General features: G+C 69.7%; 185 protein-coding genes and 6 pseudogenes. 110 read left to right on the top strand and 81 right to left on the bottom strand.

What is annotated here, in order from left to right:
- Positions 1 to 37: 37 nt before the first annotated feature.
- Genes AB0N66_RS27350 through AB0N66_RS27370 form a run of 5 tightly spaced genes read right to left on the bottom strand, consistent with a single transcriptional unit; the run spans position 38 to position 5,453 of the window.
- Complete coding sequence (locus AB0N66_RS27350) at positions 38 to 781, bottom strand: response regulator transcription factor (protein WP_365439850.1); 744 nt, start codon at positions 779 to 781, stop codon at positions 38 to 40.
- A gap of 29 nt (positions 782 to 810) precedes the next feature.
- Positions 811 to 3,462 (bottom strand): FtsX-like permease family protein, encoded by a 2,652-nt coding sequence (locus AB0N66_RS27355; RefSeq protein WP_365439852.1) that lies wholly within the window; start codon positions 3,460 to 3,462, stop codon positions 811 to 813.
- Positions 3,459 to 4,154 carry an ATP-binding cassette domain-containing protein gene (locus AB0N66_RS27360; protein ID WP_365439854.1) on the bottom strand — a complete coding sequence of 232 codons (696 nt, stop codon included), beginning with the start codon at positions 4,152 to 4,154 and terminating at the stop codon, positions 3,459 to 3,461. Before AB0N66_RS27360 ends, AB0N66_RS27355 begins: the two co-directional genes overlap by 4 nt.
- Positions 4,141 to 4,845, bottom strand: a complete 705-nt coding sequence (locus AB0N66_RS27365) for an ABC transporter ATP-binding protein (protein WP_365439856.1) — start codon at positions 4,843 to 4,845, stop codon at positions 4,141 to 4,143. The genes AB0N66_RS27360 and AB0N66_RS27365 overlap by 14 nt, the downstream gene beginning before the upstream one ends.
- Before the next feature lie 11 nt (positions 4,846 to 4,856).
- Positions 4,857 to 5,453, bottom strand: a complete 597-nt coding sequence (locus AB0N66_RS27370) for a hypothetical protein (protein ID WP_365439858.1) — start codon at positions 5,451 to 5,453, stop codon at positions 4,857 to 4,859.
- Between the two features lie 162 nt (positions 5,454 to 5,615).
- Here AB0N66_RS27370 and AB0N66_RS27375 point away from each other — a divergent pair, with 162 nt between their 5' ends.
- Entirely contained in the window at positions 5,616 to 6,941 is a 1,326-nt protein-coding gene (locus AB0N66_RS27375; RefSeq protein WP_365439860.1) for a HAMP domain-containing sensor histidine kinase, read from the top strand.
- 40 nt (positions 6,942 to 6,981) lie between these two features.
- On the top strand, positions 6,982 to 7,851 hold the full coding sequence (locus tag AB0N66_RS27380) for a hypothetical protein (protein WP_365439862.1): 870 nt from the start codon (positions 6,982 to 6,984) through the stop codon (positions 7,849 to 7,851).
- Here AB0N66_RS27380 and AB0N66_RS27385 read toward each other — a convergent pair.
- The 4 genes from AB0N66_RS27385 to AB0N66_RS27400 are packed head-to-tail and all read right to left on the bottom strand — an operon-like array spanning position 7,832 to position 11,300.
- Positions 7,832 to 9,295, bottom strand: coding sequence for a HAMP domain-containing sensor histidine kinase (locus tag AB0N66_RS27385; protein WP_365439864.1), 1,464 nt, complete (start codon positions 9,293 to 9,295; stop codon positions 7,832 to 7,834). The two genes, AB0N66_RS27380 and AB0N66_RS27385, sit on opposite strands and share 20 nt — an antisense overlap.
- On the bottom strand, positions 9,292 to 9,954 hold the full coding sequence (locus tag AB0N66_RS27390; RefSeq protein ID WP_365439866.1) for a response regulator transcription factor: 663 nt from the start codon (positions 9,952 to 9,954) through the stop codon (positions 9,292 to 9,294). The genes AB0N66_RS27385 and AB0N66_RS27390 overlap by 4 nt, the downstream gene beginning before the upstream one ends.
- A gap of 9 nt (positions 9,955 to 9,963) precedes the next feature.
- On the bottom strand, positions 9,964 to 10,602 hold the full coding sequence (locus AB0N66_RS27395) for a phosphatase PAP2 family protein (RefSeq protein WP_365439868.1): 639 nt from the start codon (positions 10,600 to 10,602) through the stop codon (positions 9,964 to 9,966).
- Positions 10,599 to 11,300, bottom strand: a complete 702-nt coding sequence (locus AB0N66_RS27400; RefSeq protein WP_365439870.1) for a DedA family protein — start codon at positions 11,298 to 11,300, stop codon at positions 10,599 to 10,601. Before AB0N66_RS27400 ends, AB0N66_RS27395 begins: the two co-directional genes overlap by 4 nt.
- A gap of 114 nt (positions 11,301 to 11,414) precedes the next feature.
- Here AB0N66_RS27400 and AB0N66_RS27405 point away from each other — a divergent pair.
- Both AB0N66_RS27405 and AB0N66_RS27410 read left to right on the top strand, forming a co-directional pair.
- Positions 11,415 to 11,771, top strand: a pseudogene (locus AB0N66_RS27405) (BlaI/MecI/CopY family transcriptional regulator); the annotation flags it as partial.
- Between the two features lie 146 nt (positions 11,772 to 11,917).
- Positions 11,918 to 12,853, top strand: a complete 936-nt coding sequence (locus AB0N66_RS27410) for a M48 family metalloprotease (protein ID WP_365439872.1) — start codon at positions 11,918 to 11,920, stop codon at positions 12,851 to 12,853.
- A 151-nt stretch (positions 12,854 to 13,004) separates the two neighbouring features.
- On the opposite strand, the gene AB0N66_RS27415 is transcribed toward AB0N66_RS27410, so the two are convergent.
- Both AB0N66_RS27415 and AB0N66_RS27420 read right to left on the bottom strand, forming a co-directional pair.
- Positions 13,005 to 14,159 (bottom strand): MFS transporter, encoded by a 1,155-nt coding sequence (locus AB0N66_RS27415; RefSeq protein WP_365439873.1) that lies wholly within the window; start codon positions 14,157 to 14,159, stop codon positions 13,005 to 13,007.
- A gap of 25 nt (positions 14,160 to 14,184) precedes the next feature.
- Positions 14,185 to 14,547 (bottom strand): metalloregulator ArsR/SmtB family transcription factor, encoded by a 363-nt coding sequence (locus tag AB0N66_RS27420; RefSeq protein WP_365439875.1) that lies wholly within the window; start codon positions 14,545 to 14,547, stop codon positions 14,185 to 14,187.
- Positions 14,548 to 14,582: 35 nt separating this feature from the next.
- Here AB0N66_RS27420 and AB0N66_RS27425 point away from each other — a divergent pair, with 35 nt between their 5' ends.
- The 3 genes from AB0N66_RS27425 (at position 14,583) to AB0N66_RS27435 (ending at position 18,714) form a co-directional block, all read left to right on the top strand.
- Positions 14,583 to 16,535, top strand: a complete 1,953-nt coding sequence (locus AB0N66_RS27425) for a heavy metal translocating P-type ATPase (protein ID WP_365439877.1) — start codon at positions 14,583 to 14,585, stop codon at positions 16,533 to 16,535.
- 99 nt (positions 16,536 to 16,634) lie between these two features.
- Positions 16,635 to 18,119 (top strand): AlkA N-terminal domain-containing protein, encoded by a 1,485-nt coding sequence (locus tag AB0N66_RS27430; RefSeq protein WP_365439879.1) that lies wholly within the window; start codon positions 16,635 to 16,637, stop codon positions 18,117 to 18,119.
- 109 nt (positions 18,120 to 18,228) lie between these two features.
- On the top strand, positions 18,229 to 18,714 hold the full coding sequence (locus AB0N66_RS27435) for a methylated-DNA--[protein]-cysteine S-methyltransferase (RefSeq protein ID WP_365439881.1): 486 nt from the start codon (positions 18,229 to 18,231) through the stop codon (positions 18,712 to 18,714).
- 373 nt (positions 18,715 to 19,087) lie between these two features.
- Here AB0N66_RS27435 and AB0N66_RS27440 read toward each other — a convergent pair whose 3' ends face one another.
- Positions 19,088 to 20,083 carry an AraC family transcriptional regulator gene (locus tag AB0N66_RS27440; protein ID WP_365439883.1) on the bottom strand — a complete coding sequence of 332 codons (996 nt, stop codon included), beginning with the start codon at positions 20,081 to 20,083 and terminating at the stop codon, positions 19,088 to 19,090.
- A gap of 271 nt (positions 20,084 to 20,354) precedes the next feature.
- Here AB0N66_RS27440 and AB0N66_RS27445 point away from each other — a divergent pair, with 271 nt between their 5' ends.
- A complete protein-coding gene (locus AB0N66_RS27445; protein WP_365439885.1) occupies positions 20,355 to 21,095 on the top strand; it encodes a hypothetical protein in 741 nt (246 codons plus the stop codon).
- Positions 21,096 to 21,208: 113 nt separating this feature from the next.
- Here the strand turns inward: AB0N66_RS27445 and AB0N66_RS27450 are convergent, their stop codons facing one another.
- From AB0N66_RS27450 to AB0N66_RS27460, 3 genes are all read right to left on the bottom strand, one after another.
- Positions 21,209 to 21,946 (bottom strand): Sir2 family NAD-dependent protein deacetylase, encoded by a 738-nt coding sequence (locus AB0N66_RS27450; RefSeq protein WP_365439887.1) that lies wholly within the window; start codon positions 21,944 to 21,946, stop codon positions 21,209 to 21,211.
- Positions 21,947 to 22,065: 119 nt separating this feature from the next.
- Entirely contained in the window at positions 22,066 to 22,557 is a 492-nt protein-coding gene (locus AB0N66_RS27455; RefSeq protein ID WP_365439889.1) for an NUDIX hydrolase, read from the bottom strand.
- Between the two features lie 92 nt (positions 22,558 to 22,649).
- Positions 22,650 to 23,720, bottom strand: a complete 1,071-nt coding sequence (locus tag AB0N66_RS27460) for an ADP-ribosylglycohydrolase family protein (RefSeq protein ID WP_365439891.1) — start codon at positions 23,718 to 23,720, stop codon at positions 22,650 to 22,652.
- A gap of 185 nt (positions 23,721 to 23,905) precedes the next feature.
- Between AB0N66_RS27460 and AB0N66_RS27465 the strand changes: the two genes are divergently transcribed.
- Positions 23,906 to 25,024, top strand: coding sequence for a glycerate kinase (locus AB0N66_RS27465; protein WP_365440181.1), 1,119 nt, complete (start codon positions 23,906 to 23,908; stop codon positions 25,022 to 25,024).
- A 140-nt stretch (positions 25,025 to 25,164) separates the two neighbouring features.
- On the opposite strand, the gene AB0N66_RS27470 is transcribed toward AB0N66_RS27465, so the two are convergent.
- Entirely contained in the window at positions 25,165 to 26,361 is a 1,197-nt protein-coding gene (locus AB0N66_RS27470) for a helix-turn-helix domain-containing protein (RefSeq protein ID WP_365439893.1), read from the bottom strand.
- Between the two features lie 187 nt (positions 26,362 to 26,548).
- Here AB0N66_RS27470 and AB0N66_RS27475 point away from each other — a divergent pair, with 187 nt between their 5' ends.
- From AB0N66_RS27475 to AB0N66_RS27495, 5 genes are read left to right on the top strand one after another with little or no spacing between them, the layout of a single operon-like run.
- Positions 26,549 to 27,355 (top strand): ABC transporter ATP-binding protein, encoded by an 807-nt coding sequence (locus AB0N66_RS27475; protein ID WP_365439895.1) that lies wholly within the window; start codon positions 26,549 to 26,551, stop codon positions 27,353 to 27,355.
- Between the two features lie 8 nt (positions 27,356 to 27,363).
- Entirely contained in the window at positions 27,364 to 28,311 is a 948-nt protein-coding gene (locus tag AB0N66_RS27480; RefSeq protein WP_365439897.1) for an ABC transporter ATP-binding protein, read from the top strand.
- Complete coding sequence (locus AB0N66_RS27485; RefSeq protein WP_365439899.1) at positions 28,308 to 29,198, top strand: branched-chain amino acid ABC transporter permease; 891 nt, start codon at positions 28,308 to 28,310, stop codon at positions 29,196 to 29,198. Before AB0N66_RS27480 ends, AB0N66_RS27485 begins: the two co-directional genes overlap by 4 nt.
- Before the next feature lie 25 nt (positions 29,199 to 29,223).
- Positions 29,224 to 30,357: a branched-chain amino acid ABC transporter permease gene (locus tag AB0N66_RS27490; RefSeq protein WP_365440183.1), complete on the top strand. Its 1,134-nt coding sequence runs from the start codon at positions 29,224 to 29,226 to the stop codon at positions 30,355 to 30,357.
- The gene (locus AB0N66_RS27495; RefSeq protein ID WP_365439901.1) at positions 30,354 to 31,619 is read left to right on the top strand and encodes an ABC transporter substrate-binding protein; all 1,266 of its coding nucleotides are present in this window, start codon (positions 30,354 to 30,356) and stop codon (positions 31,617 to 31,619) included. Before AB0N66_RS27490 ends, AB0N66_RS27495 begins: the two co-directional genes overlap by 4 nt.
- A gap of 91 nt (positions 31,620 to 31,710) precedes the next feature.
- Here AB0N66_RS27495 and pssA read toward each other — a convergent pair whose 3' ends face one another.
- The 9 genes from pssA to AB0N66_RS27540 all read right to left on the bottom strand — a co-directional run bounded on the left by pssA (position 31,711) and on the right by AB0N66_RS27540 (position 42,593).
- Positions 31,711 to 32,529 (bottom strand): CDP-diacylglycerol--serine O-phosphatidyltransferase, encoded by an 819-nt coding sequence (gene pssA, locus AB0N66_RS27500; protein ID WP_365440185.1) that lies wholly within the window; start codon positions 32,527 to 32,529, stop codon positions 31,711 to 31,713.
- Positions 32,530 to 32,557: 28 nt separating this feature from the next.
- Positions 32,558 to 33,214: a phosphatidylserine decarboxylase gene (locus tag AB0N66_RS27505; RefSeq protein ID WP_365439903.1), complete on the bottom strand. Its 657-nt coding sequence runs from the start codon at positions 33,212 to 33,214 to the stop codon at positions 32,558 to 32,560.
- 173 nt (positions 33,215 to 33,387) lie between these two features.
- The gene (locus AB0N66_RS27510; protein WP_365439905.1) at positions 33,388 to 34,593 is read right to left on the bottom strand and encodes an acyl-CoA dehydrogenase family protein; all 1,206 of its coding nucleotides are present in this window, start codon (positions 34,591 to 34,593) and stop codon (positions 33,388 to 33,390) included.
- A 2-nt stretch (positions 34,594 to 34,595) separates the two neighbouring features.
- Positions 34,596 to 35,108: a MaoC family dehydratase gene (locus AB0N66_RS27515; protein WP_365439907.1), complete on the bottom strand. Its 513-nt coding sequence runs from the start codon at positions 35,106 to 35,108 to the stop codon at positions 34,596 to 34,598.
- 5 nt (positions 35,109 to 35,113) lie between these two features.
- Entirely contained in the window at positions 35,114 to 36,073 is a 960-nt protein-coding gene (locus AB0N66_RS27520; RefSeq protein WP_365439909.1) for a CoA ester lyase, read from the bottom strand.
- Positions 36,070 to 38,097 carry a protein meaA gene (locus AB0N66_RS27525; RefSeq protein ID WP_365439911.1) on the bottom strand — a complete coding sequence of 676 codons (2,028 nt, stop codon included), beginning with the start codon at positions 38,095 to 38,097 and terminating at the stop codon, positions 36,070 to 36,072. The genes AB0N66_RS27520 and AB0N66_RS27525 overlap by 4 nt, the downstream gene beginning before the upstream one ends.
- A 10-nt stretch (positions 38,098 to 38,107) precedes the next feature.
- Positions 38,108 to 39,445 (bottom strand): crotonyl-CoA carboxylase/reductase, encoded by a 1,338-nt coding sequence (gene ccrA / locus AB0N66_RS27530; RefSeq protein ID WP_365439913.1) that lies wholly within the window; start codon positions 39,443 to 39,445, stop codon positions 38,108 to 38,110.
- A 390-nt stretch (positions 39,446 to 39,835) separates the two neighbouring features.
- On the bottom strand, positions 39,836 to 40,651 hold the full coding sequence (locus AB0N66_RS27535; protein WP_365439915.1) for a TetR family transcriptional regulator: 816 nt from the start codon (positions 40,649 to 40,651) through the stop codon (positions 39,836 to 39,838).
- A 136-nt stretch (positions 40,652 to 40,787) separates the two neighbouring features.
- Complete coding sequence (locus AB0N66_RS27540; RefSeq protein WP_365439917.1) at positions 40,788 to 42,593, bottom strand: 3-hydroxybutyryl-CoA dehydrogenase; 1,806 nt, start codon at positions 42,591 to 42,593, stop codon at positions 40,788 to 40,790.
- 403 nt (positions 42,594 to 42,996) lie between these two features.
- Here AB0N66_RS27540 and AB0N66_RS27545 point away from each other — a divergent pair, with 403 nt between their 5' ends.
- Positions 42,997 to 43,569: an adenylosuccinate lyase gene (locus tag AB0N66_RS27545; protein WP_365439919.1), complete on the top strand. Its 573-nt coding sequence runs from the start codon at positions 42,997 to 42,999 to the stop codon at positions 43,567 to 43,569.
- Between the two features lie 16 nt (positions 43,570 to 43,585).
- On the opposite strand, the pseudogene AB0N66_RS27550 reads toward AB0N66_RS27545, so the two are convergent.
- The 4 genes and pseudogenes from AB0N66_RS27550 to AB0N66_RS27565 form a co-directional block, all read right to left on the bottom strand.
- Positions 43,586 to 44,110, bottom strand: a pseudogene (locus AB0N66_RS27550) (N-acetyltransferase); the annotation flags it as partial.
- Between the two features lie 41 nt (positions 44,111 to 44,151).
- Entirely contained in the window at positions 44,152 to 44,550 is a 399-nt protein-coding gene (locus tag AB0N66_RS27555) for a RidA family protein (RefSeq protein ID WP_365439921.1), read from the bottom strand.
- Between the two features lie 62 nt (positions 44,551 to 44,612).
- Positions 44,613 to 46,196: an alpha/beta hydrolase gene (locus AB0N66_RS27560; RefSeq protein WP_365439923.1), complete on the bottom strand. Its 1,584-nt coding sequence runs from the start codon at positions 46,194 to 46,196 to the stop codon at positions 44,613 to 44,615.
- A gap of 148 nt (positions 46,197 to 46,344) precedes the next feature.
- A pseudogene (locus AB0N66_RS27565) lies at positions 46,345 to 47,153 on the bottom strand (radical SAM protein); the annotation flags it as partial.
- Between AB0N66_RS27565 and AB0N66_RS27570 the strand changes: the two are divergent.
- Positions 47,126 to 47,638: a hypothetical protein gene (locus AB0N66_RS27570; RefSeq protein ID WP_365439925.1), complete on the top strand. Its 513-nt coding sequence runs from the start codon at positions 47,126 to 47,128 to the stop codon at positions 47,636 to 47,638. The pseudogene AB0N66_RS27565 and the gene AB0N66_RS27570 overlap by 28 nt on opposite strands.
- Before the next feature lie 765 nt (positions 47,639 to 48,403).
- On the opposite strand, the gene AB0N66_RS27575 is transcribed toward AB0N66_RS27570, so the two are convergent.
- The gene (locus AB0N66_RS27575) at positions 48,404 to 49,366 is read right to left on the bottom strand and encodes an amidohydrolase family protein (protein ID WP_365439927.1); all 963 of its coding nucleotides are present in this window, start codon (positions 49,364 to 49,366) and stop codon (positions 48,404 to 48,406) included.
- A 157-nt stretch (positions 49,367 to 49,523) separates the two neighbouring features.
- Between AB0N66_RS27575 and AB0N66_RS27580 the strand changes: the two genes are divergently transcribed.
- The 8 genes from AB0N66_RS27580 (at position 49,524) to AB0N66_RS27615 (ending at position 57,099) form a co-directional block, all read left to right on the top strand.
- On the top strand, positions 49,524 to 50,303 hold the full coding sequence (locus AB0N66_RS27580) for an MBL fold metallo-hydrolase (protein ID WP_365439929.1): 780 nt from the start codon (positions 49,524 to 49,526) through the stop codon (positions 50,301 to 50,303).
- A gap of 28 nt (positions 50,304 to 50,331) precedes the next feature.
- Positions 50,332 to 51,438 carry an NAD(P)-dependent alcohol dehydrogenase gene (locus AB0N66_RS27585; protein WP_365439931.1) on the top strand — a complete coding sequence of 369 codons (1,107 nt, stop codon included), beginning with the start codon at positions 50,332 to 50,334 and terminating at the stop codon, positions 51,436 to 51,438.
- An 82-nt stretch (positions 51,439 to 51,520) separates the two neighbouring features.
- Positions 51,521 to 52,072, top strand: a complete 552-nt coding sequence (locus AB0N66_RS27590) for a VOC family protein (protein WP_365439933.1) — start codon at positions 51,521 to 51,523, stop codon at positions 52,070 to 52,072.
- Positions 52,069 to 53,748, top strand: a complete 1,680-nt coding sequence (locus AB0N66_RS27595; protein WP_365439935.1) for an FAD-dependent monooxygenase — start codon at positions 52,069 to 52,071, stop codon at positions 53,746 to 53,748. Before AB0N66_RS27590 ends, AB0N66_RS27595 begins: the two co-directional genes overlap by 4 nt.
- 15 nt (positions 53,749 to 53,763) lie before the next feature.
- On the top strand, positions 53,764 to 54,624 hold the full coding sequence (locus AB0N66_RS27600) for a fumarylacetoacetate hydrolase family protein (RefSeq protein ID WP_365439937.1): 861 nt from the start codon (positions 53,764 to 53,766) through the stop codon (positions 54,622 to 54,624).
- Complete coding sequence (locus tag AB0N66_RS27605; protein WP_365439939.1) at positions 54,621 to 55,070, top strand: hypothetical protein; 450 nt, start codon at positions 54,621 to 54,623, stop codon at positions 55,068 to 55,070. The genes AB0N66_RS27600 and AB0N66_RS27605 overlap by 4 nt, the downstream gene beginning before the upstream one ends.
- Before the next feature lie 14 nt (positions 55,071 to 55,084).
- Entirely contained in the window at positions 55,085 to 56,335 is a 1,251-nt protein-coding gene (locus AB0N66_RS27610; RefSeq protein ID WP_365439941.1) for an oxygenase MpaB family protein, read from the top strand.
- A gap of 104 nt (positions 56,336 to 56,439) precedes the next feature.
- Complete coding sequence (locus AB0N66_RS27615; RefSeq protein ID WP_365439943.1) at positions 56,440 to 57,099, top strand: TetR/AcrR family transcriptional regulator; 660 nt, start codon at positions 56,440 to 56,442, stop codon at positions 57,097 to 57,099.
- Positions 57,100 to 57,113: 14 nt separating this feature from the next.
- On the opposite strand, the pseudogene AB0N66_RS27620 reads toward AB0N66_RS27615, so the two are convergent.
- A pseudogene (locus tag AB0N66_RS27620) lies at positions 57,114 to 57,266 on the bottom strand (IS5/IS1182 family transposase); the annotation flags it as partial.
- Between the two features lie 40 nt (positions 57,267 to 57,306).
- Positions 57,307 to 57,957: a TetR family transcriptional regulator gene (locus AB0N66_RS27625; protein ID WP_365439945.1), complete on the bottom strand. Its 651-nt coding sequence runs from the start codon at positions 57,955 to 57,957 to the stop codon at positions 57,307 to 57,309.
- 171 nt (positions 57,958 to 58,128) lie between these two features.
- Between AB0N66_RS27625 and AB0N66_RS27630 the strand changes: the two genes are divergently transcribed.
- Positions 58,129 to 59,184, top strand: a complete 1,056-nt coding sequence (locus tag AB0N66_RS27630) for a lipocalin-like domain-containing protein (RefSeq protein ID WP_365439947.1) — start codon at positions 58,129 to 58,131, stop codon at positions 59,182 to 59,184.
- A 7-nt stretch (positions 59,185 to 59,191) separates the two neighbouring features.
- On the opposite strand, the gene AB0N66_RS27635 is transcribed toward AB0N66_RS27630, so the two are convergent.
- From AB0N66_RS27635 to AB0N66_RS27645, 3 genes are read right to left on the bottom strand one after another with little or no spacing between them, the layout of a single operon-like run.
- Positions 59,192 to 59,626 (bottom strand): nuclear transport factor 2 family protein, encoded by a 435-nt coding sequence (locus tag AB0N66_RS27635; protein WP_365439949.1) that lies wholly within the window; start codon positions 59,624 to 59,626, stop codon positions 59,192 to 59,194.
- Positions 59,623 to 59,961, bottom strand: a complete 339-nt coding sequence (locus AB0N66_RS27640; protein WP_365439951.1) for a nuclear transport factor 2 family protein — start codon at positions 59,959 to 59,961, stop codon at positions 59,623 to 59,625. Before AB0N66_RS27640 ends, AB0N66_RS27635 begins: the two co-directional genes overlap by 4 nt.
- The gene (locus AB0N66_RS27645) at positions 59,903 to 60,358 is read right to left on the bottom strand and encodes a dienelactone hydrolase family protein (protein ID WP_365440187.1); all 456 of its coding nucleotides are present in this window, start codon (positions 60,356 to 60,358) and stop codon (positions 59,903 to 59,905) included. The genes AB0N66_RS27640 and AB0N66_RS27645 overlap by 59 nt, the downstream gene beginning before the upstream one ends.
- A gap of 385 nt (positions 60,359 to 60,743) precedes the next feature.
- On the opposite strand from AB0N66_RS27645, the gene AB0N66_RS27650 reads away from it, so the two are divergent.
- Positions 60,744 to 62,858, top strand: coding sequence for a SpoIIE family protein phosphatase (locus tag AB0N66_RS27650; RefSeq protein WP_365439953.1), 2,115 nt, complete (start codon positions 60,744 to 60,746; stop codon positions 62,856 to 62,858).
- Between the two features lie 72 nt (positions 62,859 to 62,930).
- Here the strand turns inward: AB0N66_RS27650 and AB0N66_RS27655 are convergent, their stop codons facing one another.
- From AB0N66_RS27655 to AB0N66_RS27675, 5 genes are all read right to left on the bottom strand, one after another.
- A complete protein-coding gene (locus AB0N66_RS27655; protein ID WP_365439955.1) occupies positions 62,931 to 64,199 on the bottom strand; it encodes a DUF3500 domain-containing protein in 1,269 nt (422 codons plus the stop codon).
- A 16-nt stretch (positions 64,200 to 64,215) separates the two neighbouring features.
- A complete protein-coding gene (locus AB0N66_RS27660) occupies positions 64,216 to 65,001 on the bottom strand; it encodes an aldolase/citrate lyase family protein (protein WP_365439957.1) in 786 nt (261 codons plus the stop codon).
- A 9-nt stretch (positions 65,002 to 65,010) separates the two neighbouring features.
- Positions 65,011 to 65,832, bottom strand: coding sequence for a cupin domain-containing protein (locus tag AB0N66_RS27665; protein ID WP_365439959.1), 822 nt, complete (start codon positions 65,830 to 65,832; stop codon positions 65,011 to 65,013).
- A 30-nt stretch (positions 65,833 to 65,862) separates the two neighbouring features.
- Positions 65,863 to 66,825, bottom strand: a complete 963-nt coding sequence (locus AB0N66_RS27670; RefSeq protein WP_365439961.1) for an amidohydrolase family protein — start codon at positions 66,823 to 66,825, stop codon at positions 65,863 to 65,865.
- A gap of 478 nt (positions 66,826 to 67,303) precedes the next feature.
- Positions 67,304 to 67,906 carry a TetR family transcriptional regulator gene (locus AB0N66_RS27675; protein WP_365439963.1) on the bottom strand — a complete coding sequence of 201 codons (603 nt, stop codon included), beginning with the start codon at positions 67,904 to 67,906 and terminating at the stop codon, positions 67,304 to 67,306.
- Between the two features lie 115 nt (positions 67,907 to 68,021).
- Between AB0N66_RS27675 and AB0N66_RS27680 the strand changes: the two genes are divergently transcribed.
- The 5 genes from AB0N66_RS27680 to AB0N66_RS27700 are packed head-to-tail and all read left to right on the top strand — an operon-like array spanning position 68,022 to position 73,249.
- The gene (locus AB0N66_RS27680) at positions 68,022 to 68,948 is read left to right on the top strand and encodes an SDR family NAD(P)-dependent oxidoreductase (protein WP_365439965.1); all 927 of its coding nucleotides are present in this window, start codon (positions 68,022 to 68,024) and stop codon (positions 68,946 to 68,948) included.
- A complete protein-coding gene (locus AB0N66_RS27685; RefSeq protein ID WP_365439967.1) occupies positions 68,948 to 69,454 on the top strand; it encodes a 2Fe-2S iron-sulfur cluster-binding protein in 507 nt (168 codons plus the stop codon). The genes AB0N66_RS27680 and AB0N66_RS27685 overlap by 1 nt, the downstream gene beginning before the upstream one ends.
- The gene (locus AB0N66_RS27690; protein ID WP_365439969.1) at positions 69,451 to 70,479 is read left to right on the top strand and encodes an FAD binding domain-containing protein; all 1,029 of its coding nucleotides are present in this window, start codon (positions 69,451 to 69,453) and stop codon (positions 70,477 to 70,479) included. Before AB0N66_RS27685 ends, AB0N66_RS27690 begins: the two co-directional genes overlap by 4 nt.
- Positions 70,476 to 72,614 carry a xanthine dehydrogenase family protein molybdopterin-binding subunit gene (locus AB0N66_RS27695; RefSeq protein WP_365439971.1) on the top strand — a complete coding sequence of 713 codons (2,139 nt, stop codon included), beginning with the start codon at positions 70,476 to 70,478 and terminating at the stop codon, positions 72,612 to 72,614. Before AB0N66_RS27690 ends, AB0N66_RS27695 begins: the two co-directional genes overlap by 4 nt.
- Positions 72,611 to 73,249 (top strand): SDR family oxidoreductase, encoded by a 639-nt coding sequence (locus tag AB0N66_RS27700; RefSeq protein ID WP_365439973.1) that lies wholly within the window; start codon positions 72,611 to 72,613, stop codon positions 73,247 to 73,249. The genes AB0N66_RS27695 and AB0N66_RS27700 overlap by 4 nt, the downstream gene beginning before the upstream one ends.
- Positions 73,250 to 73,259: 10 nt before the next feature.
- Here the strand turns inward: AB0N66_RS27700 and AB0N66_RS27705 are convergent, their stop codons facing one another.
- On the bottom strand, positions 73,260 to 73,712 hold the full coding sequence (locus AB0N66_RS27705) for a DUF6069 family protein (RefSeq protein ID WP_365439975.1): 453 nt from the start codon (positions 73,710 to 73,712) through the stop codon (positions 73,260 to 73,262).
- A gap of 125 nt (positions 73,713 to 73,837) precedes the next feature.
- Between AB0N66_RS27705 and AB0N66_RS27710 the strand changes: the two genes are divergently transcribed.
- A complete protein-coding gene (locus tag AB0N66_RS27710) occupies positions 73,838 to 74,791 on the top strand; it encodes an AraC family transcriptional regulator (protein WP_365439977.1) in 954 nt (317 codons plus the stop codon).
- Between the two features lie 244 nt (positions 74,792 to 75,035).
- Positions 75,036 to 75,230: a hypothetical protein gene (locus AB0N66_RS27715; protein WP_365439979.1), complete on the top strand. Its 195-nt coding sequence runs from the start codon at positions 75,036 to 75,038 to the stop codon at positions 75,228 to 75,230.
- A gap of 678 nt (positions 75,231 to 75,908) precedes the next feature.
- On the opposite strand, the gene AB0N66_RS27720 is transcribed toward AB0N66_RS27715, so the two are convergent.
- The gene (locus AB0N66_RS27720) at positions 75,909 to 77,336 is read right to left on the bottom strand and encodes an aldehyde dehydrogenase (RefSeq protein ID WP_365439981.1); all 1,428 of its coding nucleotides are present in this window, start codon (positions 77,334 to 77,336) and stop codon (positions 75,909 to 75,911) included.
- Positions 77,337 to 77,396: 60 nt separating this feature from the next.
- A complete protein-coding gene (locus AB0N66_RS27725) occupies positions 77,397 to 78,605 on the bottom strand; it encodes an oxygenase MpaB family protein (protein WP_365439983.1) in 1,209 nt (402 codons plus the stop codon).
- Between the two features lie 195 nt (positions 78,606 to 78,800).
- Between AB0N66_RS27725 and AB0N66_RS27730 the strand changes: the two genes are divergently transcribed.
- The gene (locus AB0N66_RS27730; RefSeq protein ID WP_365439985.1) at positions 78,801 to 79,391 is read left to right on the top strand and encodes a helix-turn-helix domain-containing protein; all 591 of its coding nucleotides are present in this window, start codon (positions 78,801 to 78,803) and stop codon (positions 79,389 to 79,391) included.
- 88 nt (positions 79,392 to 79,479) lie between these two features.
- Here the strand turns inward: AB0N66_RS27730 and AB0N66_RS27735 are convergent, their stop codons facing one another.
- The 3 genes from AB0N66_RS27735 to AB0N66_RS27745 all read right to left on the bottom strand — a co-directional run bounded on the left by AB0N66_RS27735 (position 79,480) and on the right by AB0N66_RS27745 (position 82,318).
- Positions 79,480 to 80,241, bottom strand: a complete 762-nt coding sequence (locus tag AB0N66_RS27735) for a 3-hydroxyacyl-CoA dehydrogenase (protein ID WP_365439987.1) — start codon at positions 80,239 to 80,241, stop codon at positions 79,480 to 79,482.
- Positions 80,242 to 80,295: 54 nt separating this feature from the next.
- Complete coding sequence (locus AB0N66_RS27740; RefSeq protein ID WP_365440189.1) at positions 80,296 to 81,462, bottom strand: acetyl-CoA C-acyltransferase; 1,167 nt, start codon at positions 81,460 to 81,462, stop codon at positions 80,296 to 80,298.
- A 64-nt stretch (positions 81,463 to 81,526) separates the two neighbouring features.
- The gene (locus AB0N66_RS27745) at positions 81,527 to 82,318 is read right to left on the bottom strand and encodes a crotonase/enoyl-CoA hydratase family protein (protein WP_365439989.1); all 792 of its coding nucleotides are present in this window, start codon (positions 82,316 to 82,318) and stop codon (positions 81,527 to 81,529) included.
- A gap of 310 nt (positions 82,319 to 82,628) precedes the next feature.
- Here AB0N66_RS27745 and AB0N66_RS27750 point away from each other — a divergent pair, with 310 nt between their 5' ends.
- The 6 genes from AB0N66_RS27750 to AB0N66_RS27775 all read left to right on the top strand — a co-directional run bounded on the left by AB0N66_RS27750 (position 82,629) and on the right by AB0N66_RS27775 (position 90,073).
- Positions 82,629 to 83,309 carry a TetR/AcrR family transcriptional regulator gene (locus tag AB0N66_RS27750; RefSeq protein ID WP_365439990.1) on the top strand — a complete coding sequence of 227 codons (681 nt, stop codon included), beginning with the start codon at positions 82,629 to 82,631 and terminating at the stop codon, positions 83,307 to 83,309.
- 477 nt (positions 83,310 to 83,786) lie between these two features.
- Positions 83,787 to 84,977, top strand: a complete 1,191-nt coding sequence (locus tag AB0N66_RS27755) for an acyl-CoA dehydrogenase family protein (protein ID WP_365439992.1) — start codon at positions 83,787 to 83,789, stop codon at positions 84,975 to 84,977.
- Positions 84,974 to 86,608 (top strand): long-chain fatty acid--CoA ligase, encoded by a 1,635-nt coding sequence (locus tag AB0N66_RS27760; RefSeq protein ID WP_365439994.1) that lies wholly within the window; start codon positions 84,974 to 84,976, stop codon positions 86,606 to 86,608. The genes AB0N66_RS27755 and AB0N66_RS27760 overlap by 4 nt, the downstream gene beginning before the upstream one ends.
- Positions 86,605 to 87,822, top strand: a complete 1,218-nt coding sequence (locus tag AB0N66_RS27765; protein ID WP_365439996.1) for a CaiB/BaiF CoA-transferase family protein — start codon at positions 86,605 to 86,607, stop codon at positions 87,820 to 87,822. The genes AB0N66_RS27760 and AB0N66_RS27765 overlap by 4 nt, the downstream gene beginning before the upstream one ends.
- Complete coding sequence (locus AB0N66_RS27770) at positions 87,819 to 88,871, top strand: LLM class F420-dependent oxidoreductase (RefSeq protein ID WP_365439998.1); 1,053 nt, start codon at positions 87,819 to 87,821, stop codon at positions 88,869 to 88,871. The genes AB0N66_RS27765 and AB0N66_RS27770 overlap by 4 nt, the downstream gene beginning before the upstream one ends.
- A gap of 29 nt (positions 88,872 to 88,900) precedes the next feature.
- Positions 88,901 to 90,073 carry an acyl-CoA dehydrogenase family protein gene (locus AB0N66_RS27775; protein WP_365440000.1) on the top strand — a complete coding sequence of 391 codons (1,173 nt, stop codon included), beginning with the start codon at positions 88,901 to 88,903 and terminating at the stop codon, positions 90,071 to 90,073.
- Positions 90,074 to 90,322: 249 nt separating this feature from the next.
- Here the strand turns inward: AB0N66_RS27775 and AB0N66_RS27780 are convergent, their stop codons facing one another.
- Together AB0N66_RS27780 and AB0N66_RS27785 are read right to left on the bottom strand one after the other, a co-directional pair.
- Complete coding sequence (locus AB0N66_RS27780; RefSeq protein WP_365440001.1) at positions 90,323 to 91,063, bottom strand: tyrosine-type recombinase/integrase; 741 nt, start codon at positions 91,061 to 91,063, stop codon at positions 90,323 to 90,325.
- A 327-nt stretch (positions 91,064 to 91,390) separates the two neighbouring features.
- Positions 91,391 to 91,534 (bottom strand): annotated as a pseudogene (locus tag AB0N66_RS27785) (radical SAM protein); the annotation flags it as partial.
- Between the two features lie 172 nt (positions 91,535 to 91,706).
- On the opposite strand from AB0N66_RS27785, the gene AB0N66_RS27790 reads away from it, so the two are divergent.
- From AB0N66_RS27790 to AB0N66_RS27900, 23 genes are all read left to right on the top strand, one after another.
- On the top strand, positions 91,707 to 92,150 hold the full coding sequence (locus AB0N66_RS27790; protein WP_365440003.1) for an SRPBCC family protein: 444 nt from the start codon (positions 91,707 to 91,709) through the stop codon (positions 92,148 to 92,150).
- A gap of 181 nt (positions 92,151 to 92,331) precedes the next feature.
- The gene (locus AB0N66_RS27795; RefSeq protein WP_365440005.1) at positions 92,332 to 94,719 is read left to right on the top strand and encodes an MFS transporter; all 2,388 of its coding nucleotides are present in this window, start codon (positions 92,332 to 92,334) and stop codon (positions 94,717 to 94,719) included.
- Between the two features lie 169 nt (positions 94,720 to 94,888).
- Positions 94,889 to 97,354: a SpoIIE family protein phosphatase gene (locus AB0N66_RS27800; RefSeq protein ID WP_365440007.1), complete on the top strand. Its 2,466-nt coding sequence runs from the start codon at positions 94,889 to 94,891 to the stop codon at positions 97,352 to 97,354.
- Positions 97,355 to 97,525: 171 nt separating this feature from the next.
- Positions 97,526 to 98,251 carry a class I SAM-dependent methyltransferase gene (locus tag AB0N66_RS27805; protein ID WP_365440009.1) on the top strand — a complete coding sequence of 242 codons (726 nt, stop codon included), beginning with the start codon at positions 97,526 to 97,528 and terminating at the stop codon, positions 98,249 to 98,251.
- Positions 98,252 to 98,550: 299 nt separating this feature from the next.
- Positions 98,551 to 99,315 (top strand): helix-turn-helix domain-containing protein, encoded by a 765-nt coding sequence (locus AB0N66_RS27810; protein ID WP_365440011.1) that lies wholly within the window; start codon positions 98,551 to 98,553, stop codon positions 99,313 to 99,315.
- Between the two features lie 222 nt (positions 99,316 to 99,537).
- Positions 99,538 to 99,963 (top strand): hypothetical protein, encoded by a 426-nt coding sequence (locus tag AB0N66_RS27815; protein ID WP_365440013.1) that lies wholly within the window; start codon positions 99,538 to 99,540, stop codon positions 99,961 to 99,963.
- 161 nt (positions 99,964 to 100,124) lie between these two features.
- Positions 100,125 to 100,955 carry an ABC transporter ATP-binding protein gene (locus AB0N66_RS27820; RefSeq protein WP_365440015.1) on the top strand — a complete coding sequence of 277 codons (831 nt, stop codon included), beginning with the start codon at positions 100,125 to 100,127 and terminating at the stop codon, positions 100,953 to 100,955.
- A gap of 15 nt (positions 100,956 to 100,970) precedes the next feature.
- Positions 100,971 to 101,825, top strand: coding sequence for an ABC transporter permease (locus tag AB0N66_RS27825; protein WP_365440017.1), 855 nt, complete (start codon positions 100,971 to 100,973; stop codon positions 101,823 to 101,825).
- A 116-nt stretch (positions 101,826 to 101,941) separates the two neighbouring features.
- Positions 101,942 to 103,057 (top strand): ABC transporter substrate-binding protein, encoded by a 1,116-nt coding sequence (locus AB0N66_RS27830; protein ID WP_365440019.1) that lies wholly within the window; start codon positions 101,942 to 101,944, stop codon positions 103,055 to 103,057.
- Positions 103,058 to 103,148: 91 nt separating this feature from the next.
- Positions 103,149 to 104,210, top strand: a complete 1,062-nt coding sequence (locus tag AB0N66_RS27835; protein ID WP_365440020.1) for an LLM class flavin-dependent oxidoreductase — start codon at positions 103,149 to 103,151, stop codon at positions 104,208 to 104,210.
- On the top strand, positions 104,210 to 104,869 hold the full coding sequence (locus tag AB0N66_RS27840) for an isochorismatase family cysteine hydrolase (RefSeq protein ID WP_365440022.1): 660 nt from the start codon (positions 104,210 to 104,212) through the stop codon (positions 104,867 to 104,869). Before AB0N66_RS27835 ends, AB0N66_RS27840 begins: the two co-directional genes overlap by 1 nt.
- On the top strand, positions 104,866 to 106,203 hold the full coding sequence (locus tag AB0N66_RS27845; RefSeq protein WP_365440024.1) for an NtaA/DmoA family FMN-dependent monooxygenase: 1,338 nt from the start codon (positions 104,866 to 104,868) through the stop codon (positions 106,201 to 106,203). Before AB0N66_RS27840 ends, AB0N66_RS27845 begins: the two co-directional genes overlap by 4 nt.
- Before the next feature lies 1 nt (position 106,204).
- Positions 106,205 to 107,602, top strand: coding sequence for an MFS transporter (locus tag AB0N66_RS27850; RefSeq protein WP_365440025.1), 1,398 nt, complete (start codon positions 106,205 to 106,207; stop codon positions 107,600 to 107,602).
- Positions 107,599 to 107,721 carry a hypothetical protein gene (locus AB0N66_RS27855; protein WP_365440027.1) on the top strand — a complete coding sequence of 41 codons (123 nt, stop codon included), beginning with the start codon at positions 107,599 to 107,601 and terminating at the stop codon, positions 107,719 to 107,721. The genes AB0N66_RS27850 and AB0N66_RS27855 overlap by 4 nt, the downstream gene beginning before the upstream one ends.
- Positions 107,718 to 108,218 carry a flavin reductase family protein gene (locus tag AB0N66_RS27860; RefSeq protein WP_365440029.1) on the top strand — a complete coding sequence of 167 codons (501 nt, stop codon included), beginning with the start codon at positions 107,718 to 107,720 and terminating at the stop codon, positions 108,216 to 108,218. Before AB0N66_RS27855 ends, AB0N66_RS27860 begins: the two co-directional genes overlap by 4 nt.
- Positions 108,219 to 108,393: 175 nt before the next feature.
- The gene (locus AB0N66_RS27865) at positions 108,394 to 109,962 is read left to right on the top strand and encodes an oleate hydratase (RefSeq protein ID WP_365440031.1); all 1,569 of its coding nucleotides are present in this window, start codon (positions 108,394 to 108,396) and stop codon (positions 109,960 to 109,962) included.
- A gap of 49 nt (positions 109,963 to 110,011) precedes the next feature.
- The gene (locus AB0N66_RS27870) at positions 110,012 to 110,845 is read left to right on the top strand and encodes a M55 family metallopeptidase (RefSeq protein ID WP_365440033.1); all 834 of its coding nucleotides are present in this window, start codon (positions 110,012 to 110,014) and stop codon (positions 110,843 to 110,845) included.
- Complete coding sequence (locus tag AB0N66_RS27875; RefSeq protein ID WP_365440035.1) at positions 110,838 to 112,142, top strand: M20/M25/M40 family metallo-hydrolase; 1,305 nt, start codon at positions 110,838 to 110,840, stop codon at positions 112,140 to 112,142. Before AB0N66_RS27870 ends, AB0N66_RS27875 begins: the two co-directional genes overlap by 8 nt.
- A 29-nt stretch (positions 112,143 to 112,171) precedes the next feature.
- Positions 112,172 to 114,133, top strand: coding sequence for a prolyl oligopeptidase family serine peptidase (locus AB0N66_RS27880; protein ID WP_365440037.1), 1,962 nt, complete (start codon positions 112,172 to 112,174; stop codon positions 114,131 to 114,133).
- A gap of 130 nt (positions 114,134 to 114,263) precedes the next feature.
- Positions 114,264 to 115,190 (top strand): LD-carboxypeptidase, encoded by a 927-nt coding sequence (locus AB0N66_RS27885; protein ID WP_365440038.1) that lies wholly within the window; start codon positions 114,264 to 114,266, stop codon positions 115,188 to 115,190.
- 267 nt (positions 115,191 to 115,457) lie between these two features.
- The gene (locus AB0N66_RS27890; RefSeq protein WP_365440039.1) at positions 115,458 to 117,251 is read left to right on the top strand and encodes a CocE/NonD family hydrolase; all 1,794 of its coding nucleotides are present in this window, start codon (positions 115,458 to 115,460) and stop codon (positions 117,249 to 117,251) included.
- An 87-nt stretch (positions 117,252 to 117,338) separates the two neighbouring features.
- Complete coding sequence (locus AB0N66_RS27895; RefSeq protein WP_365440041.1) at positions 117,339 to 117,587, top strand: LapA family protein; 249 nt, start codon at positions 117,339 to 117,341, stop codon at positions 117,585 to 117,587.
- 32 nt (positions 117,588 to 117,619) lie between these two features.
- Positions 117,620 to 118,204: a GNAT family protein gene (locus AB0N66_RS27900; RefSeq protein ID WP_365440042.1), complete on the top strand. Its 585-nt coding sequence runs from the start codon at positions 117,620 to 117,622 to the stop codon at positions 118,202 to 118,204.
- Between the two features lie 314 nt (positions 118,205 to 118,518).
- Here the strand turns inward: AB0N66_RS27900 and AB0N66_RS27905 are convergent, their stop codons facing one another.
- Positions 118,519 to 118,872, bottom strand: coding sequence for a VOC family protein (locus AB0N66_RS27905; RefSeq protein ID WP_365440044.1), 354 nt, complete (start codon positions 118,870 to 118,872; stop codon positions 118,519 to 118,521).
- A gap of 170 nt (positions 118,873 to 119,042) precedes the next feature.
- Between AB0N66_RS27905 and AB0N66_RS27910 the strand changes: the two genes are divergently transcribed.
- On the top strand, positions 119,043 to 120,890 hold the full coding sequence (locus tag AB0N66_RS27910) for a transketolase (RefSeq protein ID WP_365440046.1): 1,848 nt from the start codon (positions 119,043 to 119,045) through the stop codon (positions 120,888 to 120,890).
- A gap of 166 nt (positions 120,891 to 121,056) precedes the next feature.
- Here the strand turns inward: AB0N66_RS27910 and AB0N66_RS27915 are convergent, their stop codons facing one another.
- The 3 genes from AB0N66_RS27915 to AB0N66_RS27925 all read right to left on the bottom strand — a co-directional run bounded on the left by AB0N66_RS27915 (position 121,057) and on the right by AB0N66_RS27925 (position 123,683).
- Entirely contained in the window at positions 121,057 to 121,227 is a 171-nt protein-coding gene (locus tag AB0N66_RS27915; RefSeq protein ID WP_365440048.1) for a hydrophobic protein, read from the bottom strand.
- Between the two features lie 44 nt (positions 121,228 to 121,271).
- A complete protein-coding gene (locus tag AB0N66_RS27920) occupies positions 121,272 to 122,093 on the bottom strand; it encodes a class I SAM-dependent methyltransferase (RefSeq protein ID WP_365440050.1) in 822 nt (273 codons plus the stop codon).
- A 96-nt stretch (positions 122,094 to 122,189) separates the two neighbouring features.
- The gene (locus tag AB0N66_RS27925; protein ID WP_365440051.1) at positions 122,190 to 123,683 is read right to left on the bottom strand and encodes a phosphatase PAP2 family protein; all 1,494 of its coding nucleotides are present in this window, start codon (positions 123,681 to 123,683) and stop codon (positions 122,190 to 122,192) included.
- Between the two features lie 205 nt (positions 123,684 to 123,888).
- Here AB0N66_RS27925 and AB0N66_RS27930 point away from each other — a divergent pair, with 205 nt between their 5' ends.
- Both AB0N66_RS27930 and AB0N66_RS27935 read left to right on the top strand, forming a co-directional pair.
- Positions 123,889 to 125,508: an ATP-binding cassette domain-containing protein gene (locus AB0N66_RS27930; RefSeq protein ID WP_365440053.1), complete on the top strand. Its 1,620-nt coding sequence runs from the start codon at positions 123,889 to 123,891 to the stop codon at positions 125,506 to 125,508.
- Positions 125,509 to 125,671: 163 nt separating this feature from the next.
- A complete protein-coding gene (locus AB0N66_RS27935) occupies positions 125,672 to 125,905 on the top strand; it encodes a DUF6158 family protein (protein WP_365440055.1) in 234 nt (77 codons plus the stop codon).
- 130 nt (positions 125,906 to 126,035) lie between these two features.
- Here AB0N66_RS27935 and AB0N66_RS27940 read toward each other — a convergent pair whose 3' ends face one another.
- A complete protein-coding gene (locus tag AB0N66_RS27940) occupies positions 126,036 to 126,428 on the bottom strand; it encodes a CBS domain-containing protein (protein ID WP_365440057.1) in 393 nt (130 codons plus the stop codon).
- Positions 126,429 to 126,710: 282 nt separating this feature from the next.
- Between AB0N66_RS27940 and AB0N66_RS27945 the strand changes: the two genes are divergently transcribed.
- Entirely contained in the window at positions 126,711 to 127,505 is a 795-nt protein-coding gene (locus AB0N66_RS27945; protein ID WP_365440059.1) for an RNA polymerase sigma factor SigF, read from the top strand.
- A gap of 727 nt (positions 127,506 to 128,232) precedes the next feature.
- Here the strand turns inward: AB0N66_RS27945 and AB0N66_RS27950 are convergent.
- The 7 genes from AB0N66_RS27950 to AB0N66_RS27980 all read right to left on the bottom strand — a co-directional run bounded on the left by AB0N66_RS27950 (position 128,233) and on the right by AB0N66_RS27980 (position 134,965).
- Positions 128,233 to 129,303 (bottom strand): alcohol dehydrogenase catalytic domain-containing protein, encoded by a 1,071-nt coding sequence (locus AB0N66_RS27950; RefSeq protein WP_365440061.1) that lies wholly within the window; start codon positions 129,301 to 129,303, stop codon positions 128,233 to 128,235.
- Between the two features lies 1 nt (position 129,304).
- On the bottom strand, positions 129,305 to 130,126 hold the full coding sequence (locus AB0N66_RS27955; RefSeq protein WP_365440062.1) for a TIM barrel protein: 822 nt from the start codon (positions 130,124 to 130,126) through the stop codon (positions 129,305 to 129,307).
- A complete protein-coding gene (locus AB0N66_RS27960) occupies positions 130,123 to 130,911 on the bottom strand; it encodes an SDR family NAD(P)-dependent oxidoreductase (RefSeq protein ID WP_365440064.1) in 789 nt (262 codons plus the stop codon). Before AB0N66_RS27960 ends, AB0N66_RS27955 begins: the two co-directional genes overlap by 4 nt.
- Complete coding sequence (locus tag AB0N66_RS27965) at positions 130,908 to 132,053, bottom strand: alcohol dehydrogenase catalytic domain-containing protein (RefSeq protein WP_365440066.1); 1,146 nt, start codon at positions 132,051 to 132,053, stop codon at positions 130,908 to 130,910. Before AB0N66_RS27965 ends, AB0N66_RS27960 begins: the two co-directional genes overlap by 4 nt.
- Entirely contained in the window at positions 132,050 to 133,081 is a 1,032-nt protein-coding gene (locus tag AB0N66_RS27970) for an ROK family protein (RefSeq protein WP_365440068.1), read from the bottom strand. The genes AB0N66_RS27965 and AB0N66_RS27970 overlap by 4 nt, the downstream gene beginning before the upstream one ends.
- Complete coding sequence (locus tag AB0N66_RS27975) at positions 133,078 to 134,301, bottom strand: sedoheptulose 7-phosphate cyclase (protein ID WP_365440070.1); 1,224 nt, start codon at positions 134,299 to 134,301, stop codon at positions 133,078 to 133,080. Before AB0N66_RS27975 ends, AB0N66_RS27970 begins: the two co-directional genes overlap by 4 nt.
- A gap of 328 nt (positions 134,302 to 134,629) precedes the next feature.
- Positions 134,630 to 134,965, bottom strand: a complete 336-nt coding sequence (locus AB0N66_RS27980; RefSeq protein WP_365440072.1) for a MarR family transcriptional regulator — start codon at positions 134,963 to 134,965, stop codon at positions 134,630 to 134,632.
- Positions 134,966 to 135,257: 292 nt separating this feature from the next.
- Here AB0N66_RS27980 and AB0N66_RS27985 point away from each other — a divergent pair, with 292 nt between their 5' ends.
- The 6 genes from AB0N66_RS27985 (at position 135,258) to AB0N66_RS28010 (ending at position 143,531) form a co-directional block, all read left to right on the top strand.
- Positions 135,258 to 136,484 carry an MFS transporter gene (locus AB0N66_RS27985; RefSeq protein WP_365440073.1) on the top strand — a complete coding sequence of 409 codons (1,227 nt, stop codon included), beginning with the start codon at positions 135,258 to 135,260 and terminating at the stop codon, positions 136,482 to 136,484.
- A gap of 771 nt (positions 136,485 to 137,255) precedes the next feature.
- Positions 137,256 to 138,377, top strand: a complete 1,122-nt coding sequence (locus AB0N66_RS27990) for a transposase (RefSeq protein WP_365440075.1) — start codon at positions 137,256 to 137,258, stop codon at positions 138,375 to 138,377.
- Between the two features lie 97 nt (positions 138,378 to 138,474).
- On the top strand, positions 138,475 to 139,560 hold the full coding sequence (locus AB0N66_RS27995; protein WP_365440076.1) for an FAD-dependent monooxygenase: 1,086 nt from the start codon (positions 138,475 to 138,477) through the stop codon (positions 139,558 to 139,560).
- Between the two features lie 795 nt (positions 139,561 to 140,355).
- Positions 140,356 to 141,051, top strand: a complete 696-nt coding sequence (locus AB0N66_RS28000; RefSeq protein ID WP_365440078.1) for a hypothetical protein — start codon at positions 140,356 to 140,358, stop codon at positions 141,049 to 141,051.
- A 105-nt stretch (positions 141,052 to 141,156) separates the two neighbouring features.
- Entirely contained in the window at positions 141,157 to 142,404 is a 1,248-nt protein-coding gene (locus AB0N66_RS28005) for an aminotransferase class I/II-fold pyridoxal phosphate-dependent enzyme (protein ID WP_365440080.1), read from the top strand.
- Positions 142,401 to 143,531, top strand: coding sequence for an MBL fold metallo-hydrolase (locus AB0N66_RS28010; protein WP_365440082.1), 1,131 nt, complete (start codon positions 142,401 to 142,403; stop codon positions 143,529 to 143,531). The genes AB0N66_RS28005 and AB0N66_RS28010 overlap by 4 nt, the downstream gene beginning before the upstream one ends.
- 143 nt (positions 143,532 to 143,674) lie before the next feature.
- Here the strand turns inward: AB0N66_RS28010 and AB0N66_RS28015 are convergent, their stop codons facing one another.
- On the bottom strand, positions 143,675 to 144,298 hold the full coding sequence (locus AB0N66_RS28015; protein WP_365440084.1) for a VTT domain-containing protein: 624 nt from the start codon (positions 144,296 to 144,298) through the stop codon (positions 143,675 to 143,677).
- A gap of 100 nt (positions 144,299 to 144,398) precedes the next feature.
- The gene (locus tag AB0N66_RS28020; RefSeq protein WP_365440086.1) at positions 144,399 to 145,172 is read right to left on the bottom strand and encodes an MBL fold metallo-hydrolase; all 774 of its coding nucleotides are present in this window, start codon (positions 145,170 to 145,172) and stop codon (positions 144,399 to 144,401) included.
- Positions 145,173 to 145,257: 85 nt separating this feature from the next.
- Here AB0N66_RS28020 and AB0N66_RS28025 point away from each other — a divergent pair, with 85 nt between their 5' ends.
- The 7 genes from AB0N66_RS28025 to AB0N66_RS28055 all read left to right on the top strand — a co-directional run bounded on the left by AB0N66_RS28025 (position 145,258) and on the right by AB0N66_RS28055 (position 155,106).
- On the top strand, positions 145,258 to 145,725 hold the full coding sequence (locus AB0N66_RS28025; protein ID WP_365440088.1) for a hypothetical protein: 468 nt from the start codon (positions 145,258 to 145,260) through the stop codon (positions 145,723 to 145,725).
- Positions 145,726 to 145,894: 169 nt separating this feature from the next.
- Positions 145,895 to 147,979, top strand: coding sequence for a phage holin family protein (locus AB0N66_RS28030; RefSeq protein ID WP_365440090.1), 2,085 nt, complete (start codon positions 145,895 to 145,897; stop codon positions 147,977 to 147,979).
- 120 nt (positions 147,980 to 148,099) lie between these two features.
- Entirely contained in the window at positions 148,100 to 149,161 is a 1,062-nt protein-coding gene (locus AB0N66_RS28035; protein WP_365440092.1) for a MoxR family ATPase, read from the top strand.
- On the top strand, positions 149,158 to 150,963 hold the full coding sequence (locus tag AB0N66_RS28040) for a hypothetical protein (RefSeq protein ID WP_365440094.1): 1,806 nt from the start codon (positions 149,158 to 149,160) through the stop codon (positions 150,961 to 150,963). The genes AB0N66_RS28035 and AB0N66_RS28040 overlap by 4 nt, the downstream gene beginning before the upstream one ends.
- Positions 150,964 to 151,062: 99 nt before the next feature.
- Positions 151,063 to 151,491, top strand: coding sequence for an OsmC family protein (locus tag AB0N66_RS28045; RefSeq protein ID WP_365440096.1), 429 nt, complete (start codon positions 151,063 to 151,065; stop codon positions 151,489 to 151,491).
- A gap of 181 nt (positions 151,492 to 151,672) precedes the next feature.
- Positions 151,673 to 153,580 (top strand): molecular chaperone DnaK, encoded by a 1,908-nt coding sequence (dnaK, locus tag AB0N66_RS28050; protein ID WP_365440098.1) that lies wholly within the window; start codon positions 151,673 to 151,675, stop codon positions 153,578 to 153,580.
- 242 nt (positions 153,581 to 153,822) lie between these two features.
- Complete coding sequence (locus AB0N66_RS28055) at positions 153,823 to 155,106, top strand: esterase-like activity of phytase family protein (RefSeq protein WP_365440100.1); 1,284 nt, start codon at positions 153,823 to 153,825, stop codon at positions 155,104 to 155,106.
- Between the two features lie 25 nt (positions 155,107 to 155,131).
- Here the strand turns inward: AB0N66_RS28055 and AB0N66_RS28060 are convergent, their stop codons facing one another.
- The 4 genes from AB0N66_RS28060 to AB0N66_RS28075 form a co-directional block, all read right to left on the bottom strand.
- A complete protein-coding gene (locus AB0N66_RS28060; protein WP_365440191.1) occupies positions 155,132 to 156,616 on the bottom strand; it encodes an MFS transporter in 1,485 nt (494 codons plus the stop codon).
- A 160-nt stretch (positions 156,617 to 156,776) separates the two neighbouring features.
- Positions 156,777 to 157,592 (bottom strand): SAM-dependent methyltransferase, encoded by an 816-nt coding sequence (locus tag AB0N66_RS28065; RefSeq protein WP_365440102.1) that lies wholly within the window; start codon positions 157,590 to 157,592, stop codon positions 156,777 to 156,779.
- Between the two features lie 58 nt (positions 157,593 to 157,650).
- Complete coding sequence (locus tag AB0N66_RS28070; protein WP_365440103.1) at positions 157,651 to 158,514, bottom strand: helix-turn-helix transcriptional regulator; 864 nt, start codon at positions 158,512 to 158,514, stop codon at positions 157,651 to 157,653.
- Positions 158,515 to 158,605: 91 nt separating this feature from the next.
- Positions 158,606 to 159,436, bottom strand: a complete 831-nt coding sequence (locus tag AB0N66_RS28075) for a helix-turn-helix transcriptional regulator (RefSeq protein WP_365440105.1) — start codon at positions 159,434 to 159,436, stop codon at positions 158,606 to 158,608.
- Between the two features lie 36 nt (positions 159,437 to 159,472).
- On the opposite strand from AB0N66_RS28075, the gene AB0N66_RS28080 reads away from it, so the two are divergent.
- The 3 genes from AB0N66_RS28080 (at position 159,473) to AB0N66_RS28090 (ending at position 161,702) form a co-directional block, all read left to right on the top strand.
- Positions 159,473 to 160,540 carry an ADP-ribosylglycohydrolase family protein gene (locus tag AB0N66_RS28080; RefSeq protein ID WP_365440193.1) on the top strand — a complete coding sequence of 356 codons (1,068 nt, stop codon included), beginning with the start codon at positions 159,473 to 159,475 and terminating at the stop codon, positions 160,538 to 160,540.
- 98 nt (positions 160,541 to 160,638) lie between these two features.
- Positions 160,639 to 160,944, top strand: coding sequence for a 4a-hydroxytetrahydrobiopterin dehydratase (locus AB0N66_RS28085; protein WP_365440107.1), 306 nt, complete (start codon positions 160,639 to 160,641; stop codon positions 160,942 to 160,944).
- Positions 160,945 to 160,949: 5 nt separating this feature from the next.
- The gene (locus AB0N66_RS28090) at positions 160,950 to 161,702 is read left to right on the top strand and encodes a class I SAM-dependent methyltransferase (RefSeq protein WP_365440109.1); all 753 of its coding nucleotides are present in this window, start codon (positions 160,950 to 160,952) and stop codon (positions 161,700 to 161,702) included.
- Here the strand turns inward: AB0N66_RS28090 and AB0N66_RS28095 are convergent.
- Both AB0N66_RS28095 and AB0N66_RS28100 read right to left on the bottom strand, forming a co-directional pair.
- Entirely contained in the window at positions 161,677 to 162,150 is a 474-nt protein-coding gene (locus AB0N66_RS28095; protein WP_365440111.1) for a hypothetical protein, read from the bottom strand. The two genes, AB0N66_RS28090 and AB0N66_RS28095, sit on opposite strands and share 26 nt — an antisense overlap.
- Positions 162,147 to 162,626: a hypothetical protein gene (locus AB0N66_RS28100; protein ID WP_365440113.1), complete on the bottom strand. Its 480-nt coding sequence runs from the start codon at positions 162,624 to 162,626 to the stop codon at positions 162,147 to 162,149. The genes AB0N66_RS28095 and AB0N66_RS28100 overlap by 4 nt, the downstream gene beginning before the upstream one ends.
- Before the next feature lie 62 nt (positions 162,627 to 162,688).
- Between AB0N66_RS28100 and AB0N66_RS28105 the strand changes: the two genes are divergently transcribed.
- The 3 genes from AB0N66_RS28105 (at position 162,689) to AB0N66_RS28115 (ending at position 165,459) form a co-directional block, all read left to right on the top strand.
- Complete coding sequence (locus AB0N66_RS28105) at positions 162,689 to 163,657, top strand: YafY family protein (RefSeq protein WP_365440114.1); 969 nt, start codon at positions 162,689 to 162,691, stop codon at positions 163,655 to 163,657.
- A 149-nt stretch (positions 163,658 to 163,806) separates the two neighbouring features.
- Positions 163,807 to 164,697: a class I SAM-dependent methyltransferase gene (locus tag AB0N66_RS28110; protein ID WP_365440115.1), complete on the top strand. Its 891-nt coding sequence runs from the start codon at positions 163,807 to 163,809 to the stop codon at positions 164,695 to 164,697.
- Between the two features lie 60 nt (positions 164,698 to 164,757).
- Entirely contained in the window at positions 164,758 to 165,459 is a 702-nt protein-coding gene (locus AB0N66_RS28115; RefSeq protein ID WP_365440117.1) for an SDR family oxidoreductase, read from the top strand.
- Positions 165,460 to 165,537: 78 nt separating this feature from the next.
- Here AB0N66_RS28115 and AB0N66_RS28120 read toward each other — a convergent pair whose 3' ends face one another.
- The 3 genes from AB0N66_RS28120 to AB0N66_RS28130 all read right to left on the bottom strand — a co-directional run bounded on the left by AB0N66_RS28120 (position 165,538) and on the right by AB0N66_RS28130 (position 170,101).
- On the bottom strand, positions 165,538 to 166,323 hold the full coding sequence (locus AB0N66_RS28120; protein ID WP_365440195.1) for an aldo/keto reductase: 786 nt from the start codon (positions 166,321 to 166,323) through the stop codon (positions 165,538 to 165,540).
- A gap of 154 nt (positions 166,324 to 166,477) precedes the next feature.
- Complete coding sequence (locus AB0N66_RS28125; protein ID WP_365440119.1) at positions 166,478 to 168,304, bottom strand: AMP-binding protein; 1,827 nt, start codon at positions 168,302 to 168,304, stop codon at positions 166,478 to 166,480.
- A 306-nt stretch (positions 168,305 to 168,610) separates the two neighbouring features.
- Positions 168,611 to 170,101, bottom strand: coding sequence for an MFS transporter (locus AB0N66_RS28130; protein WP_365440121.1), 1,491 nt, complete (start codon positions 170,099 to 170,101; stop codon positions 168,611 to 168,613).
- A 113-nt stretch (positions 170,102 to 170,214) separates the two neighbouring features.
- On the opposite strand from AB0N66_RS28130, the gene AB0N66_RS28135 reads away from it, so the two are divergent.
- Positions 170,215 to 171,195 (top strand): AsnC family transcriptional regulator, encoded by a 981-nt coding sequence (locus AB0N66_RS28135; protein WP_365440122.1) that lies wholly within the window; start codon positions 170,215 to 170,217, stop codon positions 171,193 to 171,195.
- Positions 171,196 to 171,216: 21 nt separating this feature from the next.
- Here the strand turns inward: AB0N66_RS28135 and AB0N66_RS28140 are convergent, their stop codons facing one another.
- Complete coding sequence (locus AB0N66_RS28140) at positions 171,217 to 172,080, bottom strand: LysR substrate-binding domain-containing protein (protein ID WP_365440124.1); 864 nt, start codon at positions 172,078 to 172,080, stop codon at positions 171,217 to 171,219.
- Between the two features lie 147 nt (positions 172,081 to 172,227).
- Here AB0N66_RS28140 and AB0N66_RS28145 point away from each other — a divergent pair, with 147 nt between their 5' ends.
- Positions 172,228 to 173,262 (top strand): bile acid:sodium symporter family protein, encoded by a 1,035-nt coding sequence (locus AB0N66_RS28145; RefSeq protein WP_365440126.1) that lies wholly within the window; start codon positions 172,228 to 172,230, stop codon positions 173,260 to 173,262.
- Here the strand turns inward: AB0N66_RS28145 and AB0N66_RS28150 are convergent.
- The gene (locus tag AB0N66_RS28150) at positions 173,198 to 174,433 is read right to left on the bottom strand and encodes a DUF4185 domain-containing protein (protein WP_365440128.1); all 1,236 of its coding nucleotides are present in this window, start codon (positions 174,431 to 174,433) and stop codon (positions 173,198 to 173,200) included. The two genes, AB0N66_RS28145 and AB0N66_RS28150, sit on opposite strands and share 65 nt — an antisense overlap.
- Positions 174,434 to 174,443: 10 nt before the next feature.
- Entirely contained in the window at positions 174,444 to 176,324 is a 1,881-nt protein-coding gene (locus tag AB0N66_RS28155) for a sialidase family protein (RefSeq protein ID WP_365440130.1), read from the bottom strand.
- Positions 176,325 to 176,511: 187 nt separating this feature from the next.
- On the opposite strand from AB0N66_RS28155, the gene AB0N66_RS28160 reads away from it, so the two are divergent.
- Together AB0N66_RS28160 and AB0N66_RS28165 are read left to right on the top strand one after the other, a co-directional pair.
- Entirely contained in the window at positions 176,512 to 176,946 is a 435-nt protein-coding gene (locus AB0N66_RS28160) for a MarR family transcriptional regulator (protein ID WP_365440132.1), read from the top strand.
- Between the two features lie 19 nt (positions 176,947 to 176,965).
- Positions 176,966 to 177,508 carry an isochorismatase family protein gene (locus tag AB0N66_RS28165; RefSeq protein WP_365440134.1) on the top strand — a complete coding sequence of 181 codons (543 nt, stop codon included), beginning with the start codon at positions 176,966 to 176,968 and terminating at the stop codon, positions 177,506 to 177,508.
- Between the two features lie 91 nt (positions 177,509 to 177,599).
- Here AB0N66_RS28165 and fdhD read toward each other — a convergent pair whose 3' ends face one another.
- The 3 genes and pseudogenes from fdhD to AB0N66_RS28180 form a co-directional block, all read right to left on the bottom strand.
- Positions 177,600 to 178,448 carry a formate dehydrogenase accessory sulfurtransferase FdhD gene (gene fdhD / locus AB0N66_RS28170; protein ID WP_365440136.1) on the bottom strand — a complete coding sequence of 283 codons (849 nt, stop codon included), beginning with the start codon at positions 178,446 to 178,448 and terminating at the stop codon, positions 177,600 to 177,602.
- 133 nt (positions 178,449 to 178,581) lie between these two features.
- Positions 178,582 to 179,352, bottom strand: a pseudogene (locus tag AB0N66_RS28175) (molybdopterin dinucleotide binding domain-containing protein); the annotation flags it as partial.
- A gap of 47 nt (positions 179,353 to 179,399) precedes the next feature.
- Positions 179,400 to 180,371, bottom strand: a complete 972-nt coding sequence (locus AB0N66_RS28180) for a 2-dehydropantoate 2-reductase (protein ID WP_365440138.1) — start codon at positions 180,369 to 180,371, stop codon at positions 179,400 to 179,402.
- Between the two features lie 333 nt (positions 180,372 to 180,704).
- Here AB0N66_RS28180 and AB0N66_RS28185 point away from each other — a divergent pair, with 333 nt between their 5' ends.
- The 20 genes from AB0N66_RS28185 (at position 180,705) to AB0N66_RS28280 (ending at position 205,265) form a co-directional block, all read left to right on the top strand.
- On the top strand, positions 180,705 to 182,027 hold the full coding sequence (locus AB0N66_RS28185; RefSeq protein WP_365440140.1) for an OFA family MFS transporter: 1,323 nt from the start codon (positions 180,705 to 180,707) through the stop codon (positions 182,025 to 182,027).
- Positions 182,005 to 182,154 carry a hypothetical protein gene (locus AB0N66_RS28190; RefSeq protein WP_365440142.1) on the top strand — a complete coding sequence of 50 codons (150 nt, stop codon included), beginning with the start codon at positions 182,005 to 182,007 and terminating at the stop codon, positions 182,152 to 182,154. Before AB0N66_RS28185 ends, AB0N66_RS28190 begins: the two co-directional genes overlap by 23 nt.
- 138 nt (positions 182,155 to 182,292) lie before the next feature.
- Positions 182,293 to 183,231 (top strand): beta-ketoacyl-ACP synthase III, encoded by a 939-nt coding sequence (locus AB0N66_RS28195; RefSeq protein ID WP_365440144.1) that lies wholly within the window; start codon positions 182,293 to 182,295, stop codon positions 183,229 to 183,231.
- A gap of 135 nt (positions 183,232 to 183,366) precedes the next feature.
- Positions 183,367 to 184,041, top strand: a complete 675-nt coding sequence (locus AB0N66_RS28200; protein ID WP_365440197.1) for a GntR family transcriptional regulator — start codon at positions 183,367 to 183,369, stop codon at positions 184,039 to 184,041.
- A 244-nt stretch (positions 184,042 to 184,285) separates the two neighbouring features.
- Positions 184,286 to 185,467: an ROK family transcriptional regulator gene (locus tag AB0N66_RS28205; protein ID WP_365440199.1), complete on the top strand. Its 1,182-nt coding sequence runs from the start codon at positions 184,286 to 184,288 to the stop codon at positions 185,465 to 185,467.
- Between the two features lie 140 nt (positions 185,468 to 185,607).
- The gene (locus tag AB0N66_RS28210) at positions 185,608 to 187,125 is read left to right on the top strand and encodes a sugar ABC transporter ATP-binding protein (RefSeq protein WP_365440146.1); all 1,518 of its coding nucleotides are present in this window, start codon (positions 185,608 to 185,610) and stop codon (positions 187,123 to 187,125) included.
- The gene (locus AB0N66_RS28215; protein ID WP_365440148.1) at positions 187,122 to 188,144 is read left to right on the top strand and encodes an ABC transporter permease; all 1,023 of its coding nucleotides are present in this window, start codon (positions 187,122 to 187,124) and stop codon (positions 188,142 to 188,144) included. Before AB0N66_RS28210 ends, AB0N66_RS28215 begins: the two co-directional genes overlap by 4 nt.
- A 17-nt stretch (positions 188,145 to 188,161) precedes the next feature.
- Positions 188,162 to 189,199 carry a substrate-binding domain-containing protein gene (locus AB0N66_RS28220; RefSeq protein WP_365440149.1) on the top strand — a complete coding sequence of 346 codons (1,038 nt, stop codon included), beginning with the start codon at positions 188,162 to 188,164 and terminating at the stop codon, positions 189,197 to 189,199.
- A 187-nt stretch (positions 189,200 to 189,386) separates the two neighbouring features.
- Positions 189,387 to 190,679: a Gfo/Idh/MocA family oxidoreductase gene (locus AB0N66_RS28225; RefSeq protein ID WP_365440151.1), complete on the top strand. Its 1,293-nt coding sequence runs from the start codon at positions 189,387 to 189,389 to the stop codon at positions 190,677 to 190,679.
- Positions 190,680 to 190,681: 2 nt separating this feature from the next.
- Complete coding sequence (locus tag AB0N66_RS28230; RefSeq protein ID WP_365440153.1) at positions 190,682 to 191,686, top strand: sugar phosphate isomerase/epimerase family protein; 1,005 nt, start codon at positions 190,682 to 190,684, stop codon at positions 191,684 to 191,686.
- A gap of 179 nt (positions 191,687 to 191,865) precedes the next feature.
- Positions 191,866 to 194,376: a PQQ-dependent sugar dehydrogenase gene (locus AB0N66_RS28235; protein ID WP_365440155.1), complete on the top strand. Its 2,511-nt coding sequence runs from the start codon at positions 191,866 to 191,868 to the stop codon at positions 194,374 to 194,376.
- A 15-nt stretch (positions 194,377 to 194,391) separates the two neighbouring features.
- Positions 194,392 to 195,855, top strand: a complete 1,464-nt coding sequence (locus AB0N66_RS28240; protein ID WP_365440157.1) for a ThuA domain-containing protein — start codon at positions 194,392 to 194,394, stop codon at positions 195,853 to 195,855.
- A 142-nt stretch (positions 195,856 to 195,997) separates the two neighbouring features.
- On the top strand, positions 195,998 to 197,149 hold the full coding sequence (locus AB0N66_RS28245) for an inositol-3-phosphate synthase (protein ID WP_365440159.1): 1,152 nt from the start codon (positions 195,998 to 196,000) through the stop codon (positions 197,147 to 197,149).
- 524 nt (positions 197,150 to 197,673) lie between these two features.
- A complete protein-coding gene (locus tag AB0N66_RS28250; RefSeq protein ID WP_365440201.1) occupies positions 197,674 to 198,840 on the top strand; it encodes an SCO3242 family prenyltransferase in 1,167 nt (388 codons plus the stop codon).
- Positions 198,837 to 199,823: a sugar phosphate isomerase/epimerase family protein gene (locus AB0N66_RS28255; RefSeq protein ID WP_365440161.1), complete on the top strand. Its 987-nt coding sequence runs from the start codon at positions 198,837 to 198,839 to the stop codon at positions 199,821 to 199,823. Before AB0N66_RS28250 ends, AB0N66_RS28255 begins: the two co-directional genes overlap by 4 nt.
- Positions 199,820 to 200,539, top strand: coding sequence for an EboA domain-containing protein (locus AB0N66_RS28260; protein WP_365440163.1), 720 nt, complete (start codon positions 199,820 to 199,822; stop codon positions 200,537 to 200,539). Before AB0N66_RS28255 ends, AB0N66_RS28260 begins: the two co-directional genes overlap by 4 nt.
- On the top strand, positions 200,539 to 201,387 hold the full coding sequence (locus AB0N66_RS28265) for a TatD family hydrolase (protein WP_365440165.1): 849 nt from the start codon (positions 200,539 to 200,541) through the stop codon (positions 201,385 to 201,387). The genes AB0N66_RS28260 and AB0N66_RS28265 overlap by 1 nt, the downstream gene beginning before the upstream one ends.
- A 3-nt stretch (positions 201,388 to 201,390) precedes the next feature.
- Entirely contained in the window at positions 201,391 to 202,560 is a 1,170-nt protein-coding gene (gene eboE, locus AB0N66_RS28270) for a metabolite traffic protein EboE (protein WP_365440167.1), read from the top strand.
- On the top strand, positions 202,557 to 203,972 hold the full coding sequence (locus AB0N66_RS28275; RefSeq protein ID WP_365440169.1) for a nucleotide pyrophosphatase/phosphodiesterase family protein: 1,416 nt from the start codon (positions 202,557 to 202,559) through the stop codon (positions 203,970 to 203,972). Before eboE ends, AB0N66_RS28275 begins: the two co-directional genes overlap by 4 nt.
- 117 nt (positions 203,973 to 204,089) lie before the next feature.
- Positions 204,090 to 205,265: a sugar phosphate isomerase/epimerase family protein gene (locus AB0N66_RS28280; protein WP_365440171.1), complete on the top strand. Its 1,176-nt coding sequence runs from the start codon at positions 204,090 to 204,092 to the stop codon at positions 205,263 to 205,265.
- A 218-nt stretch (positions 205,266 to 205,483) separates the two neighbouring features.
- Here AB0N66_RS28280 and AB0N66_RS28285 read toward each other — a convergent pair whose 3' ends face one another.
- The 4 genes from AB0N66_RS28285 to AB0N66_RS28300 all read right to left on the bottom strand — a co-directional run.
- Positions 205,484 to 206,893, bottom strand: coding sequence for an OFA family MFS transporter (locus AB0N66_RS28285; protein ID WP_365440173.1), 1,410 nt, complete (start codon positions 206,891 to 206,893; stop codon positions 205,484 to 205,486).
- Positions 206,893 to 208,290 carry an OFA family MFS transporter gene (locus AB0N66_RS28290; protein ID WP_365440175.1) on the bottom strand — a complete coding sequence of 466 codons (1,398 nt, stop codon included), beginning with the start codon at positions 208,288 to 208,290 and terminating at the stop codon, positions 206,893 to 206,895. The genes AB0N66_RS28285 and AB0N66_RS28290 overlap by 1 nt, the downstream gene beginning before the upstream one ends.
- 116 nt (positions 208,291 to 208,406) lie before the next feature.
- Positions 208,407 to 208,574 carry a hypothetical protein gene (locus AB0N66_RS28295; RefSeq protein WP_365440177.1) on the bottom strand — a complete coding sequence of 56 codons (168 nt, stop codon included), beginning with the start codon at positions 208,572 to 208,574 and terminating at the stop codon, positions 208,407 to 208,409.
- Position 208,575: 1 nt separating this feature from the next.
- The coding region (locus tag AB0N66_RS28300) for a formyl-CoA transferase (RefSeq protein ID WP_365440179.1) at positions 208,576 to 209,487 on the bottom strand (912 nt) is incomplete at its 5' end.

Below are 209,487 nucleotides of genomic sequence, written 5' to 3' on the forward strand. Positions count from 1 at the left end.
AGCGAACCCACGCCCCTGGGCACGGACGCCGAGCAGGTCACGGACGGGGTGGCCGCGTCGATCCGGACCCTGACCGATGGGTCAGGGGTCGACACAGTGGAACGCGGTACGGCCCCGACACAGCGTCCGTGAGGCGGCGGCGCAGCCCCGCCATGGTGACATCGAGCGTCTTCGTCGAACCGAACCAGTTCTCGTCCCAGACCTCGGCCATCAGCGTCTCGCGGGACACCGCCGCGCCCGCGTGCCGGGCGAGCACGGCGAGCAGCTCGAACTCCTTGGGCCGCAGGTCGACTTCATGGCCGTCGAGCGTGCAGCGGCGTGCTGTGATGTCGACGACGAGATCGCCCAGCCGGATCGGCGCCTGGGGCGGCGAGGCGATGGCCCGCCTCCGCAGATGGGCCCGCAGTCGGGCGAGCAGCACGGTCAGGCTGAACGGTTTGACCAGGTAGTCGTCGGCCCCCGCGTCGAGCCCCGCGATGACGTCGATGTCGTCAGTGCGGGCGGTGAGGATGAGGATCAGCAGGTCCGGGAAGCGGGCGCGCAGCGTCCGGGCCACGTCGAGTCCGTCCATGTCGGGCAGACCGAGGTCGAGCAGCAGGACGTCGTACGAGGACCGAGCGGCCTCCGCGAGGGCGCCCGCGCCGGTCCGGCTCCACGTTGGCCCGTAGCCGTTGCCGCGCAGTCCGATTTCGAGATGGCGGCCGATGGTGTCGTCGTCCTCCACGACGAGAACGTGGGCGCGACTGTGTCGGCTACGGTCCGGTGCGGCGGGCGTGCTCATGGTGCGCAGCGTAGAGCCGGACGGGGTGTTCACAGATCGCGGAGTTCCTCTACGGCGGGTCGGGCTGCTCGGCGCACCCCGTTCAGGGCCGCCGCCAGTACGGCCGCCACGGCGGCGCAGCCGGTGAGGACCAGATATGTGCCGGGGACGGACAGCGAGGCGGGCGGTGGGTCGAACACGCCCGTCAGCACCTTGACCAGCATCTCCGACAGGCCCCAGCCGATCAGCGCGCCACCGGCCAGACCTCCGCCTGCCAGCAGGAGCGCCTCGGTGAGGACCATGCCGCGCAGTTGGCCGGCCCGGGCGCCCAGCACGGTGGCGATGGCGAAGGTCCGCCGCCTTTCCGCGAGGCCGAGCGCGAGGACCAGTCCGCCGGCCCCGGCCGCGAGCAGCACCGCGAAGGCCAGCTCGATCCGGGTGAGCCCGGCCAGGTCCACGGAGGTCAGGCTGGTGCCGACCGTGCCGCGGGTCTGGGTGAGGTCGGTGACGGTCGCACTGGTGCCGAGCTGCTTGCTGAGCTGCGCCGCGACCTGCTTCTGGTGGGTGCCGCCGGTGTCCACGAGGAACGCGCCGACCGCGTCGCTGCCGGTGGCGTTGGCCACGTACGAGGCGTTGGCGACGAAGAAGCTGTCCTTCGGCGCGGTCGGGAACTCCTTGGCGACCCCGGCGTAGTGGAACGTCACCGTGCGCAGCGCCTTGGTGTGAGCGTCCTGGATGCGCAGCCTGACGGTGTCACCGGGCGAGAGCTGGAAGTCGGTGACGGTCTCCGCGCTGACCAGCAGCGCGTCGGGCTGCTTCGCGAGCTTGTCCATGAGCGAGGCGGCGGTTCCGCCGGAGAAGTACGCGTCCTGGAGCGAGGTGGCCGAGGCGATGGTGCTCGGGTTCACGCCGTACAGGTCCTGGAGGTCGGAGCCGACGTATGCGAACCGGTGCTGAAGCGGCTCGACATGGCGTACGCCGGAAACCTTGAGGGAGGCGGCGGCGCTGGGCGGCGTCTGCGCCCCGGGGGGCTCGGTCACCGTGACGTCCGCGCCGTTGGTGAGGCGCGCGTCGACCTCGGCCTGCTGCTGGTACGTCGCGTTGAAGGTCGCCGTCGACACCGCGAACGACACCGCGAGCGCCAGGAGGACCACGGAACGGGCCAGTGGACGCCGGCGCCGGGAGAGCACCGCGGCCGTCGTTCCCGCCAGATTCGACGTCAGCGGACGCGACAGCCTTGCCAGCACCCGGCGGCCGTGTGTGAGCGCGAGGAGTGTGAGCCGCCACAGCAGCAGGGCGGAGCCGACCCACAGCAGCGCGGGGCCGAGGAACGCCCAGTACGACACGGAGATGCTCGGCACCCCTTCGGGGGCGAGGACGAGGGCGTACTGGTTGCCGGACGAGGCCCGGAACACCAGCCAGGAGGCGATCAACAGGGCGAAGTCGAGTCCGTACCGCGTCCACCAGACCGAGCCGGTACGCCGCCCTGACCTGCGGGTGTCGGCGACCGTCACCCCGCGCAGGTCGCGCAGCGCGGGGACCAGGACGGCACCCGCGGCCACGGCGGCGCCGAGCAGGAAGGCAAGGGTGTACCAGAAGGTCCACGCGCCGGCGCTCGTCCCGAACGACGCCGATCCGAAGGCGGTACGACCTGTCAGCGAGGCGATGCCGAGTCCGGTGAGACCGCCGACGACCCCCACCAGCCCTGCTTCCAGGCCCGACAGCGAGGCGATCCGCCTCGGCCGCAGCCCGCGCAGCCGCAGCAAGGACTGCTCCTGGCGGCGCCGTTCACCACCGGCGGCGGCGACCGCGGCGGTCAGCGCGGCGGCGAGGATCGCGCCCGGGACGCCGAGGAAGAGGAAGAGGATCTGTGCGTAGGCGGCGTCCTGGCGGGCGGAGTCGAGGGCGGCTCCGAGGTTGTTCCCGACGACTGCGCCGCCCGAGGAGCGGGCCTCCAGGTTGTGGGCGGCGCGCGTGACGGTGTTGAAGGCGGAGGCGGGGTCGGCGGGCAGCTTGGCGTCGCTGGTGGCGTGGATCTGGGTGGTGACCGGGGTGTTGGCCGTCAGGGAGGTGAAGTCGGCGGACGGGAGGAGGACCACGTTGTCGGGCGGTGCGGCGGGCTGGGACTGGGTGGGCGCGCCGACCTTCTGGAACAGTGAGTCGGCCTGCGGGAGGTCGACGACCCCGGCCACCCGGACCTGGCGCACCCCGGAGCCGGGGACCTGGATGCCGATGGTGTCGCCGGGGGCGGCGTGCAGGTTGGAGGCGGTCTGCTGGGCGAGCAGTACGCCGCTGGAGGAGCCGGTCAGCGGACGGATCTCGCCCGGGAAGAGCTTCTGGTAGTCGGCCGGGAGACCGAGAACCACGCCGGGCCCGGTTGTCTGCGTCGTGCCTTGCGCCTTCGCTGTGAACGCGCTGCTGTGGGCGAAGCCGACCGGGACGGCGGCCCGTACGCCGGGCGTCTGCTGAACCAGGGACAGGGTTCCCCCCGCGTTGGTGCCCGGCTGCACCTCGACCTGCCAGTCGACGGCGACCGAGCGGACGGCGCGCTGTGTCATGGTCGCCTTCGACGCGGTGAGGAACGAACCGAGCGAGGCGATGAGGGCGACGGACAGGGCGATCCCGGCCAGGGCGGCCAGCAGCCGTCCGGTGCGGTGGCGGGCGAGGCCGCCGGCCCACACGGTGTTCATGGCGCCTTTCATGACACTTCCTCGGCTTCCTGGCGGGTGATCAACCGGCCGTCGCGCATGGTCAGTCGACTGGTGAGACGGGCGGCGACGGCCGGGTCGTGCGTCGTGACGACGAGGGCCGCGCCCATCCGTCCGGCCGCCGTCAGCAGTGCGTCCAGGACGTGCCCTCCGGTGGTGTGGTCGAGCCGGCCGGTGGGTTCGTCGGCCAGGATCAGCCGGGGGGCCTGGGCCAGCACGCGGGCGGTGGCGACGCGTTGCGCCTGGCCTCCGGAGATCTCCTCGGGCAGCCGCTCGGCCAGCTCGGAGGCGTTCACCAGGGCGAGGGCCGCGACGGCCTCCTGGCGGGCGCGGTCGTCCGGCATGCCGGCGAGCACCAGCGGCAGCGCGGTGTTCTCGACGACGTCCAGGGCGGGGATCAGGCTGTCGCCCTGGAAGACGAGCCCGATGCCGCCGGGGCGGGCGCCCAGGGCGGGCCAGGTGACGGTGCCGCTGGTGGGGCGTTCCAGGCCGGCCAGCAGATGCAGCAGCGAGGACTTGCCCGAACCCGAGGGGCCGACGACGGCGAGCCGGTCACCGGCGCGCACCCGCAGGGTCGCGCCGTGCACGGCGACCACGGCGTTCGCGCCGCGGCCGAAGGTCAGGGCGACGTCGTCGCAGGCGACGAGTACGTCATCGGCAGCGAGCGCGGTCTCATGCGGAGACATCGTGTGCCTTCCCGTCGTCCAGGGCGATCACTCGGTCGGCGATCCGTACGGCCTCCGCGCTGTGTGTCACGATCAGCACCGCGCAGCCCAGGGCGGCACGGTCGCGCAGCATCCGGAGGATCAGGCGCTCGGTGTCGCCGTCGAGTTCGCCCGTGGGTTCGTCCGCGAGCAGGACCTCGGGTGAGTTGGCGAGGGCGACGGCCAGGCCCGCCCGAGCCAGCTCCCCGCCGGACAGCCGACGGGGCAGCGCGTGCGCCCGCCCGGCGAGCCCCACTTGCTCCAGCAGATCCCCCGCCGATACAGCGGGTCGGCCCTGTACGGCACTGTGCGCGAGCCGCACGTTGTCGCGCACGTTGAGATGCGTGACGAGATTGCGGGTCTGGAGGAGTACACCGATGTGGTGGGCCCGCAGCCGGGCGCGCTCGCTTTCGGGCCGGTGGCTGACGCGTACGTCCCCGACGCGCACCTCGCCGCCCGAGGGCTCGTCGAGGCCGGCGAGGCACGACAGGAGTGTGGACTTGCCCGCCCCCGACGGCCCCACCACGGCGACCGTCTCACCGGGCCGCACCCGCAGGGACACCCCGCGCAGGGCGAGCGTCTCCTCCTCGCCGGCCCGGAAGAAGCGATACAACTCCCGCGCGCTCAGCCCCTCTTCGGACTTCAGGGCGGTTTCCCGCACGACGTCCGACATGGCGCTCACCCTCACTTCCATGTGAAGGAGTCGCTGACGATGCGCCAGGGGTCCACGTTGTCGGCGTTCACCGGCCCGGACAGGGTCACGTCCACCTCGTGCCCCTGCCGGTAGAACGCGAAGCGCTCGAACGCGTCGCGCACGACCTTGCCGGTGACCGGGTCCGGAGCCGAGTCGCCCTGGTACTTCAGCAGGACGGCACTCCCGCCGTTCCGGGTCACCTGCGACACCTTGGCTCCGCTGAAATTCGGTACCTGGCCGGCGAGTTGAGGAACGACCGTGCCGGTGACGGACGCGGTGGTGGGCGCCGAGGACGCGGACACGGCGGAGACCCCGACGCGGTTCAGTTTGTCGGTGAAGACCGCGGTGCCGCTCTGGGTACTACGGGCCCAGCCCTCCGGCACCTTGACCGTGAACCCGCCGCCGGACGGCTGGTAGGCGACGTACGCCTGGTTGTCGGGGATGTCACCGGGTGGATTGGACTCGGTGGGTGCTGCGGCGGCGCTACTGGATCCGCTCGTGGACGCGGCGCCAGATGTGGAACACCCGGCGGTCACCGCCGCCGCGAGTACGAGTCCGACGACACCGATGGTTCGTACGCGTGCCATAGCCACTGACCTCCTGAGAAACCCTGCCGACCGACCGGACGCGGTCATGGCACCGACGCTAGGAAGCGACGGGTTAACGCCTCGCTCGGCGAGGGTTAGACGACGGCAAAAGCGCGTGGCGGGCTTCGCCCGACCGGGTGGGCGGCCCGCATGATGAGGGGCATGAGACAGCGTGTCGTGCGGGTTGCGGTCACCGCGGTGCTGGTCGCGCTGGTCCTCCTCGCGATCCCCCTGGCCCTCGCCATCAGGTCCACCCTGTACGCCGACCAGCGGGACACCCTCGAACGAGCGGCGCTCGCCGGTGCCGTACGCGTGAATCCGGACTACGCGACCGGCGACCCGGTGGAACTGCCGTCGCCGGGGGCGGGCGAACGCCTCGGCCTGTACGACCCGAAGCTGAGCCTGCGCGCGGGCACCGGCCCCCGTACCGGCGACGCGGCGGTCAGTGAGGCGCTCGGCGCTGTCATCGCCCGTGACCAGACGGCCGGCGACCTCGTCGTCGCCGTACCCGTCTCGCACAACGAGCAGGTCATCGGCGTCGTAAGGGCCTCGTCGGCCGTCTCGGTGGTCCGTGACCGTGTCCTTCTCGGCTGGGGCGCCCTGCTCGGTGCGGCCGTACTCGCCCTCACGGTCGCCGTGCTCGTCGCCCGGCGGCAGGCACGTGCGCTCACGGCCCCGCTGGAGGAGCTCTCCCGGCACTCCCGGGCCGTCACAGACGGAGACCTGACCGCCAGAGCCGAGCCGAGCACCATCGCCGAGATCGACCAGGTCGCCCGCACGCACAACGACATGCTGCACAGCCTCTCCGAACTCCTGAGGCACGAAAGGGACTTCACCGCCAACGCTTCCCACCAGCTGCGCACCCCGCTGACCGGCCTCCAGCTCACCCTGGAGGCGGGGCTCGCACAGGACGACGCCCGGCTGCGTCCCGTTCTGGAGGAGGCCCTTGCCGCCACCCGTCGGCTGCACCACACCGTGGAGGAGGTGCTGCGTCTGGCCGGCTCACCCGGCCTGCCACACCGGGCCGTACCGGACCTGCTGGTGGCGCAGCTCCTGGACGAGACCGACGGACGGTGGCACGGCCTCTTCGCCCAGGACGGCCGACGCCTGGACTGCGGCTCACAGGACGCCCCGGCCGACGTACGCGTCCCGGGCGGACCCGTCGCCGAGATCCTCGGCGTCCTGCTCGACAACGCCCGTACGCACGGACACGGCGGCGTCCGCGTCACCGTCCGGGACCTCGACGACGCCCTCGCCTTCGACGTCACCGACGAGGGCGGCCTCCGTACCGAACCCGCCCGCCTCTTCGCCCGCGGGCACACGGGTGGCGGCACCAGCGGCACGGGCATCGGCCTCGCTCTCGCCCGTGACCTGGCCGTTTCCCTGGGCGGCAGGCTGTTCCTGGCGAGCGGCGACCCTACGACCTTCACGCTGCTCGTCCCGGTCCGCCAGGACGAGGGGCCTGTTTCGGGCGAGACCACCCGGTAGTCAGGATGCGTTCAGGCTTCGGCTGGCACGGTCGGGCCTTATGACATCCGAGACCTCCGAGACATCGGCTTCCGGGACACCGGCCTCTGACACGTCCGCGGCGTACGGCGGCCCTGCCGACGCCGTCGCCCCCGGACACCGCCTCCGCTGGAACAAGGTTCCCGAAGTCACCGCGTACTTCTGGGTCATCAAGGTGCTGTGCACCACGGTCGGTGAGACCGCGGCGGACCTCCTGAACGAGAAGCTGGGCCTGGGTCTGACCGGCGTATCGCTGCTGATGAGCGCGCTGCTCGCGGTGCTCCTCGTCGTCCAGTTCCGCACCAGCGCCTACCGGCCCGGCGTCTACTGGTCGGCCGTGGCCCTGATCAGCGTCGTAGGCACGCTGATCAGCGACAACCTCACCGACAACCTGGGCGTGCCGCTGACGACCAGTACCAGCGTCTTCGCCGTGGCCCTCGCCGTCGTCTTCATCGCCTGGTACCGCAGCGAGCGGACCCTGTCGATCCACAGCATCGACACCCCGCGCCGCGAATCGTTCTACTGGCTGGCGGTGCTGTTCACCTTCGCGCTGGGCACCGCCGCCGGTGACCTGGTAGCCGAGCGCATGGCCCTCGGCTACTGGGTGTCCGCGGTCCTGTTCGGCCTCGCGATCGCCGCGGTCGCGCTCGTCCACTTCGCGTTCGGCCTGAACGCGGTGTGGAGCTTCTGGATCGCCTACGTCCTCACCCGGCCGCTCGGCGCCTCGATGGGCGATTACCTCTCGCAGCCGACCGCGGACGGCGGCCTGGGGCTCGGCACCGTGATCACGAGCGTGCTCTTCCTGGCGGTCATCCTCGGCCTGGTGGTGTTCCTGTCGGTGACGCGGAAGGACGTCGCCGGGCCCGACCGGCTCACCCCGCAGGGAGGCTGACCACGAACTTCGCGCCAGGGGTGTGCCGTTCGTCGTGGTGCACCTCGCCGCCGGCGGAGCGGGCCAGGCGTCGCGCGAGCGGCAGCCCGAGGCCCGCTCCGCCGTGTCCGTCGCCGGGATCGGCTCGGCGGCCGGGCTGGAAGAGCCGCGCCGCGAACGACGGCGGTACGCCGGGGCCGTCGTCGGTGACCTCGACGCGTATGCCGTGGGTGTGCGCGGCGGCCCGGATCTCGACCCGGGTATGCGCGTACCGCAGGGCGTTGTCGAGCAGGGGGCTGACGATCCGCTCCAGGAGGGCGTCCGGTACCCCGGCGGACAGCCCGGTGTCCGGGACGGTGACGATGACGTCTTTTGTGGGATCGAGGCGGTCCGCGAGACGGCGCAGTACCGGCAGGACGTCCGCCGTGCCGGGTGCGGTGACCGCGTTGTCGCGGGCTTCGTCGAGGAGTGTGTCGCAGATCGTCCGCATGGACCGGGCGGCGTCCGCGATGGCCGCGTGGGTGGCCGTGGTGTCGGCGGCGGAGCGGGGGCGGGCCTGCCACCAGTCCAGCTCGGCGATGATCCGGGCGAGCGGGTTGCGCAGCTCGTGCGACAACTCCCGGGTGAGCTGCCGCTCATGCCGCAACAGCGCGCGGATACGGTCCAGCAGGGCGTCCAACGACCCGCCCAGCCGGGCGAGTTCGGCGGGGCGGGCCACGCTCCCGAGGCGTTCCTCGGAGGCGATGGCGCTCCACCGGGTGGCGTCGTCGGTCATGGTGCGCACGGGGCGCAGCGCGCGCCCCACAGCCAGCCACGTCAGCGCGTAGGTGCACGCCAGCATGGCGGCGTCGAGTGCGAGCGACGCGAGGAGCAGCGTGTCGGCCGAACTGCGGTAGGGGGAGAGGTCCAGCGCCGTGACGACCGTCGCGGCGCCCTTGTCGCCGGGTACCGCCCGCGAGCACATCCGGACCGTGCCCTGGCTGCCGGCGGTGACGCACTGCGGTCCTCCGGGCGCGGCGAGCCGCGTGGCGGCCCGTGTCAAAGCGCTGGTGGCGGTGGCGGACGGAGGCTTTTCCAGCAGCTGGGCGCCCGCGTAGATCCATACGTTCGTGTCGAGGAGTTCCTCGCCGGGCGTCTCCAGGACGCGCACCTGGGAGCCGCTGGCGTCGACCGTCGCGGCGACGGCGGCGGCCCGCGTGTGCAGTACGTCGTCCGCCTGGTGCTGGAGGTGCTGCCGTACGACCGTGTTGAACGCGACGGTGAGAATCACCATCAGCAGCGTGGCGGTGGTGAGCGCGACCAGGGAGAGCCGGCTGCGCAGGGTGCGCGGCCACCAGCGGTAGGCGAACGCCGTGACGGCAGATGGTGGCCGGCGGGAGGCGATCGTCTTCCCGAGAGGCGGTGGCCGACGCGAGGCGGCCCTCTTCCCGAGAAGCGGTGGCGGGCGGGAGGCGAATGTCTTCATGACAGGCGATGACCGATGCCGCGCGCCGTGGTGACGGTCAGCTCGCTGCCGCCGCCACGGAGCTTGCGCCGCAGCCGGGTCAGATACTGGTCGAGCGTGTTCTCACTGACCTGGGCGCCCTCGGGCCAGCCCGCCCTGAGCAGCTCGCGCCTGCGCACAATGCCCCCCGACGCCGCCATGAGTGCTGCCAACAGCCTGAACTCCGTGGGTGTCAGGGCGACTTGGGATCCCCGGACGGTGAGGCTGTGCCCGACGGGGTCCAGGACCAGGTCTCCATCCGATGCCGCCGGAAGGGGACCTGCGCGCTTGAGTGCCGCCCGCAGCCGGGCGGCCAGCTCCGTCAGATGGAAGGGCTTGGGCAGATAGTCGTCGCCCCCGGCCGAGAAGCCTGCCAACCGGTCCGTGAGGTGGTGATGGGCCGTCAGGAAGATGACGGGGGACAGGAAGCCATTGGCCCTGATCGCCTGGCACACGTCCCGCCCGTCCGCGTCCGGCAGGCCGACGTCGAGCACGGCAGCGGCGACGTCGTCCCCGGCCAGCCGCAGCGCGGTCGCGCCGTCCGGCGCGGGCACGGTGTCGAAGCCCTCGTCGCGCAGCCCGCGCCGCAGGACGTCACGCAGGGCGTGATCGTCCTCGACGACCAGAATCCGGTGCCGCATGGTCCACCCTCACCCGCTCTCGTACGACGTGGCCTCTGCGAGCTCCGGCGCGACCAGCAGCGGCCTGAGCGGCGTGGCCGTCAGCCGCTCCGCGAGCGAATCCGGGATCCTCCGCAGCGCCGTCGTCAGCAGCATCGCGACCAGCGTGCCGACCAGGACACCGGCGACGACGTCGTGCGGATAGTGCAGGCCGACCCAGACGCGGGAGGCGGCCATCGCGCAGGCGGCCAGTACCGCGACGGCGCCGAGGCGACGGGACACCTGGAGCAGGGCGACGGCGGCCGCGGCGGCGATGACCGCGTGATTGCTGGGGAACGACCAGTCACCCGGTGCCGGACACGCCTCCAGCGTCGACACACGCAGGCTCTGACAGGGCCGGTCCTCGCGAACGGCCATCTTGAACAGGGAGTTCACCCCGTACGCGACGACGACGATCAGCGGCACGGCGAACGCGATCAGCGAGGCCCGCGCACTCACCCGCCGCGCCCGCCACCAGCCCAGCACCATGAAGACCGCGAACAGCCCGAGCCCGTACGTCGACCACGCGGACACCAGGCTGTCCAGCCATCCGGGGGAGTCCTGGGCGAGGTCCACCACGTATCTGTAGGCGGAGCCGTCGATCGAGGAGCCGTCGAACGCGAGGATCATCCCTGGGATCCCTTCTCCGTGGTGGCGGCCCGGCGGGAGCGGTACAGCTCGGCGGCGAGCGGGAGGAGGGACACGACGATGATCACCGCGATGATCGGGAGCAGATAGCGGTCGACGTTCGGGATCGACCAGCCCAGCGCGTACCCGCCGAGGGTGAGGCCGAGTGTCCAGAGCAGGCCGCCGACGACCTGCCACAGGGTGAACGTCCGCGCCGGCACGTTCAGCGCGCCCGCCACCGGGTTCAGCACCGTGCGCACCACCGGCACGAAACGGGCCAGCACGATCGCCTTCGCGAAGCCGTAGCGCTCAAGGAGCTCCTCGGCGCGCTGTGCCCCCGCGTGCAGTCGTGGTGAGCGGCTGCGGGCGAGCAGTGCGCCGCCCGCCTTGCGCCCGAGCAGGAAGCCGGTCTGCGAACCGGCCAGCGCACCGACCGCGGCGGCGGCCAGCAATGGCGCCAGCGAGAGCTTCAGGCCGCCCTGCCCCGAACCGGTGCACAGCAGGCCCGCCGTGAACAGCAGGGAGTCACCGGGCAGGAAGAAGCCGATCAGCAGGCCCGTCTCGGCGAACATCACCACGCCGACGCCCAGCACACCGAAGGTGGCGAGCAGGGACTGCGCGCTGAGAACGTTCACCGCGAGCTGTGAGTCTGCGAGCTGTGACCCCGCCAGCTGTGAAGCTGCGGACAAAATTGCCGCCATCGTCGCGTGCCCTCTCATACTGGACGAGCGGGTACGGTCGAGACGCACCCGAATGACTACAATGCTGTAGACGGTCTACTGAACTGTAGACGATAGCGGGGTGAGGATCGTTCCATGACAAGCGACAAGGACGAACGCCGTCCGGCGGGCGAGCTGGAGGCCACTGTCATGGCCGCTCTCTGGGCCACCGACGTGCCCCTCACACCGGGCCGCGTACAACTGGAGCTGGCCTCCGGCCTCGCCCGTACGACGGTGACGACGATCCTGTCCCGGCTGCACGAGAAGGGCGTCGTCGGCCGCGAGCGCCAGGGCCGTGGTTACGCGTACTTCCCCGTCCAGGACCCGCACGGGCTCACCGCCCGGCGTATGCACACCGAACTCGACCGGGACGAGGACCGGGAGACTGCGCTGGCCCGCTTCGTGGCCCAGCTCAGCCCCGACGACGAACGCCTGTTGCGCGACCTGCTGGAAACGGGTGAGGGACTGCTGGAGCCAGGTGCCGGCCTGGGGCAGGGTGGGGGACTGCCGGAGCCGGGGTCCGGCCATGGGCTAGGTGAGGGACTGCCGGAGCCAACTGCCGGCCCCGGGCAGGGTGAGCGCCCGGAATCGGGTGACCGGTGAGCGCTCTGCTGCTGCTCGTCCCGCTGCTGGTGCCCTTCGTGGTACCGCCGCTGGCCCGCCGCTGTCTCGACCGGCTCGCACCCTCCGCCGCGCTGTGGGCGCTGACCCTCGCGGTCCTCGTGCTCGCCGGTGCCTCCGTGGCGGCGCTCGGCGCACTGGTCCTGACCGGCCTGCTCAAGCTGCCGCTCTTCGCGGGCTTCGGCGAGCTGATTCACCCGCTGCGCACCGCGTCGGACCTCTTCGTCCTGCCCGCCGCCGCTGCCGCCACCGGCGTTCTCACGGTCGGCGCCTGGACCCTCGTACGCTCGGCACTGCACCAGCTGCGTGCCTTCCGAACTGCCCGTACCCAGGCCGGCCGCCGCCCCACCGCGGGCGACCTGTGCGTCATCGACTCCCCGCACCCGGACGCGTACGCGCTGCCGGGCCGCCCGAACCGGATCGTCGTCACCACCGCGATGCTCCGCAGCCTCGGCGCCGACGAACGCGAGGCGCTCTTCGCCCACGAACGGGCTCACAACGCGGGCGGTCACCACCGCTTCCTCCTCGCCGCCGAACTCGCCGCCCACTGCCACCCGGGACTGCGCCCGGTCCGTGCGACCGTCGCGCTCGCCGCGGAACGCGTCGCCGACGAGGCCGCGGCCGCCGCGGTCGGGGACCGCAGACTGACCGCGCGCGCCATCGCCCGCGCCGCACTCGCCACCACACGCGCCGCCGAGTCCCCCCGCCCCGGCTTCGCCCCCGCGGCGACCACGGGTCCCGTCCCTCAGCGAGTCGCCGCCCTCCTGGTGTCCCCCGCACGCAGCCCGCGTGCCGCCACCTGGATCGCCTTGCTCCTGGCCGTGTGCGCCGCCGTCTCGGCCGGAGCCTCGGTCGGGGGTGTGCTCGCCTTCCACCACGAGGTTGAGGTCGCACAGGGCGAAGAGCCTCGCTGACCTGGCCGGCAACATCCAGCCCGTCCGGCGTTTGAGGACGAGGCCGTTCAGGCCGACAGCGGGGGTCTGGGGCGGCAGCCCCCAGTACGGGTCGGGTAGGGGCGGAGGGGGCGAAAACCACACCGCCCGAGCAGCGCCGCAGCCCGTCACCCTAGACGCGGCTCCGACGGGCGTCACCCGAGCGACTCCGCAACAGCACCCCCACCACCGGCCCGAGCGCCAGCAGCACGGCGAGCACCCCGTACCCGTACGTCAATGTCGCCACCGTCGCGACCCCCGCGACCAGCAACGGCCCGCCCGCATCGCCCAGTTCACGCCCGAGCTCAGCCGCCCCCATGGTCTGGCCAAGCCGTTCCTGAGAAGTACTGGAAGCCAGCGCGGCGAAGCCCAGCGGGGTGATCAACCCCGTGCCGACGCCGATCAGCGCCGCGGCGAGAAGAACGCCCGTCAGGCCGGGGAGCATCGCGCAGGCCAGCCCCGCGGCAGTGAGGGCCAGCCCCGCGCCGATGCCCGCCCGCGCGGTCAGCCGGCCCGCGTCCAAGGCTCGCCCGGCACGGGGCTGAACGACCGCCGCGCAGGCCGCGAGTACAGAGACGGCCGCACCGGTCGCCACGGTGCCGAGCCCCGCGACCGCACCGGAGACGGGCAGGAACCCCACACCGACGGAGAGCGCGGCGGTCGCCCCCGCGAGCGCCGCCGTCGGGGTGAGGAAGACCGGGTCGGCCAGGCGGCGCGCCAGATCGAGCACGGTCTGCCGGGCGCGCGGCAGCGGCGGCGCGTGCGGAACGGTCATCAGAGCCCATACGGCGACAGCGGCGCCCAGGGCCGCGAGCACGGTGAACAGCAGCCGCAGCCCGCCCGCCCACACAAGGACGCCGCCGAGCAGCGGACCCATGGTGTAGCCGAGAGATTTGTAGAAGCCGTAACTCCCGTACACCCGACCGTGTTTGGCGGCCGGATTGAGCCGGGCCACCAGTGCGGAGGCCGCGGGCGAGAACGCGGAGGCCGCCGCGCCCTGACCGAGGCGGGCGGCCCACAGCCACCCGGGGCTGTCGACGACGACGTACAGAGCGGACGCGGCGGAGAAGGCGACGAGGCCGCCGAGCAGGACGGGCCGGGCGCCGATCCGGTCGGCGATCGTGCCGAACACCGGCTTGAGCAGCACCTCGGCGCCGTCGTACAGGGCGAGCAGGCCGCCCAGGACGAGGAGCGAGGTGACGCCGTCCTGGGAGCGGCCGCCAAGGTTCGCGGCGATGCCGTGCGCTCCGAAGGCGGTCGTGAACCCGGCGGCGTACAGCGGCCACATCTGCGGCGAGGTAGCCCCCGCCACCTCACTCGGGCGCGTCACTGAGACCGAGGCGGAGGTGTTCCACGTGGTAGACCGCCTGGTCGAGGAGCTCGGCGACGTGGTGGTCGTGCAGCGCGTACACCACCGAACGTCCGCTCCGCTCGCCGACGACCAGGCCCAGGTTGCGCAGCAGCCGCAGCTGGTGCGAGCACGCGGACTGCTCCATGCCCACCTCGGCGGCCAACTCGGTGGCCGGCAGTGGTCCTTCCCGCAGCCGCGCGAGGATCAGCAGCCGCGAGGGAGTGGACAGTGCCTGGAGCGTGGTGGCCACCTTCGCGACGTTGGCCGCGTCCAGACTTACGCGCGGGGTGGCGTCCTGCGCGGTGGTGACGGCTCCATGACCCATGGGCGGCATCCTACTCGGCACACATGAAGATATGAATGAGTCTTCATGTGTTCCTGTATGGTGGCCGCGTGTCATCCACTCTCGCCCCGCCTCCCGCCGCAGCCCCCTCCGCCCCGGCGCTCCCTCGCCGCCGTACGCGCGTCCTCGCGCTGCCGGAGGCCCGCTGGGCGCTCGTGGCCACAGTCGCTTTCCTGCTCGCGCTCCCTCCCCACCTCGGCGGCGCGCCCGGGTGGACGTACGCACCGCTCTACCTGATCGCGTACGCCGCCGGAGGATGGGAGCCCGCCCTCGAAGGGCTGCGGGCGCTGCGCGAGAAGACCCTGGACGTCGACCTGTTGATGATCGTCGCGGCGCTCGGCGCGGCCGCGATCGGACAGGTCCTGGACGGTGCCCTGCTGGTCGTCATCTTCGCCACCTCCGGCGCCCTGGAGGCACTGGCCACCGCCCGTACCGCCGACTCCGTGCGCGGCCTGCTCGACCTGGCGCCCGCCACGGCGACGAGAATCGCCGCCGACGGCGAGGAGCAGGTGCCTGCCGCCCAACTCGCTCTCGGTGACGTGCTGTTGATCCGCCCCGGCGAGCGAATCGGCGCCGACGGGCGGGTGGTCGACGGCATCAGCGAGGCCGACCAGGCGACGATCACCGGCGAACCGCTGCCGGTGGTGAAGACGCCCGGCGACGAGGTCTTCGCGGGCACCCTGAACGGCACCGGCGTACTGCGCGTCCGCGTGGAACGCGACCCCGCCGACTCCGTCATCGCCCGGATCGTCACCCTGGTCGAGGAGGCATCGCGCACCAAGGCGCCGACGCAGCTGTTCATCGAGAAGGTCGAACAGCGGTACGCGGTGGGCGTCGTGGCCGCCACGCTCGCTGTCTTCGCGGTGCCGCTCGCCTTCGGTGAGGACCTCACCGGCGCGCTGCTGCGGGCGATGACCTTCATGATCGTCGCTTCGCCGTGCGCGGTCGTCCTGGCCACCATGCCGCCGCTGCTGTCCGCCATCGCCACCGCCGGGCGGCACGGCGTCCTGGTCAAGTCCGCGGTCGCCATGGAACGCCTCGGTGAGATCGACACGGCAGCCCTCGACAAGACCGGCACCCTGACCGAGGGCACGCCCGAGGTGACGGCAGTCCGTCCCGCGCCGGGGTCGGGCCTCGACGAGGACGCCCTGCTGGCCCTGACGGCCGCCGCCGAGCACCCCAGCGAACATCCGCTCGCCCGCGCGATCGTCGCCGCGGCCCGCTCCCGCGGCCTGCGCCTCGCGCCCGCCGACGACTTCACCGCGAAGCCCGGGCACGGCGTCACCGCCACCGTCGACGGCCACATCATCACCGTCGGCCGCCCGGACGCGCATCTGGACGACGACACCCACCACACGGTCGTCCTCGTGGAACGCGGCGGCGTCCCCGTCGGCACCCTCTCCCTCGCCGACCGCCTCCGCCCGGACGCCGCCGAGACCGTCGCCGCGCTCACTGCCCTGACAGGCACCTCACCCGTGCTGCTCACCGGCGACAACCCACGCGCCGCCGCCCAGGTGGCCGCCGACACCGGCATCACCGACGTACGTGCGCGTCTGCTGCCCGAGGACAAGGTCGCGGCTGTACTCCAACTGGCCGACCGCAAGGTGCTGTTCGTCGGCGACGGCGTCAACGACGCCCCTGCCCTGGCCGCCGCCCACTCCGGGATCGCCATGGGCCGCGCCGGATCCGACCTCGCGCTGGAGACCGCGGACGCTGTCGTCGTCCGCGACGAGCTCGCGGCCATCCCCGCGGTCGTACGGCTGTCCCGTACCGCCCGCCGCATGGTCACCCAGAACCTCGTCATCGCGGGTACGTTCATCATCGCCCTCGTCCTGTGGGACCTCGTCGGTCACCTTCCGCTCCCGCTCGGCGTCGCGGGGCACGAGGGTTCGACGGTCCTGGTCGGCATCAACGGGCTGCGGCTGCTGCGGGACTCCGCATGGAGGTCCGGCGGGTCCCGGGGCGCGTGAGGTTGATGTCGGAATGGAGGTCCGGCGGGTCTCAGGGCATGTGAGGTTGATGTCGGATTCTCGCCAGCTCCGGCCTCGCGCGTGCCCGATGCTTGAGGCATGCAGAACGGGATGCACACCGACACGGAGAGCTGCGTGCGCGCCGTCCAGTCGAAGGACGCGCGCTTCGACGGCTGGTTCTTCACGGCGGTCCTGACCACCCGGATCTACTGCCGGCCCAGCTGCCCGGTGGTGCCGCCGAAGCCGGAGAACATGACGTTCTACCCCAGCGCGGCGGCCTGTCAGCAGGCCGGATTCCGGGCCTGCAAGCGGTGCCGTCCCGACACCAGCCCCGGCTCGCCCCAGTGGAACCAGCGCGCCGACCTCGTCGCCCGCGCCATGCGCCTGATCGGCGACGGAATCGTGGACCGCGAGGGCGTACCGGGCCTCGCCACCCGGCTCGGCTACAGCACCCGCCAGATCGAGCGGCAGCTCCTGGCCGAGCTGGGCGCGGGACCGCTCGCGCTCGCCCGGGCCCAGCGCGCCCAGACCGCACGGCTGCTCATCGAGACCACCCTGCTTCCGATGGCCGAGATCGCCTTCGCGGCCGGGTTCTCCTCGATCCGTACCTTCAACGACACGGTCCGCGAGGTCTTCGCGCTGTCACCGAGCGAGCTGCGCGCGCGGCTGCCCAAGAAGAAGGCGGGGGCCGCCACACCAGGGGTGCTGAGCCTCCGGCTCCCCTTCCGCGCCCCGCTCAACCCCGACAACCTCTTCGGCCACCTCGCGGCGACGGCCGTACCCGGCGTCGAGGAGTGGCGCGACGGGGCCTACCGGCGCACCCTGCGCCTGCCCTACGGCCACGGGATCGTCGGACTCACCCCGAACGCCGACCACATCGCCTGCCGCCTCACCCTCAGCGACCTCCGCGACCTGCCCGTCGCCATCAGCCGCTGCCGCCGCATGCTCGACCTGGACGCCGACCCGGTCGCGGTCGACGACCAGTTGCGCACCGATCCGTTGCTCGCGCCGCTCGTCGACAAGGCGCCGGGCCGCCGGGTGCCCCGCACGGTCGACGAGGCCGAGTTCGCCGTACGAGCCGTGCTGGGCCAGCAGGTCTCCACGGCCGCCGCCCGCACCCACGCGGCCCGCCTGGTCACCGCGCACGGCGAACCCGTCGACGATCCCGAGGGCGGCCTCACCCACCTCTTCCCGTCCCCCGAGTCGCTGGCCGAGCTGGACCCCGAGTCCCTCGCGATGCCGCGCACCCGCCGCGCCACCTTCACCACCCTCGTACGTCAACTCGCCGACGGAACCCTCCACTTGGGCGTCGAGAGCGACTGGGCCGAGGCCCGCGCCCGACTGCTCTCCCTGCCGGGCTTCGGTCCCTGGACGGTCGACGTCATCGCCATGCGCGCCCTCGGCGACCCCGACGCCTTCCTCCCCACCGACCTCGGAATCCGGCGCGCCGCTCAGGAGTTGGGCCTTCCGTCCACCCCGGCCGCGCTCACGGCACGCGCGGCGGCCTGGCGTCCTTGGCGGGCGTACGCGGTCCAGTACCTGTGGGCGACGGACAGCCACCCGATCAACTTCCTTCCCGCGTAAGACCGTACGAGATCATCCGTACGAGATCCCCTGTACGAGATCGCCCGTATTGGGTCACCCGTACGACATAGTCCAGACGAGGATGTATGAGCCCGCGCAAGGATGTTCAATGAAGCACCACACCGTGACCGACAGCCCGTACGGGCCTCTGACCCTCGTCGCCGCCGAAGACGCCCTCTGCGGGCTCTACATGGTCGGCCAGCGCCACCGTCCTCCGGAGGAGACCTTCGGCCCACGCGACGACGACACCCTCTTCGACGAGGCGACGCGCCAGCTCGCGGCCTACTTCGCGGGCGAGTTGAAGGAGTTCGACCTGCCGCTGCGCCTCGACGGCACGCCCTTCCAGCGCGGAGTCTGGGAGCAGCTGCGCCGGATTCCCTACGGTCAGACCCGCTCGTACGGCGAACTGGCCGAAGCACTCGGCAACTTGGGCGCCTCACGCGCGGTGGGCCTCGCCAACGGCAAGAACCCGCTCGGCATCATCGTGCCCTGCCACCGCGTCGTCGGCGCGAACGGCAGCCTCACGGGATACGGCGGCGGTCTGGACCGCAAGAAGCGGCTGCTGGACTTCGAGGGCGGCGCCGCCCTCTTCTAGGGCTGCCGTCCCTGGCCGGTCCGGTTGGCCTGTCAGCCCGGGTCCGGCCCACCTGACGAGGGGGGAGTGACCGGACCCGGGGGACATGGGCTCCCGCACCCATGTCCTTGCCCGTCGCCGAAGGGTGGTTGCGGGAACGGGCGGCGCCGACCCCGTCCGTCCTGTCTGCGTCCGCGCCCTTCGGGAGGCGGTATTGAGACCGTATGGCGGCACGGCGGCCGGCGTCGCTCCGCATTGCGCGGCACTGTCCGGATTACGCAGGAGGGTTTTCGTTCCGCGCGTTCCGTTCCAGCGGATCCATGGTTTCCATGGATCCACCGGCTTCTGTGGATCCATCGGCTTCTACGGTTCGACCGGTTTCCATGGTTCCTGCTCAGACGCATATGCACCGCAGCGTTTCGGACGGCGTCTCCCCGAACCGGGCCCGGTAGCGGTGCGCGAACCGGCCCAGATGTGCGAACCCCCAGCGGTAGGCGATGTCCGTGACGCTGACCGTCCCCGGAATTGAGACTTTCAGCTGCTCCCGCACTCGTTGCAGCCGTACCTCGCTGACGTACGTCAGCGGGGACATGCCCAGGTTCTTGCGGAACGCCTCCTGTAGCGTGCGCACACTGACCTGGGCGATGGCCGCGAGCTGGGCGGCGTCGTACGGCTCGGCCGGCCGCTCGCGTACCGCGTCCATCACCCGCTTGACCGCGGCGGGCCGCATGGACGGCGGCGGCGCGTCCAACGCCGCCCGGTACTGGTGCTCACTCGCCAGCAACAGGCCCTCCAGCAGGGCCTGTTCGATCCGGCCGGCGAACATCGGCTGCCGCAGCAGGCCGTCGGGCACGTCCCCGTCGAGCAGACTCCACGTCACCAGCTTCAGCCAACTGAGCCCCGGACCGCTGCTGGTGTCGAAGTTCGGCGCGATGAACGGGCGCCGCTGTACCGGCCGGCCCAGGAGCGTCTCCAACTGCCCTACCAGGGCAGCCTTGTCAATCTTCACGTTGATGACGGCGCAGTCGGGCGAGTAGTTGTCGATGAGGTTGTTGTCGCTTGCGGGATCGACGACGATCGCGCGGCCGGTATCGGCGTACGAGACCGGCCCCCCGCCCTGCCGCACGCTGTGGGAGCCGGCGACGGGCGCCGACACGTGGTAGTAACCCAGTTCGCCTGTCCGCGCCCGGACCTCTGTTCCGTAGCTGACCTTGCCGACCGTCAGGGCGCCCAGGTTGACGACCGAAAAGTCCGCGACGAGGTCGCCGACGTCTCCCACCACGTCGAAACGAGCCTCGCTGAAAATCGTGTTCACCGTCGCGCGGACCTCGTCCACTTCACGCATGACGAAGCTGGCGAACTCGACGGTATGTGCCTTTTCCACCTCCATGGTTGTCCCCTCGTCAACACCAGGATGGCTCAAAGTGGCCCGGCCGTCAGCAAAGCGGTCAGAGTCGGCTGAGTGATTCGGGCGGGGTGGTATGTGCGGATGGGTTCCCGCAAATACTTCCGGATGGTCACAGGGGGACGGCGCCTCGTAACAGACAGCGGCGGTTCATCCTGGCTGTGCAACAGCGGGGAGGTCCGATGAACCGGCTTGCTGTGTACGTCGTTTGACGGGTTGAGATCAACAAGGAACGACGCCGAAAGGGCACCCCGATATGTCGCTCAGCCACTCCCGCTCCCGTACGCTCGCCGCCGTCGGTTTCCTGGCCGCTACCGGCCTGTTCCTCACCGCGTGCGGCCCCGACGGTTCCAGCGCCGACTCCGGTGTGAGCGCCCCCTCCGGCGCCGCCAGTGCCACGGACGCCAGTGCCAAGAACCGCGAGGACGGTACGGTCACCGGCACCCTGACCTATCTGGCAGCGGGCAAGCTGGAGGTCGGAGGCCGTCCCTTCTTTGTCGCGGACGACACGGAGATCGTGGGTGGGGAGATCTGTGGTGATCCCGAGACCCAGGCGGCGGAGACCTGCACCGCCGATGAGTTGGACGAAGCTGCCAAGACCGGGAATGTCACTGCCCAGGTATCGATCAAGGAGGGCATAGCGACCAAGGTCGTCGGGACGGGCGGGGATGACGGCGCGACGGACGGGGGTGCCGGTGCCACGGAGGAGCCGGCCGGGCAGGACGACACCGAGGAAGCCGGCACCGACAACCGTGTGGACGGCACGGTCACCGGCACGCTGACTTACCTGGCGCCGGGCAAGCTGGAGGTCGGAGGCCGTCCCTTCTTTGTCGCGGACGACACGGAGATCGTGGGCGGTGACATCTGCGGTGATCCTGAGACCCAGGCGGCGGAGGTCTGCACGCCCGACGATCTGGACGGGGCCGCGCAGGGTGGCAACTTGACCGTCGAGGTGACGATCAAGGAGGGCGTCGCCGAGCAGGTCACCCAGGTCTAGACGTTGCGGCGAGCGGCCTCCGGCTTCCTCCCGGTCCGCCAGGCCAGGAGGGCTCCTTGAGGGTTCCTTGAAGGCTCCTTTCAGGGCCCCGCGCTCAGCACTGGGCGGGGCTACTAGGAGTCGCTCTCGGTGCGCAGCCGACGGAGCAGCTCGGGCAGGGCGGTGCCGATGGGCTGCCGAATGACTTCGTCGGCGCGGTCGTCGTACGGCGTCGGTTCGGCGTTGACGATGATGAGCTGCGCCCCGTGGTCCGCGGCCACCCCGGCGAGGCCGGCGGCGGGCTGGACCTGGAGGCTGGTCCCGACGGCGATGAAGACCTGGCAACCCTTGGTGATCGCGAGGGCGTCGCCGAGTACGACGGGGTCGAGCCGCTCGCCGAACATCACCGTCGCCGACTTGAGAATGCCGCCGCACTTCAGGCACCGGGGGTCGTCCTCACCGGCCTCCACTCGCGCGAGTGCGTCCTCCATCGGTGCCTTGGCGTGGCACTGGGTGCACACCACGGTCCGCGCCGTGCCGTGGAGTTCGAGCACCTTGCGGGCGGGCATGCCGGCGATCTGGTGCAGCCCGTCCACGTTCTGCGTGATCACCCGCACCGGCACCCCGGACCGCTCCAGCTCCGCCACCGCCCGGTGCGCCGCATTGGGCTCGGCCTGTAGCGTCCGGTTCTTCCGGCGCATCTGCCAGGACCGGCGCCGGATCTCCGGATCGCCCATGTAGTACTCGTAGGTCACGAGCTTCTCGGCCTCCGGATCCCGCCGCCACAGCCCGTTGGGTCCCCGGTAGTCGGGGATTCCGGAATCGGTGGAGATACCTGCGCCACTGAGGATGGCGACGAGAGGCTTGGTCATGGGCCGAGGGTAGGACGCCTGTCCGCGCGAGGCGAACGGATATGGATAGCGCCGGGCCAGGGCCGCCGGCGAACGCCCGCGGCCACCGCATCGAGGTATCCGGAGAGCGGCTGACGGAGTCAGCCGACCCGGTGTCCGTTCTCCAGCTCCGCCGTCCCCGTGCCCTCTGCCAGTACGTCGAGCGCGGTCATGACGCGACGGCCCAGCGCGCCCGGGAGGTGCTCGGCCAGCTCGTCCCGCGGGACGAGGCGCCATGACAGGAGCTCCTCCTCCTGTAGCCGGATCGCTTTGAGATCCCCCTCGGCGAGGACTCCGCCGTCGTACAGATAGGCCACCAGCGGGGGCCGTGCCGTGCCGTGCACCCAGTCCACCGCGAGCAGCCGTCCGAGTTCGATGTCGAGGCCGATCTCCTCGGCGGTCTCCCGGCGGGCGCCCTGACGCGGAGTCTCCCCTTCGTCCGATTCGACGGTGCCGCCCGGAAGAGCCCAGCCGTCACGGTAGTTCGGCTCGACGAGCAGGACGCGCCCGTCGACGTCACGGAAGAGGGCGGCCGCACCGGCGAGGACGCGGGGGAGGCCCGCGATGTATGTGGCGAAGTCTTGAGTGGTCACTCACGAAGGGTAACGAGCTTGTGGCGGAACTCGATGACGTCCTGGTTCTCCCCGACCTCGGTGAAGCATGCGATGCCCCCGGCTCCAGTGCACTAGGCCTCCACCAACTGGACCGTCCGCGTCGCCAGTTCGCTGATCCGCACCCCGTCGAACCCGAACACCGCACTGCGTACGGTGTCCTCCAGCGGGTCCCGCCACTGTGAGGGAATCGCCGCCGCCCCGCACAGGACACCCGCCACGGAGCCCGCGGTCGCGCCGTTGGAGTCGGTGTCCAGGCCGCCGCGGACGGTCAGGGTGATGGTGCGGGTGAAGTCGCCGTCGCCGTACAGCAGCCCGGCGGTGAGGACCGCGGCGTTCGGGATCGTGTGGATCCAGCCGAGCCCGGCGGTCTCCTCGGAGACTGTGCTGAGCGTGTCCTCCCAGGTCATCCGGGTCTCGTGGAGCGCGAGCACCCGGCGCACGGTGCGCGCGAGGCGGCAGCTCGGAGGGATCACCGTGAGCGCCGTGTCCAGCGCGTGCCGCACGGTCGGCGCCGTGAAGGCCGCCGAGACCAGTGCCCCGGCCCACATCGCTCCGTAGACACCGTTGCCGGTGTGCGAGAGGACGGCGTCGCGGCGGGCGAGCGAGGCCGCGCGGCGCGGCGCGCCGGGGCAGGTCCAGCCGTAGACGTCGGCGCGGATGAGGGCCCCGATCCACTCCTGGTAGGGATTGTCGTACGTCGCTGTCAGCGGCGGTTTGATGCCGTTGGCGAGGTTGCGGTACGTGGCCCGCTCCGCCGTGAACGTCTGTAGATACGGCAGCCGCAGCAGCCACAGATCACCGACCTGCTCGGTGCTGAAATCGAAGCCGTGCGTCTCCAGGACGTCGAGCCCGAGGATCGCGTAGTCCACGTCGTCGTCGCGGCAGCTGCCGTGGATACGGCCTCGTACGCAACTCCGCCACTCGGGCCGCAGCTCGAACTCGTCGCTTCCGCCCCCGTCGGTGGCGGGAGCGGGCAGGTAGTCGGTGAGGGGCAGGGCCGCGGCCTGCCGCAGATAGCGGTCGATCCGGTCCCGCGTCCAGTGGTCGCCCTGCTCGACCGGTTTGCCGAGCATGTTGCCCGCGATCCGGCCCAGCCAGCCCCCATGGATGCGGTCGGCGAGCTCAGTGCCCACAGAGGTCATAGCTCCGGTCTACCCAATTCCGGGCAGCTGTGCGCGGTGTTCCGGGGGACGGGCCGGGCATGACGGCGGGGGCTTCCTCCGGTTAAGGTCACAGCGGCGCGACTGCCTTGACGTGAGCAAGGCCTGAAGCAAGGGGATGCAAGGTGGCGGACGCTGCTGTGAACCGGACTCGACAGACGGCTCGTGTGCTGATCGCCGCGGACAAGTTCAAGGGAACGCTGACGGCCGTGCAGGTCGCCGAGCGCGTGACGGCCGGGCTGCGCCGTGTCGCGCCGCAGGTCGAGGTCGAGGCGCTACCGGTGGCCGACGGCGGTGACGGGACCGTCGACGCGGCCGTCGCGGCCGGTTTCGAACGGCGCGAGGTGCGGGTCGCAGGGCCGCTCGGTGACGAGATCGCGGCGGCGTTCGCGCTGCGCGGCGACACGGCGGTCGTCGAGATGGCGGAGGCGAGCGGGCTGCAGCGGCTGCCCGCCGGGGTCTTCGCGCCGCTCACGTCCTCGACGTACGGATCAGGGGAACTGCTGCGGGCCGCGCTGGACGCCGGGGCGCGGTCCATCGTGTTCGGAGTGGGTGGCAGCGCCACGACCGACGGGGGTGCGGGCATGCTGTCCGCGCTCGGTGCGCGGTTCCTGGACGCGGAGGGTGAGCACGTCGCTCCCGGCGGCGGCGCGCTGAGCGATGTCGTGACCGCGGACCTGTCCGGCCTCGACGCCCGGCTCTCCTCGGTGGACTTCGTCCTCGCCTCCGACGTGGACAATCCGCTCACGGGCCCCAAGGGGGCGCCCGCCGTGTACGGCCCGCAGAAGGGCGCGAACCCCGACGACGTGGCCGCCCTGGACGCGGCCCTCGCTCACTTCGCCGCGGTCCTGGAGAAGTCCATCGGCTCCAAGGCCGCCGAGTACGCGGCGGCGCCCGGTGCCGGTGCGGCGGGCGGTATCGGGTACGGCGCTCTCGTGCTCGGCGCCCGCTTCCGTCCCGGTATCGAGGTCATGCTTGATGTCCTCGGCTTCGCGGCGGCGCTGGAGCGGGCCACGCTGGTGATCACCGGTGAGGGGTCCCTCGATGAGCAGACCCTGCACGGCAAGGCTCCCGCCGGGGTTGCCGCCGCCGCGCGGGCCGCGGGCAAGGAGGTCGTCGCGGTCTGCGGTCGCCTGGCCCTGCGCCCGGAAGCCCTCGGCAAGGCCGGCATCCGCCGTGCGTACCCCCTCACCGAGGTGGAGCCCGACATCGCGAAGTGCATCGTAGATGCGGGTCCGATCCTGGAGAAGGTGGCGGAGAACATTGGGCGGGACTTCTTGAACTGAGGGGGTGGGGGTGGGTGGGGCTGAGGTCTGGGGTTTTCGCCCCCTCCGCCCCTACCCGTCCTGTACCTGGGGGCTCCGCCCCCAGACCCCCGTATCGCGCTGAACGCGCTCGTCCTCAAACGCCGGACGGGCTGAGAATCTCACCCCGACAACCGATACGCGTCCAACGCCAACGTCATCTCGATCAGGTCCCGAGGCCGGGCCAGGGACCGTGATGTCAGTTGTTCCAGTCGCCTCAGGCGGTTGAACACCGTGTTGCGGTGGCAGTACAGCCGGCCCGCGGCCCGCCCGGCGGAGCCCTCGCAGGCCAGCCACACGTCGAGCGTTTCGAGCAGCACAGCCCGGTCACCGGGCTCCAGCTCCAGCAGCGCCCCGAACACATCCGCCACCAGGCGCCCCGCCAGCTCCGGCTGGCTCACGACGAGCGCGGTCGGCATCCGCTGGTCGAGGCGTACGACATCCATGGCGTCCGGCGGACAGGTACGCAGCGCCAGCTCGGCCAGCCGCCGGGCCCGGCCCAGCTCGGCGAGCCCGGCCACCACGGGACTGATACCGCCCGGCCCCTGACATCGTCCGTCGAGAAACCGGGCCACCCCGTCGAGCCCTTGCCCGGTCCCCAACGCCACCACGCCCACCTCGCAGTCCGCCCGCATCCGCCAGATGAAACGCAGCCCCGCGCCCAGCATGGGCCGGGAGCACACGTCCCGGCCGTCGTGGCGCTCGGCCCGCAGCACCACCACGGCGTACGGCCCGTGCTCCGGCAGATCGAGCCCGGCGGCGGCCCGCGCCGCCAGCCCGGGTGTTTCCTGCCCTTCGAGCAGGGCGTCAAGGAGCGCCTGCAACTGCTCGTCCGTCCGCCGCCGCAGCTCCGTCTCGGTGGCCCGGTACGCGTCCGTGGCGGTCGTGGCCTGCGCGTCCACGGCGGACCACACCATGGTCGCCGAGCGCATGAGCATCGCGATCCGCTCGGGTTCGCGCCCCACCGCGCCTTCCATCAGCGCGTCCCACACGAGGTAGCCCGCGGCGCGGTAGGCGTGTACGAGCAGTTCCAGCGGAAGCCCCTGCTGGGCCCGGCGGCGGCCCGCGTCCTCGGCATACTCAAGATCGCGGCGTGGTGAGTCCCGCGGCGCGGAGATCGTCTGGATGCCGACGCGCATCGCGGCCTCCGCCTCCCGCCACTGCTGGTCGTACGGCAGCACCTGTCCGTAGACGGGGGAGTACTCGGTGAGCTGCCGCAGGTGCTCGTCGACGAGCTCGGGCAGCCGTTCCAGCAGAGCCGTGCAGGACTCCGCGAGCAGCTTCCAGTCTTGACCGGTCCGCGGTCGGCGCCCTCCCATGGCCGGAGGATGCCACCAGGACGGCGCCTCGCACAGGCCCCTGACACGCGGTCTTGTGCCCGTGCACAACGGCCGGCCACCACCTCTGGGCACCCGCCGCGTTTCGCCCGCATCCCGTGGACGGGCGCCTGGACCGGTGCTGAGGTGAGCGCCACACCGAGCGAGGACACGGAGAGGTGGCAGCGCCATGGGCGGTTCCGCTCTGCTCGTACGGGACCTGTCGGTCGGCTACGGCCCCGTACGCGCACTGCGCCAGGTGACTCTGGAAGTACCCGAAGGAGCCGTGGTCACCGTCCTCGGCAGCAACGGTGCGGGCAAGTCGACGCTGCTGCGGGCCATCTGCCGGACGCTCTCCTTCCACGGGGGAGCGGTGACCGGCGGCACGATCGGTCTCGGCGGACGCCCGCTCGACCGGCTCTCCCCGGACCGGGTGGTGGCCGCCGGGGTGTCCCAAGTGCCGGAAGGGCGACGGGTGTTCGCCAGGATGACGGTCGCGGACAATCTGCGGGCCGGAGCACTCGGTGCCGTGGGCGGCCGGGCGCAGCGGGCGCGTGCCCTGCGCCGCGTGCACGACCTGTTCCCCGTCCTCGCCGAACGCGCCCAGCAGCGCGCGGGACTCCTGTCCGGCGGCGAACAGCAGATGCTGGCGGTCGCGCGGGCTCTGATGGCGACTCCCAGACTGCTCCTGCTCGACGAACCCTCCCTCGGCCTGGCCCCGTTGATGGCCCAGCGAATCGCCGACACCGTACGGGAGATCAACGCCCAGGGCACCTCGGTCCTGCTCGTCGAGCAGAACGCGGCGCTCGCCCTGCGGCTCGCCTCTCGTGCGTACGTCCTCGAAGTCGGCGAGGTGACCCTCTCGGGTCCGGCCGACGAACTCGCCGCCTCCGACGAGGTCCGCCGCCGCTATCTGGGCGTGGTCGACGAGGACGCGGCGGCCGACGCCGCACCGGCGCGCGGGACCCTGCCGACACTGTCCCGGTGGGAGGGGTGAGGCCCGTGATGCCGGACGTACCCCCGCTCCACGTAAGGGAGTTGACAGTCCGCTTCGCCGGCCTGACCGCCCTCGACAGCGTGAGCTTCACCGTCCTCCCCGGTACCGTGCACGCCCTCATCGGCCCCAACGGGGCGGGAAAGTCCACCTGTTTCAACGTCCTGTCCGGCGTCTGCCGGCCCGTCTCCGGCAGCGTCCGCTTCGGTGACCACGAGTTGACCGGCCTGCCTCCGCACCGCATCGCGGGCCTGGGCGTCGCCCGGATCTTCCAGAACCTCGCCCTGCCGCCGCACGCCACGGTCGAGGACAGCCTGCTGCTCGGCCGCCACCGGCTGACCCGCACCGGCTTCGTCGCCGCCGGACTGCGGCTCCCGACGGCGGCCCGCGAGGAGCGTCGGCATCGCGAACGCGTGCGTGAGATCGCCGAGTTCGTGGGTCTGGAGCACCAGCTCGGCCGTCCGGCGGGCTCGCTCCCGTACGGGCAGCAGAAGCTCGCCGAACTCGCCCGCGCCCTGTGCATGGAGCCCCGGCTCCTGCTCCTCGACGAACCGGTCGCGGGCATGACCGCCGACGAACGGCGCCGCACCGCCGCGGTCGTCGCGGGCGTCCGCGACAGCCTCGGCATCTCGATCGTGCTGGTGGAACACGACATGGGGGTGGTGATGCGGCTCGCGGACGCGGTGACCGTACTGGACTTCGGCCGCCTGATCGCGGACGGCGCCCCCGTCGACGTACAGAACGATCCGGCGGTCGTACGGGCTTACCTGGGCGAGCGCACGGACGACGAGCGCACGAACAGGCAGCCCACCGACAGCGACCGGGCCGAGCGCGCAGACGGTGAACCCGCGGACGAGCAGCCCACCGACGGCGACCGCGCCGACAGCGGCCGCACCGACCGCCCCGACGGCGACCCAGGCGACGGCTGCCGCCCCGACGGCGAGGAGACCGACTCATGAGCACCTTCGCCGAACTCCTCCTCAACGGCGTCTCGTTGGGATCCGTCTACGCCCTCATCGCCCTCGGCTTCGTCGTCATCTTCCGTGCCACCGAGGTCGTCAACTTCGCGCACGCCTCGCTGCTGCTCGCCGGCGGGTACGTCACCGCGTCACTCCACGACGACATCGGCTTCTGGCCCGCGCTGGGCGCCGGAATCGCGGGCGCCGCGCTGGTGGGGGCGGCGGTGGAGTTCCTGGTGATGCGCCGCTACCGGGGGTCCGACCACAGTGTCCTCGCCATCGTCACCATCGGTGTGGACATCCTGCTCACCACCGAACTGACCCGCAGGATCGGCACGGACGTGCTGCCGCTCGGCGACCCGTGGGGTGACGCCGTGCTCACCGTCGGGCCGGTCTCCCTCGCGCACACGCGGATCGCCGCGTTCGTCGCCGCGGCCCTGCTCATCACGGCCTTCCTGCTGGCGTTCCGGTACACCTCCTGGGGCGTGGCGATGCGCGCCGCCGCGGAGAGCCCGGAGACCGCCGCCCTCATGGGCGTTCGGCTCGGGCGGGTGTCGCTCGGTGCCTGGGCGGTGGCCGGCGGTCTCGCCGCGGTCGCCGCCCTGTTCCTCACCGTCTTCCCGACCCCGGGCCTGGAGCGGGCCACCTCGCTCGCCGCGCTGAAGGCGTTCCCGGCGGCGATCCTCGGGGGCCTCGACTCCACGACGGGCGCGCTGGTCGGCGGTCTTCTCGTCGGGATCACGGAGTCTCTCGCCACCGGCTACCAGAGTGATCTGACCTTCCTGGGAAGGGGACTTGGCGATCTCGCCCCGTACCTCGTGATGGTCGTGATCCTCCTCATCCGGCCCGCCGGGCTCTTCGGCACCAAGGAGCTTGCCCGTGTCTGACGTCCTGACGAGCGGCACCCGACCGCTGTGGCGACTCACCCGTACCCGGACGTACGTCTGGTGCGCCGGCGGCGTCCTCCTGCTCGCCCTGCCCTTCTACCTGGACCGCTTCTGGCTCCAGGCAGGCCTGTTCGCGATGGCAGCCGGGATCGGCGCGATCGGCATCAACCTCCTCACCGGCGCGACCGGACAACTCTCCATGGGGCACGCCTTCTTCCTCGCGGTCGGCGCGTACGGCTATTGCGTGTTCGCCGGTGACGGAGGCGACGGGCTGACCGGGCTCGGGCTCCCGACCTGGCTCGCCACCGTCCTGGCCGTGCTGGCCGCGGGTGTCGCGGGCGGGCTTTTCAGCCCCATCGCCGGGCGGCTGCGCGGCGCGTATCTGGGCATCGCCACCCTCGCCCTGATCTTCATCGGCCAGCATGTGCTGTTCAACGCGCGTGAGCTGACCGGCGGGTTCAACGGCCGCGACGTACCGCCCCTCAGTCTCTTCGGCCTCACCTTCGACGACCGTGAACTCGTCGTGGCCGCCGTGCCGTTCGGCTCCGCCGAGAAGCTCTGGTACGCGGGACTCGTGATGCTCCTCGGCGGCGCGCTGTTCGCCCGCGGGGTACTGCGGGGCCGGCCGGGCCGGGCCATGAACGCGATCCGCGACCACCGGATCGCGGCCGGAGTGATCGGCGTGCCGGTCGCCCGCTACCGCGCCGCGGTCTTCGTGCTGTCCTCGATGTACGCGGGGCTGGCCGGTGTCCTGCTCGCGCTGATCTTCCAGCGGACGGTGCCGGACTACTTCGGCATGATCCTCTCGCTGGAGTACCTCGCCATGATCGTGATCGGCGGGCTCGGCTCGGTCGCCGGGGCGGTGATCGGGGCCGCGTTCGTCTCCCTGCTGCCCCAGCTGCTGACCCGCTACAGCGATGCGCTGCCGCTGGTCTCCGACCCCGGCGCCGGCGGGATCACACCGGGCGAGGCATCCCGGTACCTCTACGGCGCCGCCGTCGTGGCGGTGGTGCTCTTCCTGCCGGGCGGCCTGGTCAGGGTGGCCGCCTGGCGACGCGCCAAGCCGAACGGAAAGCCCAACCCAAGGCCCAACCGAAGGCGCAACTCAAGGCTCAGCCCAAGGTCCGTCGAAGGGGCCACTCCAGGGGAGGAACGATGAGGACGACATACGTGGCAAGGGCGGCCGCCGGGACGCTGGCCGCCCTGCTCGTGCTGGCCGGGTGCAGCTCCAAGGCCAAGGACGGGGACGACGACAAGGAGACGGCCGTCGGCGGAGTGAAGACCGGCGAGGGGATCTCCGGCAAGACCATCACCCTCGGCGCGCTCACCGACATGACCGGGGTCTACGCCACCCTCGGCAAGAGCGTCACCCAGGCCCAGCAGCTCTACGTGAAGCAGCTCAACGCCGCCGGCGGTGTGTGCGGCTACCAGCTGGCGCTCACCGTGCGGGACCACGGCTACGACCCGCAGAAGGCGGTCTCCGGATACACGGAGCTGGCACCGAAGGTGCTGGGCTTCACGCAGTTCATCGGCTCGCCGTTCGTCGCCGCCGTGAAGCAGCGGGTGGACGGCCAGGACAAGGGGCTCGTGCTGCCGCAGGCCTGGTCGGCCACCCTGCTGGGCAGCCCGTACATCCGCGTCATCGGATCCACGTACGACATCGAGACGATCAACGCCGTCGACTTCCTGATCAAGGAGAAGGGCATCAAGAAGGGCGACAAGATCGGTCATGTGTACTTCGAGGGCGACTACGGCGAGAACGCCCTGGTCGGTTCCAAGTACATGGCGAAGGAGTCAGGGCTCACCGTCGTCGAGCAGAAGATCAAGCCCACCGACAACGACATGACCGCCCAGGTCGCCGCCCTCAAGCAGGCCGGTGTCAAGGCGATCGTGATCAGCGCGGGCCCGCGCCAGGCGGCCTCGCTGGTCGGTGTCGCGGCGGCGGGGAAGTTCGACGTGCCGATCATCGGCAACAACTCGGCCTTCGCCCCGCAGCTGCTCGCCACCCAGGCAGGCCCGGCCCTGATGGCGAACTACTACGTGGCCTCGCCCTCGCTCCCCATCGGAGGCGACACCCCGGAGGCCAGGAAGCTCGTCGAGGACTACAAGGTCGCGTACCCGAAGGACTCCCTCGACAACGGCGTGGTGGCCGGCTGGACCGCGGCCGCCGCCTTCGGCGAGGCCCTGCAGAAGGCCTGCGACAGCAAGGACCTCACCCGCGAGGGCGTCGACAAGGCCCTGCTGACCATCGATGCCTTCGACCCGGGCTTCGGCGTCACCCAGGACTTCAGCGACCCGAAGTCGCCGTCCTCGAAGCAGAGCATCATCCTGCGGCCGGACAAGAACGCGGTGGGTGGGATGGCGGTCGTACGGGAGGCCGCGGCCTCGTCCGTCGCGGAGGGCTACACGCCAGGCGCGTGACACCAAAGCTGACGGGCCCAGGGCTGACGGGCCCCACGCCGAAGGGCCCCGAACCGTGTGGTTCGGGGCCCTTCAGTCACGTACAGGCGAGTTACGGCAGCTGAGCCGCGCGCGCCTCACGCCGGTTGTCCCGGAAGTTGTTCACCCGGCGAGCGGTGGCGAAGAGCGGGATCACCGCGCCCGTCACCAGCTGCAGCGCACAGCCGGTCTGGAGCAGCAGCTGACCACCCGGGGCGTCGAAGGCCCAGGCGGCGAGCAGGCCCATGGAGACCACGATCCAGGAGAGCATCGCCACCGCGAGGGGTCCGCGCGGCTTCGGATACTCGACCCGGCTCACCATCAGCCAGGCGGTGCCGAGGATCGCCATGAGCGTGGCGACGAACGGCAGCTCCAGCAGGACGATGGAGACCACGGTGAGCGCCCCGAAGGGCGACGGCATGCCCTGGAACGTGCCGTCCTTGACCGTGACGCAGGAGAAGCGCGCGAGTCTCAGTACGACCGCGAGGAGGACCACGATGGCCCCCACCGCCGCCACTCGCTGGTGCGCGTCGTCCGCGACCATGCCGTAGACCAGCACGAAGTACGCCGGAGCGAGTCCGAAGCTGATCAGGTCGGACAGGTTGTCCAGCTCGGCGCCCATGGGGGAGGAACGCAGCTTGCGGGCCACCAGGCCGTCGAAGAGGTCGAAGACCGCAGCGCACAGCATGAGGATGACGGCTGTGGCGGCACTGTGCCGCCCCATGCCGGTCTCCTGGCTGCCCGTGAGGTGCGGGATCAGGATGCCGGTGGTGGTGAAGTACACCGCCATGAAGCCACAGGTCGCGTTGCCCAGGGTGAGGGTGTCCGCTATTGAGAGGCGGAGGGAGAGGGGCATCTCCTCTTCGTCGTCCGCCTCGTCGGCCTCCGGCACCCAGCCGGTGCGCGCCTGCGTCTCGGGATCAATCACGGTCAATTCGAGTCACCCCAGCCACGGTCTTCTGACCGACCTCCACGTCCACCTCGACACCCTCGGGGAGGTAGATGTCGACGCGCGACCCGAAACGGATCAGACCGATCCGCTCGCCCTGCTCGACCTTCGTACCCTGAGGGATGTAAGGAACGATACGGCGGGCGACCGCGCCGGCGATCTGGATCATCTCGATATCACCGAGCTCGGTGTCGAAGTGCCAGACGACGCGCTCGTTGTTCTCGCTCTCCTTGTTGAACGCCGGAACGAACCCACCGGGGATGTGCTCGACCGAAGTCACCGTGCCGGAGAGGGGCGCGCGGTTGACGTGGACGTTCAGCGGGCTCATGAAGATCGCGACGCGGGTGCGTCCGTCCTTCCAGGGCATGATGCTCTGCACCACACCGTCGGCCGGCGAGATGACCCGGCCCTGGGTGATCTCGCGCTCGGGGTCCCGGAAGAACCACAGCATGCCCGCCGCGAGCGCGGTGGCGGGCACGGCCACGGCCTTGGCGGCGCCGGAGTGGCGCGCGCGTACCAGGCTGAGTGCTGCGGTGGCGACGGTCGGGAGAAGCCACGGCGATGCTCCGCGCGCGAGGCGTACGCCTGCCAGGCTGTCGCGAGGTGCAGAGGTTTGGCTGTGGGGCATGGATGACCTTCGTAGCGGATGATGCCGCGCACTGAAAACGGGGGACGGCGGCTTTCCCGGGATCGTACCGGTCGCGGGCCACAACTGGGTAAGCCAGGAAGCCGAGTCGGCGGCTGAAGAGTGCTGACGGGGTGTGATGTTCTTCTCGAAGGAAACACCCCTAACCGGGACATCTATCCCTGCAGTCGGTACTCTTCGAGCAGCCTGCGCCCGATGATCATTTTCTGGATCTCGGCGGTACCTTCGCCGATCAGCAGCATCGGTGCCTCGCGGTAGAGGCGCTCGATCTCGTACTCCTTGGAGAAGCCGTAACCGCCGTGGATCCGGAAGGCGTCCTCGACTACTTCCTTGCAGTATTCGGAGGCGAGGTACTTCGCCATCCCTGCTTCGAGGTCGTTTCGTTCACCCGAGTCCTTTTTGCGTGCCGCGTTGACCATCATCGCATGGGCGGCCTCGACCTTGGTAGCCATCTCGGCCAGCTTGAACTGGATGGCCTGGTGCTGGGCGATCGGCTTGCCGAAAGTGTGACGCTGCTGCGCATAGGAGACGCCCAGCTCGAACGCACGTTGTGCGACGCCACAGCCACGCGCCGCCACATTCACACGCCCCACCTCGACACCGTCCATCATTTGGTAAAACCCTCGGCCGGTGGTCCCGCCGAGCACACGATTGGCCGGAATGCGCAGTCCGTCCATGATGAGCTCGGTGGTGTCGACGCCCTTGTAACCCATCTTGTCGATCTTCCCCGGGATGGTGAGGCCGGGGCGGACCTCTCCGAAGCCGGGTTCCTTCTCGACCAGGAACGTCGTCATCGACTTGTGGGCGGGGGTGCCCTCTGGGTGTCCTTCGTCACTCTTCACGAGGACGGCCACCAGGTTCGACGTGCCGCCGTTCGTCAGCCACATCTTCTGACCGTTCAGGATGTATTCGTCGCCGTCCTTGACCGCTTTCGACGTGATCGCCGATACATCCGAGCCAAGCGCCGGCTCCGACATGGAGAACGCGCCGCGCACCTCGCCGAGCGCCATGCGAGGCAGGAAGTGGTCCTTCTGCTCCTGCGTGCCGTGCTGCTTGAGCATGTACGCCACGATGAAATGGGTGTTGATGATGCCGGACACCGACATCCAGCCGCGGGCGATCTCCTCGACGCACAGTGCGTATGTCAGGAGGGACTCGCCCAGACCGCCGTACTCCTCGGGGATCATCAGCCCGAAGAGGCCCAACTCCTTGAGGCCGTCGACGATCTGCTGCGGGTACTCGTCGCGGTGCTCCAGCTCGGTCGCGACCGGGATGATCTCCTTGTCCACGAAGTCCCGGACGGTGGCGAGGATCTCCTGCTGGATGTCGGTGAGACCGGCGGTCTGGGCGAGTCGCGCCATGGCTACTTCTCCTGCTCCTTGAGCTGGGGGCGGCCGGGCTGCTCGCCGCCGCGCTCCTTGATGTACGTCTCGGTGGGGACCATCACCTTGCGGCGGAACACGCAGACCAGCGTGCCGTCCTGCTTGTAGCCCTTGGTCTCGACATGGACGATCCCGCGGTCCGACTTGGATCTGGACGGCGTCTTGCCGAGGACCGTGGTCTCGCCGTAGATCGTGTCGCCGTGGAAGGTCGGCGCCACGTGCTTCAGCGACTCGACCTCCAGGTTGGCGATCGCCTTGCCGGACACGTCCGGCACCGACATGCCCAGCAGGAGGGAATAGATGTAGTTCCCGACCACCACGTTCTTGCCGAAGTCCGTTGTGTTCTCCGCATAGTTGGCGTCCATGTGGAGCGGGTGGTGGTTCATGGTCAGCAGACAGAAGAGGTGGTCGTCGTACTCCGTGACCGTCTTTCCGGGCCAGTGCTTGTAGACCGCGCCGACCTCGAACTCCTCGTAGGTGCGTCCGAACTGCATGGCGTTCAGGCCTCCGGGGCTTCGAACTTGGACGTGCGCCGCATACCGGCCGCCCGGCCCTTGCCCGAGATGACGAGCGCCATCTTGCGGCTGGCCTCGTCGATCATCTCGTCGCCGAGCATCGCGGAACCCTTCTTGCCGCCCGCCTCGGACGTGTAGTACTCGTACGCGTCCAGGATCAGTTCGGCGTGGTCGAAGTCCTCCTGGGAGGGCGAGAAGATCTCGTTCGACGCCTCGACCTGGCCCGGGTGCAGCACCCACTTGCCGTCGAAGCCGAGGGCGGCGGCGCGCTGCGCGACCTCGCGGTAGCCGTCCACGTTGCGGATCTGCAGGTAGGGGCCGTCGATCGCCTGGAGGTCGTACGTACGGGCCGCCATCAGGATCTTCATCAGGATGTAGTGATAGGCGTCCGCGCCGTAGCCGGGCGGCTGTTCGCCCACGACCAGGGTCTTCATGTTGATCGACGCCATGAAGTCGGCCGGGCCGAAGATGATGGTCTCGGTGCGCGGCGAGGCGGCCGCGATCTCGTTGACGTTGACCAGGCCCTTGGCGTTCTCGATCTGCGCCTCGATACCGATCCTGCCGACCTCGAAGCCCATCGTCTTCTCGATCTGCGTCAGCAGCAGGTCGAGCGCGACGACCTGCTGGGCGTCCTGCACCTTCGGCAGCATGATGCAGTCGAGGTTCGGGCCCGCGCCCTCGACGACCGTGACGACATCGCGGTACGTCCACTCCGTCGTCCAGTCGTTGACCCGCACGACCCTCGTCTTGCCGGTCCAGTCGCCCTCGTTGAGGAACTTGACGATGGTGTGCCGCGCCTCGGGCTTGGCGAGCGGCGCGCACGCGTCCTCAAGGTCCAGGAAGACCTGGTCCGCGGGGAGGCCCTGGGCCTTCTCCAGGAAGCGGGGGTTGCTTCCCGGCACCGCCAGGCAGGAACGGCGGGGGCGCAGACGGTTGACGGTCATGCGGGGACCTCCAGGGGGTCGAGCTTGTTCGCTTTGCGGATCTCGTCGACGATACGGCCGATGATTCCGGTGATGTCGAAGTCCTTCGGGGTGAATACCGCGGCCACTCCCGCGGCCCGCAGCAGTTCGGCGTCGGCGTTCGGGATGATCCCGCCGGCGATCACCGGGATGTCGCCCGCACCGGCCTCGCGCAGCCTCTCCAGCACGTCCGGCACCAGCTGGGCGTGCGAGCCGGAGAGGATCGAAAGACCGACGCCGTGCACGTCCTCGGCGACGGCCGCGGCCACGATCTCCTCGGGCGTGAGCCGGATGCCCTGGTAGACCACCTCGAACCCGGCGTCGCGGGCCCGCACGGCGATCTGCTCGGCGCCGTTGGAGTGCCCGTCCAGGCCAGGCTTGCCCACCAGGAAGCGGAGCTTGCCGACCCCGAGGTCGCCGGCGGTCACCGCGACCTTGCGGCGCACCAGCGCCATCGCGGTGCCCTCCTCGGCGGTGACCGCGACGGGCGCGGACGAGACACCGGTGGGGGCACGGAACTCGCCGAACACCTCGCGCAGGGCCCCGGACCACTCACCGGTCGTGACGCCGGCGCGGGCGCACTCCAGGGTGGCTTCCATGAGGTTGTCGGTGCCCTTGGCGGCCGCCTTCAGCCGCTCCAGCGCCTTGCACGGGCGCGGGTGGTTGAACGGGGGCTGGTAGCGGGTGTCACGCCAGTTCTGGAGCGCGGCGACCACCTGGGCCTCGACCGCCGGATCGACCGTCTGGATCGCCGCGTCCAGGTCGGCCGTGAGCGGGTTGGGCTCGGTCGTCTCGAAGATGTTGACGCCGACGATCTTGTCGGTGCCGCCCTCGATTCGTGCCCGGCGCTCGGCGTGCGAGGAGACGAGCTGTGACTTCAGATAGCCCGACTCGACGGCGGCCATCGCGCCGCCCATCTTCTCGATGCGGTCCATCTCGGCGAGTGAATCCTCCACCAGGGAAGCCACCTTGGCCTCGATGACGTGCGAGCCCTCGAAGATGTCCGCGTACTCCAGCAGGTCGCTCTCGTAGGCGAGTACCTGCTGCATGCGCAGCGACCACTGCTGGTCCCAGGGTCGGGGCAGGCCCAACGCCTCGTTCCAGGCGGGTAGTTGGACGGCACGCGCGCGTGCGTCCTTCGATAGCGTCACGGCCAGCATTTCGAGCACGATCCGCTGGATGTTGTTCTCCGGCTGAGCCTCGGTCAGGCCGAGGGAGTTGACCTGGACGCCGTACCGGAAGCGCCGCTGCTTGGCGTCCTCGATGCCGTACCGCTCGCGCGTGATCTGGTCCCAGATTCGTCCGAACGCCCGCATCTTGCACATCTCCTCGATGAAGCGGACACCCGCGTTCACGAAGAAGGAGATACGCGCGACGACATCACCCTTGCGGTCCTCGGCGATCTGCCCCGAGGCGAACACCGCGTCCAGTACGGCGATCGCGGTGGACATCGCGTACGCGATCTCCTGGACCGGGGTGGCTCCCGCCTCCTGGAGGTGGTAGCTGCAGATGTTGATCGGATTCCACTTGGGGATGTGGTTCACCGTGTAGGTGATCATGTCCGTCGTCAGCCGCAGCGAGGGCACCGGCGGGAAGACGTGCGTCCCTCGCGACAGGTACTCCTTCACGATGTCGTTCTGCGTCGTCCCCTGGAGCTGGGTGATGTCCGCGCCCTGCTCTTCGGCGACGACCTGGTAGAGCGCCAGCAGCCACATGGCGGTGGCGTTGATGGTCATCGAGGTGTTCATCTGCTCCAGCGGGATGTCCTGGAACAGCCGGCGCATGTCACCGAGGTGCGAGACCGGCACGCCGACCCGGCCGACCTCACCGCGGGCGAGGATGTGGTCGGGGTCGTAGCCGGTCTGCGTCGGCAGGTCGAAGGCCACGGAGAGACCCGTCTGTCCCTTGGCGAGGTTGCGCCGGTACAACTCGTTGGACGCCTCGGCGGTGGAGTGCCCGGCGTACGTCCGCATCAGCCACGGCCGGTCCTTCTGGCGCTCAGTCATCTACGGGACCTCAGATGTTCCGGAAGCGGTTGATGGCGTCGATGTGCTGGGCGCGCTTCTCCTCGTCGCGGACGCCCAGGCCCTCGCGGGGTGCGAGCGCCAGGACTCCGACCTTGCCCTGATGGAGGTTGCGGTGCACGTCGTAGGCGGCCTGCCCGGTCTCCTCCAGGGAGTACACCCGGGAGAGCGTCGGGTGGATCTTGCCCTTGGCGACCAGCCGGTTGGCCTCCCAGGCCTCGCGGTAGTTGGCGAAGTGCGAGCCCACGATCTTCTTCAGGGACATCCACAGGTAGCGGTTGTCGTACTCGTGGGTGTACCCGGAGGTCGAGGCGCAGGTGACGATGGTGCCGCCCTTGCGGGTGACGTAGACGCTCGCGCCGAAGGTCTCGCGGCCCGGGTGCTCGAATACGATGTCCACGTCCTCGCCGCCGGTCAGCTCGCGGATCCGCTTCCCGAAGCGCTTCCACTCCTTCGGGTCCTGGTGGTGCTCGTCCTTCCAGAACCGGTAGTCCTCGGCGTTGCGGTCGATGATCGCCTCGGCGCCCATCGCCCGGCAGATGTCCGCCTTCTGGGGGCTGCTCACCACACAGATGGGGTTGGCGCCGCCGGCGAGCGCGAACTGTGTGGCGTACGAACCGAGTCCGCCGCTCGCGCCCCAGATGAGGACGTTGTCGCCCTGCTTCATGCCGGCGCCGTTGCGGGAGACCAGCTGGCGGTACGCGGTGGAGTTCACCAGGCCCGGGGCGGCGGCCTCCTCCCAGCTCAGGTGGTCCGGCTTCGGCATCAGCTGGTTCGACTTGACGAGCGCGACCTCGGCGAGTCCGCCGAAGTTGGTCTCGAAGCCCCAGATGCGCTGCTCGGGGTCGAGCATCGTGTCGTTGTGGCCATCTGACGATTCCAGCTCGACGGACAGACAGTGCGCGACGACCTCGTCACCGGGCTTCCAGGCGTTCACGCCGGGGCCGGTGCGCAGGACGACGCCCGCGAGGTCGGAGCCGATGATGTGGTACGGCAGGTCATGCCGCTTGGTGAGCTCGCTGAGCCTGCCGTAGCGCTCCAGGAACCCGAAGGTCGCCATCGGCTCGAAGATCGAGGTCCACACCGAGTTGTAGTTGACCGAGGAGGCCATCACGGCCACCAGGGCTTCGCCCGGGCCGAGTTCGGGCACCGGAACGTCGTCCAGGTGGATCGACTTTCGCGGGTCCTTGTCGCGGGTTTCGAGCCCGGCGAACATCTCCGTCTCGTCCTTGTGCACGGTGATCGCGCGGTACGACTCGGGGAGTGGCAGAGCGGCGAAGTCGGCGGACGTGGCCGTCTGCGACTGGATCGCGTCCAGGATTTCCTTCACGTGGTGCCTCCGGCGACTGGCGTCTTGAGGGAAGACGCTGAGGGTTACGTCGGTGCTGCTGCTGGGGTTGAGGGGTGTGCCGTCGGTTCGGCGGAGGTGGTGCGGTGGCAGCGCTTTGTGGCGCGGAGGTTTGCCTGTGACGCAGGCGTCCGGGCGCGCTCGCCATCGGCTTGCGGGGACAGCCGACGTACGAAGGGTCTCTGCACGCCGGCCGCCCGGACTCCTTCAACGTATGGCACGCCGTGTCACCTGACAAGGCACGGAGTGCCAGAAGTTGCGCTCAGGTGAAATCTTTACGTAACACTTGAGCGATGATCGATCAGGCGGGGCCATTTCGGGGCGCAAAAAAGCCGGACGCGCCCAAATCGGGCACGTCCGGCGATCAGTGAACTACTGCGAGCGTTCCCGAAGAGCCTGCTCGATGGTCCGCATGACCTGGTCCAACGGGGCGTCGACGCGGGCCACCGTCACCAGGACGTCCCCCTCCGTGAAGGAGGAAGCCGGTGCTGCCTGGGGCGCGACGTCGCGCCCGGCGCCGATCCCCGTCCCGAACGTCTTGCGGACGATGGAGAAGGCGTGGTCCAGCTGGGCCTCGACGTCCCCTTGGGCCCCGGCCCGCAGCCAGCGCCGAAGGACGTGATTGTGTGCTGTCACCACGGCGGACGCGGCGACCTCCGCGAGCAGCGGGTCGTCGTTGGCGTCGTCGTCGTGCGCGTGTTCGTCGAAGTGGCCCAGCAGATAGCGGGTGAACAGTCGTTCGTAGCGCGCCACAGAGGCGATCTCGGCCTCGCGCAGCGTCGGCACCTCGCGTGTGAGCTTGTAGCGCGAGACGGAGATCTCGGGCTGGGCCGCGTACATCTTCATGACCTCTTTGATGCCACGGCACACCGTGTCCAGCGGGTGCTCGTGCGCGGGAGCCGCCTTCAGTACGGCCTCGGCCCGGATCAGGGTGTCGTCGTGGTCGGGAAAGATCGCCTCTTCCTTGGAACGGAAGTGGCGGAAGAACGTGCGACGCGCGACCCCGGCCTGGGCCGCGATCTCGTCGACGGTGGTCGCCTCGTATCCCTTGGTCGCGAACAGCTCCATCGCCGCGGCCGCCAGCTCGCGACGCATCTTGAGCCGCTGGGCCGCCGCGCGACCGCCCGCGGCGCTCTCCGGCGCGTCGGACGTGGCTGGTGTACGTGAGGACTTGGCGGGCTGGGACATGCCCCGAACGTACTGCATATGTGCAGGAGAGTGCGCATGTCCGGGGATCCCCCCGCCCTCCGTGGGCGGGGGGTTTCCGGGCGGGCCGAGCAGGCCGCCCCAGTCGGCGCTGTCGCCGGACCAGTCGCCCTCTCGCTCAGCGCCGGGCATATTCGCGGAAGCCGCGGCCCGTCTTGCGGCCGAGGCAGCCCGCGGCCACCAGATGCTCAAGGAGCGGCGCCGGAGCGAGCCCCGGGTCGCGGAACTCGCGGTGCAGGACCTTCTCGATGGCCAGCGAGACATCGAGCCCGACCACGTCCAGGAGCTCGAAGGGGCCCATGGGGTATCCGCCGCCGAGCTTCATCGCGGCGTCGATGTCGTCCAGCGTCGCGTAGTGCTCCTGGACCATCTTGATCGCGTTGTTCAGGTACGGGAACAGCAGCGCGTTTACGATGAAACCGGCCCGGTCCCCGCAGTCCACCGGGTGCTTGCGGATCTTCGCGCAGAGCTCGCGCACGGTGGCGTGCACGTCGTCAGCGGTCAGGACCGTGCGCACGACCTCGACGAGCTTCATCGCCGGGGCCGGGTTGAAGAAGTGCATGCCGATGACGTCCGCCGGGCGCGAGGTGGCGCGGGCGCAGGCGACGACGGGCAGCGAGGACGTGGTGGTGGCGAGGATCGCGCCGGGCTTGCAGACCTTGTCGAACGTCGCGAACAACTCTTGCTTGATCTCCAGGTCCTCGGCGACCGCCTCCAGGGCGAGATCGACGTCCTCGAAGGCGTCGTAGGAGCCCGCCGGGGTGATCCGGTCCAGCGTCTGAACCGCCGCCTCGGCCGTCAGCCGCCCCTTGTCGACGGAGCGCGAGAGCGACTTGCCGATACGGGCCTTGGCGGTCTGCGCCTTCTCCTCGCTGCGGGCGGCGAGGACGACCTCGTACCCGGCTTTCGCGAAGACCTCGGCGATGCCGGACGCCATGGTGCCGGAGCCCGCGACACCGACGGAGCGGATCGTGCGGCCGGGTGTCGTGGCGAGGCCTTCGAGGGGGGTCAGGGCGTCCCGCACGACGACCGCGCTGCCGGACGCCTCGTACGAGTAGAAGCCGCGCCCCGACTTCCGGCCGGTCAGGCCCGCCTCGCTGAGCTGCTTGAGGAGGGGTGCGGGCGCGTGCAGCCGGTCGTGCGACTCGGCGTACATGGCCTCCAGGACCGTCCGCGCGGTGTCGACGCCGATCAGGTCGAGCAGCGCGAGGGGGCCCATCGGCAGCCCGCAGCCGAGCTTCATCGCGGCGTCGATGTCCTCGCGGGAGGCGTACTTGGCCTCGTACATCGCGGCGGCCTGGTTGAGGTAGCCGAACAGCAGCCCGTCGGCGACGAAACCGGGGCGGTCGCCGACCGCGACGGGCTCCTTGCCGAGCTCGATGGCCAGGTCGGTGACCGCGGCGACGGCCGCCGGCGCGGTCAGCACCGAGGAGACGACCTCGACGAGCTTCATCGCGGGCGCCGGGTTGAAGAAGTGCAGGCCAAGGACGCGCTCGGGGTGGGCCGAGTCGGCGGCGAGGCGGGTCACGGACAGCGCGTTCGTGCCAGTGGCCAGGATCGTCCCCGGACGCACGATGCCGTCCAGCGCGCGGAACACCTGCTGCTTGATGTCGTACGACTCCGGAGTCACCTCGATGACCAGGTCGGCGTCGGCCGCGGCTGCCAGGTCGCTGAATGTGCGGAAGTGCGACAGGACGTCGTCGCGCTCCTGCTCGGTGAGCCGCTCGCGGCGCACGGCGCGGGCGGTCGAGGCTTCGAGCGCCGTGACCGCCTGGGCGGCGGCGGCCTCGCTGATGTCGATGCCGATGACTTCGCGGCCGGCGCGGGCAAGGACCTCGGCTATGCCGATGCCCATCGTGCCGAGGCCGATGACGGCGACGGTCTTCAGTGGGGACGGAGAGGTGTCGGAAAGGGGAGTGGCCATCGCGGGACTCCAGGGAGAGGGTGACGACTGAGGAGCGCACGCGGGTACGCCGACAGGCGCACACGGTGCGGAAGTTGTTGCGGGTGATGCCGGGCTGACGAGCGCACACGCCCGGTGCCGTCCCTGGGCGAAGCACATGAGCCCAGCGAGCGGTGAAGCCGACCGGCTCTGTCCCGGAGCCATGTCGTACTGAGGTACCTGAAGTACCGAACCGACTTTCCCCACTGCCTTGGAGGCGTGGGAGGTGCTACCACTCACGGCGGCTGCGTCACCAGGCCACCGTGAGCAAAACGCGAGTGGGTAACTCGCTCGTCTGAGCTTAACCCGCCAGTAACGAGCGCGCCAGTCCCCGAGTTTGTGATGTACGTCCCCGCACCTCACCGGTTTGCCTAGGCTCCTCGTCATGGACGAAGAGTTGCGATCACTCACGGAGCGTTTACGGACCGAGGCCAGGGCTTCGGAGACCTACGACCGTCTCGTGGCGACCGCGGACGCGGACGAGCTGGCAGCCGCGCTCACCGAGCCCGGACAGCCGTTGTGGGCCCGGGAGTTGGTCGCCTTCCGGCTCGGGGTGGCCGGGGACCGGCGGGCCTTCGAGGCGCTCGTCCTGCTGCTCAACCACCGCGACCCCCAGCGCTGCGTGTCCGCCGCGTACGCCCTGTCCCGGCTCGGCGACCCCCGCACCGCCCGAGCGGCGGCCGCACTCGCCACCAACGAACTGCGCGTCGCCTACGCCCTGCATCCCGTACGCCTGCTCGCCGAGCTGCGCGCCCCCGAGGCCGCGCCCGCCCTGATCACCACGCTGGAACGCCGACTGCGCCCGCACGACCCCTACCGCAGGGTCGCCCTGGCCTGCGTGGAGGGACTGGGCGCACTCGGCGACGTACGCGCGAGACCGGTCCTCAACGAGGCCCTGGCGCACCCGGCCCTCGCGGAGGCGGCGGTACGGGCGCTGGCGCGGTTGCCGAAGGCTTAGGCCAGTCGCTCTGGGCGCCGCTGAGTGCGCGTATATAGCGGACCTCGGGAACCGCCACACCATCGGCTTCGAAGGGTTCCTCGGCTCCGTCGGGCGTGAACCCGGCCCCTTCGTAGAAGCGGCGGGCCGGGATGTTCTCCTTCAGCACCCACAGCAGCATCCGCTCGTACCCGCCGGCGGCACACCGTCCGGTCGACTCCCTCAGCAGCGCGCTTCCCACGCCGTCGCCGACCCGGTCGGGATGGACGTAGATCGCGTACAACTCGGCGTCCTCGGTGCGGACTTCACCGTCCCGGTAGGGCCCGTGGCAGGCCCAGCCGACCACCTCACCGCCCCGCTCGGCGACCAGGTTCACGACCTCGCCGCCGCCCCGCCCGAAGCGCTCGCGCCGCCGTGCCGCATCCTCCGCCACGCTGAGGGCGTCGAGGTACGGCTGCGGTACCAGCCCCTTGTACGCCCTCTGCCAGCCGCGGATGCGGATCTCGGAGACGCGGGGGCAGTCCGCGAGGGTCATCTCGCGAATGGTGGTGGGGTCGCTCATGGCGGAACCCTAGGCGTCGGGTGGTCGCGGGGCCTTCTCGATTACTCGGGCAGGACCGCGTACGCCTCGATCTCCATCAGGAACTCCGGCCGGACCAGCGCGGCGACCTGGACTGCCGACGCGGCCGGGAGGCGGTCCGCGGATATGTGCGCGTCGCGGGCGGCGCGGATCGCGGGCATGTGGGCCATGTCCGTGACGAAGAAGGTGAGTTTGACGACGTCGTCGAAGCCGGCACCGGCGGCGGCGAGGCAGCGGCGCAGGTTCTCGAAGACCTGGCGGGCCTGCGCGTCCGGGTCGCCCTCGCCGACGAGCTTGCCGTCCTCGTCCAGAGAGAGCTGGCCCGAGACCGCCACGAAGCGGCCGGTCCCCGTCACGACGTGGGTGTAGGCGCTGGCGGGGGCGACCCCGTCGGGGGCGGGAATCCGCGTCAGTTCGCTCATGTGTCCAGAGTGGACCATGGGTCTGACAACGCCCCCGACGGGTCTCTGTTCAGGCGGAGTTCTCAGCCTCGGAAGCCGAGGAGGCCGTGCAGGGTCGAGCCGCGTGAGGTGGTGGATGCCGCCTTGGTGCTCAGTGGCTCCGGGTCGGGCAGTTTCTGGCACACCGCGTCGACCTCACCGCCGCTGCGCGGCACCCTGCCGTCGGTCAGATAGGCCGCCAGGTACTTGTCCAGGCAGGCGTTGCCGCTCAGCGAGATGCCGTGGTTCCCGCCGCCCTGCTCGACCACCAGGCTGGAGCCGCGCAGGAGATTGTGGACGGTGACGCCGCCCTCGTACGGGGTCGCCGCGTCGTTCGTGGCCTGGAAGAGCAGTGCCGGCGGGATGGCGTCGTTGGAGACGTCGACCGGCCGGAGCGAGTGCGTCGGCCAGAAGGCGCACGGCGCGTTGTACCAGGCGTTGCTCCAGGCCATGAACGGCGCCTTCTTGTACACCGCCCAGTTGTCCTCGCGCCACTGGTTCCAGTCGCGCGGCCAGGACGCGTCACGGCACTGCACCGAGGCGTAGACGCTGTAGCCGTTGTCACCGGCGGCGTCGATGGCGGCGAAGTTGTCGTACGCCTCGACCAGCGGGTCCGCGTTCTTGTCGTTCACATAGGCGGCGAACGCCTCGGCGAGGTAGGGCCAGTAGCCGTTGTAGTAGCCGCCGGGGATGAAGGTGTCCTCCAGCTCGGAGGCGCCCACCTTCTTGTCCGCGGGTTTCTTGGCGAGCGCCGCGCGCATCGCGTACCACTTGGCCTCGATCCTGGCGGGATCGGTGCCGAGCTTGTAGGTGCTGTTGTGCTTGGCGACCCAGGACATGAAGGCCAGGTGGCGGTCGTTGAAGGCGTAGTCCTGGGTGAGGTTGTCGCCGTACCAGACGCCGGTGGGGTCGACGATGGAGTCGAGGACCAGACGCCGTACGCGGTCCGGGTAGAGCTTGGCGTAGACGGCGCCCAGGTAGGTGCCGTACGAGTACCCGAAGTAGTTGATCTGCTTGGCGCCGAGCGCGTGCCGGATCGCGTCCATGTCCTGGACCGCGCTCACCGTGTCGATGTAGGGAAGAAGCTTCGCGTACTTGGTGGCGCACGCGTTCGCGAAGGACGAGGCACGCGCGAGGTTGGCCCTCTCGAGCGCCGGGGTGCTGGGCACCGAGTCCGGGCGCACCGGGTCGAAGTACCCCGGCTTGCAGTCCAGGGCGGGCTTGCTGGCGCCGACGCCACGCGGGTCGAAGCCGATGACGTCGTACTGCGCCGCCACCGCCTTGGGCAGCGCGGACGCGACGTATCCGGCGAGGGTGAGCCCGCTGCCGCCGGGGCCGCCGGGGTTGACCAGCAGCGGTCCCTGGTACTTCTTCGCGGTGTGCGGGACGCGTGAGAGCGCCAGTGTGATCCGCTCGCTGTACGGGTTGGAGTGGTCCAGCGGCACCTTCAGGGACGCGCACTGGAGCGTCGGATAGGCGGTCGTGCCGCACTTCTTCCAGCTGAGCTTCGCGGTCTCGGTGGTGCGCGGTGCGGTCGCGGAGCCGGAGCTCGCGTCGGCGGGGACCGACGTGATCATCCCTGCCACGACGGCGGCAGCACCGCACAGAGCGGCTGCGCGTTTCTTCATGGGGCCTCCCGGGACGGAGGATTCTGAGCCGTGCACGCCACGGCCTTCGCCGCATCGTCCCGGAAAGGGGGTCCGGAAGAACCCGTTCTGGCAAGACTTGACCCGATCGGGCCGCGGGATGCGCTCGGATGCCGTCAGGTGATCGCGTTCACAGGAGCGTGAGCTGCGTCGGCTCCGGTGCCGTCGGCTCGGGCGCGGTGATCCTTCGCGGCATCCCCGCGCGCGAGGGACCGATGCCGTACTCCTGGGCCAGCTCGTGGACCTGACGGGTGATCCGGCGCTGGTACCACTTCGGGGCGTAGGAGCCCTCCGCGTACAGCCGCTCGTAACGGCGTACGAGATGCGGGGGTGGTGCTCCAGCCAGGCCATGAACCACTCGCGCGCCCCGGGCCGCAGATGCAGCACGAGCGGGGTCACGGACGTGGCGCCGGACGCGGCGATCGCTCGTACGGTGGCGCGCAGCTGGGCCGGGTCGTCGCCCAGGAAGGGGATCACCGGGGCCATCAGGACCCCGCAGCCGATGCCGTGGTCCGTCAGGGTGCGTACGACGTCCAGGCGGCGCTCCGGCGCGGGCGTGCCCGGCTCGACGGTGCGCCACAGCTCGGGGTCGGTGAAGCCCACGGAGACGGAGATTCCGACGTCGGTGACCTCGGAGGCCTGCTTCAGGAGGTCTAGGTCGCGCAGGATCAGCGTGCCCTTGGTGAGGATCGAGAAGGGGTTCGCGTGGTCGCGCAGGGCGGCGATGATGCCGGGCATCAGCCGGTAGCGGCCCTCCGCACGCTGATAGCAGTCGACGTTGGTGCCCATCGCGATGTGCTCGCCGTGCCAGCGGCGTGAGCCGAGCCGGCGGCGCAGCAGGTCGGGCGCGTTGACCTTCACCACGATCTGGGAGTCGAAGTCGAGCCCTGAGTCGAGGTCCAGGTAGCTGTGTGTCTTGCGGGCGAAGCAGTACACACAGCGATGCTGCTTCCTCGCAGAGCCCCAGCAGCAGCCAGGCCTCCAGCTTCGACGGTGCCTACATCTCCATCACCGACGGGGCGCGCGGCGGCATCGCCGTCATCGACGGCCACAAGATCACGTACATCAACGTCACCGCTGGCGACCAGCAGTGCCAGCTGACCACGAAGGCCCTCGACGACATCAAGCACGGCTCGATCGTCAAGCGCGGCTCGATCGTCAAGGACGGCAAGACCGACAAGGATCAGTACCAGGTTCTCTCGACCGGCACGATCAACGACAGCCGGACCAGTGTGCTCTGGGACGACGTCAACGGCTCCGACCAGACAGGCACTGACCCGGGATCCGGCTCGATCTCGATGTCGAACAGCATGATCACGCTCGGGTGCACCTTCGCCTACTCGATCGACCAGGTCCAGCTCATCCCCGCCGGCAGCGACCAGGCGAAGGCCTTGATGGCCAAGGACGGCAACCAGCACAGCTGATTGCCGCACCACCCAGGCAGCACAGAACCCGGCGTACAGCCCGACTCGTCTGCCGCTCTAAGTTATGCAGGTCAGGGCCAGTTGTTTGCGAATCCTTGACCTGTTGGGGTCGATATTGTCCGGCGCGTCTCCCAGTCAATTGGCAGCGGCTTCGCCTGGGGGTGTGCCGTCCGCCTCTGCCAGCACCGCCACGGCCCGCTTGTACCGCCCCCATGGCGCGTCACGCGGGGTCCTCGACGGCCGCGTCCAGCGCTCGCGTTTCCAGTTGCAGCGCACGCTCCCACATCCCGCCGGAGCAGCACCTGCTCCGGCGGGGAGTCCTCGTCCAGATTCTGCTGGTAGAGCTCGGCCAGACCGGCCGCCTCCTCATACCAGCGAGCCCCGTCGGTGCTGGCGCGCAGCCAGACGAAACCGCTGGCGGGCCGGCGCAGTGATCCGGACTGGAATCCGTGGGAGAGCCGGCTCTTCAGCCGCGCGGCAGAGGAGAAACGGTGTGGCTGCGCGGGAGCACGGCGAAGATCTGCCGGAGGTGCGGCCGCTGTCGCCGTAGGGTAGCCGTCCGGTTCAAGCTGGCACAGCGCCGACGCCGACCCGGTACCGGCCTCAGCGTTCCCGCCCCGATGAAGTAGAGGCCCGCCGACTGTGGCTGCCGACAACTCCGGATGAACCAGATGCTGGGGGGTAGGTAGTGAGCCAGAGATCGAAGTCAGCTTGGCTCAGCAGTTCGTCCGGGCGGCGGGCCAATCTTCGGCGTCGCGCCCGGTGTCAGGCGAACCTGGGGAACAGCCTCAGCGCGTTGTCCCGTTCCACACCTCGGAGCTCGTCCTCGGTGAAGCCGTCGAAGCCGGTGAGGTTGTCGATGTTGCGGACGACCGTGGGCTCCGGGGCTGCGGGCCAGTCGGTGCCGAACAGGATGTGGTCGGCGGAGGTCACTTCGAGCGTCGGCAGGAGGGAGTTGCGGCTCCCGGCCAGCGCGGTGTCGTAGTAGAGCCCGCGCAGTACCTCCGCCACATGGTCCGGATCGATGTCCGCGTCGTCAGGCCCCCGGCCCATGACGGTGTGCTCACCGATCCGCCAGCCGAGCGTGGGCAGCGCCCCTCCGCAGTGCGCCAGGATCAGCCGCAGCCCGGGATACCGCAGGAAGACGCCGGTGTAGAGCGCGTTGGTGATGGTGCGCGCGGTGTCGAAGGGGAACTCGACGATCGAGCTCGGCCGGCCGAAGCCGAGGACGTCGATATACGGGCAGTCCTCCGGGTGGACGAAGACGGGTACTTCGCGCCGCGCCAGCTCCGCCAGTACGGGTTCGAGTGACGGGTCGCCGAAGTAGCGCCCCAGCACGTTCGAGGTCAGCACGACTCCGTCGAGCCTCAACTCGTCCAGCGCGTAAGCGACTTCGGCCAGCGCCTCGTCGGGGCCGTCCGCCGGAAGTGTCGCGAAGGCTCCGAAGCGGCCGGGGTGCTTCGCGATCAGCTCGGCGTGCCCTTCGTTGATCAGCCGGGCCAGGCGGGTCCCGAAGTCCGGGTCGTCGTCCGCCCCCGCGAACGAGATCGGCATGGACATGAGCTGGGCGGCGATCTCCTGCCGGTCCATGTAGGCGAGCGCCTCCTCCGGCGTCCAGCGCACCGAGATGCGGTATCCGCCGGTCGGCCGGAAGCCCCGGCCCGCGATCGCCATCATCGCTTCGTCCGACACGCCGTGAGTGTGGACATCGATCCGTTGACCAGGCATGACACGGCTCCTCTGCTCCGGGGTGTGTATCCGAGCCTAGATAGCAAACTGTTGTTCGTCAATTTAACTGCCACCATCTCAAGCATCTGGCGTCGCATACTTGAAAACACGACGTTAATAAATTGACGCTCGACACTTTAATGGCTACGGTCGAGGCATGCAGATAGGTGATGTGACAGTCGAACCCCTCACCGACGGCGTCATACCGATGCCGCCGAACCTGCTCTATCCGGACGTGCCGTTGTCCGTGTGGCAGGCGCTGCCCGGCGTCCTCGACCGGCACGGGATGCTTCAGATCCCGTTCGGCGGATTCCTGGCCACTGACCGGCACGGACATCGCGTCATCTTCGATCTGGGTGGCGGGCTCGCCCCGCAGCTGCTGCCCGACGGCGAGCTGCCCCCGGTCTGCGAACTCCTGCCGGAGCAGCTGGACAAACTGGACTGCCCGCTCGGCTCCGTGACCGACGTGGTCCTCAGTCATCTCCACATCGACCACGTGGGCTGGGCCTCCACTGCGGGAATCACCACGTTTCCCCAGGCCAGGCACCACATCCACGCCGCCGACTGGAAGCACTTCGTGGACGGGGACGCCGACGACGCCGTACGCGACAAGGTCGCTCCGCTGCACGACATCGCCGTGCTGTGGGACGGCGACACCGTCTCGCCGTACGACTGGCTGCGTCTCGTACACGCACCGGGCCACACACCGGGCGCCTCGGTCGCGCTGATCGAGTCGCGGGGTCAGAGCCTCGCCCTCGTCGGTGACCTGTTCCACCACCCGGCAGCACTGGACCACCCGCACTGGCGCTGCGGTTTCGACTGGGACGCACCGGCCGCCGCGGCCACCCGCGCGGCCTGGCTGGAGACGCTGCGCGCCGCGGGAACGCCGCTGGTCGGGCCGCATTTCCCCGAACTCCGGCCGGTCACGCTCCGATGAACCGGCCACATTCTCCGAAAGGCTTGCCATGGGCAGCGTGAAAGCGGCGGTCTGCCGGCCGGACAGCGCCGATCCCTTCGAGCTGGAAGAGCTGAGCATCGGCGATCCCCGCCCGGACGAGGTGTTGGTGCGCTTCGCCGCGGCAGGGCTGTGCCATACGGATCTGGAGGTGGCGGCCGGACGTATGCCCACGCCCCTTCCGGTCGTCGCCGGGCACGAGGGGGCGGGGGTGGTGGAGGTGGTCGGCGCGGCCGTCACCGGGTTCGGGCCGGGCGACCGTGTGGTGGCCAGCTTCAGCTTCTGTGGCAGCTGCCGGAACTGTCTGAGCGGACGACCCGCGTACTGTCCCCTCCACTTCGCGCTGAATTTCGGTGCCCGGCGGGCCGACGGCAGCGTCGGGCTGTACGACGCCGCGGGCGAGCCCGTGCACGATCACTTCTTCGGGCAGTCGTCCTTCGCCGGGTACGGGCTGTGCCGCCCCAGCAGCCTGATCAAGGTCGGCGAGACTGATGTACCCGATCATGTGCTCGCTCCCCTCGGTTGCGGCATCATCACCGGCGCCGGGGCGGTCTGGAACCAGTTGAAGGTCTCGCCGGGCAGCACGGTGGCCGTCTTCGGGGCTGGAGCCGTGGGGCTGAGCGCGGTCATGGCGGCCGCGGCGGCCGGCGCCGCGCGGATCATCGTGACCGACCCGCACTCCGCGCGGCTCGACCTCGCCGCCCACCTCGGCGCGACCGACGTCATCGACGCCACGGACGGCCTTACGGTCGAACGGGTACGGGAGCTCACCGGCGGAACAGGCGTCGACTTCAGCGTGGAGTCCACCGGCGTACCCGAAGTGATGTCGCAGGCCGTGGCAGCCCTCGCCCCGCTGGGGAGCGCCGCGATCCTCGGAGTCGCCCCGGACGCGGACCTGCGGACCAGCGCGTTCGCACTCCTCGAAGGACGGACCGTGAGCGGTTCGATCGTCGGCCACCAGGCCCCGGCGGTACTCGTACCCCGCATCCTCGACCTCCACGGCAAGGGCCGCTTCCCACTGGAGGCCATGATCCGCACCTACGCGCTGGACGACATCAACAAGGCCGTGGACGAGGTGCGTTCCGGGACTGCCGTCAAGGCCGTCCTCATCCACTGACTCAGCTGTCCTCAATCCACTGACTCAACTGAACCATCTGTCTCAACTGAGCCGCTCTCACCCTCAAGCAAGGACGAAAGACATGTCAGGGATTCGTCTGTCCGAGGTCGTTCTGCGGACGACCGAATATGACCGCCTCTGTGATTTCTACTCGCTACTCCTCAATCAGCCGCGCACCGTGGAGATGACGCCGCCTCCCTCGGACGATCCGGACGAGCCGTCCCGTATCTGCTTCCTCGACTTCTACTTCGATCCGCCCTACACCCAGCGCATCGCCGTCTTCGAGTGCGCGGACGTCGGCTCCGGCCCGTCCTCCCGTGGTCTGCACCACTTTCAGCTGCGTACGCCGTCCGTAGAGGCGCTGGTGGACCTGTACCGCACGCTCAAGGACGGCGGCCAACTCCCCGTAGAGGCGTCCAACCACGGGCCCGGCACGAGCTTCTACTACCGGGACCCGGACGGGAACAAGGTCGAACTGTCCGCGCTGAACTTCTCCTCCCGGGACGAGATGCGGGCGTTCATGGCGACGGACGCGTTCAAGTCCAACCCCAATGGCTTCCCGCTCGACCCGGAACAGCTGGCCAAGGGTGCGGGGGCCGGCCGGAACCTGAGCGAATTGATCTGGGAACGATGAGACTCACCTCCGCGCCGGGCACCACCGGCGACCTCGCGAACGACACGACGTATGACGTGGTGATCGTGGGCGGCGGTCCCGTGGGGCTCGCGACCGCCATCGAACTGGGCTCCCGCCGGCTGTCCGTGCTCCTCGTCGAGCGCGAGGACGGCGTGGTCCGCTACCCGACGGCGGAGTCCGTCGACACCGCCTCCATGGAGCTGTTGCGCCGGTGGGGCATCTCCGACGAGGTGCTGCGCAGCGGATTCCCCGCCGACGAACGGCGTGACATCTCCTTCGTCTCCCGCATGACGACGTACGAACTGGCGCGCTTCCCGCGTCCCTGCAACGCGGACCGGCGCGCTACCACGCACGGACTGAGCCCCGAAGGGGGCGTGTGGTGGCCGAAGTTCTGGTTCGACCTCGCCCTGCGGGAACGCGCCGCCGCCGAACCCACGGTGGACCTGCGCTACCGGTGGACCTGCGACGCGTTCGACGACGGAACGCACGGCGTGACCGTGCGGCTCTCCTCGCAGGCATACGGCCGCAGGACCGTGCGGGCCCGCTACCTGGTGGCGTGCGACGGTGCGGCCTCTCCTGTCCGCAAGGCCCTGGGCATCGAATCGCTGCGGGACTCGGCCGACGTCCGGGCCCGCTGGCAGGGTGCCTTCGTCAGCCTTCCCGGGCTGCGTGAACGCGTACCGCACGCCCCGGCCGTGCAGTACTACCTGGTCAACCCCCGTCGCATGATTCTCGGTTCGCTCGACGGCGGTGATCTGTGGCGCGTCACCTATCCGCTGGCGGAAGGGGAGTCGCCCGCTGCCACCGAGGTGCGGGCCACCGTCGCCGACGCGCTCGACTGCACGGCTCGGGACGTCGAGGTGCTAGACGCCCGGGAGTGGAGCGGCGACGCGGTGGTGGCCGAGTCCTTCCGGTCCGGTCATGTACTGCTGGCGGGCGATTCCGCGCACCGTATGTGGCCCTCGGGCGGGCATGGCATGAACACCGGTCTCGGCGATGTGGCCAACCTCGGCTGGAAGCTGGAAGGCGTGCTGCGGGGCTGGGCTCCGGACGCCCTGCTCGACACGTACACCGCCGAACGCCGGCCACACGCCGAGCGCATGGTCCGCCGCGCCTGGCACAACTACCGCGCGGACAACGCGATCCTGCCCGACCCGGCACTGGACGATCCGGCGGAGAAGGAGGCGCGGGACCGGGCCGGTGAGCGCATCGTGGCCACCCGGCACACCGAGTGGCGTTCCCTCGGCGTCCAACTCGGCCTGTGCTACACGAAGTCGCCGCTCATTGTCCCGGACGGGACCCCGGAGCCCCCCGCCGACCCGGAGAAGTACGTGCCCACCGCACGCCCCGGGCATCGCGCCCCGCACGTCGCGCTGGCCGACGGGAGCTCCGTACTCGACCTGTTCCGCGGGCGCTTCACCCTGCTGAACATCGCCCCCGCCGTGGACTGCGGAGCTCTGGCCCAGACGTTCCGGACCCGGGGAATCCCCCTCGACGAGGAGTGGGTCGGCGCCGACGGCGCGCGCGAGGTGTACGGGTGCGCCATCGCACTAGTACGCCCCGACGGCATCGTCGCCTGGCGCGGTGACGCCTGCCCGGCGGACCCCGACGCCCTGGTGGACCAGGTCATCGGTCGGTCGGCCAACGACCGAGGAACTCGGGAACTCACGAGCTGAGGAACGGAGAACATCATGCTGCTCGCACAGACCGGCGACGGCATCGCGCGGGTCGGTCCCGAGGGACTGCAACTCCTCGACGCCCCCGGCCGATCGCTGGAGGACTTCATCGTTGAAGGCCGGCTGGCCGAGGTGGCGGGCCTGCGGGTCCGCAAGGAGATCAGTCGGCGGCAAGCCACGTTCGCACCCCCCGTGCGGCGGCCCGGCAAGATCGTCGTCATCGGCCTCAACTACCGTGACCACGCGGCCGAGACGGGCAGCCCACTGCCCGCCCTCCCCCGCTTCCACCTGATCCCCGGCTCCGCCGTCACCTCCCCGGACACCAACGTCCACCTGCCGGAATCCGCGCCGGAACGAGTCGACTACGAGGGCGAACTGGCCGTCGTGATCGGGCGGGACGGCCGCGACATTCCGGAGAGGGACGCCTGGGACTTCGTCGCGGGCGGGACGGTCGCCAACGACCTCTCGGCGCGCGACGTCCAGGCGGGTGACAATCCGGCCCTGGCGATGGCCAGCCCGGCCCTCGCCAAGGGGTTCGACGGCTTCAAGCCGCTCGGGCCCGCCCTGCTCACGGCCGACGAACTGCGCCTGCACGACGCGCTGGACATCACCACCGAGGTCAACGGGGTCGTGCGGCAGCGTTCCTCGACGGCCGAGCTGATCTTCCCGGTCCCCCAACTCCTCGCCTACGTCAGCTCGTTCCTGACCCTGGAAGCCGGTGACGTGATCCTCACCGGGACCCCGGGAGGCACCGGCATCGCGGACGGACGGTTCCTGGCGGCGGGCGACGTCGTGTCGGTCACCCTCGACAGGATCGGCACGCTGACCAGCACGATCGCTCCTCCGAATGCCGGACTGCGGCAGGAGGAGTCATGACGAGCGACGGATGCGTTCTCTGCGAACGGGCCGCGGAGCTCGGTGCCGCGGATCCCGGCTGGCTGCTGCGGACCGGGCACTGGGGAGTGTCCATGCACCCGGCCATGCCGGCGCCCGGCTGGGTCGCGGTCCAAACGCTGCGGCACACCGAAGGACTCGCCGCTCTGGACGGTACCGAGAGCGCCGAACTCGGCCCGCTCCTGGCCCGGTTGAGTGCGGCGGTGACCCGGGTGACCGGCTCGCAACGGGTCTACACCTACTCCCTCGGCGAGAACAGTCCCCATACCCACATGCTGCTGGGCCCGCCCCGACCGGACCTGCGTGGCGCGGCGTTCATCACCGGGCTTTTGCGTCGCGAGGCATCCCTGGCCGACGACACGGCCACCCTCCGCGTCGCCCGCGAACTGGCGGGCGAACTGGCCGCCGGAAACACCAACACCATCTGAAAGCGGTGAGATCAATGACGCAGTCGACCGAAGTGGCGATCCCCAAGATCTTCACGTACTTCGAGGCGGCCGAGAGCCCGAAGGGCCGCGCATTCAAGGTAAAACTCGAGCGCTTCGCCAAGGTCCCGCTCGACGTCCCCGAGGAGCTGGCGACAGCCTTCGGACGGGCCATGAACACAGGGGACAGGCTCGGCGACGCCTACATCGACGCCAGCTTCGCCTCGCCCAAGGGCAAGTCCCGCGCCCGGAAGGATGTCGAGCAGGCCCTGCGCGGCGGTATCAAGAGCGTCAACGACCCGTCTCCGGAACTGGTGGCGCTGTTCGACTCGATCAACACCGACCCCGAGTGGGTGGACTGGGACAAGGTCGAGCACGGTGCTGAGGTCTTCCGGCGGTACAAGGAGCTGTACCCGTTCTTCGGAATGTCCACGTTCAACGCGTACGGTCTGGAGACCGTCGCCAAGCCGCTCGCGCTGACCGGCGCCTACACCGGCGGGTCGGCGTTCGGCCGGTTTGTGGAGACCTCCCGGCTCTGGACGGACACCACCGAGCCCGGGGCCATGCGACCTGGTGCCGTGGGACGCCGCTCCGCGGTGTTCGTGCGCACCCTGCACTCGATGATCCGGCACACCCTGCTGCCGCACCCCGAGTGGGACCGGGACCGGCTGGGCATGCCTATCAGCCAGTTCGCGCAGACCGGGACCCTGCTACTCAGCTCGTTCGCCCCCGGGATGCAGCTGAAGCTGCTCGGCTACCGGCCCACGGACGCCGACATCGAGGCCATGATGCATCACTGGCGCTACGTCGGATACCTCATGGGTGTCGAGGCGCCGTGGTACCCGGAGACGGTCGCCGATGGCTTCCTGGCGAACCTGTTGCTCGGACTCTCGGAGGAGCCGAAGATCGACGACGACTCCCGGGAACTGTGCCGGTCGTTCATGGACACCTACCTGCCCCCGGAGGACGCGAAGGGACTGCGCCAGGTCTACGGCAAGCTGCGCTACAAGGCGCAGCTCGGTCACGCGCGCTTCTATCTGGGCGAGGAGAGCTACGGGTCGACGGGTCTGCCCGACCCCGGCCTGTGGCGCTTCGCTCCGCTTGCCCGGGTGCCCGGGAACCTGACGCGCGAGACCCTGCGGCGGAACGTCACCGGCGTGGCCGGGTGGATCGACCAGGTCAACCGGCGCGACCGGCACGCATTCCTCAATACGAACCTCGAAGGCGGCGAAGCGAAGTTCAAGCCCGTGGACAAGCTCTCGCGGTAGTCCACCGGCGCACGCGCTAAAGGAATATCCGCCCCGCCCCACCCGGTTCCCGCCTCCTCTCGTCCGTTCCCACGGGGGAGAGGAGGCGCCGCTAAGCTGGTGCCATGCCTGAGAATCCGCCACGCGTCAGCCGCCCACGAGGACGTCCGCCCAAAGACGCGCAATTCGCCCCGACCGACCAGGTTATGGCCGCCGCGATCGAGGCTTTCTCGGTGTACGGATACAACGGTGTGTCACTGCGGACCGTAAATGACGAACTGGGCGTGAGCCGCAACCTTCTCTATCAGCGCTTCGGTTCGAAGGCGAATCTGTGGCAGGCCGCCGTCGACTGGGCCTTTCGCCCCCTCGTGGACCATCTGGTGGCCGCGGACGACGAATCGGCCGACCCAATGGTTCGGTTGCGGATGCTGATCCGAAATTTCATCGAGTACTCGGCAACGCGCCCTTATCTTGCCCGCCTTGTCACTGTGGAAGGCGCGGCGGACACGGATCGGCTGAAGTATCTCTACGACAACTATATCGAGCCGATAAGGTCACGCTACATCCACGTCTTTGAACTGCTGCACGAGCAGGGAAGAATCAAGAAAATCCCCTACGAGACATTCTATTTCCTGCTCACTTCGGGCGGATCCGCGCTCTACGGCCAGATCGCGCTCGTCTCGATGATGAACCCGGAGATGACATCGACGGAGGAGACCCGCGTCCGTCTCTACGCCGAGAACGTGGCCGAAGTCCTCCTCAACGGCCTGTCGCTGTCCAGCTGAACGGGCAGCGCCACCACCAACAGCACCCGTTCGGCCAGCGGAAGCCGCCAGGGCTGACGGTCACCGGGACCGTTCCCGCCCCGCTCGCCAAGCCGCTCGAACTGCCCCATCCGCAACCCAGTGAACGTCTCGACGCACACGGGCTCAGCCCTCAACACCCCACGCATACAAGGGAAATGCTCTGATCGCGACCTTCTGCGACACGCTTTAGCCGGGCCGCACGGCTTCCGCCGCGTCTCCGGCCGCCGTGGCGGCGAGCCCGAATGCCTTCTTCAGAATCGGTTCCAGCGGCTCGTCCAGGCCTTCGGTCGCCCACTGCTGGACGGCGGCCCATGCGGTGTTCAGGCAGACGGTCGCGGTGACGCGGGCCCGAAGGTCCCGGTCGTCACTCTCGGGCAGCTGCGCGCGCAGGAGTTCGGCGAGGCGGTCGCTCCAGCGCCCCGTCCACAGCGCCCTGGGGTCGTCGAAGTTGGGCGACCGGAACGAGCGCACCACGCGTGCCTTGTTGTCCTCGTCGGCGATGAACCGGTTGAGGATCTCGACCGAGCTCTCAGCCACGGCTGCGGCCGGGTCATGTCCTTGGGTAAGTCGTCGGGCCACAGCGGCCAGGTGTTCGTCGATGGCGTTGTGAAGATCGAGATAGATGACGTCGGCCTTGGTCCTGAAGTACCGGAAGAAGGTGCTGACCGAGATGTCGGAGCGCTCCGCGATGGCCTCGGCGGTGGTCTTCTCGAAGCCGCCGCCCTCCTCGCCGCCGTTCTCCTCGAACAGTTGCGCCGCCTCGCGGATGATCAGCCGGCGCTGACGGTCCTTGCGCCGCTGCGCGGGCGTCGGGACCGCTGCTTGCTCCAGGGCCATGAGGTGCCTCCCATACGGCCGGACGAGACATGTCGCGATCATCCTAGCGCCACATCCCATTCTGCGATACATGGAGAATTGACAGTGCTCTCATTTTGAGAGGAGACTCATCGTGGGAACATCGCCCAGCGGCCACACCTGTGAACGGGTGTGCCAGGAAAGAGGCCCGAGATGACGCTTCTCAGCTACGACATCGAACACCCCACGCTGCGACCGCCCGTCGAGGAGTGGCAGCCGCACGCCACGCAGACCGCCAAGTCGACGGAGTGGTGGTACCTGACGTCGCTCGCGTTCGACACGGCGGGTAACCCGTACTTCCTCGTCTGGTGCCTGTTCCACTTCGGCGGCGAGGACACGCACAACGCTTCGATCCAGGTCCCCGAGGGCCACCGCCTCAACCTCGGCATGCTCGGCGTCACCGACTACAACGCTGACCATCACTTCGACGGCGTCTCGTTCGCCGTCATGAAGGACGGGGACACCTGGAACACCGACTCCAACGCGGTGCACTACGCCCTCAGCGACTACAGCGGCGCATGGTCGTTCACGGACGACGGGATGAACGTCACGGTGGATTCCCCGAAGGTGATGTTCGACCTGCGGCTCACGGGTACGGACCAGGTGATGTATGCCAAGGACAAGCTGGGTGTCGAGGGCTTCATCCAGGAAGGAGCCCCGGAAGACCGCAGTTACTACTACTCCCTTCCGCGCCTGAACCTCGCAGGGCGCATCGCCTTCCCCGACAAGAACGGTGTCCGGCGTGAGGTAGAGCTCCAGGGCACGGCGTGGGTCGACCGCCAGTGGGGCGACTTCCTCACCAAGTCCTGGGAATGGTCGTCCTTCCGGTTCAACAACGGCGCCCGGGTCAACCTGTACAACTTCGCCAACGGCTATCAGATCGGCACCTACCAGCGAGCCGACGGCTCCACCGAATGGTTCGACTCGTTCGTGGTCCGGCAGGACGGCTATATGAAGGTGCCGAGCAACGGCGTCTGGATGTCGTGGGGCTGGAGTTACGAGTTCCCGATCGACATCGAGGGCAGCCGCACGTACACGCTCAAGCCGTTCAGCCAGAAGGACGTCTACGTCACGCCGGACAACACTCTCTTCGAGGGCCCGTCCCACCTGGTCGACAGCACCACCGGTGAGGTCGTCGGCATCGCGGTCACCGAGTCGATGGACGTCCGCATCATGAACAACGCGCCCGGCGGGCCCAATCAGCGCTGAGCCCGCCTCAGAACATCGAGTTGCCGTTCACCGAGGTGGCCGGGACGCTCTGGGTGACCGACCAGTGTTCGACGATCTTCCCGTGGCGCGCCCGGAAGATCTCGTACAGGGAAGTGCCAAGGTCGCCCGGGGCGTTCTGGATGTGGGTGTGGACCGCGACCAGGTCGCCCTCGGCCTTGGCCACGGTCGCGGCGTAGTCCGAGCGCGCCGCGAACAGTTCGGCGTACGCCTTCGTTGTCGCCGCGGCGCCGTTCGCGAGGGTGGGGTCGTGCTGGTGGAGCGACGGAGAAACATAGCGCTTCACGGCGGACAGGTCGTGCTTGTCGGTCAGGTACCGCAGGTAGCGGAGTACGAGTGACTTGTTCCCGGCGGTGTCGGCCTTCGGATCGGGTGTGGCCGTGGCCGGACGGCTGAGGGTGGAGAACATGTCGTGACCGCTCACCGTGGTGTCTGGTCTCCTTGAATGGTGTCCCAGCGCTCGGCGATCTTGCCGTCCTGGACCCTGAAGACGTCGACGATGGCCGCGCCCTTGGACGTCGCGGACACCCCGGCGTTGCTCTCCAGCAGCACCAGATCGCCTAGGGCCGCCACGTGCTCGATCACGTTCCGGCCGTCCGGGTTGCTCGCCCGCGGCGACTCGACCAACTGCCTTAGCGCGTCGGGGCCGTTGGCGACGGTGGGTTGTGCTGGATGTAGTCGGCGCGTATGTACTTGTCGATCACCGACGTGTTGCCGTGGTGAGGCCACCGCGATCCTGGTCGTGAGTTTCGCGTTCATGACTCTCCTTTGAGATTCGTGTAGAAGAAGGTCTCGATACGGCGCCAGGCGTCATCCGCGGCGACGGGGTCGGCCCGGTGCCCGCCACCCTGAGCAGCGGCCGAAGAACGCGTGGCCCATTGGGCGCGGAGTTGGCGAAGCTGTGCCCGGCGCCCGGGTACTCCTTCACGTCGTGCACGACCCCAGCACCGGTCAGGGCGGTGTCCAGAGTCGCGGCGGCGCCACGCAGGGGCCGGTCCCGGCCGCCGTAGCTGGCGACCACGGGGCATGCGCCGTCGATGCGGGCGTCCAAGTCCTTGGGCGGGAACCCGTAGTTGACCGATGCGGCGTCGAAGCCGTGCCCCGTGGCGGTCAGGAGGGCGAAGCCGCCGCCGAGGCAGAACCCGATGACCGGTATCGGGTTCTCCTCGGTGTCTCCGTGCACGGCGAGCAGCTCAAGCAGCAGCTTGTAGCCGGCAGCATCGTTGGCGATATGCCGCTTGGCCAGTAACGCCGGGCGCCGTCGGGCGGCAGGCTCATCCTTGCGGCCTTCGTACCGGAGGTGTGTGTTCCTTGGTCGGAGTGCATGCTCAGACGAAGGCCCCTTCCGCGTACCCGGTTGCCGAACTGAGTGATCAAGTTCGACGCGCCATTCGACGCCGGACGTCAGAGATCAAGGTAGGGCCTCTTTCGACGAACTCGTGGGTGCCGACGCTGGGGGTATTCCCGGGCGAAGCGGGGGAGAGGGCCGGTACGGATCAGAGTGCGCCAGGAAGGCTCATAATGTAGGGAGGGGTGATTTCATGAATGAAGAAGCTGCTCCCCGTATTCTGTCGACTGGCGAAGCGACCCTTCTCATCGACAGTAGTGGAACGATCATCGCCTGGAGCGATGGTGCTCACGCCCTGCTGGGTTACCGCGCTTCCGAAATGGTGGGTCGGCCGATTGGCGACCTCCTCGCCTCACAGCCGCCCGAGATCGCACGACACGGCTGGGCACTGCGTGCGGCGTTCAAGGCCACGGTGCTAAGTAAGCACCGTGGCGGGTATCGGATGGACCTCGTCGTGCATGGTCAGCCTTTGTCCAGCGCAAGTGGCGACGTCCTGTGGTTGTTTACGGCCAACAGTCTTGATTCCAGGAGCCCGGAACCCGTCCTTGGGCAGAAAGGCGGCACCGGTGAGCAGCACTGGGCCCGCCGACGACTGCATATCCTGAACCAAGCTGGCGTCCGCATAGGCACAACGTTGGGTCTGTCAAGGACCGCTGAGGAATTGGCGGAGGTCGCTACGGATTGCTTCGCGGATTTCGCTACGGTCGATCTGTTGGACGCCGTCAGGCATGGTGACGATATCGATGCATTTCATACCGCTGGATCTGACGGACTGGTGACGTTCCGTCGGACAGCTCAGCGGTCTGTTCTGCCTGGTTGCCCTGAAGCAGTCATTTCGGTCGGAGGCGAGGACACCTATCCCGTAGGGTCCCCGCCGGGCCTTGCCTTGGCCACCGGCCGGGGCTCTCGGCATCTCGTCGATGACGCCTGTCTGCGGTGGTGGGCGGCGGGCGTGCCCTCCCGCGTCCGCAGTGTCCGGACGTACGGCATGCACTCGATGATGATGGTCCCCCTTCGAGCCCGCGGTGTCCCCCTGGGGCTGGCCATGTTCTTCCGTCACCAGACGCTGGAGCCCTTCGGCGAGGACGACCTGCTGATGGCCGAGGAACTCGGGGCGAGGGCCGCGGTGTGCATCGACAACGCACGCCGCTACGCGCGTGAACGAACGACGGCGCTTACCCTGCAACGCAGCCTGCTCCCGCAGCGTGCGCCGGAACAGACCGCCGTGGATGTAGCCACCCGCTACCTTCCCGCCGGTTCCCGCGCGGGCGTGGGCGGCGACTGGTATGACGTCATCCCGCTGTCTGGCGCTCGCGTAGCGCTTGTCGCAGGCGATGTCGTTGGCCACGGCTTGCAGGCATCGGCAACCATGGGCCGTCTGCGCACAGCTGTACGCACCCTGGCTGACGTCGATCTCGCCCCCGACGAGCTGCTGACCCAGCTCGACGACGTCGTTCTTCGTCTGGAGAGCGACGAAGCACGCCTCGACTCGGACCAGGAGTCGTCGGCCACCGGAGAAACCATCGCCACGTGCGTGTACGTGGTCTACGACCCCGTCTCGCGTCGGTGCGCGATGGCCAGCGCAGGGCACCTGCCGCCCGCCATCGTCAGTCCCGACGGCAGCGTCCGGTTCTGCGACCTGCCCGCTGGACCGCCTCTGGGCCTCGGCGGGCTTCCCTTCGAAGCCGTCGAGTTCGACGTACCCGAGGGCAGTCTGCTCGTGCTGTACACCGATGGCCTTGTCGAGCGCCCGGACCACGACCTCGACACCGGCTTGTCCGTCATGTGCCAGATCCTCGGTGTCCCCCTCCAGTCGCTCGAGGAGACCTGCGATCTGCTGTTGGAAGGTCTCCTGCCAGAACGGCCCTTTGACGATGTGGCCTTGCTACTTGCTCGCACCCGTGGCCTGGGATCCGGACAAGTCGCTTCCTGGGACCTGAGTGCCGACCCTTCGATCGTCTCCGAAGCTCGCAGGAATGCCTGTGACCAGCTCGTCGGGTGGGGACTCGACGATGCCGTCTTCACGACCGAACTCATAGTCAGTGAATTGGTTACCAACGCCATCCGCTACGGAGGCTCGCGCATCCAGTTGCGCTTGATCCGCGACACGACTTTGATCTGCGAGGTCAGCGATACCAGCAGCACCGCACCGCACATGCGGCGCGCGCGCACTTACGACGAGGGCGGACGCGGTCTGTTGCTGGTCGCCCAGCTCACCGACCGCTGGGGAAGCCGCCAGACTCCGGATGGAAAGGTCATCTGGGCCGAACAAGTGCTGCACGCTCCAACCCCGGAACCGGCGCACTAGCTGTTCCGTGTCCGTGCCCACTACCCGGAGCTGGGCTCTCACGGTCGCACAACCTCCCGAACTGGGCCTCACTCAACCACCGGAGTACCGCGAGGGACTGATGGGTTGACGATGGTGACGTGCGAGATGGCGGCCCAGCAGATCGCGCCCGTAGTCACCTCCGTTGGGTGTCCGCACGATCGTGTGCACATGGAACGGCTCGGGCTGCGTGTTGTTGAGGAAGACACCTTGATGGCAGTCGTACTCGATCAGGAGGACGGGATTGTGGACCCTGTAGTAGAAGGCGTCCTCTTCGCCGGCCGCGCCGATCCAGGCGATGTGGGTGTCGTCGAGGTGGCGTTGGACATCCTTGAGCAGCGCGGCACTTGGCCCCGTCGGCATTCGGTGCGCGTAGGTGCCCACCAGGTGGAGCAGCAGTTCCTGCTGCCCTGATGTGAGCCTGTCGGCAGACAGCCCTTCATACGGGATGACGCGGTTGTCCCGGCCGGCACCGGCCCTGTGCCGACCGTCGACCGGGTCGGCGAGATCCTCCGGGAGGTCCTGCGAACGCATCGACCCGTACAGCACTGCCAGACGGGCTTGTTCGGGGCGCAGGCTTCGCCGCAACTCCAGCCCGGCCTGCCGCTGCGCGTCGAAGAGCCTCGTTCCCTCATATGTGCCCCGATCAGCCGCAACAGGCTCAGCGCCCATGAAGGTCGGCGTGAGCACCATCTGGCGGCCGAGAATGAAGCAGCTCACGTCCAGATGGTGCCCCCAAAGCTGCCATCCCCAGGGCTCGGTTGCGGAGGGAGTGCCGAACAAAGCGAAGAAATAGCAGAACTCCGTCAGGGTGTCGCGGTACTGGTCGATCAGCTCACCCAGTGCAGCGTTGAGTTTCATCGCTGCTCGGGTGTCGGCGAACCCGCTGGCTGACAGACAGGCCTCAATGATCGTCAACGCACGATCTCGTTGTCCGGGCTCGAAATCTTCCAGGCGAAGACCGTGGGGGTCCCACGTGGGGAACGCGTTGACCCACATGCGCCACTGGTTCGCGTCGATCTCGAACAGAACAGCATTGCGCTGCACGGGAGTGAGGCTGTCCAGGAACGACAACGCGGCTTTCGCCGCGGGTTCCGGACTCCAGCCGGTGTCCCGGAGGGCGAAGAGGTCGGGTACGACGTTCCCATCTGCGGTGATTCCGACAAACGCTTCCTCAGCCGCGCGCGGCACCGGCGGCAAAAGCGCCTGATGGCGTGAGGACAGGGCCGCCGCATCCAGCAGCCCGCGGCTGAGGGGCAGCAATCCTGCGGGACGTGCCCCAAAGCCCCGGTAACTTCCCTGCCCGGATTCTTTTTCCGGCATCAGATCTGCCGTCCTTTCAGGAATTCGACACCGTGGTTGAACGAACTCCCGCTGCTGCGATTCCCTTGTTGACTTCGTCGAAACGGCTCGTCGCTGCGGTGGCGAGCAGTTGTGTATCGGTCGAGATGGTGATCATCTGGAATCCCATCTCGGCGCACTCGATCGCTTGCCTCGTGGTACCGCAGTGGATTCCGGTAGCCACTCCATGCTGCGAACAAGCGGCGATAATTTTGGCAATCGCCTCGGCGTGCACACCGGGTACGACGCCGAGCGACGGCGCGCCCCCAAGGCTGGCTGCGAGATCGGCCGGACCTATGTAAACGCCATCGACGCCTGGTACGGAGCAGATTTCGTCGATGTTTTTCACGGCAGCTGCGCTTTCGGCCATGACTATGCACGCGGCTCGGCTATTTTCCCGCCCCCTACCGCTACCAGCTGAGCGAATAGGACCGACGCTCCTTTCGCCGTTCGGCGGATACCTGCAGGATTGCACGGCTCGCTCGGCGTCGCGCCGATCGTTGACCAACGGAATGATCACCCCTTCGGCGCCGCAGTCAAGGGCCTTACCGATCATGCTCGGCTCGTTCGCGGCGATGCGAACGAGAGGTGCCGCACCACCGGCGGCAACAGCGATAAGACTCGAAACCAGGCTGCCGTCGTCCGCGATCCCGTGCTGTTGGTCGAGACATACGTAGTCGTGTCCGACAAGGGCCAGGCGCTCGGCGACCACTGGGGTGTTCAGCGTTGTCCATGCGCCAAGCGTTGTGACGCCCTCGGACCAGGCTCGCACAAGGGTGTTCATGACGTTCTCCTAGCGGTCGGTTCGCTGGGCGGTAGGCACCGTCGAAAGGCCCGTAGTATGGGCGGCTGCACGCAGCTCGACGGAAATGTCCCACGGTGCGTCATCGGAGTTTGGCCGCTCTGGCGGAGGTGTGAGTATCGCGAGATGCCGCTCGACTTTTTCACCCGCGTTCCATTGCCTGTGCGGAACTCCGGCCGGAAGAATGACAATGTGATTCGGGCTCACAGTGAATTCCTCCAGTCCAATCTGCACTCCCAGTAGTCCGTCGAGGACCAGATAGAACTGGTCGAAGTCGTGCGTATGCAGACTTGGACCGGCTGCCGCCACGGGTAGACCTGCGAGATAGATAAGCGCGTGTTTGGAGTCTCGGTCGGGCCCGATCAGCCGCGTGATCGTCATTCCACCCTCAAGCTCTCGCGTGCGTACTGCGTCAGGTGAGACCACGGCATAGGGTAGGCCGCGTGAGTCCACGGACTCGGTGAATTCGGCCAGCCGTTGGAGTCCGACACTGCCGGGTGCGAGGATTTCCAGGTGTACTTCGGGATCGCTCCCGGCGTTCCAACTGTGGTGTGGGACACCGGCAGGTATGAATACCGCGGAGTCGGCGGAAGCCGTCTGTACGTCGCTTCCCAGTTGGATGGTGACCTCTCCGTCGATGATGTAGTACAGCTGATCCGACGGGTGAACGTGGTTCTCGGGCCCGCGTGCGCCGGCCGGTACCCTTGTGGCGATCAAGACGCAGCTCTCGCCGCTGTACAAGATCTTGCCTTTGTATCCCTTGTCTCCTTTGATTTCGGCCGAATGGAAATCGATCGCCCTTACGTACTGCATTTCGCCCTCCAAATTGTTGAGTTGCGCGGTTCAGGATTGAGTCCTGGCCAGCCTGGGAAACAGGCTCAGGGCGTTATCGGTGAATATCTGTCGGCGCTGCGGACCGGTCAGGACCGCAGTGGTCTCCAACTGGGTGGCCAGCGCGCCGCAGGCCGAAGCCCGGGTGAAGGGGTAGTCGCTTCCGTAGTGCACATGGCGCGGATCTGCGACCGCCAGCAACGCCTGCAGTTGCTCCTCCACCGGTGCGCCGGCCAGGTCGAAGTGCAACCGCCGCATCGCACGGCGCACGCTGGGCACAGGTCTTTCGTCGCCGCCGACGAGGACCGGGGCCAGCAGGTCGAGGCGATTCACCAGTACCGGCAGCGCTGCGCCCGCGTGGGGCACGATGACCGTGAGGCCTGGATGGTTGGTCAGGACGCCGGACAGTACGAGATCGGCGATCGAGCGGGTCGTGTCCAACATGAACTCCAACAGCGGCGCCGGGTAGCCCAGAGCGAGCTCGTCGAAGCACAGCGGCGCGGTCGGGTGGATGAACAGGGCCGAGGACCGGGCGGCGATCTCGGCGTAGATCGGTTCGAGACGACGATTACCGAGATACACGCCGTGCTGATGGGTCGCCAGCACGATGCCGTCTGCGCCGAGCACATCCAGCGCGTACCTCAATTCGGTGACGGCCTCAGCGATATCGGGGACTGGGAGGCTGGCGAAGAACCCGAACCTGCCGGGGTGCGCTGCCACCAGCCGGGCGGCTTCCTCGTTCACCTGCCGGGCCAGTTCAACAGCCTTGCCGGTCTCCCCGAAATGCACGCCTGGGGAGGAGATCGAGAGCATTGCGGTGCGAATGCCCAACTGGTCCATGGTGTTGAGCGCGGTGACTTCGTCCCATGCGGGCAAGGCCCGAATCCCGTCGGGCCGGTCCTGTCCGGCTGCCAGCAGCGCTTCCCGATAGAAGCCGGGAAGGAAGTGCGCGTGCATGTCGATTCTGTCGAGCATCGTCGTCCTTATGGAGCGCAGCGGAGCTGATCCGTACCGATGGGCAAGGGGGCCGCTCGGATGGCCGACGAGGAGGGGGCGCTCGCTTGTCCGGAAGACAGCGATGGTCCCGTTGAGCACGTCGACCCGGATGTGGGACTCGGTACCTTTAGGTACTGAGTCTATATCACAGGTGACAGTGCTGCGGTGATGTTGGTGCTGCCGGGAACCGTCCACCTGGTGCCCGTGAGTCACGGCTTGCGGGATGTGAACCGAGGCGTGGGCGCGGCGACCGCCGGTGGCCTGGCGGGGGACTGATGGGGGATTGCTCGTACGTTCTGAGCGGGAACGTCACCATGACCCGGTCTCCGGCGGTCGCCGCGCCCCGAAAGTTCTGGCGGTGGTGTGGGGGTCGAGTTCGGTGGCGAGGTGGGAGAGGGGCTCGGGGCCGCGCAAGTTGCCGCGGCCCCTCTTTCGCAGGGCGGCGGTGCGCGCCCGCCTACTGTGTACGGAGCTGTTCCAGTTCCGCGAAAGCGGCCTCGATGTTCTCGACCAGCGCGGTGGGATCGGCTCCGGCGCGCTGCTTTCCGGTCTGGTAGCAGGCCAGCCCGAGGTGCGCGGCGAGCACCGCGGTCGGCTCGGGCGTACCCGATTCCTGCAGGGCCTGCGCCAGTGCGCGTACCCCGCGCAGCAGCTTGCGCTCCATGCGGTCCTGGAGTTCGGGGTTCTCCGCGAGCAGCCGCTCGGTCAGCCGGTAGCGCTCAGTGTCGGCCGACCACTTGACCCCCATTGCGCGTACGGTCACCCGGATCCGCGCCAGCGCGTCCGCCAGCGTCAGCGGCCCCTCGAGTGGCTCGGCGCCGGCCATGGTCGTCCCCTGGACCAGCGAGTCGATCATGTCCTGCTCGCCCGCGAAGACGACTTCCTGCTTGTCGCCGAAGTAGCGGAAGTACGTCATGCGCCCGACCTCGGCGTGCTCGGCGATCTGGGTCACGCTGACGTCCGCGAATCCGCGGTCGGCGAAGAGCTCGAACGCTGCCTTGATGATCGAGTCCCGCACTCGTTGCTGCGTGCGCTGGCGGGGCGGGAGCCGCTGAGTCATGGTCGCCATCCTATGATATAGACTCAGTATCTAAAGATACTGAGTCCCACTCGATATCAGGTCTTCGCCGCCGAGAGAGGTTCCCGCCATGGAGGTCCCAGCCCGCACATTCGTCATGACCGGAGCGAGCCGCGGTCTCGGCCGGGCCGCGGCCGAGCAACTGCTGCGCGGCCATCCGGAGTTGCACCTGCTGATCCCGGTGCGGGGAGCCGCCGCCGGCAGGCTCGACAAGGAGCTCGCCTCGGCGACCGGCAACCCCAATGTGTCCACCCTGCGCTGCGACCTGGCCTCGCTCGATGACATCCGCGCTACGGCAGCCGAGATCGGCCGGCTCCTGGACCAGGGAGCGATTCCGCCGCTGGGCGGCTTCATCGGAAACGCCGGCACGCAGTGGGCCGCGCGTACGCACAGCACCGTCGATGGCTATGAGACGACGTTCGCGGTCAACGTGCTGGCCAACTACCTCTTCCTGCGCCTGCTGCACGACCGGTTCGGCGCGCCGGCGCGGCTCCTCGTAGTGGGAAGTGACACGCACTTCGGGGACTTCCGGCACAACATGGGGATCATGCCCGCGCCCCGCTGGGAAGAGCTGAACCGGCTTGCCGCACCGGGCGCCGGCCTGCGGGACGATTCGATCGCCGAGGGGCGCACGGCATACACCACCAGCAAGTTGGCGGTCGTGTACCTCGTCCACGCCTTCGCACGCCGACTGCCGGACGGCGTCGACATCTACACCTACGATCCCGGTTACGTCCACGGCACCGATCTGTTCCGTGACGCGCCCCGGCGGATACGGGCGGTCTCGCGCACGGTCGGCTACCTGCTGCGCGCCACTCCGGTCGCCACCGGCACCGGCACCGCCGGACGCCTGCTGGCGCAGGCAGCCGTGGGGCCGCGGCCAGGTGACAGCGGCGCCTACCTCGATCGCGGCAAGGCGGCGCCCTCGTCGGGCGCGTCGTACGACCGCGACCGCGAAGAGCAACTCTGGGCAGGCGCCGCCGCTTTCTGCGCGCTGAACACCGAGGATTCGGCGCTGAGCTGATGGACACTCCCCTCACCTTGCATGTGGACGGCCGCGCACACGCGCTGACCGTCGACACCCGCACCACGCTCCTGGACGCCTTGCGCGACCGGCTCGGCGTCACGGCGCCGAAAAAGGGGTGCGATCACGGGCAGTGCGGAGCATGCACCGTCCTCTGTGACGGGCGGCGGATCCTCACCTGCCTTCCGTTGGCAGTCGCTCATGACGGAGCACGGATCACCACGGCGGCGGGTCTGGCGGCAGACGGCGAACTGCATCCGATGCAGCAGGCGTTCCTCGACCACGACGGCTTTCAGTGCGGCTTCTGCACCCCCGGGCAGATCTGCTCGGCCATCGGCATGATCGAGGAGTTCAAGGCCGGTGACCCGAGTTCTGTGACGCCCGGTCTCCGCGCTCCCGCCGAACTCACCGACGCGGAGATCAGTGAACGCATGAGCGGCAACCTGTGCCGGTGCGGCGCCTATCAGAACATTCGCGCCGCCGTGAAGCAGGTGACGGCGCAGTGAACCCCTTCACGTATCGAACCGCCACGGATGCCAGTACGGCGGTGGCGACGGTGGCTCATCGGCCCGGGGCCATGTTCCTGGGCGGCGGCACCAACCTCGTCGACCACCTCAAACTCGGGCTGGCCACCCCGGAGTTGCTGGTGGACGTCTCCAAGCTGCCCTTCGACAGCATCACCCCGACGGCCGACGGGGGAGTATCCGTCGGCGCGGAGGTGCGCAACAGCGACCTTGCCTCGCATCCGCTGATCCGGGAGCGGTATCCGATGCTGTCCTTGGCGCTGCTTTCGGGAGCGTCCGCCCAGTTGCGAAACCTGGCGACCACCGCGGGCAATATTCTCCAGCGCACCCGGTGCGTGTACTTCCAGGACCTGGACACCCCGTGCAACAAGCGCCGGCCCGGCTCGGGTTGTGCCGCGGCCCAGGGTTCGAGCCGCTATCACGCGATTCTCGGCGCGTCCCCCCGCTGCATCGCCACCCACCCGTCCGACATGGCCGTCGCACTCGCCGCCCTGGACGCGGTGGTGGTGATCAGCGGCACGGATGGCGAACGCCGGATCGGCATCGGTGACATATACGGCGACCCGGCACAGGATCCGGCCCGCGACACCGTGCTGAACCACGGTGACCTCATCACCGGGGTGGAACTTCCCGCTGCCGAAGTGGCCGGGAACTCCACCTACCACAAGGTACGGGACAGGGCCTCCTACGCCTTCGCGCTCGTCTCGGTGGCAGCGGCGCTCGCCGTCGAGGACGGCACCATCACGGACGTCCGAGTGGCCCTGGGGGGCGTCGCGCACAAACCGTGGCGAGCACACCGGGCCGAACACGTCCTGCGCGGCAGCGCCGCAACAGACGATGTCTTCCGTCGCGCGGCGGAAGCCGAACTGGCCGCGGCTGCTCCGTACCGCGGCAACGCGTACAAGATCCCGCTGGTGACCGGCGCACTGACATTGGTACTGCGTCGACTCGCGCGGACGGCGCCGACCCACGGCGAGGAAACCCGGACTAAGGGCGGGGCATCATGACGGCCCCGGTGCGCACACGGTCGGTCGGCCGCCCCATCGAGCGCCTCGACGGCCGGGGCAAGGTCACGGGAACCGCTCCGTACGCCTATGACCAGCCGGTCGCCGAACCCATGTACCTGTATCCCCTCCGCGCGAGCCACCCGCGGGCAACGCTGCTGTCCATGGACGGGTCGGCCGCACTCGCCGTGCACGACAGCGTCAGGCTGCTGACCGCCGACAACGCGCCCCGCCTGCCGGCCGGTGCTCCGGCCGCACTGCGTGTCCTGCAGGACGCCGACATCGCCTACTACGGGCAGTTCATCGGAGCCGTCCTGGCGGACACCCCGGAGATCGCCAGGCACGCGGCAGCCCTCGTCACCGTCGCCTACGACATCCTCGGCCACGACACGGAGGTCCGGGCGGATCACCCGGACCGCTACGCCCCCGACATGCTGCACAACGGGCACTCGCCGCCCGATGCCGACCGTGGCGACTGGGATGCCGCGGTACAGGCCGCGGACGCGTACGTGGACCGGATCTACCGCACACCCGGCCACCATCACGTTCCGCTGGAGCCGCACACCACCGTCGCGATCTGGACCGTCGAGGACGGGACCGAGCAGGTGACGCTGTACGAGTCGACGCAGGGCGCGGCCGTCCTGCAACTACGGCTCGCGCCCGCCCTGGGGCTGCGCCCCGACCAACTGAAGGTGATCGCGCCTTTCGTCGGCGGCGGATTCGGCGCCAAGGTCACGCCCCAGGCACACCACATCCTGACGGTCATGGCGGCGCGTGCCGTCCCTGGCCGAGCCGTCAAGTTCGCGATGCCGCGGCGGCACACCTTCGTCGGCACGTCCTACCGCACGCCCACCATCCAGCGGGTGCGGCTCGGTGCCCGGAGCGACGGAAGCCTGACGGCGATCGGACACGACTCGGTGCAGCAGACCGCTCGCCACGGGGAGTTCACCGAACCCGCCGCCCTCGGCAGCCGCAGCCTCTACGGGTCGTACGCGCACTCCTCATCCCATCGGCTGGTGCCGCTCGACGTCTCGGTCCCGGGTTTCATGCGCGCGCCGGGCGAGGGCCCCGGGTCGTTCGCCCTGGAGTCGGCCATGGACGAGCTGGCGGTCGAGCTGGGGATCGACCCCGTCGAGCTGCGGATCCGCAACGAACCGGCCACGGACCCCGACTCCGGGCGGCCCTTCTCCTCCCGCGACCTGATCTGGTGCCTGCGGGTGGGAGCGCGCCGCTTCGGCTGGGGGGACCGTGACGCGGCGCCGCGCAGGCGGCAGGAGGGCGAGTGGTGGCTGGGCACCGGTGTGGCCGCGGCCAGTTACCCCTTCCAGGCGTTCCCTCCGTCGAGCGCGGCCGTGCACGCCCTGCCGGGTGGGCGCTACCGCGTCGAGCTCGCCGCCGCGGACATCGGCACCGGGGCGTGGACCATCCTCAGCCAGATCGCCGCCGACGCCCTGGACGTCGCCGTACCGGACGTGGACGTGGTGATCGGCTCCTCCTCGCTGCCCTTCGCCCTGGCCGCCGTCGGCTCGGCCGGCACCACGGCCTGGAGCGAAGCCGTCCTCGCCGCCGTGGCAGCCTTCCGTTCCCGCCACGGCGCCGCACCGCCCGTCGGGGCGCAGGCCGAGGGGAGAGCCGCCCCGGACACCGAGGGTGCGAAGTTCGCCCGCTTCTCCTTCGGCGCCCAGTTCGCCGAAGTCGCGGTGCACGCGGACACCGGTGAGCTCAGGGTGCGCCGGATGCTCGGGGCGTTCGACGTCGGCCGGGTGATCAATCCCCGTACCGCCCGGTCGCAGTTGATCGGGGGCATGGTGATGGGGCTGTCCATGGCCCTGCACGAGGAAAGCGTCATGGACCACCGGTACGGCCATGTCGTCAACCACGACCTGGCTTCGTACCACGTGGCGGCCCACGCGGATGTGCCGGACATGCAGGCTTTGTGGCTGGGGGTGCCCGATCCCCGCCACAACACCCTTGGCGCCAAGGGCCTCGGCGAGATCGGGGTGGTGGGAGTCGCCGCCGCCATCGCCAATGCCGCCTGGCACGCCACGGGACGACGGGTGCGCGAACTCCCGCTCACCGTCGACGATTTCACCGACCTCCACTCTTCCGCACCGTCTGAGATCAAGGAGACATCATGAACATCATCGTTTTCGGCGCCACCGGCGCCACCGGCAAACAGGTCGTCGAGCAGGCACTCGCCGCAGGGCACCACGTGACGGCATTCGTACGGGACCCGTCGAAGGTGCAACTCGACCACCCGGACCTCCGAGTGGAGGCAGGGCAGGTGACGGCGGACCAGAAGGCCGTCAACGCGGCGGTCGCCGGACATGACGCGGTCATCAGCGCGCTGGGAAACGCCCACACCTACAAGGGCATGCGCGCCCCCACTGTGATCACCGACGCGACTCCGGCCATCCTCAGTGCGATGCGGGAGTCGGGCGTCGACCGTCTTGTCTTCCTGTCCGCCCTCGGCGTGGGAGACAGCTTCAAGGAGGCGCCGTTGCCGCTCAAGGTGGGGTACCGGATGGTCCTGGGGCCGATCTACGCCGACAAACTCCGTGCCGAGCGGATCCTGGAGGCCAGCGAAGTGAACTGGACGCTGGTCTACCCCGTCCTGCTCACCAACGGGCCCCGCACCGGTACGTACCGGGCAGGTGAACGCCTCCCGCTGAAGGGCCTGGCGAAAATCTCCCGGGCCGACGTCGCCGACTTCATGCTGCGGCAAATCGACGACAACACGTTCACCCGGCGTAGGGCGGTCATCGCCGACTAGCGACTAGCGACTAGCGATTCGCCGGTCGGCGGCGAGTCGGGACTCCCGAGCGGACGGGGCGACGCAGCAGCAGCGGCACAAGAACCACGGCCACGGTCAGATGCAGCGCGGTGAGCACGGCTCTGACGTCCGCGTCGGCATCCAGGGAGAGCACCGGCACCAGGGACAGCAGCGTCACGGCGATGGCTCCCGATGTCCAGATCACCCTGGCCCGGCGCGGAACCCAGCGCTCCAGGGCGGCGAGCACCACCCAGCCGATCAGTGAGACAGGCAGCACGGCACGCACCACGTGCCACAGCGCGATTGTCTCCGTCCCGTCGCCTTCCGGGACCACCATGTCGATTCCCACCCAGCGGGCGATCGACCACACCGCGGAAGCCGCGATGACCGCGGCCGCCACAGCGAGCGACCTGCTCGCATAAGGGGCCTGAAAACGCGCGGAACGAACTGTTTCAGTGCTCAACGGGATCTCCTGGAGAAGAGTTCTTATGTCATCGACCGTAGGAGCCGATGGCCATATCCCCAATGCGTAATGAGCTCGATTTCCGCTGCGATCGTCTCGCCCGAGGGTGAAGAAAGGCTGCCTTCATGGACGTCCTCAGTGATGTGCTCGCGACGCTACGCACGGGCGAACCCCAATCCGCCCGCTTCGCGTATTCCGCGCCATGGGAGATGCGCTGTTCCGGAGGGTTCGGAGCCGCCTTCCAGGTCGTACTCCAGGGGTCGTTCTGGGTGATCCCGCCGGACCGCCAGCCGTTTCCGGTCGCCGCGGGTGACGTCCTTTTCCTCCCCCGGGGCACCAGGCACCGACAAGCGGATCACCCGCTGACCCCCCTCGCCGACCGGGCCTGTCCGCCACTGCCCGGCCGGCCGGTGGTGAGACCTACCCGGATCCCGGCATCGGCCGGCGGTCGGCAGTCGCCCGACACGGTGCTCATCGGCGGCGGCTACCGGCTGGGCCCCGAGCGCACGCATCCCTTCCTGAGCGACCTGCCCGACTTCGTCCACCTACCCGCCGGGCTCGGCGGACGGCCCGCGATCCGGGCGGCGGTCGACCTGCTGGCCGCCGAACTGGACCGCCCGTCCGGGCAAGGAGCGAACGCGGCGGTGACCCCACTGCTCGACGTCCTGCTGCTCTACATCCTGCGCGCCTGCTGCGAAGAACAGCCGGCTCCGGTCGCTTCGGCGGCGACGAGCGGATGGGCGGCGGCACTGCGGGACCCGGCGGTGAGTGCAGCCCTCCACGCGATCCACCGCGACCCGTCAGCGCCCTGGACCGTGGCCGCGCTCGGCGCCGAGGCGGGCACCTCCCGTGCGGTCTTCGCCCGCCGCTTCACCGCCCTGGTGGGCCGCTCGCCGCTGGCCTACCTGACCTGGTGGCGGATGACTACCGCCGCACGCCTCCTGCGCAGCGCGGACACCCCCCTCGGCACGGTGGCTCGCCAGGTCGGATACGCCTCCGAGTACGGCTTCGCGACCGCCTTCAAGCGGCTGTACGGGTCCTCGCCCGGTCGATACCGCCGCCAGAGCGGTGTTGCCTAGCGCGCCGTTACGGCTGCGGCGAGGGGGTCGCCCACACGGCCTGAGGGAGGGTCGTACAGGTAGTCCGAGGATAGAGACGGCCTGGATCCGGGATCCGCTGCGGGTGACGCCGGCGGCGTCGGACGCAGCGCCTTGACACCCACGGTGGACCTGCTGGCTTCTCATTCGGACGAGTTTCGTCTGAAATCAAAACTCCGTGATCAAGAAGCCTTTCCTTCCAGCGTTGATAAAGGGCCGGGCATCGATGAGCACTTCAGCGACTGATGCCGAGGCCCGGTTCGACGCCGAGGCGACGCTACGCGCTATCCAGCACCACGTCGTGACCAGCACCCGCATGGTGCCCACGCACTTCTACCATTTGGCCCTGGTGGCTTCCGACCGGCCGGCGGTGCGGCAGAAGTCGCGGAGTTCTTCGGCGAGTTCCCGCGGCGGACCGTAGGAATGGCTGGAAAAGCCCGCACGGTGGGGCGCCCAATTCCCGGGATGACCGTCGCCATCCTCGACGACGAGGGACAGTAGTTGCCGCCCGGGCGGGCCGGAACCATCTTCGGGGCAGTTCGACGAACTCCGGTCCGTTGTGCAGTACGACGGCCACATCGCCGACCGAGACCCGGGTGACCCCCGGCCCGACGGGCTGACGCCGGCCGCGATCGCGTACATCCTCAAGGACAGCGGTCCGGACAGCTGAGGATGTACCTGGTGCCGGTCAACGGGCGGCGGCGACGGCATCGAATGCGTTGAGTACTGCCAGGCCGCGGCCGGCCCCGGATGGTCGTCGTCGGTGCCGGATTCCTCCCTCCCGGCGGTTGACCGGGGGCCACCCCGGCGGCCGCAACGGCGGACGAATCGACGGTTCGGAGACGGTCGCCGTTGGCACGTACGTGGTAAGTGCCGTCTTCCCGCGTCGCTGCTCAGCTGGGTGGCCCGCGAGCGCTGGGCTCCGGGCCGGACCTGGCCATCTGGACCTGGGGGCCCGTCGCCGTGACGCTGCTGTCCCTGGTGCCGGTGTTATCCCTGGACGCTGACGGAGACGTCAGGGGTGTGAACAAGGCAGGCGGTCGACGGGGCATTGCTTCCGTCGACCGCCGCGTTCTTCCCTGTAGCCGCCGTTGCCGCGTCAAGCCGGCAGGTAGACGGATTTCATCTGTACGTAGGCATCCAGCCCTTCGGGTCCCAGTTCGCGGCCGAGGCCGCTTGCCTTGTTACCGCCGTAGGGGGAAGTGATGTCCATGCGGTAGCCGTTGACTCCGATGGTGCCGGTGTCGATTCTGTTCGCGACGGCGGCACCGCGCTGAGGATCTGAGGTCCAGACCGTACCGGCGAGTCCGTAACTGGAGTCGTTCGCCAGGGCGACCGCGTGTTCCTCGTTTTCGTAGGGGATGACGCAGACCACCGGGCCGAAGATCTCTTCCTGAGCGATGGTCATTCCGTTGTCGACATCGCCGAACACGGTCGGCTGGAGGTACCAGCCCCGGTCCAGGTGCGCCGGACGGTCACCGCCGACGGTGAGCCGAGCACCCTCTTCGCGGCCGAGGGAGATGTAGCGCTCCACGCGCTCGCGATGACGTGCCGAAACCAGAGGGCCGATATCGGTGGCCGGGTCGAGTGGGTCGCCCACGCGCAGGGACGAGGCCATCTCCGTGATGGCGTCCAGTGTCTCGGCGTATCGGTGTGCCGGGGCCAGTACGCGTGTGCAGGAGAAGCAGGTCATGCCGTTGTTGGGGAAGGAGACGTCGGCCAGCGCGGCGGCGGTGGCCGCGATGTCGGCGTCGTCGAGGATGATCGCGGCCGATTTGCCGCCGAGTTCGAGGGTGACGGGGCGGAGCCGCTCGCCGCACGAGGCGGCGATCGCCCGGCCTGCGGTGGTGGAACCGGTGAAGGCGATCTTGTCCACGCCCTGATGGGCGACGAGGGCCTGACCGGCCTCCATGCCACCGGGAACGATGTTGAGAACACCGGCGGGCAGACCGGCTTCGATCGCGGCCTCGGCAAGGATGTTGGCGTCCAGGGCCGTCTCAAGGGCAGGTTTCAGCACGAGCGTGCAGCCTGCGGCCAGAGCCGGCGCGATCTTCATCATGGCCAGGATCTGCGGGTAGTTCCACGGCACGATGGCGCCGACCACACCCACCGGTTCCCGAAGTACGCGTGTCACGCCCCCGGGACCGAACCGGTCTTCTTCCCATGGCGTCTGCGGTGCAAGGGCCGCGTAGTAGCGGAGAACCGCGGTAGGGAAGAGCACGTTGGCGGGCATGGAGGTCTTGATCGGCATGCCGTTCTCCGCCGATACCAGGCGCGCCAGTTCGTCGGTACGCGCCTCGATCGCCTTGGCGAACGCCTCCATGATGTCAGCCCGTTCCCCGGCCGGGACCTGCGACCAGGTGGTGCTGCGGGCCGCGTGGACGGCACGGTCGATGTCCTCGGCACCGCCCAACGGGGTTGTGCCGAGGGGCTCTTCGGTGGCGGCGCGGATGACGGTGTTGACCTCCCCGCTGCTGGGCGCCACCCACCGGCCGCCGATGAACAGAGAGGTGGACTCGTGGGTCATGAATGCCTCCTATGTACGGGACTCGCCTCGACTCCGTCAGGGGCGAGGCTTCCGGACGGCTCAAGCCGCCGAATCGTCAGCGTCGTTGTGCAGAAGCTGGTGATAGGCGGGCCCGCCGGGGATCAGAGCGGCCACCTCGTCCATCGACGGGCCCGCGGTGTTCTCCCGCCGGGCCTGCTCAGCGGATTCGGCCGTCAGGGTCTGCCACCGCCGGGCCTGGCTGTTGACCAGCGCTATCAGGGGAAGGAAGGCGGACGCGTTCGACGGGGGAATGCCCAGCCCGTCGGCCAGTTCGTCACCGAAGGACCGGCGGAGCAGACCGTGGATCAGGTCTTCCAGCGCCGGCTTGGACATCAGGGGCCTGGGACCGGCGGACAGGGCTTCGACCTGGGCGCCGACCATCGCGGCTGTCAGAGCGCGGGAATCGTCGTCCGGCGGTGCGGTGGTGGAGTCGAGCAGGTCTTGCAGCTCCTGGGCGCTCTTCTCGTCGACCACATCGCGGGAGAAACCCTCGTCCAGTCCGAGCAGGTAGGCAATGTAGGACCAGTACGCGTACAGATCCCGGTCCTCGGCCTCGGTCAGACCGATCCCGGCGACTGCCAATGCGTGGAACGGGGTCAGCGTGAAATCGAGCCAGGTACGGGCCACGTCCACCTGACTGATCGGTGTGCCCCACTCACTGCTGTCCCAGCCGTGCTTGAGCGCCGCCGACCGCATCCGAGCGTGCAGCAGCCGAACCTGGATGGTGGCGACATACCCGGGTGCCCCCCGCAGCAGGCCCCCGGGCGCGGTGGCCTGGAACACCCACATACCCGTCTCCACCAGGCGCCGCGGCGCCATGGCGGTCAACTTGCCCGTCTGGACCAGCAGTCGGGCAATGGCCGGCGAGGTGTACGTGTGCACCAGCGCGCTGCTGATCCCGGACAGCTCGAACCACACCCGGGGAACGGAGTGAGCCGCGGTTTCCCCGCGGGCAAGCATCGCGGGGTCCACCCATGAGGGGAGCTCCTCCGCCTGCCGCAGCAGCGCGGCCATGGCAGCGGGAGGGCGCGGACCCAGACTGTCCAGACCGTCGGCGAGGCCGGCGTTGAGCAGCCGACGCCCCTCCTTGCCGAGCTGGTCCAGCTCGGCGATGACCGCGTCCGCCAGAGGGTCACCCACCATGAGCATCCCCACCAGATGATCGATCCGGTCGCCGTGCTTGGCACGCGCCTGTTCCAGATTGACCACCCGGCCAGGGACGACGGGGCTTGATGATGTGCTCGTCATGAGGTTCTCGCTTCCGCTTCACAAGCCGCTCGGCAACAGCCGAGTGAAAGCACGGGCAGGGAATGTCATGGTACTCGGTATCTTTAGGTACTGGGTATGCATCCTTGGGTTGATTTTCATGACTCAGAAACTTCCGCCGCGCCAGCGCACCCGGCAGAAGGTGCGGGACTGATCATCAGGGCAGCCTTCGAGCTCATGGCCCAGCACGGTTTCGCCGACGTAGGCGTCACGCAGATCGCGGAGCGGGCGGAGGTCGTACGTATGACGTACTTCCGCTATTTCGGCGACAAGCAAGAAGTCTTCGCGGGCGAGCAAGGCATGAGCGACTCGCTCATCCTGCTGATGGAGGAGGCAGGTCCGGGGGAGTTCGCGCGACTCGTGCCGCTCGCGGACGCCGTGTCACGGATTCGATTTGCGGTTCGCAGCCTGTGTCAGCGGCTGACGGCCGAGCCCGTCGGCGTTGTAGGACTGGGAATCCGCACGCAGCCTCCAGATGTCGGTGCAGGCGGCCTCCCAGGCAGCGGACAGAGGTTCGCCGACAAACCGGCGGCGGAGCGGTCGGCCGAGCCCGAGAGTGAGACGCGCCCTTACTGTCCTGGCCCTATCGAGTCGAGGAATCGGGCGGTGGTGCCGTCGGCCCAGCCGGCCGCGCGGTGGGTGGCTACCAGATCTTCGCCAACCCCGACCGTCGAACCGATCCGTCTTTCACACAGCGAGGGTCCTCCTCGCCAGGGCGGACACCCGCCAGCGCTGCTTCGATCTTGCCGCCACGGACGGGCGGGTTGAAAGTACTCCCTTACCTCCACCAGACCTTCCGGAAGTCAGCCCCCGCAGGCGCCCATCTCCGGTCGACCCGACACCGAGGGGCTGCGTGTCAGCGAGGGGCCATGCGAATCGCGCCGTCGAGCCGGATGACCTCGCCATTGAGCATCGGGTTCTCGGCGATGTGCTGGACCAGGGCGGCGTATTCGGCGGGTCGGCCCAGACGGCTGGGGTGAGGGACCTGGGCGCCTAGTGATGCCTTTGCCTCCTCGGGCAGCGAGGCGAGCATCGGAGTCTCGAACAGGCCGGGCGCGATGGTCATAACCCGGATCCGGAATGCGGCCAGTTCGCGGGCGACGGGGAGGGTGAGGCCGACCACGCCGCCTTTGGAGGCGGAGTACGCGGCCTGCCCGATCTGCCCGTCGTACGCGGCAACTGAGGCGGTGTTGACGATGACGCCCCGCTCTTCGCCGACGGGATCGTGGGCGACCATGCGCTCGGCGGCCAGCCGGATCACATTGAACGTGCCGACGAGGTTGACCTGGACGGTGCGGCCGAAGTCGGCCAGCGGGAAGGGGCCCTTCTTGCCCAGCACCCGTGCGGCCGTGCCGATGCCCGCGCAGTTGACGGCGATCCGCAGTGTGCCGAGTCCGGCGGCCGCGTCCAGGGCGGCGGTGACGTCCGCCTCGCTGGTGACGTCGGTGGGCGCGAAGACGGCGCGGTCGCCGAGTCCGTCGGCGATGGCCTTGCCGTCGGACGACGGCAGGTCAGCCAGGACCACCGACGCGCCGGCGTCCAGCAACTGCCGGGCGGTGGCGAGGCCCAGCCCCGAGGCCCCGCCGGTGATGAGCGCGGTGGTGCCCGCGATGTCCATGGTGCGCTCCTGAGCTCCGTGTGCCGAACATTGGACAGCTGTTATGACGTGCCGTCAGATACGTTCGATGATCGTGGCGTTGGCCATGCCGCCGCCCTCGCACATCGTCTGCAGGCCGTAGCGACCGCCGGTCGCCTCCAGATGGTTCACCAGGGTGGCGAGCAGCCGGGTGCCGGAGGCGCCGAGCGGATGGCCCAGCGCGATGGCGCCGCCGCGCGGGTTGAGGCGGCCGGGGTCGGCACCGAGCGCACGCTGCCACAGCAGCGGTACGGGCGCGAACGCCTCGTTGACCTCGTACGCCTCGATCGCGTCGATCGAAAGCCCGGCGCGGTCGAGAACCTTCCGGGTGGCCGGGACGACCCCGTCGAGCATCAGCAGCGGATCGGAACCGGTGACCGCAAAGGAACGGAAACGGGCGCGCGGGCGCAGGCCGAGCCGTTCGGCGGTTGCGGCGCTCGCGATGAGGGCGGCGGAAGCGCCGTCGGTGTACGGCGAGGAACTGCCGGCCGTGATGCGCCAGTCGATCTCCGGGTACCGCTCGGCGTCGGACAGTCCGGTGAACGCGGGCTTGAGTCCGGCCAGTTGCTCCACGGTGGTCGCCGCGCGGATGGTCTCGTCCGCCGCGTGCCCGCCGACCGGGACGATCTCCCGGTCGAAACCGCCCGACGCGGCAGTCGCAGCAGCCCGCCGGTGGGACCGGGCGGCGAACTCGTCCAGTTCCGCGCGCTCCAACTTCCAGCGCACAGCGAGCAGTTCGGCCGATATGCCCTGCTGCACGAGACCCTCCGGGTAGCGGCGGCGCAGCAGCTCGCCCGAGGTGTCGGCGCCGCCCACGCTGGAGAACATCGGCACCCGGCTCATCGACTCCACACCACAGGCGATCGCGATGTCGTACGCACCCGCCAGCACGCCCTGCGCCGCGAAGTGCGCGGCCTGCTGACTGGAGCCGCACTGCCGGTCGACGGTGGTGGCGGGCACCGACTCGGGGAAACCCGCGGCCAGCAGTGCGGTACGGGTGACGTTCAGCGCCTGCTCGCCGCTCTGGGTGACGCAGCCGCCGATCACGTCGTCGACCAGGGTGGGGTCCAGGTCGTTGCGCTCGACGAGCGCGGCGAGCACGGTGGCGAGCAGATCCGCGGGGTGGTGTCCTGACAGGGCGCCGCCGGGCTTGCCCTTGCCGGACGCTGTACGCACCACGTCGACAATGACGGCGTCATTCACGTTGGGCATCTTGCTTCCTTTACGTGGGTCCGTGCGGGTACGGGTCGTCTCCTCGGCGGGGTGATCAGCGGCCCGTCCAGCGCGGCACACGTTGCTCAGCGAACGCGCGCGGGCCTTCCTTGGCATCGTCACTCGCGTTGACCTCCTGCCAGACGCGCTCGTTCTGCTCCCATGCCCCCGCCTCGGCCTCCCGGGAGGCCATGAAGCGCTTCACGGCGCGTACGGAGAGGGGGGCGCCTGCCGCTACCTCCCCGGCCAGCGCGAGCGCGGTCTCGACCGACTTGCCGGCTGGGGCGACCCGGTTGACCAGGCCCCATCCGGCAGCTGCGATCGCGTCCACGGGGGTACCGGTGAGTGCCAGCTCCAGGGCGATGTTGCGCGGGACGCGCTGCTGGAGCCGCAGCACCCCGCCCGCTGCCGGGAACAGGCCGTGATGGACCTCTGGCATGCCGAACGTGGCGTTCTCGTCGGCGACGACGAGGTCACAGGCGAGGACGATCTCCGCGCCTCCTCCGAGCGCTAGGCCGTTGACAGCCGCGATCAGGGGCTTGTCGACCCAGTGCCGGACGAGACCGGCGAAACCCCACTCGGGGTGCCGCGGATCCATCACATCGCGGCCGGCAGCCGCCTCCTTGAGGTCCATGCCTGCGCAGAAGGCGCGCCCGGCGCCAGTCACCACCGCGACCCGCAGGCCGGAGTCGGCGGCGAACTCCTCCAGCGCGGCGCCGACGGCAGCGGAGAGTTCCGCGTTCACCGCGTTCAGGGCTCGCGGCCGGTTCAGGGTGATCAGAGCGATGCTGCCGCGCCGCTCCAGTGTGGCCGCCGACGCGGACCTGGCCGGCTCTACGTCCGCCATGCTGCTTGCCTCCTCGACTCACTGGCCATGGCATTATCTAACGTTCGTTAATGACGCTAGGTCGAGGATCGTGAATACGTCAAGCAGCTGACCGGAGCCGACGGCAGGCAGCCCCGGAGCACGGGGCTTCGGAAAAAGACGGGATAGGGCTATCCTCGGCGGGATCACGACCAGGCCGCCGCCGGCTCCTACGTCCCATGGAGGCGGGGGAGTCGGCAGACCCCTTCAGGTCAGCTCCGCCCGGCATCTATTTATCGTTCGCTAGACTTCCGTCACCGGCCGTGTCGGCCTGGCGGTGAGGAGTGGGTGAATGGCAGCGAAAGCGCCCGGCGAGCAGGTGGAGAACGCGACACCGGACCCGACTGGGCAGATCGACGACTGGCGCGGATTCGCACCGCTCGACCTTCCGCCCATCCTGTCGGCCGCCCTGGAGGAGTTCCGTGAGCACGGCTACCACGGGACATCGGTGCGCGACGTCGCGCGCCGCGCCGGGGTCAGCGTGCCGATGATCTACTACCGCTTCGAAAACAAGCAGGGACTGCTCGTCGCGCTGCTGGAAGGCGCGATGGACGAGGTACTGCGGCGGGCACGGCTGGCCGACGCAGAGGCCGAGGACCGGATTCTGGACCGGTTCGCCCACGTCATCGAGTGCGTGGTGCTGCACATGACGTACCGAGCGGCGACGGCCGGACTCGACTCCGAGCTGCGCTGCCTGGAACCCGTCAACCGTAAGGAATACGCGGCTCGGCGCAAGGCCCTGGAGGAGCTGCTCCTGGGGATCATCGAAGAGGGTTTGGGGCAGGGGCTGTTCGAGGTGGAACACGCGCCGGACACCACGCGGGCCCTGCTCGGCATGTGCCAGGCTGTGACCGGTTGGTACCACGACGGGGGCCCGCTGTCGCCGGAGGAGGTCGCCGACCGGTATGTGGCAATCTCCCTGCGCACCGTGGGGGCGCGAGTGCGGCCCGCGCCTCGCGGCCGGAGAAACTGATGACGGAGCCTCATCCGACGGGCGGGTATCCACCTGCCGGTCGTGCGGCGCGGGCGATGCTGCCGGGACTCAAGTCCCTCTCGACTCCCTGACCTTGACGACCGGTTCATGTCCGCCGGACCGGTGTCCACCGGCTCGTCGAGGTAGGCGTCGGCTTGGGCGCGGGCCTTCTCGCGCATCGAGACCGGCGTGACCGGGACGGCGCTCCGGCCCGCTCTCATCGCCGTGGTGATCAGTCGCGCCGCCGTCCAGTGGCTGCTACGCGAGCTCTCTACTTAACGATCGATAGAGAAGTTGGCAGGGATACAGAGGCGCGTTGGACAGCCCGATGTGACCTTCGCAAACAGTGGCTAATGGGACGTTGGGCCGCCGGACTCGACGAAGAATCCCACGGTGAGGTATTGACTTGCCGAGAAGTCGGCTCCTACGTTTCTAGCGAACGTTAAGTAGTCGCCCCTCCAGAGCCGTGAGGATCGTATGGCGATCGATTTCACCCTTGAGCCCGAACTCGCCGAGCTCCGCGACCGCACCGCCGAATTCGTCCGGGCGACCGTGCTCCCCGCCGAGGCAGATCTGCTCCAGGGACCAGGGACACCCGACGACGCCCTGCGTCGCACTCTTCAGCAGGCAGCCCGCGACGCCGGGGTCTTCGCGCCGACCGTGCCGAAGGACCTGGGCGGTCTCGGTCTCGACCTGCGCGGGCAGTCCGTGGTCCTGGAGAAAGCCGGATACAGCCTGCTCGGCCCGCTCGCCCTGCACTGCGCGGCGCCCGACGAGGGCAACATGCTGCTACTGGAGAAGGTCGCCGGCACCGCTCAGCGCGACCATTTCCTGGAGCCGCTCGCAGCCGGAGACGTACGCTCCTGCTTCGCCATGACTGAGCCCTCTCCCGGCGCCGGCTCCGACCCGTCCCAGCTCGCGACCGTCGCCCGCCGGGTGGACGGTGGATGGGTGCTGGACGGCCGCAAGTGGTTCATCACCGGAGCCGACGGAGCCGCTTTCGCCATCGTGATGGCCCGCACCAGCACCGGCACCGGGCTGGAGGCGACCATGTTCCTGGTGCCGGCAGACATCCCGGGCTTCAGGATCGTCCGGCACGTACCCAGCCTGGACCAGGGCTTCACCGGAGGGCACGCCGAGGTGGAGCTGGACGGCTGCGAGGTCGGCGACGAGGCCGTGCTCGGCGAGGTCGGCAAGGGCTTCGCCTACGCGCAGGTGCGGCTCGCCCCGGCCCGGCTCACGCATTGCATGCGCTGGCTGGGCCTTGCCCGCCGCGCCCACGATCTTGCCCTCGGGTACGCCGCCGAGCGCACCGCCTTCGGTAGCCGCCTCGGCGAACTCGGCATGGTGCAACAGCAGTTGGCGGACAACGAGATCGACCTCGCCGCCTCCCGCGCGCTGATACGCGAGGCGGCCTGGACCCTCGATCAGGGGCGCTCCGGCAAGCACGAGTCATCGGTGACCAAGACCTTCACCTCCGAGGCCGTCGGCCGGATCGTCGACCGCGCGATCCAGGTGTGCGGCGCGCTCGGGATCTCCGGGGACCTGCCGCTGTCCGCGTATCTGCGCGAGGTGCGGCCCTTCCGTATTTACGACGGCCCCTCCGAGACCCACCGCTGGTCGATCGCCCGCCGGGCACTGCGCACCATCCAGGGAGCCGGCCGATGAAAAGCACGATGATGGACCAGGAACTCCAGGTCAGCGACCTGCTCCGGCACGGACAACAGATGCACGCGAACAGCAGGGTGGTGCGCTGCTCCCAGGACGGCGGCGGCCACTGGACCTTCGCCGAGACCGGAGAGCGGGCCGAGAAGCTGGCCGCGGCCCTGGCCCGGCTCGGCGTCGGGCGCGGCGACCGCGTGGCCACGTTGATGTGGAACACCGCCGAACACCTGGCCGCCTATCTCGCCGTGCCGTCGATGGGCGCCGTACTGCACACCCTGAACCTGCGCCTGCACCCGGATCAGCTCGGCTACATCATCGAGCACGCCGAGGACCGAGTGCTTCTGGTGGACGGCACTCTGCTGGGCCTGCTCGGTGAGGTGCGCGAGCGACTGGCGACCGTCCGCCACGTCGTGATCATCGGCGACGGCGAGGCGCCCGAGCTGCCTGCCCACATCACCGTGCACCGCTGGGACGGCCTGCTCGCCGCCGAGGAGGCCGGTTTCGTCTGGCCGACGCTCGACGAACGCTCCGCTGCCGCCCTCTGTTACACCACGGGCACCACCGGCGACCCCAAGGGTGTCGCCTACAGCCACCGCTCGATCGTGCTCCACACCCTGGGCATCTCCAGTGGCAGCGGTTTCGCGATGAGCGATCGCGACAGGGCCTTGCCGATCGTGCCGATGTTCCACGCCAACGCATGGGGCTGGCCCTACGCCGCCTGGCTCGCCGGAGCCGATCTGATCATGAACGGCCGCCATCTCTCTGTTCCCGACCTTGCCCGGATCATCAACGAGGAACAGCCCACCGCCGTCGCCGCGGTGCCCGCCCTCTGGAATGGGCTGCTGCACCACGGCGAGGACCACCCACTCGATCTCTCCAGCGTCCGACTGGCCGGCTGCGGCGGCTCCAGCCCCTCGCGCGCCCTGGTCGCCGCGTTCAAAGACAGGTACGGGGTGGGGCTGACACAGGGCTGGGGCATGACCGAGACCAGCCCGCTCGCCAGCTGGTCGGCGCCGCCGCGCGACACCGCCCCGGACGAGGAAGTCGACTGGCTGGTCAAGAGCGGCCGCCTGATGCCCCTCGTGCGGGTACGGCTCGTGGGCATGGACGGAACCGAGCAGCCCTGGGACGGCCGGTCCCTCGGCGAACTCCAGCTGCGCGGCCCCTGGGTGACCGGCTCCTACCTGCACAGCGAGAACACAGCCGACAAGTTCGACGACGGCTGGCTGCGTACCGGGGACCTCGGCACCATCGAGCCCGGCGGCTGGATCGTCGTACGCGACCGGCTCAAGGACGGCATCAAGAGCGGCGGCGAGTGGATCTCCACCGTCGAACTGGAGAACGCCATCGCCGCTCACCCGGCCGTCATCGAGGCCACCGTCGTCGGCGTCCCCGACCCCAAGTGGGACGAACGCCCGCTGGCCTGCGTCGCCCTCGCCGAAGGCACCGCCGTCACCCCGACCGAGCTGCGGGAGTTCCTGGAGGGGCGGGTCGCCCACTGGTGGATCCCGGAACGATGGACGTTCGTGGATGCCGTCCCCAAGACCAGCGTCGGCAAGTACGACAAGCGGGCCGTACGGCGGATGTACCACGACGGCGAGATGCGGATCGAGAACGGCGGAGCGAACACATGAGCCGCGGCAGTGACCTCAGCCGAGCCCCGGACACGACCCGGAGCGCGACCGGACCGCTCGTGGGCCTGCGCGTCCTGGAGATCGCCAGCATGGCTCCGGCTCCCTTCGCGTGCACTCTGCTGGCCGACCTGGGGGCGGAGGTGCTGCGCGTCGACCGTGCCTCGGACGTCGACCCGGAGACGTACCGCTCCACCGACCCGCTGGCCCGGGGACGGCGTTCCCTTGCCGTCGACCTGAAGCATCCGGAGGGCATCGCTCTGGTCAAACGCCTCGCGGCTCGCGCCGACGTACTGGTCGAGGGTTTCCGCCCTGGGGTCGCCGAGCGCCTCGGCATCGGCCCGGACGACTGTCGGGCCGTCAACTCCCGCCTGATCTATGCCCGGATGACCGGATGGGGGCAGACCGGACCACTCGCTCCCCGCGCCGGGCACGACATCAACTACATCGCGGTCGCCGGTGCGTTGGGCCTCATGGGTCCGGCCGACCGACCCCCCGTGCCGCCGGTGAACCTCGTCGGGGACTTCGGCGGCGGCGGCATGCTGCTGGCGGTCGGCGTCCTCGCCGCGCTGTACGAGCGGGAGCGCTCGGGCCGGGGCCAGGTCGTCGACGCGGCCATGGTGGACGGAGCCGCTCTGCTCACCACAGCGCTGCACGGACTCCGCGCGGCAGGCGCGTGGCCGGGCGAGCGGGGCGAGAACCTCCTCGACGGCGGGGCGCCCTTCTACACGACGTACGAGACCGCCGACGGCGGGTACGTGGCGGTCGGCCCGCTGGAAGAGAGGTTCTACGCCCAACTCCTCACCGGACTCGGGCTGGACCAGGACTCCGACCTGCCCGGGCAGTACGAGCGTGAACGCTGGCCCGAACTGCGGCAGCGGCTGGCCGCCGCCTTCAAGGAACGCACCCGCGACGAATGGGCCGACCACTTCGTGCACACCGACGCCTGTGTGACCCCGGTACTCACCCCATGGGAGGCCCACAACCACCCGCACAACGCGGCACGTTCGGTCTTCGTGGAGTCGGGTGGCGTACGCCAGCCCGGACCGGCGCCGCGCTTCGACCGGACTCCGGGCGCCGTGCAGGGGCCGCCGCCCGTGCCGGGGCGCGACACCCGTACTGCCCTCGCCGACTGGGGCGTCGACACACCGGAGGCCGACCGCCTGCTCGCGTCGGCGGCGGTTGTCCAGCACCCGCGCACCGGAGAGAGCCGATGAGGCTCGGTCTGAGCATGGGTCACTGGGGCCGCGACGGCGGCACCGACATGCTGCGGCTGGCCGTGGAGGCGGAGCGCCTGGGCTACTCGGTGGTGTGGGCCTCGGAGGCCTACGGCTCGGACGCGGTCACCGTGCTCTCCTGGCTCGCAGGCCGCACCACCCGTATCGGCCTCGGCTCGGCGGTGATGCAGATCCCGGCCCGCACCCCGGCGATGACCGGTATGACGGCCGCGACGCTGGACACTCTGTCCGAGGGCCGGCTCCACCTGGGGCTCGGTGTGTCAGGGCCGCAGGTGTCCGCCGGCTGGCACGGCGTCGAGTTCAGCCGGCCGCTGGCCCGCACCCGCGAGTACATCGACGTCGTACGCTCCGTCCTCCGCCGCGAACGGGTCCGCCACGACGGCGACCACTACCCGCTGCCACTGCCCGGACCGGACGGCCGCCCCGGCAAACCGCTCCAGCTGATCATCCACCCGGTGCGGGACGAGATCCCCGTCTATCTCGCGGCCGTCGGCCCGCGCAACATCCGCCTCGCCGGAGAGATCGCGGACGGCTGGCTCGCCCTGTTCCACGCCCCGTCCCATGCGGACGAGAACCTCGCGCAGCTCAGGGAAGGACGCGGGGAACGCGGCCTCGACGACTTCGACATCGTCGCCAGTGTGCCGGTGTCGGTCGGCCACGACCTGGACGCCTGCGCCGACCGCGTACGGGACAACGCGGCGCTCTACGTCGGCGGGATGGGCAGCCGGGAGAAGAACTTCTACAACGCCCAGGCGCGCAACATGGGTTACGAGAAGGAGGCGCAGGCCGTCCAGGACCTGTATCTGTCCGGCGACGCCATGGGCGCCGCCGCCGCGGTGCCGTTCGGGCTCCTCGACGAGACCAGCCTGCTCGGCCCCGTCGACCGGATCGCCGACCGCCTCGCCGCCTTCGCCGCCGGCGGTGTGACCACGCTGTCCGTCATTCCCTACGGCGACACGTACACAGAGCGCGCCGCCACGCTGGCCACCGTCACCGAGGCGCTGGATCGCTCCGGTCTCGCCACATAACCAGGCCGCACCACCACAAGGAGCACCACGTGCAGCGCACGCTCTACGACCAGGACCACGAGGACTTCCGGGACGTAGTACGGGAGTTCGTCGTCCGCGAGGTCGTCCCGCACCAGCAACGCTGGGAAGCGGAGCGCCTCATCGACCGGGGGGTGTGGCGCGCCGCCGCGAAGCAGGGGCTGTTGGGCCTCGCCGCGCCCGAGGAGTACGGCGGTGGCGGACAGGCCGACTTCCGCTACCGCACCGTGGTGATGGAGGAGTTCGCCAAGGCCGGCGCCGCGTCGCTGGAGTCCGGGTTCAGTGTCCAGGACGACATCGTGCTGCCGTACTTCCTTGACCTCGGCACCGAGGAGCAGAAGCGGCGCTGGGTGCCCGGGATGTGCGCGGGAGAGACGATCACGGCCATCGCGATGACCGAGCCGGGCGCCGGCAGCGATCTACAGGGCATTCGCACCACGGCCATCCGGGACGGCAACGTATGGGTACTCGACGGTGCCAAGACCTTCATCAGCAACGGCATCCAGGCCGACCTCGTCATCGTTCTGGCCCGGACCGACCCGACAGCCGGTGCCCGCGGCATGAGCCTGTTCGTCGTCGAGCGCGACATGCCCGGCTTCACCCGCGGCCGCAAGCTCGACAAGATCGGACTGCACGCGCAGGACACCGCCGAGCTGTTCTTTGACTCCGTACGCGTCCCGGCCGCCAACCTCCTCGGCAGCGAGGGACGCGGTTTCATGCACCTTATGGAGCGGCTGCCGCGCGAGCGGATGTCGATCGCGGTGTGGGCGCAATGCGTCACCGAGACGGCACTTGAGCAGACGCTCGACTACTGCACCGGGCGAACCGCCTTCGGCAAGCCGGTCGCCGACTTCCAGCACAGCCGCTTCCTGCTGGCCGAACTGTCCACCGAGTCCGACATCACCCGCGTCTACCTGGACCGCGCCATCGAGGCTCTCAACGACGGCACACTGACCGCCGTGGACGCGGCGAAGGCCAAGTGGTGGGCCACCGAACTCCAGACGAAGACCGTCGACCGCTGCCTCCAGCTCCACGGGGGCTACGGCTACACCGCGGAGTACGCCATCGGGCGGGCCTATCTCGACGCCCGGATCCAGACCATCTACGGCGGGACCACCGAGATCATGAAGGAGATCATCGGCCGCGACCTCGCTGCCACGGCGACCCCGAAGGCAGAGCTTTGATGCGGCTCAGGCGCAACCACCGGCCCCGCGCACGCCGAACAGCTCGACCCCGGGCGGGACTACGAGGAGATCCCCCCATCTCCACGGCCTACGAGTTCCCCTGGGACACGGTCCAGGTCCCAGCTTCGCCCTCGACCGCGCCTTCGCCGCCCCCAGCATCGGCCAACTCCTGCGACAGTGGCCAGCAGCGTCAGGATTGTCGGCACCGTGGTCTCGAAGTCCTTCGCGCGTACATGGGTGACGGTGATATCAGAGGGGCAACGGCGGCGATGTGCGGAATGCATCGCCGAACACCGTGACTACCAAACCCTCTGCAGCCAGTGGTGGAAGGGCGTAGGTGTCCAACGTTTCGGAAAACCTGGCGTGCCGTGAGAGGACTTGCACGGTCTTGGGATCATGCTTACCCGAAGTGCCGAGCGTGGAGGTGTAGAAGCGCTTGCGGTGGTGGAAATGGGTGCCTTCAGGGAGACCTGCCAGGACGATGACCTTCCCCCATTTCCGATTGAAGTCGCTGCGCTGAACGGGCCGTCCGTAACGGTTCGGCACGATGAGATTCTCGTCTGCTGGTTCCACATGGCCGCGAGACCGACGTTTGCGCGCGGTGTCCCGGGAGAGCGGCTCTGGCCCGGCGAAGCAGGTCACGTGCGCCGTCAGCCGCTCGATCAGGAAATGATCCACGGGCAACGTCGCGTAACTGGACTTTGTTTTGAGTGGCGCGGCTTTACCCTGCTGCCGCTGCTCCTGGACGTAGAGGCGATTCTCCCGCCAGCCGACACGTGCTCGTGTCAGTCCCAGAGCTTCGCCGGTGCGCAGCCCTGCGCACGCGCCAAGCCACACCAGGACTTCAAAGCGCGGCTCGATCTTCCGCATGGCAGCGGCGGCCAAGGCCACCTGCTCGGGAGTCAGGGCGACTTCATGGCCGTCTTCGATCTCGGGAAGCTCGACGCGGGCCACGATGTTTGCGGGCAGCGGAACGTCTTCATCCAGCATGTAGTGCATGAGAATGCGCCAGGTTTTGAAAATCGCGACGACTGTACGCGGGGGCTCGCTGACTTCGCTGCTGAGTCTTCGCCCCGTGGCTGACCCGAGGCGGGTTGTGCGGACGGTGCCCTTGCCGAGAGCTCCGTCCGTGCAGTTCAGGCCGTATGTCGGTACTCGTGGAGGGTGCTGCCGAGGTGGTCACGTCGGCGTATGTCGAGGTGGGTGAGCTGCTCCGAATCGGTGATCGGTGGGGGCAAGGCGTGCAGTGGTCGGGCGCGCCGCCTGAGCGCGCGGCCGGTCCGTGCAGCAGCACGGCGTAGGCCGTCCTCTCCGCCTCGACTTGGCCCGGATCTCATGGAAGGTGATGCCCCGGAACTCCGGGGTGTCGAAGGTACGGGTGATCACCGCGTCCGCGCCGAACAGCGCGGCGTCCCTGGCGGGATTCCCTGTGGGGTCCCCTGTGAGGTTCTCCCAGCGCATGAGGCCTCCTCGGTAGCACTGACCACAGAATAGAACACATGTTCCCTTGATCGTGCGACCTGGTATTCGGCGACCCTGGCGGCGCCCTACGGGGACCCCGATTTGGGTGGCCCGGCCGGGGGGTGGTTGGCTGGCCGCACACCCCGAGAAACCAAGTGCTGGAGGAAGTGCAATGGCGCAGGTCGAGGCCACGACTGAACGGGTCATCGCGGCGGACGCGGAGGCGGTGTTCGACGCTCTGGCCGACTACACCGGCACGCGCGCGAAGCTGCTGCCCGAGCACTTCAGCGAGTACGAGGTGCGCGAGGGCGGCGACGGCGAGGGCACCCTCGTCCACTGGAAGCTCCAGGCCACCAGCAAGCGCGTCCGTGACTGCCTGCTCGAGGTGAGCGAGCCCACCGACGGCGAGCTCGTCGAGAAGGACCGCAACTCCTCGATGGTCACCACCTGGCGCGTCACCCCCGCCGGCGAGGGCAAGTCGCGCGTCGTCGTCACCACCGTCTGGAACGGCGCGGGCGGAATCGGCGGTTTCTTCGAGAAGACCTTCGCGCCCAAGGGCCTCGGTCGGATCTACGAACTGGTGCTCGCCAAGCTCGCCGCCGAGGTGGAGAAGTAGCCCTCAAAGGCGACTTCACGGGGTGCGCGGCCCAAGAGGCAGATCTCCAGGGCGCGTTGTAGTCCTCACCGGTTCGAGTGGATCTCTTCGTCGCGGGGCGTTACGCCGTAACTCGTCGCGCTTGCCAGCAGTTGTCGCGTAAGCGGGAATTGTGCGGGTAGGCGCGACGAGGGAGCGGTACGTGGGCGGGATCACTCTGGTGAAGGACGAACCGGCTGCCGCACCCCCGCAGGACCGCACGCCACCGGCCGTCGAGCCCGCCCAACTGGGGCCGCGCCAGATCCGGTTGGTCTTCGTCGGGCTCATGCTCGCGCTGCTGCTCGCGGCGCTGGAGCAGATGATCGTGGCCACCGCGCTCCCGAAGATCGTCGGTGAGCTGCACGGCCTGGACAAGATGTCCTGGGCGATCACCGCCTATCTGCTCACCTCCACCGTCGGACTCCCCGTCTACGGCAAGCTCGGCGACCTCTTCGGCCGCAAGGGCGTCTTCCAGTTCGCGATCGTCGTCTTCGTGATCGGCTCCGCGCTCGCCGGCTGGTCACGCACCATGGACCAGTTGATCGCCTTCCGCGCGCTCCAGGGCGTCGGCGCGGGCGGCCTCATGATCGGCGTGCAGGCGATCATCGCGGACATCGTGCCGCCGCGTGAACGCGGCCGCTTCATGGGCCTGATCGGCGCCGCCTTCGGCCTCGCCTCCGTCGCAGGCCCGCTCCTCGGCGGCTATTTCACGGACCACCTCACCTGGAGGTGGTGCTTCTACATCAACGTGCCCTTCGGCCTGCTCACCCTGGCCGTGGTCACCGTCGTACTGAAACTGCCCAAGCCCCGCACCAGAGCGCGCCTCGACGTGCTGGGCGCGCTGCTGCTCGCCGCCGCGTCGACCTGCCTGGTCCTGCTGACCAGTTGGGGCGGCACCGAGTACGCGTGGGGCTCGCGGGTCATCCTGGGGCTCGGCGCGGGCGCGCTCGCAGCGACGGTCCTCTTCCTCGTCGCCGAGCACTTCGCGGCCGAACCCATCATCCCCTTGCGGCTGTTCAGGGACAGCGTCTTCAACATCACCGCGCTGGTCGGCCTGGTGGTCGGCGTCGCGCTGTTCGGCGCGGCCAGCTATCTGCCGACGTTCCTGCAGATGGTGGACGGGGCCTCGGCGACCGAGTCCGGGCTCCTGATGCTCCCCATGATGGGCGGCATCGTCGGCGCGTCGGTCATCTCCGGGCAGCTCATCAGCAAGACCGGGCGCTACAAGGTCTATCCGATCCTCGGCGGTGCCCTGTCGGTCGTCGGCATGTGGCTGCTGTCCCGGCTCGAAGTCGACACACCGAGGCTGCACTACAGCATCTGGATGGCGGTGCTGGGCGCGGGAATCGGCATGGTGATGCCGGTGCTCGTCCTCGCCGTACAGAACTCCGCGCGCCCGGCCGACCTCGGCACCGCGACCAGCGCCAACAACTACTTCCGGCAGATCGGCGGCAGCGTCGGAGCCGCCATCTTCGGCACACTCTTCGCCAACAGGCTCGCCGACGAACTCGCCGACCGCCTCCCCGCGCGCGGGGGCACCGGAGCCCCGGACTCCGAGTCACTCACCCCGCAGCTCGTGCACGCGATGCCGGCCGCCCTGCGCGACACCTACGTCGGGGCGTACGCGGAAGCCATGCCGCGGATCTTCCTCTACCTCGTGCCGGTGCTCGTCCTCGGCCTGCTCATCGCCTTCTTCCTCAAGGAGAAACCGCTGGTGTCCTACAACGCCCCCACCACCGACGCCGAGTCCGCACCGCTCACCCAGATCCCGCAGGCCCGCACCTCGTACGCCGCCGGGATCCCCGTCTGCGGCACGGTCCAGCACCCCGACGGCACCGTCGTGCCGCGCGCCGCCCTCACCCTCATCGACATCGCGGGACAGCAGATCGGACGGGGCGCCAGCGGCGAGGACGGGCGGTACGCGCTGTCCACGCCGGGATCGGGGTCGTACGTCCTGATCGCCGCGGCGGGAGGCCACCAGCCGCAGGCCGTCTCGGTGACCGTCGGCGAACGCCCCGTGGAGCTCGACGTCGTGCTCGGCGGAGCGGGACGCCTCGCCGGAAGCGTGCTGACCGCGGACGGCACCCCGGTGCGCGAGGCCATCGTCACGCTCACCAACGTCCACGGTGAGGTGGTCTCCACCACCCGCAGCGGACGCGAAGGGGGCTATGTCATCACGGAGTTGGTGGCAGGCGAGTACACCCTCGCCGCCAGCGCGCCCGCCTTCCGCCCGGCCGCGCTCCCCGTCAGCGTGCAGGCCGCCCGCGAGACCCGCCAGGACGTCGAGCTCGCGGGCGGCGCCGTGCTGCGCGGCACCGTGCGGGCCGGCGGCGGACGCCCCGTCGAGGACGCGCGCGTGACGCTCCTGGACGCCGCCGGCAATGTGGTGGACACGCTCACCACCGGCGCTGACGGAACGTTCCGGTTCGTCGACCTGTCCTCCGGCGAGTACACCGTCATCGCGGCGGGCTATCCGCCGGTGGCCACCGTGCTCCAGGTCGCGGGAGGTGGCAGGACGGAACGCGACCTGCAACTGGGGCACGAGGACTAGTCATTGCGGAGGGCTGAGGAGTACTGCGGAGTGCCGCGGAGTCCTTGAGGCGCCGGGCCTTACTCGCGAGTTCAATTCCGGTGTTGCCACACATCGCAACGGGTCGCCGCCGTACGGTAGTGATGGCGGCACAGATCTTGCGGAACCGTGGGGAGAGAGGGCCTGGGCCATGGACCGTGGCACCGAAACGGGCGCAGCTCCCAGTCGCGGAGCTGGGGACGGCGCAGTGGAGCACGCCGCCGTCGGCCGCATCCCGCTGGCCGTGGTGGTCGTGGACCGTGACGGCCTGGTCTCGCACTGGAGCACCGGCGCCAGGCGCCTGTTCGGCGCCTCCAAGGAAGACGCGGTGGGCCGCCCCGCGGTCGATCTGCTCCCGGTCTCCGGCGCACTGCCCGACGATGAGGAAACGGCGCCCTACGGGGCGTACGCGGCGTACGACGGACTCGGTCCCGACCTGGAGTCCTCACTCGACGGGCGGCTCTCCTACCCGGCCGCCGGGCGCGCCCGGCTCACGGTGAGCGGACCCGACCGGGTGGACGTGCTGTGGTGGGCGTACCCGCTGGTGGGCCCCGGTCCGGAGCGGCTGCTGGTGCTGGCCGCCGACGCGGGCGCGATGCGCCACGAGGGCCACGATGACGTCGAGGCGGCCGTCGAGCGCATCGCGCCCGGCTTCGCCCTGCACACCGACTTCCCCGGTGCCGGGGAGCTGGCCCGCGGACTGCCCGAGATCCTGCCCAGCATGAGTGTGGGCGAGGGCGCCCGGATCGTCGCGCAGGTCCTCGAACTGGGCTATCCCGTCCTGGAGTTCAGCCAGAACGACCGGGTGCCCGTCACCCCGGACTGGGGCGTGCCCCGGCGCGCCGAGCGCAAGGCGCGCCGCGAGCGGGCGGCCAGGGCGGTGGCCACGGGCGAACCCCTGCCGATCGACGTCCAGGACGAGCGCGAGGACCTCGAATACGTCGCCGTACGCGAGCGCCTGGAGTTCCTCAACGAGGTCAGCGGACGCATCGGCACCTCGCTCGACCTGGCGCAGACCATCCTTGAGGTCAGCCGTGCCGTGGTGCCGCGCTTCACCGATGTGGCGGGCACCTACCTGCGCGAACAGGTCGTCGCCGGCGAGGGGTTCAATGAAGGTGTGCCCGACACGACCACCATGTGGCACCGCGTCGCGCTGGAGCACACGGACGAGCCGGGGCGCTGGGACGACGTCGTGCCGGTCGGCGAGGCCATGCCCTTCCCGGCGCACACACCGTTCTTCCAGTGCATGACCACCGGCGAGCCCGTCCTCGTGCCGCGCATCAGCGAGCAGATGGGACACATGATCGCCGCGCAGTTCGAGAAGCGCGACATCAGGCCGCTCATCACCCACCGCTCCATGCTGGTCGTCCCCCTGAAGGCCCGCAATGTGGTGCTCGGCTTCATGATCCTGCTGCGCCACCCCGAGCGGGTCGAGTTCAACGACATGGACCGCGTGACCGGCGCCGAACTGGCCGCCCGCGCAGGGCTCGTACTCGACAACGCGCGCATGTACACGTACCAGGAGAGTGTCGCGGAGACCCTCCAGGACAGCATGCTGCCGCACATCGCGCCCCGCATGGCCGGCTGCGACATCGCCACCCGCTATCTGCCCGGCACCCTGCTCGGCCGGGTCGGCGGCGACTGGTTCGACTCCGTGAAACTGCCCGGCTCGCGGACCGCCCTGGTCGTCGGCGACGTGATGGGGCACGGCCTCAACTCCGCCGCGATGATGGGCCAGTTGCGCACCGCCGTCCAGACCATGGCCGCGCTCGATCTGCCGCCCGCCCAGCTCCTGCGCAACCTCGACGACCTCGCCCAGCGGCTCGGCGACAACTACCTCGCGACCTGCCTGTACGCCGTGTACGACCCCATCGCCGGCGAACTGCACATGGGCAACGCCGGCCACATCCCACCCGTCATCGTGCGCGCCGCGGACGGCCGCAGCGACCTGCTCGACCTGCCGACGGGCGCGCCCATCGGAGTCGGCGGGGTGCCCTTCGAGGCGGTACGCGTGCGCGTGGAGCCCGGCGACCGACTCGTGATGTGCACCGACGGACTGGTCGAGGTACGCGGCGAGGACATCGGTGTCGGCCTCGCCACGCTCTGCGAGTCCGCCGCCCACCCGGCCGCGTCCATGGACGACGCCTGCGACACCATCATCCGCGCGCTCAACACCCGCGGCGGCCGCAAGGACGACGTGGCGCTGCTGATGGCCCGCCTCAACGGCATCGAACCCGAGGACGTCGCCGAATGGCGGCTCGCGCTCGACCCGATCGAGGCGGGACGGGCACGCGCCGTGGTCCGCGAGCAGCTCCACGTGTGGGGGCTGGCCGCGCTCGCCGACCCGGCCGAGCTGATGGCCGGCGAGCTGGTCACCAATGCCGTACGGCACGCCCACAGCCGCCACATCCAGCTGCGCCTGGTGCGCGGCGAGACACTGCTGTGCGAGGTGGACGACGACGACCACACGCTGCCGACCCTGCTCAGCGCCGGTCCCGACGACGAGTTCGGGCGTGGCCTGCGTGTCGTCAGTACGCTGGCCCGCGAGTGGGGGACGAGCCGTACGAGCGCCGGCAAGACCGTGTGGTTCGAACTGACGCTGCCGCGAGGTCGTTAGCCGCCCGATAAGTTCGGGGCGTGCGGGGCGGTCCGCGGGGCGCCCACCGGCGTGCGCATGTCGAGTGAGCGTGAAGGAATGCGCTATGCGCTTGTGGCTGTAACCAGGGCGCGATAGACCGATCTGGCTCCGTCTTCTTGACGGTCGGCGTCGTAACCTGGGGAGTTGGGCATGAGCGTGACGAGTCGGTACAGAGAGGCCTGGGAGGGCTTCTGGCGCGAGGCCCCCGACGAACAGGGGGCGGTCTTCTGGGACGCGGAGCCCGTACTGACCGCCGGTATGCATCTCGCCCGCTTCGAACCGCGCATGGTGGACTTCGAGTTGCCCCTGGTGGACCTGGGCTGCGGCAACGGCACACAGACACGGTTCTTCGCCGAACGTTTCACCCGGGTCGTCGGCGCCGACATCTCGTCCGCCGCGCTCGACCACGCACGCATCGCCGATCCGGCGGGCACAGCCGAGTACCGGCTGCTCGACTCCGCCGAGAAGAGCGAGGTCGAGGCGCTGCACGCGGAACTCGGCGACGCCAACGTCTACATGCGGGGTGTACTCCACCAGTGCGAGGCCGATGACCGGCAGGACCTCGTCGATGGCATCGCGACACTCATCGGGGAGCACGGCCGGGCCTTCCTGGTCGAGCTGTCGGAGAACGCGCGCCCCGTCCTGATGGGCCTCGCCCAGAGCCCCGAGGGACCACCGCCCAAGCTGCGGCCGGTCCTCGCGCACGGGATCGTCCCCGGCGAGGTGGCGGACGCGGCAGTGCCGGTCTACCTGGGCGCCGCCGGTCTGACGGTGCTCGGGAGCGGTGAACTCCCGCTCATCACCACGGAGTACACGCCCGACGGAACACGGATCGAACTGCCGTCGACGTGGCATTTGGTGGGACGTACGGGCTGAAAGGCCCACCTTCGCGAAGTCGGCGCGTGCGGATCCTGCGAGCTCCGCGCGCGCCGACGTGCTCGGGCCCACAGGACGAGAGACCCTTTGCTGTCGCCTTGCCCTTGCGCCGGTATCCGTCCGGTTGGCTTGGAGGCGACGTCTGGCCCTGATTCGGGTGGGGTAGGAACCACCCGAAAACACCAGACTCTACGACGCGTATTGGTACTTGGTCTCGTGGTGTGACCGCCCGGACCAGGACGGGGGTCCAACCGGTGACGAATACCGGGCGAGGAGTGCTTGAAGGCGCGTTCGCTCTGTTGAGCGCGCTCGAAGATGCGGGCGAGGCGAGGCTGACCGCGCTCGCTTCAGTCAGCGGGTTGCCGAAGAGCAGTGCCCACCGGCTACTTGACCAACTGGTCGCACTGGGGGCGGTTGAGCGTTCATGGGGCGTGTACCGGATGGGCCCGCGGATCTTCCGGCTGGGCCGCGCCTGGCAGCCGTATCCAGGTCTGCGGGCCGCATCGAACGGGACCGTACGGTGGCTGGCGGAGACCACCGGCGCGACCGTGGCGATCTGTGTGCTGCACGAGGGCCGCACGATGGCGGCGGCCGGACTGCCGGGAGAGGTCGCCGAGCTGGCGCCCATGCGGCCGGGCGAGACCTGGCCGGCGATGACCGCCGCGGGCAAGGTGCTGCTGGCGGGCGCGCCGGCGGGGCTGCCGCTCGACCCGTTGCCGGGGCCCTGGCGGCGGACCGCACAGGAGATCCGGGAGCGCGGCGCGGCCTTCGACCGCGAGGAGCTGGTCCCAGGGGTGGCCTGCGTGGCCGTTCCGTTGCACGGGCCGCGCGGCGAGCTGATCGCGTCACTGGTCGCGATGGTGCCGGCCGGCCGCAAGCTGGAGACGATGGCGGAGACTCTGACCCTGTCGACCCGCGTGATCGAAGAGGGCCTGCGCCGTGTTCCGCGTCAGGCCACACGACCGGTCCCGCGCAGGGTCCCTCTCCCTCCGGAGCAGCGAGGGGCCTCGGCGGCACCGCGACCAGGCCTGGGGTCAAGGCAACCCGATGTCAAGCCGTGTTGACGTCAAGCCGGTCCTACGCCAGGCCAGTCCGATGTCAGGAAAAAGCCACCACGTTAACCCCAATGGTGTACTCCCGTCCCGCTGAGCGGAATGCTGCTCGACACTCCCAACGTGTTCTCCAGTCGCCGGTCCGGCTTTGAGATCCGGACGTACCGGTTGTGACGCGCCCGGCTCCCGCCACGTGAAACATGAGGGAAACGGGTGCTTCCTACACTCCGGCACATGCATCTGACAGTCCTTGACGCCCCCACCGAGTGGAGCCGGTTCACCGAGGGTTCCATCGAACGCAGGATGCTGCTCGCCCTCGGCGAACGGCTCGGTACGCCGATCCGTCCGAAGCCGCTCATGCTGCCCGACGGCAACCGCGTCGAGGTCGAGGGGATCGACACCGCGGGCCGCGTGCTCGTCCAACTCGTCTGCAATCAGGGCGCCTACAAACCCGCTTACCGCAACAAGGTCATGGCGGACATGTTCAAGCTGCTCTGGCTGCGTGACTCCGTGCCGACGGCCGAGCGCGCGGTGCTCCTGGTCACCGAGCTGATCGTGCAGGCGCTCGGCGGCTGGGTGGCACTCGCGGCGGCGGACCTCGGGATCGAGATCTACGTCTTCGACGGCAGCAAGGTCGCCGCTCTGCGACGTCGAACGTAAAGTCCGCGAAACACACAGCGGCAGTGAGCCGAAACAGAAGGCTCCTACGGTCGAAGGCACCAAAGCGGATTTCCGCGTGACAGTCCCCCGCACTCGCCACGCACGCTCTCCGACTTCCAGGATCGGGCCCACGTGCTCGCGACATGGATGGGAGCGTGAAGGTGTCTGGTACGCCAGCGCTTGAACTGCGGTCGGTGCACCGGGTCTACGGATTCGGGTCGTCCGCGACCAATGCCCTCGACGACGTCCAACTGACTGTGCAGCCAGGCCGTTTCGTCAGCCTCATCGGCCCCAGCGGCTGCGGCAAGTCGACACTGCTGCGCCTCGTCGCCGGTCTTGAGCAGCCCGACCGAGGAGAGGTCCGGGTGCACGGCGTCCCACCGGCGAAGGCGTGCGCCGCCAAGATGATCGGTCTGGTGCCGCAGAGCCCGGCGTTGCTGCCCTGGCTGTCCGTGCTCCGGAACGTCACGCTGCCGCAGAAGATCAACAAAGGTGCCGCCAGGCGCCGCGAGCACATCGCCGACCTTGTCGAGCGGAGGGCCGCGCCGTCCGCCCCCGACATGCGGGAACTCCTGGTCAAAGCGGGTCTCGGCGAGGCCATGCACAAGCTCCCGGCACAGTTGTCCGGCGGTATGCGGCAGCGGGCCGCGATCGTACGTGCCTTCGGCCTGCGGCCCGACGTACTCGTCATGGACGAGCCCTTCTCGGCGCTCGACGAATTCACTCGCGAGAGCCTGCAGGACCAACTCCTCGACCTCTGGGACGAGTTGAAGACGACGGTCCTGTTCGTCACGCACTCCGTCTCCGAGGCTGTCCGGCTCTCCGACACCGTGATCGTCATGGCCCCGAGCCCCGGCCGCATCGTGGAGAGCATCGACATCGACCTGCCCCGGCCACGCCGCGAACGCCTCTTCGGGGAACGCCGCTTCCACGAGTACGAGGACCTGGTCAGAGACCGGCTGCGCCATGCCTGGCACGCCGAAGCCGCGTGAGCGGAGGGCGAGGAGATGACCGTAGCTGAGGAACGCACCACCCCGGCCAGGGTGATGGAGCCGCGCGTCGAACCGTCGCGCTTCAGCCTCAGCCACCCGAAGTCCCGGATCGCGTGGATCCGCCCGTCCGTCTGGCTGCCGCTGCTGGTGATGCTGGCGGTCCTCGCCGCTCTCTGGCAGTGGGGAGCCGAGGAACTGCCCTACCTGCTGCCGCCGTTGTCGGACGTCGGCAGTTCGCTCGCCTCGGAGTTCGGCTATTACGTCGACAACGCCATGGTCACTCTGGGCGAGGCGGTGTCCGGCCTCGCGATGGGGTTCGTCGCCGCGTTCGTCCTCGCGGTGCTGACCAGCGAACTCCCTCTGGTACGCCGGGCGGTCATGCCGATCGCGGTCGTCCTCAACGTCACCCCGCTCGTGGCGATCGCTCCGGCGCTGGTCGTGGCCTTCGGCTTCGGTCCGCTGCCCAAGCTCATCATCGCCGGGCTTATCTGCTTCTTCCCGATCCTCATCAACACCGCTGCCGGTCTACGGTCCGTGCCGCTGCAGGTGCTGCAGGTGTACCAGACGATGCGCGCCGGCCGCATCGAGCTGCTGTGGCACGTGCGCATCCCCCACGCCCTGCCGTTCCTGTTCGCGGCGCTGCGCATCGTCTTCCCGCTGTCGATCGTCGGCGCCGTGGTGGCCGAGATGTCGGCGGCAGGGGCGACCGGCGGCCTCGGCACCGCGATCAGCGTGGCCTCGTCGATGAACCAGCTGCCGGTCGTATACGCCTCGATCCTCGTCCTCGCGGTCATGGGCGTGCTGCTGCTGCTCGTCGTGACGCTGGTCGAACGCCGTGTGCTCCATTGGCACGACAGCGCACACAACTGACTCCCCCCTCACATCGCTTGGCCCCGTGACCCGCGAAGGCCGGGCGCTCGGCGACCCATGCCCTATGCCCTCACCACCACCAATCCCCGGCGGCCATCGCCAGTTTGGAGTCACCCATGCGGCAGCGCCTCATCAGATCCGGGCTCGCTTCCCTCGCCGCCGTCGCGCTGACGGCCGGTGTCGCGGGATGCGGCGCGGACTCCGGCGACAGCACCTCTACGGGCTCGGAGGGCTCCGCCATCTCCGCCGAGCGCTGCGCCGAGAACAAGTCCGCCGGCAAGATCACTTACCTGTCGGGCTACCAGTACCAGTCGTCCGCGTCGATCCTCGAGTACATCGCCGCGAGCAAGCTGGGCTACTTCAAGGACCTCTGCCTCGATGTCGCCCTGCAGCCCGGCTCCGGCGACACGGCACAGAACACCAAGCTGCTCGCCAGTGGAAAGGCGACCGTGAGCCCGGTCTCCGAGCAGGACGTCATCCAGGCCCGGGCCAACGGGATCGACATCACGGGTATCTCCTCGTACTCGGACGCGGGCCTCGATGTCCTGATGACGAACAAGGACATCACCGACCTGACCCAGCTCGACGGCAAGGTTGTCGGCCACAAGGGCTACGTTCCCGCCGCCGTCGAGGCGATGATGGTCAAGGCCGGGGTCAAGTGGGACTCGCTCAAGCTGGTCAAGCAGGGTTACGACCCTTCCGTACTGCCGCGCAAGCAGGGTGGCCTCGAAGCGCTCACGGGATTCATCTCGAACGAGCCCAACCAGCTCAAGGCGGCCGGTGACGACGTCACCGTGTGGAAGCCGATCGACTACGGCGTCCCGAGCTCGCTCGGCGCGATGGCGGTGAACCCGGCGTTCGCCAAGGCGCACCCGAACACCGTCGAGGACATCCTGCGCGCCGCGCTGCACGCGTACGACTACTGCTCCGCCAGCGAGGCGCACATCAGTCAATGCGTCGGCTACGCGGCCCAGTTGTCCGGCCCGACGTACGACAAGAAACTGAACTCGACCATCTGGAAGACCGAGACACAGGTCGTCAAGGACAACCCGACCGCGGGGCAGCCGCTGGGTGGCGTCGACCCCGACAACGTCGCCGAACTCGTCGACATGCTGCACCAGTTCGAGATCGTGCCGAGCAGCGTGACCGCCGCCAAGGCCAAGGGGTGGTTCGACCCCTCCTTCGTCAGCGCCATCTACACCGGCGACAAGCTCGTCTGGCCCGCGCCGTAGAGCCGTGGAAAGGCCCGCGCCGTAGAGCCGTGAAAAGCCGGTGAAAGAGCCGTGGAAAAGCCCCTGAAAGAGCCGTAGAAAGGCCCGCAACGTGCCCGCGAAAGAGTACGGAATCTTCCTCCCCATCGGGAACGGCGGATGGATGCTGTCCACGACCGCACCGCATCCCGAGGCGACCTACGCCTTCAACAGGCGTGCCGCCCTGCACGCGGAGACCATCGGCCTCGACTTCATCATGTCGATGGCGAAGTGGCGCGGCTTCGGCGGCAGCACCGACCACTGGGGCCGCTCACTGGAGTCGATGACGATGATGTCGGCGCTCGCCGAGGCGACCAGCCGCGTCAAGATCTGGGCGACCCTGCACGCGAACATCCACAACCCCGCCCTCGCGGCGAAGATGTTCACCACCCTCCAGGACATCTCCGGCGGCCGCGCCGGCCTGAACATAGTCAACGGCTCCTACGCCGGGGAGTTCGAGCAATTCGGCGACTGGGACCCGGAGTTGACCCACGAGGACCGCTACCGGATGACGGAGCTGTGGACGGAGGCGGTGACCCGGCTGTGGACCGAGCACTCGGTCACCATGCGCACCCCGTACTTCGACCTCGTCGACTGTGAGTCCCGCCCGCATCCGGCCACCCGGCCGACCATCATCAGCGCGGGGCGGTCCGAGGACGCACGCCGCTTCCAGGCCAGATTCGCCGACGGCGCCTTCCTCGCCGCCGACAGCCTCGACGACATGCGGACGCTCTCGGCCGACGTGCACGCGCGGGCGAAGGCCAACGGGCGTGTTTGCAGGACGTATTCGATGCTCACCGTCGTGCAGGACGACACCGATGAACTGGCCGTCAAGAAGGTGAAGGAGTGGGGCGCGGGAGTCGACCGCGAGGCGCTCGCCCATATGCGGCACACCTGGGGCGTGCCCGAGGACCAGGCCCGTGCGTGGGCCGCCGGCGCCGACGGGGAGGCGGCCTTCCAGACCCCGTACGTCGCGGGTTCGGCCCGTACGGTCACCGAGCACATTGAGTACATCGTGCGGGAGGCCGACCTGGACGGACTCATGCTGATCTTCCCGGAGTACGACGAGGACATGCTGCTGTTCGGTGAGACCGTGCTGCCCGCGCTGCGCGCCCGCGACGAGGTGGCGGTCTGATGTCCGACCTGCGGGACAGACAACTCGCCCACCTCACCCGGCCCGAGAGCAGGCCCGCGCTCGTCGTGGTCGACGTGCAGCGGGACTTCGCCGATCCGGAGCGCCTGGCGGGATACGGCCTGACGGATGCCGCGCTGGCGACACTCGACAGGGTGGTCACCCGAATCGGCGACCTGGTCGACGCCGCGCGCGGTGCCGAAGTGCCCGTCATCTGGGTCGAGTTGGGCAGCGATCCGGCGCGGCCCTGGCGGTCGAGCAACTGGCTGCGCGGGGGCGACTACGACGCGCCCACCAGCCCGGACGAGCCGTGCCTCATCGGAACGCCCGGCGCCGAGTGGTACCAAATGCAGCCCGCGGAGGGCGAGTTGCGCGTGGTCAAACGCGGCTACAGCGGCTTCCTCGGCACCGATCTCGACGCGCGGCTGCGCGCGGCGGGCTGCGACTGGCTCACCGTCGTGGGCCTGACGAGCGAGTGCTGTGTGTACGCGACCGCGCAGGACGCCGCCCAACTGGACTGGCCCGTCGTCGTACCGCAGGACACGACGGCCGCCTACGACCACCACGTCAACGCCGCCGCCCTGTTCCAGCTGGGACTCAACGTGGCCCTGCTCAGCGAAGCCGACGAGGTAGTCGAGCTCTGGAAGAAGGCCGCACGGTGACCGGCATCCACATCGGCTACGACCTCTCCTTCACCCACACCGAGGGCGCTTGGGCACGCCAGGGCTCATGGGTCGGGCGGGACTTCCCGGACGTACGCATGTACATGGAACTGGCGCAGACCGCGGAACGGGCGGGCGTCGGCATGCTGTTCTTCGGCGACGGCAGCGGCGTACCCAGCACCTGGCGGGGGAGTATCGCGCCGGCCGTGGAGTGGGGCATCCAGTGGCCGCGCCACGACATGTCGCCGGTGATCGCGGCGATGTCCACGGTGACGGAGCGGATCGGCTTCGGACTGACGTACTCCTCGACGTTCATGCATCCCTTCTACGTCGCCCGGCTGCTGAACTCGCTCGACCATGTGACCGGCGGTCGTATCGCGTTCAACGTGGTCGCCTCGACGCGTGGCGCGGACGCGGCGAACTACGGGTTCGCCGAGCTGATGGACCACGATCTGCGCTACGAGCGGATGGAGGAGTTCATCGCGGTCTGCCGGGCGTTGTGGGACTCCGTGGCGCCGGACGCCATCGTCCGCGACCGGAGCACGGGCAGGTTCGCCGACCCGGCGAAGGTCCACCCCATCGATCACCGCGGGCGCTTCTTCACCGTCAAGGGCCCGCTCGCGTCCGTACCCGGGCCGCAGTACCACCCGCTCATCGTCCAGGCGGGCAACTCGGCCCGGGGCATCGCCGCTTCGGCCAAGTTCGCCGATCTCGTCTTCGGGTTCGGCGGCAACCTCGCCGGCCAGCAGCGCCACCGCAAGCTGCTCGACGAGGCACTCCTCGCCGAGGAGCGGGACCCGGCGCACGTGGGCATCCTCTGGGCGACCCAGGTGATCGTCGGCCGGACGAAGGCCGAGGCGCTGGCGCACCGCGACTCGGTGCTCGACTTCTGGAACGAGGAAACCGTCGCCACCTACCTTTCGCACAACGCCGGTTACGACCTCTCGACGCTTCCGGAATCCTTCCGGCTGGCCGAGCTGCACGACGAGATCGCGGCGGCCAACGCGAGTCCCGCGGGGCTCGTCGGATCACTCATCGCGGAGTTCGGCGAGGAACACACCATGAGCCGCGGGGAGTTCTTCGCGCACGGCCGCAGGAGGGCGACGGGCCTGGACCACAGCATCGTCGGCGACCCCGGCAGCGTCGCCGACGCGCTGGAGGAGAACTTCGCCGAGACCGGATCACGCGGCGGCTTCATGTTCTCCAGCCCGCTGGCGATGCCCTCCGGCTTCGCCGGGATCAGCGAACTGCTGCTGCCCGAACTGCGTCGCCGCGGTGCGCTCGCGCCGACGTACTCCGGTGCCACCACACTGCGCGAGAACCTGGCGGTGTGAGATGACCGGAGCCGCCGAGCGACGCGAGTGGCTCGCTCTCGGCAGCCTGTGCGCGGGGTTCTTCATGCTGCTCCTCGACAGCACCGTCACCTCGGTCGCGCTGCCCGCGCTGATCACCGGGCTGCACACCAGCGAGACCCTCGCGATCTGGGTCAACAGCAGCTACCTCATCGCCTACGCCGTGCCCCTGATCATCGCGGGACGGCTGGGTGACCGCTACGGCCATCGGCGCGTCCACCTGCTCGGACTCGGAGTCTTCACGCTCGGGTCGCTGCTGTGCGCGCTGGCCCCCACCGTCGAGGCGCTCATCGGATGGCGGGTGGCCCAGGGCATCGGTGCCGCGCTGATGACACCGCAGTGCCTCACCATCATCAAGGCGCTGTTCCAGCCGCCGCGGCTCGCCGTCGCGCTCGGCACCTGGGGCGCGGTCGGCGGAGCCGCGGTGGCCGTCGGGCCACTGCTCGGCGGCCTGCTCGTCGCCGTCGGCGGTTGGCCCGCGGTTTTCTGGGTCAACGTCCCGGTCGGCGTCGCCGCGATGTTCGCCGTGTCCGCGTTCGTGCCGGCCCTTCCCCGGCAAGAGGCCGGCATTGCGGTGTGGGCGATCTGCGCGAACGCGACCGGCGTCGGCGCACTCATACTCGGTATCCAGGGCACGGATGCCGCGAGCGCCAACGCGTTGGGCGTACCGCGCCCGCTGCTCGTCGTTGCCGGCGTGCTGATCGTCGCGGCCGTCGTCCGGCTGCAGCGTCGTGACGGACAGCGCGCGCTGGTACCGGTCGCGTTGCTGCACAGCCGCGGGTTCGTCACCGCGGCCTGGGGTGCCGCCGCCGCGGCCTTCTGCTCCGGCTCGGCCATGATCCCCCTGATGCTCTACCTCCAGCAGGAGCGCGGGCTCGCTCCGGGCGCGGCGGCACTCACCCTCGTACCGATGGGTGTGGTGTGCCTGCTCGGTGCGCCGGTCTCGGCCCGCCTCAACAACGGAATCGGGCTCCGTGCGGTCGCCGCCATCGGCTCTCTCGCGCTCGTCGTCTCCGTCGGAGCGTCGGCGGCGCTCGTCGCGACGGACGGGCCGGTCGCCGCGCTGACCGCCGTCTTCGGGCTGTACGGGGTGGCCAATTCGTTCGTCTGGTCACCGCTGTCGATCGCGGCGGTGACCGCGGTCCCTGCGGACGCTGTCGGTGCGGCGTCCGGAACCTTCAACGCCATGAAGCAACTCGGCGCCGTGCTCGGCAGCGCGGTCTGTGCCGTTCTGCTGGCCGGATTCGGCTACGCGGCCACCCTCGGCGGTCTCGCCGCGGTCGGGCTGGTCAGCGTTCTTGCGGCCGTGCTCCTCCGCGTCGACCAGCAAGGCGCCGGAACTCCCGCCGCGTCCAAGGCACTTACAGGAGTCGCACCATGAAGGCTGTCACCGTCGTCGACACCCACACCTGCCTGCTCAAGGTCCTCCTCGACCAGTTCCCCGCGCGGGGTCTCCACCAGCTCATACTCGGCACCGCGAAGACGAGGTCCGCACGATGACGGCAAGCGAAGGCTTCACCTCGGATCCCGGCGAGATGCAGAGGGCGTTCTCCGGGTTCCCGTCAGGGGTCGCGGCCCTCTCGGCGCGCGTCAACGGCGACCCGACCGTCATGATCGTTTCATCGTTCGCCGTCGGGGTCTCCCACAACCCGCCCATGGTCTCCTTCGCCGCACAGCACGGCTCGACGACCTGGCCGGCGCTGTCGCGCGCGGGGGTGATCGGGGTCTCCGTCCTGGGTGAGGGGCACTCCGACAAGGCCCGGCAGCTCGCGTCCCGGAGCAAGGAGGGCCGGTTCGTCGGGATAGGAACGCTGGAGGCGGCGTCCGGCGCGATCTTCCTCGAGGGCGCGCCGGTCTGGCTGGAGTGCGCCGTCGAGCACAGCTACCCGGCCGGCGATCACGACATCATCGTGCTGCGCGTGCTCGCCATGATGGCCGACGACGATCGCAATCCGCTCGTCTGGCACCGTCAGACGCTCAAGATGCTGACCGGCTGAGGTGACGCCGGGGTGGCCACAATGGTCGGGGCCGGCCGCTCACTCGTTCGGGCCTGTCCTGCTGCGGGGGGAGGGCGCCTGGGCCGAGGCTGGGGAGGCCGACCGTCCGATGGCGGACAACCCGCGCGCTCGCCCGGGCAGCCTGCGGTCGTGGCCTGGAGGAGGTACGGGGTTCATGGCGAAGGCATACCTGGTCGGAAGCGGTGTCGCGGCCCTCTCGGCGGCGGCGTTCCTGATCCGTGAAGGCGGGTTCGCGGGGTCGGACATCGTGCTGCTCGAGGAGCAGGACCGCAAGGGCGGCAGCCTGGACGCGGCCGGTTCGCCCGAGAGCGGCTACACGATGCGCGGCGGCCGGATGTTCGAGATCCACTTCGACTGCACATATGACCTGCTGGGCTCGATCCCGTCCTTGGACGACCCGTCCAAGTCGGTGACCGAGGACACCTTCGCCTTCCACGAGGACTTCGCCTGGGACGACCACGCCCGGCTGGTGGACGCGGCGGGCAAGGTGGTCGACACGCACTCGATGGGCTTCTCCGAGCGCGACCGGCTGGAGCTGGTGAAGTGCGTGAGCACCCCGGAGCGACTGCTGGACGGCAAACGCATCACCGACTGCTTCAGCGAGGGCTTCTTCCGTACGAACTTCTGGTGGATGTGGTGCACCACGTTCGCCTTCGAGCCGTGGCACAGTGCGATCGAGTTCCGCCGCTACCTCAACCGTTTCGTGCACCTCTTCAAGACCTTCGACTCCATGTCGGGGATCTACCGGACCCGCTTCAACCAGTACGACTCCATCGTGCGACCGCTGCTGAAGTGGCTGACCGATCAGGGTGTGACCGTCCAACTGGGCACCAGGGTCACCGACTTGCGCCTCGCCGAGGGCGACGCGCTCACCGTCGAAGCGCTCACCTGGACGCGGGAGGGTCGCAGCGAGGAGACGGTGCTCGGCCCCGGTGACCTGGTACTGGTCACCAACGGCTCGATGACGGCCGACTCCACGCTCGGCACCACCGACACCGCGCCCGTGCTGGACACCTCGGGCGCCGCGGGCTCCTGGCGGCTGTGGGAGACGCTCGCGGCGAAGCGACCGGGCGCTCTGGGCGACCCGTCGGTCTTCAACTCCTCCATCGCCGAATCCACTTGGGCGTCCTTCACGGTGACGACGAAGGATCCGACCTTTTTCGAGCTGATGGAGAAGTTCAGCGGCAGCGAGGCCGGCAAGGGCGGCCTGATCACCTTCAAGGACTCCAACTGGCTGCTGACCATCGTCCTCAACCATCAGCCGCACTTCCGCGAGCAGCCGGAGGACACCTTCGTCTGGTGGGGCTACGGGCTCTTCCCGGACAAGGAAGGGGACTTCGTCCGCAAGCCGATGCGCCAGTGCACCGGCCGGGAGATCCTCGACGAGGTGCTGCACCACCTGCGCTTCGAGGAAAGCCCCCAGATCCTCGACCGGTCGATCGTGATCCCGGCCCTGATGCCGTACATCACCAGCCAGTTCCTGGTCCGCAGCGCCGGAGACCGGCCGCAGGTCGTCCCCGAGGGCTCCACCAACCTCGCCTTCATCGGCCAGTACGCCGAGGTCCCCGACGACGTCGTCTTCACCGTCGAGTACTCCGTACGCACCGCCTGGAGCGCCGTGTCTCAGCTCCTCGGCCTGGACCGGCAGCCGCCGCCCGTGTACAAGGGCGGCCACGATCCGAAGGTGCTCGTCGAGGCCCTGCAGACGATGCACCGCCGCTGACCGACCTGCTGCCGACAAGTTCCCCCGTCGACGCGTAACGTGTGGCGGCATGAAGATCCTCATCAGCGCCGACATGGAAGGCGCCACCGGGGTGACCTGGCCAGCCGACGTGCTGCCCGGGACGCCGCAGTGGGAGCGCTGCCGTTCGATGTTCACCTCGGACGTGAACGCGGCCGTGCTCGGCTTCTTCGACGGCGGCGCCGACGAGGTACTGATCAACGAGGCCCACTGGACCATGCGCAATCTGCTGCTTGAGCAGCTGGACGAGCGGGCGGAGATGCTCACCGGGCGGCACAAGTCGCTGTCCATGGTGGAGGGCGTGCAGCACGGTGACGTGGACGGGATCGCCTTCGTCGGCTATCACGCGGGCGCCGGCATGGAGGGCGTCCTCGCGCACACCTACCTGGCGAACTCCATCACCGGGGTGTGGGTGAACGACGTACGGGCCAGCGAGGGGCTGCTCAACTCCCATGTGGTCGCCGAGTACGGGGTGCCCGTCGTGCTCGTCACCGGGGACGACCTGGCCTGCGAGGACGCGCTCGGTTACGCGCCCGAGGCGCTGAAGGTCGCCGTCAAGGACCATGTGTCGCGGTACGCGGCGGTGTGCCGTACGCCGTCCAGGACCGCCGCCGACATCCGCGCGGCGGCGAAGGAGGCGGCGTCCCTGGCGGTCCGTCAGGAACCGCTGGCGGGCGGCCCGTTCACCGTTGCGCTGGAGTTCGACGCCGAGCATCTGTCGATGGCGGCGACCGTGGTGCCGGGTGTCGAGCGTGTCGGGGAGCGGAAGGTGGCGTACACCAGCCACACCATGTACGAGGGAATTCGCACGTTCAAGGCGGTCACGACGATCGTGTCGGCCGCGGTGGAGGAGCAGTATGGCTGACGGGCAGGCGCTGGACGAGGTCGTACGGTTCACCTCCGACCTCATCCGTATCGACACCACCAACCGGGGCGGCGGCGACTGCCAGGAGCGCCCGGCCGCCGAGTACGCCGCCGCGCTACTGGCCGAGGCGGGCCTGGAGCCCACGCTCCTTGAGCGCACCAAGGGACGTACGAACGTCGTCGCCCGCCTCGAAGGCACCGACCCCTCGGCCGACGCGCTGCTCGTGCACGGTCACCTGGACGTCGTGCCCGCGCAGGCCGAGGACTGGAGCGTGCACCCGTTCTCTGGGGAGGTCCGCGACGGGGTCGTCTGGGGACGCGGCGCGGTCGACATGAAGAACATGGACGCGATGATCCTCGCGGTCGTACGGGACTGGGCGCGGACCGGCGTACGGCCCCGGCGCGACCTCGTGATCGCGTTCACCGCCGACGAGGAGGCGAGTGCCGAGGACGGCTCGGGCTTTCTCGCCGACCAGCACCCGGGCCTCTTCGAGGGGTGCACCGAAGGCGTCAGCGAGTCCGGGGCGTTCACCTTCCACGACGGAAGCGGGCGCGAGCTCTACCCGATCGCGGCGGGTGAGCGCGGCACCGGCTGGCTCAAGCTGACCGCGCGCGGCCGGGCGGGACACGGCTCCAAGGTGAACCGGAACAACGCGGTGACGCGCCTGGCGGAGGCGGTCGCGCGGATCGGGGCGCACGAGTGGCCGCTGCTGCTCACTCCGACCGTGCGCGCGGCTCTCACCGAGATGGCCGCCGTGTACGGCATCGAGGCCGACCTTGAGGATGTCGACGGGCTCCTGGCCAAGCTGGGCCCCGCCGCCACGCTCGTCGAGTCGACCGTGCGCAACAGCGCCAACCCGACGATGCTGAGCGCCGGTTACAAGATCAACGTGATTCCGGGGGAAGCCGTCGCGTACGTCGACGGCAGATATCTGTACGGCCACGAGGACGAGTTCCGCACGACCCTCGACCGGCTCACCGGACCGGACGTGGAGTGGGAGTTCCAGCATCGAGAGGTGGCGCTCCAGGCGCCGCTGGAGTCGTCGACGTACGCGAAGATGCGTGCCGCCGTCGAGGAGTTCGCCCCCGAGGGGCAAGTCGTGCCGTACTGCATGTCCGGTGGCACCGACGCCAAGCAGTTCTCGCGCCTCGGCATCACCGGATACGGATTCACGCCGCTGAAGCTCCCGGAGGGGTTCGACTACCAGGCACTCTTCCACGGCGTCGACGAGCGCGTTCCCGTCGAGGCGCTCCACTTCGGCGTCCACGTCCTCGACCGCTTTCTGCGCACGGCCTAGAACACAGGGATGTGGGGATAGTGGGGGACATGGTGCAGACCCTGGCGTACGGATCGTGGCCCTCGCCCATCGACGCGGCGCTCGCCGCCGCGCACGACGGACACCCCGAGTCGGTCGGCTTCGTCGGCGACGAGACGTGGTGGACCGAACCCCGGCCCACCGAGGGCGGGCGGCGCACGCTCGTGCGGCGGAAGGCCGACGGCACGGAGGAGTCGGTGCTGCCAGCCCCGTGGAACGTGCGCAGCCGCGTCATCGAGTACGGCGGGCAGGCGTGGGCAGGGGAGACGCGCCCCCAAGGACCGTTGGTGGTGTTCGTCAACTTCGCCGACCAGCGGCTGTACCGGTACGAAGTCGGCGGTGAACCAAGCCCGTTGACTCCCGTCTCGCAGGTCGGCGGCGGACTGCGCTGGGTGGACCCGCAGTTGCGTGTCGAGCGGGATGAAGTGTGGTGCGTACTGGAGGAGTTCACCGGGGAGGGGCCGACCGATCTGCGACGAGTCGTCGTCGCGGTGCCGCTGGACGGTTCGGCGGCGCAGGACCGGGGCGCCGTACGCGAACTCACCGACGGGCGCCACCGGTTCGTCACTGGGCCCCGGCTCTCGCCCGACGGCGGGCGCGCGGCCTACCTCGCCTGGGACCATCCGCGGATGCCCTGGGACGGGACGGAACTGATCGTCGCCGAGGTGGCCGACGACGGGACGCTCCGGGAGGCCCGCACGGTCGCCGGCGGGCCCGACGAGTCGATCGCCCAGGCCGACTGGGCCTTCGACGGCTCCCTGCTGTACGCCGGTGACCGCACCGGCTGGTGGAATCTGTACCGGGACGGTGTGCCCGTCTGCCCCCGCGAGGAGGAGTTCGGCGGGCCGCTGTGGAAGATCGGCCAACGCTGGTTCGCACCGCTGGAGGACGGGCTGATCGCCGTCGTCCATGGCCGGGGTGCCACTGCGCTCGGGATCCTGGACCCGGAGACCGGCGAGGTCGTCGACGCGGCGGGCCCCTGGACCGAGTTCGCCCCGACGCTCGCCGCGCACGGCAGCCGCGTCCTGGGCATCGGGGCCAGCCCCCGCAGCGCGTACGAGGTCGTCGAACTGGACGCCCGCACCGGGCGTGCCCGGGTGACCGGCGCCGCGCACGTCGACCCGGTGGATCCCGCGTACTACCCGGAACCCCGGATCCGCACCTTCACCGGCCCCGCCGGACGCGAGATCCACGCGCACATCTACCCACCGCACCACCCCGGCCATGCCGCACCCGACGACGAACTGCCGCCGTACGTCGTCCACGCGCACGGCGGTCCCACCAGCCGGGCCCCTCTCGTGCTCGACCTGGAGATCGCCTACTTCACCTCACGCGGGATCGGCGTCGCCGAGGTCAACTACGGCGGATCGACCGGGCACGGACGGGAGTACCGCAACCGGCTGCGCGAACAGTGGGGCGTCGTCGACGTCGAGGACTGCGCGGCCGTCGCGCTCGCCCTCGCGGACGAGGGCACCGCCGACCGACGGCGGCTCGCCATTCGCGGGGGCAGCGCGGGCGGCTGGACGAGCGCCGCGTCCCTGACGAGCACCGACGTGTACGCCTGCGGCACCATCCTCTACCCGATCCTCGACCTCGCCGAATGGGGCTCGGGGGAGACCCACGACTTCGAGTCGCAGTACCTGGAGACCCTGATCGGGCCGCTCGCCGAGGTGCCCGCACGATACGCAGAGCGGTCGCCCGCCGAGCATGCCGACCAGGTCGGCGTGCCCTTCCTGCTGCTCCAGGGCCTCGACGACGTCATCTGCCCGCCCGCGCAGTGCGAGCGGTTCCTCGCCCGGCTGGAGGCGGAGGGGCGTCGGATCCCGCATGCCTACATCGCCTTCGAAGGAGAGGGGCACGGCTTTCGGCGGGCCGAGACGATGGTGCGGGTCCTGGAGTCCGAACTCTCGCTGTACGCACAGGTCCTGGGATTGAATCCGCCCGGTATCCCGACATTGGAGCTCGCCAAGTGAAGCCGGTTGTCCCCACGACGGTCCGCCAAGTGAGGCCGGTTGTCCCCACCATGGTCCGCCAAGTGAGGCCGGCAGTCTCCACCATGGTCCGCTCAGTGAGGCTGGCTGTCCGCACCACGGAGTCCGCCCAGTGAAGCCCTTGACCCGCCCCGCGCGACTCGTCCCGGGCGACCGCGTCGCCGTCGTCGCGCCCAGTGGGCCCGTGGTCGAAGAGCGACTCCAGGCCGGGCTCGACATCCTGCGCGGCTGGGACCTCAACCCCGTCGTGGCACCCCATGTCCTCGACCGGCACCCGGACTTCCCCTACCTCGCGGGCATCGACGCCGACCGGGCCGCCGACTTCCAGGCCGCCTGGTGCGACCCGGACGTGGCCGCGGTGCTCTGCGCACGCGGTGGATACGGGACGCAGCGCATGGTCGACCTGCTCGACTGGGACGCGCTGCGGGCCGCGGGCCCCAAGGTGCTTCTCGGTTTCAGCGACATCACCGCCCTGCACGAGGCGTTCGCGAATCGTCTGGGGCTGGTCACGCTGCACGGGCCGATGGCGTCCGCCGTCGACTTCCTCAAGAACGCGCGGGCACAGGAGCATCTGCGGGCGACGCTGTTCGAACCGGAGTCCGTGCGGACCATCGCGTCCACCGGACGCGGTGTACTGGTGCCGGGCCGAGCCCGGGGAGTGACCCTCGGTGGCTGTGTGAGCCTGCTCGCCGCCGACCTGGGCACCCCGCATGCCCGCCCCGGCGCCCGGGGTGGACTGCTGATGATCGAGGACATCGGCGAGGAGGCGTACCGGCTGGACCGGATCCTCACCCAGCTCCTGCGGGCCGGATGGCTCGACTCGGTCGCCGGGATCGCGCTCGGCTCGTGGAAGGACTGTGGTCCGTACGAGGGTCTGCGCGCCGTCTTCGCCGACCGGCTGGGCGGGCTCGGCGTGCCCGTCGTCGAGGACTTCGGGTTCGGGCACTGTGCGGGAGCGCTCACGATTCCCTTCGGGGTCAGTGCCGAACTGGACGCGGACGCGGGGACGTTGACGTTGGATGAGGCCGCGCTTGCTTAGTGGCGAGGCTCGCCTTGTTCGGCGGCGGGCCCTGCCTTGCATAGCGCCGGGCTTTGCCTCGCTGGGCGGCGGATCTGGGTTCGCCTAGCGGCGGACCTTGCCTTGCTGGGCGGCGGACCTCGCCTCGCTCAGCCGCGGCCCTTGCTGAATATCCGTCAGGAAACACCCGGCACGGTGATTGACCCCGTCCAGCAGGCGTCCCAACATGATTACCGGTCGGTAAGTAATGGCTGTCGTAGTCGGGTTGTCCTCAGTGTGGAGGTCTTCGTGTCCCGTCGTTCTCGTGTGCCCAGGTCCCGTGCGTCGCTGGCTCTGGCTGTCGGCGCCGCGCTCACGGCCCCGCTCGTGTTCACCGCGCCCGTCGCCGCTGCCACCACTGGGCAGTACACCGTCACCGCGCTGAAGTTCACCGTCCAGGCCGGTGGCCGCACCTGCACGATCGACGCCGACCTGTACCGGCCCGCGGGCGTGGACCGCCGGCACACCGCTCCCGCGGTACTCGCCACGAACGGCTTCGGCGGGAGCAAGTCGGACGGCTCCACGGACGCCATCGGCAAGGCCTTCGCGGCTCGCGGATACGTCGGGCTCGTCTACTCGGGGCTCGGCTTCGGCGCGTCGGGCTGTCTGATCGCCCTCGACGACCCGCGCGTCGACGGGGTGGCCGCGTCCCGCCTCGTCGACTTCCTGGCCGGCACCCGCGCCGCCGACGACGGAACGAAGGCCGACTACGTCACCCGCGACGGCCGGGGCGATCCCCGCGTCGGCATGATCGGCGGCTCGTACGGGGGTGCCATCCAGCTGGCCACGGCCGCCGTGGACCACCGCGTCGACGCACTCGTCCCGATGATCACCTGGAACGACCTGGGGTACTCGCTGGGCCCCAACAACGCCATCGGCGCCCGTGCCGTGCCCGGCTCCTTCAAGTGGCAGTGGACCAACGGCTTCTACCTGATCGGCGAACACCAGCCGCTGACCGCCGCGAACCTGGACCCCTCCCGGATCAACTCCCTCGCCTGCGTCCACTTCGTGAGCGACGCCTGCAACACCATGCGGACACTGAACACAGGGAGCTACCCGGCCGACAAGACCGGACCCATGCTCAGCTACTCACGCAGCGTGTCGCCCGTCTCCTACCTCAACAAGGTGAAGGCACCGACCCTCCTGGTCCAGGGACAGGCCGACAGCCTCTTCAACCTCAACGAGGCGACAGCGACGTACAAGACCCTCAAGGCGCAGGGCACCCCGACGAAGATGATCTGGCAGTCGTGGGGGCACAGCGGTGGCCGCACCGACCCGGCGAGCGGCGAACTCAACCTGAGCCAGGGCAACTTGGAGACGAGTTACGTCGGCAAGCGGATCCTCGCCTGGTTCGACCGCTACCTCCAGCACCGCAAGGGCGTCGACACGGGACCCTCCTTCGCGTACTACCGCGACTGGATCGCCGACCCGAACAACACCTACGCCACCGCCTCGCGAGTGCCCGCGCTCAGCCGCAAGCTCTACCTCTCCGGGGACGGCAAGCTTGTCGACAACCGCAGGAAGGTCGCGTCCGGCAGCCGCGAGTACCGCAACGCGCTGGTGCCCACCAGCCACTCCGAGAGCTCCCTCGGCGGGCTGGTCGGGCTGCCTGATCCGGCGCCGTACGACACCGAGGGGACCTACCTCGGCTGGACGAGCGCGCCGCTGGCCCGCTCGGTCGATGTCGTCGGTGCGCCCAAGGCCACGCTGAAGGTGGCCTCGCCGGCGACCGAGCTGGTGCAGAACTCCGGCGACGCCGCCGACAAGCTGGTCCTCTTCGCCAAGCTGTACGACGTGGCACCCGACGGCACGAAGACGCTGGTGCACCGGTTGGTGGCGCCGGTGCGGGTGCCGGATGTGACCAAGAGCTTCACCGTCTCGCTGCCGGGGATCGTGCACCGGTACGAGGCCGGGCACCGGCTTCAGTTCGTCGTCGCGGCCAGCGATGACGCGTACTTCGGGAACAAGGGGGTGAAGCCGGTGACGATCACGAGCGCGCCCGGGCACACCGGGGTGCTGGAGCTGCCGGTGGTCGGGGACTGAGCCACCGGCGGCGAACGCAGTCACCCGGACTCACCCGGAGGAACCTTCCGCCGCGCGTGCCGCCGCCTCGCCGCCCATGCTGAGCGCATGAGCCCGAAGACCTCCGAAAGCGCCGGTGCGGGTGGCGGGAAGAGCCGTAGCGGGCTGGTGACGCCCACCAGGGTCAGCGTGGTCGCGCTGGCCCTGCTCGCTCTGATCTTCATCTTCGAGAACACCCGGAGCACGAGGATCAGGCTGCTGATCCCGGAAGTGACCATGCCCCTGTGGATGGCGCTGCTGGGCACCGCGGTGATCGGCGCGCTGTGCGGGGCGTACTTCATGAGGCGGAGACGATGAGGAGCGGACAGGCGTTCGCGTAGGCTGACCGGATGCCTGAGAACGCCCCCGACTATCTCGCCATCGGTCCTCGCGTGGGCATACGGCCCTTCACTTACGAGGACGGCGCGGAGTTCACCGCCCGGGCACGGGAGAGCAAGGATCTGCACCAGCCGTGGCTGTTTCCGCCCGTCGGTGCCGATGCCTACGCCGCGTACGCGGGGCGGTTGATCGAGGATCCGACGAAGGCCGGGTTCCTGGTGTGCGAACTCGCCCACAGTCCGGAGAACGTGGGAGATGCGCCCGTGGGCGGGTCGATCGCGGGGTTCATCAACATCAACAACATCGTCGAGGGTGGCTTCCTGTGTGGGGCGCTGGGGTACGGCGCCTTCGCACACGCGGCCGGGCGGGGGCTGATGAGCGAGGGGCTCGGGTTGGTGGTCCGGCACGCCTTCGGGAAGATGAGGCTGCACCGGCTCGAAATCAATGTGCAGCCCGGTAACGCCGCCTCGATCGCGCTCGCCCGGCACTGCGGGTTCCGGCTGGAGGGGTTCTCGCCGGACTTCATCTACATGGACGGGGCCTGGCGGGATCACGAGCGGTGGGCGATCACCGCGGAGATGACCCGGTCCCGCTGACGTCACCGCACTCCGTCGACGAGGAGTGCGCCACGGCGGCTCGGGGCGGCAGGCGGTGAGGAACTCGCCCTCGCGGCCGGTTGCGGGCAGGACTCCCTCACGATCTCGAAGGCCTGAAGCGCTGAAGAGCTTTTTTCGCCCCCTCCGCGCCTACCCGTCCCGTACCTGGGGGCTGCCGCCCCCAGACCCCCGCTTTCGGCCTGGACGGCCTCGTCCTCAAACGCCGGACGGGCTGAACCCGCGTAGCGGGGTCTGGGGCGGAGCCCCAGGAACAAGGGACGGGTAGGGGCGGCGGGGGCGAGAAAACTCCCCGGCTACCCCCCGGCCCGCCGGTCCACGTACTCGTACACCGCCCCGTCGGGATGCATCGCGATCAGGTTGCGGCCCACCGGGGTCGCCACCGGCCCCGCCAGGATGTGGGCGCCCGAGTCGCTGAGGACGCGGTGGGCTTCTTCGACGTCCTTGACGGCGATGGTGGCGGCGACTTTGCGAAGGACGTCCAGTTCGGCCGGCGGTCCGCTCATGAGCAGGAAGCAGCCGACCGCGGCGACCGAAACACCGCCACGCTCGAAACGCAGGGCCCGCCCGCCCGCGAGTCTCTCGTAGAACGGGACCGAAGCCTCCAGGTCGTCGACGCAGATACGCAGCGTGGCTCCCAGAATCTCCATGCCCAGAAGCCTAGTTGGGACCGGCCGGAAACGAGATCGCTTCGGAGGGATCGGGCGGGGACGAAACGCCCGGCGCGCGCGTGTTTGGGTGCCCTGACCAGGGGGACGCGGAAAGTCCCGTACCAGCGACACCCCAAGGCGCCCGAGAGCCGGCGTCCGGAAGGAAAGTCATGGACACCCGTCAGCTCATCGACCTCGCGCAGCAGCTGCGCGTCGACAGCATCCGCGCTTCCGACGCCGCGGGCTCGGGGCACCCCACGTCCTCGATGTCCGCCGCGGACCTGATGGCGGTCCTGCTGGCCAACCATCTGCGCTACGACTTCGAACGCCCCCAGCATCCCGGCAACGACCGCTTCATCCTCTCCAAGGGGCACGCCTCACCCCTGCTGTACGCCGCGTACAAGGCGGCCGGGGCCGTCGGCGACGTCGAGCTGCTCACCTTCCGAAAGCTGGGCAGCCGGCTCGAAGGACACCCGACGCCCCAGCGGCTGCCGTGGGTCGAGACCGCCACCGGCTCGCTCGGGCAGGGCCTGCCCGTCGGGGTCGGCATCGCGCTCGCCGGGAAGCGGCTGGACCGTACGGGATACCGCGTATGGGTCCTGTGCGGGGACAGCGAAATGGCCGAGGGATCGGTGTGGGAGGCCGCCGAGCACGCCGGATACGAGCACCTCGACAACCTCACCGTGATCGTCGACGTGAACCGCCTGGGCCAGCGTGGACCCACCCGGCACGGGCACGACCTGGACGCCTACGCGCGCCGGTTCCGGGCCTTCGGCTGGCACACCGTGGAGATCGACGGGCACGACGTCGACGCCGTCGACCGCGCGTACGCCGAGGCCGGGTCCACCGGGGGCCAGCCGACCGCGATCCTCGCCCGCACCCTCAAGGGCAAGGGCGTCGCGTCCGTCGAGGACCGCGAGGGCCTGCACGGCAAACCGTTGCCGGACGCCGACGAGGCGATCGCCGAACTCGGCGGAGTCCGCGACCTGCGCGTCCAGGTCCAACAGCCGCCCCCTGTAAGGATGTTGCATGCCGTACGGGCGGGCCATCTCGACCTCCCCCGCTACGAGACCGGCGACAAGGTCGCCACCCGCGACGCCTACGGGCAGGCGCTCGCCGCACTCGGCACCTCCCGGGGCGACATCGTCGCGCTGGACGGCGAGGTGAGCGACTCCACGCGCGCCGAGTACTTCGCCAAGGGACACCCCGACCGGTTCTTCGAGTGCTACATCGCCGAGCAGCAGCTGGTCGCGACGGCGGTCGGGATGGCGGCGCGCGGCTGGGTACCGTACGCGTCCACGTTCGCCGCGTTCCTCACCCGGGCGTACGACTTCGTGCGGATGGCCGCGGTCAGCGGGGCCGGCATCAATCTCGTCGGCTCGCACGCGGGTGTCTCCATCGGCCAGGACGGGCCCTCCCAGATGGGCCTGGAGGACCTGGCGATGTTCCGGGCGGTGCACGGCTCGACCGTGCTGTACCCGTGCGACGCCAACCAGACGGCGAAACTCATCGCGGCCATGGCCGACCTGGACGGCATCCGCTATCTGCGCACCTCGCGCGGGGAGGCGCCCGTCATCTACGGCCCGACGGAGGAGTTCCCGGTCGGCGGAAGCAAGATCCTGCGCGAATCCGACGAGGACCGGCTGACCCTCGTCGCGGCGGGCGTCACCGTCCACGAGTCGCTGGCCGCCGCCGAGTCGCTCGAACGTGAGGGCATCCGGGTGCGGGTGATCGACCTCTACTCGGTCAAGCCCGTCGACTGCCGCACCCTGCGCGAGGCCGCCGAGCAGACCGGCTGTCTCGTCACCGTCGAGGACCACCGCGAGGAGGGCGGCCTCGGCGACGCGGTCCTCGATGCCTTCGTCGACGGCCGTCCGGTGCCGCGTCTGGTGCGCCTCGCCGTCCGTACGATGCCGGGCTCGGCGACCCCCGCCGAGCAGCTGCACGCCGCGGGCATCGACGCCGAGTCGATCGCGGCGGCGGCCCGGCTGCTGGTAGAGACGGCTGTGGTGCGCTGAGCGCATTGCGCACAGGCTGCGGCCCGAGGTCCTGTATTGAGGACCTCGGGCCGTTGAACCGCATTTTCCGCTTCCGGATCTTCCGGATACTTCTGCTTCCGGATACTTCTCTGGATACTTCTACTTCCCCAGCGATTTCCCAGGGAATTGGCTTACGGGAATGGGGTCACCACCTGTACCAGCGACCCCGGGATCCGGTGGCGCCCGTGCCGCGTACCAGGAAGCCCAGTAGCCACACAGCGAGAACGATCAGAGCGATCCACCAGAGAATCTTCACCGCGAATCCGGCACCGAAGAGAATCAGGGCCAGGAGCAGTACCAGCAGGATGGGAACCATAGTTTTCAACCTCCTGCTTTCCCGGGTTTCCCGAAGCCGACGGATTAGACGTCCTTGCGGCAGAGAATTTCTCCGTGCAGTACGGAGAACCAGCCGTCCTCCCGCCGTGCCCACTCCCGCCAGGCGTCCGACACGGCCCGCAGCTGCTCCGGGGTCGCGTGACCGCCCTCCGTGGCGCGGTCCGCGTACGCGGAGGCCAGCGTGCGGTCCGCCCAGAGGCCTCCCCACCAGTCCCGCTCGTCCTCGGTGGCGAAGGTCCAGGTGCTCGACGTGGCCGTGATGTCCCGGATGCCGGCCGCCAGGGCCCAGGATTTGAGACGCCGTCCGGCGGCCGGTTCGCCCCCGTTGGCGCGGGCGACGCGCAGATACAGGTCCTGCCAGTCGGTCATGCCCGGCACCTCGGGGTACCAGGTCATCGCCTCGTAGTCCCCGTCGCGGACGGCGATGAACCCGCCCGGCCTGGTCACCCGGTGCATCTCGCGCAACGCCTGGACCGGATCACCCACGTGCTGGAGCACCTGGTGGGCGTGGACCACACAGAACGTGTCGTCCGGATACTCCAGCGCGTGCACGTCCGCGACCGCGAACTCGACGTTCTCCAGGCCGCGTTCGGCCGCCGTGGCGCGGGCCTGGTCCAGGATCCCCGGCGCGTGGTCGACGGCCGTGACCCGCCCGTCGGGGACCAGCTCCGCCAGGTCGGCGGTGATGGTCCCCGGGCCGCAGCCGATGTCCAGGATCTTCATGTGGGGCTTCAGTGAGTCGAGGAGGTACGCCGCCGAGTTGGCGGCGGTGCGCCAGACGTGCGAGCGCAGCACGGACTCGTGGTGGCCGTGCGTGTAGACGGCGGTCTCCTGCGACTTCGACATGACCGATCCCCTTCTCGTCTTCTCGGCGGGTACGGATCACGGTACGCGCGCATGTCGGATGATGAGACCTGCGTCTTGGGATATGGACAAGCTGAGTCAGGGGTGCGGCCGGTAGACGGTCAGAGCCTCGGGGATTTTCTGGAGGGTCACCTCGCCCGCCACCTCCGTGACCTCACCGTCGTACGCGAGGAGGGTGCCGGCCGCGACGCCGTCCACCCGCAGGCGGCGTACGCGTACGGCCGCGTGGGCGGGGGAGCGGGTCAGCGGTCCCGCGAGGGCGGCGGCCAGCAGGCGGACGGCGGGCCGGCGGCCGCCGTGCACGACCCGTACGTCCAGGCGTCCGTCCGTGAGGTCGAAGCGGCGGGCGGGGGCGAGACCCATCCGGTGATAGGTGCCGTTGCCGGCGAACAGCAGCCACAACGGGTGGCTACGGCCGCCCAGTTCGGCCCGCAGCGGATGACCGTCCGTGCGCAGGACGCGCAGGGCGCCGAGCACCCCGGCCGGCCATCCGCCGATCCGCCGGGACCAGCGCTCCCGCTCCCGCACCAGTTCGGGGTAGACGCCCAGGCTGCAGGTGTTGAGGAAGATGCCCTCCTTGCTGCCCGACGAGAACCGGCCCACGTCCACGCGTACCGCGTTGCCCTCCTGAAGGGCGCGGATCAGGTCGCGCGGGCCTTCGATGCCGAGGTCGTGGGCGAAGTGGTTCAGGGTGCCGCCCGGCAGGACCGCGAGAGGGAGGTCGTGGCGCAGGGCGATCCGGGCGGCCGTGTTCACCGTGCCGTCGCCACCGCACACGCCGAGCACCAGAGCGCGGGCCGCCGCCTTCTCCAACTCGTCCTCGACGTCGGCCGGTTCGCTCTCCACCATCTCCGCAAGCGGCAGGGCGTCATGCAAGGCGTGTATCCGGTCCGCAGTGCCCGAGCCCTTGTTGGCCACCATCACCAGACCCTCTCCGTCGGCCAGCGCGGGCGCGCCCGCGCTGGGCCGGTCGGGCCGGGGCACCTGGTCGCGGGTCGGAACCAGCGCCCGCACGGCATACGCGGCGCCCACACCCAGGGCCGCGCCCGCCAGGACGTCGCTCGGGAAGTGGACGCCCGTGTAGATGCGGGACACGACGACCGCGCTGGCGAGCGGCGCCACGGCCGCGCCCCAGCCGCGGGACTCCAGGGCCACGCCCGCCGCGAAAGCCGCGGCGGAGGCGGCGTGACCTGACGGGAACGACGTGGTGATCGGCTGCCGCTTGAGCTGCCTGATCCGCGGAACGGGGTCCAGGACAGGCCGGGGACGGCGCACCGAGCGCTTGCCGACGGTGTTGATCGTGGCCGAGGCGACGGCGAGCGAGGCGAGGCCCCGGGCGGCGGCGGCGCGGGACCTGGGGGTGCGGGCCGCCGCGATCGCCGTGGCCGTGGCGAACCACAGCAGGCCGTGGTTCGCGCTTCGGGTCAGCCTCGGCAGGACGTGGTCGGCGCCCGGCCAGTGGCGGGACGCGACCGCCTCGAACAGGCGGTAGTCGGCGTTGAGGAGCCGGTCCCGGAGGATGCGGGGGCCCGGGGGGCGAAGGGTGAGGTCCACGTCTGGGATCGGGGTCATGGGGGTGCGTGTACCCCCGGATGGGTTTTTCGCCCCCTCCGCCCCTGCCCGTCCCTTGGTCCTGGGGGCTGCCGACCCCAGACCCCCGCTGTCGGCCTGAACGGCCTCGTCCTCAAACGCCGGACAGGCTGAAAATCTCTGGCCTCGGCCGCGGCGAAGAAACGCGTTTGCCCAGCGCGGCCCACCCCCCGGAGAATGCACCCCCATGGGACACCTCGAAGCCGCACACCTTGAGTACTACCTTCCCGACGGGAGGGCGCTGCTCGGCGATGTGTCGTTTCGGGTGGGCGAAGGGGCCGTCGTCGCCCTGGTGGGGCCCAACGGCGCCGGGAAGACGACACTGCTGCGGCTCATCTCGGGGGAGCTGAAACCGCACGGCGGGACCGTCACCGTCGGGGGCGGCCTGGGGGTGATGCGCCAGTTCGTGGGATCCGTACGGGACGAGACGACCGTACGAGACCTGCTCGTGTCGGTGTCGCCGCCCCGGATCCAGCAGGCCGCGAAAGCCGTGGACGCGGCCGAGCACGCGATGATGACCGTCGACGACGAGGCCTCGCAGCTCGGGTACGCGCAGGCGCTGTCCGACTGGGCCGAGGTGCAGGGATACGAGTCGGAGACCCTCTGGGACATGTGCACGGTGGCCGCGCTCGGCATCCCGTACGAGAAGGCGCAGTGGCGGCAGGTGCGGACGCTCTCCGGCGGTGAGCAGAAGCGGCTCGTGCTCGAAGCCCTGCTGCGCGGCACCGACGAGGTGCTGCTCCTGGACGAGCCTGACAACTACCTCGACGTCCCCGGAAAGCGCTGGCTGGAGGAGCGGCTCAAGGAGACCCGCAAGACCGTCCTCTTCGTCTCGCACGACCGGGAGCTGCTGGCCCGCGCCGCCGAGAAGATCGTCAGCGTCGAGCCCAGCCCCGCCGGAGCGGATGCCTGGGTGCACGGCGGCGGTTTCGCGACGTATCACGAGGCGCGGCGGGAGCGGTTCGCCCGCTTCGAGGAGTTGCGCAGGCGCTGGGACGAGAAGCACGCCCAGTTGAAGAAGCTGGTGCTGAACCTGCGTCAGGCGGCGTCCATCAGCCATGAGTTGGCGTCCCGCTACCAGGCCGCGCAGACCAGGCTGCGGAAGTTCGAGGAGGTCGGGCCGCCTCCGGAGCCGCCGCGCGAGCAGGACATCAGGATGCGGCTGCACGGCGGCCGTACCGGCGTACGGGCCATCACCTGCAAGGGACTTGAGCTCACCGGCCTGATGAACCCCTTCGACCTGGAGGTCTTCTACGGCGAGCGGGTCGCCGTCCTCGGCTCCAACGGATCGGGCAAGTCACACTTCCTGCGGCTGCTCGCGGGCGACACCGTCGCGCACACGGGGGAGTGGAAGCTCGGGGCCCGTGTCGTGGCGGGGCACTTCGCGCAGACGCACGCCCACCCGGAACTGGAGGGCCGCACACTGCTCGACATCCTGTGGACCGAGCACGCCCAGGACCGCGGCGCGGCCATGTCCCGGCTGCGCCGCTACGAACTGACCGCGCAGGCCGAGCAGCGCTTCGAGAAGCTGTCCGGAGGCCAGCAGGCCCGTTTCCAGATCCTCCTGCTCGAACTGGCGGGTTCCACGGCGCTGCTCCTCGACGAGCCGACCGACAACCTCGACCTGGACTCCGCGGAGGCCCTCCAGGAAGGCCTGGAGGCGTACGAGGGGACGGTCCTCGCGGTCACCCACGACCGTTGGTTCGCCCGCTCCTTCGACCGCTACCTGGTCTTCGGCTCCGACGGCCGGGTACGGGAGACGCAGGAGCCGGTCTGGGACGAGCGGCGCGTGGAGCGGGCTCGGTAACGCCCGGAATCCGGGGCCCCGTCCCGGAGGACCGGCGCCCCGGATGTTCGTAGAGTGGAGGGAGACGGCGGGATCCACGGCTCCCTCCCGGAGGCCGCTCGGGGCAAGCTCGCCGGGCGGGTCTCCGGACCGCGCCGAAGGCCACGACGAGCGGGGTACCACGATGACCGGAGTCGACCCGGACCGGCTGGACGACCAGCAGCTGATGAAAGAGCTGGAGACGATCCACCGCACGCGCCACGACACGCTGCTGCACGGTTCGAACGACGCGCTGCGGACCCACAACGACCGCATGGCGCAACTGGAGGGCGAGTACCTGCGCCGCCACCCGCGCCGCCCGGTCGCCGCGGGGCGGACCCGTGAGGGAGCCCGGGAGCGCGGCCCTGCCGGGGAATGATCGGGGCCTGTGAGACCAACAGGTCGGTCTTGAGGGGGAGTCGGGGAGCCTGTGCGTACGCGGTGATACTCGCCTCACTCGGGTCAACTCGGCTGTGATTCAACCGCGTTGAGGAGGCTGTGCGCCCCGCTCACCCGGCTGCCGGGCCCGGCGCCAGCGCCGCCAGGAGGTCCCCGAGACTCACCATCCCCACGGGCTGTCCGTCCTCGACGACCGGCAGCCGACGTACGGCGTGGTCGCGCATCAGCACGGCGGCGGCCGACACCGTGTGGTCCAGGCCGATGACCACCGGATCGCGGGTGCATACGGCCTCGGCGCTCATGGCCAGCGGATCGGCACCTTCGGCCACAGCGCGCAGCGTGATGTCACGATCGGTGAGAATCCCGATCACCTGGTGGTGGTCGACCACCACGACGTCGCCGACGTCCTGGTCGCGCATCAGCTGCGCGGCCTCCACGAGCGAGGCGTCCGGGCGCACCGCGACGACGCCTGGTGTCATGACTTCCTTGACGAGATCTGCCATGGCTGCTGGGCCTGCTTTCCTGTGTTCCCCGGCCCGAGGGCGCGGGGTGCGGGTACGTCGGCGTGACGACGCCCGAAGTACCCCTGAGCCGGACGCCCATGCCTTCGTGAACCCGGTGTTTGATCCGCCCCCGGCTGGGCAGGCGCAATCACAGTGCTTCGGACAGGAGGCACGTCCGTGGGAGCGGTGTATCACGCGCCCCGGGTGTGCCCGTCCGGCGTACGGATGCGCTCCCACGGTGACTGTCCAACCCAGGCACCTGTAAGGGAGTTGCGACGCATCATGCGAACTCAAGTGAGCGCGAAGCGCCATCCGCACGACGACGCCCCCGACACCGCGGAGTCGTTCCGCAGGCTCGCCGCCCTCCCTGCGGGCCAGCAGCGGGACGCGCTCCGCGAGGAGATCGTCGAAGCCTGGCTGCCGATGGCCGAACGGCTCGCGGGACGGTTCCGCAACCGTGGCGAGAGCCCCGACGACCTGCGTCAGGTGGCGGCGCTCGGCCTGGTCAAGGCGGTCGACCGCTACGACCCCGAGCTCGGCAACGCCTTCGAGAGCTACGCCGTGCCGACCATCACCGGCGAGATCAAGCGGCACTTCCGCGACCACATGTGGACCCTGCACGTACCGCGCCGCGTCCAGGACCTGCGCAACCGCGTGCGGTTCGCGAGCCAGGACCTGTCGGGGACCACCACGGGCCGCAGGCCCACCGTCGCCGAGATCGCCGAGCACGCCCAGATGAGCGAGGAGGACGTCAGGACCGGCCTGGAGGCCCTGGAGAGCTTCACCGCGCTCTCTCTTGACGCCGAACTCCCGGGCAGCGAGAACGGCTACTCACTCAGCGACGCCCTCGGATCGGCTGACCCGGCCCTGGACACCGTCATCGACCGCGAGGCCGTCAAGCCCCGTCTGCAGGCCCTGCCCGAGCGGGAACGCGCCATCCTCTACATGCGGTTCTTCAGCGACATGACCCAGAGCAGCATCGCCGAGGAGCTCGGTATCTCCCAGATGCACGTCTCCCGGCTGATCAGCCGCTGCTGCGACCGACTGCGCGAACAGGTCATGCGCGACGCCGTCTAGGGGACGCGCCCGCGGGAGGGGGTGCGCTGGTTCAACCGCGCCATCGCCAGGGCGATGTGACGGGACATCATGTCCATCGCCCGCGCCTCGGCCATCGACGGGTCCGGGCGCGGTCGTCAGTGGCACGCAGAGCAGCGACATCACGTTCGCCCGTACGAGGAAGGGGGCGTCCGAGGTGTCCCGGCCGAAGGCGTCCAGGTCCTCGGGACGCACCCGCAACGCCGTGGAACCGTCGCGTGCCGTCTCGACGACGAGAGGACACGCGGCGGGATCCCGCGCGGCCAGAGCCGCCACCACCTCGGCGTACTCCGATGGTTCAGGAACGTCCGACGGCGCCAGGACCGCCGTAGGGGCGATGGTCCGAGGACAGTCGTACGGGACAGACGCGCGGCCCCGGTGTCCACCACGACCCGGTCCGCGAACCGTTCGTGCAGCACCCCGGCCGCTCGTTCGGGCACCGCGGACCCCTCTTCGGCGGGCGCGCTCAGCAGCGTCGTGGTCATGGCGTCCACCAGGTCCATCAGCACCGCGTGCCGGGTCGTGTCGGTGAGGTTCGGTGCCGGGCCCGGAGTGCTTGCGCCCGACGGCATCCGGGAATCCGCGGGCTGCAGTACGACGAGGACGGCAGACCGCGGATCGCCGCTGAGCCGCAGAGATCCCGGTGTGGCACGCGGAGTGCGCGCCACACCCGGAGCCGAACGCGGTGTGGAGGGCTACGGCCGTCGCGTCAACGCCGGTCGCCGACCTCTATCAGCACCTTTCCGGGGTGGTCTTCCGTGCCGGCGGCCATGCCCATGACGAGATCTGGGAATTCATCGAGGCTGATCTGCCGGGACGCCAGCCTTTCAAGGGGGAATTCATGCGGATGCTGCGCGTGCAGCCGGTAACCCTCTTCATAGTCTTCCTTGAAGCACCCGTAAGCGCCCGATATGCTGAGCCGCTTCCCCCGGTACTCGACGGACTCGATTCGTTCGTTTCTGCGAATGGAGTCGACATCCGTCTGCCCGAGAGGGAATCGGTCGCCGTTCCGCGTACCGCCGTAGACGAGCACGACTGCCTCGTCGGCAGCCATGTCGGCGGCGATTTCCAGGATTTCCGCACTGGCAACGGTGGGCGCGACTATCACCAGGTCGAAATTGTCCGGGTGATTTTTCGTGTCTCCCAGTGGATATATCTCACCTTCGGTGAGAATTCTCTGTTCCCTCGCGAAAGCGCGTCGCATCTCACCACGATTGAACACCGAGATCGACGCCCCCAGGTGTCTCGCGTACATGGCGAACATGAGCCCCGCGCAGCCGGCGCCGATGATCCCCACCTTCTTGCCCTCAAGGGAATGCGCATTCGTGAGTTCGAGCAGCTTCTTTACGGCATGCACGATGCAGGCGAACGGCTCCGGCATCCAGACGTCGTTATGGATCTCCGGCTCCGGTACCCGCACGACGGCCTGTTCGAGCTGTTCTTTCGTGCCGTGTACGAAAATGTACTCGGCAAATCCGGTGGTGCGAGTCGGGGTGATGTTCGGGTTGAGGGTGACCACGTCACCTTCTTGAATTCCGGTCCCGGCGCCTGAAAAGGCCACAGTGCCGACCAGTTCGTGGCCGAAGAGCGGACCGCGGTCTCCCATGACGTCACGTGAACCGACTATCTCTTTGATGTCGGCCCGGCAGATCCCGATGTAGTGAGGCTTGATCACGACAGTGTCGTCGCCAAGCGTGTTCTCAGGGACGGCGTGCACACCGAGGCTTACTGTGCCGTCCCTGAGTGTGGTCGTTTCGTAGGTGGACGGAACGCTGGACAATTCAACTCCCGGGTTCGTGTCTGAGAGCGATACGGGCACGTACGCGTTCGATGTCGTGAGTGAGGCGTCGTGTGTCGCCGTCGCGGTAGTCGTTCTCGAGGACCAGCGCGTCGGGTGCGCGTTCCCGTGCCCGCAGGGCGGCGAGTGCCTCCCATACGTGGCCGTCTCCGTCTCCGAGCAGCTCCTGACCCACCACGCCGTTCGTGCCGTCCTTGAGATGGATCTGTGAAGCGAGCCACTCGTCGGTCGCCTTGATCAGCGCCAGAACGTCGAGACCAGCCACACGCGGGTTGTAAGTGTCGAGCAGCAGCCGGAAGGAGGGTGCTGCCACTTCCTCCGCCAGGGCCCGCGCGCGCACCGGCTCCAGGGCGTTCTCGTTGGCCAGGAGCAGTCCGCGTGCTTCCGCCTCCCGTGCTGCCCAGCCGAGCACGTCCGCGGTCCGCCGCAGATCCTGCATGTCGTTGATCGCGCTGCGGCGGAAGCTCGGTACGAACGCCAGTGGCGCCTCCAGGGCAGCGGCCGTGTCCAGCACCCGGATCAGGATGTGTTGGGCATGCAGCGCGTCCTGGCTGCCCGCCGGCGCCTTGAGTCCGATGTCGTTGAGCGTGTTGCCCGAGACCGCGAGCAGTTTCAGTCCGAACCGGGCACGGTCGTCCCGGAGCCGGTCCACGGTTCCCGCCGCGTCGAGCCATGCCCCTCTGCCCGGGCCGCCGAGGTCGAGTTGGAGACCCTCGGCGCCCACCCGGTGCGCCAGTTCGACAGCGCCGAAGTGATCCCCCGGCAGCCGCCACCCGGCAAGTCCCACGAGGGGGGACCATGTCACGACGCTGTCCTCGACGAGACCTTGCGGCTCTGGGACCGCGGCATCTTCTCGCGCGCCGGATACCAGGCACCCGCGTCGTCGACCACGAGGTGGGCACCGTGCAGTCCCGCACCGCCCGTTGCCGCCAACTCCCGGGCCAGCGGGGCGAAACTGGCCGGCCCCATGTAGGTGCTGTAGTCGAACCCCTGCGGGCGTCGGCGCCGGATCCCAGGGGTGTCGACCATGCCGGCCGGCAGGGCCTGCACGATGCTCAGCGCTTCCGTGCCGGACGCTTCGGCGGTTTCTTCCTGCGCGAGAGAATCGAGCAGGGCCGCGGCGGCCGCCTTCGAGGCGGCGTATCCGGATCGCCCCGGCCCCGCGTTGTAGACCACTTCGGAAGAGATCCCGAGAAACACTCCAGGAGAGTCGGCACGACGCAGTGCCGGGAGTGCCTGAGAGAGCGTCAGCCAGAGCCCGTGCAGGTTGACATCGATCTGCCGACGCCACTCCGCCTCGGTGCTGTCCTTGAACAGCGCTCGTCCGTCGCCGTAGTGAACCGCTGAGTAGCAGACCGCGTGCAGGGGCTCGTCGACAGCGGCCGTCAGGCTCTCGGTGACCTGGGCAGGGTCGGTGAGGTCCGTGGCCACCCAGCGGAGCCGGTCGGCGCCGGCTCCGACCGGCTCCGACCGGCTGAGCACCATGACGTCAAGGCCCGTATCGGCCCAGGCATCCGCGACGCCCCGGCCGATGCCTGTCGACCCGCCGACCACCAGCGCGCGGTGGCGGTTGCGACCATTCACTGTCACTGGGTCTCCCTAGGTGAAGGTGACACCGGCGCGAAACGCACCGCGAGTTTGATGAGCCGTGTCCCGGCGACGGTTCGCCTGCGGCTGACCGACAGGTCATTCATGATCCGGACGGCTTCGCGCGGTCCCACGACATGCGTCACCAGGTCGCGGTACAGCGCCGGGTCACGACGCAACTCGGCCGCCGCCTCGGTGAGATGATCGTTGGCCACACCGCGGTGACCTGTCAGGCGTACGCGTCGGCCTTCGGTGGTACGGACCTCCGTGAAGGCGGCCGGTACGGGATGTCCCGCACAGTTGGCGGCCCGGACGGCCGCCAGGTCGACTCCGGGCAGCAGCGCACTGGCGGCGCCGGGCGGAAGACCGCCGAACATGTCGACGGTCAGGTCGCCGCTGCCGAGGCGCAGCGCGGATTCGAGTGCGTGCTGCGTGCCGTCACGTGGCGTGGCGAGCAGCGCCGCCACCGGGCCTTCACCCAGCGGGGGCAGTCGCCCGTCTCCGCCGAGCAGCAACTCCGTACCTTCTACGGGGTGGTGGGTGCTCCATTCCACTCCCTCGGGGGTGTGATGGACAAGGAGGGTGCGTATGTCCTTCCCGAGCCACCGGCGAGCGGCTCGTACGGTGAGCTGCCCTATCGTGCCGTCGCCGTACACCACCAAGGTGCGCGGGCCCGCCATGGCAAGCAGGCCGAGGGCGTACCGGACCGCCGCGAGTGGCTCGATGAGTGTGCCGAGCACTGCTTCCGGCACACTGTCCAACGGCACGACGAGCCCGTCCCGCACCGCTGTCGCGGGGATGCAAGTACGTTCCTGCAGCAATCCGTCCACGTTGTGTCCGAGCAGGAAGGACGAGTCGGATCTGTGGGTCGGGTTGACCACGACCGCGGTGCCCGGGCGCAGGGAGTCAGGGACGCCCGTCCCCGCGGCGACCACATGGGCAATGCCTTCATGGCCGATCACCGGTGAGGGGTCGTCGCGCAGCCCGCGCAGCATCTGGATGTCGGTTCCGCACAGTCCTGCCACGGGTGTGGCCACCACCAGCTCACCGGGTGAGGGTGGCAGGCTGTGCCGTGAGCCCAGTCTGACCCTTCCTGCCTCCCGGACGATTGCCTGGTGACTCAGGATGTCCTCGGCTGCCCTCATGCCGGCACTCCGGAACATGCCGCGATCCCTGCCCCGGCCAGGCTGTCGGCCTCGCCCGGGCCGCTGACTGTGATGCGTTGTTCCAACCAGTCGGGACTCCGGTCGCTGGTCAGATACAACCCCTGCCGGGTGAGGTGTCCCATCAGGGCACGTCGGTAGTGGTGGCCGAGGCCGTGCACGACGCCGCCGGTCAGGACTGCCTCGTCGATCTCGGGGTCGAGGCACAACGCGGTGCGCAGGACAGCCGCGACGGGAGCGGTGGCCGCGTCGAGCAGTTCGACGGCCAGGTCGTCGTCCTCGTCCAGTGCACGGCGCAGCGACGGTTCGAATTCGGTGCCGCCGGTTGTCAGGAGACCAAGCCGTGAGGCCGCCCAGCGTTCCGGTGCCCGCTGTTGGAGGACTTCCGCCATCCGCGCCAGGCCAGGACCTGAGGCGTATGCCGAGAGATGCCCTGTCCTTCCGCAGTCGCAGTCCAGCTCGACGGGGCGTCCGGCGAGCTCGGCGTGGGCCGGCAGGTGGCCGATCTCGCCTTGGAGCCCGCAGATGTCGACCGGGATCAGGCCCTGTCGCTGGTCCATGACCCGGCACGCGATGCCGCTGCTGACAGTGGCCAGGAGGACTTTGCGGTGTCTGCTGCGGCTGGGTGCCGCGGCGGCATGAAGGAGGGCGGCCGTGACATCGTTGACGATGTGCCAGTGGACGTCGGGTCGCCGGGACGTCAGGGCGGCCCGCAGGCTGTACGGCTCGCTGTGCCCACCCCACAGGGGCGCCGAGGCGTAGACGGTGCCGGAGCGATGGTCGAGCGCCGCCCCGAACGAGATCCCGACGACGGCGTCCCGTGTCTCGGCCACCGCGTCGCACAGCTCCCGGACCATCATGGCCTGGAGCTCGGCGACCGTGGTGCCGGGGAAGCGTTTGAAGCTGGGGGAGGGGCGCGAGGTACGGGCACGCAGCTCTCCCTCGCGTAACCACCAGGCCTGGCGGATGTGTGTTCCGCCGACATCCAGAACCGTGATGGCTGCGCTCATATCGTCGCGCCGACGAGTTCACCCTCTGTGGACGTCTTCCAGGCGCCGATGAACTCCAGCGCCCGGCCGAGCTCCTCCGGAGCGAGGTCGTTGACGAAGACGACGGAGCCGATGCCCCGCGTCAGGGGGACGCGCTGGTACCCGTCGCGGTGCTTGACGGCGTCCGCGAGGGATTCTTCGAGGAGTGCCTGGGTGAAGATGGGATGCGAGATGGGGAGCTCGAAGCCGACGAGCAGCCTCAGCGCACGGCCGGTGTCGCTCTCCGAGAGGTGTCCTCGCAGGTGGGCGAGTGCGAGGCAGATCGCCATGTCGACGGCGACAGCTTCGCCGTGAAGGAGCGGAGGGTCGGCGCGCAGTTCCAGGGAAGGGCTGAAGGTGTGGCCGTAATCGACGGATCTCTCCAGCACCTGCTCCCACAGGTTGGGTTCGAGCTCGTCGAGCATTCCGGAAATCGCCCGGGACAGGACGTCGCTCAAGGTCGAGCCGCAACCGGCCAGGGTCTCCGGGGTGACGGTGCCGACCACCGTCTCGAGGAGTTCGAAGAGAGCCGCGTCCTTCACCAGGGCCATCTTGATGATCTCGGCCATGCCGTTCGCCACGTGCCGCGGGGGGATGGTGCGGAGGAACTCCGGGTCCATCAGGGCGAGTTCCGGTGCGAAGTAGGATCCCAGGCGGTTCTTGTGGTGCTCGTAGTTGATGCCGGTCTTGACCCCGATGCCGGCGTCGATCTGACCGATCAGCGTGGTGGGAATGCGGACGTAGGGCACGCCACGGCGGTACATGCTCGCAGCGAAGCCGACAATGTCCAGGGCGACACCACCGCCGACGGCGATCACCTTCTCGGCACGGCGCAGGATCCCCATCCGTGTCATGGCCTCGGTGACGCTGACAGCCTGCTCAAGGTACTTCGCCTCCTCGTCCCCCTGGATGGTCTGCCAGGTCGCTTCGATCTGCCAGTGCTCGAAGTACGTCTCGAACCTCTCCCGGTACAGGGTCTCGACAAATGAATCGATCACCAGGAGGCAGCGGAACGGACGCCCCTGACCGCCTCCGCAGGCACGGGCGAGGGTGGGGTTGTCGAGGTCCAACAGACCGCGCACCATGCTGACGCCGTAGGCGATGGGCTGTTTGGCCCGAACGTTCCAGTGCAGTCCGGGCGGCTTGGGAAGGTCAGCACCCGGGTTCAGACCGGCAGGCCGGGACATTGCGGGAGTGGACATGGCAAGACCTCCGTGAGCGTTGAGTCACTAGGGGTACGCGGCGTCGTCTTGATCGGGAATCCACACAGATGTCGTCATGAGCGGTCACGGTGACACGGACGGGGGCAAACCGCGGGGCCTGGCGTGGCCCGTGGCGAACCACCCGTCGCGGCGGGCCCGTCAACACGGAACGCTAGAGCGTCACCCGCATACGCTGCAATGTGAGTGGGGTCACAATGCATGCATTCAGATGCATGTAAATTGCTTGCGCCTCGCCGGAATCAAAGAAGCGGCCCCGGCCGCAGGCGGGTGCCTGCGGCCGGGGCCGCTTCGGGGGGTGCCGGGGTACTCAGTCCATCGGTATCGCCGGTTCGTACCTCAGCCTGGCGACGACCGAGGCCGTGGAGTCGTCCAGCGCCGCCGCGTCCAGGGCTTCGGCCAGGGCCTTGCGCAGGGTGCTCTGTCCCGTCTTGGTGAGCAGTCTGCCCGCCTCGGTGACCTGCACGTCCACGCCTCTTCTGTCGTCAAGGGCGCTGCGACGTACCACCCACTGCGCCTCCTCGAGCCGGGCGACCATCCGGCTGACGGACGACTGGTTGGCCCCCAGGGCCTTGACGAGATCGGAGATCCGAAGGGTGCCGTCCCGCTGCTCCGACAGGGAGAGCAGGAGGAGCAGTTCACCCATGGTGACCCCGTGGCTGCGGATCAACCGCCTGCCGGCCGTTGAGTTGACCTGCTCCGTCAAGCGCGCAAGCTGCCGCCAGAGGGCAATCTCGTCTCGTCCACTTGCCGGTCCCCAAGTCGCCATTGACGTGGCCCTTCACTGAGTCCTACGAGCGTTGCGCTGACCAACCGTCCGTCGCTGCACAGCGTAACTCCTTGCGGCAGTTGACCACACCCTCATGTTCGGCCATGATTTGCATGCAATCGCATACATCATTAGCGATCGGCTTCCCCTACGAAAGGCTCGGATCGCCATGCCACTGCCCCTACTGGCCCTGATGCTCGGGGTCTTCTGTGTGGGCACCGCCGAGGTCGTCATCGCCGGGATCCTGCCCGAGATGTCGGCCGACCTGAACGTGTCCATCCCCATGGCCGGCCTGCTGGTCACCGGCTACGCGCTGGGCGTGACCATCGGTGGTCCGATCATCACCATGCTGACCACGAAGCGGTCCCGGAAGGCCCTGCTGCTCAGTCTGATGGGCATCTTCATCGCAGGAAATCTGGTCGCGGCGCTGGCCCCCAACTACTCGATGCTCATGGGGGCGCGCATCTTCACCTCGATGAGCCATGGCACGTTCGCCGCCGTGGCCTGGCACGTTGCCGCTCTCATGTCCCCGCCGGACAAGCAGGCGACCGCCATGGCCAAGATCGCACTGGGCTTCAACTTCGCCAACGTGCTCGGATCTCCCATCGGGACTTTCATCGGCCAGCAGCTGGGCTGGCGATCCACCTTCGTCTTCATCACGATCTTCGCTGTAGTGGTCACGCTTCTCATCTTCAAGTTCGTGCCGAGAGGTCTGACCACCGAGAGTGGGGAGGCCGAGGAAAGCGTCCCGCTGCGCGAACAGTTGAAGGTGTTCCGCAACGGGAGTCTCCAACTCTCCATGCTGATCACGGTGCTTGCCCAGGGAGCGGTCTTCACCACGTCGACGTACCTGGCCCCCCTGCTTCGCGACGTGGGTCACTTCGCGGCTGCCATGGTGGGCGTCTTGCTGGTCGTCTTCGGAATCGGATCGGTGCTGGGCAACATCCTGGGCGGCAAGGCCGCGGACGCCAACGTCATGCGCGGAGTGCTGCGTGCCCAGGCCGCCCTCCTTGTCGCACTCCTGCTCCTCTGGTTCGCCATCCCTCATCAGCTCCTGGCGGTCATCGCGCTCTTCCTGTTCGGTGCCGCCGGTTTCTCCATCATTCCGGCGCTCCAGGCGCGGATTCTCTCGGTGGCTTCCGCGGCGCCGGCCCTCGCGCTCTCCGCCAACGTGTCCGCGTTCAACCTGGGGAACGGGCTGGGGGCATGGCTCGGTGGCACGACCATCGACCTCGGCTTCGGTGTCCGAGCCGTCACCTTGACCGCGGCCCTCGCCACCTCGATCGCGCTGGCCCTCTCGCTGGCCATGTGGGCCCGTGGGCGTCGTGAGTCTCCGGAACTTCCGGTGCTCGACGTGAGCACCGCCGACGCCGCGCTTTCCCAGAAGACGCCGTAATCCGACGCGGAGTGGCCTGAGCGGGGTTCCACCATATTGCGGTGCCGGTGGACAGTGCGGTTGAGGCCGCGGTAGCTCTTCAGCGCCTTCAGGGCCGGGCTCGGGTTTACCCCGGGCCCGGCCCTGAACGCGTAGGTGGACGCGGTCTGTTCCGCCTGCGCCAGGCCACTCTCGACAATCAAAAATAAGTAACGCTATGTTATGTGTGCTGCACTCCAAGGCACCGATGCGAAGCGCTTCCGGACCAGCTAGGGGGAACCGCCTTGCCACCGCTTTACCTTGCCCGCGGCGAAGCAGTCGTAGGTGCCACGCCTGGGCCCTTTACCTACCCTCGCAGGACGAAGCCGACGGAGGCCCTCCTCGCCTGTCGGCGCCGGACCGCGCTCCACGAATGCCGGACCGTTCCGGCACGGGCGTGGAGGAAGGGGCACCGCACTCCCGTGCTCGTCGGCTTTCAGTACGCCTGAATGCCCCATCGCGTGTCGTTCGGCTTCGGGTCCCGCTCAGTGCACATCGGCGCATCAGCACGGCGCTGCGCGGAGAAGCGAGGGCTTTCGCAAAGACCTCCTGCGGCAGTGTCCGGAAGTGGATCTTGTGAGGCCACGCCGATCGGTGGTCCAATGACGCCCCGCGCCGAACCCTCTCCAACTGTTGTGCGGCACTCCGTAACTCGCATCCGGAACAACAAAGCCATCAGTGGGGGGACTTCTCATGTACGACGCTCCGCGGACAGCACGGTCCGGGAGGTCCGTCACTTCACCGCAGGCCGCGTTGCCCGCCCCGCGGAACGCCAGTGTCCTCGGCGAGCTGTCCGGGGCGCTCTTCGCCCAGCTGCCCCGTAGCGACCAGCGGCTCAGAGGGGACCAGTATCTGCGCGGACTGGTCGCGGTGGAGGGCCGCAAATCGGTCCGGAACATCGCCTCTCAGGTCGGCGGCCCTGAACTGGCGCAGAGCCTGCATCACTTCATCGCCTCATCCACGTGGGACTGGGAGCCGCTCGCCTCGGCCCTTCGACGCTATGCCGACAACGAATTGCGGTTCGCCGCCTGGGTGGTGCGATCGGTGCCGATCCCCAAGGGAGGGGCGCATCGCCTCAACCAGGCGGTCCCTGACGACAAGTCCGGCCCGCGATCGTCCAGGGGGCAGCAGGCCATCGGAGTGTGGGGGGTGGCCAAGGACGTCACCGTGCCCGTGAAGTGGAACCTGCTTCGTGACGGCGAAGACATCGCTGAGCGCGCCGCGGCGGCAACTCTGGGATTCGACCGGCATCCGGTCGGGCCTCGACCGGTCGTTCTGGATATCCCCGGCGCTGATCTGCGTCCGGTTTTCGATCGGTACATGGCGGCGGGCGCGCCCCTGCTCGCCGCCGTACCCGCCGATCTGCCGCTGGGTCAGGGGCCGGGGTGGGCACGCCGTTCGCTGCCTGCTGCTCGGCTGCTTCGGCAGAACGGCATGCTTCGGCGTCCGGCGGAGTGGACGGACCCGGCGACGGGCCTCGTGTGCACCAGCCTGATCGCCGGTGTTCGTGTGGAATGGGGCGGCCGCCCACTGTTGCTGCTGGGGCAGTGGGAATCCGGAGTGGGACAGCCGGTCCACTGCTGGCTCACGAACCTGACGGCGACCCCCCTGGGGGTTCTGCTGCGTCTCGCCAAACTCCCGCAGCGTGCCGAGCGGGATTTCGCCAGTTCCGCCTCACATGTCGGGACCTTCGACTACGAGGGACGAAGCTCCGAGGGCTGGCACCGGCACATGACCTTGGCGGCTGCCGCGCACGTCGCTCAGGTGATCGCCGCTGCCAGGGCGCGTGTGCGCCCGTGGAGCCAGTGCATGGCCTCGATGGAGCAGTTGGACTATTCGCTTCAATCTGAACGAATCGGACGTGGCGTTGTCTAAACATTCTTCCTCGATCTATGTCACGTCCCCGCAAGGATCTGACACAAGTCGCTTGATCGAATCGCCCGAGATGCTTCCATGCGCCCATCATCGGAGCATGCGAATTCTGGTTGCTGGTGGTGGCATCAGCGGTCTGGCCACAGCGGTTGCTCTGGGACGGCGAGGGCATCACGTTCTTGTGCTGGAGCAGCGACCGGTCTTCACCGAGAGCGGGGTGGGGGTTCGGTTGGTTCCTCGCGCCTTCCAGCTGCTGGACCAACTCGGAGTGGGGGACGCTGTACGGGAACGGTCGCTGGCGATCGACGAATTCCACGTCATGGACGGCTCGACCGGGGAGCGGGTCACCTCCGCGACGTTGCCCACCTGTCGCGGCCGGTCGTACTCGGCGCACGCGACAGCTCACCGGCTGGACGTGTATGAACCGCTCCTCGAAGCCTGCTGGGACCTGGATTCCGTTCAACTGTGCACAGACAGCCGCGCGGTCGGCTATACCCAGCACGGTGAATCGGTGGTTGTCGCGCTCGCCAACGGACGAACGGTGACGGGGGATGCGCTGATCCTCGCCGATGGTGTCCGTTCCCTCGCCCACAACGACGCGGAATGGGCCGGTGTGATCCCGGAAGCGGAAATCGCGGTCTATCACACCGTCATTCCCATGGAATCGCAGGCCGGCCCATGGGGAGAGGCCGCGGCTACTTCCTGGGTGGGGACCGGCTGGCATTTATCTCACTACCCTTTGCCTGATTACCAGTACCTGAGTATTTCCGCCACAAGACATCGTCACACCGGTGCCGGCCTCTTCGGCGCACGATTGGATCTGGAGCACGTGCTGGCAGCGTTTCCGGAGATCGGATACGCCGCCCGCAACGTCCTTACGATGGGCGAGTATTGGCGGGCATGGACGGTTCGCAGGCAGCAGGAAACGCCGCGTTGGGCGTCCGGCAGGATCGCACTGGTCGGTGACACCGCGCATCCGGCACGTCTGCTTGAGGATTCGGGCGTACATCATGCGTTGGAGGACGCCGTCGCACTCGGCGAGTCGGACTCGCCGGGTGCGGGTGTGAGGAGCTGGCTCGCTGATTACCACGCTCGACGTGGTGAGCAGGTGCGCCAGGTTCATGCGGAAGCCGGACCCGGGCAACCTGAGGGGCCTCGCGTTCCTCAAGCGGCGTCCGACTGTTGATCTCACGCGTGCCCGAGCGGTCACGGCTGGGTGTGACGAAGCCCGAAGTGGGCCACCGCAACGGGGCGCGCTCGCCGCGCTCAGGCGAGAACCGCGCCATCGACGAGCTCGTGGCCTTTTGGCGAGACACGCTGAGGTCGAGGCGCAGCGCACCTGACAACTGGCTTGCGACCGGCCTGCACCACAGTGCGGACGTCGGCGGGCCGTGCGCCGATGGCTGCGATGGCGAGGTCTCGTTCGAGGCGGTTGACGCTGAGCCCGTGCCGGAACGGGCTGTACGCGGACTTCCGCCGCCCGTACCGGCGGCTCCGGGCTGACACCGGCCCGCAGCCTCTGCAGCTTCCGGCCCGGAGCCCTGGAAGACGCCCCGCACGGACCTGTCCGTGCGCTCGGCGACCTCGCCGCGAGCTGCCTGGTCCGCGACCGCTTCTACCGTGCCGCGCGCACCGAGCTCGACCAGCGGGGCGCTGCGCTGCGCTCCCGGCCCGTCGTCGACCAGGCCCGCGGCATGGTCATGCATGTGCTGGGCTGCGGCGGGTGTGGAGAAGCGAGGCCGCGGCCTGAGGCGGGAGCTGGTCCCGCTGTCCAACTGAGGGGCAACGGGGGAGTAGCCGAGGAGCAGCGACCGAGAGACACCCCGAACGGCAACTGAAGGTCCCCCACCGTCACCCACCCGGCGGTGCGGGTAGCGCGAATGGTGCCCGGCGGCGGGCGGCCGCCGCCCCGGCGGGCTGTGATGGGCTCAGGGGCGCGACGGCCGTGCCCCTTCAGCGCCCCGCCGAAGGAGCCCAACCCATGCGCCGTACCGCCCGTGTCCTGTCCGCCACCGCCCTGGCCGGTGCCGCCCTGGGGGCCGCCGCCTCGGCCGCGTACGCGGACCCGGCCGCGGAGGTCACCCCGAGCTCCGTCGAGGCCGGCGGCACCGTCACCATCTCCGTCACCTGCGACGCGATCAGCGGCGCTCCGCCCGACTTCATCGAAGCCACCTCGCAGGGCTTCGAGGAGGGCAAGGTCCAGCTGCGCCGGGTCACCGGCAACGAGGAGACCGTAGCGGGCGCCGCGTACAGCGGTACGGCCCGTATCCCGCCCGGTGGGGGCGGCGGGAGCGGCGGGAGCGGTGGGAACGGCGGCGGCGGAGACGGGAACGGCGGAGACGGCGGGACCTTCGACGGCGACAGCGACGGCGACGTCGGCGGCCACAGCAACGCGGTGGGTTCCGAGTCCGAGTGGGGCGTCGACGGCGCGTGCCCCGTGGCATCCGGCGGCCGCGAGGAACAGTGGACCGCGTCGTACACCGTGGCCCGGGGCGACGCCACCGCCCGCGACACGGTGGAGCGCCCCGCCCCGGTCCAGCGCGGCGTCCGCGCCGGTGAGGGCGGCGCCTTCACCGACTCCCTCCCGGCCCTGATCACCGGCGGTGTCCTGATCACCGGCGCGCTGGGCGCGGCCGTATACCGCCTGCGGACCAAGGACGCGTCGGTAAACAGCTGACACGTCATCCGACGTACCGATGACGACCCTCACCCGCCCACAGACCTGAGCACGACCCCGGCACTGCACTGCACCACCGAATGCACGGAATGCGCGGAGGCACCCATGCGGCGGACGGATCCGGAAGGGCACGGGCCCGTCCGCTACGGGCCGCCGCTTCCCGATCAGGGTCTGCCCGTGCTGCCGGAACTGCGTGCCGTGCTCGCCGCCGCGGCGGACCGGGCCGACACCGAGCCCGCGGGCGGCGGACCGGCGCTCCTCGAAGCGGCCTGCGGCTACTGGGCCCGGCGGGGACTGCCCACCGCACCGGACAGGGTGGCCGCCGCACCAGGCGCCCCCGCTCTGCTCCTCGCGCTGACCGGCGCGCTCGGCGGCGACGTCCTGGTGCCGCGGCCCTGCGCCGCGTGGTGGACGCCGCAGGCACGCCTGCTGGGAAGATCCGTGTTCCATGTGGCGACGCCCGCGGAGTGCGGCGGCGTACCGGATCCGTACGCCCTCCTGGAGACCGTACGAAGGGTGCGCGCCGAAGGCGGCGACCCGCGGCTGCTCGTGCTCTCCGTCGCCGACGACCCCACCGGTACCGTCGCGCCTCCCGAGGTGGTCCACGAGACCGTCGAGGCCGCGGTGGGCGAGGGACTGCACGTCGTCAGCGACGAGACCTGGCGCGACACCCTGCACCAGCCGCAGGACACCGTGCTGGTCAGCCCCGCCGAGATGCTCCCCGGCGAGGTCACCGTCCTCATGGATCTCGCCGGCTCCTTCCTGCCGCAGGGCTGGCCGGCCGCCGTCGCCCGCTTCGCCGACAACGACTCCGGTGTCCGGCTGCGCGCCCGCGTCCTCGACGTACTCACCGTGCTCGGTGCCCGGGTCGCCGAACCCGTCGCCGCGGCCGCCGCGTACGCGCTCGGCGAGCCCGACGCGATCACCGGGCGGCTCACGGCCTCCGTACGCCTCCACGCGCGCGTGGCCGCCGCCGCGCACCACGCGGTGGTCGGCTCGGGCGCCCTCGCGCGGCCTCCGCGGGCCGGCAGGCACCTGTACGTGGACCTCGGACCGCTGCGCTCCGCGCTCGGCGCGCACGGTGTGGGCGACGCGCAGGATCTGGAGGAGTTCCTGACCGTCCGGCTTGGCCTGCCCACGCCGGGCGGCCACCGGTTCGGCGACGAACTCGCGGCGCTCCGGGTGCGGCTGGCCACCGCGCCGCTGCTCGGTGCGACGGACGAGGAGCGGGCGGAATGCCTCACGTCACCCTCGCCGTTGGAACCGCCGCATGTGCAACACGCGTTGACCTTGTTGGAGTCGGCCTTCGACGATCTCCGAGATGACGCTCAGCGATGGGAGCCTCCTCGATGACGCAGCAGTCCGAGTCGACCACGAGCAGCTCTACGACATCCACGACCACGCGGGACGAGGATGACCCGGCGTCCTTCCTGGCGCCTGCCCTGGCCTCGGCGCAGCCCGGTGCCGGTGCCGGTGCTCCCCCGTCTCCTCTGTCCCCACTGTCTCCTCCCGTTCCGCTCGCCGAGCCCCGTCCGCTCGGCGAGAGGCGTGTCTGGCCGCGGTCCTTCGTGGACCGGCTGACGGCGCCGCTGCCGGGGCTGCGGGCTCTCGCCCGGTTCGCCCGCGAGGGCGCGCTGCGGCCGGGGCCTGACGCGCTGGCCGACATCCCCGCGTTGCCGTTCGAACCCGGGCCGCTGCCGCGGGTGGGTGTGCACACCGTCGCCGTCTCCTGGGCCGGGCACGCGAGTTGGGTCATCCGCGTCGGCGGGCTCACCGTCCTCACCGACCCGGTCTGGTCCCGCAAGATCCTCGGTACCCCGGCCCGGATCACGCCCGTCGGCGTGGCCTGGAGTGCGCTGCCGCGCGTCGACGCGGTCGTCATCAGTCACAACCACTACGACCACCTGGACGCGCCGACCCTGCGCCGACTCCCGCGCGACACACCGGTGTTCGTACCGGCCGGGCTTGCGCGCTGGTTCAGGCGCCGCCGGTTCACCCAGGTCACCGAGCTCGACTGGTGGGAGGCGGCCGAACTGGACGGTGTCCGCTTCGACTTCGTCCCCGCCCACCACTGGTCCAAGCGCAGCCTCACCGACACCTGTCGCACGCTCTGGGGCGGCTGGGTCCTCACCGCACCCGACGGACAGCGGGTGTACTTCGCGGGCGACACGGGATACGGCCACTGGTTCGCCCACATCGGCCGGCGCTATCCGGGCATCGACCTCGCGTTGCTCCCCATCGGTGCGTATGACCCCCGGTGGTGGCTGAGTGATGTGCACTGTGACCCGGAGGAGGCGGTCCGCGCCGCCGTCGATCTGGGGGCCCGGCGGATGGCGCCCATGCACTGGGGCACGTTCGTCCTTTCCGCCGAGCCGGTACTCGAACCGCTGACGCGGGTCCGGGCGGCCTGGGAGAAGGCGGGGCTGGACCGGGAGGACTTGTGGGATCTGGCGGTGGGGGGATCTCGGGTTCTGGGGTGATTGCGGATGTCGGGTGACTGCGGGTTGTTCCGGGTTGCTCGCGCAGTTCCCGGCGTCCCTGGCGTGCCGCACGTCTGCCGTGCTCCGCCGGCTGGCGTGCTGCGCTCCTGCCGGGCCGCGTCGCCTGCCGGGTGCGCCTCGCCCTACTGGGGCGCGGTCCTGCGCACCCGGCGCCACACGCCCGGCAGCAGGCTGATCACCACCGTCAGGACCACCGCCGCCACGACGCCCTCCCAGGGTTCGCTGAAGAGGGAGCCGCCCGCGACGCCGATGAGTTGGTAGGTCGCCGCCCAGGCCAGGCAGGCGGGGATGTCGCCGCGGGCGAAGGTGCGCAGGGGCATCTTCGCCATCAGGCAGGCGAGCATCACCGGGATACGGCCGGCCGGGACGAGGCGGGAGAGGACCAGTACGGCGATGCCGTGGTCGCCCAGCTTCTCCTGGGCCTGGGCTAGGCGGTCCTCGGGGGCGCGGGAGCGGAGGGCCTCCAGCCAACGCGAACCGTTCTTGGAGCCCATCCCGCGCTGCCCCAGCCAGTACAGCGCGACATCGCCGAGGAACGCGGCGAGCGCCGCCACCACGAAGATCAGCAGCATCGCGAACGGCGCCGTCTGGTGAAAGGCCACCACGGCCGCCGAACTGACCAGCGCACCGGTCGGCACCACCGGCACCAGCGCGCCGATCAGCACCAGCAGGAAGAGCGTGGGATACCCGATCGCCTGCTGTGCGGTCTCCGGCGCCGTGGTCGAGGTCGCGGCCAGGAAACTCACCGGACCACCTCCGGACGCGCACACAGCCGCGCGACCCCTGAGGCAGCCGGGGCGGATATGACCATCACTTCGCGCCCGAGGCCACGGCGGTCGGAGACCGTCACCGTGCGACCTCCGGCCGCACACTCTCGCCGTGGCCGAGCAGGTGCACCGCGACCTGGGGCGCGCGTTCGGCGGCGAGGCGCACGAACTCCTCGCCCGGCGCGTGGAATTCATGGGGGCGCACGGCGTCCATTCCGATCGGCCAGTACGTGCCGTAGTGCACCGGCACAGCGCTGCGTGGCATCAGTCGGGCGAGCGCCTCGGCCGCGCGCCCCGCGTCCAGGTGTTCTTCCCCGAGATGCGGCCCCCATCCGCCGACCGGCAACAGAGCCACGTCGACCGGTCCGACTTCCTCGGCCATCGACTCGAACAGCCCGGTGTCCCCGGCGAAGTAGGTGCGCGCCTCACCCTCGACCACGAACCCCAGTGCGGGCACCCGGTGCGGACCGAGCGGCAGCCGCCGCCCGTCATGGCGCGCCGACACGGTACGTACGACCAGGTCACCGACGTCCGTCCGGTCGCCGGGTGCCACCTCGGTGAGCACCAGGTGGTCCAGCCGGCGCAGCGCCGGCACCGCGCGCGGCGCACCCCGGGGCACGAGTACGCGCGTCCCGGGCGCGAGCCGCGCGAGCGAGGGCAGATGCAGATGGTCGGAGTGCAGATGCGACACGAGCACCACGTCGGCCACCGCGGCCGACGGCGGGGGCGGCGCCCCGCGCCTGCGCCTGAGGTGTGCGAGCCGGCGCGCGAAGAGCGGGTCCGTAAGCACGCGCGTGCCGGAGTCCTCCAGCGTGCAGGTGGCATGGCCCCACCAGGTGATCTCCACCGGCACTTCTTTGCCTCCTTCGCGCGACTCCCCCCGAGCCTACGGGCAGGAGTAGGGTCGGCGACGAAACCCGGAGGTGAGGGGGGACACCATGGGAGAAGCGCGCGGTGCCACCGGCACGCACGCCCTCAGGTTCCCGCCCGGCGGGGCAGCACCCCTCTCGTTGCGCGTGACGGCGATCGCGAGCCTCACGCCCCTGGAGGAACTGGACGCGGACCCGTTCCTGGTGGACTCCCGCAGCCAGCACGCGATGTGCGCCCGCTGGGCCGCCGAACACGGCTACGTCGTCACCCGCGAACTTCTCGTACGAGGTCTGCGCCCCGACCACCGCACCCTGTGGGCCGACGTCGAGGCGGGCCACGTCGACCTGTTCGTCGCGCCCAGCCACCGTGTCCTGGAGCGCGCCCTCGCCTCGGTCGACGAGTTCACCGCCGAGTGCTTACGCCGCGGCGTACGGGTCGAGACCGTCGGCAGCGCGGAACCCTCGTACGACGCCCAGATGAAGGCCCGGGTCCACCGCCGCCTCTCGATGCCGACCGCGGGGTACGACGGCCGCTGAGCGACAGGGCCCCGCCGGGCGGCAGGGTCCGCAGCGTCCGCCGAGCTGCTGAGCCGCTGACCTGCGATCCGTTCTGTGACCTTGAGACGATCGGCCGTGTCGGTCCGTTGTGACAGGGTGGAAGCAGGCCTCGCGGACCGGGCGGGCCGGGACGTGAGGTGGGCAGGGCGTGGGCGGCGGGGGTTGGCGGCGGGTTCTCAGCGGGCTGTGGCGAAGTATCGCGGTGTGGGCCGTGTCCACGGTCACGATGCTCGTTCTGGCCGGTGCGCTGCCCGACTTCGAACTGCGGACGGACACCGGTGACAGCGCCACGCAGATAGCGGTAACGGCGGGGGTCGGCGCGGGCGTCTTCGGCCTGCTGTCGTCGTTGGTGTGGCCCCTGCTCGTCAGGGCGCTGCTGCTGGTGCCCGCGCTCGTGCTCGGGCTGCTCGTCTTCTTCCTCAACGGGTCCTTGTTGTTGATCGCCCTGCGGATCAATCCCTCCGGGCGGGGCGAGGCCGCGCCGGAGACCGCCGTGGTCGTCGCCGCGGTGATGTCCGCCGTCGCCTCGGCCACCGGTGGTGCCCTCGCCGTACGGGACGACGACGCCTACCGGCGCAGGCTGTATAGGCTCGCCGACCGACGCCGCAGACGCGCCGACGGGCAGGCCGGCCCCTCGACCCCCGCCGCCCTCTTCCTCCAGCTCGACGGCGTCGGTCACGACGTACTGCGGGAGGCCGTCGGGAAGGGACTCATGCCGACCGTGGTGCAGTGGCTGGGCAGCAGCAGGCCGAGCGCCCGCGCCTCCCACCGGCTCATCCACTGGCGCACCGACTGGTCCAGTCAGACCGGCGCCAGTCAGCTCGGCATCCTGCACGGCAGCAACCACGACGTCCCGGCCTTCCGGTGGTACGAGAAGGACAGCCAGGAGGTCATGGTCTGCAACCGGCCCAGCAGCGCCGCCGAACTCCAGCGCCGGGCCGTCGAGCACACCGGCGACGGGGGACTGCTCACCGTCGACGGCGCCAGCCGCGGCAACCTCTTCAGCGGCGGCGCCGACCAGCTGGCCCTCGTGCTGTCCATGGCCGCGAGGCGGGGTAAGGAGAACCGCTCCCGGTCCGGCTACTTCGCGTACTTCATCGACCCCGCCAACGCCGTCCGCACCGCCATGTCCTTCGTCGCCGAGGTGTTCCGGGAGATCGGCCAGTCCACCCGGTGCCGTGCCAGGAAGCAGCGTCCGCGCGTCAACCGCGGCGGGCTGTATCCCTTGATCCGCGCCTTCGCGACCGTCGTCGAGCGGGACGTCGTCGTCGCCGCGGTCATCGGCGACATGCTCGCCGGGCGCAATTCGGTCTACGCCGACCTGGTGGGGTACGACGAAGTGGCGCACCACTCCGGGCCGCGCAGCCGCGACGCGGAGAAGGTCCTGGCGCGCCTGGACCGCTCGCTCGCGCTGATCGCGAAGGTCGCCGAGCACGCCCCGCGGCCGTACCGCATCGTGGTGCTCTCCGACCACGGCCAGAGCCCCGGGGAAACCTTCCAGACCCGCTACGGACTCACCCTCGGCAACCTGGTCCGCGCCGGCTGCGGGCTGCCCGTGCCACGCAAGGTGCGGCGTACTCATAGCGGCGCCGAGGCGCGGGCGGCGGTGCGGGCCGCGCTGCGCAGGCCCGTCGAGGAGGGCGGCGAACAGCACCGGCCCTCCCGCCGCTCCGAGCCCATCGTGCTGGCCTCCGGCAACCTGGGGCTCGTCTCCTTCCCCGACGTGCCGCACCGGATGAGCCGGGAGGAGATCGACCGGCGCCATCCCGCGCTGCTGTCGACGCTCGCCAACCACCCCGGCGTCGGCTTCGTCCTCGTACGCAGTGAGAAGTACGGCGGACTCGTCCTCGGCGCGCACGGAGCGGAGGTTCCGGTGGACGAGCTCGACGACGAACACCCGGGCCCGCTGGCCGACTTCGGCCCCGGCGCCGCTGACGCCGTACGCCGGACCCACTCCTTCCCGCACGTCGCCGACATCATGGTCAACTCCTGGTACGACCCCGGGGAGGGCGAAGTCCTCGCCTTCGAGGAGCAGATCGGCTCGCACGGCGGACTCGGCGGCGCCCAGGGACGGCCCTTCCTGCTGTCGCCGACCGCGCTGTCCCTGCCGGTCGAGGACGGCGCCGAACTGGTCGGTGCGGAGCAGTTGCACCACGTATTGCGGCGGTGGCTGCGCGAGTGCGACGGGCCTCAGGTGCCGCTGACGGCACGGCCGAACGAGCGGGCCGCGTAGGCACGCGCCTGGGACGCGCGCCGGAAAATTGGGCTGCGGTGAGCGGCTGCCGGGCACACACTGGCCGCATCGGACACCGCGCACCTGCGCGTCCTACTCGAACACCCCTGGAGCCACTGCGTGCAGGCAGCCGTCACCGTCACTCCCGCCCGTATACCGGAGCTGCTGCTCGGTCTCGCGACCGTGCGGCCGGTCTTCATCTGGGGTGCTCCCGGCATCGGAAAGTCCTCCCTGGTAAGGGAGTTCGCCGAGTCGCTGGGTCTGGAGTGCGTGAGTCTGCTCGGTACCCAGCTGGCGCCCGAGGACCTCATCGGGGTCCCGCAGATCCGTGACGGGCGCTCGGTGTTCTGCCCGCCGGAGTCGATCGCCCGCGACGAGCCGTACTGCCTGTTCCTGGACGAGCTGAACGCGGCGACGCCGGACGTCCAGAAGGCGTTCTACTCGCTGATCCTGGACCGCCGTATCGGCAACTACGAGCTGCCGCAGGGCTCGATCGTGATCGGCGCGGGCAACCGCGCGACGGACAACGCGCTGGCCCGGCCGATCTCCTCCGCGCTGATCAACCGCCTTGCCCATGTGCACCTTGAGGCGTCCCCGAAGGACTGGCTCGTGTGGGCCGCCGCCAACGACATCCACCCGTGGATCCTGGACCACCTCACCGACCGCCCCGACCACCTGTGGTCCAAGCCGCCCAAGACGGAGGAGCCCTTCTCCACGCCCCGCTCCTGGCACATGCTGTCCGACGCCCTGCGCTCCTTCGGCCCGGCCCTCGACGAGGACACCCTGAGGGTGATCGCGCACGGCACGCTGACGCCCGCCCACGCGGTCGCCTTCTGCGGCTACGTCAAGATCGTGCGCAGCCGGTTCGGCATCGAGGCCATCATCAAGGGCGAAGCCCGCTGGCCCAGCCGTCTTGAGGACCGCGACCTGCTCTACTACCTCGCCGAGTCCTTCCGCGGCCGCCTCGTCAAGGAACTGCCCGCCAGCAAGGAGCACACCTCGGAGCATGGGCGCCAGACCGCGTTCCGCGCCAAGTCGCTGCTCGTACAGCTCGCCGAGATCTCCGTCGAGGTCGCCCAGAGCGTCATCGCGTCCGACGTCGACGGCAACCCCGTACTGCCCGCGTGGTTCCTGGTGGAGGCGGCGCGCGACATGCCGCGCCTGGTGGAGGCCCGGCGGTGAGCCGCAAGCACAAGCAGGGCGACAAGGAGAAGCCGGATCCGGCCGCCGAGGCCTTCGCGGAGGGGATGCGGCTGGTGCGGGCCAACCGCGCGCTGGCCGCCATCGGATTCAGTACGTGCCGTACGAAGAACTGCGAGGCGAGCCCTCGTGACGGCCTCGTCCGCGTCGACTCCAGCGGCGTGCTGCATATGCACCCCACCCGCCGTGCGGAGCCGGCCGAATGGGCCTGGGCCGCCGCGCACGGCATCATCCACCTCGGCTTCGGCCATGTCCCGGCGGCGACCGGCGACCGTCAGCAGCCCGACCGCTTCGACCTCGCCGCCCGCTGCGCCGTGGTCAACCGCTTCCTGCTCGGCTTCCCGGTGGGCCTGACCCCCGAGGACCTGCCGGCCTCCTACCCCGACGGCGACGAGGAGCAGCTCGCCGCGCGCTGGCGCCGCGACGGGATTCCGGCGGCGTACGAGCGGTGCGGTACGGCGGGCGGTGAGCCGGACCAGCTCCTGGTGACCTGGCACACCTGGAGCGGTGGCACCGCGCCCGACTGGCAGCTGGCCTTCGCACAAGCGCTGACCCGGACCATGGCCGCCGCGATGGACATGGCGGGCGGCCGCCGCGCCTCCATGCGCGGCGGCCCCACCCGGCTGCAGCCCTGGGAGAAGGCACTGAGCTGGTTCGTGTCCTCCTACCCCCTCCTCGGCGGCATCGCGGCCGGCATCACCGTCGTAGCCGACGCCGAGCTCGCCCGCGCCCACGGCATCTCCATCGCCGCCGTCAACGCGGAGGCGGCCGAGATCTACATCAACCCGCTGCGCGAATTCGACGACGAGGAATGGCGGTTCGTCCTCGCCCACGAGATGCTGCACGCCGCCCTGCGCCACAGCGACCGCTGCGGCACCCGCGACCCGTATCTCTTCAACATCGCCGCGGACTACGTCATCAACGGCTGGCTGTGCGAGATGCACGTCGGCTCGATGCCCGAAGGGCTGCTGTACGACCAGGAGTTGAGGGATCTGTCGGCGGAGGAGGTGTACGACCGGATCGCGCAGGACCTGCGCCGGATGCGCCGCCTGTCCACACTGCGCGGCAAGGGTGTCGGCGACATGCTCGGCGGCCCGCTCGGCTCACCGCGCGACTACGTGGACCTCGACGAGTTCTACCGCCGGGGCCTCGGCCAGGGCCTTGACCTGCACCAGCGGCAGGAGCGCGGGTTCCTGCCCGGCGGCCTGGTCGAGGAGATCCGCGCGCTCAGCCATCCGCCGCTCGCCTGGGACGCCCAACTGGCCCGCTGGTTCGACGAGTTCGTGCCGCGCCCCGAGCCCCTGCGGACGTACGCGCGTCCCTCCCGTCGCCAGGCGGCGACCCCAGACATTCCGCGCGCCGGCCGCTACTTCCCGCCCGAGGAGATCGCCCGCTGCACCTTCGGCGTCGTCCTCGACACCTCAGCCTCGATGGACCGCACCCTGCTCGGCAAGGCACTGGGCGCCATCGCCTCGTACGCCGAGGCCCGTGACGTACCGGCCGCGCGCGTCGTCTTCTGCGACGCCGCCCCGCACGACGCCGGCTATCTGCCGGTGACGGAGATCGCCGGGCGGGTCCGGGTGCGCGGGCGCGGCGGTACGGTCCTGCAGCCGGGCATCGATCTGCTGCACCGCGTCGACGACTTCCCGCCGGGCGCGCCCATACTGGTGATCACGGACGGCTGGTGCGACGTCCTGCGGGTACGGCGCGAGCACGCGTACCTGATTCCGCAGGGCGCGCGGCTGCCGTTCACCGCGCGGGGGCCGGTGTTCCGGGTGAGTTGAGCGGGCGCGGGCCCCATCAACTGGGTGGTCCGGGCGGAGGTGTGATCGGATGGGGCATACGGAACCCCGGTAACGGGACCACACCCGAAAGGACTCATCGTGGCAACCACGCGCTCTGCACACACCGTCTGGGAAGGCAACCTGCTCGAGGGCAACGGCGTCGTCACCTTCGACTCCTCCGGCGCCATCGACGAGCAGCCCGTGACGTGGGCGTCGCGCTCCCAGGACGCGAACGGCAAGACCAGCCCCGAGGAGCTGATCGCGGCCGCCCACTCCAGCTGCTTCTCCATGGCGTTCTCGCACGCCCTCGCGGGGGCCGGTACCCCGCCCACCAAGCTCGTCACCTCCGCCGACGTCAGCTTCCAGCCGGGCGAGGGCATCACCGGCATCCACCTCACGGTCGAGGGCACGGTGCCGGGCATCGAAGAGGACGCCTTCGTCGCCGCGGCCGAGGACGCCAAGAAGAACTGCCCGGTCAGCCAGGCGCTCACCGGCACGACGATCACGCTGTCGGCGAAGCTCGCCTGACAGCCCCGTAGGCAGTACGGCGCCGCGGTCCCTCGAAGGGGCCGCGGCGCTGTCATGTCCGGGCCCGCGCCGAGCACCCGCCTCATTGACGCGCAGGGCACCGCCCCATTGACAAGAGCGCACTCAAGTTTTGTGCTTGAGGGCGGGCAGAGCCGGGCAGGGCGGGTGGAAGGGGACGGACATGGCACGTGCGGTCGGGATCGATCTCGGTACGACGAACTCCGTGGTCGCTGTTCTGGAGGGCGGCGACCCCACGGTCGTGGCCAACGCGGAGGGCGCGCGCACCACACCCTCCGTGGTGGCCTTCGCCAAGAACGGCGAGGTGCTCGTCGGGGAGGTCGCCAAGCGGCAGGCCGTGACGAACGTGGAGCGCACCGCGCGTTCCGCCAAGCGTCACATGGGCGATGCGAGCTGGCGCTTCCCGGAGACGGGCGCCATCGACGGCACCCGGTACCGCGCTCAGGAACTGGCCGCGCGCGTGCTGCAGAAGCTGAAACGGGACGCCGAGGCGTATCTCGGCGAGGACGTCACGGACGCCGTGATCACGGTGCCCGCCTACTTCGACGACGCGCAGCGCCAGGCCACCAAGGAGGCGGGCGAGATCGCGGGGCTCAAGGTCCTGCGGATCATCAACGAGCCGACGGCCGCCGCCCTCGCGTACGGGCTGGACCGCGGCGAGGAACAGACCGTTCTCGTCTTCGACCTGGGCGGCGGGACCTTCGACGTCTCGCTCCTGGAGATCGGCGACGGCGTCATCGAGGTCAAGGCCACCAACGGGGACACCCAACTCGGGGGCGACGACTGGGACCAGCGGGTCGTCGAGCATCTCGCCCAGCGGTTCAAGGCCTCGCACGGCATCGACCTCGGACACGACAAGATGGCGCTGCAACGGCTGCGCGAGGGCGCCGAGAAGGCCAAGATCGAACTGTCCAGCGCCTCCGAGACCACCGTCAACCTGCCCTACATCACCGCCACCGCCGAAGGCCCGCTGCATCTCGACGAGAAGCTGACGCGCGCTCAGTTCCAGGAGCTGACCGCCGACCTGCTCGACCGCTGCAAGAACCCCTTCCACCAGGCCGTGAAGGACGCGGGCGTGAAGCTCTCCGTGGTCGACCGGGTCATCCTGGTCGGCGGCTCGACCCGGATGCCCGCCGTCACCGACCTGGTGAAGGAACTCACCGGCAAGGACCCGCACAAGGGCGTCAACCCGGACGAGGTCGTGGCCGTGGGCGCCGCACTCCAGGCGGGTGTCATCCGCGGTGACGTCAAGGACGTCCTCCTGCTCGACGTCACCCCGCTGTCCCTCGGTATCGAGACCAAGGGCGGCATCATGACCAAGCTCATCGAGCGCAACACCACGATCCCGACCCGGCGTTCGGAGATCTTCACGACCGCCGTGGACAACCAGCCTTCGGTCGGTATCCAGGTCTACCAGGGCGAGCGCGAGATCGCCGCGTACAACAAGAAGCTCGGCGTCTTCGACCTCACCGGGCTGCCGCCCGCGCCGCGCGGGGTGCCGCAGATCGAGGTCGCCTTCGACATCGACGCCAACGGGATCATGCACGTCTCCGCGAAGGACCTCGCCACGGAGCGCGAGCAGAAGATGACGGTCACCGGCGGCTCCGCGCTCCCCAAGAACGACATCGACCGCATGATGCGCGAGGCCGAGCAGTACGCCGACGAGGACCGCAGGCATCGTGAGGCCGCCGAGACACGCAACCAGGCCGAGCAACTCGTCTACCAGACCGAGAAGTTCATCCGGGAGAACGAGGAGCGCATCCCGTCCGAGACGAAGCCGGAGGTCGAGTCGGCCATCGCGGAGCTGAAGGAACTCCTGAAGGCGCCCGCCGACACGAGCTCGCTGCGGGCCGCAGTCGAGAAGCTCGCCACGGTGAGCCAGAAGATGGGCCAGGCCATGTACGCGCAGGCCCAACAGGCACCGCCGCAGACGGCCCCGCAGGACGAGCCGGCCACCGAGCACACCCCGAACGACGAGGAGGGCGTGGTGGACGCGGAGATCGTGGACGAAGAGCGGGACAGGGGTGGAGACGCGGACAGGGACACGGGCGCGAAGGGCGGAGCCGCCTAGGGGGTGTCGTTTGGATCACCTCGGGTCCGCGACGCCTGGCACGGCACCTCGCCGCGTTGTCGCATCACCCGGGTACGTTCAGTACGCGGGTCATGCTCCGCCTTGCGATGCACCGCACCATGCGCCGCGGCCTGATCCGAGGTGATCCAAACGACACCCCCTAGGACCTGTCCTAGTACCCCAGTGCCGCGCGTCGTCTGGTGTTCGGCCGCCCGTCACCCGGTATCCCTAACGTGCGGGCCATGAAGAGACTTTCGATCACGGTCGGCGCAGTCGCGCTGACCGTCGGGCTCGCGACACCCGCCGTGGCCGACCGCGACGCCGAGAACTTCGGTCAGGGCACTGCCTTCGAGCAAGGCACGGCCTTTGGTCAGGCCACGGCCGTCGGTCAAGGCACGGGCCTCGGTCAGGCCACGGCCTTCGGTCAAGCCACGTTGACCGGGTTCGCCTCGCTTCCGGCCGAGACGTTCGTCCCGAACAGCGAGCCGTCCGGCTCGGCCATCGGGGCGGGCCCGTTCAACGGCATCACCGGTCCGTTCGCCGACCAGCCCGTCCAGGGCTTCAGCGGCGCCGTCAACCGCCACGACGGCAGTTACGACGTGCTGTCCGACAACGGCTACGGCAGCCAGGCCAACAGCGCCGACTTCCTGCTGCGCGTACACCGCGTCAAGCCGGACACGAAGACCGGCAAGGTCAAGGTCCTGGGCGGCTTCAACCTCAGCGACCCCCACCACAAGGTGCCGTTCCCGCTCACCCGGACCGACCGGGTACTGACCGGCGCCGACTTCGACGTCGAGTCGATCGTGCGGGCGTACGACGGCTCGTACTGGCTGGGCGACGAGTTCGGCCCGTTCCTCCTGCACTTCTCCTCCACCGGCAAGCTTCTCGAAGCCCCGATCTCGCTCGACGGAGTGCGGGCGCCGGAGAACCCGTACCTGAACGGCGCCCAGCCGACCACCGGCAGCAGCAAGGGCTTCGAGGGCATGGTCCGCGCGGTGGACGGCCGTCACCTCTACCCGCTACTTGAAGGCACGGTCAACGGTGACACCCCCGGTGACCTGCGCTTCAGCGAGTTCGACCTGAAGGCCCGGGAGTACACCGGGAAGCGTTTCACCTACCGCCTGGAGTCGCCCTCCAACGCCATCGGTGACGCCATCGCCGTCGACAAGAACCGCTTCCTCGTCATCGAGCGCGACGGCGGCCAGGGCGCCGACGCCAAGTTCAAGCGGATCTACCTCGCCGACACCCGCGACCGCAACGGCGACGGGGTCATGGACAAGACCCTCGTGGCCGACCTGATGAACATCGCGAACCCGAAGGGTCTCGGCGGCTTCGGCGCGACATTCACCTTCCCGTTCACCACGATCGAGGACGTCGTCCTCCTCGACAGCCGGACGCTGGCGGTCCTGAACGACAACAACTTCCCGTTCTCCTCCGGCCGTACGCCCGGCAAGGCGGACAACAACGAGTTCATCACCATCAAGCTCACGGAGAGCCTGAAGGCGGACAAGCGCGCGCTCAAGTAACGGCGCACGGGCCAGGCCGGCCGCCCTACATGTGCACCGCCTGGCCCGCGGCCTGTTGCGCGGGCGCCCCGCGCCGGTAGAGCGCCAGCGTCACGACGAACCCGACCGCGAAGAACAGCGCCGACCACCAGTACGCGGTCGAGTAGCTCTCCAGCGAGGCTTGCGCCTGTACCCGCGCTGTGGGCTGCTTGCCGACGAGGTAGCTCGTGGCGGCGCTCGTGGCGAGGGTGTTGAGGAGGGCTGTACCGATTGAACCGCCCACCTGCTGGGTGGTGTTGACCATCGCGGAGGCCACTCCCGCATCGTGCGCGGCGATGCCGGACGTGGCCAGGTTCATCGCCGTGGCGAAGATGGTGCCGAGGCCGAGGCCGGCCACCAGGAGCGGGGGCAGCACGTGCTGGAGGTAGTTGCTGTCGAGACCGAGCGCGGTCAGCCAAGCCATCGCGCCGGCGGAGAGGGCCATGCCGAGCGGCACGATGGGTTTCGGCCCGAGCTTCGGCACCAGGTAGTTGGTCGTGACCACGGACATCACCACCATCACGGCGACCATCGGCAGGAACGCCAATCCCGTCTTGACCGGTGAGTAGTCCAGGATCTCCTGCAAGTAGTAGGTGAGGAACAGGAAGACGCCGAACATGCCGGCACCGGAGATGAACATCGCCAGGAACGATGCCCCACGGTCCCGGTCCAGGACCACGCGCAGCGGCAGCAGCGGGTGTTCGGCCCGCGTCTCCCACCAGGCGAACCCCACGAGGAGGACCGCGCCGACCACGAGGAAGCCCCACGTCTTCACGTCGCTCCACGAGTCCGTCTCCGCGTTCGAGAACCCGTAGACGATGCAGAACAGCCCGGCCGACACCAGCAGCGTGCCCGGCACATCCAGTTTCGGCCGGTCCGTGGGCCTCCCGCCGTGCAGGAGCCGCGCCCCGCCGATCAGGGCCACCGCGGCGAAGATGACGTTCACATACAGGCACCAGCGCCAGTCCAGATATTCGGTGAGTACGCCGCCCAGGAGCAGCCCCACCGCGCCGCCCGCGCCCGCGATCGCGCCGTAGATGCCGAACGCCTTGGCGCGCTCGCGCGGATCCGTGAACGTCGTCGTGAGGAGTGAGAGCGCGGCCGGCGCGAGCAGCGCGCCGAACAGGCCCTGCAGGGCGCGCGCCCCCACCAGCATCCCGAAGCTGGTCGAGACACCGCCGAGCGCGGAGGCCGCCGCGAAGCCCGCGAGCCCGGCGAGGAACACGGCCTTGCGGCCCAGCAGGTCCGCGATGCGCCCGCCGAGCAGCAGCAGGCTGCCGAAGGCGAGCGCGTACGCGGTGACGACCCACTGCCGGTTGCCGTTGGTGAATCCCAGGTCCTGCTGCGCGGACGGCAGCGCGATGTTCACGATCGTCGCGTCGAGGACGACCATCAGCTGCGCGATGCCGACCACCGCGAGGATCAGCCACCGGTGCTCGTGACTGCCGCCGCTCGCGGACGGCACGTCGCCGCTGGGAGGTGCGGTCTGAATGCCCGGCTCGGGCTCGGGCGCGGACGTGGCTTCGGGCGAGTGGTCCAAGGTGGCCTCCAGGTACCCCCGCACCACGCTAAATGCATTGATCACGGACGGCGACCGGGGACAACCACTCAGCTCCGGACCGGGGCGCACCCGCTCACGGCGTCCGTAGAGGTCAGGACTTGCGGGCGACCCCCGCGTACAGCGGCACGATGCCCTCCGCCTTCGCGGCCACGTCCACCGGTTCCGGCCGCCAGTCGACGGCCGGGACCACACCCGGCTCCAGCAGCTCCAGGCCGTCGAGGAAGCGGGAGAACTCGGCGTGGGTGCGCGGATGGAAGGGGGTGCCGCTCTCCCGGAAGAGTGCCGCGACCTTTCCGATGGTCTCGGCGCTGAGGTCCGGGGTGACCTGGGAAAGGATCACGAAGCTGCCGGGGGCGAGGGCGGTGACGTACCTGTCGACCAGGCCGTACACGTCGTCGCCGTCGGGAGCGTCGTCGAGGTAGTGGGTGAGCGCGACCAGCGACAGCGCGACGGGCCGGCCGAGATCCAGGTGCTCGGCGGCCAACCGCAGGATCGTGTCGGGGTCGCGGACGTCGGCGTGCACATAGCTGGTGGTGCCCTCGTCGGCGCCCTGGAGCAGCGCCTCGGCGTGCCGCAGCACGATCGGGTCGTTGTCGGCGTAGACCACCTTCGACTCCGGGGCGGTCTCCTGGGCGACCTGGTGGAGGTTGGGCTCGGTGGGAATGCCCGTGCCGATGTCCAGGAACTGACGTATCCCGGCCTGGGCGGCGACCCGGGTGGCCCGGTGCATGAACCGGCGGTTGGAGCGCGCACTGCGTACCGCGGCCTCGTCCACGCCGAGGATCCTGCGGGCCAGCTCCTCGTCCACCGGGTAGTTGTCCTTGCCGCCCAGCCACCAGTCGTACACCCGGGCGGGATGCGGCCGACTGGTGTCGATACGGGTGGGCACGGCGTCACTTCCGGTCACAACGATGCTCCTCGATGTCTTCAACGGATTCAGCGATTGAGCGGTACGTCTCTGCAGTTCAGAAGCGCGCCCGGAACTCCTGGAGGATCTGCTTGGTGCGCTGGGCGGAGGCCGCGTGGGCCGACATGTGGTCCAGGACCTCCAGGTGCAGGGCCACCTCGATGCGCGAGTCGAGGTAGAGGGCACCGGACACGTACTCGCTGTAGACCATGTCGGGCAGCTCCGGCTCCGCGAAGCGGAACAGCGCGAAGGACGTGTACGTACCCGGATGCGGGCCGTTCGCGAACTCGGCGACCTGGAGCGTGATGTGGTCGTGCTCGACCTCCTCCAGAAGCCGGTCCATCTGGTCGCGCATGACCTTGCCGTCGATGCTCACGGGACGCCGCAACGCCGTCTCGTCCATGATCACCCATAGGTGGGGCGGGTTCTCGCCGGTGAGCAGCCCCTGCCGGTTCATGCGCAGCGCCACATGCCGCTCGATGGCGTCCGGACCCGTCTGCCCGACCGTCCCCGCCTCCAGTACGGCCCGCGCGTAGTCCTCGGTCTGCAACAGCCCGGGCACGAAGTGCGGTTCGTACGAGCGGATCAGCCGGGCGGCGCCCTCCAGGCTGACGTGCATGCTGAACCACTCCGGCAGCACGTCGTGGAACCGCTGCCACCAGCCCGGCTGGTTGGCCTCCTCGGCCAGCCCGACGAAGGCGGCCAATTCGTCGGGGGCCACGCCGTAGGTCGTCAACAGCACCTGTACGTACGGGATTTTGAGCGCGACCTCGGCCATTTCCATCCGCCGTACGGTCGCCGGGGCCACGCGCAGCACGCGCGCGGCCTCCTCCCGCTTCAGTCCCGCTCTCTCCCGCAACTCCTGGAGCCTCCGCCCCAGAACCACCTGCCCCACCGTGGGCGCGGGCCGCCGCTCACTCACGCCACGCCTCCCCAAGCGCCGAAGTACACGCGCAGTGTGTCATGTTCCCCCACGGCCCTCACAGGGTCGGCCGGGTCACCTTTGCCTCACGTCAGGAAACCAGACCCTGAAGGTACTTGGCCGTTGCCGGGTCCGCCGGAAGGAACGTCTCGATGGCCAGCTCGGAGACCGTCACGTCCATCGGGGTGTTGAAGGTCGAGATGGAGGAGACGAAGGACAGGACCCGGCCGTCGTGCTCGATCCGCATCGGGAGCGCGAAGCAGGGAACGGCGTCGAAGGGTTCGTCGTCCTGGACGGGGCCTGGGACCGGATACGCGGCCACCTCCTCGTACAGGGCGCGCAGCGGAGCGGAGCGGCTGAGCGCGACCTGGCGTTCCATCTGGGCGAGCAGATGGCCGCGCCAGGCGTGGAGGTTGCGGATGCGCGGCGCCATGCCCTCCGGGTGGAGGGTGAGACGCATCGCGTTCAGCGGGGGCGCCAGCAGGGCTTCGGGGATGCCTTGCAGGAGCATGGTGATGCCCTGGTTCGCGGCGAGGACGTTGTACGTGGCGTCGACCACCAGCGCGGGATAGGGCTCGTAGCCCTGGATCAGCCGTTCCACCCCCTCGCGCAGGGCGTCCATCGCCGGGTCGTCGAGCGGGGTCTCCGCGAAGTGGGGCGCGTACCCGGCGGCGAGCAGCAGCGCGTTGCGTTCGCGGACGGGGACCTCCAGGTGCTCGGCGAGCCGCAGCACCATCTCCTCGCTCGGCCGGGAGCGGCCCGTCTCGATGAAACTGATGTGCCGCGACGACGAACCGGCCCGCAGCGCCAGCTCCAGCTGACTCACCCGCCGCTGCTCCCGCCAGCCGCGCAGCAGCGGGCCGACACCCTTGCCATCAGGGGCACTTGGAAGCGAGGAGGCACTCGGCGCGACAATGCTCATACGAAAACCGTAGTCGAGGAGTGGTGCGTGAACGAGATGGGGAACCGGCGGCTGAGCTGGGAGGCCGAGGCGGTCTACCGGGCACGGGTACGCGGCTGTCTGCTGGGCGGGGCGATCGGGGACGCGCTCGGCTATCCCGTCGAGTTCGACTCGCTGGAGCGGATCCGCGCAGCGCACGGGCCCGGCGGGGTGACCCGTCTCGTCCCCGACGGCGACGGCGTCGTGGGGCGCGTCAGCGACGACACACAGATGACCCTGTTCACCGTGGAGGGCGTCCAGCAGGCGCACACGCGCGAGCGGCTCAAGGGCATCGGGGGCGGCTGGTCCCGGCTGGTGCGGTGGGCGTACGGGCGGTGGCTGGACACACAGCTCAAGGCCGGGCCCGACAAGGACATCCACGGCGGACTCGCCGCGCAGACCTGGCTGTACGCGCGACGGGCGCCCGGCAACGCCTGCCTGTCCGGACTTCAGCAGGAGGACCACTTCCCCGACCCGATGGCCGAGCTCGGTCCGCCCGGACCGGTCAACTCCGACTCCAAGGGCTGCGGCGCGGTCATGCGCTCGGCACCCTTCGGTCTGACCAGGACGTCGGCCGACACCGCGTTCGGCATGGCCGCCCGCTGCGCCCAGATGACCCACGGCCACCCCACGGGCTACTACGCCTCCGGCGCCCTCGCCGCGATCGTCACGCACCTGGTCTCCGGGGACTCCCTGGAGGGCGCCGTCCTGCGCACGCTGCGGCTGCTGGCCCGTCACCCCGGCCACGAGGAGACGACGGTCGCCCTGAGCAGGGCCCTCGACCTGGCCTCCGAAGGCGCCCCGAGCGCCGAGAAGCTCGAATCCCTCGGCGCCGGCTGGATCGCCGAGGAGGCCCTGGCCATCGGCGTCTACAGCGCCCTCGCCACCCCCAGGGTGGCCGACGCCCTCCTCCTCTCCGTCAACCACTCCGGCGACAGCGACTCCACCGGCTCGCTCTGCGGCAACCTCCTCGGCGCCCTGCACGGCGACCACGGGCTCCCGCAGGAATGGCTGGAGCGGATCGAGGGACGCGCCACGATCACTGTCCTGGCGGACGACTTCGCGACGGAGTGTGTACGGGCCTGAGTCACCCTGAGCACTTCCGGAGCCGAGCTCCGGCGACTGTGGCACGCTGAGGAACAGCCCCGCGCGCACCCCCTCGCCGTACGAATGGAGCCCAGGTCATGCCCGTCGAAGCGCTGTCGCAGAAGGAGATCGAGGAGCAACTGGCGGATCTGCCGGGCTGGTCCCTGGACGGCGACCGACTCGCCCGCAGCTACCGGCTCGGCTCGCACTTCGCGGCGACCGGACTGGTCGTCCACATCGCCCAGGTGCAGGACGAACTGGACCACCACTCCGACCTCACCCTCGGCTACAACACCGTCGCTCTCACCGTGAACACCCACAGCGTCGGCGGCGCGGTCACCGAGCTCGACTTCCAGCTCGCCCGCCGGGTGGAGGAACTGGCTCCCGGGCACGGTGCGCGCTGACCCGCATGCTGGACTACGACAAGGAAGCCGACGCGTACGACAGCACGCGCGGTGGTGAGCCGAGGGCCACGGCGGCTGCCGAGGCCGTACTCAGCCTCGTCCCCGAAAACACCCGCACCCTGCTCGACGTCGTCTGCGGCACCGGGATAGTGACCCGGCGTCTGGCAGCCGGGCGGGCGGGACTGCGGGTGACGGGAGTGGACGCCGCGTACGGCATGGCGCGGATGGCGGCCACCCGGATGCCGGGCACCGTCGCCCTCGCCGACAGCCGCCGACTGCCCTTCCCCGAGGGGGAGTTCGACGCCGTGACCAGTGTGTGGCTGCTCCATCTGGTGGACGGTCCCGAGGACGCCCGTGCCATCGTCGCCGAGTGCGCGAGGGTGCTGCGACCCGGCGGGGTGTACGTCACCACCGTCGACAAGACCGCCGCGCACGACGTCGGCAGCGACATCGACGCCGTACTCGCTCCGCGTCCGCGCCGCCACGCCCAGGACCAGGCCGAGCGCGTCGCCTCGTACGCCGACGAGCACGGACTCCTCCCGGCGGGCCGGGCCCGGTTCCGGGGCCACGGCCAGGGCCGCAGCCCCCACAGCACGATGGCGGACCTGCGCCGCGGCTGGTTCACACAGCTGACGCCGGACGACCCGTTGACCGACCACTTCATCGCACGCCTTGAAACGCTCCCCGGCCAGCAAGTCCCGCGCACCGACCCGGAGTTCACCCTGCTGGCCTTCAGGAAGCCGAAGTCCGCCGGGTGAAGTCCATGACCCAGTTGGTCACCCAGGTGTCCTCACCGTCCACGGAGAAGGCCTGCTCCCAGCGCGCCGTGGTAGCGGAGATCCCCGACCACACATACCGCACCCGTACGTCCTTGCCGTCATGTGTGTCGTCCCCGTGGAACTCGCCCCGCCCGTCGGCCCCGAACCGTCCGGTCACCGGCGGGAAGAGCTTCCCGGTGCGGCTGGAGGACCAGTTCAGCGACCACACGCGTGCCGATGGGTCGAAGAGCCGCAGCGTGAGCCCCCTCCAGCCCTGATCCGGCACGTCCATCTCGTCGATGTCGGCGGCCCCGTCGAACAGGCTCCAGCAGCGGTGCGTGGCCGGGAACTCCTCCCAGTCGCTGTCGGCGTCGAGGAAGTCGGTACGACGGAGGTTGTGGATGTCCCACTCGCCGTGGAGGAAGTCGAAGTCGTGCGGGCTGCTCATGAGCGGTCTCCAGTAGTGCCCTCGGGAAGCGTGTCCGCGAGATAGGCGTCCAGGTCAGGGGTGTTCGGCGCGAGCATGTGCCGTACCCAGGCGTCGCGTTCGTGCAGGATCGGCGGCAGTTCCCAGACACAGCCGATCCAGGGGAGGTCGGGCGTGATGAAGTGGGCCGGGTCCCGGTCCGGGCAGCCAAGGACCGGCTGGCCCGCCGACGCGCACCGGAAGTGCAGGACGTTGTCCCACACCCAGCTGTAGGCGTTGAGGTACGCGCCGTCGTCGCCGCCCCGGTGCAGCACGACGAAGGTCGCGGGCGGGGTGTCGTCCGGCTCCGGGAGCAGGTGCGGCAGCATCGCGTACGCCGCCTTCTCGACGTCGGGAGCGATGCCGGCCGGGTCGGCGGTGACGTGATAGCGCTTGATGTGCCGTCCCGCGATCTCGATCGGCGGCGGAACGGTCAGCAGTTTCTCCCTGAAGACCATACGAGCAAGCTAGGCCCGCTCCACTGACACCTTCTGTCAGTGAAGTCTGGGATTCTGGCGGGGTGAAATCAGCGCGGCTCGTCTCGATCCTCCTGCTCCTCCAGACGCGCGGCCGGATGACCGCCGCCCAGCTCGCCGAGGAGCTGGAGGTGTCGGTGCGGACCGTGTACCGGGACGTGGACGCGCTGCACACGGCGGGTGTGCCGCTGTACGGGGACGCCGGCCACGCGGGCGGCTACCAGCTCCTCGGCGGCTACCGCCTCCGCCTCACCGGGCTCACCGAGGGGGAGGCCGAGGCCCTGTTCCTCGCGGGCGTCCCCGGACCCGCCGCCGAACTCGGCCTCGGCTCGGTCCTCGCCGCCGCCCAGTTGAAGGTGCGCGCAGCCCTCCCGGGCGAGCTGCGCGCGCACGCCGATCGGATCAGCGGCCGCTTCCACCTGGACGCGCCGGGCTGGTACGCGGAGGCAGAGGAGACCCCGCACCTCCCCGCCGTCGCCGACGCCGTCTGGAACAGCCGGGTCCTGCACATCCGGTACCGCCGCTGGCGCGCGCCGACCGACGTGGAGCGCCGCCTGGAGCCGTACGGCCTCGTCCTGAAGGCGGGCCGATGGTATGTCGTCGCGGGGCCGGGTCCGCGTACGTTCCGGGTCGACCAGATCCTCGAACTGGCCGAGGGGGAGGGGGAGTTCACCCGGCCCGACAACTTCGACCTCCCCGCGTACTGGACGACTTACCAGCGCGACTTCCACGACCGGCTGTTCCGCTCGGAGGCGGTGGTCCGGGTGCGACCGGGAGCCCCGCTCGCCGGGCAGCTCTCCCGCGCGGTCGAGGCCAACGCACGGCCGGATGAGGACGGTTGGATTCAGGCCACCGTCCCGATCGAGTCCATCGACCACGCACACGGCGAGTTCCTCCGCCTGGGCACCGACATCGAGGTCCTGGCACCGGCCGAGCTGCGCGAGCGGATCGCCCGGACGGCCGCGGAACTGGCCGAGAGGTACGGCAACACTCCGGTGAGCAGCGGCGACTGAGGTCCTGGCGCCGGCCTCGGCGAGCGCCCGGAGGCGGCCCCGGTGGACCTCACCCCCACGGCTCAGGAAATTGCTGTTTACGCAACGCGAGTAGCCGTTTCCGGGAGTGTCGGAGCACGCTGTCCCCACCCGGACGAGAGGCTCGGAACATGGCACACGACCACGACCAGACGCATGAGGGTCACCCGCGGCACGACCACGCGCACATGGACTTCGCCAAGATGCTCCCCTACCTGGAACAGGAGGCCGAGCTGTTCTCCCCGCTCTACGCGAGCGTGGCGGCCTGGCTGCGGGAGCGGCAGCCCGAGCCTGAGATGATCGTGGACGCGGGCAGCGGCCCCGGCGTCATTTCCTGTCTCCTCGCCGGCGCCTTCCCGCAGGCGCGGGTCGTCGCCGTGGACGCGGTGGAACCCCTCCTGGAGCGGGCACGCGAGCGCGCAGGACGGCTCGGCGTCGCCGACCGCTTCAGCACGCTGCGGGCCGAACTCGATGACGGGCTGGGCGACTTGGAGTACCCCGCCGACCTGGTGTGGGCCAGCAGGTCACTGCACCACGTCGGCGATCAGCGGGCCGCACTCGCGGGATTCGCGCGAGGGCTCGCCCCCGGCGGCGCCCTCGCCCTTCTGGAGGGCGGCCTGCCCTCGCGCTTCCTCCCGCGCGACATCGGGATCGGCCGCCCCGGTCTGCAGTCCCGTATCGACGTGGTCCAGGAGGAGTGGTTCACCCGGATGCGCGCCGAGCTGCCAGGAGCGGTGACGGAGACCGAGGACTGGCCCGCCCTGCTGACGTCCGTCGGCCTGCGTCACGCGGCGACCCGTACGTTCCTGCTCGACCTCCCCGCCCCGGTGCCGGAGGAGGCCCGCGCCTTCGTGGTCAGCTCCCTCACCCACCGCCGGGACACGATCGCCGAGAGCCTCGACGCGGACGACCGTGCCACCCTCGACCGGCTCCTCGACCCGGACGACAAGGCGAGCGTGCATCACCGTCCGGATGTCTTCCTGCTGACCGCGCACACGGTCCACGTGGCGCTGCGGGCTTGACTTCGAGAGCGCTCCAGGTGATGAACTCCCCCCGTCCATCGCGAACTTATGGGGGTAAACATGACCGACTCACCAGTAGCACTCATCACCGGCGGCGGCAGCGGTATCGGCGCCGCGGTCGCGCGGAGGCTGCTCGACGCCGGGCACCGGGTGACGGTCACCGGGCGGGGTGAGGAGCGGCTGCGTGGATTCGCGGATGAACTCGGCAACCCCGAGGGCCTGTTGACCATCGTCGGGAACGCGGCCGAGTACGACCACGTACAGGCGGCGGTCGACGCGACGCTCAAGGAGTTCGGACGGCTCGACACCGTCATCGCCAACGCCGGCTTCGCCACGCACGACACCGTTGCCGAGGGCGACCCCGCCGGGTGGCCCGAGATGGTGCTGACCAACGTCCTGGGTCCCGCGCTGCTGATCAGGGCGTCCATCGACGCCCTCAAGGAGACGCGGGGGCGGATCGTGCTGGTCGGCAGCGTCGCGGGCCATGTCCACGGCCCCGGCAACATCTACGGGGCGACGAAATGGGCCGTGACCGGGCTCGCCGAGAACACCCGGCGGCAGGTCACCGAGTTCGGAGTCGGCGTGACCCTGATCTCGCCCGGACGCGTGGAGACCCCGTTCTGGGACAGCTACGGCAGCCTGCCGCCCGGCCACCTGCTGACCGCGGACCAGCTCGCCGAGTCGATCGTCTGGGCGATCCGGCAGCCCGACGGGGTCGATGTGAACACGGTGGTGGTGCGGCCGATCGGTCAGCCGGTCTGAGGCGTCCTGCTGGGAACGCCGCCGGCCCGGATGCGTGGTGCGCATCCGGGCCGGCGGCGATGTCCGCGTCGGTCGGGCTCAGTTGAGCGTCGCCGGGTCAGGACCGAGACGGCGGTTCTCGTTCAGGGCGGAGATCGCCGCGATGTCCTCGTCGTCCAGGGAGAAGTCGAAGACGTCGATGTTCTCCTTGATCCGGGACGGCGTCACGGACTTGGGGATCACGACGTTCCCCAGCTGAAGGTGCCAGCGCAGGACGACCTGGGCCGGCGTGCGGCCGTGCTTCTGGGCGATGGCGATGATCGCCGGGACTTCAAGGAGACCCTTGCCCGAGCCGAGCGGGGACCACGCCTCGGTGGCGATGCCCTGCTCCGCGTCGTACTCACGCGTCGCGATCTGCTGGAGCTGTGGGTGCAGCTCGATCTGGTTGACGGCGGGGATGACGGACGTCGCCTCGATCAGCGACTCCAGGTGCTCCGGAAGGAAGTTGGAGACACCGATGGCCTTGGCGCGGCCGTCCGAGTAGATCTTCTCGAAGGCCTTGTACGTGTCGATGTACTTGCCGCGGGCCGGCGTCGGCCAGTGGATCAGATACAGATCCACGTAGTCCAGGCCGAGCTTGTCCAGTGACGTGTCGAACGCGCGCAGGGCGGAGTCGTACCCCTGGTCGTCGTTCCACAGCTTGGTGGTGACGAAGAGATCCGTGCGGGCGATCCCGGAGGCGGCCAGGGCCCTGCCGGTGCCCGCTTCATTGGCGTAGAGCGCGGCTGTGTCGATGCTGCGGTACCCGGCCTCCAGCGCGGTGGCGACCGCCCTCTCCGCCTCGTCGTCCGGCACCTGCCAGACGCCGAAACCAAGCTGCGGCATCTCGACGCCGTTGTTCAGGATGATCGGGGGAACCTTGCTCACGAGCTCTCGATCCTTCAGTCGTCGGTTGGTACCCCCATCGTCAACGATCACGCGCCGTATCGCATTCCTGGCAGGTGGATTCCCCGCGTGGACGGGCGCCACGAGCCACCGCTCACCCCTTGTACAGCGCCTCGACCTCCGACGAGTACGCGTTCTCGATCGCCTTCCGCTTCAGCTTCAGGGAGGGCGTCAGCAACCCGTGCTCCTCGGTGAACTGGTTGGCCAGTATCCGGAACGTACGGATCGACTCGGCCTGCGACACCAGCGTGTTCGCGGCGACCACCGCACGGCGCACCTCGGTCTCCAGATCGGGGTCGCGCACCAGGTCGGCCGCGGGCATCCGCGCCTTGCCGCGCATCTGGAGCCAGTGCTCGACGGACTCGGAGTCGAGGGTGACGAGCGCGGCGATGTAGGGGCGGTCGTTGCCGACGACGATGCACTGGGCGACCAGCGGATGGTCGCGTACGCGCTCCTCCAGCACCCCGGGCGAGACGCTCTTGCCGCCTGAGGTCACCAGGATCTCCTTCTTGCGCCCGGTGATGGTGAGGTAGCCGTCCTCGTCGAGCGAGCCCAGGTCGCCGGTGGCGAGCCAGCCGTCGTGCAGGGTGGCGTCGGTGGCCTTGGGGTCGTTCAGATAGCCCTGGAAGACGTTGGCGCCGCGCAGCCAGATCTCGCCGTCGTCCGCGATGTGCACGGTGGTGCCGGGGATGGCCTGCCCGACGGTGCCGAACCGGGTGCGCTCGGGCGGATTGGCGGTCGCGGCCGCCGTGGACTCGGTGAGCCCGTACCCCTCGTAGATGAAGACACCCGCGCCCGCGAAGAACAGCCCGAGCCGCCGGTCCATCGCGGAGCCGCCCGACATCGCGTGCTTCACCCGGCCGCCCATCGCGGCCCGGACCTTGGAGTAGACGAGCTTGTCGAAGACCTGGTGCTGCATGCGCAGGCTCGCCGAGGGGCCGGGGCCGATGCCCCACGCCTTCGCCTCGATCGCCTCCGCGTACCGCACGGCGACGTCGACGGCCTTCTCGAAGGGGCCTGATCTGCCTTCCTTCTCGGCCTTGCGGCGGGCCGCGTTGAAGACCTTCTCGAAGATGTACGGGACCGCGAGGAAGAACGTCGGCCGGAACGCGGCCAGGTCCGGCAGCAGGGCCGCCGCGTTCAGCTGCGGCTGATGCCCGAACTTGACCCGCCCGCGGATCGCGGCGACCTGCACCATGCGTCCGAAGACATGCGCGAGCGGCAGGAACAGCAGGGTGGCCGCCTCGTCGCCCCGCTTGGAGTGGAAGACCGGCTCCCAGCGGTCGATGACGGTGTCCGCCTCGAACATGAAGTTCGCGTGGGAGATGACACAGCCCTTGGGGCGCCCGGTGGTGCCCGAGGTGTAGATGATCGTCGCGACCGACTCGGGCGTGACCGCGCGCCGGTGCCGGTGCACCACCTCGTCCTCGATGTGCGCGCCCGCCTCGTACAACTCCTGCACCGCGCCCACGTCGAGCTGCCACAGCTTGTGCAACTGTGGCAGCCGGTCGACGACCGTGGCGATCGTCATCGCGTGGTCCTCGTGCTCCACCATGACTGCCGACACCTGCGCGTCGTACAGCATCCAGAAGACCTGCTCGGCGGAGGAGGTGGAGTAGATGGGTACGACCTGGGCGCCGATCGTCCACAGGGCGTAGTCGAAGAGCGTCCACTCGTAGCGCGTACGGCACATGATCGCGACCCGGTCCCCGAACCGGACCCCCTCGGCGAGGAGCCCCTTGGCCAGCGCGAGCACCTCGTCGCGGAACTCGGCGGCGGTCACATCACGCCACTGCCCCTGCTCGTCCTTGCGTCCGAGAGCGATGTGGAGCGGGTCCTCCTGGGCATGATCGAAGACGACGTCGGCCAAGCCGCCCACCGGCGGCGCCGACGCCAACGGAGGGTTGGTGAACTCGCGCAATCCCGCTCCTAGTAGCGCTCCGCACAGCGCCGTGAAAGCTACCTCACCGTGAGGCAGGGCGGGAGGGGGGTCGGAGCGCAGAGAGGTAAGGCATACCTACTGGTCAGTCGCGGAAATGCCCACACATGTCGCGGAAATGCCCGCACATGAGGAAGGGCCGGACGGAAACTCTTACGGTTCCGTAGGTTTCCGTCCCGCAATCTCCACTGAATCTGTACGACCCGTACCGCACTGGATGCCGGATGTGGAGGTCCCTCTTCCGGCTCGCGGGCGTCACTCGCTGTCACCGGCGAGGCGCCCCCGCTGTCATCCGCGGGGCGTCCCGGTCGGCTGCTCCACCGCCGCCGCCTCGGCCTTGCCCGGCACCGCCCGCGGTGTCCGCACCAGCACCAGCACCAGCGCACCGGCGATCACCCCGGTCACCCCTGCCGCCACCGACGCCGAGTTCAGCCCCGCCGCGAACGCGGCCCGCAGGGTGTTTTCGGACAGTGCGCCCCGCAGCGCCCCGGCGCCGCCGCCCGCCAGGGTGTGGGCCGCGTCGTGCGAAAGGGTGTCCTGCATGCGGGAGGTCAGCACGGTGCCGAACACGGCGACCCCGAGGGCGTACCCCAGCTGGCGGGCCGTGTTGACGGCGCCGCCCGCCATTCCCGCCCGCTCGGGCGGTACCGCGGCGAGTGCCGCGCCCGCGATCGCGGGGGCGACAAGCCCGGTGCCGATCCCCACCAGGACCAGTCCCGGCACCAGCGCCGTCCAGCTCGCGCCGGCGTCCAGGACGGCCTGACAGAACGTGCCCGAGCCGATCAGCAGCAGGCCGCCGCCCAGGGTCAGCCGCACCGGAACCCCGTGCAGCAGCTTCCCGGCGAGGATCGCGACCACCACGGTCGCCCCCGTCAGCGGCAGCAGCGCGAGCCCGCCGCGCACCGCGCTCATGCCCAGAACCGTCTGCATCCATATCGAGGTGTACGCGAGCACCCCGAACGCGACCCCGTTGAAGGCGAGCGCACCCGCCATCACGCCCACGAACGCCGGCTTGCGCAGCAGCGCGAGATCGAGCAGCGGATGGGCCACCCGCCGCTCCACGAGCACGAAGGCGACCAGGGCCAGTGCCGCGAGGACGAACGAGCCCGCCGGGACCGCCGACGTCCAGCCGTCCGCCCCGGCCCGCACCACCCCGTACGTCGTCGCCCCCGCGAAGCACGCGAACGCCACCGTGCCCGCCCAGTCGATGGTCATCCCGCGCGGACCACGCGACTCCGGCACCACCCGCAGTGTCAGCCACACCGACGCCACGCTCACCGGCAGGTTGACGAAGAAGATCCACCGCCAGCCGGGGCCCTCGGTCAGCACCCCGCCGAGCACCGGGCCGACCGCCGCCGCACCACCACTCACGGCTCCCCACACTCCGAGCGCCGCCGACCGCTGCCGCCCCTGATAGGCCGAGCCGAGCAGCGGCAGGGTCGTCGCGAGCATCGCCGCCGCACCCACCCCTTGCAGGGTGCGCGCGGCCACCAGCATCCCGGGCCCCGACGTCAGCCCGCACAGCAGCGACGCCACCGCGAACAGCACGACGCCCGCCACATGCACCCTGCGCCGCCCCAGGATGTCGGCCGCCGCGCCGACCCCCAGGAGCAGCGCGGCGAGCGCGAGCGCGTAGCCGTCGATCACCCACTGCAGCTCACTCAGCGACGCGTGCAGTGCCCGCGCCATGTCCGGCAACGCGACGATCGCGATCGTCACGTCCAGCAACAACATGAACGTCCCCAGGCACACCGCCGTGAGCGGTCCCCATGTACGCATGTCCTCAACTCCCCTGTGTTCCTGATGCGTATGCCTCCGTACGATGAGCCCGTGCCGGACGATCGCGGCGGCCGTGGACGTCAGAGCGCCGGAATCCGACAGGGGTGGTCCTGGTGGACTTGAAATCCGACACCTTCGACCGGCTCGACGTGCAGTTGCTGTCCGCCCTGGAGGTGGACGGCCGTGCTCCGTTCAGCCGGATCGCGACGGTGCTCGGCGTCTCCGACCAGACCGTCGCGCGGCGTTACCGCAAGCTGCGCGCCGAGGGCGGGCTCCGTGTCGTCGCCGTGCGCGATGCCGAACGGCTGGGCCAGGACCAGTGGATCCTGCGGCTGCGCTGCGCCCCCCACAACGCCGGGACCATCGCGGAAGCGCTCGCCAAGCGCCCCGACACCGCCTGGATCGGGCTCGCTTCGGGCGGCACCGAGGTGGTCTGCATCACGCGCCCGCGCCACCCCGGTGATCACGACGACCTTCTGCTCGGCAAGCTGCCGCGCACGCCGAGCATGCTGGAGATCCGCGCCCACCAGCTGCTGCACCGCTTCTACGGCGGACCGACGGGCTGGACAGCCAAGTTCGGGGCACTCACGGACGAACAGACCGCCGCGCTGCGGCCCGTGCCGCCTGCGTCCTCGGGGCCGGTCCGGATCGTCCCGGAGGACGAACCGCTGATCGCCGCCCTCGAACGCGACGGTCGCGCCACCTTCCCCGAACTCCAGAGGGCCACCGGCCTCTCTGAGTCCGCCGTCAAGCGCCGCCTCGCCGGACTGCTCGCCTCGGGCGCCGTGTACATCGACGTGGAGTACCACTCCGAGGTCCTCGGCTACCCGCTCGCGACCATCCTGTGGATCACCGCCGCCCCCGCAGCCCTGCACACCGTCGGGCAGGCCCTGGCCACTCACCCCGAGATCGCCTTCGCCTCGGCCACGGCGGGCTCCTCGAACATCGTCGTTACCGCCGTCGCCCGTGACACGGCCGATCTCTACGCCTACCTCAGCGGCAGACTCGGAGCCCTTGAAGGCGTCCGGCACGTCGAGACGACACCGTTCCTGCACCGGGTCAAACAGCTCACGTACACGCGGCCGCCCCGCTAGCCCTGTCCGGCGGGGCAGACCCTAACCCTGTCGCAACCGGTCCCCGCCCCCGAGAATCGCCGTCGCCAGTGCGTCCGCCGCGCCCTGTGCCGCCGTCCGCCGCCGCCCGTGCAGCAGGACGAAGTCGACCTCGCCCAGTTCCGGAAGCCCCGCCCGCTCCGGGACCCGGACAAGACCCGGCGGGATGAGCCCCCGTGAGTGGGCCATGACGCCCAGGCCCGCCCTGGCCGCCGCGATGAGTCCGTTGAGGCTGCCGCTCGTGCACGCGATGCGCCAGGACCGGCCCTGGCGTTCCAGGGCTTCCAGTGCCAGCGCCCGTGTGATGCCCGGCGGCGGGTAGACGATCAGCGGGACCGGGCGGTCTGGGTCCAGCCGGAGGCGCTCCGCGCCGATCCACACCAGGCGGTCGTGCCGGACAAGTTCACCGCGTGGGTCCTCGGGCCGCCGCTTCGCCAGCACCAGGTCGAGCTTGCCCGCCGCGAGCTGTTCGTGGAGCGTGCCGGACAGTTCGACGGTCAGCTCCAGGTCCACCTCGGGATGGTCGTACCTGAAGCCCTCCAGGATCTCCGTCAGCCGGGTGAGGACGAAGTCCTCGGAGGCGCCGAAGCGCAGCCGGCCGCGCAGCCGGGTCCCGGTGAAGAACGCCGTCGCCTGCTCCTGCACGTCCAGCAGCCGGCGGGCGAAACCGAGCATCGCCTCGCCGTCCTCCGTGAGCTCCACGGAGTGCGTGTCGCGCGTGAACAACTGCCGTCCGGTGGCGTCCTCCAGGCGGCGTACGTGCTGGCTGACCGTGGACTGGCGCAGCCCGAGACGCCGGGCGGCCTGGGTGAAGCTCAGCGTTTGCGCCACCGCGAGAAAGGTACGCAGCTGGGACGGGTCGTACATGGTCCAGACGTTATCGCGAAACGTGATGACAGTCAGAGCAGTATGAAGGATTCCCGATTGCGCCTCGGGAGAGGACGATGGAGAGGGCACGAGCCGACCTCAGACGATGACGTACTGAAACCCACACAGAACGAGCAGTGGAGAACCGTGAGACGCCTGAAGTGGCCGACTTGGATGCCGATCGACCCGTACATCCTGCTGTTGCTCGCAACAGTGGGCCTCGCCGCGCTGCTCCCGGCGCGGGGTACGGGCGCCGACGTCGCCTCGGGCGCTTCGACGGCCGCCATCGCCTTCCTCTTCTTCCTCTACGGAGCGCGCCTCTCCACCCGTGAGGCGATGGACGGACTGCGCCACTGGCGGCTGCACACCACCGTCCTCGTCTGCACCTTCGTGGCGTTCCCGCTGCTCGGCCTCGCCGCCCGCGGCCTCGTACCGGTGTTCCTGACCGACCCGTTGTACCAAGGCCTCCTCTTCCTCACGCTCGTCCCCTCCACCATCCAGTCGTCGATCGCCTTCACCTCGATGGCGCGCGGCAACGTGCCCGCCGCGATCTGCGCGGGCTCCTTCTCCTCGCTGGCCGGCATCGTCGTCACGCCGCTGCTCGCGGCGTCTCTGCTCGGCGGCAGCGGCGGCTTCTCCGCGGACGCGATCGTCGAGATCGTGTTCCAGCTGCTCGTGCCGTTCGTGGCCGGACAGGTGCTGCGGCGCTGGGTCGGCACCTTCATCGCGCGGCACAAGAAGTTCCTCGGATACATCGACCGCGGCTCGATCCTCCTCGTCGTCTACACGGCGTTCAGCGAGGGCATGGTGCACGGTATCTGGCACCAGGTCAGTGCCTTCCGGCTGGCCGGGCTGCTTGTGGTCGAGGCCGTGCTGCTGGCCGTGCTGCTCACGGTCACCTGGTACGGCGCGAAGGTGCTGGGCTTCAACCGGGAGGACCGGATCACCATCCAGTTCGCCGGGTCGAAGAAGTCCCTCGCCTCCGGACTCCCCATGGCCAGCGTGCTGTTCGGCGCGCACGCCTCGCTCGCCGTGCTGCCGCTGATGCTCTTCCACCAGATGCAGCTGATGGTGTGCGCGGTGATCGCCAAGCGGCGCTCCCGCGATCCCGAGGTGGTCAGGGAGCGGATCCCAGTCGCAGCGTCACGAATCGCGGCCGGTACAGCGACACGTTCCGGCTGAGGTTGGCCTGCGCCGAAGCGCCCGTCACATCCAGCCAGTTGACGTCGTAGCTGAGCACCAGTCGGTCGTCGTCACTCAACTCCGCGTGCACCTGCGGGTTGTACGCCGCCACCTCGCCCTGGGGGAGCTGCGGACTGAAGCTCCGGGTCGGCCCGTGCCAGGGGCCCGTCGGCGAGCACGCCCAGTAGGACGTGACCGTCGTCAGACCCGCGGCGCCCGCCGCCATCGTGAACAGCACGTACGTCCCGTCGTCGCGCACCACGCTGAACGCGCTGCCCACCCCCGTGCGCTGCCCGTCCCCGAGGACCGGCCGCGGAGTCGCCCGCACCGCCCAGCGCTCACCGTCCCAGTACTCCCAGGCCCCCGGCTCGGCGAGCCCGCCGCGCGGCACGCGCGCCACGTACGCCTGCGAGACGGGCCGGGAGGCGGCCTGTCCGTCGTCGCCGCCGAAGACGTACGTCCACTCGCCCGCGTCGACTGTCGTGGTGCCGAACAGCACCCTCCGGGAGGGATCCGCGACGGAACTCTGGTCCAGGATCGTCGTGATGCCTTCGAGCCGCAGGTCCGGCAAAGAGAGCGTGGCGACCTCGGTGGCCGTGGGCACGCCGTAGATCCACGGGGCCTGGCCCGCCGTACGGGTCCACAGCAGGACGCGCACCACCTGCTCGGCGGAGCCGGGGGAGCGCGGCTCGACGCGGGCCGCGACCGGCCAGCGCCACTGCTGCGGCGCCGGGTCGGGGAAGACGGGCGCGGGGAGCGTGGTCTCCAGGCGTCCGGACTCCGACATCACCACGGCCGAGTTGCGCACCAGCGGAGTCGACACGTCGCGCCAGGCGAAGGACTCGCCCACCGGGTTCGGCGGCGCGTACACCTGGCCGAGATAGGTGTCCGAGAACAGCCACAGCAGCCGCCCGTCCGGCAGCCGCACCGAATGGGTGCCGTCGCCGCCGGTCCAGTCGTCGACGCGCGAGGCGTCGTCCCCGTACCGGGCGAACTCGCCCGTGAGCTCCTCCTCGGCGGTCCAGGACGTGAGCGTACGAGCCGTGCACGCGTCGCCGCCCTCCCGGTCGTCGTCCGGGAGGGCGGTGAGCAGTACGGCTGCGCAGACCAGGGCCAGCAGGATGCCGAGCCCGGTCCCGTTCTGGCGTCGTGCTCGTGCGTCGTCCGACACGCACGGGACGTTATCGGCCGCCGCTCACATGGTCCATGGGGAGCCACAGCACGGTGTCCTGAGTCACAGGGAGGAAATTGTCCGTGCGCAGGTCGGTCAGCTCGTCCTCGCTCAACGCCCTTGCGTCGACCCGGACCTCGTCGATCGCGCCCGTGAAGTGCGCCCGGCCGTCCATCCGTTGGCCGACGTGCACCCCGAACGCCGAGTTCCGGCTGACCGATCCGGGGAGGTCGGCCGAGCTGGTCGCCGTACCGTCGATGAACAGCGTCAGTTGCCCTCCGCCGCGGCGCAGCGCCAGATGGTGCCACTTCCCGTCGTTGTACGCGCCCGCGGTGCGTACGGATGTCGTGGTCGGAGGCGCCGCGCCGTCCCGGGTGGTGATCAGCCCGGTGATCCGGTCGGACGCGGGCTCGCCGCGCAGCCACACCTGCGGCTGCGAGTTGCCGGACCCGCCCATCCACAGCAGCGGCTGTTCACCGGTGGTGGCCGTGTAGCGGAACCACAGGGAGGCGGTGAAGGCCTTTGTGCCGAGCGGGAGTTGTTCCCGGTACGGCAGTCGTACGGCGTCGTCGGCGCCGTCGAACTGGAGCGCGCCGCCGAGCACGCCCGGCGTCTCCTTGGTGCCGCCGAGGACCGCGGCGGGCTCGGCGCCCGGTGCCAGGTCGGCCGTCGTCGGGTCCGCGCCGCGGCTCGGCGTCAGCCAGTCCTCGGTGAACCGGGCGAAGCGGATCTCGTCGCGTGCGTCGACCGCGCCGCCCTCGTACAGCAGGCCCACGGTGGTGGAGCCGATCTCCACCATGTCCGAGTAGCCGGACCAGTCCTTGGTGACGACCGTGCCGCGATCCACGCTCTCCCAGGTGGCGCCGTCGTCGTACGAGGAGCGGATCATCATCGTCCTGCGGCGGTCCGGGTCGCCGGGGCAGGCGAGCAGCAGCCGGTTGCCGAGGCGCAGCAGGGAGCCCTGGACCTGGGGTGCGTAGAGATCCGGGATGTCCTTGAAGGGCGCCGCGAAGCTGCTGCCGCCGTCGCTGCTGACGGCCTGGGTGCGGTGCCCGAGGTCGGCGCCGTCCTGCTCGCGCCCGCTGACGAGGACGGACCCGTCCGCGCGCTCCGTGAGCGCGACCTCGGACGGCTTCTGGCGGAAGGTCCCGTCGTCGGCGATGGGCCACGAGTCCGTCGCGCCGATGGCCCAGTGGTCGCCGCCGTCGTCACTGGTGATCAGCGCGGCGTGGTTGGCGGTGGGCCGGTTTCCCTCCCACGACTCGGTGTTGACGCCGAGGACGAGGCGTCCCGCGTGCTCGCCGGCGGTCAGCTGGATGCCGTGCACGGGACCGGTGGCGTACCAGGAGTTCCAGTGGGCCGGGAGGAGCTCGTCGCTCAGGTCGCGCGGCTGCGACCAGGTGAGGCCGTCGTCGTCGCTGTGCTGCATGTGCGGGATGCGGTCGCAGGGGACCGCGCAGTTCGCGCTGTCGGTACGGCCCGTGTTGTAGGTCTCGGCCAGGAGGATGCGGCCGGTCTCGCGGTCCACGACGGGCGCCGGGTTGCCGTGGGTGTCGCCGTCGCCGTCGTTGACGACCTGAAGGGGGCCCCAGGTGCGTCCGTCGTCGGTGGACCGCTTGACCACGATGTCGATGTCGGCCGCGTCCCCGCAGTTGAGGACCCGGCCCTCGGCGAACGCCAGCAGCGTGCCCTTGGCCGTCCGTACGACGGCGGGGATGCGGAAGCAGGAATAGCCGGGATCCTGCGAGGCCTTGAAGAGCACCTGCTGCTCGAACTCACCTGCTGCCTTGGCCGGTTCGGCTCCGGCCGGGGCCGGCAGCGCGAGCAGTGAGGCGGTGGTGAGCACGGCGGTGACGGTCGATCTGAGACGAGCACGGAGACTCGACGGCATGGTGCGGCCCTGCCCTTTCTGCGTCTGGACATCTGGTGACGAGGTGTCAGGGCCGGGCTATCGCTGTGCCGGGGTTGCTCCGCGGTGCGGTCACGCAGCGTCCTCCCGAGGCGTTGGTTCGTTGGGAGTCCCAACGATATCCAGAGAATCGTTGGGATGTCCAATGATTATTGGATAGAATGGTTGTGTGTCTGCGTCTCTGTCCGCCATTCGTGCTCTCCCCAGCTGGCTCCTCGGCCGGGCCGCCGCCCACGGCCGCGCGCTCGTCGCCGAGGCCCTGGCCGCCGAGGGCATGAAAATCTGGCACCACGTGGCGCTCTCCGCGGTCTCGGACCTCGGCCCCGTCGCCCAGGCGGAGCTGGGGCGCGGTATCCGGCTCGACCCCAAGGACCTGGTCGGTGTCCTCAACGACCTTCAGTCCGCCGGTCTGGTCGTCCGGGAGGCGGACCCCACGGACCGCCGCAAGAACGCGGTGTCCATCACCGAGGAGGGGCGCCGTCTCCTGAAGCGCTGCGAGAAGTCTGCGCGCGAGGCGAACGACGAGCTCCTCGCCTCGCTCTCGTCGGCCGAACGGGAGCAGTTCATGGGCTTGTTGATCCGGATTTCCGGTACGGACGGCTGACCCGGGCTAACGTTCCGTCATGAACGCACCCGAACCCGAACCCCGGCTCGCCCTCGACCCCGCACACACCGCCCTCGTGCTCGTCGATCTGATGGACCGCATCGTCGGGCTGCCCCTGGCACCTCGCAAGGGGACCGAAGTGCTCGCGGTGGCCGAGGAGTTGGCGGCCGTGTTCCGCAGGGCGGGGGCGCTCGTCGTGCTCGTCCGGGTGGAGCGGCCCGGGATTCCCCGGCAGCCGCCCGGCAGTGAACTCGTCGCCGGGCTCGCGACGGAGGGCGACGTGGAGATCGTGAAGCGGACTATCGGCGCCTTCCAGGGCACCGGGCTCGACGAGCGGCTGCGCGAACGCGCCGTCACCACCCTGGTGTTCGGCGGCGTCGCCACCAACCTGGGCGTCGAGTCCACCGCCCGCGCGGCCGGCGACCTCGGCTACGACCTCGTCTTCGTCGAGGACGCCATGGCAGCCCTCACAGCACCCGAGCACGAGGCGGCGGTCGGCCTGAACTTCCCGCGGCTGGGCACGGTCGTGAGCTCTTCCGAGGTGCGCTTCACCGCTGTGTGACGACAGGACTCAGGGCTGAGGCGGGGCCTCTCCGGCGCAGGGGGCGCTCCCCGCCGGTCGAGACCCCGCCGCCGTGACGCGGGGGAGCGGGTCAGCCCTGGGCGGCCGCGGCCTGCAGGGCGATGCGGTGCTCGCCCGCGTACACGTTCATGGAGGCGCCACGCAGGAACCCGACCAGCGTCAGGCCCGTCTCCGCGGCCAGGTCGACCGCGAGGGACGACGGGGCCGAAACCGCCGCGAGCACCGGAATGCCCGCCATCACCGCCTTCTGCGCCAGCTCGAAGGAGGCCCGCCCCGAGACCAGCAGAACGGTCCGGGACAGCGGCAGCGTGCCGTTCTGCAGGGCGCGGCCGACCAGTTTGTCGACCGCGTTGTGCCGGCCCACGTCCTCCCGTACGTCGACGAGCTCGCCCTCCTCGGTGAAGAGCGCCGCCGCGTGCAGACCCCCGGTCCGGTCGAAGACCTGCTGCGCCGCCCGCAGCCGGTCGGGGAGGCGGGCGAGGAGCTCGGGCTCCAGCCGTACCGGGGGAGTGTCGTGGATCGTCCAGCGGGCCGTCGTACGGACCGCGTCCAGGCTCGCCTTCCCGCACAGACCACAGGAGGACGTCGTGTACACATTGCGTTCGAGCGTGATGTCGGGCATCACGAGACCCGGCGCCGTCCGCACGTCGACGATGTTGTACGTGTTGGAGCCGTCCACCGTGGCGCCCGCGCAGTACACGATGTTCTGCAGCTCGTCCGCCCGGCCCAGCACCCCCTCGCTGACGAGGAAGCCCGCCGCCAGCGCGAAGTCGTCACCCGGGGTGCGCATCGTGATGGCGAGGGGTTTGCCGTTGAGCCGGATCTCCAGGGGTTCCTCGGCGACGAGTGTGTCCGGGCGGGTGGAGACCACCCCGTCGCGGATACGGAGCACCTTGCGTCGTTCCGTGACTCGTCCCATGTTGATCAGCCCCGGTTCTGTACGTGCTGGTGGCCGAAGCGGCCCTTGCTGTGGAGGTTGCCGTGGGTGGTCGCAGGACGACCGTCGTACGGCGAGGTGACCTTCACCCCGCCATTGTCCTGCACTCGCGCGATCAGGGGGCGGCCCGCTCCACCCCCTCGTCCGCCGGCCGCCCGGTCCTGGCAGGCAGCCTTTCGATCCGGATCGCCGACGCCGTGAATTCCGCGGTTCCGGCGATGGGGCAGTTCGCTCCGGCCGTGAGCAGGCCGGTGTCCACCTCGTCGGGAACGTGCGTGGCCGCCATGAACGCGAGTCCGGGCCGCAGCTCGGTGTCGACCCATACCGGCGCCACCACCGAGCCCTGCCGTGAGGAGACCCGGACCTGCTCGCCCACGGCCACGCCGTAGCGTTCCGCGTCCTCCGGGCACAGCTCGATGGACTCGCTCCGGTTCCGCGGCGGCGTGGCACCGCCGCCGCGCGCGGTGGCGGTGAGACGACGACCCGTGGTGAGCCGGATGGGGTACCGCTCGTCCGTCAGGTCGACGGGCGGGTCGTGCCGGACGAGCGCGAAGGCCGCCCGGCGACCGCCGCCCACGCTCAGGTGCCCCGTCAGCAGCGACAGGTTGGCCAGCGCGCGTGCGTGCTCCGTGCCGTCGCCTTCGTGCTGCTCGGTGCTGCCGGGCGCCCGGTCCTGCCGGGCGTACGACTGCGCCAACTGCCGTACGGCGGAAGCCGGTACGCCCGTCACCTTCGCGGCCAGCGACGGTGTCCACGGTTCGACCAGCTGTCCGTACTCCTCGAAACCGCTCGTGGCGCGCTCGATGAAGTCGTGGTCGGCCAGCCCCGTCCGGATGATCTCGCGGCCGACCGCGTGGGCCAGCGCGATGTCGCTGCCGATGTCCAGGACCGGTGGACGGGTGGGCCTGGCGTGGAGCTGCGGGTCGGGTCTCCTCATGCCGCGGTCCGCAGCGCGAGCAGATCCGAGATGGCGTGGACGGTACGGAGTGTCGGCACCGGGACCTCGGTGATCTCCGCCAGCTCCACGACGGCCGCGAGCAGCACGTCGAGTTCGAGCGGTTTGCCGCGCTCCAGGTCCTGGAGCGTGGAGGTCCGGTGGTCGCCGACGCGCTCCGCGCCGGCCAGCCGCCGTTCGATGGAGATGCCCACCTTGCAGCCCAGGGCCTCCGCGACCCCGAGCGTCTCGGCCATCATGATCTCGATGACCTTGCGCGTACCGCCGTGCAGGCACATCTGCCGCATCGTCGCCCGGGACAGCGCGCTGATCGGGTTGAAGGAGATGTTGCCGAGCAGCTTGAGCCAGATGTCGTTGCGCAGGTCCTGCTCGACCGGGCACTTGAGCCCGCCCTCCTGCATGGCCTCGCTGAACGCCCGACAGCGCTCGGAGGTGGACCGGTCGGGCTCACCGATGGAGAACCGGGTGCCTTCGAGATGGCGTACAACTCCCGGCCCTTCCAGTTCGGTTGCGGCATACACAACGCATCCGATGGCCCGTTCGGGCGCGAGCACCGCACTGACCGCGCCGTCGGGGTCCACACTCTCGACACGGTGGCCGTCGTGCGGCCCGCCGTGCTGGTGGAAGTACCACCAGGGGATGCCGTTCTGGGCGGCTATCACCGCCGTGTTCTTGTGCAGCAGTGGCTCGATCAGCGGCCCGCACGCCGCGTACGAGTTGGCTTTGAGACCCAGGAAGACGTAGTCGACCGGACCGATGTCGGCCGGGTCGTCGGTGGCGTGGGCACGCGCGGTGAAGTCACCGCGGGGGCTGAGCACGCGGACTCCGTGCTGCCTCATGGCCGCGAGATGCGGTCCACGGGCGACGAGGTGCACATCGGCGCCTGCGCGGTGCAGCGCGGCGCCGACGTAGGCGCCGATCGCACCGGCGCCCAGAACTGCGACTTTCACTGTGTGGCGCTCCGTTCGGTCGAGGGTACCGAGGAACTGCCGAACTCTGTCGACGAAATATTGTCTACAGGATGGAATGATGGGCGGCAAGGGCTGGGACAGCACGTGGGGGCCCGACAACGCTGCCTTTGCACGGCTTTTGCGCGGCTCTTCCGCCGAGTTGGGCCGACCGTCGCGTGCGCCCGAGCCGATGGCGTGATCGCGTCGGCCTGAACCGTTCGTCGGGCCCCGGCCGCCGTTCGTCGCGTCAGGCTTACCGCTCATCGCATACGGTCGACGAGTTTCTGCCGCGCGGCTTCCCCAACGAGCAACCGCTTCCTATCGTTTCGGATCATGAGCCCCCCTGTCGCACCTCCAGGCTGGAGCCGCTGGCTCGTCCCGCCGGCGGCCCTGTCCGTCCACCTTTCCATCGGCCAGGCCTACGCCTGGAGCGTCTTCAAGCCGCCGCTCGAATCAGCGCTCGGCCTCAGCGGTACCCAGAGCGCGCTGCCCTTCCAGCTCGGCATCGTCATGCTCGGCCTGTCCGCCGCGTTCGGCGGCACGCTCGTGGAGCGCAACGGGCCGCGCTGGGCGATGACCGTCGCCCTCGTCTGCTTCTCCTCCGGCTTCCTGATCGCCGCGCTCGGCGCCGCCACCGAGCAGTACTGGCTGATCGTCTTCGGCTACGGATTCGTCGGCGGCATCGGCCTCGGCATCGGCTACATCTCGCCCGTCTCGACCCTGATCAAGTGGTTCCCGGACAGGCCGGGCATGGCCACCGGCATCGCGATCATGGGCTTCGGCGGCGGCGCGCTGATCGCCTCACCGTGGTCCGCGCAGATGCTGGAGTCCTTCGGCTCCGACTCCTCCGGGATCGCGCTCGCGTTCCTGGTGCACGGGCTGACGTACGCCGTCTTCATGTCGCTCGGCGTGCTGCTGGTCCGCGTACCGCGCAGCGAGAAGCCCGTCGCGGCCGGCCCGAGCTCGCTCGACGGAGTGCAGGTCTCCGCCCGGAACGCCGTACGCACCCCGCAGTTCTGGTGCCTGTGGGTGATCCTCTGCATGAACGTGACCGCGGGCATCGGCATCCTGGAGAAGGCCGCCCCGATGATCACGGACTTCTTCGCGGACACCTCCACACCGGTGTCGGTCTCGGCCGCCGCCGGATTCGTCGCGCTGCTCTCCGCGGCCAACATGGCGGGCCGTATCGGCTGGTCCTCGACCTGCGACCTGATCGGACGCAAGAACATCTACCGCGTCTATCTCGGCGTGGGCGCGCTGATGTACGGGACCATCGCCTGGTTGGGCGACTCGTCCAAGCCGCTCTTCATCCTCTGCGCGCTGGTGATCCTCTCCTTCTACGGCGGCGGCTTCGCGACCATCCCCGCCTATCTGAAGGACCTCTTCGGCACCTACCAGGTCGGCGCGATCCACGGCCGACTGCTCACCGCCTGGTCCACGGCGGGTGTGCTCGGCCCGCTGATCGTGAACTGGATCGCCGACCGGCAGGAGGAGGCGGGCAAGCACGGCTCAGCGCTCTACAGCCTGTCGTTCCTGATCATGATCGGCCTGCTCGCCGTCGGTTTCGTGGCCAACGAGCTCGTCCGACCCGTCCACGTCCGGCACCACATTCCCGCCCCCAGGGAGGCCTCCGATGTCCAGCAGCAGTCCGCCTGACACGTCCGGTGGCAGTCCGCCCGACCGGCGGGCGCTGATCGCCTTCGCCTGGCTCTGGGTGGGTGCGCCGCTCGGCTACGGGGTGTACGAACTCGTACAGAAGGCGACACAACTGTTCACGGGATGACTGTTCGGCCCTCCGAGGGGCTGACAGAAGCCGACAAGCCTGGCGCCCCAATCCTGTGGCATCACTTGCCGTCGTACCCATGGGTCACTGATCAGACTGGAGGATCCCGCTACCCAAGGCAACGAGGGGGACCCACCCATGAACGGCTCACGGATTGCCTCCGTCGGTCACTACCAGCCCGCCAAGGTACTCACCAATGAGGACCTGGCGGGCATGGTCGACACCAGCGACGAGTGGATCAGAAGCCGGGTGGGCATCCGCACACGGCACATCGCGGGGCCCGACGAGCCCGTCGACGAGCTGGCCGCGCACGCCGCCGCCAAGGCGCTCGCCGCTGCGGGCCTGACACCCGGCGACATCGACCTGGTCCTGGTCGCCACCTCCACGGCCGTCGACCGCTCGCCGAACATGGCCGCCCGGGTCGCCAACCGGCTCGGCATTCCCTCGCCGGCCGCGATGGACATCAACGTCGTCTGCGCGGGCTTCACTCACGCGCTGGCCACCGCGGACCACACCGTGCGTGCGGGCGCCGCGACCCGCGCCCTCGTCATCGGCGCCGACAAGATGTCCGCCGTGGCGGACTGGAGCGACCGTACGACCTGTGTGCTCGTCGGCGACGGGGCGGGGGCCGCCGTGGTCGAGGCGTCCGACGATCCGGGGATCGGCCCGGTGCTGTGGGGCTCGGTGCCGGAGATGGGCAACGCGGTGCGCATCGAGGGGACGCCCTCGCGCTTCGCACAGGAGGGGCAGAGCGTCTACCGCTGGGCGACGACCCAGCTCCCGGCCATCGCCCGCAAGGCCTGCGAACGCGCCGGGCTCTCCCCCGAGGACCTCGCCGGGCTCGTCCTGCACCAGGCGAACCTGCGCATCATCGAGCCCCTCGCCGAGAAGATCGGCGCGGTCAACGCCGTCGTCGCGCGTGATGTCGTCGAATCTGGGAACACGTCGGCGGCGAGTATTCCGCTCGCCTTCTCCAAGCTCGTGGAGCGCGGTGAACTCTCCAAGGGTGACCCCGTACTACTGTTCGGCTTCGGAGGGAACTTGTCATATGCCGGACAGGTCGTGCGTTGCCCGTGAACAGCCCGCTCATCATGGTGTGACGAGCCCAACTCCTGTGCCTGCTGGCCTTTGTGCGCCGTAGACTGTAGGCGAAAGACAATTCATAATTGCCTTTCGTAATGCAGCGACAACGCTGCCCAGGAGGGGACCGTGATGTTGTCGACAGGACTGCCGCAGGGAGCGGTGCCCAAGCTCGAACGGCCCGGCCCGTTGCGCGACCGCGTCTACGAGGCGCTGCTCGAACTCATCACCACCCGCGCCCTGGCACCGGGCCAGCACCTCGTCGAGAGTGAACTCGCCGGGCACCTCGGGGTGTCCCGGCAGCCCGTGCGCGAGGCCTTGCAGCGGCTCAGCACCGAGGGATGGGTCGATCTGCGGCCCGCCCAGGGTGCCTTCGTGCACGAGCCGACGGAGGAGGAGGCGGACCAGCTCCTGACGGTCCGTACGCTCCTGGAGGCCGAGGCCGCCCGGCTCGCCGCCGCCAACGCCGGTGCCGAGGCCATCGCCACCCTCGAAGAACTGTGCGCGGAGGGTGAGCGGGCGGTCGCCGCGGACGACGTGGACACCGCGGTCGCGACGAACGCCCGGCTCCACGCGAAGGTCATGGAACTCGCGGGCAACACCGTCCTCGCCGAGCTGGCCGCGCAGGTCGACCGGCGCGTCCGCTGGTACTACACACCGATCGCCCGGCAGCGCGGTCGTCAGTCCTGGATCGAGCACCGCGAGCTGATAGCGGCGATCGCGGACCGTGACGAGCAGCGCGCGACAGAGGTCATGCGCACGCACACGGAGCACACGCGGAAGATGTACCACGAGCGGGAGAAGTAGCCCGGTCGCGTCCCGTCCCGGCCCGGACACCCGAAGAAGCGGGTCACAGCCTCGGCTGTGGCCCGTCTTGCGTGCTCGCGGACGCTTCTTTGTCCTGTCAGTGGAGAAAGCTGGCAGCAATCTGTGCGCGACTTCTTCCCACCCCAGGCAGCCGCTGCTACGTTCCACTCGAAAGCAGGCCCGGCGAAGCGGCCGGAGCCGGTGGACGCAAGCCAATTGAGGCGGGGAGGGGCTCGTGAGACGTATGACGGCACGACCCGCCAACGCGCACCAGGCGCGGCTGCTGCGGCTGTTGCGTGACGGCGGCCCCAACTCCCGTGCCCAGCTGGGCGATCAGGTCGACCTCTCGCGGTCGAAGCTGGCCGTCGAGGTGGACCGGCTCCTGGAGACCGGGCTCGTGGTCGCCGACGGACTCGCCGCCTCCCGCGGTGGCCGTCGCTCCCACAACATCCGGCTCGCACCGGCGCTGCGATTCCTGGGCGTCGACATCGGCGCGACCTCGATCGACGTGGCCGTCACCAACGCCGAGCTGGAAGTGCTCGGACACATCAACCAGCCGATGGACGTACGCGAGGGCCCGGTCGCGGTCTTCGAACAAGTCCTCGCCATGGCGGCCAAGTTGAGGGCCTCGGGGCTGGCGGAAGGGTTCGACGGCGCCGGAATCGGCGTACCGGGACCCGTCCGGTTCCCCGAGGGCATCCCCGTCGCCCCGCCGATCATGCCCGGCTGGGACGGCTTCCCGGTCCGGGAGGCGCTCAGCCAGGATCTCGGCTGCCCGGTCATGGTCGACAACGACGTGAACCTGATGGCCATGGGGGAGCAGCACGCGGGCGTCGCACGCTCCGTGGGCGACTTCCTCTGCGTCAAGATCGGTACCGGTATCGGCTGCGGCATCGTCGTCGGCGGCGAGGTCTACCGCGGTACGACAGGAAGCGCGGGCGACATCGGACACATCCAGGCCGTACCCGACGGCCGCCCGTGCGCCTGCGGCAACCGGGGCTGCCTGGAAGCCCACTTCAGCGGCGCGGCGCTCGCCCGCGATGCCACGGACGCCGCCCAGCAGGGGCTTTCGACGGATCTCGCGACCCGTCTTGAGACGAACGGCAGCCTGAGCGCGGTCGATGTCGCCGCCGCGGCCGCCGCGGGTGACGCCACCGCGCTCGACCTGATCCGCGAGGGCGGCAACCGTACGGGTCAGGTCATCGCCGGCCTTGTCAGCTTCTTCAATCCGGGCCTGGTGGTGATCGGCGGTGGGGTGACGGGTCTCGGCCACACCCTGCTCGCCGCGATCCGTACCCAGGTCTACCGCCAGTCGCTGCCCCTGGCGACCGGCAACCTCCCCATCGTGCTGGGCGAGTTGGGCCCGACCGCCGGAGTCATCGGCGGGGCCCGGCTCATCAGCGACCACCTGTTCTCACCCGCGTAACGCACGTCCGTCGAACGGACCACCAGCACAGCGCACCACCAGCACAGCGCCCTGCTGTGCCCTGCCCTGCCCGAAAACACGCCTGCTCCGCACGCGCACCGCCCTGAAACCGGCCCGCACGCCTGCCAAAGGGAACAGTCATGGCATCAGAACCACCGCTGCTCACCATGTCCGGCATCACCAAGTCGTTCCCCGGAGTCCGGGCCCTCGACGGCGTCGACCTCGACGTCCAGGCCGGCGAGGTGCACTGTCTGCTCGGCCAGAACGGCGCCGGAAAGTCCACGCTGATCAAGGTCCTGGCGGGCGCCCACCAGCCCGACGACGGCACCATCAGCTGGCGCGGCGACCATGTCACCCTCCGGTCGCCGATCGCCGCCATGCGCCTCGGCATCGCCACCATCTACCAGGAACTCGACCTGGTGGAGGGCCTGTCGGTCGCCGAGAACGTGCACCTCGGGCATGAACCCACGGCCGCCGGATTCGTCGTACGAGGAAAAGTGGCGAAGGAGTCGACCGCCGCTCTCCTCAAGCGACTTGGGCACTCCGAGATCGATCCCGCCCGGCTCGTCGGCGAACTGTCGGCCGCCCAGCAGCAGATCGTGTCCATGGCGCGGGCGCTCTCCCACGACGTACGGCTCATCGTCATGGACGAGCCGTCCGCGGCCCTCGACCCCGACGAGGTCGACAACCTCTTCCGCATCGTCGGAGACCTCACCGCCGACGGCGTCGCCGTCGTCTACATCTCGCACCGCCTTGAGGAGATCCGCCGCATCGGCGACCGTGTGACCGTACTGAAGGACGGCCGCGCGGTGGCGGGCGGGCTGCCCGCGAAGTCCACGCCGACGCGCGAGGTCGTGGCGCTGATGACGGGCCGCAATGTCGAGTACGTCTTCCCGGACCGGCCCGTGACACGGCCCCCCGGCGAACCGGTTCTCCAGGTCCAAGGCCTGGCCCGTGCGGGGGAGTTCGAATCCCTCGACCTCGATCTGCGACCCGGCGAGATCGTCGGACTGGCCGGGCTCGTGGGCTCCGGGCGCTCCGAGATCCTGGAGACGATCTACGGAGCGCGCAAGGCGACGCAAGGTCAAGTCCTCGTCGATGGACGTCCGTTGCGACCCGGCAGCGTGCGCGCCGCCGTACGCGCCGGGCTCGGACTCGCGCCCGAGGAGCGCAAGGCGCAGGCCCTGCTGATGCTGGAGTCCGTCACACGCAATGTGTCGGTGTCGTCCATGTCCCGCTTCTCGCGCGGGGGTTGGATCGACCGGGGCGCCGAGCGCGGCGCGGCGCGGGCGGCGACCCGTGAGCTGTCGCTGCGCCCGGACAACCCGTCCGTGCCGATCCGTACGCTGTCCGGCGGCAACCAGCAGAAGGCCGTCCTCGCACGCTGGCTGCTGCGCGGCTGCCGCGTCCTGCTGCTCGACGAGCCGACCCGAGGTGTCGACGTCGGTGCCCGCGCCGAGCTCTACGCCGTCATTCGGCGACTGGCCGACGAGGGGCTCGCCGTCCTGCTGGTCTCCAGTGAAGTGCCCGAAGTGCTCGGCCTCGCCGACCGGGTGCTCGTCCTGCGCGAGGGGCGGGTCGTCCACACGGCCCCCGCCCGCGAGCTCGACGAACACCGCGTCCTTGACCTCGTCATGGAAGGAACGTCAACGTCATGACGCAGCCAGCGTCACCTCCCAGGCCCGGTGACACCCGCAAGGTCTCGCCGGTGGACCGGACAAGCCCATGGCGGACGGTCGCGGCCCGAGCCGACGTCCGTACGCTCTCCCTCCTCGGGGTGCTTGCCGCCCTGATCCTCATCGGCGGCATCACCAAACCCGACGAGTTCCTCGACACCCGCAACCTCCAACTCGTCCTCACCCAGGCCTCGGTGATCGGCGTCGTCACCGTCGGCATGACCTTCGTCATCACCTCCGGCGGCATCGACCTGTCGGTCGGCGCGATCGTCGCCCTCTCCTCGGTGTGGGCGACAACGGTCGCCACCCAGGACTTCGGCTTCGCGGGCGTCCTCTTCACGGCCGTGCTCGTCGGCGTCGGCTGCGGTCTGGTCAACGGACTTCTCATCGCGTACGGCGCGATGGTCCCGTTCATCGCGACGCTGGCCATGCTCGCCTCGGCCCGCGGACTGGCACTCCAGATCACCGACGGAAAAACCCAGATCGTCAGCATCGACGGCATATTGAAGCTCGGCGAGCGCGACTCGTACGTGCTCGGCGTACCGCCGCTCGTCATGGTCTTCGCCGTCGTCACGATCATCGGCTGGCTGCTGCTCAACCGCACCACCTTCGGCCGCCGCACGGTCGCGGTCGGCGGCAACGCGGAGGCGGCGCGGCTCGCCGGCATCGACGTACGACGGCAGCGGCTGTACCTGTATCTGCTCTCCGGACTGTGCTGCGGCATCGCCGCGTTCCTGCTGATCATCCTGTCCGGATCGGGCCAGAACACCAACGGAAACCTCTACGAACTCGACGCCATCGCGGCCGCGATCATCGGCGGCACCCTGCTCAGCGGGGGCCGCGGCACCATCGTCGGCTCGGTGCTCGGCGTCCTGATCTTCACCACGATCACCAACATCTTCGCGCTCAACAACCTGCAGAGCGACGTCCAGCAGATCGCCAAGGGCGCGATCATCGTGGCCGCCGTGCTCGTCCAGCGCCGTACCGCAAGCACGACTTGAGGGAAGGGTCCACCGCCATGCCAGAGCTCACGAGCCGCAGGGGACTGCTCTTCGGGACCGCCGCCGTCGGGGCCGGCGTCCTGCTCGCCGGCTGTACCAGCAACGAATCCGACGACGACACCGCGGCGAACGACCAGCCGGCCGCCTCCGACACACCAGGCAAGGAAGTAACGATCGGTTTCGCCGGGCCACAGGCCGACCACGGCTGGCTCAACGCGATCAACGACAACGCCAAGAACCGCGCCGGGAAGTACTCGGACGTGACGCTGGAGATCACCGAGGGCTCCAACGACACGGCGGCCCAGATCGGCCAGATCGAGACCCTGATCAACAAGAAGGTCGACGTCCTGGTCATACTGCCTGCCGACGGCAAGGCGCTCACCCAGGTGGGCCTCAAGGCCATGCGCGCGGGGATCCCGGTCGTCAACCTCGACCGGATCTTCAACTCCCCTCAGGCGTACCGCTGTTGGATAGGTGGTGACAACTACGGCATGGGCCTCAACGCCGGCAACTACATCGGCGAGAAACTCAAGGACAAGCAGGGTGCCAAGGTCATCGAGCTCGCCGGGCTCGACAACCTGGAGCTGACCCAGCAGCGCACCCAGGGCTTCGACGCGGCCCTGAAGAACTACCCGAACATCAAGAAGGTCGCCCGGCAGGCCGCCGAGTTCACCGTCGAGTCGGGACAGGCGAAGATGTCCCAACTCCTACAGGCCCAGTCGGACTTCGACGCGCTGTGGAACCACGACGACGATCAGGGAGTCGGCGCCCTGCGCGCCATCGAGCAGGCGGGCCGGGACGACTTCCTGATGGTCGGCGGCGCGGGCGCGCTCTCCGCCATGCAGGCCATCGAGGCGGACGACGGCGTCCTCAAGGCCACCGTCCTCTACCCGCCGACCATGGCCGCCTCCGCCATCGACCTCGCCCGCGCGCTCGGCCAGAGCAAGGGCATCGGCGGCCTCTCCGAGTTCGAGATCCCGGCCTCACTGACGCTCTACTCGGCCGTCGTCGACAAGGAGAACGTCGCTCAGTACATGTCCACCGGCTTCAAGTGAGGCGGCCGGCTCCAGGGGCCCGGCCCATGGAGCAGGATTCCGGGGCCTGGCGCTCGGATCAGGCCTCCGGGGCCTGGTCCAGAGTTCAGGCTTCCGGGGTCCGGCCCAGAGTTCAGGCTTCCGGGGTCCGGCCCAGGGATCAGGCTCCCACCCCCCACCGCGTCACGACCACGAGGAGGACATCCGCATGGGACAGCCGCACCAGGGCGACGAGGTCGAGGCAGCCGCCGGGGCGCCGGCGGAGGCCGAAGCTGCGAAGCCGCCATTGGGCGTGGGCATGATCGGTTACGCCTTCATGGGCGCCGCTCACTCGCAGGGCTGGCGCACCGTGGGCCACGTCTTCGACCTGCCGCGCCGACCGATCCTCGCCGCCGTCTGCGGCCGGGACGGCGAAGCCGTGCGGGCCATGGCGGACCGGCAGGGCTGGGCGGCGGCCGAGACCGACTGGCGTGCCCTGATCGCCCGGGACGACGTCGACCTCGTCGACATCTGCAGCCCCGGCGACACCCACGCCGAGATCGCCATCGCCGCCCTGGAGGCCGGCAAGCACGTGCTGTGCGAGAAGCCCCTCGCGAACACGGTCGCCGAGGCCGAGGCGATGGTGGAGGCCGCCGAAGCGGCCGAACAGCGCGGTCAGTTGGCCATGGTCGGCTTCAACTACCGCCGGGTGCCCGCGACGTCGCTGGCGCGCTCGATGGTCGCCGAGGGGCGGCTGGGCGCTTTGCGGCACGTGCGGGTGACGTACCTTCAGGATTGGCTGGTGGACCCGGAGTTCCCGCTCACCTGGCGGCTGCGCAAGGAGGTCGCGGGCTCGGGCGCGCTCGGGGATCTGGGGGCGCACATCATCGACCTCGCGCAGTATCTGGCGGGGCAGCCGGTCGTCGGGGTCTCCGCGCTCACCGAGACGTTCGTACGGGAGCGGCCGCTGCCCGACGGGACGACGAGCGGCTTGTCAGCGGCATCGGAAACCGATGGTGGCGTCGGAACGGTCACCGTCGACGACGCCGCCCTCTTCACAGGCCGCTTCGCCTCCGGCGCCCTCGCCTCCTTCGAGGCCACCCGGTTCGCGACCGGCCGCAAGAACGCGCTGCACATCGAACTCAACGGCGAGCGCGGCTCGTTGGCCTTCGATTTGGAACGCCTCAACGAACTCTCCTACTACGACCACACCGAACCCGGCGCGCACGCGGGCTTCCGCCGCATCTTGGTCACCGAGCCCGATCACCCCTACCTGGACGCCTGGTGGCCGCCGGGCCACGGCCTCGGCTACGAGCACACCTTCGTGCATCAGGCCCGCGACCTGGTGCAGGCCATCGCGGCCGGCCGGCGCCCCGTGCCGTCCTTCGCCGACGGGCTGCAGGTGCAGCGCGTGCTGGCGGCGGTGGAGGAGAGCGCCGAGAAGAACTCCGTCTACACACCCGTAGCGGTCCATACGCCCATTGCGGTCCATACGCCCGTAGCGGTTCGAGGAGGCCTTTAACCATGCCGCGTACCTTCACACTCTTCACCGGCCAGTGGGCCGACCTGCCTCTCGAAGAAGTCTGTCGTCTCGCCCGAGACTTCGGCTACGACGGACTTGAACTCGCCTGCTGGGGCGACCACTTCGAGGTCGACAAGGCGCTCGCGGACCCGTCCTACATAGAGTCCCGGCACGCGCTGCTCGACAAGTACGGCCTCAAGTGCTGGGCGATCTCCAACCACCTGGTCGGCCAGGCCGTCTGCGACGCCATCATCGACGAACGCCACAAGGGCATCCTGCCCGCCCGTATCTGGGGGGACGGCGACGGTGAAGGCGTACGGCAGCGGGCCGCCGCCGAGATCGCCGACACCGCACGCGCGGCGGCCGCCTTCGGCGTCGACACCGTCATCGGCTTCACCGGCTCCGCCATCTGGCACCTGGTCGCGATGTTCCCGCCCGCGCCCGAGTCGATGATCGAGCGCGGATACGAGGACTTCGCCGAACGCTGGAACCCGATCCTGGACGTCTTCGACGCGCAGGGCGTGCGGTTCGCGCACGAGGTCCACCCGAGCGAGATCGCGTACGACTACTGGACAACTCACAAGGCACTGGAGGCGGTTGGCCACCGTCCGGCCTTCGGCCTCAACTTCGACCCGTCGCACTTCGTGTGGCAGGACCTCGACCCGGTCGGCTTCCTCTACGACTTCCGCGACCGGATCTACCACGTCGACTGCAAGGAGGCCCGCAAGCGGCTCGACGGCCGCAACGGCCGCCTCGGCTCCCACCTGCCCTGGGGCGACCCGCGTCGCGGCTGGGACTTCGTCTCGGCCGGCCACGGCGACGTCCCCTGGGAGGACGTGTTCCGCATGCTGCGCTCCATCGACTACACGGGCCCCATCTCCGTGGAGTGGGAGGACGCCGGGATGGACCGGCTCCAGGGCGCACCGGAGGCCCTGACCCGCCTCAAGACGTACGACTTCGACCCGCCGTCGGCTTCGTTCGACGCGGCGTTCGGCGGCAACGACTAGGCCGCACAACGCAGTTCGCCTTGGGGGGTACTCCTTACTTCCCGGGGTTCACATCGCGCAGTTCCTCTCGCGCGGTTCACATCGCACATCTCACAAGGTTCCGGGGTGACGGCGCACCCCGGCGTACCGCCGCACCGCGGCACCCGCCCGTACGACCAGCCCCTTCATGGAGGCATTTCGTGCACCCGTACGCCAGTAAGGCCAGTAACAGGAAGAACAGAAGCCACACCAGACGTCCGAGACTCCGTGGGGCACTCGCCCTGCTGAGCGGCGCGATCCTGGCGGCCGCGTCTCTCACCCTCACCACACCCTCGGCCGGCGCAGCCGTCGCCGACCCCGCCGAAGTCACCGCCGCTGCCGAGGACTTCCAGCAGGTCACCCTCGCCAAGGGTGAGCCCGAGGTCGGCGAGCCCATGTCGCTGGCGGTGCTCCCGGACCGCTCGGTCCTGCACACCTCACGCGACGGTGAACTCCGCCTCACCGACAGCGCGGGCAACACCAAGCTCGCGGGCAAGATCGACGTGTACTCGCACGACGAGGAGGGCCTGCAGGGCGTCGGCCTCGACCCCGGTTTCGCCGAGAACCGCTTCATCTATCTCTACTACGCGCCCCCGTTGAACACCCCGGCGGGCGACGCACCCGAGACCGGCACGGCCGCCGACTTCGCACCCTTCGACGGCGTCAACCGCCTCTCGCGGTTCGTCCTGAACGCCGACGGCACCCTGAACAACGCGAGCGAGACGAAGGTCCTCGACGTCCAGGCCTCCCGCGGCATCTGCTGCCACGTCGGCGGCGACATCGACTTCGACGCGGCCGGAAACCTCTATCTGTCTACCGGCGACGACTCCAACCCCTTCCAGTCACAGGGCTTCTCGCCCCTCGACGAGCGCGCCGACCGCAACCCGGCCTTCGACGCCCAGCGTTCCGCCGGCAACACCAACGACCTGCGCGGCAAGATCCTGCGCGTCAAGGTGAACGCCGACGGCTCGTACTCCATCCCGGACGGCAACCTCTTCGCGCCCGGCACCGACAAGACGCGCCCTGAGATCTACGCGATGGGTTTCCGCAACCCGTTCCGCTTCAGCGTCGACAAGGCGACGGGCATCCTGTACGTCGGTGAGTACGGCCCGGACGCCGGCGCCGCCGACCCGGCGCGCGGTCCCGCAGGACAGGTCGAGTTCGCCCGCGTGACCGCACCCGGGAACTTCGGCTGGCCGTACTGCACCGGCGACAACGACGCCTACGTGGACTACGACTTCGCCACCAGCACCTCGGGCGCGGCCTTCGACTGCGCCGCCCCCAAGAACACCTCGCCGAACAACACCGGCCTCACCGACCTCCCCCCGGCTCAGGCCGCCTGGATCCCCTACGACGGCGCGTCCGTCCCGGAGTTCGGCGACGGCTCGGAGTCCCCGATGGGCGGCCCGGTCTACCACTACGACGCCTCGCTCGACTCGCCGGTGAAGTTCCCGGAGGCGTACGACGGCGACTTCTTCGCGGGCGAGTTCGGCCGGCGCTGGATCAAGCGGATCGAGTCGGACACGAGCGGCACCGTGCAGTCCATCAACGACATCCCGTGGACCGGCACCCAGGTGATGGACATGGCGTTCGGTCCTGACGGAGCGCTGTACGTCCTCGACTACGGGACCGCCTGGTTCGGCGGCGACGAGCACTCGGGCCTGTACCGGATCGAGAACGCCACCGACGGGCATTCCCCGGTCGCGCAGGCCACCGCAGACCGCACCTCGGGACAGGCGAAGCTGAAGGTGAACTTCTCCTCCGCCGGCTCCACCGACGCGGACGGTGACGCCCTCACCTACAGCTGGGACTTCGGCGACGGGGGCACCTCGACCGCGGCGAACCCGACGTACAAGTACAAGAAGAACGGCACGTACACGGCGACACTGACGGCCAAGGACCCGGGCGGCCGGACGGGAAGTTCGAGCGTGCAGATCGTGGTCGGCAACACCGCGCCCACGGTGACACTCCAACTGCCGCAGGACGGACAGCTGTTCAGCTTCGGTGACACGGTTCCGTTCAAGGTGAAGGTCACCGACCCGGAGGACGGCAGGGCGATCGACTGCGCCAAGGTGAAGGTCAACTTCATCCTCGGCCACGACAGTCACGGCCATGTGCTGACCTCGGCCAACGGCTGCACCGGCACCATCGTGACCGGCGCGGGCGACGGCCACGACGACGACGCCAACATCTTCGGAGTCTTCGACGCCGAGTACACCGACGGCGGTGGCGGCGGCCAGGCTCCGCTGACCAGCCACGACCAGCACGTCGTCCAGCCCAAGCACCGCCAGGCCGAGCACTTCGGCGAGTCCTCGGGGATCACGGTCATGTCGAAGGCGACCGCCCACGGTGGCGAGACGGTCGGTGACATCAACAACGGTGACTGGATCTCGTTCACGCCGTACGTGCTGAGCAACGCCCAGAAGATCACGGCGCGGGTCGCGTCGGCCGGCGCGGGCGGCACCCTCGAAGTCCGCGCGGGCTCTCCGACCGGCCGGGTGCTGGGCAAGGCGACCGTCCCGGTGACCGGCGGCTGGGAGACCTTCCAGGACGTGAGCGCGGACCTGTCCCGCGCACCGCGCGGCACGACCTCGCTCTACCTCGTCTTCAAGGGGAGCGGAACGGGCGCGCTGTACGACGTGGATGACTTCACCTTCACGACGAGCGGCTGAGGAGGTGTTGCTGTGATGCGCGCACCAGCGCGAGTCATGACGTCCGCCGCGGCGGCAGCCGTACTCATCGGCTGCGTGGCGGGACCGGCCGCGTCGAAGGGAGCCGAGTCGACGGGGGCCGCGTCGAAGGGCATCGAGTCGACGGGGGCCGCGTCGAAGAAGCCCGATGACACGCGGGTTCTGGTCTTCTCAAAGACCGCCGGCTTCCGGCACGACTCGATTCCCGAAGGGATCGCGGCCGTACGTGAGTTGGGCGCGGCAGACGGCTTCACCGTCGACGCGACCGAGGACGCCGGAGCCTTCACCTCCCGCAACCTCGCCCGGTACGACGCCGTCGTCTTCCTGTCCACCACGGGCGACGTCCTCAACGCCGTCCAACAGGGCGCCTTCGAGCGGTACATCAAGCGGGGCGGCGGCTATGTGGGTGTCCACGCGGCCGCCGACACCGAGTACGACTGGGCGTTCTACGGCGGTCTCGCAGGGGCGTACTTCCAGTCGCACCCGGCGATCCAGCCCGCGACAGTCGACGTCGAGGACCATGCACACCCGGCGACCTCGGCACTGGCCCGAGCGTGGAACCGTACCGACGAGTGGTACAACTACCGCTCCAATCCGCGGGAAAGCGCCCACGTCCTGGCCTCGCTCGACGAGTCGTCGTACACCGGCGGCACGATGAGCGGCGACCATCCGATCGCCTGGTGCCAGGAGTACCGGGGCGGCCGCGCCTTCTACACCGGGGCCGGCCACACCAAGGAGTCGTACGCCGAACCCGCCTTCCGCCAGCACCTGTTGGGCGGAATCCAGTACGCCGTCGGCGACGCCCAGGCCGACTGCCGCCCGGAGAACGGCTACCGGCCGCTCTTCGACGGCACGGCCGAGTCGCTGTCGGCGTGGCGGCAGGCGGGACCGGGTTCGTTCTCGCTGAGCGAGGACGGCACGCTGACGTCGAGCGGCGGGCTGGGGATGCTCTGGTACGCGGGTGCGCCGTCCCCAGGTTCCGGCTCGGGTTCCGGCCCTGGCTCGGGCTCTGGCTCTGGCTCTGGTTTCGGTTCCGGTTTTGGTTCGTACTCGCTGAAACTGGACTGGCAGGTGGCCGGGGACGACAACTCCGGTGTCTTCGTGGGCTTCCCGGCCTCCGACGACCCTTGGTCGGCCGTGAACAACGGCTATGAGGTCCAGATCGACGCGACCGACGCACCCGATCGCACCACCGGGTCCGTGTACAGCTTCCAGTCCGCCGACGTGGAGAAGCGCGACCGTGCGCTGAACCCGCCCGGTGAGTGGAACACGTACGAGATCCGCGTGGAGGGCGAGCGGCTCCGCGTCTGGCTCAACGGCGTGAAGATCAACGATTTCACCAACACCGATCCGGCCCGGAGCCTGCTCGACGGGCACGTCGGCATCCAGAACCACGGATCCGACGACCAGGTGTCCTTCCGCGACATCCGGATCAAGGAACTGCCCGTGAAGGGCAATTGAGCGGCGGCGGGCGGGACACGCCGTACTCCCGCCCGCCGTCTTGGCCCCTCTTCACTCCTGCTTCTTCGCCAGCTATCCGCTATCCGCTATCCGTTCCTGTTCTCCGTTTCTCCGTGGTTGACGTACGACAAGGAGGCTGCCCATGTCCGCGTCCCTTTCCGAACCCAGGGTCCTTTCAGAACCCAGGGTGGGCGTGTGGTTGATCGGAGCACGCGGCTCCGTGGCCACCACCGTCGTCGCGGGCTGCGCGGCCGTCACCGCGGGCCTGCACGCCCCGACGGGCATGGTCACCGAGACCGACCTGTTCGCCGCCTGCGACCTGCCGTCGCTGTCCTCTCTCGTCTTCGGCGGCCACGACACGGTCGACTGCCCACTGCCCAAGCGCGCGGAGGAGTTGGTCGCCGGGGGCGTCCTGCCGTACGGCCTCCCGTCGGCGGTGGAGGCCGAACTGGCCACTGCCGACCGGGAGATCCGCCCCGGCGGGCCCGGCCACGGCGACACCCGGGAACCGGCCGAACTCATCGAGGCCTTCGCCGCGGACATACGGGATTTCGTACGGCGATGTGGCCTGGCCCGGGCGGTCGTGGTGAACGTGGCCTCCACGGAGCCCGGGCCCACCGGAGACGCGCTGCCGCCGAGTTCCCTGTACGCGGCGGCTGCCCTGCGCGCCGGCTGCCCGTACGTGAACTTCACCCCCTCCACGGGCCTGCACCACCCGGCACTGGCGTACCGGGCCGAGTCGAGCGGCCTGCCCTACGCGGGCCGCGACGGCAAGACCGGCCAGACACTGCTTCGCTCCGTGCTGGGCCCGATGTTCGCCCAGCGCGCCCTGACGGTGCGGGCCTGGTCCGGCACGAACCTCCTTGGCGGGGGCGACGGTGCTTCCCTCGCCGACCCGGCCGCCGCCGCGGCCAAGAACGCCGGCAAGGAGCGGGTGTTGGCGGACACCCTGGGCGCCGCGCCGGAGGGCGAGGTCCACATCGACGACGTCCCCGCCCTCGGCGACTGGAAGACCGCCTGGGACCACATCGCCTTCGACGGCTTCCTCGGCACCCGCATGATCCTCCAGACCACCTGGCAGGGCTGCGACTCCGCCCTCGCCGCCCCACTGATCCTCGACCTCGCCCGCGTCGTCTCCCGCGCCCACGACGTCGGCCTCTCCGGCCCGTTGAGCGAGCTGGCCTTCTACTTCAAGGATCCGGTGGGGGTGGCGCCCGCGGGACTGGGGGAGCAGTACGCGGCCCTGGCGGGTCTGGCGGACCGGCTTCGCGAATCCTCGGAGGAGGCGCGGTGAGCGGGCGGCTGGTGCGGTTGCTGGGGTTGTTGGGCTCAGGTGGATTGAATGGGTCGGGTGAGGGGCTCGAGCCGGGGGAGTCGCGCGGGTCCGGTGAGGTGCTCGGGCTGGGGGAGTCGCCCGGGTCTGGTGCGGCGCCAGGGCAGGGAAGGTTGGCAGGGGCTGGTGCGGCGCCAGGGCAGGGCGGGTCGCGCGGGTCCGGTGCGGCGCTTGGGTCGGGCAGCGCGTCGTTGGCGTCGGGCGGGGCTTTGGGATCCGACGCCTCGGGTGCCGGGGGTGCCGGGGGTGCCGGGGGTAAGGCGGGTGCCTCGGGTGAGTTGGCTGCCTCGGGTTCCTCGGGTTCCTCGGATAAGTCGGGCGGCTCGGGTAAGTCGGGCGGGCCGCGAAGGCGCAGGACCGCGGGTGCCGGAACGTCGGAGCAAGCCAGCGCCAGGACCAGGGCCAGGACCGGGGCCAGGACCGGGGCCAGGACCGGGACCAGGACCGGGGCCAGGACCAGGACCAGGACCGGGACCGGGACCGGGATCAGCGCCAGGACCAGGATCAGGACCGGGACCAGCGCCAGGGCCAGCGCAAGGGCCTGGGCCGAACTGCTGCGCCTGCCCGCCCTGTTCACCGTCCCCGGAGACGCGCTCGCGGGCGCCGCCGCGGTCGGGGCCCGCCCCAACTCCCGCACTCTGCTCGCCATCGGTTCCTCCCTCTGTCTGTACGAAGCCGGTATGGCCCTCAACGACTGGGCGGACCGCGCCGAGGACGCCGTGGACCGCCCGCACCGCCCGCTGCCCTCCGGCCGCATCCACCCGGCCGCGGCTCTCGTGGCGGCCGGAGCCCTGACGGCGGCGGGCCTCGCCCTGGCAGCGCGAGCGGGTCGCTCCTCGCTCGCGGTCGCCGCGCCCCTCGCGGTCACCGTCTGGGCCTATGACCTCGCGCTCAAACAGACTCCCGCCGGCCCGGCGGCCATGGCTGCCGCCCGAGGCCTGGACGTACTCCTCGGTGCGACGACCACCGCCGGCGCCACTCGAGACACGGCTCCAGCCCCGAACGCCCCGCTTCGCTCCGCCGTCCGCGAGTCCCTCCCCGCCGCCCTCACCCTCGCCACTCACACCCTTGCGGTGACAGCGGTGTCCCGAGGGGAGACGCAAGGAGGTTCGTCGGCCGCACCGCTGGCCGCACTGGCCACAACAGGTGCGCTGGTCTGGGGGCTGCTGCGCGACCGAGGAGTCGCAGGGCAACCAGGACGCCACCCCACGGCCGTACGACCGCACCCTGCTAAGGGCACCCCAATAACCCTGCGCCCAGGGCGCGTTGACGTCTCGATGCGGAGATTCGGGCGAGCGCCCATCGAGGCCGTCCCGGTCCTGCGGCGCGGCCGAGTTCCTGTCGGCGCACCCGGGCCGACGCCCAACCGAGCACCCGGCCCGGGCCCCGGCTCGTCCCGGCACCCCACCGAAGCCGCCCTGCGCGGAGCCCTCACCCTCGTCTACGCCGCGACCTTCGCCCACCCCCTCTTCCACGCCGCGCTCAACCCCTCACCCCCACTCACCCAGCGAGCCGTCGGCGGCGGAATTCGCGCCATGATCCCCCTCCAGGCCGCCCTGGCCGCCCGCGCGGGCGCCCCCGTCACCGCTCTCCTGACGGCCGCACTCGCCCCAGCGGCCCGCAGGTTCGCGAGGAAGGTGAGCGTCACATGACCCCGAACCCCCGCCGGACCGAGCATTCGGAGCCCCACCCGACCTCGCCCCCAAGCCCCAGCCCACTCACGACCTCGCACCGGGACACCGGCGGCCCCACCCCGACCCCCCACCCCCTCAACTTCGGCTACGGAACCAACGGCCTCACCGACCTCCGTCTCGACGACGCCCTCGCCCTCCTCGCTGATCTCGGCTACGACGGCGTCGGCCTGACTCTCGACCACATGCACCTCGACCCTCTCGCCCCGGAGCTCGCCACCCGCACCGCCCAGGTGGCCCGCCGACTGGATGCGCTCGGCCTCACCGTCACCGTGGAGACCGGCGCCCGCTATGTCCTCGATCCGCGGCGGAAACACGGCCCGTCCCTCCTCGATCCGGATCCGGACGACCGCGCCCGCCGCGTGGACCTGCTCATCCGCGCCGTGCGAGTGGCGGCGGACCTCGGTGCCCACGCCGTGCACTGCTTCAGCGGAGTCACCCCTGTCGGCACGGACGAGGACACCGCCTGGAAGCGCCTCGCCGAGGCACTCGCCCCCGTGCTGGACGCCGCCACCCGTGCCGGAGTCCCCCTCGCCGTCGAACCCGAGCCCGGGCACCTGCTCGCCTCCCTCGCCGATTTCCACCACCTCCGCCGAGCACTCGGCGACCCGGCCGCCCTCGGTCTCACCCTCGACATCGGCCACTGCCAGTGCCTCGAACCCCTCTCACCCGCCGACTGCGTACGCGCCGCCGGGCCCTGGCTGCGCCATGTCCAGATCGAGGACATGCGGCGCGGTGTCCACGAACACCTCCCGTTCGGGGACGGGGAGATCGACTTCCCGCCCGTACTTGAGGCCCTGGCCGCCACCGGCTACCAGGCCCTCACCGTCGTCGAACTGCCCCGCCACTCCCACGCGGGCCCCCACTTCGCCGAACAGTCCCTGCCATTCCTCCACCGCGCGGCCCGGGCGACCCCCCACAGCCGCGAAGGGAGAATCCCGTGAGCCACCCGCACCCCACCCACCACGCACCGGCGGGCGAGACCACCCCTCCTGACCTCGCCGAGCTGCACGCCCGCCTGAACGCCCAACTCGGCGGAGCCGCCCGTGCCTGGCTCGACCAGGCCCTCGACGAGGCCACCACGCACCCCGGCGCCCACGGCCCCATCTCCGTCTGGGAGCTACGGATAGCTGAAGCCGGCCGCCGGTGCGGACCCGAGTACGCCGACGCCGCCCGCGTACTCCTCCTGCACGCCGCCCGCGCCGACATGAACGCCCTCGCCCGCGTCTACCGTCAGGGCACCGCCGCCGAACGCCGAGCCGTCCTGTACGCGCTGCCCCACCTGGTGGCAGGGCCCGACGCCCTGCCCCTCGTCGAGGACGCCCTGCGCACCAACGACACCAGGCTCGTCGCCGCCGCCGTCGGCCCGTACGCCGCCCGCCACCTCGACCCCCACAACTGGCGCCACGCCGTGCTGAAGTGCCTGTTCACCGGAGTCCCCGTCGACGAGGTGGCCGAGCTGCCCCGGCGCGCCCGCGCCGACGCCGAACTCGCCCGGATGCTCGCCGACTACGCCGACGAACGCACCGCCGCGGGCCGTCCCGTACCCGAGGACCTGCACCGCGTCCTGACCCTGACCGAGCCCACCGCCACCCCCACTGGCACGTCCGGCAGCTCCGGCTCGCCCCGGACATCCGGCACGTCCGGCAAGGAGTCCTGATGCGCATCTTCGACCCCCACATCCATATGACGTCGCGGACCACCGACGACTACGAGGCCATGCACGCCGCGGGCGTCCGCGCCGTCGTCGAACCCTCCTTCTGGCTCGGCCAGCCACGCACCTCTCCCACCTCCTTCCTCGACTACTTCGACTCGCTCCTCGGCTGGGAACCCTTCCGCGCCGCCCAGTACGGCATCGCCCACCACTGCACGCTCGCCCTCAACCCCAAGGAGGCGAACGACCCCCGCTGTGTCCCCGTCCTGGACGAACTGCCCCGCTATCTCGTCAAGGACCAGGTCGTGGCCGTCGGCGAGATCGGCTACGACTCGATGACTCCCGCCGAGGACACCGCCCTGGCCGCCCAGCTCCAGCTCGCCGCCGACCACGAGCTGCCGGCGCTCGTCCACACCCCGCACCGCGACAAACTGGCGGGCCTGCGCCGCACCCTCGACGTGGTCCGGGAATCCGCACTGCCCCCGGACCACGTCCTGGTCGACCACCTCAACGAGACCACCGTCAAAGAGGCCAAGGACAGCGGCTGCTGGCTGGGCTTCTCCGTCTATCCGGACACCAAGATGGACGAGGACCGGATGGTCGCGATCCTGCGGGCGTACGGACCGGAGAAGGTGCTGGTCAACTCGGCCGCGGACTGGGGGAGAAGCGACCCCCTCAAGACCCGCCTGGTCGGCGACGCCCTGCTGGCGGCCGGGTTCACCGACGACGACGTCGACCGGGTGCTGTGGCGCAACCCCGTGGCCTTCTACGGGCTCAGCGGCCGGCTGAACCTCGACATCGCCTCCCCGGACGCCACCCACGAAGGCAACTCCATCCTCCGCGGCGGGGAGTGAACGATGCGCTTCCGCCACCCCGACGGCTCGACCGTCCACCTGGCCTACTGCACCAACGTCCACCCGGCCGAAACCCTCGACGGTGTCCTCGCCCAACTCCGCGACCACTGCGAACCCGTCCGCCGGCGCCTCGGCCGCGACCGCCTCGGCATCGGCCTCTGGCTCGCCCGGGACGCCGCCCACGCCCTGGTCACCGACCCGTCCGCACTGCGCGGCCTGCGCACCGAACTCGACCGTCGCGGACTCGAGGTCGTCACCCTCAACGGCTTCCCGTACGAGGGCTTCGGCGCCGAAGAGGTCAAGTACCGCGTCTACCAGCCGGACTGGGCCGACCCGCAACGCCTCGCCCACACCACCGCCCTGGCCCGAGTCCTCGCCCAGCTGCTTCCCGACGACGTCACCGAAGGAACCATCTCCACCCTGCCGCTGGCCTGGCGCACCGTGTACGACGACAAGCGGGCGGCAACGGCCCACGCCGCGCTGACCACGCTCGCCGAACGCCTCGACGCCCTCGAAGAACTCACCGGCCGCTCCATCCGCATCGGCCTGGAGCCGGAACCCGGCTGCACCGTCGAGACCACGCACGACGCCATCGCCCCGCTCACCGCCATCGGCCACCACCGCATCGGCATCTGCGTCGACACCTGCCACCTCGCCACCTCCTTCGAAGACCCGGACACCGCCCTGGACGCCCTCGCGCAAGCGGGCGTCCCCGTCGTCAAGTCCCAGCTCTCAGCCGCCCTGCACGCCGAACACCCCCATCTCCCCGAAGTCCGCAGGGCCCTCGCCGCCTTCGACGAACCCCGTTTCCTGCACCAGACCCGCACCCGGACGGCCGCCGGCCTGCGCGGCACCGACGACCTGGGCGAGGCCCTCGCCGGCGACGCCCTGCCCGACGCCTCACCCTGGCGCGCCCACTTCCACGTCCCGCTGCACGCGGCGCCCGCCGCGCCCCTCACCTCCACACTCCCCGTACTCCGCGCAGCGCTGGCCCGCCTCGTCGGCGGCCTGCACCCGCTCACCCGCCATCTGGAGGTCGAGACCTACACCTGGCAGGCCCTCCCGCCCGAACTGCGCCCCCGCGCCCGAGCCCAGCTCGCCGACGGCATCGCCGCCGAACTCACCCTCGCCCGCGACCTGTTGACCGACCTCGGCCTCAAGGAGCTGCCGTGACCACAGCACCCGTGAGCCCCGCACCGGAGCACACCGGCCGCCCCACCCCGCTCCTCGTCCTGGACGTCGTCGGCCTCACCCCCCGTCTCCTCGACCACATGCCCCACCTGAAGGCCCTCGGCCAGTCCGGCTCCCGTGCCCATCTCGGTACCGTCCTGCCCGCCGTCACCTGCGCCGCCCAGTCGACCTTCCTCACCGGCACCCACCCCTCCGAGCACGGGATCGTCGGCAACGGCTGGTACTTCCGCGAGCTCGGCGACGTACTCCTGTGGCGTCAGCACAACGGCCTGGTCGCCGGCGACAAGCTGTGGGACGCCGCCCGTCGCGCGCACCCCGGCTACACGGTCGCCAATATCTGCTGGTGGTACGCCATGGGCGCCGACACCGACTTCACCGTCACCCCCCGTCCCGTCTACTACGCCGACGGCCGCAAGGAACCCGACTGCTACACCCGGCCCCCGGCCCTGCACGACGAACTCACCGAGAAATTCGGCGTGTTCCCGCTGTTCCACTTCTGGGGTCCCGGCGCCGACCTCGTCTCCAGCCGTTGGATCATCGACGCGACCCGCCACATCATGCGCACCCGGCACCCCGACCTGACCCTCTGCTACCTCCCTCACCTCGACTACGACCTCCAGCGCTTCGGCCCCGACGACCCGCGCTCCCTCCAGGCGGCCGCGGACCTCGACGCGGCCATGGCCCCCCTCCTCGACGACGCGAAGGCCGAAGGCCGAACCGTCGTCGCGCTCTCCGAGTACGGCATCACCCGCGTGAACCGCCCCGTCGACATCAACCGTGCCCTGCGCCGCGCCGGACTCCTCGAAGTGCACACGCAGGACGGCATGGAGTACCTCGACCCGATGGCCTCCCGCGCCTTCGCGGTCGCCGACCACCAGATCGCCCATGTCTACGTGCGTCGCCCGGAGGATCTGGAAGCCACCAAAGCGGCACTCGCCGAGCTGCCCGGCATCGAGCAACTCCTCGACGACGAGGGCAAGAAGACCCACCACCTCGACCATCCGCGCTCAGGCGAACTCGTCGCCGTCGCGGAGCCGGACGCCTGGTTCACGTACTACTACTGGCTCGACGACGCACACGCCCCCGACTTCGCGCAGCTCGTCGAGATCCACCGCAAACCCGGCTACGACCCGGTCGAACTCTTCATGGACCCCCTCGACCCCTACGTGAAGGTCAAGGCGGCGGGCGCGCTGGCCCGCAAGAAGCTCGGAATGCGCTACCGCATGGCGGTCGTGCCCCTGGACCCCGCACCTATTCGAGGCAGCCACGGCCGCCTTCCCACGAGCGACGACGACGGTCCGCTCATCATCTGCTCCACCCCCCGCACAGTCACCGGCCGCGTCGCGGCCACCGAAGTGAAATCCCTGCTCCTCACCCTGGCCGGCCTCGCGTGACGAGCCGTGACAAGACGTGACGAGCAACTACGGAAAGTGAAGCACGCGCCACTGACAACGCGTGCCGCGAAGTGACCCGCACGAGTCTGACCTGCAACAACAGGAGAAGAGGCACCCGTGACCGACCTTCAGCCCACCCCCGGAACCGACAGAGCCGACGGCACCGATGAGGCCCTGCGCCGCACTCTCGGCGTCGGCCGCCGCCGCTTCCTGAACACCTGCACAGCCGTCGCGGCCGCGGCGATCGCCGCGCCCGTCTTCGGCGCCTCGCCGGCCCTGGCCCAGAGCCGGGGAGGCGGCGGCCACCATGGCGAGGTCCTCGTCCCCGCGAAGAAGCGCGGCATCATCCTCTACACCGTCCGTGACGCCACAGGCCGCGACCCGCTCAGCACCGATCTGCCCTCCGGATTCCGTGAGGTTTTCAAGCAGCTCTCGCGATACGGCTACCGGCAGGTGGAGTTCGCCGGATACGGCCAGCACGCCAACGCCCCGGGCGGCGCCAACCTGGAGTCCGTCGCGGGCGCCAAACTGCTGCGCTCCTGGCTCGACGACTACGGACTGCGGGCGCAGGGCAACCACGGCTACATACCCCCGTCCTGGCCACTCGCGACACCCGACCTCGACACCTTCAAGCGGCACCTGGAGATCGCCAACATCCTGGGCCTCGCGCACATGGGCACCGGCGGTGACCCCACCGGCAGCGACTTCCGGGCCGACTGGGACGTGGCGGCGGACAAGTGGAACGCGCTCGGCGCGATCGCCCGCCGTGCGGGCGTCAAGCTGTACACCCACAACCACGACGCGGCGTACGGTTTCCTGCTCGACGGGGGGCCGCTCGACGCCCAGGGCCGCCCCACCCGCAGCTCCGGCATCCGCAAGCTGGAGTACTTCCTGAAGGTCACGGACCCGAAACTGGTCTGGCTCGAGATGGACATCTTCTGGGCGCATGTGGCGCAGTACAAGTTCCACACCTACACCGCCCACGACGGCTCCACCCAGGAGAAGGTCTTCGACCCCGCGGGCCTCGTCGTCCGCAACAACAAGCGTTACCCGCTGTTCCACGCGAAGGACGGCACCGTCAACACCACCAACGGCATGGGATACGACATGGTGCCGTTCGGTACCGGCGTCATCGACTACACCACGTTCTTCTCGCGCGTCGGCGACAGGAACTACCACAACCCGATGGTCGAGCAGGACAACGCCCCGAGCTCCACCGACCTCGCGCAGTCACTGACGTACGCGAAGATCGGTTACGACAACCTCGCGGCCCTCCGTAAGAAGCGCAGGTAGTCGGACCCGCGTCCACGACCGGCGCCCGCGCAGATCCGCATCCGCGCAGACCCGTGCACGCGCAGACCCGTGCACGCGCAGACCCGTGCACGCGCAGACCCGTGCACGCGCAGACGGGCGGCCCTCCCCGCGAGTCAGAACGTGGGGAGGGCCGCCCGTTGTCCGGACTCCCTTTCTCGGCCGACCGCTATCTGCTCAGCCGGCCGATACTTTCTTGCTCAGCCCACCGGTTGCGGCTGTGGAGCAGGTGCGTTCACCCTGCTGTTCTGCCCAGGCTGCCGCAGCAGCAGAGCTATCGCCGCCGCCACCATGGAGATGCTGCCGGCCAGTGCGTAGGCGCCGTTGTAACCCCAGGCGGCGACCACCATCGAGCCGAGACCACCACCGAAGAGGCCACTGATCAGCTTTCCGCTGTACACCAGCCCGTAGTTGGTGGCGTTGTAGTTCTCGCCGAAGTAGTCCGGAGTCAGAGCCGCGAACAGCGGATAGAAGGCACCGCCGCCGAATCCGGAGAGGAAGGCGAAGACCAGGAACAGCCACTCGCTCTTGATGTCGCCGGCCCAGATCACGCCGAATTGCGCGAGGCCCAGGATGACGATGACGGACACCAGGGTCTGCTTACGGCCCAAGGTGTCGGAGAGCCAGCCCACCACTCCCCGGCCGATGCCGTTGATGACGGCCATGACGCCCATCGACGACGCCGCCACGAGGGGGCCGAAGCCCACTTCTTTGGCGAAGTCGACCTGGAACGAGATCCCGAATATGGACACGCCCGCGCTCATGACGAGTGCGATCCACATCAGGGGGAGCATCCCGGTCCTGATGGCCTCCTTGGGTGTGTACTGCTTCACCGCGGGAGGGTTCTTGGCGAGGCTGGCCGCGCCCTTTGTGGTGCTGCCGTAGGTCAGCGGGTCGATGTCCGCCGGCCACCAGTTCTTCGGCGGGTCCTTGAAGAAGAACGCGGTCGCCACCACCACGACCATGATGTAGATGCCGATGAGGTCCAGCACACGGTGGTAGTTGGCCGTGTCGAACGCGTAGTTGAAGATGAAGATGAACGGCAGGGAGCCGTACGCGAATCCGCCGTTGACGAATCCTGTCTTCGCGCCACGTCGCTCGGGGAACCACTTGCCGACCATGTTGATGCAGGTCGCGTACACCAGGCCGGACCCGACGCCCCCGATGACGCCGAAGCCCAGGATGGCCAGGACGACGTTGCTCAGGTGCGAGAGGGCCAGGAAGCCCAGCAGACACATGACCGACCCTATGTACATGGCGCTGCGTGCGGTCAGTATCCCCTTCTCCCGCATCCAGCCCGCGGGGAAGGCGATACCAGCCTGGAAGAAGATCCAGACGCTGAGAATCCAGAAGGTGTTGCTCTGCGTCCAGCCGTGCCCGTGGGACAGGGTGTCCTCGGCCGATCCGTACGCGTACTCGAAGACACTGATCGCCATCATGGCTATCCATGGCAGGTACACCATGAATTTACGTGAGTGGCCCAGGATGTCCCGGTCCGTTTCGCCGATCCGGTAGACACGGCCCCGGGAATCGGTGACTTCACGGTATGCGCGGTTCGAGGCGTCGGGGTTGTCCGACGAGTCTTTCGCGGCGATTGGTTCCGCCGTCATTACGCCATCTCCTCGCCAAGCGGTTGCGGGTTGGGAACTATGCGCCGGGCATCTTGCGGCTTTGGCCTGCCCGGAGATTTCAGGAACATCGCCAGTACGGCGGACATCAGTCCGATGGAACCGGCGATCACGAAAGCGCCTTCGTAGTCCCACGCGTCGACGACCAGAGCGCCGACGCCTGAGCCCACGAGACCCGAGACCAACTTCGAGCTGTAGACGATTCCGTAGTTGGAGGCGTTGTTGTCCTCGCCGAAGTAGTCCGCTGTCATGGCCGCGAACAGCGGGAAGATCGCGCCGCCGCCGAATCCGGAGACCATGGAGCAGAACAGGAAGAACGGCATGCTGCCCATCTGGCCGGAGACCAGCACACCGAATTGGGCGGTACCGAGCACCAGACACACGATGATCAGTGTCTTGCGGCGGCCGACCTGGTCGGATATCCAGCCGATGATGCCGCGGCCGGTGCCGTTGACGATGGCTTTCAGGGACATCGCCGTGGCCACGATCCCGCCCGCGAAGCCCATGTCCTTGCCGAACGGCACCTGGAATGCGATGCCGAAGATGTTGATTCCGGCCGTGCACAGCAGGCAGAACCACATCATCCAGAGCAGAGGTGTCCGTACTGCCTCTTTCGGGACGTACTGCTTCACCGCCGGCGGGTTCTTCTCCAGTGCCCGCCGGACCCTCGGGTCGTCGGCGACCTTCAGCGGGTCCACGTTCGCCGGCCACCAGCCCTTGGGCGGGTCCTTGAAGAACCAGCCCGCGAAGGCGACGACGGTGCAGCAGACCACACCGACCGCTACCAGGACGGTCTCGTAGTTGCTCAGGTCCATGTAGGACGTGAACAGGAACACGAAGGGCACCGAGCCATAGGCGAAACCGCCGTTGACCAGGCCGGTCTTGCCGCCCTTGCGCTCCGGATACCACTTGCCGACCATGTTCACGGAGGTCGCGTAGACGAGACCGGCTCCGATACCGCTGAACATGCCGAACCCGATGTACGCGACGATCACGTGCGGTGCGTACGCGAGCGAGAGATAGCCCAGGATCGTGCCGAGCGCGCCGAGGAACATGGCGTACCGCGCGGGCAGCCTTCCGCTCTCACGGAGTTGCCCGGCAGGGAAGGCGACGGCTGCCTGGAAGAAGATCCAGACGCCCATCAGCCAGAAGATGTGGCCGCTGTTCCAGAGATGGGCCTCGTGCAGCGTGTCCTCGGCCGAGGTGAACGCGTACTCCGAGGAGCTGATGCCCAGCATGCCCATCCATGGGAAGAGCACCATGGTCCATCGTGGTCGACCCATGATGTCCCGATCGGTCTCTCCGATGCGGTACTTGCGACCGTTGGTGTCTGTCACCTCTCTGTAGGGGACGGGCTTTGAGAAGTCGGTGGTTGTCATCTTTGTCAAGCACCCCTTGCGTCGAAAGATCTGGACAGCGCCCCCTGCCAAATGCCTTTCGTGCGCTTTCGGGACCCGGGGGAGGCCAACGCGCACCGTGGTCGCCCCCGCGCGGATTAGGTCATGAACCCGCCCCCCAACAGCCCTGCCGCCCGCCGGCGGTACTCCGCGCGAGGTGTGGCCATGGGCTTCTCGGCCGTGTACGGGGAGGCCGCAGCCTCCCGCTGGTAGTCCGGGACGGTCATCTCGTGGATGACCGCGATCCCGTACGCGTTGGTGGTCACGTCAGATCACCCCACTCGACTTGAGGAGGCGCAGCTCTTCGTCTCCGAGGCCGAGCTCGCCGACGTAGACCTCTTCGTTGTGCTCGCCGAGCAGCGGCGGGCTGGTCACGTCGACAGGGGAGTCGGAAAGCTTCAGTGGGCTGCCCACGGTCAGGAACTCGCCCCGCTCGGGGTGCGGCACCCGCACGACCATCTCGTTGGCGACCAGCGAGGTGTCCTCGATGATCTCCTTGGTGGACAGAATCGGCCCGCAGGGGATGTGGTGGGCGTTGAGCCTCTCCAGCACCTCCATCTTGGGGAGGGTGCTGGTCCATTCCTCGATGAGCTGGAACATCTTCTCCAGCTTGGGCAGCCGGGCTTCGGGGGTTGCCCACTCGGGGTCCTCGGCCAGTTCGGGCCTGCCCAGGAGTGCGGTGATCGGCTTCCAGCCGACGGGCTGGACGATCACGTACACGTAGTCGTTGGGGCCGCCGGGGGCGCATCGGACCGCCCAGCCGGGCTGACCGCCGCCGGAGGCGTTCCCGGACCTGGGAACCTCGTCGCCGAAGTCCTCGTTGGGATATTCGGCGAGTGGACCATGGGCCAGGCGCTGCTGATCGCGCAGCTTCACCCGGCAGAGGTTGAGCACAGCATGCTGCATGGCCACATTGACCCGCTGGCCGCGGCCGGTGCTCTCCCGTTGGAACAGCGCCGCGAGGATCCCCGCCACGGCGTGGATGCCGGTGCCCGAGTCGCCGATCTGTGCGCCGGTCGCGAGGGGCGGGCCGTCCTCGAAGCCTGTGGTCGCCATGGCTCCGCCCATGGCCTGGGCGACGACTTCGTACGCCTTGTAGTTGGTGTACGGGCCTTCGCCGAAGCCCTTGATGGAGGCGTAGACGATGCGCGGGTTGAGCTCGCGGATGCGGTCCCAGGT

The organism is Streptomyces sp. NPDC093544, from assembly GCF_040683495.1.
Taxonomy (GTDB): domain Bacteria; phylum Actinomycetota; class Actinomycetes; order Streptomycetales; family Streptomycetaceae; genus Streptomyces.

Coding starts and splice junctions, on each gene's coding strand:
- AB0N66_RS27350 (WP_365439850.1), bottom strand. CDS start 781: ATGAGCACGCCCGCCGCACCGGACCGTAGCCGACACAGTCGCGCCCAC.
- AB0N66_RS27355 (WP_365439852.1), bottom strand. CDS start 3,462: ATGAAAGGCGCCATGAACACCGTGTGGGCCGGCGGCCTCGCCCGCCAC.
- AB0N66_RS27360 (WP_365439854.1), bottom strand. CDS start 4,154: ATGTCTCCGCATGAGACCGCGCTCGCTGCCGATGACGTACTCGTCGCC.
- AB0N66_RS27365 (WP_365439856.1), bottom strand. CDS start 4,845: ATGTCGGACGTCGTGCGGGAAACCGCCCTGAAGTCCGAAGAGGGGCTG.
- AB0N66_RS27370 (WP_365439858.1), bottom strand. CDS start 5,453: ATGGCACGCGTACGAACCATCGGTGTCGTCGGACTCGTACTCGCGGCG.
- AB0N66_RS27375 (WP_365439860.1), top strand. CDS start 5,616: ATGAGACAGCGTGTCGTGCGGGTTGCGGTCACCGCGGTGCTGGTCGCG.
- AB0N66_RS27380 (WP_365439862.1), top strand. CDS start 6,982: ATGACATCCGAGACCTCCGAGACATCGGCTTCCGGGACACCGGCCTCT.
- AB0N66_RS27385 (WP_365439864.1), bottom strand. CDS start 9,295: ATGAAGACATTCGCCTCCCGCCCGCCACCGCTTCTCGGGAAGAGGGCC.
- AB0N66_RS27390 (WP_365439866.1), bottom strand. CDS start 9,954: ATGCGGCACCGGATTCTGGTCGTCGAGGACGATCACGCCCTGCGTGAC.
- AB0N66_RS27395 (WP_365439868.1), bottom strand. CDS start 10,602: ATGATCCTCGCGTTCGACGGCTCCTCGATCGACGGCTCCGCCTACAGA.
- AB0N66_RS27400 (WP_365439870.1), bottom strand. CDS start 11,300: ATGGCGGCAATTTTGTCCGCAGCTTCACAGCTGGCGGGGTCACAGCTC.
- AB0N66_RS27415 (WP_365439873.1), bottom strand. CDS start 14,159: ATGTGGCCGCTGTACGCCGCCGGGTTCACGACCGCCTTCGGAGCGCAC.
- AB0N66_RS27420 (WP_365439875.1), bottom strand. CDS start 14,547: ATGGGTCATGGAGCCGTCACCACCGCGCAGGACGCCACCCCGCGCGTA.
- AB0N66_RS27425 (WP_365439877.1), top strand. CDS start 14,583: ATGAGTCTTCATGTGTTCCTGTATGGTGGCCGCGTGTCATCCACTCTC.
- AB0N66_RS27430 (WP_365439879.1), top strand. CDS start 16,635: ATGCAGAACGGGATGCACACCGACACGGAGAGCTGCGTGCGCGCCGTC.
- AB0N66_RS27435 (WP_365439881.1), top strand. CDS start 18,229: ATGAAGCACCACACCGTGACCGACAGCCCGTACGGGCCTCTGACCCTC.
- AB0N66_RS27440 (WP_365439883.1), bottom strand. CDS start 20,083: ATGGAGGTGGAAAAGGCACATACCGTCGAGTTCGCCAGCTTCGTCATG.
- AB0N66_RS27445 (WP_365439885.1), top strand. CDS start 20,355: ATGTCGCTCAGCCACTCCCGCTCCCGTACGCTCGCCGCCGTCGGTTTC.
- AB0N66_RS27450 (WP_365439887.1), bottom strand. CDS start 21,946: ATGACCAAGCCTCTCGTCGCCATCCTCAGTGGCGCAGGTATCTCCACC.
- AB0N66_RS27460 (WP_365439891.1), bottom strand. CDS start 23,720: ATGACCTCTGTGGGCACTGAGCTCGCCGACCGCATCCATGGGGGCTGG.
- AB0N66_RS27470 (WP_365439893.1), bottom strand. CDS start 26,361: ATGGGAGGGCGCCGACCGCGGACCGGTCAAGACTGGAAGCTGCTCGCG.
- AB0N66_RS27475 (WP_365439895.1), top strand. CDS start 26,549: ATGGGCGGTTCCGCTCTGCTCGTACGGGACCTGTCGGTCGGCTACGGC.
- AB0N66_RS27480 (WP_365439897.1), top strand. CDS start 27,364: ATGCCGGACGTACCCCCGCTCCACGTAAGGGAGTTGACAGTCCGCTTC.
- AB0N66_RS27485 (WP_365439899.1), top strand. CDS start 28,308: ATGAGCACCTTCGCCGAACTCCTCCTCAACGGCGTCTCGTTGGGATCC.
- AB0N66_RS27495 (WP_365439901.1), top strand. CDS start 30,354: ATGAGGACGACATACGTGGCAAGGGCGGCCGCCGGGACGCTGGCCGCC.
- AB0N66_RS27505 (WP_365439903.1), bottom strand. CDS start 33,214: ATGCCCCACAGCCAAACCTCTGCACCTCGCGACAGCCTGGCAGGCGTA.
- AB0N66_RS27510 (WP_365439905.1), bottom strand. CDS start 34,593: ATGGCGCGACTCGCCCAGACCGCCGGTCTCACCGACATCCAGCAGGAG.
- AB0N66_RS27515 (WP_365439907.1), bottom strand. CDS start 35,108: ATGCAGTTCGGACGCACCTACGAGGAGTTCGAGGTCGGCGCGGTCTAC.
- AB0N66_RS27520 (WP_365439909.1), bottom strand. CDS start 36,073: ATGACCGTCAACCGTCTGCGCCCCCGCCGTTCCTGCCTGGCGGTGCCG.
- AB0N66_RS27525 (WP_365439911.1), bottom strand. CDS start 38,097: ATGACTGAGCGCCAGAAGGACCGGCCGTGGCTGATGCGGACGTACGCC.
- AB0N66_RS27535 (WP_365439915.1), bottom strand. CDS start 40,651: ATGTCCCAGCCCGCCAAGTCCTCACGTACACCAGCCACGTCCGACGCG.
- AB0N66_RS27540 (WP_365439917.1), bottom strand. CDS start 42,593: ATGGCCACTCCCCTTTCCGACACCTCTCCGTCCCCACTGAAGACCGTC.
- AB0N66_RS27545 (WP_365439919.1), top strand. CDS start 42,997: ATGGACGAAGAGTTGCGATCACTCACGGAGCGTTTACGGACCGAGGCC.
- AB0N66_RS27555 (WP_365439921.1), bottom strand. CDS start 44,550: ATGAGCGAACTGACGCGGATTCCCGCCCCCGACGGGGTCGCCCCCGCC.
- AB0N66_RS27560 (WP_365439923.1), bottom strand. CDS start 46,196: ATGAAGAAACGCGCAGCCGCTCTGTGCGGTGCTGCCGCCGTCGTGGCA.
- AB0N66_RS27575 (WP_365439927.1), bottom strand. CDS start 49,366: ATGCCTGGTCAACGGATCGATGTCCACACTCACGGCGTGTCGGACGAA.
- AB0N66_RS27580 (WP_365439929.1), top strand. CDS start 49,524: ATGCAGATAGGTGATGTGACAGTCGAACCCCTCACCGACGGCGTCATA.
- AB0N66_RS27585 (WP_365439931.1), top strand. CDS start 50,332: ATGGGCAGCGTGAAAGCGGCGGTCTGCCGGCCGGACAGCGCCGATCCC.
- AB0N66_RS27590 (WP_365439933.1), top strand. CDS start 51,521: ATGTCAGGGATTCGTCTGTCCGAGGTCGTTCTGCGGACGACCGAATAT.
- AB0N66_RS27595 (WP_365439935.1), top strand. CDS start 52,069: ATGAGACTCACCTCCGCGCCGGGCACCACCGGCGACCTCGCGAACGAC.
- AB0N66_RS27600 (WP_365439937.1), top strand. CDS start 53,764: ATGCTGCTCGCACAGACCGGCGACGGCATCGCGCGGGTCGGTCCCGAG.
- AB0N66_RS27605 (WP_365439939.1), top strand. CDS start 54,621: ATGACGAGCGACGGATGCGTTCTCTGCGAACGGGCCGCGGAGCTCGGT.
- AB0N66_RS27610 (WP_365439941.1), top strand. CDS start 55,085: ATGACGCAGTCGACCGAAGTGGCGATCCCCAAGATCTTCACGTACTTC.
- AB0N66_RS27615 (WP_365439943.1), top strand. CDS start 56,440: ATGCCTGAGAATCCGCCACGCGTCAGCCGCCCACGAGGACGTCCGCCC.
- AB0N66_RS27625 (WP_365439945.1), bottom strand. CDS start 57,957: ATGGCCCTGGAGCAAGCAGCGGTCCCGACGCCCGCGCAGCGGCGCAAG.
- AB0N66_RS27630 (WP_365439947.1), top strand. CDS start 58,129: ATGACGCTTCTCAGCTACGACATCGAACACCCCACGCTGCGACCGCCC.
- AB0N66_RS27640 (WP_365439951.1), bottom strand. CDS start 59,961: ATGAACGCGAAACTCACGACCAGGATCGCGGTGGCCTCACCACGGCAA.
- AB0N66_RS27650 (WP_365439953.1), top strand. CDS start 60,744: ATGAATGAAGAAGCTGCTCCCCGTATTCTGTCGACTGGCGAAGCGACC.
- AB0N66_RS27655 (WP_365439955.1), bottom strand. CDS start 64,199: ATGCCGGAAAAAGAATCCGGGCAGGGAAGTTACCGGGGCTTTGGGGCA.
- AB0N66_RS27660 (WP_365439957.1), bottom strand. CDS start 65,001: ATGAACACCCTTGTGCGAGCCTGGTCCGAGGGCGTCACAACGCTTGGC.
- AB0N66_RS27665 (WP_365439959.1), bottom strand. CDS start 65,832: ATGCAGTACGTAAGGGCGATCGATTTCCATTCGGCCGAAATCAAAGGA.
- AB0N66_RS27670 (WP_365439961.1), bottom strand. CDS start 66,825: ATGCTCGACAGAATCGACATGCACGCGCACTTCCTTCCCGGCTTCTAT.
- AB0N66_RS27675 (WP_365439963.1), bottom strand. CDS start 67,906: ATGACTCAGCGGCTCCCGCCCCGCCAGCGCACGCAGCAACGAGTGCGG.
- AB0N66_RS27680 (WP_365439965.1), top strand. CDS start 68,022: ATGACCGGAGCGAGCCGCGGTCTCGGCCGGGCCGCGGCCGAGCAACTG.
- AB0N66_RS27685 (WP_365439967.1), top strand. CDS start 68,948: ATGGACACTCCCCTCACCTTGCATGTGGACGGCCGCGCACACGCGCTG.
- AB0N66_RS27695 (WP_365439971.1), top strand. CDS start 70,476: ATGACGGCCCCGGTGCGCACACGGTCGGTCGGCCGCCCCATCGAGCGC.
- AB0N66_RS27700 (WP_365439973.1), top strand. CDS start 72,611: ATGAACATCATCGTTTTCGGCGCCACCGGCGCCACCGGCAAACAGGTC.
- AB0N66_RS27710 (WP_365439977.1), top strand. CDS start 73,838: ATGGACGTCCTCAGTGATGTGCTCGCGACGCTACGCACGGGCGAACCC.
- AB0N66_RS27715 (WP_365439979.1), top strand. CDS start 75,036: ATGAGCACTTCAGCGACTGATGCCGAGGCCCGGTTCGACGCCGAGGCG.
- AB0N66_RS27720 (WP_365439981.1), bottom strand. CDS start 77,336: ATGACCCACGAGTCCACCTCTCTGTTCATCGGCGGCCGGTGGGTGGCG.
- AB0N66_RS27725 (WP_365439983.1), bottom strand. CDS start 78,605: ATGACGAGCACATCATCAAGCCCCGTCGTCCCTGGCCGGGTGGTCAAT.
- AB0N66_RS27730 (WP_365439985.1), top strand. CDS start 78,801: ATGGCCCAGCACGGTTTCGCCGACGTAGGCGTCACGCAGATCGCGGAG.
- AB0N66_RS27735 (WP_365439987.1), bottom strand. CDS start 80,241: ATGGACATCGCGGGCACCACCGCGCTCATCACCGGCGGGGCCTCGGGG.
- AB0N66_RS27745 (WP_365439989.1), bottom strand. CDS start 82,318: ATGGCGGACGTAGAGCCGGCCAGGTCCGCGTCGGCGGCCACACTGGAG.
- AB0N66_RS27750 (WP_365439990.1), top strand. CDS start 82,629: ATGGCAGCGAAAGCGCCCGGCGAGCAGGTGGAGAACGCGACACCGGAC.
- AB0N66_RS27755 (WP_365439992.1), top strand. CDS start 83,787: ATGGCGATCGATTTCACCCTTGAGCCCGAACTCGCCGAGCTCCGCGAC.
- AB0N66_RS27760 (WP_365439994.1), top strand. CDS start 84,974: ATGAAAAGCACGATGATGGACCAGGAACTCCAGGTCAGCGACCTGCTC.
- AB0N66_RS27765 (WP_365439996.1), top strand. CDS start 86,605: ATGAGCCGCGGCAGTGACCTCAGCCGAGCCCCGGACACGACCCGGAGC.
- AB0N66_RS27770 (WP_365439998.1), top strand. CDS start 87,819: ATGAGGCTCGGTCTGAGCATGGGTCACTGGGGCCGCGACGGCGGCACC.
- AB0N66_RS27780 (WP_365440001.1), bottom strand. CDS start 91,063: ATGCTGGATGAAGACGTTCCGCTGCCCGCAAACATCGTGGCCCGCGTC.
- AB0N66_RS27790 (WP_365440003.1), top strand. CDS start 91,707: ATGGCGCAGGTCGAGGCCACGACTGAACGGGTCATCGCGGCGGACGCG.
- AB0N66_RS27800 (WP_365440007.1), top strand. CDS start 94,889: ATGGACCGTGGCACCGAAACGGGCGCAGCTCCCAGTCGCGGAGCTGGG.
- AB0N66_RS27805 (WP_365440009.1), top strand. CDS start 97,526: ATGAGCGTGACGAGTCGGTACAGAGAGGCCTGGGAGGGCTTCTGGCGC.
- AB0N66_RS27815 (WP_365440013.1), top strand. CDS start 99,538: ATGCATCTGACAGTCCTTGACGCCCCCACCGAGTGGAGCCGGTTCACC.
- AB0N66_RS27825 (WP_365440017.1), top strand. CDS start 100,971: ATGACCGTAGCTGAGGAACGCACCACCCCGGCCAGGGTGATGGAGCCG.
- AB0N66_RS27830 (WP_365440019.1), top strand. CDS start 101,942: ATGCGGCAGCGCCTCATCAGATCCGGGCTCGCTTCCCTCGCCGCCGTC.
- AB0N66_RS27840 (WP_365440022.1), top strand. CDS start 104,210: ATGTCCGACCTGCGGGACAGACAACTCGCCCACCTCACCCGGCCCGAG.
- AB0N66_RS27850 (WP_365440025.1), top strand. CDS start 106,205: ATGACCGGAGCCGCCGAGCGACGCGAGTGGCTCGCTCTCGGCAGCCTG.
- AB0N66_RS27855 (WP_365440027.1), top strand. CDS start 107,599: ATGAAGGCTGTCACCGTCGTCGACACCCACACCTGCCTGCTCAAGGTC.
- AB0N66_RS27860 (WP_365440029.1), top strand. CDS start 107,718: ATGACGGCAAGCGAAGGCTTCACCTCGGATCCCGGCGAGATGCAGAGG.
- AB0N66_RS27865 (WP_365440031.1), top strand. CDS start 108,394: ATGGCGAAGGCATACCTGGTCGGAAGCGGTGTCGCGGCCCTCTCGGCG.
- AB0N66_RS27870 (WP_365440033.1), top strand. CDS start 110,012: ATGAAGATCCTCATCAGCGCCGACATGGAAGGCGCCACCGGGGTGACC.
- AB0N66_RS27875 (WP_365440035.1), top strand. CDS start 110,838: ATGGCTGACGGGCAGGCGCTGGACGAGGTCGTACGGTTCACCTCCGAC.
- AB0N66_RS27880 (WP_365440037.1), top strand. CDS start 112,172: ATGGTGCAGACCCTGGCGTACGGATCGTGGCCCTCGCCCATCGACGCG.
- AB0N66_RS27895 (WP_365440041.1), top strand. CDS start 117,339: ATGAGCCCGAAGACCTCCGAAAGCGCCGGTGCGGGTGGCGGGAAGAGC.
- AB0N66_RS27900 (WP_365440042.1), top strand. CDS start 117,620: ATGCCTGAGAACGCCCCCGACTATCTCGCCATCGGTCCTCGCGTGGGC.
- AB0N66_RS27905 (WP_365440044.1), bottom strand. CDS start 118,872: ATGGAGATTCTGGGAGCCACGCTGCGTATCTGCGTCGACGACCTGGAG.
- AB0N66_RS27910 (WP_365440046.1), top strand. CDS start 119,043: ATGGACACCCGTCAGCTCATCGACCTCGCGCAGCAGCTGCGCGTCGAC.
- AB0N66_RS27915 (WP_365440048.1), bottom strand. CDS start 121,227: ATGGTTCCCATCCTGCTGGTACTGCTCCTGGCCCTGATTCTCTTCGGT.
- AB0N66_RS27920 (WP_365440050.1), bottom strand. CDS start 122,093: ATGTCGAAGTCGCAGGAGACCGCCGTCTACACGCACGGCCACCACGAG.
- AB0N66_RS27925 (WP_365440051.1), bottom strand. CDS start 123,683: ATGACCCCGATCCCAGACGTGGACCTCACCCTTCGCCCCCCGGGCCCC.
- AB0N66_RS27930 (WP_365440053.1), top strand. CDS start 123,889: ATGGGACACCTCGAAGCCGCACACCTTGAGTACTACCTTCCCGACGGG.
- AB0N66_RS27935 (WP_365440055.1), top strand. CDS start 125,672: ATGACCGGAGTCGACCCGGACCGGCTGGACGACCAGCAGCTGATGAAA.
- AB0N66_RS27940 (WP_365440057.1), bottom strand. CDS start 126,428: ATGGCAGATCTCGTCAAGGAAGTCATGACACCAGGCGTCGTCGCGGTG.
- AB0N66_RS27945 (WP_365440059.1), top strand. CDS start 126,711: ATGCGAACTCAAGTGAGCGCGAAGCGCCATCCGCACGACGACGCCCCC.
- AB0N66_RS27965 (WP_365440066.1), bottom strand. CDS start 132,053: ATGAGGGCAGCCGAGGACATCCTGAGTCACCAGGCAATCGTCCGGGAG.
- AB0N66_RS27970 (WP_365440068.1), bottom strand. CDS start 133,081: ATGAGCGCAGCCATCACGGTTCTGGATGTCGGCGGAACACACATCCGC.
- AB0N66_RS27975 (WP_365440070.1), bottom strand. CDS start 134,301: ATGTCCACTCCCGCAATGTCCCGGCCTGCCGGTCTGAACCCGGGTGCT.
- AB0N66_RS27980 (WP_365440072.1), bottom strand. CDS start 134,965: ATGGGTGAACTGCTCCTCCTGCTCTCCCTGTCGGAGCAGCGGGACGGC.
- AB0N66_RS27985 (WP_365440073.1), top strand. CDS start 135,258: ATGCCACTGCCCCTACTGGCCCTGATGCTCGGGGTCTTCTGTGTGGGC.
- AB0N66_RS27995 (WP_365440076.1), top strand. CDS start 138,475: ATGCGAATTCTGGTTGCTGGTGGTGGCATCAGCGGTCTGGCCACAGCG.
- AB0N66_RS28000 (WP_365440078.1), top strand. CDS start 140,356: ATGCGCCGTACCGCCCGTGTCCTGTCCGCCACCGCCCTGGCCGGTGCC.
- AB0N66_RS28005 (WP_365440080.1), top strand. CDS start 141,157: ATGCGGCGGACGGATCCGGAAGGGCACGGGCCCGTCCGCTACGGGCCG.
- AB0N66_RS28010 (WP_365440082.1), top strand. CDS start 142,401: ATGACGCAGCAGTCCGAGTCGACCACGAGCAGCTCTACGACATCCACG.
- AB0N66_RS28025 (WP_365440088.1), top strand. CDS start 145,258: ATGGGAGAAGCGCGCGGTGCCACCGGCACGCACGCCCTCAGGTTCCCG.
- dnaK (WP_365440098.1), top strand. CDS start 151,673: ATGGCACGTGCGGTCGGGATCGATCTCGGTACGACGAACTCCGTGGTC.
- AB0N66_RS28055 (WP_365440100.1), top strand. CDS start 153,823: ATGAAGAGACTTTCGATCACGGTCGGCGCAGTCGCGCTGACCGTCGGG.
- AB0N66_RS28075 (WP_365440105.1), bottom strand. CDS start 159,436: ATGAGCATTGTCGCGCCGAGTGCCTCCTCGCTTCCAAGTGCCCCTGAT.
- AB0N66_RS28080 (WP_365440193.1), top strand. CDS start 159,473: ATGGGGAACCGGCGGCTGAGCTGGGAGGCCGAGGCGGTCTACCGGGCA.
- AB0N66_RS28085 (WP_365440107.1), top strand. CDS start 160,639: ATGCCCGTCGAAGCGCTGTCGCAGAAGGAGATCGAGGAGCAACTGGCG.
- AB0N66_RS28090 (WP_365440109.1), top strand. CDS start 160,950: ATGCTGGACTACGACAAGGAAGCCGACGCGTACGACAGCACGCGCGGT.
- AB0N66_RS28095 (WP_365440111.1), bottom strand. CDS start 162,150: ATGAGCAGCCCGCACGACTTCGACTTCCTCCACGGCGAGTGGGACATC.
- AB0N66_RS28100 (WP_365440113.1), bottom strand. CDS start 162,626: ATGGTCTTCAGGGAGAAACTGCTGACCGTTCCGCCGCCGATCGAGATC.
- AB0N66_RS28110 (WP_365440115.1), top strand. CDS start 163,807: ATGGCACACGACCACGACCAGACGCATGAGGGTCACCCGCGGCACGAC.
- AB0N66_RS28115 (WP_365440117.1), top strand. CDS start 164,758: ATGACCGACTCACCAGTAGCACTCATCACCGGCGGCGGCAGCGGTATC.
- AB0N66_RS28120 (WP_365440195.1), bottom strand. CDS start 166,323: ATGCCGCAGCTTGGTTTCGGCGTCTGGCAGGTGCCGGACGACGAGGCG.
- AB0N66_RS28130 (WP_365440121.1), bottom strand. CDS start 170,101: ATGCGTACATGGGGACCGCTCACGGCGGTGTGCCTGGGGACGTTCATG.
- AB0N66_RS28140 (WP_365440124.1), bottom strand. CDS start 172,080: ATGTACGACCCGTCCCAGCTGCGTACCTTTCTCGCGGTGGCGCAAACG.
- AB0N66_RS28155 (WP_365440130.1), bottom strand. CDS start 176,324: ATGCCGTCGAGTCTCCGTGCTCGTCTCAGATCGACCGTCACCGCCGTG.
- AB0N66_RS28165 (WP_365440134.1), top strand. CDS start 176,966: ATGAACGCACCCGAACCCGAACCCCGGCTCGCCCTCGACCCCGCACAC.
- fdhD (WP_365440136.1), bottom strand. CDS start 178,448: ATGGGACGAGTCACGGAACGACGCAAGGTGCTCCGTATCCGCGACGGG.
- AB0N66_RS28185 (WP_365440140.1), top strand. CDS start 180,705: ATGAGCCCCCCTGTCGCACCTCCAGGCTGGAGCCGCTGGCTCGTCCCG.
- AB0N66_RS28190 (WP_365440142.1), top strand. CDS start 182,005: ATGTCCAGCAGCAGTCCGCCTGACACGTCCGGTGGCAGTCCGCCCGAC.
- AB0N66_RS28195 (WP_365440144.1), top strand. CDS start 182,293: ATGAACGGCTCACGGATTGCCTCCGTCGGTCACTACCAGCCCGCCAAG.
- AB0N66_RS28200 (WP_365440197.1), top strand. CDS start 183,367: ATGTTGTCGACAGGACTGCCGCAGGGAGCGGTGCCCAAGCTCGAACGG.
- AB0N66_RS28205 (WP_365440199.1), top strand. CDS start 184,286: ATGACGGCACGACCCGCCAACGCGCACCAGGCGCGGCTGCTGCGGCTG.
- AB0N66_RS28210 (WP_365440146.1), top strand. CDS start 185,608: ATGGCATCAGAACCACCGCTGCTCACCATGTCCGGCATCACCAAGTCG.
- AB0N66_RS28215 (WP_365440148.1), top strand. CDS start 187,122: ATGACGCAGCCAGCGTCACCTCCCAGGCCCGGTGACACCCGCAAGGTC.
- AB0N66_RS28220 (WP_365440149.1), top strand. CDS start 188,162: ATGCCAGAGCTCACGAGCCGCAGGGGACTGCTCTTCGGGACCGCCGCC.
- AB0N66_RS28225 (WP_365440151.1), top strand. CDS start 189,387: ATGGGACAGCCGCACCAGGGCGACGAGGTCGAGGCAGCCGCCGGGGCG.
- AB0N66_RS28230 (WP_365440153.1), top strand. CDS start 190,682: ATGCCGCGTACCTTCACACTCTTCACCGGCCAGTGGGCCGACCTGCCT.
- AB0N66_RS28240 (WP_365440157.1), top strand. CDS start 194,392: ATGCGCGCACCAGCGCGAGTCATGACGTCCGCCGCGGCGGCAGCCGTA.
- AB0N66_RS28245 (WP_365440159.1), top strand. CDS start 195,998: ATGTCCGCGTCCCTTTCCGAACCCAGGGTCCTTTCAGAACCCAGGGTG.
- AB0N66_RS28255 (WP_365440161.1), top strand. CDS start 198,837: ATGACCCCGAACCCCCGCCGGACCGAGCATTCGGAGCCCCACCCGACC.
- AB0N66_RS28265 (WP_365440165.1), top strand. CDS start 200,539: ATGCGCATCTTCGACCCCCACATCCATATGACGTCGCGGACCACCGAC.
- eboE (WP_365440167.1), top strand. CDS start 201,391: ATGCGCTTCCGCCACCCCGACGGCTCGACCGTCCACCTGGCCTACTGC.
- AB0N66_RS28285 (WP_365440173.1), bottom strand. CDS start 206,893: ATGACGGCGGAACCAATCGCCGCGAAAGACTCGTCGGACAACCCCGAC.
- AB0N66_RS28290 (WP_365440175.1), bottom strand. CDS start 208,290: ATGACAACCACCGACTTCTCAAAGCCCGTCCCCTACAGAGAGGTGACA.